Annotated in this window: 222 protein-coding genes, 2 tRNA genes and 1 riboswitch (2 of these 225 running past the window's edge); of the genes, 115 read left to right on the forward strand and 109 right to left on the reverse strand. The window is 66.3% G+C overall.

Going from position 1 to position 222786, the window contains the following annotated elements; genetic code table 11:
- The 6 genes in view from AC1RP5_RS04370 to fumC are tightly spaced (at most 52 nt apart) and all read left to right on the forward strand, a layout consistent with a single transcriptional unit that may run on beyond the window.
- Positions 1-5: the 3' portion of a YraN family protein gene (locus AC1RP5_RS04370; RefSeq protein ID WP_493109360.1), read on the forward strand. Its footprint begins 361 nt before the window's first position; the window shows 5 of its 366 coding nt (coding positions 362-366); its start codon lies off the left edge, out of view; its stop codon occupies positions 3-5.
- 3 nt (positions 6-8) lie between these two features.
- Complete coding sequence (locus AC1RP5_RS04375) at positions 9-836, forward strand: SirB1 family protein (RefSeq protein ID WP_493109361.1); 828 nt, start codon at positions 9-11, stop codon at positions 834-836.
- 44 nt (positions 837-880) lie between these two features.
- Complete coding sequence (gene gshB, locus AC1RP5_RS04380; protein ID WP_493109362.1) at positions 881-1840, forward strand: glutathione synthase; 960 nt, start codon at positions 881-883, stop codon at positions 1838-1840.
- Positions 1840-2403 (forward strand): ankyrin repeat domain-containing protein, encoded by a 564-nt coding sequence (locus AC1RP5_RS04385; protein ID WP_493109363.1) that lies wholly within the window; start codon positions 1840-1842, stop codon positions 2401-2403. Before gshB ends, AC1RP5_RS04385 begins: the two co-directional genes overlap by 1 nt.
- Positions 2400-2843 (forward strand): alternative ribosome rescue aminoacyl-tRNA hydrolase ArfB, encoded by a 444-nt coding sequence (arfB, locus tag AC1RP5_RS04390; protein WP_493109364.1) that lies wholly within the window; start codon positions 2400-2402, stop codon positions 2841-2843. The genes AC1RP5_RS04385 and arfB overlap by 4 nt, the downstream gene beginning before the upstream one ends.
- A gap of 52 nt (positions 2844-2895) precedes the next feature.
- Positions 2896-4299, forward strand: a complete 1404-nt coding sequence (fumC, locus tag AC1RP5_RS04395) for a class II fumarate hydratase (RefSeq protein WP_493109366.1) — start codon at positions 2896-2898, stop codon at positions 4297-4299.
- A 12-nt stretch (positions 4300-4311) separates the two neighbouring features.
- Here fumC and AC1RP5_RS04400 read toward each other — a convergent pair whose 3' ends face one another.
- The 3 genes from AC1RP5_RS04400 to AC1RP5_RS04410 are packed head-to-tail and all read right to left on the reverse strand — an operon-like array spanning position 4312 to position 7464.
- On the reverse strand, positions 4312-5559 hold the full coding sequence (locus tag AC1RP5_RS04400; protein WP_493109367.1) for a threonine/serine exporter family protein: 1248 nt from the start codon (positions 5557-5559) through the stop codon (positions 4312-4314).
- Positions 5559-7052: a malate dehydrogenase (quinone) gene (mqo, locus tag AC1RP5_RS04405; RefSeq protein ID WP_493109368.1), complete on the reverse strand. Its 1494-nt coding sequence runs from the start codon at positions 7050-7052 to the stop codon at positions 5559-5561. The genes AC1RP5_RS04400 and mqo overlap by 1 nt, the downstream gene beginning before the upstream one ends.
- 22 nt (positions 7053-7074) lie before the next feature.
- Positions 7075-7464, reverse strand: a complete 390-nt coding sequence (locus AC1RP5_RS04410; protein ID WP_493109370.1) for a cupin domain-containing protein — start codon at positions 7462-7464, stop codon at positions 7075-7077.
- A gap of 129 nt (positions 7465-7593) precedes the next feature.
- Here AC1RP5_RS04410 and AC1RP5_RS04415 point away from each other — a divergent pair, with 129 nt between their 5' ends.
- The 3 genes from AC1RP5_RS04415 to AC1RP5_RS04425 all read left to right on the forward strand — a co-directional run bounded on the left by AC1RP5_RS04415 (position 7594) and on the right by AC1RP5_RS04425 (position 9515).
- The gene (locus AC1RP5_RS04415) at positions 7594-9003 is read left to right on the forward strand and encodes an 8-oxoguanine deaminase (protein WP_493109371.1); all 1410 of its coding nucleotides are present in this window, start codon (positions 7594-7596) and stop codon (positions 9001-9003) included.
- Positions 9004-9121: 118 nt separating this feature from the next.
- A complete protein-coding gene (locus AC1RP5_RS04420) occupies positions 9122-9289 on the forward strand; it encodes a lasso RiPP family leader peptide-containing protein (RefSeq protein WP_493109373.1) in 168 nt (55 codons plus the stop codon).
- A 149-nt stretch (positions 9290-9438) separates the two neighbouring features.
- Positions 9439-9515, forward strand: a tRNA-Arg gene (locus AC1RP5_RS04425).
- A 50-nt stretch (positions 9516-9565) separates the two neighbouring features.
- Here AC1RP5_RS04425 and AC1RP5_RS04430 read toward each other — a convergent pair.
- Entirely contained in the window at positions 9566-10528 is a 963-nt protein-coding gene (locus AC1RP5_RS04430; RefSeq protein ID WP_493109374.1) for a tripartite tricarboxylate transporter substrate binding protein, read from the reverse strand.
- 374 nt (positions 10529-10902) lie between these two features.
- Between AC1RP5_RS04430 and AC1RP5_RS04435 the strand changes: the two genes are divergently transcribed.
- On the forward strand, positions 10903-11274 hold the full coding sequence (locus AC1RP5_RS04435; protein ID WP_493109375.1) for a response regulator: 372 nt from the start codon (positions 10903-10905) through the stop codon (positions 11272-11274).
- Here AC1RP5_RS04435 and AC1RP5_RS04440 read toward each other — a convergent pair.
- Positions 11271-12419, reverse strand: coding sequence for an NAD(P)/FAD-dependent oxidoreductase (locus tag AC1RP5_RS04440; protein ID WP_493109376.1), 1149 nt, complete (start codon positions 12417-12419; stop codon positions 11271-11273). The genes AC1RP5_RS04435 and AC1RP5_RS04440 overlap by 4 nt on opposite strands.
- A 168-nt stretch (positions 12420-12587) precedes the next feature.
- Here AC1RP5_RS04440 and AC1RP5_RS04445 point away from each other — a divergent pair, with 168 nt between their 5' ends.
- Both AC1RP5_RS04445 and AC1RP5_RS04450 read left to right on the forward strand, forming a co-directional pair.
- Complete coding sequence (locus AC1RP5_RS04445; RefSeq protein ID WP_493109377.1) at positions 12588-13085, forward strand: pyridoxamine 5'-phosphate oxidase family protein; 498 nt, start codon at positions 12588-12590, stop codon at positions 13083-13085.
- Positions 13086-13087: 2 nt separating this feature from the next.
- Entirely contained in the window at positions 13088-13543 is a 456-nt protein-coding gene (locus AC1RP5_RS04450) for a hypothetical protein (RefSeq protein ID WP_493109378.1), read from the forward strand.
- Between the two features lie 30 nt (positions 13544-13573).
- On the opposite strand, the gene AC1RP5_RS04455 is transcribed toward AC1RP5_RS04450, so the two are convergent.
- From AC1RP5_RS04455 to AC1RP5_RS04475, 5 genes are all read right to left on the reverse strand, one after another.
- Positions 13574-16756, reverse strand: coding sequence for an efflux RND transporter permease subunit (locus AC1RP5_RS04455; protein WP_493109379.1), 3183 nt, complete (start codon positions 16754-16756; stop codon positions 13574-13576).
- A 19-nt stretch (positions 16757-16775) separates the two neighbouring features.
- On the reverse strand, positions 16776-18005 hold the full coding sequence (locus AC1RP5_RS04460; protein WP_493109380.1) for an efflux RND transporter periplasmic adaptor subunit: 1230 nt from the start codon (positions 18003-18005) through the stop codon (positions 16776-16778).
- A 76-nt stretch (positions 18006-18081) separates the two neighbouring features.
- Positions 18082-18675, reverse strand: coding sequence for a DUF938 domain-containing protein (locus AC1RP5_RS04465; protein ID WP_493109381.1), 594 nt, complete (start codon positions 18673-18675; stop codon positions 18082-18084).
- The gene (locus AC1RP5_RS04470; RefSeq protein ID WP_493109382.1) at positions 18672-20972 is read right to left on the reverse strand and encodes a xanthine dehydrogenase family protein molybdopterin-binding subunit; all 2301 of its coding nucleotides are present in this window, start codon (positions 20970-20972) and stop codon (positions 18672-18674) included. The genes AC1RP5_RS04465 and AC1RP5_RS04470 overlap by 4 nt, the downstream gene beginning before the upstream one ends.
- The gene (locus AC1RP5_RS04475) at positions 20969-22282 is read right to left on the reverse strand and encodes an NAD(P)/FAD-dependent oxidoreductase (RefSeq protein ID WP_493109383.1); all 1314 of its coding nucleotides are present in this window, start codon (positions 22280-22282) and stop codon (positions 20969-20971) included. Before AC1RP5_RS04475 ends, AC1RP5_RS04470 begins: the two co-directional genes overlap by 4 nt.
- A 112-nt stretch (positions 22283-22394) precedes the next feature.
- Here AC1RP5_RS04475 and AC1RP5_RS04480 point away from each other — a divergent pair, with 112 nt between their 5' ends.
- Positions 22395-24002 (forward strand): flavin-containing monooxygenase, encoded by a 1608-nt coding sequence (locus AC1RP5_RS04480; RefSeq protein WP_493109384.1) that lies wholly within the window; start codon positions 22395-22397, stop codon positions 24000-24002.
- Positions 24003-24009: 7 nt separating this feature from the next.
- Here AC1RP5_RS04480 and AC1RP5_RS04485 read toward each other — a convergent pair whose 3' ends face one another.
- Positions 24010-24477, reverse strand: coding sequence for a Spy/CpxP family protein refolding chaperone (locus tag AC1RP5_RS04485; RefSeq protein ID WP_493109385.1), 468 nt, complete (start codon positions 24475-24477; stop codon positions 24010-24012).
- 185 nt (positions 24478-24662) lie between these two features.
- Here AC1RP5_RS04485 and AC1RP5_RS04490 point away from each other — a divergent pair, with 185 nt between their 5' ends.
- The 3 genes from AC1RP5_RS04490 to AC1RP5_RS04500 are packed head-to-tail and all read left to right on the forward strand — an operon-like array spanning position 24663 to position 26291.
- A complete protein-coding gene (locus AC1RP5_RS04490) occupies positions 24663-25199 on the forward strand; it encodes an SRPBCC family protein (protein ID WP_493109386.1) in 537 nt (178 codons plus the stop codon).
- Between the two features lie 25 nt (positions 25200-25224).
- On the forward strand, positions 25225-25857 hold the full coding sequence (locus AC1RP5_RS04495; RefSeq protein ID WP_493109387.1) for a YceI family protein: 633 nt from the start codon (positions 25225-25227) through the stop codon (positions 25855-25857).
- Positions 25858-25871: 14 nt separating this feature from the next.
- Positions 25872-26291, forward strand: coding sequence for a VOC family protein (locus AC1RP5_RS04500; protein WP_493109388.1), 420 nt, complete (start codon positions 25872-25874; stop codon positions 26289-26291).
- A gap of 72 nt (positions 26292-26363) precedes the next feature.
- On the opposite strand, the gene AC1RP5_RS04505 is transcribed toward AC1RP5_RS04500, so the two are convergent.
- From AC1RP5_RS04505 to AC1RP5_RS04535, 7 genes are all read right to left on the reverse strand, one after another.
- Positions 26364-27593 carry an aminotransferase-like domain-containing protein gene (locus AC1RP5_RS04505; protein ID WP_493109389.1) on the reverse strand — a complete coding sequence of 410 codons (1230 nt, stop codon included), beginning with the start codon at positions 27591-27593 and terminating at the stop codon, positions 26364-26366.
- A gap of 67 nt (positions 27594-27660) precedes the next feature.
- Positions 27661-29283: an FMN-binding glutamate synthase family protein gene (locus tag AC1RP5_RS04510; protein ID WP_493109390.1), complete on the reverse strand. Its 1623-nt coding sequence runs from the start codon at positions 29281-29283 to the stop codon at positions 27661-27663.
- Positions 29284-29338: 55 nt separating this feature from the next.
- Positions 29339-30400, reverse strand: coding sequence for a molybdenum ABC transporter ATP-binding protein (gene modC, locus AC1RP5_RS04515; protein ID WP_493109391.1), 1062 nt, complete (start codon positions 30398-30400; stop codon positions 29339-29341).
- Complete coding sequence (gene modB, locus AC1RP5_RS04520) at positions 30397-31083, reverse strand: molybdate ABC transporter permease subunit (protein WP_493109392.1); 687 nt, start codon at positions 31081-31083, stop codon at positions 30397-30399. The genes modC and modB overlap by 4 nt, the downstream gene beginning before the upstream one ends.
- 13 nt (positions 31084-31096) lie before the next feature.
- Entirely contained in the window at positions 31097-31948 is an 852-nt protein-coding gene (locus AC1RP5_RS04525) for a protein-methionine-sulfoxide reductase heme-binding subunit MsrQ (RefSeq protein ID WP_493109393.1), read from the reverse strand.
- 47 nt (positions 31949-31995) lie between these two features.
- Positions 31996-32673, reverse strand: coding sequence for a hypothetical protein (locus AC1RP5_RS04530; protein WP_493109394.1), 678 nt, complete (start codon positions 32671-32673; stop codon positions 31996-31998).
- 76 nt (positions 32674-32749) lie between these two features.
- Positions 32750-33730 (reverse strand): hypothetical protein, encoded by a 981-nt coding sequence (locus tag AC1RP5_RS04535; RefSeq protein ID WP_493109395.1) that lies wholly within the window; start codon positions 33728-33730, stop codon positions 32750-32752.
- A 133-nt stretch (positions 33731-33863) separates the two neighbouring features.
- Here AC1RP5_RS04535 and AC1RP5_RS04540 point away from each other — a divergent pair, with 133 nt between their 5' ends.
- From AC1RP5_RS04540 to AC1RP5_RS04550, 3 genes are all read left to right on the forward strand, one after another.
- Entirely contained in the window at positions 33864-35048 is a 1185-nt protein-coding gene (locus AC1RP5_RS04540) for a mandelate racemase/muconate lactonizing enzyme family protein (protein WP_493109397.1), read from the forward strand.
- Between the two features lie 17 nt (positions 35049-35065).
- Positions 35066-35704 (forward strand): NIPSNAP family protein, encoded by a 639-nt coding sequence (locus tag AC1RP5_RS04545; protein ID WP_216958175.1) that lies wholly within the window; start codon positions 35066-35068, stop codon positions 35702-35704.
- A gap of 79 nt (positions 35705-35783) precedes the next feature.
- On the forward strand, positions 35784-38114 hold the full coding sequence (locus AC1RP5_RS04550; protein WP_493109398.1) for a xanthine dehydrogenase family protein molybdopterin-binding subunit: 2331 nt from the start codon (positions 35784-35786) through the stop codon (positions 38112-38114).
- A gap of 116 nt (positions 38115-38230) precedes the next feature.
- Here the strand turns inward: AC1RP5_RS04550 and AC1RP5_RS04555 are convergent, their stop codons facing one another.
- Complete coding sequence (locus AC1RP5_RS04555; RefSeq protein ID WP_493109399.1) at positions 38231-38800, reverse strand: glutathione S-transferase family protein; 570 nt, start codon at positions 38798-38800, stop codon at positions 38231-38233.
- 145 nt (positions 38801-38945) lie between these two features.
- Here AC1RP5_RS04555 and dctP point away from each other — a divergent pair, with 145 nt between their 5' ends.
- Entirely contained in the window at positions 38946-39914 is a 969-nt protein-coding gene (gene dctP, locus AC1RP5_RS04560) for a TRAP transporter substrate-binding protein DctP (RefSeq protein ID WP_493109400.1), read from the forward strand.
- 44 nt (positions 39915-39958) lie between these two features.
- Entirely contained in the window at positions 39959-40957 is a 999-nt protein-coding gene (locus tag AC1RP5_RS04565) for a D-2-hydroxyacid dehydrogenase (RefSeq protein ID WP_493109401.1), read from the forward strand.
- Here AC1RP5_RS04565 and AC1RP5_RS04570 read toward each other — a convergent pair.
- From AC1RP5_RS04570 to AC1RP5_RS04590, 5 genes are all read right to left on the reverse strand, one after another.
- The gene (locus AC1RP5_RS04570; RefSeq protein WP_493109402.1) at positions 40921-41865 is read right to left on the reverse strand and encodes a CobW family GTP-binding protein; all 945 of its coding nucleotides are present in this window, start codon (positions 41863-41865) and stop codon (positions 40921-40923) included. The genes AC1RP5_RS04565 and AC1RP5_RS04570 overlap by 37 nt on opposite strands.
- Positions 41866-41873: 8 nt before the next feature.
- The gene (locus AC1RP5_RS04575) at positions 41874-43523 is read right to left on the reverse strand and encodes an amidohydrolase (protein WP_493109405.1); all 1650 of its coding nucleotides are present in this window, start codon (positions 43521-43523) and stop codon (positions 41874-41876) included.
- A gap of 90 nt (positions 43524-43613) precedes the next feature.
- Complete coding sequence (locus AC1RP5_RS04580) at positions 43614-44870, reverse strand: acyl-CoA dehydrogenase family protein (RefSeq protein ID WP_493109406.1); 1257 nt, start codon at positions 44868-44870, stop codon at positions 43614-43616.
- 11 nt (positions 44871-44881) lie between these two features.
- A complete protein-coding gene (locus AC1RP5_RS04585; RefSeq protein WP_493109407.1) occupies positions 44882-46012 on the reverse strand; it encodes an acyl-CoA dehydrogenase family protein in 1131 nt (376 codons plus the stop codon).
- 96 nt (positions 46013-46108) lie between these two features.
- Positions 46109-49618, reverse strand: a complete 3510-nt coding sequence (locus AC1RP5_RS04590) for a Calx-beta domain-containing protein (RefSeq protein WP_493109408.1) — start codon at positions 49616-49618, stop codon at positions 46109-46111.
- Between the two features lie 213 nt (positions 49619-49831).
- Between AC1RP5_RS04590 and AC1RP5_RS04595 the strand changes: the two genes are divergently transcribed.
- The 3 genes from AC1RP5_RS04595 to AC1RP5_RS04605 all read left to right on the forward strand — a co-directional run bounded on the left by AC1RP5_RS04595 (position 49832) and on the right by AC1RP5_RS04605 (position 52670).
- On the forward strand, positions 49832-50920 hold the full coding sequence (locus AC1RP5_RS04595) for a sensor histidine kinase (RefSeq protein ID WP_493109410.1): 1089 nt from the start codon (positions 49832-49834) through the stop codon (positions 50918-50920).
- The gene (locus AC1RP5_RS04600; protein ID WP_493109411.1) at positions 50908-51621 is read left to right on the forward strand and encodes a LytR/AlgR family response regulator transcription factor; all 714 of its coding nucleotides are present in this window, start codon (positions 50908-50910) and stop codon (positions 51619-51621) included. Before AC1RP5_RS04595 ends, AC1RP5_RS04600 begins: the two co-directional genes overlap by 13 nt.
- Positions 51622-51686: 65 nt before the next feature.
- Positions 51687-52670 carry a quinone oxidoreductase family protein gene (locus AC1RP5_RS04605; RefSeq protein WP_493109412.1) on the forward strand — a complete coding sequence of 328 codons (984 nt, stop codon included), beginning with the start codon at positions 51687-51689 and terminating at the stop codon, positions 52668-52670.
- 7 nt (positions 52671-52677) lie between these two features.
- Here AC1RP5_RS04605 and AC1RP5_RS04610 read toward each other — a convergent pair whose 3' ends face one another.
- A complete protein-coding gene (locus AC1RP5_RS04610; protein WP_493109413.1) occupies positions 52678-54267 on the reverse strand; it encodes an ABC transporter substrate-binding protein in 1590 nt (529 codons plus the stop codon).
- 159 nt (positions 54268-54426) lie between these two features.
- Between AC1RP5_RS04610 and AC1RP5_RS04615 the strand changes: the two genes are divergently transcribed.
- The 4 genes from AC1RP5_RS04615 to AC1RP5_RS04630 all read left to right on the forward strand — a co-directional run bounded on the left by AC1RP5_RS04615 (position 54427) and on the right by AC1RP5_RS04630 (position 56374).
- Entirely contained in the window at positions 54427-55293 is an 867-nt protein-coding gene (locus AC1RP5_RS04615) for an isocitrate lyase/PEP mutase family protein (RefSeq protein WP_493109414.1), read from the forward strand.
- Between the two features lie 76 nt (positions 55294-55369).
- Positions 55370-55810, forward strand: coding sequence for an SET domain-containing protein-lysine N-methyltransferase (locus AC1RP5_RS04620; protein ID WP_493109415.1), 441 nt, complete (start codon positions 55370-55372; stop codon positions 55808-55810).
- Between the two features lie 78 nt (positions 55811-55888).
- On the forward strand, positions 55889-56137 hold the full coding sequence (locus tag AC1RP5_RS04625; protein WP_493109416.1) for a hypothetical protein: 249 nt from the start codon (positions 55889-55891) through the stop codon (positions 56135-56137).
- 57 nt (positions 56138-56194) lie between these two features.
- Positions 56195-56374, forward strand: coding sequence for a hypothetical protein (locus AC1RP5_RS04630; RefSeq protein WP_493109417.1), 180 nt, complete (start codon positions 56195-56197; stop codon positions 56372-56374).
- Positions 56375-56377: 3 nt separating this feature from the next.
- Here the strand turns inward: AC1RP5_RS04630 and AC1RP5_RS04635 are convergent, their stop codons facing one another.
- Together AC1RP5_RS04635 and AC1RP5_RS04640 are read right to left on the reverse strand one after the other, a co-directional pair.
- Complete coding sequence (locus AC1RP5_RS04635; RefSeq protein ID WP_493109418.1) at positions 56378-56809, reverse strand: DUF3775 domain-containing protein; 432 nt, start codon at positions 56807-56809, stop codon at positions 56378-56380.
- A gap of 62 nt (positions 56810-56871) precedes the next feature.
- On the reverse strand, positions 56872-57243 hold the full coding sequence (locus AC1RP5_RS04640) for a hypothetical protein (RefSeq protein WP_493109419.1): 372 nt from the start codon (positions 57241-57243) through the stop codon (positions 56872-56874).
- A 116-nt stretch (positions 57244-57359) separates the two neighbouring features.
- Here AC1RP5_RS04640 and AC1RP5_RS04645 point away from each other — a divergent pair, with 116 nt between their 5' ends.
- Complete coding sequence (locus tag AC1RP5_RS04645) at positions 57360-57992, forward strand: TetR/AcrR family transcriptional regulator (RefSeq protein WP_493109420.1); 633 nt, start codon at positions 57360-57362, stop codon at positions 57990-57992.
- A gap of 84 nt (positions 57993-58076) precedes the next feature.
- A complete protein-coding gene (locus AC1RP5_RS04650) occupies positions 58077-58463 on the forward strand; it encodes a hypothetical protein (RefSeq protein ID WP_493109421.1) in 387 nt (128 codons plus the stop codon).
- Here the strand turns inward: AC1RP5_RS04650 and AC1RP5_RS04655 are convergent.
- Positions 58460-59917, reverse strand: coding sequence for an FAD-dependent monooxygenase (locus tag AC1RP5_RS04655; RefSeq protein ID WP_493109422.1), 1458 nt, complete (start codon positions 59915-59917; stop codon positions 58460-58462). The two genes, AC1RP5_RS04650 and AC1RP5_RS04655, sit on opposite strands and share 4 nt — an antisense overlap.
- A 272-nt stretch (positions 59918-60189) precedes the next feature.
- Between AC1RP5_RS04655 and AC1RP5_RS04660 the strand changes: the two genes are divergently transcribed.
- Positions 60190-60402, forward strand: coding sequence for a cold-shock protein (locus AC1RP5_RS04660; RefSeq protein WP_425069255.1), 213 nt, complete (start codon positions 60190-60192; stop codon positions 60400-60402).
- Positions 60403-60505: 103 nt separating this feature from the next.
- Here AC1RP5_RS04660 and AC1RP5_RS04665 read toward each other — a convergent pair whose 3' ends face one another.
- On the reverse strand, positions 60506-60769 hold the full coding sequence (locus AC1RP5_RS04665; RefSeq protein WP_493109423.1) for a hypothetical protein: 264 nt from the start codon (positions 60767-60769) through the stop codon (positions 60506-60508).
- Positions 60770-60888: 119 nt separating this feature from the next.
- Between AC1RP5_RS04665 and AC1RP5_RS04670 the strand changes: the two genes are divergently transcribed.
- The gene (locus tag AC1RP5_RS04670) at positions 60889-61104 is read left to right on the forward strand and encodes a hypothetical protein (protein ID WP_493109424.1); all 216 of its coding nucleotides are present in this window, start codon (positions 60889-60891) and stop codon (positions 61102-61104) included.
- Between the two features lie 4 nt (positions 61105-61108).
- Here the strand turns inward: AC1RP5_RS04670 and AC1RP5_RS04675 are convergent, their stop codons facing one another.
- Together AC1RP5_RS04675 and AC1RP5_RS04680 are read right to left on the reverse strand one after the other, a co-directional pair.
- A complete protein-coding gene (locus AC1RP5_RS04675; RefSeq protein WP_493109425.1) occupies positions 61109-61780 on the reverse strand; it encodes a haloacid dehalogenase type II in 672 nt (223 codons plus the stop codon).
- Positions 61777-62505 carry a glutathione S-transferase family protein gene (locus AC1RP5_RS04680; RefSeq protein ID WP_493109426.1) on the reverse strand — a complete coding sequence of 243 codons (729 nt, stop codon included), beginning with the start codon at positions 62503-62505 and terminating at the stop codon, positions 61777-61779. Before AC1RP5_RS04680 ends, AC1RP5_RS04675 begins: the two co-directional genes overlap by 4 nt.
- Positions 62506-62727: 222 nt before the next feature.
- Here AC1RP5_RS04680 and AC1RP5_RS04685 point away from each other — a divergent pair, with 222 nt between their 5' ends.
- A complete protein-coding gene (locus AC1RP5_RS04685) occupies positions 62728-62961 on the forward strand; it encodes a hypothetical protein (RefSeq protein WP_493109427.1) in 234 nt (77 codons plus the stop codon).
- A gap of 55 nt (positions 62962-63016) precedes the next feature.
- Here AC1RP5_RS04685 and AC1RP5_RS04690 read toward each other — a convergent pair whose 3' ends face one another.
- On the reverse strand, positions 63017-63898 hold the full coding sequence (locus AC1RP5_RS04690) for a hypothetical protein (RefSeq protein ID WP_493109428.1): 882 nt from the start codon (positions 63896-63898) through the stop codon (positions 63017-63019).
- 339 nt (positions 63899-64237) lie between these two features.
- Between AC1RP5_RS04690 and AC1RP5_RS04695 the strand changes: the two genes are divergently transcribed.
- Positions 64238-64522: a hypothetical protein gene (locus AC1RP5_RS04695; protein WP_493109429.1), complete on the forward strand. Its 285-nt coding sequence runs from the start codon at positions 64238-64240 to the stop codon at positions 64520-64522.
- Between the two features lie 19 nt (positions 64523-64541).
- On the opposite strand, the gene AC1RP5_RS04700 is transcribed toward AC1RP5_RS04695, so the two are convergent.
- Positions 64542-65249, reverse strand: a complete 708-nt coding sequence (locus AC1RP5_RS04700) for a TetR/AcrR family transcriptional regulator (RefSeq protein WP_493109430.1) — start codon at positions 65247-65249, stop codon at positions 64542-64544.
- Positions 65250-65397: 148 nt separating this feature from the next.
- Here AC1RP5_RS04700 and AC1RP5_RS04705 point away from each other — a divergent pair, with 148 nt between their 5' ends.
- Positions 65398-65673 (forward strand): hypothetical protein, encoded by a 276-nt coding sequence (locus tag AC1RP5_RS04705; protein ID WP_493109431.1) that lies wholly within the window; start codon positions 65398-65400, stop codon positions 65671-65673.
- A 6-nt stretch (positions 65674-65679) separates the two neighbouring features.
- Here the strand turns inward: AC1RP5_RS04705 and AC1RP5_RS04710 are convergent, their stop codons facing one another.
- Together AC1RP5_RS04710 and AC1RP5_RS04715 are read right to left on the reverse strand one after the other, a co-directional pair.
- The gene (locus AC1RP5_RS04710; RefSeq protein WP_493109432.1) at positions 65680-66867 is read right to left on the reverse strand and encodes an MFS transporter; all 1188 of its coding nucleotides are present in this window, start codon (positions 66865-66867) and stop codon (positions 65680-65682) included.
- Between the two features lie 82 nt (positions 66868-66949).
- The gene (locus AC1RP5_RS04715; RefSeq protein ID WP_493109433.1) at positions 66950-68323 is read right to left on the reverse strand and encodes an MFS transporter; all 1374 of its coding nucleotides are present in this window, start codon (positions 68321-68323) and stop codon (positions 66950-66952) included.
- A gap of 150 nt (positions 68324-68473) precedes the next feature.
- Between AC1RP5_RS04715 and AC1RP5_RS04720 the strand changes: the two genes are divergently transcribed.
- Complete coding sequence (locus AC1RP5_RS04720) at positions 68474-69454, forward strand: Bug family tripartite tricarboxylate transporter substrate binding protein (RefSeq protein WP_493109434.1); 981 nt, start codon at positions 68474-68476, stop codon at positions 69452-69454.
- A gap of 135 nt (positions 69455-69589) precedes the next feature.
- Here AC1RP5_RS04720 and AC1RP5_RS04725 read toward each other — a convergent pair whose 3' ends face one another.
- Complete coding sequence (locus AC1RP5_RS04725) at positions 69590-70780, reverse strand: GntT/GntP/DsdX family permease (RefSeq protein WP_493109435.1); 1191 nt, start codon at positions 70778-70780, stop codon at positions 69590-69592.
- Between AC1RP5_RS04725 and AC1RP5_RS04730 the strand changes: the two genes are divergently transcribed.
- Positions 70779-72008 carry a glycoside hydrolase family 5 protein gene (locus AC1RP5_RS04730; protein ID WP_493109436.1) on the forward strand — a complete coding sequence of 410 codons (1230 nt, stop codon included), beginning with the start codon at positions 70779-70781 and terminating at the stop codon, positions 72006-72008. The genes AC1RP5_RS04725 and AC1RP5_RS04730 overlap by 2 nt on opposite strands.
- On the opposite strand, the gene AC1RP5_RS04735 is transcribed toward AC1RP5_RS04730, so the two are convergent.
- From AC1RP5_RS04735 to AC1RP5_RS04745, 3 genes are read right to left on the reverse strand one after another with little or no spacing between them, the layout of a single operon-like run.
- Positions 71982-73232, reverse strand: coding sequence for a glycosyltransferase (locus AC1RP5_RS04735; RefSeq protein WP_493109437.1), 1251 nt, complete (start codon positions 73230-73232; stop codon positions 71982-71984). The genes AC1RP5_RS04730 and AC1RP5_RS04735 overlap by 27 nt on opposite strands.
- Positions 73229-74116 (reverse strand): hypothetical protein, encoded by an 888-nt coding sequence (locus AC1RP5_RS04740; protein ID WP_493109438.1) that lies wholly within the window; start codon positions 74114-74116, stop codon positions 73229-73231. The genes AC1RP5_RS04735 and AC1RP5_RS04740 overlap by 4 nt, the downstream gene beginning before the upstream one ends.
- Positions 74117-74125: 9 nt before the next feature.
- Positions 74126-75175, reverse strand: coding sequence for a glycosyltransferase family 2 protein (locus AC1RP5_RS04745; protein WP_493109439.1), 1050 nt, complete (start codon positions 75173-75175; stop codon positions 74126-74128).
- Positions 75176-75456: 281 nt separating this feature from the next.
- On the opposite strand from AC1RP5_RS04745, the gene AC1RP5_RS04750 reads away from it, so the two are divergent.
- Both AC1RP5_RS04750 and AC1RP5_RS04755 read left to right on the forward strand, forming a co-directional pair.
- The gene (locus tag AC1RP5_RS04750; RefSeq protein ID WP_493109440.1) at positions 75457-77250 is read left to right on the forward strand and encodes a type I secretion system permease/ATPase; all 1794 of its coding nucleotides are present in this window, start codon (positions 75457-75459) and stop codon (positions 77248-77250) included.
- On the forward strand, positions 77247-78554 hold the full coding sequence (locus tag AC1RP5_RS04755; protein ID WP_493109441.1) for an HlyD family type I secretion periplasmic adaptor subunit: 1308 nt from the start codon (positions 77247-77249) through the stop codon (positions 78552-78554). Before AC1RP5_RS04750 ends, AC1RP5_RS04755 begins: the two co-directional genes overlap by 4 nt.
- Positions 78555-78654: 100 nt before the next feature.
- Here AC1RP5_RS04755 and AC1RP5_RS04760 read toward each other — a convergent pair whose 3' ends face one another.
- Entirely contained in the window at positions 78655-80250 is a 1596-nt protein-coding gene (locus AC1RP5_RS04760) for a GMC family oxidoreductase (protein WP_493109442.1), read from the reverse strand.
- A 115-nt stretch (positions 80251-80365) separates the two neighbouring features.
- Between AC1RP5_RS04760 and AC1RP5_RS04765 the strand changes: the two genes are divergently transcribed.
- The gene (locus AC1RP5_RS04765) at positions 80366-80809 is read left to right on the forward strand and encodes a hypothetical protein (protein WP_493109443.1); all 444 of its coding nucleotides are present in this window, start codon (positions 80366-80368) and stop codon (positions 80807-80809) included.
- Positions 80810-80821: 12 nt separating this feature from the next.
- On the forward strand, positions 80822-81619 hold the full coding sequence (locus tag AC1RP5_RS04770) for a glycoside hydrolase family 25 protein (RefSeq protein ID WP_493109444.1): 798 nt from the start codon (positions 80822-80824) through the stop codon (positions 81617-81619).
- Between the two features lie 111 nt (positions 81620-81730).
- Here the strand turns inward: AC1RP5_RS04770 and AC1RP5_RS04775 are convergent, their stop codons facing one another.
- On the reverse strand, positions 81731-82963 hold the full coding sequence (locus AC1RP5_RS04775; RefSeq protein ID WP_493109445.1) for an aminotransferase class III-fold pyridoxal phosphate-dependent enzyme: 1233 nt from the start codon (positions 82961-82963) through the stop codon (positions 81731-81733).
- 96 nt (positions 82964-83059) lie between these two features.
- On the opposite strand from AC1RP5_RS04775, the gene AC1RP5_RS04780 reads away from it, so the two are divergent.
- Positions 83060-83809 (forward strand): SDR family NAD(P)-dependent oxidoreductase, encoded by a 750-nt coding sequence (locus AC1RP5_RS04780; RefSeq protein ID WP_493109446.1) that lies wholly within the window; start codon positions 83060-83062, stop codon positions 83807-83809.
- Between the two features lie 40 nt (positions 83810-83849).
- Here the strand turns inward: AC1RP5_RS04780 and AC1RP5_RS04785 are convergent, their stop codons facing one another.
- The 7 genes from AC1RP5_RS04785 to AC1RP5_RS04815 all read right to left on the reverse strand — a co-directional run bounded on the left by AC1RP5_RS04785 (position 83850) and on the right by AC1RP5_RS04815 (position 90337).
- Positions 83850-84830 carry a Bug family tripartite tricarboxylate transporter substrate binding protein gene (locus tag AC1RP5_RS04785; RefSeq protein ID WP_493109447.1) on the reverse strand — a complete coding sequence of 327 codons (981 nt, stop codon included), beginning with the start codon at positions 84828-84830 and terminating at the stop codon, positions 83850-83852.
- A gap of 119 nt (positions 84831-84949) precedes the next feature.
- Complete coding sequence (ggt, locus tag AC1RP5_RS04790) at positions 84950-86635, reverse strand: gamma-glutamyltransferase (RefSeq protein ID WP_493109448.1); 1686 nt, start codon at positions 86633-86635, stop codon at positions 84950-84952.
- Between the two features lie 205 nt (positions 86636-86840).
- Entirely contained in the window at positions 86841-87281 is a 441-nt protein-coding gene (locus AC1RP5_RS04795) for a hypothetical protein (RefSeq protein ID WP_493109449.1), read from the reverse strand.
- A 4-nt stretch (positions 87282-87285) separates the two neighbouring features.
- Complete coding sequence (locus AC1RP5_RS04800; RefSeq protein ID WP_493109450.1) at positions 87286-88464, reverse strand: phytanoyl-CoA dioxygenase family protein; 1179 nt, start codon at positions 88462-88464, stop codon at positions 87286-87288.
- Between the two features lie 96 nt (positions 88465-88560).
- The gene (locus tag AC1RP5_RS04805) at positions 88561-89133 is read right to left on the reverse strand and encodes a glutathione peroxidase (RefSeq protein ID WP_493109451.1); all 573 of its coding nucleotides are present in this window, start codon (positions 89131-89133) and stop codon (positions 88561-88563) included.
- 25 nt (positions 89134-89158) lie between these two features.
- Complete coding sequence (locus tag AC1RP5_RS04810) at positions 89159-89872, reverse strand: ribonuclease activity regulator RraA (protein ID WP_493109452.1); 714 nt, start codon at positions 89870-89872, stop codon at positions 89159-89161.
- Between the two features lie 90 nt (positions 89873-89962).
- A complete protein-coding gene (locus tag AC1RP5_RS04815) occupies positions 89963-90337 on the reverse strand; it encodes a DUF805 domain-containing protein (protein ID WP_493109453.1) in 375 nt (124 codons plus the stop codon).
- Positions 90338-90611: 274 nt separating this feature from the next.
- Here AC1RP5_RS04815 and AC1RP5_RS04820 point away from each other — a divergent pair, with 274 nt between their 5' ends.
- Both AC1RP5_RS04820 and queE read left to right on the forward strand, forming a co-directional pair.
- Entirely contained in the window at positions 90612-91142 is a 531-nt protein-coding gene (locus tag AC1RP5_RS04820; protein ID WP_493109454.1) for a 6-pyruvoyl trahydropterin synthase family protein, read from the forward strand.
- The gene (gene queE / locus AC1RP5_RS04825; protein ID WP_493109455.1) at positions 91139-91864 is read left to right on the forward strand and encodes a 7-carboxy-7-deazaguanine synthase QueE; all 726 of its coding nucleotides are present in this window, start codon (positions 91139-91141) and stop codon (positions 91862-91864) included. The genes AC1RP5_RS04820 and queE overlap by 4 nt, the downstream gene beginning before the upstream one ends.
- A gap of 110 nt (positions 91865-91974) precedes the next feature.
- Here queE and AC1RP5_RS04830 read toward each other — a convergent pair whose 3' ends face one another.
- Positions 91975-93648, reverse strand: a complete 1674-nt coding sequence (locus tag AC1RP5_RS04830; RefSeq protein ID WP_493109456.1) for an N-acyl-D-amino-acid deacylase family protein — start codon at positions 93646-93648, stop codon at positions 91975-91977.
- 112 nt (positions 93649-93760) lie between these two features.
- The gene (locus AC1RP5_RS04835) at positions 93761-94213 is read right to left on the reverse strand and encodes an SRPBCC family protein (protein ID WP_493109457.1); all 453 of its coding nucleotides are present in this window, start codon (positions 94211-94213) and stop codon (positions 93761-93763) included.
- Between the two features lie 82 nt (positions 94214-94295).
- On the opposite strand from AC1RP5_RS04835, the gene AC1RP5_RS04840 reads away from it, so the two are divergent.
- Positions 94296-94487, forward strand: a complete 192-nt coding sequence (locus AC1RP5_RS04840; RefSeq protein WP_493109458.1) for a hypothetical protein — start codon at positions 94296-94298, stop codon at positions 94485-94487.
- Here the strand turns inward: AC1RP5_RS04840 and AC1RP5_RS04845 are convergent.
- Positions 94484-94882 (reverse strand): globin family protein, encoded by a 399-nt coding sequence (locus tag AC1RP5_RS04845; RefSeq protein ID WP_493109459.1) that lies wholly within the window; start codon positions 94880-94882, stop codon positions 94484-94486. The genes AC1RP5_RS04840 and AC1RP5_RS04845 overlap by 4 nt on opposite strands.
- 66 nt (positions 94883-94948) lie before the next feature.
- Positions 94949-95905, reverse strand: coding sequence for an aldo/keto reductase (locus AC1RP5_RS04850; protein ID WP_493109460.1), 957 nt, complete (start codon positions 95903-95905; stop codon positions 94949-94951).
- A 100-nt stretch (positions 95906-96005) separates the two neighbouring features.
- Between AC1RP5_RS04850 and AC1RP5_RS04855 the strand changes: the two genes are divergently transcribed.
- Entirely contained in the window at positions 96006-97031 is a 1026-nt protein-coding gene (locus tag AC1RP5_RS04855) for a hypothetical protein (RefSeq protein WP_493109461.1), read from the forward strand.
- Between the two features lie 439 nt (positions 97032-97470).
- On the opposite strand, the gene AC1RP5_RS04860 is transcribed toward AC1RP5_RS04855, so the two are convergent.
- The 7 genes from AC1RP5_RS04860 to AC1RP5_RS04890 all read right to left on the reverse strand — a co-directional run bounded on the left by AC1RP5_RS04860 (position 97471) and on the right by AC1RP5_RS04890 (position 104693).
- Positions 97471-99306: an ATP-binding protein gene (locus tag AC1RP5_RS04860; RefSeq protein WP_493109462.1), complete on the reverse strand. Its 1836-nt coding sequence runs from the start codon at positions 99304-99306 to the stop codon at positions 97471-97473.
- Positions 99296-100351 (reverse strand): SIR2 family protein, encoded by a 1056-nt coding sequence (locus AC1RP5_RS04865; RefSeq protein ID WP_493109463.1) that lies wholly within the window; start codon positions 100349-100351, stop codon positions 99296-99298. Before AC1RP5_RS04865 ends, AC1RP5_RS04860 begins: the two co-directional genes overlap by 11 nt.
- A gap of 72 nt (positions 100352-100423) precedes the next feature.
- On the reverse strand, positions 100424-101134 hold the full coding sequence (locus tag AC1RP5_RS04870; protein ID WP_493109464.1) for an oxygen-binding di-iron domain-containing protein: 711 nt from the start codon (positions 101132-101134) through the stop codon (positions 100424-100426).
- 10 nt (positions 101135-101144) lie between these two features.
- Positions 101145-102113 (reverse strand): WD40/YVTN/BNR-like repeat-containing protein, encoded by a 969-nt coding sequence (locus AC1RP5_RS04875; protein ID WP_493109465.1) that lies wholly within the window; start codon positions 102111-102113, stop codon positions 101145-101147.
- 77 nt (positions 102114-102190) lie between these two features.
- On the reverse strand, positions 102191-102655 hold the full coding sequence (locus tag AC1RP5_RS04880) for a hypothetical protein (RefSeq protein WP_493109466.1): 465 nt from the start codon (positions 102653-102655) through the stop codon (positions 102191-102193).
- A gap of 77 nt (positions 102656-102732) precedes the next feature.
- Positions 102733-103641: an alpha/beta fold hydrolase gene (locus tag AC1RP5_RS04885; protein ID WP_493109467.1), complete on the reverse strand. Its 909-nt coding sequence runs from the start codon at positions 103639-103641 to the stop codon at positions 102733-102735.
- The gene (locus tag AC1RP5_RS04890) at positions 103638-104693 is read right to left on the reverse strand and encodes a serine hydrolase domain-containing protein (protein ID WP_493109468.1); all 1056 of its coding nucleotides are present in this window, start codon (positions 104691-104693) and stop codon (positions 103638-103640) included. Before AC1RP5_RS04890 ends, AC1RP5_RS04885 begins: the two co-directional genes overlap by 4 nt.
- A gap of 51 nt (positions 104694-104744) precedes the next feature.
- Here AC1RP5_RS04890 and pyrC point away from each other — a divergent pair, with 51 nt between their 5' ends.
- Positions 104745-105800 carry a dihydroorotase gene (gene pyrC / locus AC1RP5_RS04895; protein WP_493109469.1) on the forward strand — a complete coding sequence of 352 codons (1056 nt, stop codon included), beginning with the start codon at positions 104745-104747 and terminating at the stop codon, positions 105798-105800.
- Between the two features lie 123 nt (positions 105801-105923).
- On the opposite strand, the gene AC1RP5_RS04900 is transcribed toward pyrC, so the two are convergent.
- Positions 105924-106685 carry a 3-oxoacyl-ACP reductase gene (locus AC1RP5_RS04900; protein ID WP_493109470.1) on the reverse strand — a complete coding sequence of 254 codons (762 nt, stop codon included), beginning with the start codon at positions 106683-106685 and terminating at the stop codon, positions 105924-105926.
- Between the two features lie 112 nt (positions 106686-106797).
- Here AC1RP5_RS04900 and AC1RP5_RS04905 point away from each other — a divergent pair, with 112 nt between their 5' ends.
- The 3 genes from AC1RP5_RS04905 to AC1RP5_RS04915 are packed head-to-tail and all read left to right on the forward strand — an operon-like array spanning position 106798 to position 109563.
- Positions 106798-107595, forward strand: a complete 798-nt coding sequence (locus AC1RP5_RS04905; RefSeq protein WP_493109471.1) for an NUDIX hydrolase — start codon at positions 106798-106800, stop codon at positions 107593-107595.
- 4 nt (positions 107596-107599) lie between these two features.
- Entirely contained in the window at positions 107600-108949 is a 1350-nt protein-coding gene (locus tag AC1RP5_RS04910; RefSeq protein ID WP_493109472.1) for an ActS/PrrB/RegB family redox-sensitive histidine kinase, read from the forward strand.
- 23 nt (positions 108950-108972) lie between these two features.
- Entirely contained in the window at positions 108973-109563 is a 591-nt protein-coding gene (locus AC1RP5_RS04915) for an ActR/PrrA/RegA family redox response regulator transcription factor (RefSeq protein ID WP_082752368.1), read from the forward strand.
- 129 nt (positions 109564-109692) lie between these two features.
- Here AC1RP5_RS04915 and AC1RP5_RS04920 read toward each other — a convergent pair whose 3' ends face one another.
- Both AC1RP5_RS04920 and AC1RP5_RS04925 read right to left on the reverse strand, forming a co-directional pair.
- A complete protein-coding gene (locus tag AC1RP5_RS04920; protein ID WP_493109473.1) occupies positions 109693-111033 on the reverse strand; it encodes an enoyl-CoA hydratase/isomerase family protein in 1341 nt (446 codons plus the stop codon).
- Positions 111034-111058: 25 nt separating this feature from the next.
- Positions 111059-111133, reverse strand: a tRNA-Gly gene (locus AC1RP5_RS04925).
- A 57-nt stretch (positions 111134-111190) separates the two neighbouring features.
- Here AC1RP5_RS04925 and AC1RP5_RS04930 point away from each other — a divergent pair.
- Complete coding sequence (locus tag AC1RP5_RS04930) at positions 111191-112348, forward strand: acyl-CoA dehydrogenase family protein (RefSeq protein ID WP_493109474.1); 1158 nt, start codon at positions 111191-111193, stop codon at positions 112346-112348.
- Between the two features lie 152 nt (positions 112349-112500).
- Positions 112501-116544, forward strand: coding sequence for a beta strand repeat-containing protein (locus tag AC1RP5_RS04935; RefSeq protein WP_493109475.1), 4044 nt, complete (start codon positions 112501-112503; stop codon positions 116542-116544).
- A gap of 10 nt (positions 116545-116554) precedes the next feature.
- On the opposite strand, the gene AC1RP5_RS04940 is transcribed toward AC1RP5_RS04935, so the two are convergent.
- The gene (locus AC1RP5_RS04940) at positions 116555-117712 is read right to left on the reverse strand and encodes a trans-sulfuration enzyme family protein (protein ID WP_493109476.1); all 1158 of its coding nucleotides are present in this window, start codon (positions 117710-117712) and stop codon (positions 116555-116557) included.
- A gap of 171 nt (positions 117713-117883) precedes the next feature.
- Here AC1RP5_RS04940 and AC1RP5_RS04945 point away from each other — a divergent pair, with 171 nt between their 5' ends.
- Positions 117884-118510: a TetR/AcrR family transcriptional regulator gene (locus AC1RP5_RS04945; RefSeq protein WP_493109477.1), complete on the forward strand. Its 627-nt coding sequence runs from the start codon at positions 117884-117886 to the stop codon at positions 118508-118510.
- Here the strand turns inward: AC1RP5_RS04945 and AC1RP5_RS04950 are convergent.
- Genes AC1RP5_RS04950 through AC1RP5_RS04965 form a run of 4 tightly spaced genes read right to left on the reverse strand, consistent with a single transcriptional unit; the run spans position 118461 to position 121901 of the window.
- Positions 118461-119048 (reverse strand): gamma-glutamylcyclotransferase, encoded by a 588-nt coding sequence (locus tag AC1RP5_RS04950; protein ID WP_493109478.1) that lies wholly within the window; start codon positions 119046-119048, stop codon positions 118461-118463. The genes AC1RP5_RS04945 and AC1RP5_RS04950 overlap by 50 nt on opposite strands.
- A 4-nt stretch (positions 119049-119052) precedes the next feature.
- Complete coding sequence (locus AC1RP5_RS04955; protein ID WP_493109479.1) at positions 119053-119937, reverse strand: prephenate/arogenate dehydrogenase family protein; 885 nt, start codon at positions 119935-119937, stop codon at positions 119053-119055.
- Positions 119934-121025, reverse strand: coding sequence for a histidinol-phosphate transaminase (gene hisC / locus AC1RP5_RS04960; protein WP_493109480.1), 1092 nt, complete (start codon positions 121023-121025; stop codon positions 119934-119936). Before hisC ends, AC1RP5_RS04955 begins: the two co-directional genes overlap by 4 nt.
- Positions 121026-121049: 24 nt before the next feature.
- Complete coding sequence (locus AC1RP5_RS04965; RefSeq protein ID WP_493109481.1) at positions 121050-121901, reverse strand: chorismate mutase; 852 nt, start codon at positions 121899-121901, stop codon at positions 121050-121052.
- 104 nt (positions 121902-122005) lie between these two features.
- Positions 122006-122081: riboswitch (SAM riboswitch) on the forward strand.
- Between the two features lie 60 nt (positions 122082-122141).
- Between AC1RP5_RS04965 and metX the strand changes: the two genes are divergently transcribed.
- Positions 122142-123308 carry a homoserine O-acetyltransferase MetX gene (metX, locus tag AC1RP5_RS04970; protein ID WP_493113294.1) on the forward strand — a complete coding sequence of 389 codons (1167 nt, stop codon included), beginning with the start codon at positions 122142-122144 and terminating at the stop codon, positions 123306-123308.
- Positions 123305-123910 (forward strand): methionine biosynthesis protein MetW, encoded by a 606-nt coding sequence (gene metW, locus AC1RP5_RS04975; protein WP_493109482.1) that lies wholly within the window; start codon positions 123305-123307, stop codon positions 123908-123910. The genes metX and metW overlap by 4 nt, the downstream gene beginning before the upstream one ends.
- Positions 123911-124067: 157 nt before the next feature.
- On the opposite strand, the gene AC1RP5_RS04980 is transcribed toward metW, so the two are convergent.
- Genes AC1RP5_RS04980 through AC1RP5_RS04995 form a run of 4 tightly spaced genes read right to left on the reverse strand, consistent with a single transcriptional unit; the run spans position 124068 to position 126727 of the window.
- Positions 124068-124514 (reverse strand): GNAT family N-acetyltransferase, encoded by a 447-nt coding sequence (locus AC1RP5_RS04980; protein WP_493109483.1) that lies wholly within the window; start codon positions 124512-124514, stop codon positions 124068-124070.
- Positions 124507-124995 carry a YbaK/EbsC family protein gene (locus AC1RP5_RS04985; RefSeq protein ID WP_493109484.1) on the reverse strand — a complete coding sequence of 163 codons (489 nt, stop codon included), beginning with the start codon at positions 124993-124995 and terminating at the stop codon, positions 124507-124509. Before AC1RP5_RS04985 ends, AC1RP5_RS04980 begins: the two co-directional genes overlap by 8 nt.
- Positions 124985-125917 (reverse strand): NAD(P)-dependent oxidoreductase, encoded by a 933-nt coding sequence (locus tag AC1RP5_RS04990; RefSeq protein WP_493109485.1) that lies wholly within the window; start codon positions 125915-125917, stop codon positions 124985-124987. The genes AC1RP5_RS04985 and AC1RP5_RS04990 overlap by 11 nt, the downstream gene beginning before the upstream one ends.
- Positions 125918-125938: 21 nt before the next feature.
- Complete coding sequence (locus AC1RP5_RS04995; RefSeq protein ID WP_493109486.1) at positions 125939-126727, reverse strand: class I SAM-dependent methyltransferase; 789 nt, start codon at positions 126725-126727, stop codon at positions 125939-125941.
- Positions 126728-126798: 71 nt separating this feature from the next.
- Between AC1RP5_RS04995 and gloB the strand changes: the two genes are divergently transcribed.
- Positions 126799-127575: a hydroxyacylglutathione hydrolase gene (gene gloB / locus AC1RP5_RS05000; protein WP_493109487.1), complete on the forward strand. Its 777-nt coding sequence runs from the start codon at positions 126799-126801 to the stop codon at positions 127573-127575.
- Between the two features lie 125 nt (positions 127576-127700).
- Here the strand turns inward: gloB and AC1RP5_RS05005 are convergent, their stop codons facing one another.
- From AC1RP5_RS05005 to lipP1, 3 genes are read right to left on the reverse strand one after another with little or no spacing between them, the layout of a single operon-like run.
- A complete protein-coding gene (locus AC1RP5_RS05005; RefSeq protein WP_493109488.1) occupies positions 127701-128147 on the reverse strand; it encodes a MarR family winged helix-turn-helix transcriptional regulator in 447 nt (148 codons plus the stop codon).
- A 60-nt stretch (positions 128148-128207) separates the two neighbouring features.
- Positions 128208-129332 carry an MFS transporter gene (locus tag AC1RP5_RS05010; protein ID WP_493109489.1) on the reverse strand — a complete coding sequence of 375 codons (1125 nt, stop codon included), beginning with the start codon at positions 129330-129332 and terminating at the stop codon, positions 128208-128210.
- A complete protein-coding gene (lipP1, locus tag AC1RP5_RS05015; RefSeq protein WP_493109490.1) occupies positions 129329-130282 on the reverse strand; it encodes a LipP1 family hormone-sensitive lipase in 954 nt (317 codons plus the stop codon). The genes AC1RP5_RS05010 and lipP1 overlap by 4 nt, the downstream gene beginning before the upstream one ends.
- 83 nt (positions 130283-130365) lie before the next feature.
- On the opposite strand from lipP1, the gene AC1RP5_RS05020 reads away from it, so the two are divergent.
- The 6 genes from AC1RP5_RS05020 (at position 130366) to AC1RP5_RS05045 (ending at position 135739) form a co-directional block, all read left to right on the forward strand.
- The gene (locus AC1RP5_RS05020) at positions 130366-131397 is read left to right on the forward strand and encodes a DUF2333 family protein (RefSeq protein WP_493109491.1); all 1032 of its coding nucleotides are present in this window, start codon (positions 130366-130368) and stop codon (positions 131395-131397) included.
- Positions 131398-131405: 8 nt separating this feature from the next.
- Positions 131406-132332, forward strand: a complete 927-nt coding sequence (locus AC1RP5_RS05025; protein WP_493109492.1) for a sulfite exporter TauE/SafE family protein — start codon at positions 131406-131408, stop codon at positions 132330-132332.
- A complete protein-coding gene (locus AC1RP5_RS05030; protein ID WP_493109493.1) occupies positions 132329-133180 on the forward strand; it encodes a TIGR02186 family protein in 852 nt (283 codons plus the stop codon). Before AC1RP5_RS05025 ends, AC1RP5_RS05030 begins: the two co-directional genes overlap by 4 nt.
- 19 nt (positions 133181-133199) lie before the next feature.
- The gene (locus AC1RP5_RS05035; protein ID WP_493109494.1) at positions 133200-133682 is read left to right on the forward strand and encodes a universal stress protein; all 483 of its coding nucleotides are present in this window, start codon (positions 133200-133202) and stop codon (positions 133680-133682) included.
- 302 nt (positions 133683-133984) lie between these two features.
- A complete protein-coding gene (locus AC1RP5_RS05040) occupies positions 133985-134533 on the forward strand; it encodes a NifU family protein (RefSeq protein ID WP_493109495.1) in 549 nt (182 codons plus the stop codon).
- Positions 134534-134629: 96 nt separating this feature from the next.
- Complete coding sequence (locus AC1RP5_RS05045) at positions 134630-135739, forward strand: glucosaminidase domain-containing protein (protein WP_493109496.1); 1110 nt, start codon at positions 134630-134632, stop codon at positions 135737-135739.
- 28 nt (positions 135740-135767) lie between these two features.
- Here AC1RP5_RS05045 and ddpX read toward each other — a convergent pair whose 3' ends face one another.
- Entirely contained in the window at positions 135768-136325 is a 558-nt protein-coding gene (gene ddpX, locus AC1RP5_RS05050) for a D-alanyl-D-alanine dipeptidase (protein ID WP_493109497.1), read from the reverse strand.
- Between the two features lie 57 nt (positions 136326-136382).
- Between ddpX and tsaB the strand changes: the two genes are divergently transcribed.
- Together tsaB and AC1RP5_RS05060 are read left to right on the forward strand one after the other, a co-directional pair.
- A complete protein-coding gene (gene tsaB, locus AC1RP5_RS05055) occupies positions 136383-137057 on the forward strand; it encodes a tRNA (adenosine(37)-N6)-threonylcarbamoyltransferase complex dimerization subunit type 1 TsaB (protein WP_493109498.1) in 675 nt (224 codons plus the stop codon).
- Positions 137058-137528 (forward strand): GNAT family N-acetyltransferase, encoded by a 471-nt coding sequence (locus tag AC1RP5_RS05060; protein WP_493109499.1) that lies wholly within the window; start codon positions 137058-137060, stop codon positions 137526-137528. It begins immediately after the preceding gene.
- Here the strand turns inward: AC1RP5_RS05060 and AC1RP5_RS05065 are convergent, their stop codons facing one another.
- A complete protein-coding gene (locus tag AC1RP5_RS05065; RefSeq protein WP_493109500.1) occupies positions 137529-137762 on the reverse strand; it encodes a sulfurtransferase TusA family protein in 234 nt (77 codons plus the stop codon). It lies immediately after the preceding gene.
- A gap of 44 nt (positions 137763-137806) precedes the next feature.
- Here AC1RP5_RS05065 and AC1RP5_RS05070 point away from each other — a divergent pair, with 44 nt between their 5' ends.
- The 6 genes from AC1RP5_RS05070 (at position 137807) to ybeY (ending at position 142910) form a co-directional block, all read left to right on the forward strand.
- Positions 137807-138244 carry a Fur family transcriptional regulator gene (locus AC1RP5_RS05070; RefSeq protein ID WP_493109501.1) on the forward strand — a complete coding sequence of 146 codons (438 nt, stop codon included), beginning with the start codon at positions 137807-137809 and terminating at the stop codon, positions 138242-138244.
- Positions 138245-138310: 66 nt separating this feature from the next.
- Complete coding sequence (locus AC1RP5_RS05075) at positions 138311-139150, forward strand: GNAT family N-acetyltransferase (protein WP_493109502.1); 840 nt, start codon at positions 138311-138313, stop codon at positions 139148-139150.
- On the forward strand, positions 139147-140016 hold the full coding sequence (locus tag AC1RP5_RS05080) for a lysophospholipid acyltransferase family protein (RefSeq protein ID WP_493109503.1): 870 nt from the start codon (positions 139147-139149) through the stop codon (positions 140014-140016). Before AC1RP5_RS05075 ends, AC1RP5_RS05080 begins: the two co-directional genes overlap by 4 nt.
- A gap of 44 nt (positions 140017-140060) precedes the next feature.
- Positions 140061-141479 carry a tRNA (N6-isopentenyl adenosine(37)-C2)-methylthiotransferase MiaB gene (gene miaB, locus AC1RP5_RS05085; protein WP_493109504.1) on the forward strand — a complete coding sequence of 473 codons (1419 nt, stop codon included), beginning with the start codon at positions 140061-140063 and terminating at the stop codon, positions 141477-141479.
- A complete protein-coding gene (locus AC1RP5_RS05090) occupies positions 141476-142450 on the forward strand; it encodes a PhoH family protein (protein WP_493109505.1) in 975 nt (324 codons plus the stop codon). The genes miaB and AC1RP5_RS05090 overlap by 4 nt, the downstream gene beginning before the upstream one ends.
- A 25-nt stretch (positions 142451-142475) precedes the next feature.
- Positions 142476-142910 carry an rRNA maturation RNase YbeY gene (gene ybeY / locus AC1RP5_RS05095; RefSeq protein WP_493109506.1) on the forward strand — a complete coding sequence of 145 codons (435 nt, stop codon included), beginning with the start codon at positions 142476-142478 and terminating at the stop codon, positions 142908-142910.
- Between the two features lie 162 nt (positions 142911-143072).
- Here ybeY and AC1RP5_RS05100 read toward each other — a convergent pair whose 3' ends face one another.
- Positions 143073-143903: an aldo/keto reductase gene (locus AC1RP5_RS05100; protein WP_493109507.1), complete on the reverse strand. Its 831-nt coding sequence runs from the start codon at positions 143901-143903 to the stop codon at positions 143073-143075.
- A gap of 50 nt (positions 143904-143953) precedes the next feature.
- Between AC1RP5_RS05100 and AC1RP5_RS05105 the strand changes: the two genes are divergently transcribed.
- The 5 genes from AC1RP5_RS05105 (at position 143954) to AC1RP5_RS05125 (ending at position 150886) form a co-directional block, all read left to right on the forward strand.
- Positions 143954-144901 (forward strand): hemolysin family protein, encoded by a 948-nt coding sequence (locus AC1RP5_RS05105; protein ID WP_493109508.1) that lies wholly within the window; start codon positions 143954-143956, stop codon positions 144899-144901.
- A gap of 15 nt (positions 144902-144916) precedes the next feature.
- On the forward strand, positions 144917-146440 hold the full coding sequence (lnt, locus tag AC1RP5_RS05110) for an apolipoprotein N-acyltransferase (protein WP_493109509.1): 1524 nt from the start codon (positions 144917-144919) through the stop codon (positions 146438-146440).
- Between the two features lie 221 nt (positions 146441-146661).
- A complete protein-coding gene (locus AC1RP5_RS05115; protein ID WP_493109510.1) occupies positions 146662-147081 on the forward strand; it encodes a helix-turn-helix domain-containing protein in 420 nt (139 codons plus the stop codon).
- A 213-nt stretch (positions 147082-147294) separates the two neighbouring features.
- The gene (gene metK / locus AC1RP5_RS05120) at positions 147295-148581 is read left to right on the forward strand and encodes a methionine adenosyltransferase (RefSeq protein ID WP_493109511.1); all 1287 of its coding nucleotides are present in this window, start codon (positions 147295-147297) and stop codon (positions 148579-148581) included.
- A gap of 109 nt (positions 148582-148690) precedes the next feature.
- Positions 148691-150886, forward strand: a complete 2196-nt coding sequence (locus AC1RP5_RS05125; protein ID WP_493109512.1) for a peptidase domain-containing ABC transporter — start codon at positions 148691-148693, stop codon at positions 150884-150886.
- 3 nt (positions 150887-150889) lie between these two features.
- Here the strand turns inward: AC1RP5_RS05125 and AC1RP5_RS05130 are convergent, their stop codons facing one another.
- From AC1RP5_RS05130 to AC1RP5_RS05140, 3 genes are read right to left on the reverse strand one after another with little or no spacing between them, the layout of a single operon-like run.
- Positions 150890-151354: an MmcB family DNA repair protein gene (locus AC1RP5_RS05130; RefSeq protein WP_493109513.1), complete on the reverse strand. Its 465-nt coding sequence runs from the start codon at positions 151352-151354 to the stop codon at positions 150890-150892.
- A gap of 12 nt (positions 151355-151366) precedes the next feature.
- Complete coding sequence (locus tag AC1RP5_RS05135) at positions 151367-152569, reverse strand: tetratricopeptide repeat protein (RefSeq protein WP_493109514.1); 1203 nt, start codon at positions 152567-152569, stop codon at positions 151367-151369.
- Positions 152566-153063, reverse strand: a complete 498-nt coding sequence (locus AC1RP5_RS05140; protein WP_493109515.1) for an SEL1-like repeat protein — start codon at positions 153061-153063, stop codon at positions 152566-152568. Before AC1RP5_RS05140 ends, AC1RP5_RS05135 begins: the two co-directional genes overlap by 4 nt.
- A gap of 145 nt (positions 153064-153208) precedes the next feature.
- Between AC1RP5_RS05140 and AC1RP5_RS05145 the strand changes: the two genes are divergently transcribed.
- From AC1RP5_RS05145 to AC1RP5_RS05155, 3 genes are all read left to right on the forward strand, one after another.
- Complete coding sequence (locus AC1RP5_RS05145) at positions 153209-153589, forward strand: hypothetical protein (protein WP_493109516.1); 381 nt, start codon at positions 153209-153211, stop codon at positions 153587-153589.
- Positions 153586-154440 carry an alpha/beta fold hydrolase gene (locus AC1RP5_RS05150; protein WP_493109517.1) on the forward strand — a complete coding sequence of 285 codons (855 nt, stop codon included), beginning with the start codon at positions 153586-153588 and terminating at the stop codon, positions 154438-154440. Before AC1RP5_RS05145 ends, AC1RP5_RS05150 begins: the two co-directional genes overlap by 4 nt.
- 727 nt (positions 154441-155167) lie before the next feature.
- On the forward strand, positions 155168-155794 hold the full coding sequence (locus AC1RP5_RS05155; RefSeq protein ID WP_493109518.1) for a hypothetical protein: 627 nt from the start codon (positions 155168-155170) through the stop codon (positions 155792-155794).
- A 95-nt stretch (positions 155795-155889) separates the two neighbouring features.
- Here the strand turns inward: AC1RP5_RS05155 and AC1RP5_RS05160 are convergent, their stop codons facing one another.
- Positions 155890-156345 carry a c-type cytochrome gene (locus tag AC1RP5_RS05160; RefSeq protein WP_493109519.1) on the reverse strand — a complete coding sequence of 152 codons (456 nt, stop codon included), beginning with the start codon at positions 156343-156345 and terminating at the stop codon, positions 155890-155892.
- A gap of 202 nt (positions 156346-156547) precedes the next feature.
- Here AC1RP5_RS05160 and AC1RP5_RS05165 point away from each other — a divergent pair, with 202 nt between their 5' ends.
- The 10 genes from AC1RP5_RS05165 to AC1RP5_RS05210 all read left to right on the forward strand — a co-directional run bounded on the left by AC1RP5_RS05165 (position 156548) and on the right by AC1RP5_RS05210 (position 166602).
- Complete coding sequence (locus tag AC1RP5_RS05165) at positions 156548-157243, forward strand: cytochrome b/b6 domain-containing protein (protein WP_493109520.1); 696 nt, start codon at positions 156548-156550, stop codon at positions 157241-157243.
- A 78-nt stretch (positions 157244-157321) separates the two neighbouring features.
- A complete protein-coding gene (locus AC1RP5_RS05170; protein ID WP_068199125.1) occupies positions 157322-158170 on the forward strand; it encodes an AAA family ATPase in 849 nt (282 codons plus the stop codon).
- A 22-nt stretch (positions 158171-158192) separates the two neighbouring features.
- Entirely contained in the window at positions 158193-159374 is a 1182-nt protein-coding gene (locus AC1RP5_RS05175; RefSeq protein ID WP_493109521.1) for a vWA domain-containing protein, read from the forward strand.
- A 57-nt stretch (positions 159375-159431) separates the two neighbouring features.
- Positions 159432-161084 (forward strand): thiamine pyrophosphate-requiring protein, encoded by a 1653-nt coding sequence (locus AC1RP5_RS05180; protein WP_493113296.1) that lies wholly within the window; start codon positions 159432-159434, stop codon positions 161082-161084.
- Positions 161085-161177: 93 nt separating this feature from the next.
- Complete coding sequence (locus AC1RP5_RS05185; protein WP_493109522.1) at positions 161178-161567, forward strand: hypothetical protein; 390 nt, start codon at positions 161178-161180, stop codon at positions 161565-161567.
- Between the two features lie 21 nt (positions 161568-161588).
- The gene (locus tag AC1RP5_RS05190; protein ID WP_493109523.1) at positions 161589-162236 is read left to right on the forward strand and encodes a hypothetical protein; all 648 of its coding nucleotides are present in this window, start codon (positions 161589-161591) and stop codon (positions 162234-162236) included.
- 8 nt (positions 162237-162244) lie between these two features.
- Positions 162245-163576, forward strand: coding sequence for a dipeptidase (locus tag AC1RP5_RS05195; protein ID WP_493109524.1), 1332 nt, complete (start codon positions 162245-162247; stop codon positions 163574-163576).
- A gap of 96 nt (positions 163577-163672) precedes the next feature.
- Positions 163673-164122 carry a (2Fe-2S)-binding protein gene (locus AC1RP5_RS05200; protein ID WP_493109525.1) on the forward strand — a complete coding sequence of 150 codons (450 nt, stop codon included), beginning with the start codon at positions 163673-163675 and terminating at the stop codon, positions 164120-164122.
- Positions 164123-164137: 15 nt separating this feature from the next.
- Positions 164138-166309 carry a xanthine dehydrogenase family protein molybdopterin-binding subunit gene (locus tag AC1RP5_RS05205; RefSeq protein ID WP_493109526.1) on the forward strand — a complete coding sequence of 724 codons (2172 nt, stop codon included), beginning with the start codon at positions 164138-164140 and terminating at the stop codon, positions 166307-166309.
- Positions 166309-166602: a c-type cytochrome gene (locus AC1RP5_RS05210; protein WP_493109527.1), complete on the forward strand. Its 294-nt coding sequence runs from the start codon at positions 166309-166311 to the stop codon at positions 166600-166602. Before AC1RP5_RS05205 ends, AC1RP5_RS05210 begins: the two co-directional genes overlap by 1 nt.
- Before the next feature lie 17 nt (positions 166603-166619).
- On the opposite strand, the gene AC1RP5_RS05215 is transcribed toward AC1RP5_RS05210, so the two are convergent.
- Positions 166620-167033 (reverse strand): hypothetical protein, encoded by a 414-nt coding sequence (locus tag AC1RP5_RS05215; protein ID WP_493109528.1) that lies wholly within the window; start codon positions 167031-167033, stop codon positions 166620-166622.
- A gap of 212 nt (positions 167034-167245) precedes the next feature.
- Between AC1RP5_RS05215 and AC1RP5_RS05220 the strand changes: the two genes are divergently transcribed.
- The 7 genes from AC1RP5_RS05220 (at position 167246) to AC1RP5_RS05250 (ending at position 171430) form a co-directional block, all read left to right on the forward strand.
- On the forward strand, positions 167246-168508 hold the full coding sequence (locus tag AC1RP5_RS05220; protein ID WP_493109529.1) for an FCSD flavin-binding domain-containing protein: 1263 nt from the start codon (positions 167246-167248) through the stop codon (positions 168506-168508).
- Between the two features lie 4 nt (positions 168509-168512).
- Positions 168513-168947 (forward strand): sulfur oxidation c-type cytochrome SoxX, encoded by a 435-nt coding sequence (soxX, locus tag AC1RP5_RS05225; RefSeq protein WP_493109531.1) that lies wholly within the window; start codon positions 168513-168515, stop codon positions 168945-168947.
- Positions 168948-169403, forward strand: a complete 456-nt coding sequence (locus AC1RP5_RS05230; RefSeq protein WP_493109532.1) for a SoxY-related AACIE arm protein — start codon at positions 168948-168950, stop codon at positions 169401-169403.
- Positions 169403-169723, forward strand: a complete 321-nt coding sequence (gene soxZ / locus AC1RP5_RS05235) for a thiosulfate oxidation carrier complex protein SoxZ (protein WP_493109533.1) — start codon at positions 169403-169405, stop codon at positions 169721-169723. The genes AC1RP5_RS05230 and soxZ overlap by 1 nt, the downstream gene beginning before the upstream one ends.
- Positions 169720-170496 (forward strand): sulfur oxidation c-type cytochrome SoxA, encoded by a 777-nt coding sequence (gene soxA, locus AC1RP5_RS05240; RefSeq protein WP_493109534.1) that lies wholly within the window; start codon positions 169720-169722, stop codon positions 170494-170496. Before soxZ ends, soxA begins: the two co-directional genes overlap by 4 nt.
- Before the next feature lie 133 nt (positions 170497-170629).
- On the forward strand, positions 170630-170902 hold the full coding sequence (locus AC1RP5_RS05245; protein ID WP_493109535.1) for a hypothetical protein: 273 nt from the start codon (positions 170630-170632) through the stop codon (positions 170900-170902).
- 48 nt (positions 170903-170950) lie between these two features.
- Positions 170951-171430: an Lrp/AsnC family transcriptional regulator gene (locus tag AC1RP5_RS05250; RefSeq protein WP_493109536.1), complete on the forward strand. Its 480-nt coding sequence runs from the start codon at positions 170951-170953 to the stop codon at positions 171428-171430.
- Here AC1RP5_RS05250 and AC1RP5_RS05255 read toward each other — a convergent pair.
- The 4 genes from AC1RP5_RS05255 to AC1RP5_RS05270 are packed head-to-tail and all read right to left on the reverse strand — an operon-like array spanning position 171408 to position 173785.
- Positions 171408-171857: a DoxX family protein gene (locus tag AC1RP5_RS05255; RefSeq protein WP_493109537.1), complete on the reverse strand. Its 450-nt coding sequence runs from the start codon at positions 171855-171857 to the stop codon at positions 171408-171410. The genes AC1RP5_RS05250 and AC1RP5_RS05255 overlap by 23 nt on opposite strands.
- Positions 171854-172645, reverse strand: a complete 792-nt coding sequence (locus tag AC1RP5_RS05260; RefSeq protein ID WP_493109538.1) for an HvfC/BufC N-terminal domain-containing protein — start codon at positions 172643-172645, stop codon at positions 171854-171856. Before AC1RP5_RS05260 ends, AC1RP5_RS05255 begins: the two co-directional genes overlap by 4 nt.
- Complete coding sequence (gene bufB, locus AC1RP5_RS05265; RefSeq protein WP_493109539.1) at positions 172629-173483, reverse strand: MNIO family bufferin maturase; 855 nt, start codon at positions 173481-173483, stop codon at positions 172629-172631. Before bufB ends, AC1RP5_RS05260 begins: the two co-directional genes overlap by 17 nt.
- An 11-nt stretch (positions 173484-173494) precedes the next feature.
- Positions 173495-173785 (reverse strand): BufA1 family periplasmic bufferin-type metallophore, encoded by a 291-nt coding sequence (locus AC1RP5_RS05270; protein ID WP_493109540.1) that lies wholly within the window; start codon positions 173783-173785, stop codon positions 173495-173497.
- Between the two features lie 154 nt (positions 173786-173939).
- Here AC1RP5_RS05270 and AC1RP5_RS05275 point away from each other — a divergent pair, with 154 nt between their 5' ends.
- A complete protein-coding gene (locus tag AC1RP5_RS05275; protein ID WP_493109542.1) occupies positions 173940-174488 on the forward strand; it encodes a sigma-70 family RNA polymerase sigma factor in 549 nt (182 codons plus the stop codon).
- Positions 174485-175120 carry an NrsF family protein gene (locus AC1RP5_RS05280; protein ID WP_493109544.1) on the forward strand — a complete coding sequence of 212 codons (636 nt, stop codon included), beginning with the start codon at positions 174485-174487 and terminating at the stop codon, positions 175118-175120. Before AC1RP5_RS05275 ends, AC1RP5_RS05280 begins: the two co-directional genes overlap by 4 nt.
- 7 nt (positions 175121-175127) lie before the next feature.
- On the opposite strand, the gene AC1RP5_RS05285 is transcribed toward AC1RP5_RS05280, so the two are convergent.
- A complete protein-coding gene (locus AC1RP5_RS05285) occupies positions 175128-176015 on the reverse strand; it encodes a LysR family transcriptional regulator (protein WP_493113298.1) in 888 nt (295 codons plus the stop codon).
- Positions 176016-176105: 90 nt separating this feature from the next.
- Between AC1RP5_RS05285 and AC1RP5_RS05290 the strand changes: the two genes are divergently transcribed.
- The 3 genes from AC1RP5_RS05290 to AC1RP5_RS05300 all read left to right on the forward strand — a co-directional run bounded on the left by AC1RP5_RS05290 (position 176106) and on the right by AC1RP5_RS05300 (position 179569).
- Positions 176106-176858 carry a sulfite exporter TauE/SafE family protein gene (locus AC1RP5_RS05290; protein ID WP_493109545.1) on the forward strand — a complete coding sequence of 251 codons (753 nt, stop codon included), beginning with the start codon at positions 176106-176108 and terminating at the stop codon, positions 176856-176858.
- A gap of 68 nt (positions 176859-176926) precedes the next feature.
- Positions 176927-177724 (forward strand): class II aldolase/adducin family protein, encoded by a 798-nt coding sequence (locus tag AC1RP5_RS05295; RefSeq protein WP_493109546.1) that lies wholly within the window; start codon positions 176927-176929, stop codon positions 177722-177724.
- Positions 177725-179569 (forward strand): ABC transporter ATP-binding protein/permease, encoded by a 1845-nt coding sequence (locus AC1RP5_RS05300; RefSeq protein ID WP_493109547.1) that lies wholly within the window; start codon positions 177725-177727, stop codon positions 179567-179569.
- Between the two features lie 146 nt (positions 179570-179715).
- On the opposite strand, the gene AC1RP5_RS05305 is transcribed toward AC1RP5_RS05300, so the two are convergent.
- Both AC1RP5_RS05305 and AC1RP5_RS05310 read right to left on the reverse strand, forming a co-directional pair.
- Positions 179716-180195 (reverse strand): DUF3237 domain-containing protein, encoded by a 480-nt coding sequence (locus AC1RP5_RS05305; protein ID WP_493109548.1) that lies wholly within the window; start codon positions 180193-180195, stop codon positions 179716-179718.
- 1 nt (position 180196) lies between these two features.
- Entirely contained in the window at positions 180197-181360 is a 1164-nt protein-coding gene (locus AC1RP5_RS05310; RefSeq protein WP_493109549.1) for an acyl-CoA dehydrogenase family protein, read from the reverse strand.
- Between the two features lie 53 nt (positions 181361-181413).
- Here AC1RP5_RS05310 and AC1RP5_RS05315 point away from each other — a divergent pair, with 53 nt between their 5' ends.
- A complete protein-coding gene (locus AC1RP5_RS05315; protein ID WP_493109550.1) occupies positions 181414-182391 on the forward strand; it encodes a Bug family tripartite tricarboxylate transporter substrate binding protein in 978 nt (325 codons plus the stop codon).
- A gap of 25 nt (positions 182392-182416) precedes the next feature.
- Positions 182417-183442, forward strand: a complete 1026-nt coding sequence (locus AC1RP5_RS05320; RefSeq protein ID WP_493109551.1) for an amino acid ABC transporter substrate-binding protein — start codon at positions 182417-182419, stop codon at positions 183440-183442.
- A 129-nt stretch (positions 183443-183571) separates the two neighbouring features.
- Here AC1RP5_RS05320 and AC1RP5_RS05325 read toward each other — a convergent pair whose 3' ends face one another.
- The 3 genes from AC1RP5_RS05325 to AC1RP5_RS05335 form a co-directional block, all read right to left on the reverse strand.
- Entirely contained in the window at positions 183572-184108 is a 537-nt protein-coding gene (locus AC1RP5_RS05325; RefSeq protein WP_493109552.1) for a GyrI-like domain-containing protein, read from the reverse strand.
- A gap of 71 nt (positions 184109-184179) precedes the next feature.
- Complete coding sequence (locus AC1RP5_RS05330; protein WP_493109553.1) at positions 184180-185772, reverse strand: GMC family oxidoreductase; 1593 nt, start codon at positions 185770-185772, stop codon at positions 184180-184182.
- Between the two features lie 13 nt (positions 185773-185785).
- Entirely contained in the window at positions 185786-187255 is a 1470-nt protein-coding gene (locus AC1RP5_RS05335; protein ID WP_493109555.1) for an FAD/NAD(P)-binding protein, read from the reverse strand.
- 46 nt (positions 187256-187301) lie between these two features.
- Here AC1RP5_RS05335 and AC1RP5_RS05340 point away from each other — a divergent pair, with 46 nt between their 5' ends.
- Both AC1RP5_RS05340 and AC1RP5_RS05345 read left to right on the forward strand, forming a co-directional pair.
- Positions 187302-187925, forward strand: a complete 624-nt coding sequence (locus tag AC1RP5_RS05340) for a 2-hydroxychromene-2-carboxylate isomerase (RefSeq protein ID WP_493109556.1) — start codon at positions 187302-187304, stop codon at positions 187923-187925.
- A gap of 20 nt (positions 187926-187945) precedes the next feature.
- Positions 187946-189598: a thiamine pyrophosphate-binding protein gene (locus tag AC1RP5_RS05345; protein WP_493109557.1), complete on the forward strand. Its 1653-nt coding sequence runs from the start codon at positions 187946-187948 to the stop codon at positions 189596-189598.
- 46 nt (positions 189599-189644) lie between these two features.
- Here the strand turns inward: AC1RP5_RS05345 and AC1RP5_RS05350 are convergent, their stop codons facing one another.
- On the reverse strand, positions 189645-190430 hold the full coding sequence (locus AC1RP5_RS05350) for an HpcH/HpaI aldolase family protein (protein WP_493109558.1): 786 nt from the start codon (positions 190428-190430) through the stop codon (positions 189645-189647).
- Positions 190431-190475: 45 nt separating this feature from the next.
- On the opposite strand from AC1RP5_RS05350, the gene AC1RP5_RS05355 reads away from it, so the two are divergent.
- From AC1RP5_RS05355 to AC1RP5_RS05390, 8 genes are all read left to right on the forward strand, one after another.
- Entirely contained in the window at positions 190476-190853 is a 378-nt protein-coding gene (locus tag AC1RP5_RS05355) for a VOC family protein (protein WP_493109559.1), read from the forward strand.
- Between the two features lie 92 nt (positions 190854-190945).
- Entirely contained in the window at positions 190946-192547 is a 1602-nt protein-coding gene (locus AC1RP5_RS05360) for an ABC transporter substrate-binding protein (protein WP_493109560.1), read from the forward strand.
- A 33-nt stretch (positions 192548-192580) separates the two neighbouring features.
- Positions 192581-193528 carry an ABC transporter permease gene (locus tag AC1RP5_RS05365; RefSeq protein ID WP_493109561.1) on the forward strand — a complete coding sequence of 316 codons (948 nt, stop codon included), beginning with the start codon at positions 192581-192583 and terminating at the stop codon, positions 193526-193528.
- 7 nt (positions 193529-193535) lie between these two features.
- Positions 193536-194429, forward strand: coding sequence for an ABC transporter permease (locus AC1RP5_RS05370; RefSeq protein WP_493109562.1), 894 nt, complete (start codon positions 193536-193538; stop codon positions 194427-194429).
- Between the two features lie 11 nt (positions 194430-194440).
- Positions 194441-195430, forward strand: coding sequence for an ABC transporter ATP-binding protein (locus tag AC1RP5_RS05375; protein ID WP_493109563.1), 990 nt, complete (start codon positions 194441-194443; stop codon positions 195428-195430).
- A complete protein-coding gene (locus AC1RP5_RS05380; protein ID WP_493109564.1) occupies positions 195423-196397 on the forward strand; it encodes an ABC transporter ATP-binding protein in 975 nt (324 codons plus the stop codon). Before AC1RP5_RS05375 ends, AC1RP5_RS05380 begins: the two co-directional genes overlap by 8 nt.
- Before the next feature lie 90 nt (positions 196398-196487).
- Positions 196488-198104, forward strand: coding sequence for a GMC family oxidoreductase (locus AC1RP5_RS05385; protein WP_493109565.1), 1617 nt, complete (start codon positions 196488-196490; stop codon positions 198102-198104).
- A 21-nt stretch (positions 198105-198125) separates the two neighbouring features.
- A complete protein-coding gene (locus tag AC1RP5_RS05390) occupies positions 198126-198560 on the forward strand; it encodes a hypothetical protein (RefSeq protein ID WP_493109566.1) in 435 nt (144 codons plus the stop codon).
- Positions 198561-198629: 69 nt separating this feature from the next.
- Here AC1RP5_RS05390 and AC1RP5_RS05395 read toward each other — a convergent pair whose 3' ends face one another.
- The 12 genes from AC1RP5_RS05395 to AC1RP5_RS05450 form a co-directional block, all read right to left on the reverse strand.
- Positions 198630-199238: an alkylhydroperoxidase domain protein gene (locus tag AC1RP5_RS05395; protein WP_493109567.1), complete on the reverse strand. Its 609-nt coding sequence runs from the start codon at positions 199236-199238 to the stop codon at positions 198630-198632.
- Positions 199235-199810 (reverse strand): CMD domain protein, encoded by a 576-nt coding sequence (locus AC1RP5_RS05400; RefSeq protein ID WP_493109568.1) that lies wholly within the window; start codon positions 199808-199810, stop codon positions 199235-199237. Before AC1RP5_RS05400 ends, AC1RP5_RS05395 begins: the two co-directional genes overlap by 4 nt.
- Positions 199807-200841 carry a putative FMN-dependent luciferase-like monooxygenase gene (locus tag AC1RP5_RS05405; RefSeq protein ID WP_493109569.1) on the reverse strand — a complete coding sequence of 345 codons (1035 nt, stop codon included), beginning with the start codon at positions 200839-200841 and terminating at the stop codon, positions 199807-199809. The genes AC1RP5_RS05400 and AC1RP5_RS05405 overlap by 4 nt, the downstream gene beginning before the upstream one ends.
- On the reverse strand, positions 200838-202490 hold the full coding sequence (locus tag AC1RP5_RS05410) for a dipeptide ABC transporter ATP-binding protein (RefSeq protein WP_493109570.1): 1653 nt from the start codon (positions 202488-202490) through the stop codon (positions 200838-200840). The genes AC1RP5_RS05405 and AC1RP5_RS05410 overlap by 4 nt, the downstream gene beginning before the upstream one ends.
- Positions 202487-203344 (reverse strand): ABC transporter permease, encoded by an 858-nt coding sequence (locus AC1RP5_RS05415; protein WP_493109571.1) that lies wholly within the window; start codon positions 203342-203344, stop codon positions 202487-202489. The genes AC1RP5_RS05410 and AC1RP5_RS05415 overlap by 4 nt, the downstream gene beginning before the upstream one ends.
- A complete protein-coding gene (locus AC1RP5_RS05420) occupies positions 203341-204285 on the reverse strand; it encodes an ABC transporter permease (protein ID WP_493109572.1) in 945 nt (314 codons plus the stop codon). Before AC1RP5_RS05420 ends, AC1RP5_RS05415 begins: the two co-directional genes overlap by 4 nt.
- A gap of 14 nt (positions 204286-204299) precedes the next feature.
- Positions 204300-205931 carry a TIGR04028 family ABC transporter substrate-binding protein gene (locus tag AC1RP5_RS05425; RefSeq protein WP_493113300.1) on the reverse strand — a complete coding sequence of 544 codons (1632 nt, stop codon included), beginning with the start codon at positions 205929-205931 and terminating at the stop codon, positions 204300-204302.
- Between the two features lie 184 nt (positions 205932-206115).
- Positions 206116-207180, reverse strand: coding sequence for a ketopantoate reductase family protein (locus tag AC1RP5_RS05430; RefSeq protein ID WP_493109573.1), 1065 nt, complete (start codon positions 207178-207180; stop codon positions 206116-206118).
- A 28-nt stretch (positions 207181-207208) separates the two neighbouring features.
- Entirely contained in the window at positions 207209-209092 is a 1884-nt protein-coding gene (locus AC1RP5_RS05435) for an alpha/beta hydrolase domain-containing protein (protein WP_493109574.1), read from the reverse strand.
- Entirely contained in the window at positions 209092-209517 is a 426-nt protein-coding gene (locus AC1RP5_RS05440; RefSeq protein ID WP_493109575.1) for a VOC family protein, read from the reverse strand. The genes AC1RP5_RS05435 and AC1RP5_RS05440 overlap by 1 nt, the downstream gene beginning before the upstream one ends.
- Positions 209518-209537: 20 nt before the next feature.
- Positions 209538-210737 carry an acyl-CoA dehydrogenase family protein gene (locus tag AC1RP5_RS05445; protein WP_493109576.1) on the reverse strand — a complete coding sequence of 400 codons (1200 nt, stop codon included), beginning with the start codon at positions 210735-210737 and terminating at the stop codon, positions 209538-209540.
- A 28-nt stretch (positions 210738-210765) separates the two neighbouring features.
- Positions 210766-212133, reverse strand: a complete 1368-nt coding sequence (locus tag AC1RP5_RS05450) for an MFS transporter (RefSeq protein WP_493109578.1) — start codon at positions 212131-212133, stop codon at positions 210766-210768.
- A 192-nt stretch (positions 212134-212325) separates the two neighbouring features.
- Here AC1RP5_RS05450 and AC1RP5_RS05455 point away from each other — a divergent pair, with 192 nt between their 5' ends.
- A complete protein-coding gene (locus tag AC1RP5_RS05455; protein ID WP_493109579.1) occupies positions 212326-213183 on the forward strand; it encodes an isocitrate lyase/PEP mutase family protein in 858 nt (285 codons plus the stop codon).
- Positions 213184-213328: 145 nt separating this feature from the next.
- Here AC1RP5_RS05455 and AC1RP5_RS05460 read toward each other — a convergent pair whose 3' ends face one another.
- The 3 genes from AC1RP5_RS05460 to AC1RP5_RS05470 form a co-directional block, all read right to left on the reverse strand.
- A complete protein-coding gene (locus AC1RP5_RS05460) occupies positions 213329-214207 on the reverse strand; it encodes a transglutaminase family protein (protein ID WP_493109580.1) in 879 nt (292 codons plus the stop codon).
- A 2-nt stretch (positions 214208-214209) separates the two neighbouring features.
- Positions 214210-216711 (reverse strand): circularly permuted type 2 ATP-grasp protein, encoded by a 2502-nt coding sequence (locus tag AC1RP5_RS05465; RefSeq protein ID WP_493109581.1) that lies wholly within the window; start codon positions 216709-216711, stop codon positions 214210-214212.
- Positions 216712-216774: 63 nt separating this feature from the next.
- Positions 216775-220149, reverse strand: a complete 3375-nt coding sequence (locus AC1RP5_RS05470; RefSeq protein WP_493109582.1) for a transglutaminase family protein — start codon at positions 220147-220149, stop codon at positions 216775-216777.
- 115 nt (positions 220150-220264) lie between these two features.
- On the opposite strand from AC1RP5_RS05470, the gene AC1RP5_RS05475 reads away from it, so the two are divergent.
- The gene (locus AC1RP5_RS05475; protein WP_493109583.1) at positions 220265-221008 is read left to right on the forward strand and encodes an SDR family NAD(P)-dependent oxidoreductase; all 744 of its coding nucleotides are present in this window, start codon (positions 220265-220267) and stop codon (positions 221006-221008) included.
- Positions 221008-222138: a zinc-binding dehydrogenase gene (locus tag AC1RP5_RS05480; RefSeq protein WP_493109584.1), complete on the forward strand. Its 1131-nt coding sequence runs from the start codon at positions 221008-221010 to the stop codon at positions 222136-222138. The genes AC1RP5_RS05475 and AC1RP5_RS05480 overlap by 1 nt, the downstream gene beginning before the upstream one ends.
- A gap of 23 nt (positions 222139-222161) precedes the next feature.
- Here AC1RP5_RS05480 and AC1RP5_RS05485 read toward each other — a convergent pair whose 3' ends face one another.
- A protein-coding gene (locus AC1RP5_RS05485; RefSeq protein WP_493109585.1) for a Bug family tripartite tricarboxylate transporter substrate binding protein crosses the window boundary here: on the reverse strand, positions 222162-222786 show its 3' portion. 350 nt of this gene lie beyond the right edge of the window; 625 of the gene's 975 nt are visible here — the last part of the coding sequence; its start codon lies off the right edge, out of view — the gene reads right to left on this strand; its stop codon occupies positions 222162-222164.

Here is a 222786-nt window from a genome sequence, read left to right on the forward strand (position 1 = left end):
AGTGATGCGTGACGAACGACGTGGCGAGTGATCTGGCGCGGCTGAAGGATCTGTGCGCTGGCGACGGCGAACGGATCGACCTTCTCGAGGCGGGCTTCCTGCTGAGCAAGCTGGGGCGTGCCGAGGCGATCGAGCTGGCGCCCTTCCGCCAGCAGGTGACGGCGATGTCCACCGACCTCGCGGACCTCGTGCATCGCCGCGGGGACTCGGCCGAAGCACTGTCCGAAGTGATCGCGCGCTCCTACGCCTATCGTGGCGACAGCGAGACCTACGACGATCTGCAGAATGCGGACCTCGTGCGCGTCATCGAGCGACGCAAGGGCCTGCCGGTGGCACTGTCGATCCTTTATCTGCATGTGGCGCGCGCCCAGGGTTGGGCGGCCGAGGGCCTGGCCTTCCCCGGTCATTTCCTGATCCGCATTGGCATCGACGGTGCGCGGCATGTCGTCGACCCCTTCCACGAGGGGGCCGTGCGCGATGCAGCCGACCTGCGCAAGCTGCTGCGCCAGGTCCTTGGACCCGATGCCGAACTGGCGCCGGGGCATTTCGACCCTGTTTCCGACCGCGACGTGCTGCTGCGCCTGGAAAACAACGTCCGGCTTCGCCTCGCCAAGCGCGAGGACTGGCCGGGCGCCGCCCGTTCGCTCGACCGCATGCTGGCGATCGCGCCGGACCGGGTGGAGCTCCTGTTCGAGGCTGGCCAGCTCAATGCGCGGCTCGACAAGCGGCGGGCGGCCATCGCCGCCTATGAGCGCATCCTCCAGCTCGACGGCGATGCCGGCCTGCGTCGCCGCGCCTCGGCCCTGTTGCAGGAACTGCGCCGCGGCCTTAACTGAAACCCTGTCGACCTTCGTCCCGAGCCCGCAATCAGGATCAGCCCATGAAGCTCAGCGTCGCCATCCAGATGGACCATGTCTCGACGATCGATATCGACGGCGATTCGACCTTCGTGCTGGGACTGGAAGCCGAACGGCGCGGACATACGGTATGGCACTACACGCCGCCGGATCTCATCTTCCGTGACCGCAAGGTGATGGCGCGCGCGCAGCCAATGACGCTGCGCCGCGAGAAGGGCAACCACTTCACCCTGGGCGCCCCCGAGATGCTCGACCTGTCGACGATCGACGTGGTGCTGCTGCGCCAGGATCCGCCGTTCGACATGTCGTACATCACGACGACGCACCTGCTCGAGCACATCCATCCCAAGACGCTGGTGGTCAACGATCCGGCCAGCGTGCGCAACGCGCCGGAGAAGCTGTTCGTCACGCATTTCGACAATGTGATGCCGCCGACCTTGATCACGTCGGATGCGCGCGCGTTGCGTGAGTTCCGCGACGAGCACAAGGACATCATCCTGAAGCCGCTGTTCGGCAATGGCGGCGCCGGCGTCTTCCGCGTGCGTCCCGACGACGAGAATTTCGCCTCGCTGCTGGAGATGTTCTCGCAGCGCAGCCGCGAGCCGGTGATCGCCCAGCGTTATCTTCCCGAGGTCCGCAAGGGCGACAAACGCATCATCCTGATCGACGGCAAGGCGGTCGGTGCGATCGATCGCGTGCCGGCCGAAGGCGAGGCGCGCTCCAACATGCATGTCGGCGGCAAGGCGGTGAAGGCCGGGCTGACCAACCGCGAGATCGAGCTTTGCGAGACGATCGGGCCGGAGCTGGCGAAGCGCGGCCTGATCTTCGTCGGCATCGACGTGATCGGCGGGTATCTCACCGAGATCAACGTCACCTCGCCGACCGGCTTGCAGCAGATCAACCGCTTCGACGGTGTTTCGCTCGAGGCGCAGATTTGGGACCGCATCGAGGTGCGTTACCAGGAAACCCGAAGGAGCAAGTGATGATCCGACGCACGTTTCTTTCCCTGTCGATGATCCTGCCGGCCGGCGTGGCCTTCGCGCAGGCTTCGAGCTCCGACCTGTTCGGCCAGAAGCAGATCGTGAAGTCGGTGACTGACGGCGACGAAGAGAAGGTCCGCCAGGCGCTGCTTCGGGGTGAAAGCCCCAACCAGACGGCGAACAACGGCACGCCGCTGCTGACCGTGGCGGTCCAGGCGGGCCAGATCCCCGTGGTCGAGACCCTGCTGAAAGGCGGCGCGGTGGTCGATGCCGTCGATCGCGACGGCTACACCGCCCTGCTGCGTGCGGCCGAGAAGAACGATGTCGACATCATCGAGATCCTGCTGCGGCGCAACGCCAGCGTCCGTTCGCAGAACCGCCAGGGCCAGACGGCCCTGATGATCGCGACGACGCGCGGCTATGCCGAAATCGTCAAGATGCTGCTGGCCAAGAAGGCCGATCCCAACATGCGCGACTTCACCGGCCGCACGGCGCTGACCTATGCGCGCCAGAACAACCGGGCGCCGATCGAGGCGATGCTGCGGACGGCCGGCGGCAAGGAATGACGACGGCCGGGGCGGCGCCGATCCGGATCACCGGTTCGCTGTCGATCGACCCGGACGAGATCCAGGAAAGCTTCGTGCGAGCCGCCGGACCGGGCGGCCAGCACGTCAACACCACCTCGACGGCCGTCCAGCTTCGCTTCGACGTGCGGCGTTCGCCGTCGCTGCCAGACGATGTCCGGGAACGGCTGGAGCGACTGGCGGGACGGCGCCTGACGCGTGACGGCGTGCTGGTCCTGGTGGCCCAGGGCCAGCGCAGCCAGTTGCGCAACCGCGAGGAGGCGCTCGCCCGCCTGATCGAGTTGATCCGCGAGGCGACCCACAAGCCGGCGCCGCGCGTGAAGACCAAGGTGAGCCGCGCCGCCAAGCGCCGGCGGGTCGATGACAAGAAGCGTCACGGCGCCGTCAAATCCCTGCGGCGTGGGCGGTCATCCGACGACTGACGACGCAAAATGTTTGCGTTAGTGTCGCAACCTCAAACAGATGAGGTGGCGTGTGGCAGACGTTCGCAAGGAAACAGACAGCCTCGGCGAGGTAAGCGTTCCCGCCGACAAGCTCTGGGGCGCCCAGACACAGCGCTCGCTCGAGCATTTCAGCATCGGCAAGGACCTGATGCCGCGCGAGATGATCACCGCCTACGCGACGCTCAAGAAGGCCTGCGCCAATGCCAACCACGACGGCAAGCGGCTCGACGACACTGCGCACAAGCTGATCGTCGAAACCTGCGACGAGATCCTGGCCGGCCAGCATCACGACATGTTCCCGCTGCACGTCTGGATGACCGGCAGCGGCACGCAGTTCAACATGAACGTGAACGAGGTGATCTCGAATCGCTGTTGCCAGCTTGCCGGCACGCCGCTCGGCTCGAAGAAGCCGGTGCATCCCAACGACCACGTGAACATGTCGCAATCGTCGAACGATTCGTTTCCGTCGACGATGTACGTCGCGGCCGCGGTCAACACCAAGGAGCGCCTGCTGCCGTCCTTGAAGGCGCTGCATGACGCGATGGACGCCAAGGCCAAGGAGTGGGCCGACATCGTGAAGATCGGTCGCACCCACATGCAGGATGCGACGCCGATCACGCTCGGCCAGGAATGGTCGGGCTATGCCGGCATGCTGGCCGACAATATCGAGCGGATCGAGGATGCGCTGAAGGGCGTCTATCGCCTGGCGCTGGGCGGCACGGCGGTCGGTACCGGCATCAATGCAGCGCCGGGCTTTGCCGAGGAAGCGGCGGCGGAAATCGCCAAGCTGACGGGCCTGCCGTTCGTGACGGCACCCAACAAGTTCACGGTGCAGGGCGCGCACGATGCGCTGGTCCAGCTCTCGGGCGCGTTCCGCACGCTCGCCGTCTCGCTCTACAAGATCGGCAATGACATCCGCCTGATGTCGTGCGGCCCGCGTGCCGGCTTCGCCGAGTTGCACATCCCGGAGAACGAGCCGGGCTCGTCGATCATGCCGGGCAAGGTCAACCCGACCCAGGCCGAGGCGCTGACCATGATCGCGGTGCAGGTCATGGCGAACGACGTGGCGGTCGGCTTCGGCGGCGCCAGCGGCTATCTCGAGATGAACGTCTACAAGCCGCTGATGATCTACAACATCGCGCACTCGATCACGCTGATGACCGACGGCTGCGCCAACTTCCGCAAGTTCCTGGTCGAGGGCACCCAGCCCAACCTCAAGAAGATCAAGGAATATGTCGACCGCTCGCTGATGCTGGTGACGGCGCTGGCGCCGGTCATCGGCTACGACAAGGCCTCGAAGATCGCCCACTACGCGATCGACCACGACCTTACCTTGAAGGAAGCCGCGTTGAAGCTCGAGTATGTGACCGAGGCCGAGTTCAACCGCGTGGTCGACCCGTCCAAGATGGTCCATCCGTATGTCGCGACGGAGTAGGGGCGAGCGCCCCTAACTCTCGACGATCCAGCGCCGCTCGCTCATGAAGCGGGCGGTGGCGAGGCCCAAGGCCATGCCGCCGACGATGAAGCAGCAGCCGGCGAGGGACTCGACGGCGGCCAGCACGTTGCCTTCGTTCAGCAGCACGATGGTGCGGAAGGCGAAGATGCCCGGCGTCATGATGATGATGCTGGGCACGGTGAAGCAGATGCGCGGCTGATGGAGCCAGTGCTTGCCCAGCGACGCCAGCAGGCCGACGACCAGCGCGCCGACGAAGGTCGCAGCCGGCAGGATCAGCCCGGCATCGTGCAGCGCGAGGCGGAGCTCGTTGCCGGCCAGCGAGAGCAGGCCGACGGTCAGTACCGTCCGCATCGGACTGTTGTAGAGCAGGGCGAAGCCGACCCCGCCGGCAAGGCTGGCCAGCGCGCGGAACAACAACGTAACGGGCTCATAGCTGAGACTTGCGGCCGGCGGCGATACGTCGGTCAGGCCGGCGATTGCCGTGACCGCTGACAGGCCGAAGGCGGCGGCCAGCAGGATCATGGTGGCGTAGAAGAGCCGCGCTATTCCGGCCACGGTCTGGTGCTGCACGAGGTCGAGCAGGGCGGCGACCAGCGGGAAACCCGGCACCAGGAAGAGGACCGACGAGATGAAGCCGACGGCCATCGTGGCCGAGAAACCGCGCCCGGCGAGGCCGAACACGATCAGGCAATAGAGGCCCGAAGCGAGCACCGCGCAGACGGCGGTGACGGCGTACTGGTTGAGCTTGCGGCGGAACATCAGCGCCCGCCCGGCCTGGCCGACGGCGCCGGCCACGACCGCCGCGCCAGTTGCCAGCAGGTCGCCGCCGTTCAGATAGGAGAAGGCCGCTGAGGCGAGGCCGATGGCGATCGCCACGGTCGGCAGGGCATGAAGTCCCGGCATTTTCTCGATCGCGTCGAGATCCTTCGCGAGCGCCTGCGCCGTCAGCCCGGGCGTGCTGGAGTCAGCCAGCCGTTCGAGCGCCCCGATACGATCGGCATTGATGCCCGGCGAGCCGACGTCGCAGGTGAGCGTCGTGACTTCGCTGCCGCGCCGTGCGGTGGCCGACATGGCGTCGAGCGTGACCTGCACCGAGAGATTCTCGATGCCCATGTCATGGGCCAGCCGGACCATGGCGGCCCGCACGCGGAAGGCGGTGTCGCCGGCGCGCAGCAACATCGCGCCGAAGCGCAGCAGGACGTCGAGCGCCTCGGTGAGCTGGGCCCGCGGGTCGGTCATCAGACCGTATGCAGGCCCAGCACTTCGGCGGTGTCCTTGCGCACACGCTCGACCAGCGCGGCGTCGGTCTTGAGGTCCTGGCCGTAGGAGGGGATCATCTCCTTGAGCTTGGGCACCCAGTGGCCGGTGAGCTGCTGGTGGAAGCAGTTCTCCAGCATGTGGACCATGATCCAGACCGCGGTCGAGGCGCCCGGAGAGGCGCCGAGCAGGGCCACGATCGAGGAGTCGGCCGAGGAGACGATCTCGGTGCCGAACTCCAGCTTGCCGGTACGCGCGACGTCCTTCTTGATGATCTGGACGCGCTGGCCCGCGACGTCGAACTCCCAGTCCTTCTCGTCGAGGTTGGGATAGAACTCGCGCAGCGCATCGAAGCGATGGGCCTTGGTCTGCAGCACCTGGCCGACCAGGTATTCCTCGAGCGGGAGATTGTCCCGCGCCACGGCGAGAAGCTGCAGGAGATTGTCCGGCCGCAGCGAGAGCGGCAGGTCGAACATCGAGCCGTGCTTCAGGAACTTGGTCGAGAAGCCGGCATAGGGTCCGAACAGCAGCCAGCGCTTGCCGTCGACATAGCGCGTGTCGAGGTGAGGCACGGACATCGGCGGCGATCCGCTGGCCGCCATGCCGTAGACCTTGGCCATGTGGCGCGTGGCGATCTCCTGCTTGCCCGAGCGCAGCCAGATGCCGCTCACCGGGAAGCCGGCGAAGCCGTCGGCTTCGGGGATGCCGGATTTCTGCAGCAGAGTCAGCGCCGCGCCGCCGGCGCCGAGGAAGACATAGCGTGCGCCCAGCGTCTTCTTGCCGTGGCCCTTCTCGTCCTTGACGTCGAGCGTCCAGCCGCCGTCAGTGCGGCGGTGCAGGCCGGTCACCTGCTGGGAGAACTCGATCGAGAAGCCTTCCTGGCGTCGCAGATAGGTCAGCAGGTTGGTGGTGAGCATGCCGTAGTTCACGTCGGCACCGGTCACCATGTAAGTGGCGGCGACGGGCTGCGCGGGATCACGGCCTTCCATGATCAGCGGCGCCCATTCGGCGATCTGCTTGTGATCCTCCGAATATTCCATGCCGCGATAGCAATGATGGGCGCTCATCGCCGCGTGGCGCTTCTTCAGGAAGGCCTGGCGGTCGGCGCCGATCACGAAGCTCATGTGCGGCACGGGATGGATGAACGTGTGCGCCGCCTCGATCGCGCCCTTCTTGATCAGGTACGACCAGAACTGCCGCGACATGTCGAACTCGACATTGACCTCGAGCGCCTTGGAGATGTCGACGCTGCCGTCGGGCCGCTGCGGCGTGTAGTTCAGCTCGCAATTGGCGGCGTGGCCGGTGCCCGCGTTGTTCCACGGGCCCGAGCTCTCCTGGGCCTCGCCTTCCAGTCGCTCGACGATATGGATCTTGAGGTGCGGCTGCAGTTCCTTGAGGAACGTGGCCAGCGTCATGCTCATGATGCCGGCGCCGACCAGGACGACATCGAAGTCGCCGGTATGATTGTCTGCCATGAAACTCTCCTATCGGCGGTCTTTAGGGGGTGGCGCGCTTGAACGGCACCGGCGCATCCTTGCCCAGCACGACATAGAGACGCCGCCAGGGCTGATCGTCGACCAGCCGCCAGGTGTGGCCGCCGCCGGTCGTGTCCTCGGCCAAAAGGATGTCGCCGGGCGCCAGCGTAAAGTGCTGTTCGCCACGGGTCTTGAAGTCGAGCGTGCCGGCCAGGGTAATGACGAGCTGGCGGACCGGCGCGGTGTGCCAGGCATAGGTGCCGCCCGGCTCGGTCTCCTGCAGCGAGGCGCTGGTGACGTCGATCTTGCCGCTTAAAAGGTCGCCATGGGCGCCGGGCTTCAGGTCGATCCAGCCTTCTTCGACATGCGAATTCTGGTCTTCGCCCGTCCAAATCCGAACACATCGAATCATGCCGCCGCCTTGCATTTGCACTGTTGGCGCGACGGTAATACGGGCCCTTCCGACTGGCAACAAAACGGTCGATGCATTAAGGCAGATCAAGCGAAACGATGTGTCGACTGTCCGGGGGAGGACTGGAAGATGGCGACGCTGCTGGTGAAGAACGCGCTCGTCGTCACCATGGACGAGCAACGCCGCGAACTCGCCGAAGGCGGGCTCTACGCGGTCGATGGCGTCATCCGCAACGTCGGCCCCAGCGCTTCGCTGCCCTCGACCGCCGACACTGTCATGGATCTGAAAGGACACATCGTCCTGCCGGGCCTGATCAACGGCCATCACCATCTCGACCAGACGCTGACGCGGGCCCTGCCGGCCGCGCAGAACAACAATCTCTTCCGCTGGCTACAGGCGCATTACCGCCTGTGGGCGGCGCGCACGCCCGAGGCCAGCCGCACCGCCACGCTCGTGGGCTGCGCCGAGCTGGCGCTGTCGGGCTGCACGACGGTGTTCGACCACGCCTACGTCTTCCGCAACGGCTGCGCCGTCGACGACCAGATCGCGGCAGCAAAGGAGATCGGCATCCGCTTCGCGGTCTCGCGCGGCTCGATGTCGCTCGGCCAGTCGAAAGGCGGCCTGCCACCGGATGACTGCGTCGAGGATGAGGACGACATCCTGAAGGATTGCGAGAGAGTGATCGCGCGCTATCACGATGCCGCGCCGGGCTCGATGACCCAGATCGTGCTGGGGCCGTGTTCGCCCTTTTCCGTGACGCCCGAACTGCTGCGCCAGTCCTCGGCGATGGGTCGCAAGAACGGCATCCGCCTGCACACCCATCTCTGCGAGACGCTCGACGAGGAACGCTACACGCTCGGGCGCTGGAGCATGCGCCCCGTCGACTACATGCGCTCGGTCGACTGGGCGGGCGACGACGTCTGGTACGCCCATGCCATCCATGTGAACGATGCGGAGATCCTCGAATTCGCGAAGGCGGGGATCGGCGCCTGCCATTGCCCGTGCTCCAACATGCGGCTGGCCTCCGGCATCGCGCCGGTGATGAAGTACCGACGCGCCGGCGTGAAGGTCGGCATCGGCGTCGACGGCTCGGCCAGCAACGACGGCAACCACATGCTGGGCGAGGTGCGTCAGGCGATGCTGCTGGCTCGCCTGCAGATCGGTCTGCGTCCTCCGGAAGGCCCCGACACGACCATTCCGACGTCGGACCCCAGCCGCGACGGCGAATGGATGACCGCGCGCCAGGCTCTCGAACTCGCCACCCTGGGCGGCGCCTCGTTGCTCGGCCGCGACGACATCGGCTCTCTCGCCGTCGGCAAGCAATGCGATTTCTTCGCGCTCGATCTCAACAGCCTGGCCTATGCCGGCGCGCTGGCCGATCCTGTCGCGGCGACCCTGTTCTGCGCCCCGCAGACTGCGCGCCACACGGTGGTCGCCGGAAAGCCCATCGTGCGCGACGGCAAGGTCGTGACCATCGACATCGAACGTACGGTGGCTGAGCACAACCGCCACGCCGCCCGCCTCGCGGCGATGGCATAAGGTTCGCCTCCAAACAGGAGTCCCCAACAACCCACGAATAAGCTAGAAAACCCTCAAGTCTCCGTAACCCACTCGGCTCGAGCTGCGGTTTCGACAGTTCTCGAGAGGCAAACCAGCCATGGGCGACAACTTGGATCTTCAGGCCGAACCCGTCCCAGCCAAGCGTGTCTATTCGACGCCTGAACTCGAGGTCCTGGGGACACTGAAGAACCTGACCCGCTCCGTCGGCAACTCAGGCGCCAAAGACGGCCAGCAGACCGGGAACCGCAAGAAGACCAGTTTCTAACGTCCGGAGCCTCTTCGGTTTCACCGGCCAAATCCTGTCTTGGCGAGCTGTCCCCGCGACGTGCTAGGATGGCTATGAGGCAAACAGGGAGTACGGAGGCTCCCACCGACGGTCCCCAGGGGAACGTCGGCACAGCCTTAAATCCAAGTGTCCCCGTAGCTCAGCCGGATAGAGCAGCGGTTTCCTAAACCGGAGGTCGGAGGTTCGAATCCTCTCGGGGACGCCATACCCTTTCCGGGCTCTGCTCCATCAAAACTTCACTGTAACGGTGTTGTCTCAATCGGGCTTCGCGCCCGACATCCTGACCACTTTCGCCCACTTGTCGGTCTCCTCGACCAGCAGCCGGCCGAAGTCGGCGGGTGAGCCCGGCAGCGGCGTGGCGCCGAGTTCGACGAGGCGGGTCTTGATCGTGGGATCGGCGAGCGCCTTGTTGGTCTCGTCGTTCAGCTTCGCGATCACGTCGGCCGGCGTGCCCTTGGGCGCGCCGATCCCGTACCAGGGGCTGGCTTCGTAGCCTGGCAGGAACTCGGCCATCGTCGGCAGATCGGGCAACAGGTCGGAGCGGGTCGAGGTCGTCACCGCGAGCGCGCGCAGCTTGCCCGACTTGATGTACTGGATGGCCGACGCGACGCTGGAGAAATAGACCTGCACCTGCCCGGCCAGCAGGTCGGTGAGGGCCGGCGCGCCGCCGCGATAGGGGATGTGCACCATGTCGACGCCGGCCATCATCTTGAACAGCTCGCCCGCGACGTGCTGCGGGCTGCCGTTGCCGGCCGAGGCCATGCTGACCTTGCCGGGATTGGCCTTCACGTAGGCGATGAATTCGGGAACGGTGGTCGCCGGCACCGACGGATTGAGCAGCATCACGTTGGGCACGCGACAGATGCCTGCCACCGGCGCGATGTCCCGGGCGAAGTCGAAACCGAGCTTGTCGTAGAGGGTGGCGTTGATGGCGTTGGCCGTCGAGGCCAGCAGCAGCGTGTATCCGTCGGGCGGCGCGCGCACCACGGCTTCGGTCGCGATGTTGCTGCCGGCGCCGGGGCGGTTCTCGACCACGAAGGGCTGGCCGAGCTTTTCAGCCAAGTACTGGCCCATCAGCCGCGCCAGGACGTCGTTCACGCCGCCCGCCGCGTAACCAACCGTCAGGCGAACCGGGCGGGACGGATAGGCCTGTGACCAGACCTGACGTGGAAGAAGGAGAGCGGACGCCGCAAGACCGAGATAGTGCCGACGCCGCATCTCTTTCACTCCCACACGCTGCTTTGATCAAGCAGCGCGGAGACTGCCTCCGCGAGGGAGGCTTGGCAAACGCCTATCGCCAAAAGATGGCGAGCAGGATGATGATCGGAATCGGAATGCCCAGAAGCCAGAGAAGGATCGAGCGGCCCATTTGATGTCTCCTCGAGTGCGACAGGTTGAACGCTCTATCTGACGTGGAAGATCACAAGCCGCGCGGGCGTCGAACCGTTCTCGACAATGACCGCACCGACCATCCATGATCCTCTCGTGACAGTGCGGATTTCCAACGGGGCAACTGGCCCCTTGGTTGCATGGGACCGCGCAACTCAAGGCTCTTCCTGGCGTTCATGCAGGGCTTATTGGAGTACGCGTTCTTGGCTCTTCTCGACGGTCGCACGATCCTCATCGTTGAAAACGATCCGGCCATCGGGCTGGACCTCAGGGCGACTCTGTTCGCTTCGGGCGCGACGCCCGTGGGACCGGCGAACAGCGTCGAAGGCGCCTTCGCACTGATCGCCGATCATGCGATCGATGCCGCCATCCTCGACATCCGCCTGCACAAGGACGAGCTGGTGTTCCCGGTCGCCGACACGTTGCAGGCGCTGCGCGTGCCGTATGTCTTCGCCAGTGGTCGCTCCACCGCGTTGATGCCGTTGCGCCATGGCGACAGGCCGTTCTTCGACAAGCCTTTCCGGCCCGAGCAGATCGTCCAGGCGCTGGCGAAGATCCTGTCCGCCGCGTCCTAGAATTTTCTTCGGAATGAGAAGAGGTCGGCGTCGGGATCGTCCTGACCGGCAATGGCCGCCGAGATCACCTGCGCCGACAGCATCGAGAAGGTGATGCCGTTGCCGCCGTAGCCGAGGGCCGCGAAGCAGTTTCTCATGCCCGGCACGGCGCCGATCGAGGGCGAGCCGGTCGGCGACGCACCGAAGCTCCCGGCCCAGGCATAGTCCGCCTGCGGTCGAACCCACGGCATCAGGCGGGCGAGCTTTTCCTCCAGTGACGCGATCTTCTGCGGCATCAGCGCGTCGCGCGTGGCCTGGTCGATCGAGGCTTCGTCCTCGCCGCCGCAGATGATGCGACCCTGCGGTCCGATGCGCAGATAGAGATAGGGATCCGAGGCTTCGCTGATCAGCACTTCGTCGCGCCACGCCGCGCGCGGCTGCGGCCGCGTCGCGAGCGCCCAGGTCGACGTCACGGTGTGGCCCTTGCGCGGCACGCCCTTGGGCATCTCGTAGCCGGTGGCGAACACGGCCGCCTTGGCCCGCAGCGACGGGCCGCCGGCGGTATGGACGATCGCACCCGACGCCAGCGGCTGGATTTCGATTGCTTCAACGGGCGCATAGAGGCGAGCCTTTCGGGCCAGTGCGGTCTGCAGGAAACCGGAGGCGAGCCGTCGCGGATCGGCGGCGAGACTGCCGTGACCCAGCAGCGCCGCGCGGCCAGCGATGCCGTAGGCGCGCTTTACATCTCCTCGGTCCAGAAAGGAGACCTCGAAGCCGGCGCGCTGGCGAGCTTGCCCTTCCTCGCGTAGGCCGTCGGCATCCAGTTCGTCGCCCTGCAGGTAGAGCGAGCTGCGACGCGCGACATCTTTTGCCAGTCCCAGCCGGTGCAGGCGTTCGTCGAGGGCATCGAGGGCGAGTTTGGATCGTCGCCACAGTCTTTCGGCCCGCGCGAGACCGATCCGCCGGCCGAGGCGACTGAGGGGCACGTCGAGTTCGTATTGCAGGAGGGCGGTCGAGGCGGTCGTCGAGCCGGCCAGCGGGCCGCGACGGTCGATCATGACGACGTCGAGGCCGTCCTCGGTCAGGCGCTCCGCGATCAGCGCGCCGCTGATCCCGGCACCGATCACGACGACGTCGCAGGAGAGGTCTCGGCGGAGGCGCTGCACCGGGATCTGCGGGACGGGAAGGCTTTGCCAGACACTGCGTCCGGTGCGCAGCTTTCGATGCTGGGTCGCACTCATCGCAGGCCCAACGGAAACGGCGGCGCAACGTTGCAACGGCCTTCCTTCACGCGCGTTGGCCGGCGAGTCCCGTCATTTTCGCAGGAGAGTACGATGCCCACGCCCAAGGAAATCGAAGAGAAGTTCTGGTCCGCCCTGAAGTCCGACATGACCATGATGCTGGGGCTCGACGGCGTGGAGGATGGCCACACCCGTCCGATGACCGCGCAGCTCGATGGCGAACAGCATGGCCCGATCTGGTTCTTCACGAGCCGGGACAATCTCATCGTCCAGAAACTCGGATCGGGGCAGGGCAACCGCGCCATCGCGACCTTCTCGTCGAAGGGTCACGACTTGTTCGCCACGGTCCATGGCGGGCTGACGCTCGACAACAATCCGGCGGTGATCGACCGCTTGTGGAACCGCTTCATCGCCGCCTGGTTTGAGGGCGGCAAGACTGACCCCAAGCTGGCGCTGCTGCGGCTGGACGCCGAGCGCGCGGAGATCTGGCTCGATGCCTCGAACGTCCTCGCGGGAATCAAGATGCTGCTCGGCGTCGATCCGAAGCCCGACTACAAGGACAAGGTCGCGCAAGTCAGCCTGCGGGGCTGACCATGGCGACGACTACGATCAATCGCGTCCCGCTCAACACCACCCAGGCGGTCAATAGCCGCATCGAGGCGGCGACAGGCGCACGCCTGCGCTATTGCGCCGGCAATCCGCTCAGGATCGCGCGGCGCCTGCGCGAGCTCGATCGCGAATGGGATATCGAGCGCGTGCTCGAGACGAATGCCTCGGTGGTGGCGCTCCTGGGGATCGTCCTTGGAAGCGCCGTCAATCGCCGCTGGCTGTTCGTGCCTGCCGCCGTGACGGCGTTCCTCTTCCAGCACGCGGTGCAGGGCTGGTGTCCGCCTCTGCCGATCCTGAGACGGCTGGGCGTACGGACGTCACGCGAGATCGAGATCGAGCGCGTGGCGCTGAAGATCCTGCGCGGCGATTTCGAGGAGACGCCCGCGCCGCTGAAGAGCCGGCGCCTGGCCAAGGACATCATCGAGATCGCCCGCGCCTGAGGCGCGGGCGGCAGATCGGCGGATGCGACCTCAGTCGCCAGCGGCCGGAACGCCCTCGGCGGGAGGCGGCGGAGTATTCTTCTTCGCCTTCTTGGCCTTGCCGCGCTCCTCGAAGCGCTGCAGCACGGTGAAGAACGACGGCACGAACAGCACGGCCAGGCAGGTCGAGGCGATCATGCCGCTCATCACGCACATGCCGAGCGAGATGCGCGAGTTGGCGCCGGCGCCGGTCGCCGTCACCAGCGGCACGACACCGAGGATGAAGGCGAACGAGGTCATCAGGATCGGGCGGAAGCGGGTGCGTGCCGCATCGATGGCCGATTCCATGATCTCCATGCCCTCGGCGCGACGCTCGCGTGCCACTTCGACAATCAGGATGGCATTCTTGGCGCCGAGCGCGATCAGCAGCATCAGGCCGATCTGCGTGTAGATGTTGTTGGCGAGACCCACTGCGGTCAGCGCAATGGCGGGACCGCTCAGCGCCAGCGGCACCGCGAGGATGACGCCGAGCGGCGCGATCCAGCTTTCGTACTGGCCGGCGAGGCAGAGATAGACCAGCAGGATGGCCAGCGCGAAGACATACATCAGCTGGTTGCCGACGATGTTCTCCTGATAGGCCATGCTGGTCCATTCGTAGCTGGTGCCGGGCGGCAGGATCGCCTTGGCGATCTGGTCCATCAGCTCGATGCCCTCGCCCGAGCTGAAGCCGGTCGCGGGCGAACCCACGATCGCGGCCGACGGATAGAGGTTGTAGAGGCTGATCAGCGGCGCGCCGAGGGCCGGCTTCAGCTCGGCAATGGCGCCGATCGGCACCATCTGGCCGTCGAGGTTCTTCACCTGCAGCTTCAGGATGTCCTCGGGCCGCGTGCGATACTGCGAGTCCGCCTGGATATAGACCTGCAGGCTGAGACCGAACTTGTTGAAACGGTTGACGTAGGCCGAGCCCATGTAGCTCGACAGCGTCGTGAAGACGTCGCCGACCGGCACGCGCAGCGACTCGGCCTTCACGCGGTCGACCTCGATCCGTACGTGCGGTGCGCCGGCGCGGAACGAGGTGACGAGGTTGGTCAGCGCCGACTGCGTGCTGGCGTTCTGGATCATCGTGTCGGTGATGGCCTGCAGCTTGGTGTAGTCGAAGCTGCCGTCCCTCTGCTCGATCTGCATCTGGAAGCCGCCGGCATTGCCGATGCCCTGGATGGCGGGTGGCACGATGACGAAGGCGCGGCCGTCCTCGAGCGACTTCAGCTTCTCCATCAGGCCGAGCACGATCGAGCGCAGGTCCTGGCCGGGCTGCTTCAGGCGCACGTCCCAGTCCTTGAGGATGACGTAGGACACGGCGGCGTTCGCGAGCGACGAGTTGCTGTCGAGCACCGACATGCCGCCCAGCGCCACCACGTTCTCGACGCCGGGCGCGGCCATGGCGATCTCGGCGGCCTTGTGCAGCGTGGCCCCGGTACGCTCGAGCGAGGCGCCGTCGGGCAGCTGCACGCCGATGATCACGTAGCCCTGGTCCTCGTTCGGGATGAACGCCGTCGGCAGGCGCGCGACGCCCCAGCCGCCGATTCCGGCAGCGATGAGCGCGATGACGACCATGATGCCGGCACGGTGGACCATGTGGCCGACGATCCAGGCATAGCCATCCTCGAGCTTGTTGTAGACCTTGTTGAAGCTGCGGAAGAAGATGTTGCGCTTCTCCGGCGGCGTCGCGGACCGCAGCCACATCGCGCACTGGGTCGGCTTCAACGTGGCGGCATTGATGGCGCTGATCAGCGCGGTGGCCGCGATCACCAGGGCGAACTGGGCGAACATCTGCCCCGTGAGGCCCGGCAGGAAGGCGGCCGGCAGGAACACGGACATCAGGACCAGCGTGATGCCGATGACGGGGCCGAACAGCTCGTCCATCGCCTTGATCGAGGCGTCGTGCGGCGTCATCCCTCGTTCGATGTGATGCGCCACGCCCTCCACGATCACGATCGCGTCGTCGACCACGATGCCGATGGCCAGCACGATGCCGAACATCGTCGTGGTGTTGATGGTGAACCCGAGTGCGGCCATGGCGGCGAAGGCACCGATGATCGTGACGGGAATCGTGGTCGCTGGAACCAGCATGGCGCGCCAGTCCTGCAGGAAGATCACGATCACGATCAGGACCAGGATGCCGGCCTCGATCAGGGTCATGAAGACCTCATGGATCGAGGCGGTCACGAAGCGCGTGGTGTCGAACGGCACCTCGTAGGCAAGGCCCGGCGGGAAGGACTTGGACAGCTCGGCCATCTTGGCCTTCACGCGCTTGGCGACGTCGAGCGCGTTGGCGTCGGGGAGCTGGTAGATCGCGATGCCGGAGTTGGGCTTGCCGTTGATGTGCGAGGTCTGGGAGTAGGTCTGGGCGCCCAGCTCGACCCGGCCGATGTCGCGTACCCGCACGATGCGGCCGCCATTGCCCTGGTCGGCCTTGACGATGATGTTGCCGAACTCTTCCGGCGTACTGAGGCGTCCGACGACGTCGATCGTGTACTGGAAGTCGAGGCCCTTGGGGGCCGGCGGCTGGCCGACCTGGCCCGCCGTGACGTCCTGGCTCTGCTGCTGGATGACCTTGCTTACATCCGAGGGCGTCAGGCCGAAGGCGTAGAGCTTCTGCGGATCGAGCCAGACGCGCATCGAATACTGGCCGACGCCCAGCACGTTGACGTTGCCGACGCCGGGCAGGCGCGCGAGCTCGTTGACGAGATTGATGGTGGCGTAGTTGCTGAGAAAGAGGTCGTCGTAGCGCTGGTCGGGCGACGTCAGCGACACGATCTGCAGGATCGACGTCGACTTCTTCTGGACGACGAGGCCCTGCGCCTGAACGGGTGCCGGCAGCGAAGCGAGCGCGGCGCTGACCTGATTCTGCACCAGCACCTGCGCGAAATCGAGATCGGTGCCGATCTCGAACGTCACCGTGAGCGTGTAGGTGCCGGAGTCCGTGCTGTAGGACTGCATGTAGATCATCTTCTCGACGCCGTTGACCTGCAGCTCGACAGGCAGGGCGACGTCGTTGACGACCACGGCAGCGCTCGCACCCGGATAGGTCGTGGTGACCTGGACCGTGGGCGGCACGACGTTGGGATATTGCGCGACCGGCAGGGTCGCCAGGGCCACGCCGCCGATCAGCACGATGATGATGGCGAGGACGTTGGCCAGAACTGGCCGGTTGATGAAGAACGCGGAGATCATGGCTGCGTTTCCCGGCCGGTCACTTGGGGGCGGCGGGCGTGCCGTCGGTCGTAACGGGGATGGGCGTCACCTTGGGCACGACCTTGGCACCCGGAATGGCGGCGCCGTTCAGGTTGAGGACGACCTGGTCGTCGGGCTTGAGGCCGGTCGAGATGACGCGCAGCCCGTTGGCGAGAAGTTCGCCAGTGGTGATGCGCGTCTGGGTGACGACATTGTCCTTGTTGACGGTCAGCAGGTACTTGCCGGCCTGGTCCTCGCCGATGACGCGGTTGGGCACCAGCAGCGACGCCTGCGCGCCCAGGCCCTTGGGGATCTTCACCCTGACGAAGAAGCCGGGGATGAGCACCCGCGTCGGATTGTTGAACAGCGCGCGCACCAGGATCGTGCCGGTCGTCGCGTCGAGTTCGGGCGACACGTAGTTGAGGAAGCCCTTGTGGGGGAAGCCTTCCTCGTTCATCAGGCCGATCTCGACCGGGACCTTGCTGAGCTCCTCGACGTCGATGCGACGGTCTTTCAGGTTCTGGCGGATCTGCAGCACGTCCTGCTCGCTCATGTTGAACGTGACGTACATCGGGTCGAGCTGGACGATCGTGGCGAGCTTGGTGGCCGTCGAGGCGCCGACCAGTTCGCCGACCGAGATCAGATGCTTGCTGACGATACCGTCGAACGGCGCCGCGACCGTCGTGTAGCCCAGGTTCGTCTGGGCGATCGTGAGGTTGCCCTCGGCGTTCTCGACATTGGCCCGTGCATTGTCACGCTTGGCCTTGGCGCTGTCGAAGGTGTTCTGGGCGGAGACGTTCTGGCGGAGCAGGGTCTCCTGGCGGGTGAACTCGGCTTCGGCCTGGGCCAGCGTGGCCTTGGCGCCGTCGAGCTGGGCTTCACCCTCCTTGACCTTGGCCTTGTACATCGTCTGCTCGATGCCGAAGAGCTGCTGGCCCTTCTTGGCTTCGGAACCGTCGACATAGTTCTGCGAGGTCAGGAAGCCCTCGACGCGGGCGACGAGGTCGACGGTTGCGAAGGCCACCGTGTTGCCGGTCAGCACCTCGAAGGGCGCCACCTCCTGTTTCACCGGAACGCCGACACTGATTTCGGCCGGCGGTGGCGGCTGGAACTTGTTCTCGGGCTTGCAGCCCGTCACCAGAGCGGCCAGCGCGACCATGGTCACCAGCGGCGGCAGCGCACGGCGCGGCTTGGCGACATTACCTGCAGTGACTGCAAAAACTACGGCTTCATCGCTACGATTCGACATATTTCCGACGATGCTCCCCGCGAGGCCGGCCCCAGCGTTAGCGCATCCCATGCACGATTGCCACCGCCCAGCGGCGTCACACTCGCTTGAACAGGAGCGACAGATTGTTCGCCGGCATCTCGACGATTTCCGGCCCGGAAAAGCCCCGCCCGCGGGCGAGTTCGGTGACTGCCTCCAGGTCGCGCACGCCCCATGCGGGATTGCGCCGCTTGAGATCGGCGTCGAACGCCTCGTTGCTGGGCGCGGTATGCCGGCCGCCGCGACGGTAGGGGCCATAGGTGAAGAGCAGTCCGCCCGGCGGCAGCAGACGCGCCGCGCCCGAGATCAGCCCCACTGCGGCCTCCCACGGGGCGATATGGATCATGTTGCAGCAGAGCACCGCGTCCGCCCGCTCGACCGGCCAGGTCTCGCGGGTGACGTCGATCTCCAGCGCCGGCCTGACATTTGGCAGGCCGAGCGTCCTGACCCAGTCGTCGACGCTGGCGCGCGCGCCGGCATCCGGGTCGCTGGGCTGGAAGGTGAGCCCGGGCCGGGCGGCGGCGTAATGCACGACATGCTCGCCGGTCCCGCTGGCGATCTCCAGGACCAAGCCCTTCTCGGGCAGATGGGGCTGCAGCACGTCGAGGATCGGTTGCCGGTTGCGGGCCGCCGCCGGTGCTTCGCGCTTCATCGTGCCTCCTGAATGGCCTGCCAGATCCGCGAAGGGCTCGCCGGACCGTCGAAGCCTTTCACGCCCAGCGGCGCCAGCGCGTCAAGGATGGCGTTGGCGATGGCGGGGAAGGCCGCGATCGCGCCGGCCTCGCCGCAGCCCTTCACGCCCAGCGGATTGGTCGTGCAGCGCGTGGGATTGAAACCCAGGTCGAAGGACGGCAGGTCGTCGGCGCGCGGCAGGGCATAGTCCATGAATGAGCCGGCCACCATCTGGCCCGACACGCGGTCGTAGGTGGCGTGCTCCAGCAGCGCCTGGCCCGAGCCCTGTGCCATCGCGCCGTGCGCCTGGCCGGTGGCGATCATCGGATTGACCAGCACGCCGTAATCGTCGACCGCGGTGTAGCGGGCGAGGTCGACCCGGCCGGTGTCGCAATCGATCTCGACCTCCACGACGTGCGCGCCGTTGGGAAAGGTCATGTGCTCGCGCTTCCAGGCATGGAAGGTGTCGAGCGGCTTGCCCTTGTCGCGACCGAGGGCGGCCACCTCGATCAGGCCGATGGCGCGGTCGGTGCCGGAGACGACGAAGCGCCCGTCCTCGAAGCGGATGTCGGCTTCCGAGGCTTCGAGCGCGTCGGCGGCCAGCGCCGTGCCCTTGGCGATGATCTCGTCGGAAGCCCGCCAGATCGCCGTGCCGCCCATGTAGGTGGCGCGCGAGCTGCCGTGGCCGCCGCCGAAGGGAATGGCGTTGGTGTCGCCCTGCACCAGCCGGATGCGCGCGTTGGGAACGCCCAGCCGGTGGGCGAGGATCTGCGGAAACGTCGTCTCGTGGCCCTGGCCGATATGCTGCGTGCCGGTGATCAGCGAGACCGTGCCGTCGACCTCGAAGCGCACGTCGACATTCTCGTCGGGCGGGCCACCAGTCGCCTTGATGTGATAGGCGAAGCCCAGGCCGCGCAGCCGGCCGCGCCGCTCGCTATCGCGCCGGCGTGCGTCGAAGCCGGTACAGTCGGCGCGGGCCAGCGCATGGTCGAGCGATTCGGCAAAGTGGCCGCTATCGACTTCGAAGCCGAATGCATTGGTCATCGGCATCGCCTCGGGCGGCACCATGTTGCGGCGCCTGAGCTCGGCGCGATCGAAGCCGGTCTGGCGTGCTGCGGCATCGATCAGCCGCTCGACGATGTTGATCGCCTCGGCGAAGCCCGGTCCTCGCGTCACGCCGATCGGCGCGGTGTTGGTGACGACCGCCACGACGTGAAGGGCGATCGAGGGGATGCGATACACCGAGCCCTGCAGGTGGATGTACTGATAGGTCTGCACGCCGCCACCCGCGCCTGCCATGTAGGCGCCGAGATTGGCGAGGCTCGCGATCGTGAGGGCTAAAAACTTGCCGTTGGCGTCGAGCGCCAGCGACGCTTCGGCCTGCATGTCGCGGGCGGCATGGTCCGACAGGAACACCTCGCTGCGGTTGGCGATCCATTTGACTGGCCGGGCAACGCGGCGGGCCGCCCACAGGATCAGCGCGTGTTCGACATAGGCGAAGTTCTTGGCGCCGAAGCCGCCGCCCACGTCATGCGCCACGAAGCGCACGTCCTTGGCTTCGGCGCCGAGCGAGCGGGCGACGAAGTTGCGGTTGATGTGGATGTTCTGGCTGGAGACGTGGAGCGTGTAGCGGCCGGTCGCGGGATCGAAGGTGCCGACGCCGCCGCGCGGCTCCATCGGATTCATCACGATGCGATGGTTGTCGAGGGTGAGCGTGACGACATGCGCCGCCGTGGCGAAGGCCGATGCGGCGCCTTTCGTGTCGCCGGTATGCCAGTCGAGGCAGGTGTTGTTCGCGATCTCGTCGGCGAGTTGCGGCGCGCCCGTTGCACGCGCCGCTTCGGCCGAAGTAACGGCCGGCAGCATCTCGTAATCGACGATCACCCGCTCTGCCGCATCGAGCGCCTGGGCGTGCGTCTCCGCCACGATCAGCGCCACCGGCTCGCCCGCGAAGCGGACCTTGTCGGAGGCCAGCAGCGGCTGCGGGGCGAAGGCGAAAGGCTCTCCGGTCTGCACGTTCGCCTCGGCATAGGGGCGCAACGGCTTCAGCCCGTCGGCGGTGGCATCGGCCGCGGTGAGGACGGCGAGCACGCCGGGCGCTGCCTGTGCCGCTTTCGTGTCGATCGAACGGATCAGCGCATGGGCGTGCGGAGAACGCAGCATCACGGCCTGCGCTACGCCGTCGAACTTGAGATCGTCGAGATAGGCGCCGTGGCCGGTGACGAACCGCGCATCCTCGCGCCGTTTCGGCGAGTCGCCCATCCGTTCGATCGTCATGTCCGCAACGTCTCCGCGTTCTGTGCCTGACGCTTCTCGTCCCACCAGTCACGCATCTGGAGGCCCCAGTAGGCAAGCTGCGTCGCCGCCCGTCCCACGGGACCGCCCGCCCAGCCGGTGCCGAAGGGCCTGAACAGCGCCGCTCGGGACGGATCGCCGAGGATGCCCGCCGCGACTGCATCGGCGCCCGCCGCCGTCTGCGCCACGCCGTGGCCGCCGAAGGCCGAGCAGATCCAGAGGCCGGGTTCGATCTCGCCGACCTGGGGCATCTTGTGCGGCGCGTAGCCCATGATGCCGGGCCACGCATGGGCGATGCCGATGTCGCCGAGCTGCGGATAGACCGAGAGGATGTCGCCACGCATCATCTCGCGCAGGCGCGGCGGCTCGTTCGTGTCGGTCGTGATGCGGCCGCCCCACAGCAGCCGGTCGCCGTCGACGACGCGGTAATAGTCGCCGGCGCGGCGCGTGTCGGAGATGGCGCCGGTCCAACGGATCGCGTCGCCGAGACAGGCGCCGAGCTTGTCGGTCACGGCCACGTAGGTCGCGACCGGCAGCACGGCGCCGGCCATGCGCCGCTGGACGCGGCCGAGATCGGCATTACCGGCCAGCACCACATGGCGCGCCCTGACGGCGCCGCGCGGCGAGCGCAGCCGCCAGCCGCTGCCGTCCCGCGTCAGCTCGACGGCGTCGGTGTCCTCGTGGATCGCACCGCCCTGCCGCTCGATGTCGGCGGCCAAAGCGAGCGCGAGGTTCAGCGGATGGATGTGGAACGAGGTCGGATCGTGGATGCCCTGATGGTAGCGCGTGGTCGCGAGCACGCCGCGCACGCGCGATGTGTCCCATGGTTCGAAAGCGGCACCGAGTTGATCGGCGATCTGGCGCATACGGTCGGCGAACCCCGAGCCCTGGTCGGTGCGCGAGACGCTGAGTTTGCCCTGGCCCATCAGGATGTCGGGTCGGCCGAGTTCGGCGATGGCGTCGCGCACGATCGCCACGCCGCGCTGCGATTGAGCGTAGAGCCTGCGCGTGTGATCGAGGCCGAGCTGCTCGATCAGCGCGCCGGATCGCTGGGCATAGCCCGGACCGACGAAGCCGCCGTTGCGGCCCGACGCGCCCCAGCCGATGCGCCGGCGCTCCAGCACCGCCACACGCTTGCCCTGCCGCGCCAGCAACCGCGCGGTGTGCAGGCCTGCGAAGCCGCCGCCCACGACGGCGACATCGACCTCCTCCTGCGACGCGAGAGGCGCGCGGTAGCGGGTTTCGTCTCGCGTGGCGGCATACCAGCTCGCCGGATAGTCGTTCTCGGCCATTCCATTCTTCTCCGCGAGAAGAGGTGCCACGGGAAGGCTTGCGCGGTCACGCCCTCTCCCGCACTAATTTTACCAGGGACTTTCTACCGGCTCTCGCAATTCTGGAGGACGCATGTCGATCGATTTCGATGCGGTGATCATCGGCGCGGGCTTCGGTGGCATGTACATGCTGCACCGCCTTCGCCAGAAGGGTTTTACGGCGCGTGTGTTCGAGGCCGGCAAGGGCGTCGGCGGCACCTGGTACTGGAACCGCTATCCCGGCGCGCGCTGCGACGTGGAAAGCGTCCAGTATTCCTACCAGTTCTCGCCCGAGCTGGAGCAGGAATGGGAGTGGAGCGAGCGTTACGCCACCCAGCCCGAGCTGCTGCGCTACGCCAACCATGTCGCCGACCGCTACGACCTGCGCCGCGACATGCGCTTCGAGACCAAGGTGAGCAAGGCGACCTTCGACGAGGCTGCCAACCTGTGGAAGGTCGAGACGGAAAAGACCGGCGACTCCGATGCGGCCGAGACGGTGACGGCAAGGTTCGTCATCACGGCGATGGGCTGCCTGTCCTCGCCCAACACGCCGAAGATTCCCGGCCTCGAAGACTTCAAGGGGCCGACCTATCACACTGGCAACTGGCCGCATGAAGGCGTCGACTTCACCGGCAAGACGGTGGGCGTGATCGGCACGGGCTCCTCGGCCATCCAGTCGATCCCGGTGATGGCCGCGCAGGCGAAACACCTCACCGTGTTCCAGCGCACCGCCAACTACACGGTGCCGGCGCACAACAAGCCGCTCGATCCCGACTATGTGCGGCAGGTGAAGGCGAGCTATCCCGAGATGCGCAAGCGCGCCAAGACCAAGCCGGCCGGCATCGACTTCATCATCAATCCCGCCTCGGCCGCCGAGACGTCGGAGGAGGAGCGCAACCGTGCCTTCCAGGCGCGCTGGGATTACGGCGGGCTGGGCTTCATGGCGTCCTTCTCGGACCTGCTGCTGAGCGACGAGTCCAACAAGCACGCGGCCGACTTCGTGCGCGCCAAGATCGGCGAGGTCGTGAAGGATCCCCAGACCGCTGCGGCGCTGGTGCCGAAGAACATCATCGGCTGCAAGCGGCTCTGCGTCGACACCGGCTACTGGGCGACCTTCAACCGGCCGAACGTGACCCTGGTCGACATCAGCGACGAGCCGATCGAGCGCATCACCGCCGACGGCCTGCGCGCCAAGGGCGAGAACTACACGTTCGACTGCCTCGTGCTGGCGACCGGCTTCGACGCGATGACCGGTGCGTTGCTCAAGGTCGATTTCCGCGGCCGCGGCGGCGTCTCGCTGAAGGAGCGCTGGAACGAGGGGCCCAAGACCTATCTCGGCCTGACGGTCGTCGACTTCCCCAACCTGTTCATGATCACCGGCCCGGGCAGCCCCTCGGTGCTGACCAACATGCTTCCCTCGATCGAGCAGCATGTCGACTTCATCGCCGACTGTCTCGAGGCGTTGCGGGCCAGGGGCAAGACGGTGATCGAGGCGGAGCCGGAGGCCCAGGAAGCCTGGGTCGGCCATGTCGGCGACGTGTCGAACATCACCCTGCGTTCGACCTGCAGCTCCTGGTATGTCGGCGCCAACATTCCCGGCAAGCCGCGCGTGTTCATGCCCTATATCGGCGGCCTGCCGGCCTACATCCAGGCCTGCGAGAAGGTCGTGGCCAACGGCTACGAGGGCTTCGCGCTGGCCTGAGGCGACTCTAGATACGACGGGCGAAGGGACGCTCGCTCCAGTTCCTGTAGAAGGCCTGGCGCTGGGCGGTGTCCAGCACCTTGCCGGCATCGGTCATGGCCTGGGTCATGCGCTTCGACACCGTGTCGACGGACTGGATCTGCTGCTTGCGCAGCCGTTCGATCGCGGCCGGGTCGACCTTGTCCGCGCTCATCGCCTCGCGCAGCGCGGTGTCGGTGGTGGCGCGCTGGTCGCGCAGCGGCTGAACCTCGTGCAGCGCGGCTTCGATGATGCCGACGATCTCGATCTTCTGGTCAAGCGTGGCATTGGTGCCGGTCAGGGCTTCGTCGACCCGACGCTCCAGCGCCTCGGGGTAACGCGCCGCCACGACGGTGATGACGCCCGGCGCATCTGTCTCGGCCCGCACAGGAACTGAGAAGGCGATGCTGGCAGTGAAAGCCAGGGCCAGGATGCTCTTGAGGGTCGGCGTCGTCATGTCGGTCTCCCACGCTGGGCTGTGCGTTTCGCGTGAGGACAATGTGCCGGTCGCCGGTTTCGCGTTCTTCTCGCGAAGGTAAAGTTGTGTAAACGGCGCCCGGCGAGGTCCGGCGTTGACGCCCGCTGCCGTATCGTCTTAAGTGTTAACTTAATGGTTAACTAAAGAAGCCACACGAGGACAGCATGCTGAAGATCCTGGCCATCATCGGCGTGGTCGTCGTCGTGGCGATTGCGGCCGTTCTTGTCTACGCCGCCACCAAGCCCAATTCGTTCCGTGTGGAGCGTTCGGCGGCGATGAATGCGCCGCCCGAGAAGATCTTCCCCTATCTCGAGGGGCTGAAGCGCTGGACCGAATGGTCGCCCTACGAGGGGCGGGACCCCGACATGAAGCGCACTTACAGCGGCGCGGAGAGCGGCAAGGGCGCCGTCTACGAATGGGACGGCAACAAGAATGTCGGTTCCGGCCGCATGGAAATCCTCGAGTCCAAGCCGGCCCAGAAGGTCGTGATCAAGCTCGATTTCCTGAAACCCTTCGAAGGTCACAACACCGCGGAGCTCACGGTGGAACCAAAGGGCGGTCAGACGATTGTCACCTGGGCGATGTACGGTCCCAGCACCTTCATGACCAAGCTGATCGGCACCTTCATGGACATGGACAACATGATCGGCCGGGATTTCGCGGCTGGATTGGCGAAGCTGAAGACCGTCGTCGAGAAGTGAACCCCCACTTGTCGAGGAGGATCGTATGACCCGCGGACTGCGCATGCTCGCCATCGTTCTGGCGATGGGATCCACGGCGGCGCTGGCACAGGCGCCGGCGCCCGTGGCCCTGCCGCCCGGTGTCTTCGCGGGCGAGCGCGACATCTCGCTGGCGACGGCCGGCGCCTACACGCTCGACGAAGCGCACACGGCGGTGATCGTGCGCGTCTCCCATATCGGCTATTCGCAGAGCGTGTTCCGGTTCGATCGCGTAAAGGGCTCGCTCACCTGGGATCCGGCCGCCATCGAGAAGTCGCAGCTCTCCGCTTCGGTCGACACGGCCTCGATCGCGACCAACGTGAAGGGCTTCGCCGAGGAGCTGGCGGGCGACGGTTTCCTGAAGTCGAAAGCCTTCCCGCAGGCGACCTTCGTGTCGACCGCCTTCAAGCCGACCGACAAGACGCGCGGCAAGGTCGAGGGCCAGTTCACCCTGATGGGCAAGACAAAGCCCCTGGTCTTCGACGTCGAGCTGGGCGGTGCCGGCAAGGGGTTCGACGGCAAGCCACGCATCGGCGTGCACGCCGTTGCGACCATCAATCCGCAGGATTACGGCCTGGCGCCGTTCTTCACCGATCCGATCCAGATCCAGATCGACACCGAGTTCGAGAAGAATCCTTAACCGAGGAGGAAGTCATGGCGATCCAACCCTATCTGTTCTTCAACGGCCGCTGCGAGGAGGCCCTCAACTTCTACAAGGAGAAGCTGGGCGCCAAAGTCGACATGCTGATGCGCTTCAAGGAGAATCCCGACGCGGGCGCCATGGAGCACGTGAAGGTCAATCCCGAGGCGGTCATGCATGCCAGCATGCATATCGGCGACGCGATGATCATGTGCTCGGACGGCATGGGGAGCGACGGCAAGACCAACTTCCAGGGCTTCTCGCTGGCGCTCAACGTCGCCAACGAAGCCGAGGCCGACAAGGCGTTCGAGGCGCTGGCCAAGGACGGCCAGATCCAGATGCCGATCGGCAAGACGTTCTTCTCGCCGCGCTTCGGCTGCGTCGCCGACAAGTTCGGCGTGTCGTGGATGGTGATCGTCCCGCAGGAGATGTAGTCGTCGCGGCGATCAAAGGAAAAGGCCCGGTGGAGCGATCCACCGGGCCTTTCTATTGGAAGCCTCCGCGGCTTACTTCTTCTCGACGTTGGCCGAGCGCAGCGGCACGCCGAACTCGCGACGGCAGACCTCGGCCAGCACTTCGACGCCCTTGCGGATCGTCTCGGGCTCGGGATTGGCGAAGCAAAGCCGCAGCCGCGAGCGGGCATATTCCTTGTTGGTCGACCATTCCTGGCCGGGATTGAGCGACACGCCGGCGGCCAGCGCCGCCTGGGCGAGCTTCGTCGTGTCGACGTTGTCGGGCAGTTTGATCCAGAGATAGATGCCGCCCTCGGGATTGCCGAACTCGGCGTCGGTGCCGAACTGCTCGGCCAGCGCCTCGCGCAGGGTCTGCAGCTTGGCCGACAGGGTCTTGTTGAGCTTCGGCACATGGTTGGCGAAGTGCTGCGTGCAGAACTCCGCCAGCACCATCTGCTCCAGCGCGCCCGAGCCCGCGTCCTGCTTCAGCCCGAGGATGCGGCCGAGGATATCCCACTTGGCGACGATGTAGCCGACCCTCAGCGCCGGAGCGATCGACTTGGAGAAGGAGCCGATGAAGACGACGCCTTCGCCCTTGGCCATAGCATAGAGCGAGCGCGGGCGCTTGCCGCTCCAGATCAGGTCGGAATAGCACTCGTCCTCGAAGATCATGACGCCGTACTCGGCGGCGATCTTCAGCAGCTCGGCGCGACGGGCCTCGCCCATGATCGCACCGGTCGGGTTCTGCACCGTCGGGATCGTGTAGATGTACTTGGGCTTGATGCCCTTCTGCTTCAGCTCTTCCAGCTTCTGCTTCAGCACGTCGAGGCGCAGGCCCTCATGGTCGAGCGGAATGCCGACGATGTTGACGCCGAGCTTGTTCAGCTTGGTGAGCGCGCCGCCATAGGTCTCCTGCTCGATGATGACGGTGTCGCCCTTGGTCACCAGCAGGCTGTTGATCAGGTCGAGGCCCTGCATCGAGCCCGAGGTGATCAGGATCTCGTCCGACGCGCATTCGATGCCGGCATGGTCCTTGAGCTTGGCCGAGAGGAACTCGCGCAGCGGCTTGTAGCCCAGCGGCCCGCTGTTCAGGCCGTAGGTCGCGAGCGTCGCGCCCTCGCGCTTCAGCACCGCGGTCGCCGCATCGATCAGGGCCTGGACGGGCACGTTGCCGGCGTCGTTGTGGCCGCCGATGAAATTGTACTTCGGGAAGCCGTTCCACTTTGCGGCGGGGGCGGGTGTGCCGGGCGCCAGCAGGGGCGCGAAATCGAACGGAGCGGTCATGGCGTTTCCTCTTTGGTTGACCAATTGCTGGGCCAACCAAAGGGGATTCGCAACAGATTTGCTCCGATCAGGCCGTCGCGCGGAACGAATTTGCGTGCGCCATGTCCCAGGCCCGCCGCCAGCGCGGGTTGCTCGTGCCCGAGACCAGCTCGCCCTCGGTCAGCGCCGGGAAGAGGTCGGCGAAGGTTTTCACTTCGCTGGCGGAAACCCGGCGAGAAATGTGGATCGGCTTGAAGTCGGTCGGATGGTCGAGGCCCGCGGCGGCGACCAGCTCGGCGAGTTCATGCAGGGTGGCGCGGTGGAAGTTCACCACCCGCTCCATCTTGTCGGGCACGACCAGCGCGCGCTGGCGCGTCGGGTCCTGGGTGGCGACACCGGTGGGGCAACGGTCGGTGTGGCAGGACTGCGACTGGATGCAGCCCACGGCGAACATGAAGCCGCGCGCCGAATTGCACCAGTCGGCGCCGAGCGCCATCGCCCGGATGATGTCGAAGGCGGTGATGATCTTGCCGGCCGCACCGATCTTGACCCGGTGGCGAGCGCCGATGCCGACCATGGCGTTGTGCACGATGTGCAGGCCCTGCCGCATCGGCTTGCCGACATGGTCGAGGAACTCCATCGGCGCGGCGCCGGTGCCGCCTTCCTTGCCGTCGACGACGATGAAGTCGGGATAGATGCCGGTCTCCAGCATCGCCTTGCAGATCGCCATGAACTCCCATTCGTGGCCGACGCAGAGCTTGAAGCCGGCCGGCTTGCCGCCCGAGAGGCGGCGCATCTCGGCGATGAACTTCATCATCTCGATGGGAGTCGAGAAAGCCGTGTGGTGCGAGGGCGAGACGCAGTCCTCGCCGACCGGCACGCCGCGTGTCAGGGCGATCTCCTCGCTGACCTTGGGGGCCGGCAGCACGCCGCCATGGCCGGGCTTGGCGCCCTGGCTGAGCTTCAGCTCGACCATCTTCACCTGCGGATTGGCGGCACCCGCGGCGAACTTCTCGGCCGAGAAGGTGCCGTCGGCATTGCGCGCGCCGAAGTAGCCGGAGCCGATCTCCCAGATGATGTCGCCGCCGCCCTCGCGGTGATAGGGGCTGTAGCCGCCTTCGCCGGTGTCATGCGCGAAGCCGCCGACGCGGGCGCCGGAGTTCAGCGCGCGGATGGCGTTGGCGCTCAACGCCCCGAAGCTCATGGCCGAGATGTTGAAGATCGAGGCGGAGTAGGGCTGCGTGCAGTCGGGTCCGCCGACGGTGATGCGGAACGGATCCTTGCTGACCGGCGTCGGCGAGATCGAGTGCGTCATCCACTCGTAGCCCTCGGAATAGACGTCGTAGTTGGTGCCGAAGGGCCGCACGTCGAGCATCGACTTGGCGCGCTGGTAGACGATCGCGCGGCGGTCGCGCGGGAATGGCATGCCGTCCTTTTCGCCCTCGAAGAAGTACTGGCGCATCTCGGGCCGGATCGCCTCGAAGATGAAGCGCAGGTGCGCGGCGATCGGGTAGTTGCGCAGCACCGCGTGTCTGGTCTGGTAGTAGTCGTAGAAGCCGACGAGGGTCAGGAACAGGGCGATGGCGAAGCCGACGCCGATCCACCACGATTTGGGATCGAAACCCCAGGCCAGGCCCAGCAGGACGGCCACGAGCGTTGCCAGCGTCCAGGTAATGAATCGCGGCGTCAGCGGCAGCGGCATCGATTTCATTCGGTTTCCTCAGGCTTCATTGGTGGGCCCGGTGCCCACCCTCACTCTAGCGCAGTTAACTGCGTTCGAATGACACGCTCTTGACGACGGCATAGACCGGCCGGCCGGGAGCCAGCGCCAGGCGGTCGACCGATTTTGCCGTGAGACGGGCCATCAGGACAGCGCCGTTGCAGTCCAGGCGGATATCGGCCTGGGCATTGGCCGTCGGGATGATGGCGGCGATCCTGCCCGCCAGCACGTTCAGCGCGCTGATTTCCTCGGGCGGCTGGAGGCTCAGCATCACGTCGCGGGAACGGATATAAGCCCGCACCGGCGCCCCCACGGGGGCGCTGAGCCGTGGCACCTGCAATTCGCCGGCGGCGCTTTCCAGCACCGAAAGCTGGAAGGCTTCGTCGTGGCGGCTGATCCGGGCGTCGAGCACCGAGCCGCCGTCGGTGGCATCGGCCAGCGGCAGGATGTCGAGCACCGGGCCGACCGCCGTCACCTTGCCCTCGGTCATGATCACGACCGTGGTGGCGAGCCGCGCCACCTCGGCGACCGAATGGCTGACATAGAGGATCGGGACGCCCGCTTCGTCCCTCAGTCGCTCGATATAGGGCAGGATCTCGGCGCGCCGCGATTCGTCGAGCGAGGCCAGCGGTTCGTCCATCAGCACCAGCCGGGGCCTTGCGAGCAGGGCGCGGCCGATGGCGACGCGCTGTTTCTCGCCGCCGGACAGGGATTCGGGATTGCGCTCCAGCAGATGGCCGATGCCCAGAAGCTCGACCACCGCGCCAAGATCGGCCGTTGCGCCGCCGGTGCCGCGTACGAACCAGCGGCCGTAGAGCAGGTTGCGGCGCACGCTGAGATGCGGAAACAGGCGGCTGTCCTGGAAGACGTAGCCGATGCGCCGCTTGTGGGCCGGCACGAAGCCGCCGCGTTCTGTGTCGACGAGTGTCTGTCCGTCGACCGAGACGCGGCCGCGGTCGGGGCGGATCAGCCCGCCGACGATGCTGACCAGGCTGGTCTTGCCTGAGCCCGAGCGGCCGAACAGCGCCGTCAGGCCGGGCGCTGCCGTGAAGCGCGCCTGGAGATGGAAGCTGCCGCGCTTGTGATCGACGTCGACGTCGAGGCTCATGCCGTCTGCCGCCGTGCGCCGATGCGCTTGGCCAGAAGCTCGGAGCCGAGCAGCGCCAGCATGGAAATGGCGATCGACACGAGCGTGAGGCGCATCGCGGCGGCATCGCCGCCGGGCACCTGCGTCAGCGTGTAGATCAGGGCCGGCAGGGTTTGCGTCTCGCCGGGAATGTTGGAGACGAAGGTGATCGTGGCGCCGAACTCGCCCATCGATTTGGCGAAGGCTAGGATCGCGCCCGCCAGGATGCCCGGCAGGCAGAGCGGCAGGGTGACGGTGGCGAAGACCCAGAGCGGGTTGGCGCCCAGGGTGCCGGCCGCGGCCTCGAGGCGCTGGTCGACCGCCTCGATGGACAGGCGGATGGCGCGCACCAGAAGCGGGAAGCCCATGACGGCGCAGGCGAGTGCCGCACCGGTCCAGCGGAACGAGAAGACGATGCCGAATTCCTCGGCCAGGAAGCCGCCGACCGGCCCGCGCCGGCCGAACGACAGGAGCAGCAGATAGCCGGTGACGACCGGCGGCATGATCAGCGGCAGGTGAACCAGCGTGTCGAGCACGCTCTTGCCCCAGAATTTCCCACGCGCCAGCAGCCAGGCGATGGCGATGCCAACCGGCAGGCTGAAGAGCGTCGCCGTCGTGGCGATCAGAAGGCTCAGCCGTACGGCCGTCCATTCGTCCGGAGTCATGCCCACTTCCAGTTCAGGAAGTCGGTATAGTCCGTCGGATATAGCGCTGCGTCCAGAGCCGGGTCGCCGCAGCGAACCCGCGCCGAAGTGCGGCCAGCACGATCACCAGCAGCGACACCGCCAGCACCTTCTGCGCCGGCCTTGGGATCAACTCGGGATCGAGATTGGCGGCGAGCACCCGCATCGGGTCGATCTTGTTCACGAGGCCATACCACGAAGCCTCGAAGGCGACGGTGAACAGCGTGGCGCCGACGGCGAGCAGGAAGAGGCCGGCGAAGGTCGTGCGCAAACGCGGTGGCAGCACGCGCCACAGCATGAGCCAGGCGAAAAGCCCGGCGGCAAAGGCGGCCTCGCCGATCTTCACCTTCGATTGGATGAAGAAGTGCAGCAGCGCCAGAGCGACGGCGGGATAGACCAGCCAATGCAGGCGCTTCCAGTTCCGCTTCAGCTTCTTCTGCCAGCCGTTGGTCGAGGTGATGGCAAGCGCCACCAGCGCGACCAGCGCCACGAAGCCGATGGTAAGATAGAAGCGCTTCACGATCTCCGAGGCGACGACGATCAGGTTAAATTTCTGATCGAGGACGTAGATCAGGAGATGGGCGACGGCGTAGAGCGCCGCCGCGACGCCGACCCGGCGCCTGATATGGATCAGTGGCATCCAGTCGAAGATCGCGCGCGCCGGCGTCAGCGCCAGCGAAACCAGCAGGAACGCCACCGCCCAGTCGCCGGTCGCATGGGTAGCGAGCGTCACGGGGCGCGGGTCGAGGTCGCCGGTGTACCAGCGCCAGGCGAGATCGACGGCGGGCAGGCAGAGGGCGATCAGGGTCGCCAGTCTCAGCCAGAAGATGATGCGTTGATTGGACACGTCCTGACCCTAGTCGATTGAGCGATCAACGATGGGTCAAAGAAACGTCATCGCTGGTTGCCGAACAGGAAGCGGTAGGTGCCGATCGTCGGTGCAGCCTCGATGCCGAAAGCTTTGAGGCGCGTCGGCGTGAATAGCGAACGCGCCGCGGCGCTGACGGCTGCGAATTCGGCGCCTTCGATAAGCACGACCCATTCGGACTCGTCGGCTCTCGGATGGTCCATGCTCTTGTCCTGCAAGGGCGCGTGCACCACTTCGAGGTCGTTCTCGCCGACCGCGGCGCCCAGCACGCCCGGACGCGCGATCAGTTTCGGCACGGCTTGTGTGGAGAGCCATTCGACCAGCGCCTTGCGACGGTGCAGGTTCGGCACGAAGCGGACCGTCGCCAGGGCGGCGCCGACGCCATGCGTCTGGTCGACCTGGATGCGCAGGGTCAGCCGGGTGAAATGCGTGAAGCGCGCCATGACCCTCTGGCTCCACGGCGTCTGGTGGTCCAGCGTTCGCAGATAGTTCTGCGTGCCGAGGATCGCGACGGTGTCGCACTCGTAGACCGCGAGATACTTGGGCTTGCCGTTCACGGCGGCGTAACGCCGGCCGCGATGGAACCCGGGCAGGTTCATGCGATCGTCGATATGCTCGCGATTGTACCACTCGTTGTAATCTCGTTCGTCTCGCGCCGACACATCGGTCAGCGTGAGCAACATTCCCTTGCCGAGAAGAGGCATCAATAACTCCGATCCTGAAGTACAGGATGCCTACAAAACTGGCATTTTGCCATGGGCTGGCCGAGCGGGCCCGGGATCAAGACGGGTTCCGCGCCTTCTCTCCGATGACGATTCGTATGGCGGCGTCGGTCGGGCTGGGTGTCTGGGGACCGTTCAGCGTGCCGCGGAACCGGCCCCAGTTCGCCGGCCAGTCGCCCTTGGTCGCGTTGAAGCCGGCCGAGCGCAGTGCTTCCACAAGCGCGGAGGCGGCCTCGTGCGTGGCCGGGTCGCTGCCATCCCTGACGAGGATGACGACGCCGAAGATGCCGCTGACGCCACCCCAGGTCCATGTCTGCGGCGCCCAGCCGGCCTGGCCGAGATCGGCCGACAAGGTCGCCCCGATCGCCGGAGCGTCGGATATCTGGCCCAGCAGGAAAATCGCAGCCTGTGTGCCAGCGAACTTCTGCAGGCTCGCGACAAACGGCGGTGTCGGCTTGGGCACGGGCTGCGGGGCCAGTTCCTGCGCCGGCTCAGCCGGCCGGGCGGTCGCATCCTTGACCAGCTTGCCGAGGTCGGCGAGACGCCGCTTGATTTCAGCCGCATCGAACAACGGAGTCCGTGTGCTCTCTGTGGGGCGCGTGGCCTCGCGCGCCGTCGCACGCTCGGTCGCATCGCGGGCGGCCTGTTCGAAAGCCGCTGCCCGCTCGCGCGATCTGTCCGCTTCCTGCGCGAGTGTCGCTGCCTGGTCCCGCGCCATCGAAATCTCGCGCTCGAGCGCCGTCGTCCGATCGCGCGCCGCGGCAACTTGCTGTTCGAGCGTCGCCACCTGCTCGCGCGCCGCCGAGGCGTCTTGCTCGCGCTGCGCGGCCTGGCTCTCAATCCCTTTGTAGCGATCGAGGAGGGCCTGTTCGTGAGTGCGAACAGCGGCGCCGTAGCGGAACGACAGGAAGGTCGTGATGCCCAGCGCCGCCAGGGCCAGAATGGTGGCGACCAGGCTCGCGATCATGGCTTTGTCCATGACCGAGGCCCATCCGCGAAGCTGATCGATGTCCATGTTCACCGGCTTGTTGGAGCGCATGCCAAGGCCGTGCGCCTCCCGCCCTCGATTAACAATCGGCAAATCGCCGCCGGCCCGTGAATCGTCGTGACAAATGGGAGGCGCGACCCCGCGTCCGGCTGGTCTATGCTGTTGGCTCTCGGGAGGAACAATCATGAAAATCGCCAAGATCGAGGATCTGCATTGCGACGCCGGCTGGCGCGACTTTTCCTTTCTCAAGATCACGACCGATGACGGTCTGGTCGGCTGGTCCGAATACAACGAAGGCTATGGCAGTGCGGGCCTCACCGCCGTCATCCGCCGCATGGCGCAGGCGCTGATCGGGCAGGATCCGCGCCCCATCGAGCGCATCATGTCGACGATCTACGCCATCACCCGCCAGGCACCGGGCGGCATGAACCAGCAGGCGATGGCCGCCATCGAGAACGCCCTGATCGACGTCAAGGCCAAGGCGCTGGGCATCCCCGTCTGCGAGATGTTCGGCGGCCCGGTGCGCGACCGGCTGCCGCTCTACTGGTCGCATTGCGGCAGCTACCGGTTCCGCAACGCCGAGGTGATGGGCGTCGAGCCGGTGCGCTCGCTCGATGATCTGGTTAAGCTCGGCAAGCATGTGAAGGAACGCGGCTTCAAGGCGCTGAAGACCAACATCTTCCGCTTCGATCTCGATCCGCCGAACATGTACCAGCCGGGCTTTGGCCGTAGCCCCGGCGGACCCGAGCTGAATGCCGATGGCGCCGTACTGGGCGCGATTTCCGACGGGCTGGCGGCGTTCCGCCAGGGCGCCGGCCACGAGATGGGCATCCTTCTCGACACCAATTTCAACTTCAAGACCGAGGGCTACATCAAGGTCGCGCGAACCTGCGAGCCCTACAATCTCTTCTGGATGGAGATCGATTCTTACGACCCTGAGGGCCTGCGCCTGATCCGCGACCGCGCCTCGATGCCGATTGCCTCGTGCGAATCGCTGTTCGGCCGCCGCCAGTTCCGGCCGTTCTTCGAGAACCGCTCGATCGACGTGTCGATCATCGACGTGCCGTGGAATGGGCTCGCAGAGTCGCTGAAGATCGCCTCGATGGCCGAGGCCTACGAGATCAACTGCGCGCCGCACAATTTTTACGGTCATATGTCGACGCTGATGAGCGCCCATCTCTGCGCCGCCATGCCCAACTTCCGCATCATGGAAATCGATATCGACGACGTGCCATGGAAGGACGATCTGGTGACTCACCCGCCGGTGATCCAGAATGGCGAACTGATCGTGCCCACCCGGCCCGGCTGGGGTGCCGACATCAACGAGGAGGCGGTCAAGGCGCATCCGCCCAAGAACCCGCATCCCTGAGAGGAAGAGACAATCCCATGGTCTACGAGTTTCGCACCTACACGCTCGCGCCCGGCAAGATGCCGGAATACCTCAAGGCCGCCGAGACGATCGGCCGCCCGGCGCGCGGCAACAACTATGGCGTCAATCACGGTTACTGGACGTCGGAGTTCGGCGCCCTGAACCAGATCTGGCATCTGTGGAAGTACGACAGCTACGAGGAGCGCACGCGCCTGCGCACCGAGCTGCAGAAGAACAAGGACTGGACCGAGAAGTACATTCCGATCGTGCGCACCTGCGTCGTTCGCCAGGACCTGCGCCTGATGAACACCGTCGTCGACATCAAGCCGGACGACGGCACCACCGGCAACATCTACGAACTGCGCATCTACCGTTGCGGCCTCGGCGGCGCGGTGCAGTACGGCAAGGACTTCAAGGAAGTCCAGGCGGCGCGCGAGAAGTACTCGCCGATCTGGGGCGCCTGGACCGGCGAGTTCCCGCAGCCCAACGAGTGGATCCATCTCTGGCGCTACAAGAACCTGCAGGAGCGCTTCGAGGCCCGCGCCGCGGCCATGAAGGATCCGGCGTGGCAGGCCTATCTCGCCAAGGGTCCGGCCAAGCTGCAGGAGATGCACTCCACCCTGCTGCTGCCGACCAACTACTCGCCGCTGAAGTAGTAATAAACGGACTGAACTGAACCCACCCCGGGGAGCGATCCCCGGGGTGAGGTGGCTTGGTTATTGCGAGGATCGGTGCATGGACACGTTCGACGACAGTCTTGCCTTCGTTAAGTTCGGCGTGGGCCAGCCCGTGACGCGCAAGGAAGACCCGACCCTCCTGCGGGGCCAGGGCCGCTACACCGACGACATCAACCTTCCGGGCCAGGCCTATGCGGTGATGGTGCGCAGCCGTAACGCGCACGGCATCCTGAAGGGCATCGACATGTCCGAGGCGAAGGACATGCCGGGCGTGCTGATGATCCTGACGGCCGCCGATCTCGACGAGGCGGGCTTCGGTCCGCTGATGTGCCCGCTCAACATCCCGCAGCGGGACGGCACGCCGATGAAGACGCCGCCGCGCTGGTCGCTGGCCAAGAATAAAGTGCGTTTCGTCGGCGAGGTCGTAGCCGTGGTCGTCGCCAAGACGGCGCTGCAGGCCAAGGACGCCGCGGAAGCCGTGATGCTCGACATCGACGAACTGCCGGCCGTGACCAGCCCCGAAGCGGCGTTGGCCGAGGGCGCGCCGCAGATCCATGACGATGCCCCGGGCAACCTCGTGCTCGATTTCCATTTCGGCAATGCCGAGGCTGTTACGAAGGCCTTCGCAGAAGCCGCGCACGTGACGAAGCTCAACATCGATTCGCAGCGGGTCGTCTGCAATCCGATGGAGCCGCGCTCGGCCATCGGCTCCTATGACACGGTGAAGGACCGTTGGGTCCTCAACGTCGGCTGCCAGGGCGTGTTCGGCCTGCGCGGTGGTCTCGCCAAGGACGTGCTGAAGGTCACGCCCGACAAGCTGCATGTGCTGACCGGCAATGTCGGCGGCTCGTTCGGCATGAAGGCGCCACCCTATCCGGAATATGCGCCGCTGATGCTGGCGGCGAAGAAGCTCGGCAGGCCGGTGAAGTGGACCGACGAACGCTCGGAGAGCTTCCTGTCGGATCATCACGGCCGCGACCACAAGCGCGTCGCCGAGCTGGCATTGGACAAGGACGGCAAGTTCCTCGCGGTCCGGCTCACCGGCTACGGCAATGCCGGCGCCTATATTTATCCGCCGATGCCGGCGACGACCAACGCGGTGAAGAACCTGATCGACGTCTACAAGACGCCGGCGATGGAAGTGAACTCCAAGATCGTCTTCACCAACTGCACGCCAATCGCCGCCTATCGCGGCGCGGGGCGGCCCGAAGGCAACTACTTCATGGAGCGCCTGATCGAGACGGCGGCGCGTGAGATGGGGATCGACAGCATCGAGCTGCGCCGGCGCAATCACATCGCGCCGGAGGAAATGCCGTACAAGTCGCCGGCCAACAATCTCTACGACTCGGGTGAGTTCCGCGCGATCCTCGACGAGACGCTGGAGATTTCCGACTGGGACGGCTTCGCGGCGCGCAAGGCCGACAGCGCCAAGCGCGGCAAGCTGCGCGGCCGCGGCGTCGGCAGCTATCTCGAAGTGACGGCGCCGGCGGGCAAGGAGCATGGCGGCATCCGCTTCGAGCCCGATGGCGACGTCACCATGCTGAGCGGCACGCTCGACTACGGTCAGGGCCACGCCTCGACCTATGCGCAGGTGCTGACCGGGCTGCTGGGCATTCCCTTCGAACGCTTCAAGCTGATGCAGGGCGACAGCGATCAACTGAAGGCCGGTGGCGGCACCGGCGGTTCGCGCTCGGCGCTGGTGGGTGCGGAAGCGTTCCTCGAAGCCAGCCGCAAGGTGATCGACCAGGGCAAGCACATCGCCGCGCATGTGCTCGAAGCGTCTGTCGCCGACATGGAATTCGACAAGGGACGCTTCAAGATCGCCGGCACCGACCGCAGCATCGGCATCCTCGAGCTGGCGAAGAAGCTGCAGGACGGTCTCGCGCTGCCCGAAGACGTGCCGCAGACGCTCGACGTTGCGCATGTTTCCGACACGCCGCCGTCCTCGTTCCCCAACGGCTGCCACGTCTGCGAGGTCGAGGTCGACCCTGATACCGGCACGATCGAGCTGGTGCGCTACTTCATGGTCAACGACTTCGGCACGCTCATCAATCCGATGCTGGTCGAGGGCCAGGCGCATGGCGGCGTCGTGCAGGGACTCGGCCAGGCGATCATGGAGCGCACCGTCTACGACGAGCAGGGCCAGCTGCTGACCGGCACCTTCACCGACTACGCCATGCCGCGCGCGCAGGATGCGCCGAGCTTCACGATCCAGAGCCATCCCGTGCCGGCCAAGACCAACACGCTGGGCGTGAAGGGTTGCGGCGAGGCGGGCTGCGCCGGCGCGCTGCCGTCGATCATGAACGCCATCGTCGACGCGCTGGGCGGCAAGCACATCGACATGCCGGCCACGCCGGAGAAGGTCTGGCGGGCGATCAACGCGGGGTAAGGCTGTTCTTGTCATCCTGAGCGAAGCGAAGGATCTCGCGCTCGCTCAGGAGTCCATTGGTCGCTCTGCAAGGTCCTTCGCTTCGCTCAGGACGACAATGCCGAGCGGATGATCCGCTAGGTGGCCTTCGCCTCGATCTCGAGCGTCTTCTTGACGGCTGGCCGCTCCAGCATGCGGGCGTGGTGCGCCTCCAGCGCCGGGAAGTCGCCGGGCTTGCGCTCGAGCTGGTCGCGGAAGCGCCAGTAGACGCGAAACAGGTGGATGTCGGCGATCGAGTAGCGGTCGCCCAGGATCCAGGTGCGGTTGCCCAGGCGCTTGTCGGCCACGGCATAGAGTTCGCGCGCTTCCGCAACGCCCTGCCGCAGCGCCGGATGGATCGTCGAGGCGACATAGGACATCCACGAGACGGCCTGCGCCTCGGCCTCGATGTCGCCGGCCGGCAGCAGGTTCGCCGCGGGATAGGTGCGGGCGATGTAGAACAGGATACCCGCCACCTCGGTGAGCGGTCGTCCGTCCACCATCAGGACCGGGACCTTTCCCACCGGATTGACGGCGAGGAAGTCCGGCAGGCGCGTTTCCTTGCGCGGCACCGAGACCGCACGTGTTTCGAAGGTCGCACCGGCCTCATGGAGGGCGATGTGGGCGGCCAGGGAGCTGGTGCCTGGCGAGAAGTAGAGGGTCAACATGGTAGCAGCCTACCACATTTGCGATTTTCCGCATGCTTTGACGCCGATTGCATAGCTTGATGCGGGGGCAACTTTCCGGTTGTAGCGCGCGTTTGATGCCTGACTGAAATTCATTGGCGGTACGTCCGCACGCAAGGTTTGCATCATGACATCGCTACGCGTTCTGGCATTCCTGCTTCTTCTGTCGGCCGCATGGCCGGCTGCTGCCCGTGACCTGCGTTCGTCCGACGCCTTTCCGTCCGATCACCCGACCGTGCAGGCCGTGGAGTTGATGGGTGAGGTCGTGCGTGAGCGGACGCAGGGCCGGTTGACCATCACCCGCCGGGCGGAGAACGAACAGGATACCGACAGTTTCATCATCGGGCAGGTTCGCAACGGTTCGCTCGACATGGCGCGGGTCAACCTGAATGCCTTGAACGTTTCCGTCCCGGGCTCGGTGGTGCCGACCCTGCCGTTCCTGTTCAAATCGACCGAGCACATGCACCGGACGCTCGACGGACCGGTCGGCGCGGAAATCCTTGCCGCGCTGGAGCGCCAGGGCCTGATCGGCCTGTGCCTGTACGATGGTGGCGCGCGATCGTTTTACAGTCGTTCGAAGCCGATTCGCAGCGCGGCCGACCTCAAGGGCTTGAAGGTCCGCGTCCAGAGAGGGGACAGTTCGGCCGTCTTCCTGCGGGCGCTCGGCGCCGAGCCGGTGACGGTGCCCATGGCGCAGGTGAAGGTGGCGCTGCAGACCGGCGTCATCGATGCCGCCGATGGCGACTGGGCGACCTACGTCGCGGGAGAGCATTATCTCGTGGCGCCCTTCTACAGCCTGACGCTGCACTCCCAGCCACCGTCTGTCCTCGTCTTCTCCCAACGCACTTGGCGGACCTTGTCGGCCGCGGATCAGAAGGTGATCCGCGAAGCCGCCCGGGAGTCGGTGGGTCACATGCGAAGCCTGTTGGACGAGTATGAAGCCGCTGCCCGCCTCCGCGCCGAGGCAGCGGGAGTCCGCATCGAGGAGCATGTCGATCGCAAGTCGTTCGTGGATTCAATGGTGCCGCTCTATGCCACCGTGGTGGAGGAAGCGCGCCTGCAGGACACGGTCACGCGCATCCAGGCGGGCCAGTAGCAATCTCCCTCGCGATCCGGGAAACGGTCCGTTAATCTGGAGTGATGATCACTCTTCTGCTGTCGTCCCACGCGCAGCGTATCTGGGGCGAGCGCATTGCGGCCGCCGTGCCGCCGGGTACGCTTTCCTTCCTGACCGCCGAGGCGGCACTGGCCGCCGATGGTCCCAGTCCTGCCGACATCGCCTTCATGACCCGCGAGGTCACGGGCAAATCCAATCCCGCCAATCCGACGCTTGAGCTGGCTGGTTTCGACGCCGTCGTGCGCAAGTCGCCGAACCTCAAATGGCTACAAATCCATCCGGCCGGCGCCGAGCGTCCCATCTATCGCGAGCTGCGCGCGCGCGGCGTCAAGGTTACGACCGCTTCCGGCGCCACGGCGATCACCGTGGCGCACAGCACCTTGGGTGCGGTGATCGCGATCAACCGGCGCTTTCCGCTGCTGGCCGATGCCCAGCGTCGCCACGCCTGGGAGCCGCGCCTGGGCGAGCGCTCGCCGCGCGATCTGGCGGGCCAATGCGCCGTGATCGTCGGCATGGGGCCGATCGGTCAGAACATCGCCAAGCTCCTCAAGATGCTGGGCATGCGCCCGATCGGCGTGCGCCGGACGGCCGAGCCGGTGGAGCCGTGCGAGAAGGTCGTCGCCTACGAGCAGCTCCACGAGGTGCTGCCGCAGGCCGACTGGCTGATCCTGTGCTGTCCGGCCTCGCCGGTGACGCGCGGTATCGCCAATGCGGCGGCGTTCGCGGCGATGCCCGACGGTTCGCATTTCGTGAACGTCGCGCGCGGCGAGGTCGCGGTGGAGAAGGACGTCATCGCCGCCCTGCAGAGTGGCAAGCTGGCCGGCGCCTATCTCGACGTGTTCGAGCGCGAGCCGCTCGATCCGGCGTCGCCGCTGTGGGACCTGCCCAACGTGCTGGTGTCGCCACACACCGCCAGCCATTCGCTGGGCCAGAACGAGGCGATCTTTGGGATCTTCCTGGAAAACCTCGAACGCTTCCGCGCCGGTCAGGCGTTGCGCAACGACGTCGACAAGCTCGGCTGAAGCGCCTGCTCCACGGCGCGCCGGTCCAGGCGCGCCCGCAGGCCGATCACGACCAGCTTGCCGGGCGTCGCGCCGGCCGGCGCCGCATCGATCTCGAAGCGCTGACCGACGACGTGCAGCGCGACCTCGTTCAGGATGCCCTTGGCGCGCAGAACGCCGGTGCCGGGTGCGCTCAGGCGCCGGCCGAGTTCGGCGACGTTGATGTTTTCGGGCACGTCCAGCTCCAGCGACTCGTAGAGTGAAGCCGCGTCCGGCGCGCCAGGCGTCATGAGCGTCGCCGACAGACGCGGCGTGGCGCCATCCCGCAAGCCGAGCAGAAGGTCGGGCGCAATGTCGGCGCGTGTGGCGGGCACGATGCGGGCGGCGGGACTTTGCCCGGCGAGCCACGCGAGCGCCGCTTCCCGCGAAGCCTCGTCTACAAGGTCGCAGCGATTGGCGATCAAAAGATCGGCGGCGGCGAGCTGGCGCGTGATCGTGTCGCCAAGATAGGCGTCGTCCGCCATGGTCCGCACCGTCTCGACATCGACCATCACGACGATGCCGTCGATGCGGTAGGCCGGCAGGAGCGTGACGGCGCTGGCCACCATGCCGGGGAGCGCGACGCCGCTGGTCTCCAGAACCACACGCTCGATGTCGGGCCGCTGTGCTGGCAGTGCCATCAGCGTGTCCATCAGATCCGAGCCGTAGCTGCAGCAGATACAGCCGCCGGAGATCTCCAGCGTGTCGCCGTTCGACGACACGATAAGGTCGCGATCGACGGATGTTGTGCCAAAATCGTTGACCAGCACGGCGAGTCGCTGGCCGTCGGCGGCGCGCAGCAGGCGGTTGACCAGTGTCGTCTTGCCGGTGCCGAGGTACCCGCCGATCACCGTGACCGGCAGCCGCCCGCCCGGTCGCGCCCCGCTCACGCCCCCACTCACATTCCGTTGGCGGGGAAGAGGCGGCCGCCGTGCACGGTGCCCCAGATGCGCACGTCCTTGAGCCTGTCTGGCGCGATCTCCAGCGGATCGTCCTCCAGCACCGCGAAGTCGGCGCGCTTGCCGCACTCGATCGAGCCGACCTCGCCGTCGAGCTTCAGGGTCCAGGCGGCGCCCAGCGTGATCGTGCGCAGCGCATTGGGCACGGAGATGGCTTCGCTGGTGCCCAGCGTGCCGCCGCTGGCGGTACGGCGGTTGACGGCGCACCAGGCGGTGAACAGCGGCCCGAGCGGTGTCACCGGTGCGTCGGAATGAATGGCGAGCGGCACGCCGCTGGCCAGCGCCGTCGCACAGGCGTTCATGCGCATCGCGCGCTCCGGACCGACCGTCGTCTCGTAATGCTGGTCACCCCAGTAGAAGTGATGGTTGGGGAACAGATTGGCGCACATGCCGAGCCGCGCCATGCGCCGGAACTGCGCAGCGTCGGCGAGCTGGCAGTGCTGCAAGGTGAAGCGATGGTCGCGCGCCGGCTGGTCGAGCAGGGCGCCCTCCAGGCAATCGAGCGCCATCTCGGTCGCCTGGTCGCCGTTGGTGTGGCTGTGCACCAGCACGCCCTTCTGCAGGGCCAGCTTGTAGAGGCCGGCAATCGCCTCGGGCGGCGTGTACCACAGGCCGTTCGGCGCGCCGTTGTAGTAGCCGGGCCAGCGCAGGCGCGCGGAGAAGCCCTGGATCGAGCCGTCGACGAACAGTTTGATGGCGCCGAGCCGCAGCCGGTCGGTCGACTTGGCCTTGAGCTTCACGGCGATGTCGACGACCTGCTCGGGCGTCAGCGCCTGGAAGCGGCGGAACGAGACGATGCGCACCGGGAAGCCCGCTTCGCCGGTCACCCGCGCCATCATCGATACCGCCTCGTCGGGCAGAAGGTTGGCGAGATCGGTGGCGGTGGTGACGCCCTGGCGCACGCACAGCTTCGCGAAACGCTTCAGGCCGTCCTCGTCGTTGGCCAACGCTTCGCGGTCGAAGCCGACATGGGCGCCGACGATCGTCATCGCCTCAGGGCCCTTCAGTTCGCCGGTGGGGAGGCCGTCGGCACCGAGCGGAATGCCGGGATGGTTGACGCCCGGCCGCAGCAGGCCGGCCAGTTCCAGCGCGCGCGTGTTCACGTTCAGGATATGGCCGCTGGCATGCATCACGCCGATCGTGCGTGTCGTCGACACGCGATCGAAGTCGCCGCGCGTCACGCGACGGTCGCCGTAATAGATCGGATCGAGGCCCCAGCCGGCGAGCGCCTCGGTGGGCGAGGCGAGCTTGCGCTCGGCGTCCTGCAGGCGCGTCACGACGTCGTCGATGGACGCCGCGCCGGGCCACACCTTGCCCTCGGGGTCCATGCGGTCGAAGCGGCCGAGATAGGTGTAGCGCCAGAAGGTGCCTTCGGCGGCGTGGCTGTGGCCCTCGACCAGGCCCGGCATCAGCACCTTGCCGGCGAACGTATCGTCGAGCGTGTAGGCGCCCCAGCCGGCGAGCTCCTCCAGCGGGCCGGCACCCAGGATACGACCGTCTCGAACGGCCACATGCGTGGCCTCGGGACGGGCGGGATTCATGGTGAGGATGCGACGGGCGCGGAAGATCGTGATCGGGCTGGAAGTCATGTGCCTGACAGTAGCGGTCGCGCCGCTCCGCCGCCAAGCACGTTCAGCCGGCGAGGCGGCGTCTGTCCGAGACGCCGCCTTGCGTTCCTTCTACCGAACGAGGTTCCGCGGCACGTCGCGGTAGGGCTTGTCGGTGTCGATGCTCGGTTCCTTCGGCATCTTCAGCACGCGCTCGGAGATGATGTTGCGCTGGATCTCGTCGGTGCCGCCGGCGATCGACGTTGCCGGGACCGAGACCAGGATCTCCGCGATCGTGCCGTTCAGCGGGCTGTCGGCCCCCGAAAGCAATGCATCGGCGCCGGAGAGCTGGGTGTGCACGCGGGCGGCGGCGCGGGCGACATGGCTGGAGACCAGCTTGCCGAGCGAGCCTTCGGGTCCCTGCGGCTTGCCCTGCTGGGCAGCAGCCCGTGCGCGGCGCGCCGTCCATTCGGCGGCCTTCGACATGACCAGCAGCCGGGCGATCTCCTGCCGCACCACCGGATCCTCGAAATGGCCGGTCTCCTTGGCGCGGGAGACGATCAGATCGACGCGGCCCGCACGCTGCGGATACCACTTGTAGGGCTCCATCGTCGTGGCGATCTCGGCCCGCTCCTCGTCGTAGGCGCGGCCCTTGCGGTCCGAACCCATCGCCCAGGTGCGCAGTCCGTCGGCGCCGCGACGCTCGTGCATCAGGGTCGTCGTCGTCACGGCCCAGCCATCGCCCACGTTGGCGACCAGGAACTCCGGCTCGACCACGGCGTCGGTCATGAACACCTGGTTGAACGAGGCGTGGCCGTTCATCTGCCGCAGCGGCTGCACGTTCACGCCGGGCTGGTGCATGTCGATGATGAAGTAGGACAGGCCCTTGTGCTTGGTCTTGTCCCAGTCGGTGCGTGCCAGCAGCAGGCCCCAGTGGGCGTGATGGGCCGAGGTCGTCCAGACCTTCTGGCCGTTCACGATCCACTTGTTGCCCTGCATCTCGGCGCGCGTGACGGCGCCGGCGACGTCGGAGCCGGAGCCCGGCTCGCTGAAGAGCTGGCACCACGTATCCTCGCCGGTGAGGATGCGGCGCAGGTACTTCTCCTTATGGAGGTCGGTGCCGTGCGCCAGGATGGTCGCGGCGGCCAGGGTGCGGATGCCCGCCTTGGCGACGCCGATCGCGCCGATGCGCGCGAACTCCTCGTCGACGACGGGGATCAGCGCGGCCGGCAGGTCGCGGCCGTACCATTCCTTGGGCCAGCCGGGGACACCCCAGCCGGAATCGGCCAGCTTGTTACGCCATTCGACGAGGCCGAGTTCGGGATTCCAGTTGGCTTCGAGCCAGGCGCGCACTTCGGCGCGGACGGAGTCTTCGGTGAGTTCGCTCATCTTCCTGCTCCTCAGGCGGCCCAGTGCTGCATCATCTTCTCGCGGTGATGATGGGCATCGCCCAGCATCACTTCCGAGCTCTTGGCGCGCTTGAACCAGAGATGGGTGTCGTTGTCCCAGGTGAAACCGATGCCGCCATGGATCTGGACGGCGTGGATGGCCGTCTGCAGGGCGGCTTCGCTGGCGGCCGCCTTGGCGATCGACGCGACCGCGACGATGTCGTCGTCGCCATCGTCCAGCGCGGCGGCAGCGTAGTAAGCCGCCGACTTCGCCAGCTCGACATCGACCAGCATGTCGGCGTGCTTGTGCTTCATCGACTGGAAGGAGGCGATGGCGCGGCCGAACTGGACGCGCATCTTGGCGTATTCCAGCGCATCCTCGCGCAGCCGCTCGGAAACGCCCGCCATTTCGTTGGCGAGGCAAATCGCGGCTTCGACCATGGTGCGGGCGAACGGCACGGCGGCGGCGCCGGCCTCGCCGAGCAGGGTCGCTTCGACGCCCTTGAAGTCCAGCCGCGCCAGCTTGCGCGTCGGGTCCATGACCGTGAGGTTCTTGCGCGCGAGGCCCTTGGCGTCGCCCTTTACGGTGAACAGCGACAGGCCGGCGTCGCCAGTGCTTCCCGGCGCGCGCGCCAGCACCACGATGAGATCGGCCGTGTGGCCGTCGATCACATAGCTCTTGGTGCCGTCGAGCTTGAAGCTCTTGCCCGATGGCGTGGCCGTCATCTTCGTGGCCGCGGCATCCCAATGCGCGGGATCCTCGACCCAGGCCAGCGTGGCGGTCGTGTCGCCGGCGGCGATGGCCGGCAGCAGCGCCTGTTTCTCGGCTTCCGTGCCGGCATTCAGGATCGCGCCGGTCGCCAGCACCGCCGTCGAGAAGTAAGGCGCGCAGAGCAGAGCGCGGCCCATTTCCTCGAGCACGATGCAGAGTTCGCTGAAGCCGAAGCCCTGGCCGCCATAGGCCTCGGGGATGCGCACGGCGGTCAGGCCGAGTTCGGCATTGAGCTTGCGCCAGGCAGCGGGCTCGAAGCCGGTTTCCGTTTCCATCAGGCGTCGCACTTCCTTGGTGGGCGAGCGTTCGCCCAGGAAGCGGCGCAGGCTGGTCCGGAATTCCTCCTGCTCGCTGGAAAAGCTGAACTTCATCGACACGTTCCTCCCAGTGCCGATTTTAGGCACTGGGAGGCGTGACCGGAAGCGCTGTGGACTGCAGGGCGAGACGCCGCCGAAGCGGCGCCCACCTCACACGTGCAGCAGGTCGATGTGCACGGTCGACGGATCCTGCTGCCCGGTGGCCACGAAACCGAAGTTGGTATCGGCCGCGTGGGCGATCGTTCCGTTGTAGGCGGCATTGCCGATGACGTAGCCGCTCGCATCGTGCGAGACGATCACGGCATTCCAGATGTCGGTGATCTGGTTGGTCGTCTCGATCTTGACCTGCCAGCCCGTGGTCGCGGTCGCACCGTCATTCTCGAGCGTGACGCTGCCGTTGAAGCCGCCGGACCACGAATTCACGACCGCGAACATGGCCTCCAGGTCGCCAGAATGCTCTGGCGTCGTCGGCGTGGTGGGTGTCGTGGGCGTCGTCGGTGTGGTCGGCGTCGTCGGAGCGGCATCGTCGTCGACGATGGTGCCGGTTCCGGTGGCGCGGGTGATCGTGGCGCCGTTCGCGTTGGTCAGGACGACGCCGAAATGCTCGTTGCCCTCGACCAGCTTGTCCGGCGTGATCTCGATCGTGATCGTCTTGCTCTGTTCGCCGGCCGCGAAGGTGACGTGGCCGTTGCTGGCAATGAAGTCCGAGGCGCCGGCCTCGCCGTAGACGGTCTGGTAGTCGACCGTCACTTCGTGCGTGGCGGCCTCCGAGAGGGTGAGCACGAAGCTCGCCTTCGGCCCGCTCGTCGTGCCGCCATCGCCCGGCGCATCCTCGTGGAACTGGTACTCGATGGGCGTCAGGTAGCCCATCTTCGTCTGGTTCACGGTGGTCCAGTTGTCGTTCAGGATGCCGCCGGTGTCGCCCGAGTTCGGGTTCCACGACCAGAAGGTCCAGCTCGGTCCCTTCTGTCCGGGCGCCAGGTCGGACGTGCCGTCATTGTTGAAGTCGCCGCCCAGGTAAGACGTGATCGCGTCCAGCCACGGCGCGTCCTTCGGATCGACCAGCTTGGTGCCGAACTCGCCGATCCACACGGGGGCGATGCCTTCCTTGTAGATGTAGCCCCACATCTGGTCGAACTTGGCGGGCAGGTTGTCGGCGAAGTTGGAGCCCTGGAACCACGGCTGCGGATAGACCGAGTTGGGATAGTCGTGCGCCGAGTAGACGAGCTTGTCGTCGAGCGCGAGGTCGATCGGCCGGTCGCGCACGCCCATGAGGTTGCCGCCCCACCAGTAGCTCTGGCCGTTGTAGGTACCGACGCCCTCGACGAAGATCAGCCAGTTGGGATTGACCGTGCCGATGGCATTGCCGGCGGTCTCCGCCGCCAGCGCCCAGTCGTTGGCGCCGCCGCCGCCCCAGGTGCCGTTGTACGGCTCGTTGTGCAGGTCCGCGCCGATCACCGACTGGTCGTCGGCGTAGCGCGCGGCCAGCATCTTCCAGTCGTTGATCCAGGCGGACTGCGTGTACTGGCTGTTGTACCAGAGGCCGTTGTCGGACGTGCCGGCGCCGGCGTTGCTGCGATGGTGGTCGAGGATGATCTTGATGCCGATCTGGTCGGCATAGTCGACGATCTTGTCCATGACCTGCAGCGCCGACAGGCCCTGGAGATCGGGGTTCTTGCTGAAGTCGATGCCGTTGGGCGCCGCGTTGGTGTGCAGCATCTCGCTGGAGAAGGGCAGGCGGATCGTGTTGAACCCGAGGTCCACCATCTGGTCCATCATGTCCTTGTAACCGCGCGTCCACAGGCCGTGCGGCGCAAAGTTCGACGATTCGAAGCCGAACCAGTTCACACCGGCGATCTGCACCGAGTGGCCGGCCGAATCGATGATCTGGTTGCCCGAGGTGCTGAGCCAGCCCGGCGCCGCGCTGCCGCCGGGATTGCCCTCGACCACCGAGGCGTCGGAGATGCTGAGCGTCGGGCCGGTCGGTGTCGCCACGTCGTCGTTCACGATCGTGCCGATGCCGGTCGCGTCGGCGATGGTGGCGCCGGTCGCGCTGGACAGGACGACGCTGAAGCCTTCATTGGCCTCGACGGTCGCGTCGCCGATCGTGGCGACCGTGATGGTCTTCTGGGTCTCGCCCGCCGCGAAGGTGAGTGTGCCGGACTGGGCGACATAGTCGCTGCCGGCGAGGGCCGTACCGTCGGCCGTCGCGAAATGCACGGTGACGGGCGCGGTGGCGGCGGAGGACAGGCTGACGGTGAAGGTCGTGTGTCCCGGCGCCGCCGCGCTGCCTTCGGCCGAGGAGGCGTCGTTGATCGAGAGCGAGGGCAGGGTGGCGCCGTCGTCGTTGATGATGGTGCCGACGGCCGTGGCGTCCTTGATCGTGGCGCCGGTCGGCGACGACAGGCTGAGCTTCATCGTCTCGTTCGCTTCGATCGCCGTGTCGCCCAGCACCTGGACCCGGACGACCTTCGACGTCTCGCCGGCGGCGAAGGTGAGCGTCCCGGACTGGGCGACATAGTCGCTGCCCGACCGGGCCGAGCCGTTGGCGGTCGTATAGGCGACGGTGACCGGACCCGACGTCGCCGCCGAGAGCGAGACGGTGAAGGCCATTTCGCTGGTGCCGCTATTGCCTTCGATCACCGAGGCGTCGGCGACGGAAATCGTCGCGTCGTCGTTGGTGATGGTGCCGATGGCCTGGCTGTCGGTGATCTTGCCGCCGGTCGCCGCCGACAGATTGATCTTCAGTGTCTCGTTGGCCTCGATGACGGTGTCGCCGGTGACCTTGACGTTGATCACCTTGGAGGTCTCGCCGGCGGCGAAGGTGATCGTGCCGGTCTGGGCGACGTAATCCTGGCCCGCCTTGGCCGTGCCGTCCGCGGTCGCGTAGGTCACCGTCACCGGGCCGGTGGTGGCTTCCGACAGGGTCACGGTGAAGGCGAGGTCGCGCGTTCCGCTGTCGCCTTCCTTCACCGAGGCATCGGCGATGGTGATGTTGGGCACGATGGCGTCGTCGGTGACGATCGTGCCGACCGCCGCGCCATCGGCGATCGTGGCGCCGGTCGGCGCCGACAGGTTCAGCGCCAGGGTCTCGTTGAGCTCGGCGACCTTGTCGCCGTTGACCGTGATGCTGATCGTCTTCTGCGTCTCGCCGGCCGCGAAGGTGATCGTGCCGGACTTGGCGACATAGTCCGAGCCGGCCGTCGCGGTGCCGTCGGCCGTCGCGTATTTCACGGTGACGGGGCCGGTGGCGGCCTTGGACAGGCTGACCGTGAAGGTCATCTGCGTGGTACCGTTGTTGCCCTCGACCACCGAGGCGTCGCCGACCGAGATCGTCGGCAGGACCGGCGCCGGCTCCTCGCCGGCCCCGTTCAGGGTGAGGCTGCTGGTGGTCGTGCCGCCGGTGGCGCCGGGCGTGGCCTGGAAGCCGAAGGTGACGTTGCCGCCGGACGAGATGTCGGCGTTGTAGGAGGCATTGCGGATAACGTAGTGCGTCCCGACATGGCTGACGATATCGGCGCCCCAGATGTTGGTGATGGTGTATCCGGCGTCGAATTCGATCGTCCAGCCATGGACCGCGGCCGTGCCGGCGTCGACCGTCATGTTGCCGATGAAGCCCGAACCCCAGTTGTCCTTGACCGTGTACTTGACCGTCGCCATCGCTTTCCTCCGCTCAGTTACCGCGTATCGCGTGCGTGGACAGATGCCATCGACATTGGGGCGTTACATCGGCAGCCCCCGGGCTAGTCGACGAACGCGGCAGGAAAGTCGACGAACGGGGCTTGTCCGGGCGGCTAAGCCCGCGCTTGCCTGACCTTGGCAAATGCCCAATCTTCCGGGGGAATTCAGACGCCGCGTCCGGAGCCTCCGACCTTGTCCGCAATCCTGCTTGCCCGGTGGAACGGCCTGCCCCTGTTCTGGCGGGTCCAGATCGCGGGCTGGGGGCTCTTCGCGATTGCCGACGTGATGGCGCAGCGCGTCGCCTATCACAGCTATGCGGTGGCCTTTGCGCGGACGGGACTCATCCTCGTCTGCCTGGTCGCGATCTCGACGGCCATGCGTGGCGTCTACATCACGCGGCCCTTCGCTCATCGCGTGTCGGTGGCTGGCGTGGCGATGATCGGACTGCTTTCCCTGCTGGGCGCGTTCGTCGTCGCGAGCATGATCGTCCTGGTCCATGAGGCGCTGCCGTGGATCGTGCCGCCCGACAGCCGCGGCGTCGAAGAGTTTTTCGTTCCATTCGTGCATTACTTCTTTGCCCTCACGGGGTGGAGCCTTGCCTACTTCTGGCTGCGCGCGGAGATGGCGGAGCAGGCGCAACACCGCCGGACCATGCGTGCGCAGGCCGAGGCGCTGCGCGCGGAACTCGAACAATTGCGGCTGCAGCTTGACCCCCATTTCCTCTTCAACGCGTTGAACGGCGTCGCCGAAGAGATCCCCGAGCATCCGTCGGCGGCATTGGACATGCTTCGCAACCTCACTGCCTACCTCCGGCACTCGCTGGACGGCATCAATCACACGGTTGTCACAGTGGAGGGCGAGGTTGGCGGCCTGACCTCCTATCTCGCCGTCCAGCAGGCGCGCTTCGGCGAGCGCCTGCATACGCATCTCGACGTGACGCCCGAGGCGAGGCGACGGCGCATCGCGAGCTTTCTCCTCCAGCCGCTGGTCGAGAATGCGGTGAAGCACGGGCGCCGCGACCATGGCCTCGCCATACGCGTCGACATCCGGCTCGACGGCGAGACGCTCCATGTCGAGGTCGAGAACACCGGCACGCTCGACACGGTAAGCGCCGCGGCGCGCCGCCAGCGTCCCGGCATCGGCATGGAGAATGTGCGCCGCCGCCTGGCGCTGCATTATCCCGACCGCCACGTCTTCACCTTGCGCGAGACCGGCGAGCGCGCCGAGGACAAGAAGGTGATCGCAACTCTCGAGCTGAAGGGTGAGCCGTGCGGGTCCTGATCGTCGACGACGAGCCGCTGGCGCGCAGCGCCGTGCGGCGGCTGCTCGCCGCACACCCCGAGGTGGAGATCGTCGGCGAGGCCGACAGCACCGAGTCGGCGCGCGCAAGCATCGCCAGCCTGCAGCCCGACCTCATTTTCCTCGACATCGAGCTGGGCGGCGGCGGCGACGGTTTCGACCTGATCGATTCGCTGGAGCGTCCGCCCATCGTGATCTTCGTCACGGCCTTCGCCGAGCATGCGGTCGAGGCGTTCGCGGTGAACGCGGTCGACTATCTCCTGAAACCGGTGGAGCCGCAGCGTCTCGAAGTGGCGCTGGGGCGGGCCGCCCGGCAGCTCGCGCTGGCGGCGCTGCCGCCCGGTCCCGGCGTCGTCGAACTCAAGACGCCCCGCCGGACCCTGCTGGTCACGCCGTCGGAAATCGTCGCGATCTGCGCCGAGGGCGACTTCGTGCGCGTCTTCGTGGCGGCTCAGCCAGCGGTGATGATCCTGCGCACCCTCGCTCATTTCGAGGGGTTGCTGCCGGCGCCGCCGTTCGTGCGGCTGGGCCGGTCGGTGATGATCAATCGCGACCGGCTGCGCAGCCTCGAGGCGCCGACGCGCTCGACCGGTCGGCTCGTGCTCGACGGCATGGAGCATCCGCTGGCGATCGGCCGCGCCGCGATAACACGCCTGCGCGAGCAATTGTCGGACAAGGGCTAGACTCTCTTCCTCGGTCTGGCATCGAAGCTGCAAGGCTCCCCTCCGCGAATGTCGCGGAGGAAACCATGAAAGCCGTCGTCATCCATGCCACCGGTGGGCCCGAACAGCTTGTCGTCGCGGAGCTGCCCGATCCCGTGCCGGGTCCGGCCGAGGTGCTGATCGACGTGGCCTATGCCGGCTGCAACTGGGCCGACACGCAGGTCCGCATGGGCATCTATCCGCATCCCATGACCTATCCAATGGTGCTGGGCTTCGAGGTCTCCGGCACGGTCGCGGCACTCGGAGCGGGCGTCACCGGCGTGAAGGTCGGCGATCGGGTCGCGACCTTTCCGGAGAAAGGCGGCGCCTATGCCGAGAAATGCGTCGCCTCCGCGAAGGGTCTCATCAAGCTGCCCGACGCGGTCGGCCTCGACGTCGGGGCCGCCTTTCCCATCCAGGCGCTGACCGCCTGGCACATGATGTGGACGATCTACGGCGGCATCGGGCCGGGCGACACGGTGCTGGTGAATGCGATCGGCGGCGGTGTCGGCCTGATGTGCACCCAACTCGCGGTGAAGGCGGGCGCGAAGGTCATCGGCACGACCGGCACGCCGGGCAAGGAAGCGAAGGCGCTGGCCTTTGGTGCCTCGCGGGTCGTCGTGACCTCACAGGAGGATTTCGAGCGGGCCGTGCTCGACTTCACCGATGGCAAGGGTGTCGATCTCGCAATCGATTCCTACGGCGCCACGATGCTCGACCGCACGTTCGGCGTGGTGAAGATGCTGGGCCATATCATCAGCATCGGCGAGGCCGAGGGGCAGCCTTTCAAGAACATCCGCGAGCGCATCCTGCCGCGTTCGCAGACTTTTACCCGACTGCATCTCGGCCATATCGACCAGACCTCCCCGGAGTGGCGCGAAGGCGTCGAGCAGGTGTTGGCGGCCCTGTCCGAGGGCTGGCTCAAAGTGCCGATCGAAGGCGTGTTCCCGCTGGCCGAGGCGGCGGACATGCACCGCCGCCTCGAAGGTCGTGGTGTCGCCGGCAAGCTTCTGTTGAAGGCGGCCGGGTGACTTCAGATCAGCGCTCCAGCCAGACGTCCTCGAAGCGCCAGTTGTTGTAGATGCTGTTGATGTGCAGGGTCACGTTCTTGACCTGCGGTTGCCAGCATCCGGCGATGCGGCCGTGGCTGATGATCGGGCGTGCCACGTCCTCCTGCAGCTTGCGATCGATCTCCCAGACCATCTCCTGCCGCTTCTTGCGGTCGGTCTCGCGCGACTGTTCCTCGAAGAGCTTGGTCATCTCCGGATCGCAGTAATTGTTGTAGTTGCGCAACGAGCCGCAGGCATAGCCCTCGAACAGCGTGACGTCGGGATCGTCGACCGCGCTGCCGGTCAGGTTGAGCGCGACGACATAGTCTTTCTTGAAGACGCGGTTGTAGTAGACGCTGGTGTCGATGATCTCGAGCTCGCCGTCGATCCAGATCTGCTTGAGCTGGTCGATCAGGATCACCGCCGGGTCCTTGAAGGTGGCGATGTTGCGGGTGCTGACCTTGATCTTGAGTCGCTTGTCGGGCCCGTAGCCCGCCTGCTTCATCAGGGCCCGGGCTTCCTCGCGGGCCTTCTCCACGTCGCCGTAGCCGATGAGGCCCTTGAGCTTCTCCGGAGGCAGGCCCCAGACGCCGTCCGGTGGTGGCAGCAGGGCGCCGCCCATCTGGCCCTCGCCTTCGGCCAGGATCTTGATGAACGATTCGCGGTCGAGGGTCAGCGCCATCGCGCGGCGGATCTTCGGATCGTCGAAGGGCGCGACCTCGCGATTGATGATCAGGTTGGTGCTGACACCGCTCTCGCGCATCGTGCACTGCGCCTGGGGCGCGTCACGCTTGATGTTCTTCAGCAGCGGCACCGTAACGTCGGCCGGGAACGTCATGTCGAACTTGTTGGCGATGAACGACAGCATGCGCGTCGAGCGATCGGCGATGATCGAGAACTCGATGGCATCGAGATAGGGGCGCCCTGGCTTCCAGTAATCCTGGTTCTTCACCAGCTTGATGCTCTCGTTCATCTTGAAATCGGCCAGCTTGAACGGGCCGGTGCCGATCGGCTTGCGCCGCATGCTGTCGGCCGGCACATGACAGGGATAGATCGGCGTGTAGCCCGAGGCGAGCAGCGCCAGCAGCGAAGGCTGGGCGTGCTTCAGGTGGAAGGTCACCTCCGACGGGCCCTCGGCGGTCACCTTCTCGACGTTGGTGTACCAGGCGCTGCGCGGATTGCGGCGCAGCTTCTCGGGCGTGAGGATGAGATCGAAGGTGCAGGCGACGTCGGCGGCCGAGAACGGCTTGCCGTCGTGCCACTTCACGCCGTCGCGTGTCTTGAAGACCAGCTTGCGGCCCTCGTCCTTCGTCTCCCAGCTCGTCGCGAGGTCGGGCACGATGGTGTCGAGACTGTTCTTCGGGGCGTTTTGGTCGAAGATGACCAGGTTGTTGTAGATCGCCATGAAGGGGACGGCGACCGAGACGGTCGACTCTTCATGGATGGAAGCACTTGGTGGCGTGTCCATGTGCTGTATGCGCAAGGTGCCGCCGCTCTTCTGTGCCCATCCGGTGCCAGCCCATCCGATAAGTCCTGCGGCGATACAAATCGAAGCGAAACGCGTCTTGTCGATTTTCATTTTGGTTTCCTCCCGACGATGACTTGCAGTTGGTGCTTTTTGTCTCCGTAGAATTGCAGTGCGGCTGAAAGCCTAGACCGCGTGCATGCGGTGTGTCGACCTGCGCGCGCGGTCTGCTATCGTCCGCCGCCCGTTCTGAGAAATTTCCAGGAGATCGATGTGACCACTGCTCCCCAACGTCTGCGCGCCCTGCTGGCCGAACCCGGCCTCGTCGTCATGCCGGCGGTGTGGGACGGGCTCACCGCCAAGCTGACCTATGGCGAGGGCTTCAAGACCGCCTTTCTCTCGGGCTCGTGCGTCGCGGCCAGCCGCCTGGGTGGTCCCGATCTCGATCTCGTCTCGTTCGGCGAGATGTTCGACTCGTTCAACATGGTGCACAGCGCTGCGCCCGACCTGCTCGTGCTGGCCGACGGCGATCACGGCTACGGCAATGCGATGAACGTCCAGCGCACGGTCAGCGCCTATGGCCGCGCCGGCGCCGCCGCCGTCCTGATCGAGGACAAGATCACGCCGCGCGCGCTCACTGCCGCCGGCAAGCCCTGCCTGCCGCGCGAGGAAGCGCGCATGAAGATCCGCGCGGCCGTCCAGGCGGCGAAGGAATCCGGCATCCTCGTGCTGGCACGCACCGACTGCCGCCCGACGCAGGGCATCGACGAGGCCGTCGCCCGCATCGAGATGTATGTCGAGGAAGGCGCCGACATCCTGTTCCTCGATTCGCCGGCCGACGATGCGGAGATCAAGCGCGGTGTCGCCGCCGCCAAGGGCCGCCCGTCCTTCGCCGTGCTCTCCCCCGGCGCGCCGCGCGCCACGCCTTCGCAGACCGAAGCCGCGAAGCTCGGCTTCAAGATCGGCACCTATCCGACCGGCATGCTGTCGCCGGCCGCCGCCGGCATGAAGGCGGGACTGGCCGCGCTGAAGGCCGGCGAAGCGGAGAGCAAGAGCGCGCTGTCGCCCGCCGATCTGCGCGCCACCCTGGGCTATGCCGACTACGACACCGCGGCCAAGCCTTTCATCGTGAAGGCCTGATCTTCACGGCAGTGTGTTCCCAGACGGGCCCGGCCTGTTCACCGGGCCCGTTCGCGTCCTCCAGAGTGAAGAGTTCATGAAGCGCAAAGCCAGCAAGGCGTTCGTCCATCTCGGCGCCTCCTCGATCCACGGCCTCGGCTGCTTCGCCGACATCGATATCAAGAAGGACGAGTTGGTCCGGGTGTGGGACGGCAAGGACAGCCGCTTTATTCCGCTCGCCAAGGCGCACGCCTCGCCGCAGGTGCAGCTCATCAAGCGCTTCGGTATCCGCACCAAGGCCGGCTATTGGACGCCGCTCGATTTCCTGCGCATCTCGACGGGCTGGTACATGAACCATGATGCCAATCCGAACATCGGCTCCGACGACGGCGACGTGACCTATTACGCGCTGCGCGACATCAAGGCCGGCGAGGAACTGGTGATGGACTATCGTCTGATGGACGAGCACCACGACAATCTCAGCCGTGATGAGGTTGTGCCGGCGACATCGCGAGCGAAATTACGTCGCCGCCGGTGAATTAGGCGCGTCAGCGGTCCGTAAGGAAAAGCCTTCATTAGTGCCCTGAATGGGCACCATCGATTCCACGACCGACGCGTGATCAGGGCCGTCAACCTGCTGGGCGTGCTGGCCATCCTGGGCGGCCTCTCGATGATGGCCCGCTTCGGCCTGTCGTTCCGTACGCTGCGTCCCTTCACGACCTCGATGCTGGAACCCGAGGACGCACTCGCGTCGGACGATCTCGTACGACACCAGAACGACGCCGTGAAAGGTCGCTTCGGCTTCGGCGTCGCGTTGCTCGGCGCCCTGATGCAGGTTGTGACCTGCCTGTGGCCGCTGGTCTGAGGCAACCCGCTGCGCGTCCTGCCGTTCGCTCTTCAGTCACTGACCGAGGAGCGCGTCATGAACCACGATCCCGACCCGAAGCCCCGTGAACGTCACAACACGGACGTGGAGCGTGACTCCGGCACCGGCGAGAAGGTCGACAGGCGAGAGAACGACACGGCCCGCACCGTCGAACCCGAGGACGAGGATCGCCGCGTCCGTCCCGGCGAGCGGCGGCCGGCCGGGACGATGCCCTGAGGGCTAGAGGTGGTCCCGCTCGAAATCCTCGCAGGACAGGCCGAACATGGAGAGACCGTCGGCCAGATGATCGGCGAGTAGCGGCTGGCCCAGCAGATAGGCCGATGTGCGGTCGTTGCGCGCCTCGCGGGCCTGGGTCCGCAGGTCTTCCCAATCCTCCAGATCGCCGTCGCCGCGGCCGAGCCAGAGCAGCGCCACGAGATCGACCTGCTCGTCTTCGTCGAGCGCTTCGATGAAGGCGATGAGTTCGTCCTGAGTTGGATCGTCATCATGCGCCTCGAGGACGGAGGCCGCGCCGTCGTCGGTGGCGTTGGAGCCCGAATCGGGATCGGTCTCGACGTCCTGCACGTCGAATTCGCGGGCCTTCACGATGATGTGGCAGACCATGTCGGTGGCGATCGCAAGCGCGGGCGGAGTGCTGAGGGCGTCGGACATGGTTCGTCTCCGGTTCCGGTGGGGCGTTTCACGCCTCCAACGACGCCATCCCGCATTCGTTCCTAGAGCGGCTGCTTCAGGATCCAGTCCCGCGCCGGGCCGACCTCGTGGAAGATGCGCATCGGCCGTTTGGCCGCGGCCAGCATGCCCAGTACACGCGACACCATGGCGACCTTGTCCTCGGACACCACGACAGCCAGCGGGCCAACCGCATATGTCTGGTGCGAGGCGCGCATGCGCACGCCGATGGCCAGGATGTTCTCCGTTCCCATGCTGGTGTCGCCGCGCGCCCCGTCGAACAGCTTGCGATAGGAATGAAGGTCGGCCTTGTCGAGGACGTCGAGATACGCCTCGAATTCCGCACGCGAGATATCGCCCTCGGCGACGACGGTGAGGAGCCTTTCCTTGGAGTCGATGGTCCAGTGCATCGGCATGATGCGTCGAATCTGCCAGTCACCCAGATTGAGCGCCAGAGATGCGAAAGGAGGGGGTGACCCGACCCTGCCACGGGTCTAATTCTCACAGTCTCGCTTTGCAGGAGTGCCAAACAGTGTCGTCGCACGAGCCCATCCCGTCAGACGCCACCCGGTCCGAGGCCATCCGCTTCGACGGTCGGCGTCTGCGCAGCGAACGTACCCGGCATCTGATCATCGAGGCCTATCTTGCGCTGTTGCAGGAGCAACGGCGCATGCCGACGGCGGCGGAGATTGCCGCCCGGGCGGGCTATTCGGTCCGCTCGATCTTCGAGCGCTTCTCCGATCTCGATGCGCTGAGCCTCGCCACTGCCGACTATGCGATTGCGCTGGGCCAGGCCGAGGCCGAGCCGCGCGACCTCGCGGGCGACCGCGCCGCCCGCATCCGGTCCCACGTCCATACCCGCGCGCAGGCCTGTGAAAAGTGGCTGCCGCTGTGGCGGATCCTCACCGCCAAGCCGGTCCAGGAGCAGCTCGCCGACCTGCGGGCGCGCGTCCTGGCCGTGCGCCGCGCCAATGTCGAGCGGCTGGAACTGATGTATCGCGCCGAACTGGCCGGTCTCGATCCGGCCGCGCGCGAATCGCTGCTCATGGCCTTGGCGACCCTCACCAGTTTCGAGAGCTGGGAAGCCCTGCGTGATGATTTCGGTCTCGCCTGGGATGCCGCCCTCGACGTCTGGGCGTCGGCCATCGACCGACTCCTACCGTAATTTTTGGGGTACCGGGCAACCTTCCCGATTTTGCCGCGTTCGTCCTCGCGAAGCTTGGTTTGTTCCAGGGCGTAGGGGGTACGCATGCCGCTTGGTTGGACGCAAAGTGATCATTTCGGAATCCTCACCGTCATCGGTGAAGGCGCCATCAGCCGCCAGGACATCGAGACCTATCTGGATGCCACCAGGAGCGAAGGCACCAAGGCCAACGCCAAGCTGGTCGACATCACCGGTGGCAATCTCGCCCTCGACCGGAACGATCTGGAATCCCTCGCCCGGACGTTGGTGACCTACGGCAGCGAAGGTGATGCCGGTCCCGTCGCCATGGTGGTTCAGGGCGCCCTCAACATCGACATGGCGGTGCTACTGAAGCAGCGCATCGGCCGGCGGCCCTTCCGCATCTTCACCGACAAGCTCGACGCGCGGGGCTGGCTGATGATGCCGGCCACCGGCATGTCCGCTGCCGCCTAGGCGGCAAGCGCCGCCAGATAGGCTTCGGCGCGTCCCGCATCCTGCGGGCCGCCGGCGAATCCGACATAACCGTCAGGCCGGACGAGGCGCAGCGTTGCGTCCTGTACCGGCGATGCCGTCACCAGCTTGGGAAACCTGGCGGCGAGGGCATTGACGAGTTCGGCCGGCCCATAGGCCGTGAACGTCCGGCCGCCTGCTCCCTCGGGCAGCTTGTGAGGCCACCGCTCGCCCGCCTTCGGGCCGTTTGCGATGTGCCCGCTCTTCGCTGTGAGAGCGCTGTCGGGATAGCCGATGTCCATCTCGCCGAGCTGGTCGGCCATCTTGTGCTGGATCTGCGGGAAGCCCGTGGCGAAGTGCACGATCGTATTGCGGATGTCCTGCAGCAGCGGATTGCGAAGCACCGCCGCCTCGGTCATCCGGCCTGCATTCTTCAGGACACGGTCGCCGACGGCCGTGCGCTCCGGCGAATAGCTGTCGAGCAACGAGGGCTTGGCCGTGCCTTCGATGACGAGCGCCAGCTTCCAGGCGAGATTGAAGGCATCCTGCATGCCGGTGTTCATGCCCTGGCCGCCCGCCGGGCTATGGATGTGCGCGGCATCGCCGGCCAGGAACACCCGGCCCTTCGAATAGTCCTTCACCTTGCGCTCGTTGATGCGGAAAGCCGCAAGCCAGATCGGGTTGGACATCACGATGCCGGGTGAGCCGCGATGCGCCATCAGCGTGTTGATCTCCTCGAGCGTCGGATCGGGATGGGTCTCGCCGTCCTTTGCCGGGCCGAGGTTGGCGATCACGCGCCAGCGATCTCCGACGATGGGGAAGAAGGCGAGGATGCCGTCGCGATGCCAGAAGATATGCAGGCTGTCTTTGGGTTCCAGGCCGGTGATATGGCCGTCGGCGAGCGCCCAATGCGACTGCAGGGTCGAGCCCTCGAAGGCAAAGCCCAACCCGTGTCGTACCGCCGAATGCGCACCGTCACAGCCGACCAGCCAGTCGGCTTGGAGCGTTTCGCGTTCGCCACTCGCCTTGGTCAGCGTGACCTCGATCGCGCCGCCCTTGTCCGTGAAGCCGGACAACTCGACCGTACGCTCGACCGTCACACCGGCGGCGTTCAGGCGTTCCTCAAGCACGCGTTCGGTCTCGCTTTGCGGGATCAGCAGCGCATACGGGAAACGACTGTCGATCAGGTCGAACGAAACCTTGGCCACAACCTGCTTGCCGGTTGAAATCTGTGCGCCATGACCCTGCATGCCCGATGACATGAAGTCCTTGGCGTAACCGGCGTCGTCGAACAGCTCGAGCGTGCGGCTCCACAGGACGAGTGCCTTGGATTTGTCGGTGCGTTGCGTCGACTTGTCGACGATGCGCACGGGAATACCGTGGCGAATGAGTTCGTTGGCAAGCGTGAGGCCAACGGGCCCCGCGCCGGAAATGAGCACTTTTGGATGAGTGACCATGCAATAATCTCCCCCGTGCAATTCGTGCCGAGCCTAGTACCACTTAGATTGTCGGCCAATCGGCCTTGCAAATGCCCCGTTAAAAGGCCATATGCAGCCGGTCGATAGACGGACAGACGATTTGGTCCGCGTTTCCAGCCTCGCTGTGAACCCGCTCCACGAACTTTGATCCCGAAAATAAGTGCGAATTCGACGGCCGGCTGCGCGTTCCCTGTGTGTTTATGCGGGACGCCGCGCGGGTCAGCATATCTAAAGTAGTGAAAGGGTTACCCATGGCGACGGGAACCGTGAAGTGGTTCAATATTCAGAAGGGCTTCGGCTTCATCCAGCCGGACAACGGCGGTGCCGATGCCTTCGTGCATATCAGCGCCGTTGAGCGCGCTGGCATGAGCACGCTCAACGAAGGTCAGAAGGTCGAGTATGAACTCGTCTCCGACCGTCGCAGCGGCAAGATGTCGGCTGACAACCTGAAGGCGGCCGGCTGATCACGGCGGCTGCCGGCAACGGCGGCCACGTAACGGCTGAACGAGTTAGACCCCGCACCCTCTGGGTGCGGGGTTTTTCGTTCTCAGGATTGCACGAGAGTTCTTACGGGCGTGGCGGCGTCGCAGGCGCCGTCGGGTCGGTGGGTGCGGGCTGCTGGATCGTGACGTCGATCTTGCGGTCCGGCGCCTGGGCCTGGTTTGGCGCCTTGTTGAGGCCTGGCATGCCCATCGCGAAGTAACCGACGGCCAGTACGGCCACCAGCAGCGCGCCGACCATGAAGGACAGGCCGCTGCTGCCGCCCTGGGTCGGCGGCGGGACGACGGGAGTGACGTTCACGTTGGTCGGTCGGCGGTCGTAGTCGGACATCATTACCTCCCTGGCGTGTGGGTTCTCCGGCCAACGCACGCCCCCTGCACGCGTTCCCGACGGGGAGAGCGTGTCGATCCCCTCGAAGTCGACGGACTGAAACCGATGTGGAGGCCCCGATGGGCAAGAAATCCAGCAAGCGTGCCGAATACGTGCTGTTCAACGTCACCTACGAGGACGGCAGCCAGCGCTCCAACCGTCGCGTGCCGCTGGAAGCCCTCGAAGGGTTCGAAAAGGACCTGCCGGCCCGGGCGATCATCGAGGAGCAGGATCGCGAGGTCGCCGAGAAGTCCGGCAAGCCGCCGCTCGCCATCAAGACGCTGGTGCGCGCCTGATGCGCTAGCCCAGGATCGATCGCGTCGCCTCGGCGACGTCCTTCACTTCGGTGAAGGGATACCATTGCGGATCGGCCGCCTCGGCCCGCCTGTTCACCCAATAGGCGCGGATACCGAGTGCCTTGCACACCGCCATGTCGAGCGGCTGGCTCGCCGCGACATGCACTGTCTCCGCCGGCGTGACGCCCAATACCTTGTGGGCGTGATGGAACAGCCGCAGGTCGGGCTTGTAGGCCTGGGCCTGCTGCGCGGTGATCACCGCGTCGAGCGCGAGGCCGAGGCTCGGCAGGCTGCCCGCGATCAGGTCGTCGTCGGTGTTGGAGATCGCCGCGAGCCGCCACCCGCCGGCCCGCAACGCAGCGAGTGCCGCCGGCACGTCGGCATGCGCGGGCAGCCGTGACAATCCTGCGATCAATGTGTCGACGTCGCCGTCGCTCATCGCGAGGCCGCCATGGTCCAGCGCGAACGGCAGGCTCTCGCGCAGCACGTCGCGATAGGGCCGCCACGGCGGTGTGTCGCGCAACCGGCGCCCTTCGGTATGGAAGGCATGGATCAGCGGCGCGAGATCCATCGACGGTTTGCCGTGTCGCGTGACGATGGCGCGGAAGGCCGCTTCGACACCCTCGTGCCATTGCACGAGCGTGCCGTAGAAATCGAAGGTGATGGTGCGTGTCATCCGGTGAAGGGTCCGATCTTGGCCGTGACGAAAGCGGGGCGCGCCTGGATCGCCGTCCACCAGGCGGCGACCCGGGGATGCTTCGCGGCGGTCATCTCCTCCGGATAGATCTCTTCGTCGATCCGCTTGATGAAGGGCACCACGCCGATGTCGGCCAGCGAATAGTTGTCGCCGGCGAGCCAGCGGCTCTGGCGCAGCGTCTCTTCCATCCGGTCGAGCAGCCCGACCTTCAGCTTGTCGCGCGCCTCCTGGCGTTCCTCGTCGGTGTAAGGCTTGCGCGCGGTGCGCAGCCACGCCTCGCGGCGCTCCTTGCTGGGCACGTTGGCAAGCTTCTCCGCCAGTTCCGCGTCGGACCATTGCTGCGCGACCTTCGCCATCGAGTGCGCCCAGTTGAAGATGATCAGGTTGCCGATCAGCCCGTCGACATGGCGGATCCAGTTGCGCATCACGGCGCGGCCATAGGCGTCGGCCGGCCGCAGCGACGGCTCGGGCCAGGTCTCGTCGACATACTCGCAGATCGTGCCGCTCTCATAGAGCGAACGTCCGTCGTCGAGGATCAGGAGAGGGATGACGCCGTTGGGGTTGAGCTTCAGGAAGGCGGGCGCGTGGTGCTCCATCTTCGAGAGGTCGATCACCTTGCTTTCGAAGGACAAGCCCTTTTCCGCCAGGCACAACCGTACCCGCCGTGACGCCGATGATTTCCAACCATGATAGAGCGTGAGCATTTCCTGGTCCCCGATGACGCCGGCCGATCGTTGCGGCCATCGTCATTTCTAACTGAACCGGCGAGACGGTGCTTCAGGGATTTGTGGACAGGCGCGGAGAGAGAAGAGGGCGGCACGATGCCACGGCGGCAACAGACGGAGGCCGGTTTCGTTTCAGTCGGAATGACTTACCTGTTTCCTTTCCTCTCCGTATTCCTTGTCGCGGCGTTCGTCTGTCTGGCGATGCCCGGTCGTGCAATCGCGCAGGCGACCTCGGCCGACGCCGCACGCTGCAAGCAGCTCATCGACTATTATGATCGCTACAATGCCGGCCGCAGCGCCCACTCCGACGGCAGGCGCAACATGACCCGCATCGCCGCGGGCATCGACTGCGATCGTGGCGACTACGCGCGCGGCATCGCCGAGATGGAATCGCTGCTGATCGCCAAGAAGTTCTCGCTACCTCCTGCCCCCTAGCAACGAAAAGCCGGCGACCGTCACGCGATCGCCGGCTGTCTCGTGTCGCTAGTGCCTAGTGGCGACGGCCGCCACCGTTGCCGCCGCCGCTGAACGCGGCGCGCGGCTGTGCCTGCGTCGTCGCGGCGACCGGCATCGGCCGAGCCTGCGCCTGGTACTGGGGCTGGGTGTGCTGCTGTGTGCCGCCGTGCCAGCCGGCATTGCCGCCCGCATTCGGTGTGCCGGTCGCCGGCGTCGTCGGTGTGGTCCCCGGCGCATGGCCGTTCCATCCACCCTGGGCCTGACCGCCATTGTGCGACCAGCCGCCCGGCTGACCGTTCGTCGGTGTCGTCGGGTTCGAAGGCGTACCCGGCGCGTGGCCGTTCCAACCACCCTGATTCCAGCCGCCCGGATTGGCGCCGCCGTGACCGGCGTTGCCCTGGTTCCACTCGCCGTGGTTCCAGCCACCCTGGTTCCAGCCGCCCGGCTGGTGTCCGCCATTCTGCCAGCCACCGCGATTGTCGGCCGAGTTCCAGCCGCCCCGCTGGCCGTTGCGATCCCAGCCCTCGCGGCCGCGATCCCAACCCTCGCGACCGCGATCCCAACCGCCCCGATTCCAGTCACCGCCATTCCATCCGGCGCGCTGGCCGTCGGTACGCTGCTGGTGGATCTCGCGGCTCTCGCGATCGAGCATGTTGTCGAGACGCTGGCGTTCGTAACCCGACACATGGCCGTCGGCGCGCGCGCGGGCCTCGTACTGGTCGATGCGCCGCTCGCCCTGTTCCAGTCGATAGGTCTCGCCGCGCGTCAGCGAGCCATCGCGGACTCCATTGGCGATGCGCTGCTGCTGCTCGGCTTCGCGCGCATCGATGCTTCCCATCGATTGAGCCGACGCGGCGCCGGCAGCGAGGAGGCTGAACGTAAGCACGGCGTAAGGAAGACTGCGGAGTTTGGTCATGATTTCCTCGGTGCGTGAGAGGACGAAGGATTCGTCCTCTTCTCGCGCCTACGGCCGCGTCCTCTCCGTCATCCCTCGATTTTGAAGATAAATGCATTCGACCATTGGTCGAGTTCATGACGTGTGCACAACCCATCTAAAAACCGTCGGTCCAACACGCTTGTGCCTGAATGGCACGTCGTTTTTTGCATGGCTGTGACCAAGCGGTGACTGCGATTGCGCGCGGCGATGCCGTTGCGAGTCGCGCCGTATCGCGAATGTTGAGATCACCTCAGCATGGAGACGATGATGTTTGGCCTCAAGGTACGCATACTTCTGTCGGCCGCGATTGCAGGTTCCATGATTCTTGCCGGCGCCGCGGCCGCGTCCGCTCACGAAGACCGTCATGACGAAAGATGGGAGCGCGAGCACCGCCGCGAGTGGGAGCATCGCCACGATGGTCCCGATCACTGGCGCCCGGTCGTGGTGCATCCGGTGCGCGAGGTCTATGTCGAGCCGCCGCCGCGTGTCATCTATCAGCGTCCGCCGGTGATGATGGTGCCGGCGCCGGTCTACCAGGCGCCCGCTTATCAGCCGCCGGCCGATCCGAGCCTGAACTTCAACTTCACGATCCCGCTGCGGTAACGCTTCCGCCGCGTCGATGTCAGGATGTTGCCGGCGCCGCCTGCTGCGGTGGCGTCGGCGGCAGCAGCCGGTCGATCGCCGCGATCCAGGCTTCGATGGCTGCCTCGACCGAGAGGCCGTGACGCTCGCGCATGCGGCCCCAGCTCTCGAAATCGGTGAGCTGCTCGAGCGCGATCAGCACCATCTTGCGCTCGGCATCGGCAAGCGTGCCGAGCTCATGCCGGTACATCAGCGCCAGCCGCGCCCAGACGGCGTCGCGCATGCGCGCGATCTGCACCTTGAGATGTTCCGATTCGTTCTGATTGTGCAGCAGCACGCGCCACAGCGGCAGCCAGCGCTCGCAGATGCCGGCACGCGTCTCGACCTGCGCCCGAATCCGCTGTTCCCGTGTCCCGTCGAGGTCGCGGATCGTGGCCTGGGTCAGGCCCTCGGCGAAGGCGTAGTCGGCGGTGGCGAGGCTGAGCGCCAGAAGATCGTCGAACCGTTCGAAGACCGACCGGACCGAATAGCCCGCCCGCTTGGCGATCTGTGCCGCCGTGGGGATCTCGGGGCTGGCGCGCAGCAGGTCGAGATAGGCCTCGATGATGAGCTGCTTCGTCCGTTCGCTGCGCAGTGCACGGCCGTCCATGCGGCGCGGCTTGGCTTCCGCCTGCGGCGTCGCCGTTCCGTGTGGCATCTGCGGCCCTGCCGTCTGGTCGCTGTCCTGCACCTGTCTTCCGGACCTCATGCCCGCAGCATGATCGTGCGGGATGGATGCAAGTGTGCCGCCTTTCGCGCCAAGCCGCCAGCACGACCGATTGGCCGGCGCCGATGGTTCCATATCGTACCCTTGACGCTATGCTCCGGTCCGCTTCAGCCCCTACCGGAGAGTTCCCATGCGCCCCGTTCTTCCGATCCTGCTCGGCCTGTTCCTGTTGCCGGCCGTCTCACAGGCCGCCGACCAGGCCGCCGCGTCGGCCTGCGCCGCCCAGCTCTCGAAGGATGGCCAGCTTCTCTACAGCAAGGTGGCGCCAACCATGACGCCCCAGACCGATATCAAGGACGCCCTGACCAGCGTCGCGCGCCCGATGGTGATGGGTGGCTCGATGTCTCGCGACAACGCCCGCGCCGGTGCGGAAGCGGCAGGCGAGTGCCTCAAGTTCCTGAAGTAAACCTCTTCAGACCATCGGAGGTGCCGGCGGCCTCTTCTTGAGTGCCATCATCATCGCGCCCGTCAGTACCAGGCCGATCACCGACATCACGATCACCGCACCGCGTGGGCCGATGCCGTCGGAGATGGCGCCGGCGGCGAGCTGGCCGAGCGGGCCGGTGCCGATGCAGACGGTGACGATGCCCATCAGCCTGCTGCGCATCTCGGGCGGCGCTTCGGTGAGCATCAGCGTCGATTGCATGTTGCCGAAGCCCGCCGTGCCGAAGCCGCCCAGCAGCAGGAGCGCGAAGGCCAGCCAGTAGAAGGGCGACAGCGCCATCAGGATCAGGGCGCACATGAACAGCGCCGCGCCGCCGGCGAAGGCGAGGCGGCGGTCCATGCGCAGGAAGCCCGCCGCGATCAGCGCTCCGCCGAGCAGCGCGCCCAGCGGCTCGCCGGCGGCCAGCAGGCCGACCAGTGCGGGCGAGACGTGGAAGGCGCCCTGGCCGAGCGGGGCGACGAGGCCGGAGTAAGCGAAGGCGAATGCGTTGGTGACGATGGTGACGCCGAACACCAGCAGGATGGTGGGCCGCGTCCAGGCGAAGCGCAGCCCCTCGGCGATCTCCTGGGGGATGCGTAAAAGGTCGAGGCGGCGCGTCACCTGCGTGTGCACGAGGCCCGCGATGGCGAAGGCGCCGAAGAACTGCACGAGCGCGGTGAGGGTGTAGGCGCCCTTCATGCCCAGCCACTGGAAGGCGATGCCGCCCAGCAGCGGGCCGATCGCGCGCGTCGCGGCCGAGGTCACACTGTCGAGCGCGATGGCATTGACGATACGATGCGGCCCCGCCGCCTCGCCGACCATGCGTCGCCGCGTCGACATCTCGGTCGACCACATGGTGCCCGAGACGAGATTGCCCAGCGCCACGTGCCAGACCTCGAGCTGGCCGGTGAACGCGAGCGTCGCGAGCAGGGTCGAGATCAGCGCCGGGATGATCAGCGCCAGCATGAAGATCAGCTTGCGGTTCACCGCCTCGGAGATCGCGCCCGCGAAGGCGCCGAACAGGAGCTGCGGGATCTGCCGCAGCGCCACGACGATGGTGACGGCGAAGGCCGAGTGCGTGGCTTCCCAGGCGAACAGGCCCGACGCCAGCAGCTCCAGCCAGCGCATCGCATTGGCGAAGGCGCCGACCAGCCACAGGCGGAGGAAATCAGGCAAACGCAGCAGCTCCCGGATCGGCGAGTCCATTGCGCACAGGGTACTCGCCGTTCCGCGCCAAGCGAAGCTCAGCGAGTGATTTTTAGCGGCCGATCTCCTCGAGATTGACGCCTGCCGTCTCGATGCGGAACCACCAGGTGACCAGTGCGCCAAGCAGAGAGGTCAGAACCAGGACGGTCAGCAGGACATCGGTGCCGGCGTTGGCCAGCACCACGGGGAACGCGAAGGCCGTCAGCACCGCGCCGATCTTGGCGAAGGCTGCGGCAAAGCCCGCACCCTTGCCGCGAATGTGGGTGGGGAAGACCTCGCCGGCCAGCAGGTAGGTCTGCGCGTTGGGTCCGAGATTGGTCATGAAGTTGAAGATCATGAAGCCGCCGAACAGCAGGAGGGTGCGCATCGGTTCGTCGACATGGGATTGCAGGGCCGCCATCGCGAGCCCCACGCTGCAGCCGACGAAGCCGAGGATCTGCAGGCGGATGCGGCCCACCTTGTCGGACATCAGCACGGCCGCGAGGATGCCGACGATCAGCAGGGTGTCGACCAGCGCCGCGCCCTTCGCACCCTCGAGATCGCGGGCGATCAGGGCCGAGATGTTGTGGGCGTTGGTGATCTCGTGGCCGATCGTCTGCGAAAGGATCGTCGGCGTGAAGATACCGATGCCATAGGTGCCGAGGTCCTGCAGGAACCACGGCACCGAGGCGAGGATGGTGGCGCGCCGGTGCTTGCGACTGAAGAGATCGGTCCAGCGGCCGCGCCGGTGATGGCTTCGGTGCGGGGCGTCGGCAAGCTCGGCCAGGTGCACCTGCTTGGGATATTGCGGCTTGCGCTTCAGCAGGCGCCGCAGCTCGCGCTCGGCATCGGCACGGCGGCCGCGGCTCATCAGCCACTGGCCGCTGTCGCTCACGAACAGCCGGGCGAACACCACGAAGGCGGCGGGGATGATCACCATGCCGTACATCCAGCGCCAGGCGCCGAGCGAGGGGTCGAGGGTCAGGATCACGTAGCCCAGCGCCGTGCCGGCGAGCGCACCGATCGCCTGGAAGGCAAAGGCGCCCAGCACCAGCTTGCCGCGGTCGCGACTGGGGATGCTCTCGGAGATGACGAGATGCGCGGTGGGATAGTCGCAGCCCAGTGCGACGCCGACGCCGAACAGGAAGAAGACTAGCCAGCCGAAGCTCGGCGCCACGGTCAGGCCGGCCAGGAAGACGACGAAGACGATCATCTCGATCACGAACATGCGGCGGCGGCCGTAGGTGTCGGCGAGGCCGCCCAGCGTGATCGCGCCGATCATGATGCCGGCCAGGGTGGCGGCGCTCACCATGCCCTTGCCGGCCGGCGAGAGATTGAACTCCTGCACGATCAGCGGCAGGGCGACGCCGGTCATGAAAACAACCAGGCCTTCGAAGAACTTGCCGGCGGTGGCGAGGGTCCAGATGCGCCACTGCATCTGGGTCATGGGCACGCTGGGAGTGGGTGTTCCGTCAGGCCAGGACGGTGTTTGGTCGATATAGCCCTGGACGCTTCGCGGCTCTGTCATCTGGACAGTCTAGCGAAGGGCGTTACGCTGGTGTGTCTACAAAACGAAGAAACAGGACGAGGAAACACCATGAAGAGACGTAGCCTGCTCGTCGCGGCTCTGGCCGCGCCGACGATCGTTCCGGCCGTCGCGCTCGGCCAGGGCGCGGCCGCCTGGCCCAACAAGACGGTGAAGTTCATCTGCCCCTTCGCGCCGGGCGGCGGCACCGATACGGTGAGCCGGCTGATGTGCGATCAGCTCTCCAAGACCCTCGGCCAGACCTTCGTGGTCGACAACAAGGGCGGCGCCGGCGGCAACATCGGCACCGTCGAACTCGCGCGTGCGGCACCCGACGGTTACACCCTCGGCCTCATCTCGGTGGCCAGCCACACGCTGAACCCGATGCTCTACACCAAGCTGCCCTACAATCCGGACAAGGACATCGTTGCGGTCTCGCGCGTGGCGATCCTCGCCAACCTGCTGGGCGTCACGCCGTCGCTGCCGGCCAACAACGTCGCGGAGCTGATCGCGCTCTGCAAGAAGGAGCCCGGCAAGTATTCCTTCGCCTCGTCCGGCCCCGGCACCTCGCTGCACCTGAGCGGCGAGCTGTTCAAGAAGCTGGCGGGCGTCGACATCATCCATGTGCCCTACAAGGGCGCGGGCCCGGTCTACTCTGATTTGATGGCGGGCGTGGTGAACATGATGTTCGCCAACATGCCCTCGATGCTGCCGCAGGTCCGCGCCGGCAAGCTGAAGGGGCTGGGCGTCACCTCGGCGCAGCGCTCCAAGGCGGCGCCCGACATTCCCGCCATCGCCGAGACCGTGCCGGGCTATGTCGCGACCTCGTGGTACGGCATCGGCGCGCCCGCCGGCACGCCCGAGCCGATCCTCGCCAAGCTCGAGAACGCCATCGTCGAGGCGCTGAAGTCGCCGGAGATCCAGAAGCGCTGGAACGAGGATCTCGGCCTCGACCTGCCGCCCGCCGGCCGCGCCGGCTTCGACCAGTTCCTGGCCGAAGACCGCAAGCTCTGGGAACCCGCAGTCATAGCGTCGGGCGTGAAGCTCGATTGAATCAAGTATCCGTCGTCCTGAGCGGAGCGCAGCGTAGTCGAAGGACCTCTTTTCGCTTCGACAGACTGTGCGTCGGAAAAGAGGTCCTTCGACTGCGCCGCCCTGCGGGCGGCTTCGCTCAGGACGACGGATTGACTAGATGAACTGACGGATCATGGCGATCACCACCAGCGCACCGATCGCCATGACGGCGCTGCCGAGCGAGATCACGTAGAGCGCGCGGCCCGGCGACAGCCGGCCCATGTGGGCGGCGATCCAGAAGAAGGGATCGTTGACGTGGCAGATCGCCATCGAGCCGGCGCCGACCGCGGCCGCCGCGATGGCGCGGCCGGAAGCGCTGTCGAGGCCGAGCGCCGGCAGCATCGGCTCGACCATGCCCGAGGCGGTGAGTACGGCGGTGAGCGAATTGCCCTGCATCGTCTTCACGATGGCCGCCGCGAGGAACGGCGTCAGCACGCCGTAGCGCGGGTGCAGCGCATATTCGGCCAGCAGTTCCGACATGCCGGTCTCGTCGAAGACGCGGGCGAGACCGCCCGATGCGCCGACTGCCAGCAGGAGCGGCGCCCAGGAGCGGCCGGCCAGCGCCGAGGGCTCCCAGCGGCGCGCGAACACGACCGCCAGGGTGATGGCGATGGCGGTCAGGATCAGCGGCTTGGAGATGCCGACATAGAATTCGCGCGCGCCGCCCTTGCCCAACGGTTCGCTCGGCATCTGCGCGACCGACTGCAGCACGAGCAGCACCAGCGGAATGCCGACACACAGCCAGGCCCAGGGGAGCTGCCCCTCGACCGGCTCCGACGGCACCTGCCGTGCGACGTGCCACCAGCCCAGCGCCACGGCGACGGCGGCGACGGGGATGGCGATCATGAATTCGGTGCTGATCTTGGCCTTCATCACCGAGGCCGCGGCGACCGCGAGCGGTGACGGCGCGAGCAGGGCGGCGGTCGCGAGGAGCGTGAGGGCAAGGCCCAGCGCGCGCCGCGGCGCGTCCTGGCCGGCCGGCTGCAACAGCGCGAGCCCGCCCGAGGCCGAGGCGCCGAGACCCGCGACGAAGCCGGCAGCGGCGGACGTTCCGGTGCCGAGCGGCGTGCGCAGGACCAGCGCGCCCAACAGCGCGCCCGCGACGACCAGAAGGCCCGTCTGTTCCAGCGCCGTCGTGAAGCCGAGGCCAAACGCCTTGCCGACCGACTGGAAGGTCATGTCGGCGGCGATGCCGTAGACGACGACCGTGGCCATGATCGCGAGGAAGGCCGGCAGGCGGACCCGCTGGACGAGATAGACGATGGCGGCGACCGCGATCGGCAGCAGGAGGGAGGCGAGAATCATGACGGGACGAACCTTAATGGCCTGCTACAGTCGCGTCATGCGCCTCCTCGTCGCTCTGTTGATCCTGTTCGGGCTCGCCGCGCCTGCCGCGCAGGCCGAGGCGCTGGTGCGCATCGAGGGCAAGAACTTCGTCGAGCCCGACGGCCGCATCCTGCGCCTCAAGGGAATCAGCCTCGGCAACTGGCTGATGCCGGAAGGCTACATGTTCAAGTTCGAGGTCGCGAAGTCGCCGCGCCAGATCTACGGCGCCTTCGACCGCCTGCTGGGACCCGAGCGCGCCGCCGATTTCTGGCGCCAGTATCGTGACAGCTACGTGACCGAGAACGACATCCGCTTCATCAAGTCGGTCGGCTTCAACATGGTGCGGGTGCCGCTGCACTGGCGCCTGTTCATGAACGCCGACGGCGAGATCGAGGGCGAGGGTTGGTCGCTGCTCGACCGGGTGGTCGGCTGGGCCGCCGCGTCGGGCCTCTACGTCATTCCCGATCTTCATGCCGCCCCCGGCGGCCAGACCGGCATCAACCACGATGACGGCCCGGGCTATCCGCTGATGTTCTATGTCGCGCGCGACCGCGACCTTACGGTGAAGCTGTGGCGCGCCGTGGCGCAGCGCTATCGCGGCAACCCCGCGATCCTGGGCTACGACATCCTGAACGAGCCGATCGCGCCCTATCATGACGTGGCGACGCTGAACGCGCGGCTCGAGCCGTTCTACAAGCGTGCGACGGCGGCGATCCGCGACGTCGATCCCGAGCGCATCGTCATCCTGGCGGGCGGCCAGTGGAGCTCGAGCTTCGCGATGTTCGGTCCGCCCTTCGCGAAGAACCTCGCCTACACCTATCACTCGTTCTGGGCCTCGACGAACCGCGATTCGATCCAGCGGCACCTGAACTTCGCCAATCTCTATGACGTGCCGCTGTTCCTCGGCGAGACCGGCGAGCTGACCGACGAATGGAACGAGCGCTTCCGTCGCCTGCACGAAATGCACGGGATCGGCTGGTCGTTCTGGACCTACAAGAACCTCGACACGCCTTCGACCATCGTGTCGATCCCGCGCCCCGACGGCTGGAAGGAGATCGTGGCCTATGCCGACGGCGCGACGACGGTGAAGCCGTCGCCCGAGCTGATCGACCGCGCCGTCGCGCAGTATCTCGAGGGCATCAGGTTCCGGAACGGCACCGTGCGCTGGAGCTATCTCGCGTCACTGGGCTTGAAGGGGGCGCCCTAGCAGGCGCTGCAGCGCATCGGTGGTGACATGACGCGACCGCGTGCGAGCGGCCGCCGCCGTGGCTTCCAGCATGTCGCTCAACGCGTCCTTCGTCGCCGAGGCAACCGCCGATGCCTGGGCCTTCAGGGCATCCAGACGGTCGAGGGCGTCGACCGTGGCCTCCGCGAGCCCGTTGGGGCTGTAGCAGGACATGGCGACGCCGCACCCCTCATCGAAAGCCGGCCAGGCGAAGGCGCAATCGGCGGGCGCCACGATCGGGATGCCCATCCGCCGTGCCTCCGTCGACAGGCCCGAACCGCGCGCGCGATAGGCCTCCGGATCGTAGGGCAGCAGCAGCAGGTCGGTGCGCGACAGCAGGTCGAGATAATCCTCGTCGGACAGCACGCCGCGGCGAATGTCGACGCGCGGCCCCAGCCGTTCGAGGTCGTCGAAGATCCAGGCATCGTCCTCGGCGTCCGATCCGGCGACGATGCCGTGAATAGTGAAGCGCGAAGTGGCGTGGCGCTCCAGCAACTGGGGAATCGCCTCGGGCAGCAGGCGATAGCCCTTCGAGCGATTGGCGAAGCCGGCGATCGTCAGGTGCGGCTGGCTGGTCGCCTCCAGTGGAGGCTCGTCGGGCATGGTGGGCAGCGCGAGGCCGGGTCCCGGCGCGACGCCGATCTCGAAGGGCAGCATCCGGCGATAGAAAGCGGCCGTCGCTTCGGTCTCGCAATAGGCAGCGAAGCGGCGCGGGTCGCCGACGGCCTGGAACAGCGCGGTGAAGGCGCGCCGGGCTTCGTCATGAAAGGGCACGGCGGCGGGATTGTCGGGACCAAGCCGGTGATGGGGACCGTAGAGCAGCCACATCAGCAATTGCGGCGCGGGCTTCAGCGGGTGGCGCCGTATCACGCGCGCCACCGAAGCGGCCAGTACCTGGTCGCAGCAGGGCAGGATCAGGATGTCCGGCCATGTCCCGAGGTGATGCAGGCCGCGCGACAGTTCGCGGCTCGTGCGGGCGACGGCGAGTTCGAATTGCCGGGGGCTGGAATAGTCGCGGCCATAGACCGGGCTGGTGAAGGTCGGCGTACAGGCGAGATCGCGTACGATGTCGGGAGTCGCGGCCACCGATCCGAGACAGGATGCCTCGATGCCCAGCCGGGACAGTTCGGTCTCCAGTCGCTCGATCGCGGTGTAGTGATGTCCGCCGCGTGAATGGAGCGCCGGGTCGACGATGTATGCCTTCATGGTCGGGCGAGTAGTGAGTGCCAGGGGGGACGATAACGTTCCAGGGCCTCACGCAGCTGCATCGTCGCGCGCCACCGCAAGCCGAACTCCGAAGCTTTGTAGAGATGCTGCTCCGGCGCGTGGACCTGCAGCCCGGGAAACACATGGAGGCGGCCGTCGGCGCGTCCGATCGTCTCGTTGAACGCCACATGCTCGGAGACTTCGCGGCCCTGCGCGTCGAGGCCGGCATAGGTCGAAGCGAGCGCGAAGGACATGCGGTAGAGGCCGAGGCCGCCGAAGGCGGAGCGGACCTCGATGGGCGGCAGGTGCCGGGGCAGTTCGATCTGGCGGGCGAAGACCTCGCGGAACTTCGCCGCCTCGAAGGACTGCGATGCAGGTCGCTCCCAAATCCGGTGCCAGCAATCGCCGGGGCACCAGGTGTCATGGCGCAGCGCCCAGATGTCGTAGTAGCGCGGCGCGGCGCCCGCGAAGACGCCCGCGCGATCGGGCATTTCCTCCAGCCAGTCCTTCGCGCGTCCGTAGCTCTCGGCGTCGAGGCGATGCGCCATCACGTCGTCGAGATCGGCGACGACCAGATGCTCGTAACCGGCCAACTCCGATCCGCGGATCTCGTCGAGGCAGGCATTGCGGGCGTGTGCGATCCGCGTCGTCCTGAGCGGCAGGCGCTCTGCCAGGTCACCGAGGTCGAGCAGCTTTCCCTGCCGGTCGTCCTTCAGCCAGTTACGAAGCAGGGACGACGAAGCATCCGTCGAGTCGCTGACGGCGAAGACGAATGCGGCCTGTTCGTAGTGCCGCGCCAGTCGCGCGAGATTGTCGAGGACACCGGGCAGCCAGCGGGCGCAGTTACGGGCCGCTCCAACGAAGACTGCCCTACCGCGCCCCACCACTTGGTTTCAGGGCTCGCGTCGCCATTGCCGGCCGGCCGATCCCGACCCGTTGCTTCCGAACAGACTGGACGCTTTGAGGGAGAGCGAGTCGACGAAGCGGATCCAGGCGCCCTTGCTGCCGGTCGATCCGGCATCCAGTGCGCGCCGCACCAGCGCCTTCGAATTGGCGTGACGCCATTCGCCGAACGCGGCGCGGATGGACGTCGCCTCCTCGTCGAGGATGCGCTCGACCAGGCCCAGGATGTGGTCGCGGATCGGACCCCAGTCCTTGGTCGAGGAATTGTAGGTGCCGCCCATGACGGTGGCGTTCGAATGCTTGTTCGAGCCGTGCATGCGATAGGCGTAGAGCGCGTCGTGGATGGCGACGGACCCGGTCAGCAGGCCGGCAAAGGTCGACAGGTAGTAGTCGAGATAGAGCTTGAGGTCGCTGTCCGGCAGGACCAGCACGAGGTCCACGAAGCTGCGCCGGAACATCATGCTCGCCATGCTGTTCGTCGCGCTGAGCGCGGTCCAGCGCGGATGGAACGTCAGGCGGCCGTTGGTCGGGAACTTGAAGTCACCGCTGGTGGCGTCGATGTGCGGGATGCGCGAGGCATCGAAGGTCTTGCTCGACGAATCGCCATGGTCGAACCACCACGCCGTGCCCGCGAGCAGATGATCGTCACCGTCGATGATGTGCGAATCGCAATAGGTCAGCGCGACGGGGAAGGCGGCATTCATGTGCGCGCACAGGTGCCGCTCGATGAAATTCTCGTACCACTTGTCGTCGGAATCGAGGAACCCGACGAACGGCGTGTCGAGCTGCGCGAGGCCGCGCTTGATTGCGCCGGTCTGCCCGACATTGGCGTCGAGCCGGATGTAATCGAACCGCGAATCGTTCAGCCGCGCGAGGCAGCCGCGGATTTCTTCGTCGGAATTGTCGGTCGAGCAGTCGTCGATGACGATGGTGCGCAGATCGCGGCACGTCTGGCGCGCAACCGACTCGATCGCCCGTCCCACGAAGGCGCCGTTGTTGTAGTTGGCAATCACCACTCCGACCGGGGGCGTTGAAGGCATACTGACTAAATCCGTGTGGCTGAATTGAACTCTGGGCGGAGACGATCGCACTAACTATGCGGCGGCACGATGAAGATGGGCGACGATGGGGGCGACTGCAACCTTAGGCCCGTGACTCCAGGTGTGGCCTGCCATTCCTTATACGTAAAGGCTCCGATTCCCAGTCAAAAGCAGTTTTTTGCAGTCGAAAGGGAGAGACAGCCGCAGTTTGTCGATGGTAGTGGGTCTGGCCGGCTCGCCGTCCGGGGACGGTAGGGCGGCCGACAAGGGATTGGACGACCATGGCGCAGGCCCCTTCACCTGCTGGATCGCCGCGCACTGAGTTGGCGGAAACGCTGCGGTCGTGCCGCTCGTCCTATCTGGGCGTGGCGATATTCACGGCCATATTGAATATTCTTTACCTGACCGGCTCGTTCTTCATGCTCCAGGTCTACGACCGGGTGCTGCCGAGCCGCAGCGTTCCGACCTTGGTCGCACTGTGCGTGCTGGCCCTTGGCCTCTACGGCTTCCAGGCCGTCCTCGACATCGTCCGCAACAGGGTCCTGATCCGGATCGCCGGCGGGTTCGCCGAGACCTTGGACCGCCGAATCTATCACCTGTTGGTCAAATTGCCGCTGCGGGCGCCGCAGATGAGCGGTTTCGAGCCGGTCCGGGACCTCGATTCGATCCGGACCTTCATGTCCGGCGGCGGTCCTGCCGCTTTGTTCGACCTGCCCTGGATGCCGCTCTATCTCGGCATCTGCTACCTGTTCCATCCGCTGATCGGCGTCACGGCCACGGTCGGCGCCCTCATCCTGGTCGGCATCACCTTCCTGACCGAGGTCAAGGTCCGCAAGCCGTCGATCGAGGTCTCCTCGCTGTCCGCCCGGCGGACCAGCCTGGCCGAGGCCAGCCGGCGCAATTCAGAGGTCCTGCATGCCATGGGCATGGTGGGCCGGTTCGCCCACCAGTGGGCGGACTACGGACGCCGCTACGTCGGCGCCCACCAGCGGGCGGGCGACATCACCGGCGGCATGGGCAGCTTCTCCCGCGCGCTGCGCATGGCGTTGCAGTCGGCGGTGCTGGCGGTCGGCGCCTACCTCGTGATCAAGCAGCAGGCGACCGCCGGCATCATCATCGCCGGCTCCATCCTGTCGGCCCGCGCCCTCGCGCCGGTCGAGCAGGTGATCGCCCAGTGGCGCGTCTTCGTGTCGGCCCGCCAGAGCTGGCACCGGCTGAACAACCTGCTCGCCCGGATCCCGGAAGAGCGCGACGTCATGGAGCTGCCCAAGCCCAAGGCAACGCTGGCGGTCGAAACCGTCAGCGTGGCGCCGCCGGGCGTGAACATGCTGGTGGCCCGCGACATTGCATTTGGCCTGAAGGCCGGCCAGGGGCTCGGCATCATCGGCCCGAGCGCATCGGGTAAATCATCGTTGGCCCGCACGCTCGTCGGCGTCTGGCGGCCGGTCACCGGCAAGGTCCGGATCGACGGCGCGACGCTCGACCAGTGGTCGTCCGAGGCGCTGGGCGAGCATATCGGCTATTTGCCCCAGGACATGGAGCTGTTCGCCGGCACGGTCGCCCAGAACATCGCCCGGCTGGAGCCGCAGCCCGATTCCAAGAAGGTGATCGCCGCGGCCCAGGCCGCCGGCGTCCATGAGCTGATCCTCGGCCTGCCCAACGGCTACGAAACCGAGATGGGCGAGGGCGGCACCGCCCTGTCGGCTGGCCAGCGCCAGCGTGTCGGCTTGGCGCGGGCGCTCTACGGCGATCCGTTCCTCGTGGTGCTCGACGAGCCCAATTCGAGCCTCGACCATGACGGTGAAGAAGCCCTGACCAAGGCGATCTCGTCGGTACGGGCTCGCGGCGGCATCGCCATCGTGATCGCCCATCGCCCGAGCGCCCTGGCCGCCGTCGACCAGCTCCTGGTCATGCGGGGCGGCCGGCAGCAGGCGTTTGGGCCCAAGGATACCGTCCTGCGCGAGACCCTGAAGGCGGCGTCGCCGCCGGCCGGCGTGCCCACCGGCGTGCCCGCGACCGTTCCGCCGACCCAGATGCGTGCTCCCGCCGCGGTGCGGGCGAGGGACCCGTCATGAACCACCAACCCGTCTCCATCCACGCCCTGACGCGCAAGCCGCTGATGATCGGCCTGGTGGCCTGCTTCATCCTGGTCTTCGGGGTTGGTGGCTGGGCCGCCACGACGCAATTGTCCGGTGCGGTGATCGCGCCCGGCAAGCTGGTGGTCGATACCAACGTGAAGAAGATCCAGCATCCGACCGGCGGCGTCGTCGGCGAGCTTCTCGTCAAGGAAGGCGACCGGGTGAAGCAGGGCGACGTGGTCGTCCGGCTCGACGGCACGCAGGCCAAGGCCAACCTCGGTATCGTGACGAAGTCGCTCGATGAAATGGCGGCCCGTCAGGCGCGCTTCGAGGCGGAGCGTGACAACCAGAAGACCGTCGAATTCCCGGCCGACCTGATGGCGCGCACGAGCGACCCCGAGATCGCCCGCATGATGACCGGCGAGCAGCGGCTGTTCGAGATGCGCCGCACGGCGCGCGACGGCCAGAAGGCCCAGCTCAAGGAGCAGATCCAGCAGCTCAACCTGCAGATCGAAGGCACGCAGGCCCAGGAAGTCGCCAAGGGCAAGGAACTGAAGCTGCTGGCGCAGGAACTCGAGGGCGTCCGCACGCTGTGGAAGCAGAACCTCGTGCCGATCAGCAGAGTCACCACCCTGGAGCGCGACTCGGCCCGCATGGAAGGCGAGCGCTCCTCTCTCGTCGCGTCGCTGGCGCAGAGCCGTGGCCGCATCGCCGAGCTCGAACTCAAGATCCATCAGATCGACCAGGACCTCGCGACCGAGGTCGGCAAGGAACTGGCGGAGATCCGGGCCAAGAGGTCCGAGATGACCGAACGGCGCATCTCGGCCGACGATCAGCTGAAGCGCATCGATCTCGTGTCGCCGCAGGACGGCAAGGTGTTCCAGCGCAACGTCCATACGGTCGGCGGCGTCGTGCAGGCCGGCGAGCCGCTGATGCTGATCGTGCCGGACTCCGACACGCTGATCGTCGACGCCAAGGTAGCGCCGCAGGACATCGACCAGATCCATATCGGCCAGCACGCCGTCATACGCTTTGCCGCGTTCAACCAGCGCACGACGCCCGAGGTCGACGGCGAGGTCATCCATATCGGCGCCGACGTCTCGCAGGAGGACAAGGCGACGGAGCCTTATTATTCCGTGCGCATCCGTGTTTCCGAAGGCGAGCTTTCCCGCCTCCAGGGCCTGCAGCTCCTGGCCGGCATGCCGGTCGAGGCCTTCATCCAGACCACGCCGCGCACGGTGGCGTCGTTCCTGGTGAAGCCGCTTAGCGACCAGATCGAACGAGCCTTCCGCGGGCGGTAAGCGCGTTCACTGTCGTCCTGAGCGAAGCGAAGGACCTGACGGAACGACCGAAGTACTCCGTAGCGGGCGCTGGATCCTTCGCTTCGCTCAGGATGACAAGTTACGCCACGTCCCGCAGCACCATGTCCGCGGCCTTCTCGCCGATCATGATCGACGGCGCGTTGGTGTTGCCCGAGGTGAGCGTCGGCATGATGGAGGCGTCGGCGACGCGCAGGCCCTCGATGCCGTGCACACGCAGCCTTGCATCGACGACGGCCATCGCATCGGAGCCCATCTTGCATGTGCCGACCGGATGGTAGGTCGTCTCGGCCGCCTTGCGCACCCAGTCGAGGATCTCGTCGTCGCTGTTGCCGTTCGGGCCCGGCGCGATCTCGCTCACCTGTAATGGCGCCATCGCCGGCGCGGTCATGATGGCGCGGGCGATCCGCACGGCGCGCACGGTGAGTTCGCCGTCGATCGGCGCCGACAGGAAGTTGAACCGGATCTCGGGGGCCTGCCGCGCATCGGCCGAGACGATGTGGATGTGGCCCTTGCTCTCGGGCCGCATCGGATGGGCATAGCAGGAGACACCTGATTGCCGGGCGATCCGAGGCCCGCGCGGTCCCGCTTCGGTGAACATCGGGACCCAGCCCAGCAGCAGGTCGGGCGCGGCGAGACCGTCGCGCGAGCGAACGAAGGCGCGCAGCGGGGCTCCTACCATCGAGAGAAGGCTGTCCTGCTTGAGCGCCCAGCGCAGCGCCTGGTTCACCAGACCGAGGCCCCGGCCGCGATCGTTGAAGGTGACGCCCTTCTTGCCGATGGTCCATCGCGTGCGTGGCGCATAGTGGTCGCGCAGGTTCTCGCCGACGCCGGGCAGGGCATGGCGAACCTCGATGCCGAGCGCGCGCAACCGGTCCGGCTGGCCGATGCCCGACAATTCGAGAAGTTGCGGCGAGTTGATCGATCCGCCGCTCACCACCACGGCACGGTTGGCGCGGGCTTCGCGCGACGTGCCGCCGACCGAATAGCGCACGCCGGTGCAGCGCTTGCCCTCGAGCATCAGCGATCCCGCGAGCGCGCCGGTCTCGATGTGGAGATTGGGGCGTCGCTTCGCCGGATCGAGGTAGCAGCGCGCCGTGCTCATGCGCCAGCCCGAGGAGATCGTGGCCTGGCTCATGGCGATGCCGTCCTGCGTCGCGCCATTGTAGTCGGGGTTGTGCCGGATGCCGGCCTCGCCGGCCGCCTTGATCAAGGTTGCATAGAGCGGATTGAGCGGCTGCGGATTGGTGACGCGTAGCGGGCCGCCGCGTCCGCGAAAGCGTTCGTCGCCTTCCTCGTAACTCTCCATGCGCTTGAAGAAGGGAAGGACATTCTCGTAGGCCCAGCCCTGGTTGCCCATCTGCGCCCAGGTGTCGAAATCCTGCGCCTGTCCGCGCACGAAGGCGAGGCCGTTGATGGCGCTGGAGCCACCCAGCAGCTTTCCACGTGGCACCGGGATGCGGCGGCCGTTGGTGCTGGCCTCGGGCTCGGAACTGTAGAGCCAGTTGACGTCCGGGTTGCTGATCAGGCGGGAATAGCCGACCGGGATGCGCGTCCAGGCATGGTCGGCGGGGCCGGCTTCCAGCAATAAAACCTTGTTGTGCGGATCGGCCGAGAGCCTGTTCGCGACGACGGCCCCCGCCGAACCGGCGCCGACGACGATGTAATCGTAATCCATTGCCGAAAGTATCTCGCGGTGCCTCCCGCCTGTCGACTGCCGCGACGATAGCCCGGCTTTACGCGGGCCGATGTTTGGGCATGATGGCGCCCCCGACAACCCCGAAGGAAAAACCATGCGCGGTGTCTCCCTCCTGCTTCCCCTCGGCCTCTCGCTCGCCTGTGCCGCCGGCCTCGCGAACGCACAACCGGCCGGCCCGGACATGACGGGCACGTGGACGGGAACCAACAAGAGCATCGTGAGCGGCCTGCCGGCCCACTTCCCGGTGACCTCGCCGGCGACGATCGTCGACGGCAATCGCCTGGTCGAACTGAAGATCACGGTTAAGATCGACGGCCAGGACGAGGGCCGCTTCTGGGGCACGCTCTCCTCGGAATCCAAGGCCGAGCCGATCATCGGCGTCCTCGGATCGGACGGAAAGCGCGTGCGCATGATCGGGCAGGGCGGTTCGGCCATCGAGGGCACGCTGCTCGACGACGGCACCCTGGAGCTTTTCTACACCGAGAACCGGGCGGGCGTTTCCGTTGCCGCCACCAACGTGCTGACGAAAGCGAAGTAGGACCTGCCCTCGATGATCTCACGGAGAAGCATGCTGGCAGGCCTCGCCCTGCCGGCGCTGGCGGGCTGCGGCAGCCAGCCGACGTCCCAGTCATCGGCCTACGCGCCGAGCCAGACGCGACCCGGCCTCGATGCCGTGATCGACATCAGCCACAACGTCACCGTCACCAGCTTCACCGCGGTCCGCCGCAGCAACATCCTCGGCGTCATCCATAAAGTGACCGAAGGCGGCGACTGGTTCGACCCGTCCTATGCGCCGCGGCGACGCCAGGCGGAGTCGGCGGGTCTCCTGTGGGGCGGCTATCATTTCGGCACGCGCCAGTATTCGGGTGAGCAGCAGGCCGCGTCCTTCCTGTCGGCCTGCCAGCCAGGCCCGCAGACCCTGATGGCGCTCGATCTCGAACCGAACGACGCCAACCCGCGCAACACCATGCGGCTCGACCAGGCCGAAGCCTTCGTGCTGGCCGTGCAGAAGGCCACCGGCCGGCTGCCGATGCTGTACGCGCATCCCGCCTGGGCGAACGGCGAGGTGTACGGCCGCAAGCGTCTCCGGCTCGGCGCCGCCGTCGTGCCGGGCTCGCTCCTGTCGCGCTGTGCACTGTGGCTCGCCGACTATCGCGAGGAGCCGCGCCTTCCCAACGCCTGGTCGAACTGGACGCTCTGGCAATACGTCGCCGACGAGACCGCGCAGAACTTTGCCTACGGCAGCGAACCGCGCCATGTAGAGGGCGTCGGCCATTGCGACCGCAACATGTTCAACGGCGACGCCGCCTCGCTCAACCGCTTCTGGAAGAACGGCGGGCGGGCTTAGGACGAAGGGTCCGCATTGGAGCGCGCCACTCCAGTGGCGCTCAAGCTTCGTCGATGAAGCGCGGGAGGAGCGCCACTGGAGTGGCGCGCTCCGTTGAGAGACCGGTCCTGTTTAGCGCGCCGCCAGCGCCTTGAAAGCTTCGCGGGTCGCGTTCAGTGCGAAGTCGATGTCGGCTTCGGTGTGGGCCGTCGACAGGAACATATTGTGGCGCGGGTGCAGGTACGCACCGTGCTTCAGCGCTTCGAGCGTGAAGAAGTTGCCCTTCTCGGTGTCCGGATCATTGTCGAACAGCAGGGTCGGCATCTGCGGCGGGCCGCTCTGGCGCACGCCGATGCCGAACTCGGCCGACTGGGCGGCGATGCCGTCGCGCAGCTTCTGGCCCATCGCCCGCATGCGGTTCGGGCCATCGACGCTTTCCAGCACGTCGAGCGTCGCGAGTGCTGCCGCCATCGAGACGGCGCTGCACCAGAACGAACCCGTGACGTAGAGCTTGGAGGCGGCATCGCGATAGCGGTCGTTGCCGGTGACGGCGGCCAGCGCATGGCCGTTGGCGATCGCCTTGCTCCAGGCGCTGAGGTCGGGCTGCACACCCACAAGGTCCCAGCTGCCGCGCATGGTGAGGCGGAAACCGGCGCGCACGTCGTCGACGATCAGCGCGGCATCGTTGGCATCGCAGAGCTCGCGGGCGCGGCGGGCGAAGGCCGCGTCCGGCATCTCCTGGTCCTTGCCGAAATCGTGCTTGAAGGCGGAGACGACGATGCCCGCGAGGTCGTCGCCGGCACGCTGCACGGCGCTCTCGAGGCTGCCGGTGTCGTTGAACTTGAAGGTGAGCATGTGGGCGCGATCCTCGGGCGTCACGCCGTACAGGTTGGGCGTGCACCACGGAATGGCGCCGTGATAGGCGCCCTCGGCCACCAGGATCTTGCGCTTGCCCGAGGCGGCGCGCGCCAGGGTCACGCAGGTCGTGGTCGCATCGGTGCCGTTCTTGCCGAACAGCGCCCAGTCGGCGTGGGGGATCAGCCCGACCAGCCGTTCGGCCAGCTCGACGAGCCGCTCCGACGGGCCGTTCAGGCAATCGCCCGCCGCGGTCTGGCGCGCGACCGCCTCGGCGACCACCGGGTTGCCATGGCCGACCACGATCGGGCCCCAACTGCACATGAAGTCGACGTAGCGCCTGCCGTTCACGTCCCAGAGATGGCAGCCCTCGCCCCGCTCGAAGAACTGCGGGTAGCCCTCGGGCAGCCGGTCGCTGCGCAGGTGGCCATACATGCCGCCGGGGATCACAAGCTGTGCGCGCTGGCGCAGTTTCTGGTCGGCAGTGACGCCACTGGTAGGGGTTGGCATTTGGCAGGCTCCGCAACGCTGTGAACTGGCTTATATATACCGGACAGATAAGGGCCTGCACGCAGCTTTGGCCGCATGGCCGATGAGGGGGAAACAATGGATCTGAAGGGTAAAGTGGCCGTCGTCACCGGCGGCAATGGCGGCCTCGGCCAGCGCATCTGTCACGCGCTGGCGGAGCAGGGTTGCCAGATCGCCGTCGTCTATGCCCAGAGCAAGGACCAGGCCGAGGGCGTCGTGCGCGATCTCGAGAAGCACCAGGTCGCCGCCGCGGCCTTCGCCTGTGACGTCACCCAGCGCGACCAGGTCCAGAAGCTGGTCGACGACGTGGTGAAGCGCTTCGGCCGGCTCGACATCCTTGTGAACGATGCCGCCTACAACAAGTCGATCCCCTTCACCGATCTCGACGGCCTGACCTACGAGGAATGGACCAAGATCATCGACATCAACCTGACCGGCCCCATGCTGCTCACCAAGGCCGTCGGCCCGGTGATGAAGAAGCAGGGTGCCGGGCGCATCGTGAACATCGCCTCGGTCGCGGGCCTCGGACCGACCGGCTCCTCCATCGCCTACGCCGTCTCCAAGGCAGGCCTCATCCATCTCACCAAGTGCATGGCCGTCGCGCTCGCGCCCGAGGTGCTGGTGAACTGCGTGGCGCCGGGCCTGCTGGAAGGCACGCGCGCGACCGCGAACCTGCGGCCCGAGGTCGTGGCCAAGAACGCCAGCGCCTCGCTGTTGGGTGTGCCCGCGGACAAGGACGACTGCGCCGACCAGGTCGTCACCATGTGCCGGACCAACTCCACGACCGGCCAGACGCTTGTGATCGATTCGGGCCGCGTCTTTCATTGAGGGAGGGCGAGGGGCGTTCACCGCCCCTCGCAACCGGCCTTCACTCGATCCGGATGTTGGCCGACTTCACCATCTCCGCGAAGAACTCGATCTGCTGTTCGCGGAAAGCGGCGAACTCGGCCACGGTATTGGCCTTGGTCAGCGCGCCGATCTCGGCCAGCCGCTGGGTCGCCGTCGGGTCCTTGATCACCTCGTTGAACTCGGTGTTGAGCTTGGTGATCAGGCCCGTGTCTGTGCCGGCCGGAACGAACACGCCGTTCCATTCGTAGGTCACGAAGCCCGGCAGGATGTCCGAGATCGGCGAGATCCCGGGCAGCACCTCGATCGGTTGCGGGCCGGTATGCGCCATGCAGATAACCTCGCTGGCGCTGCGCACCGCGACCGTGCCCGGCACGTTGCTGAACTGCAGCGGGATGCGGCCGGCAAACAAGTCGTTCCGCAACGAGCCCATCTCCTTGTAGGGCACGTGATTGATCTTGATGCCGGCCTTCTGGTTCAGCAGCTCGAGCGAGACGTGCTGCACCGTGCCGATCCCGGTCGAGGCGCAGTCGAGGCCGCCCGGCTTGCTCTTCGCCAGCGCGATCAGCTCCGGCACGGTCTTCGCCTCGAACCTGGCGTTGCGCATCAGCGTGTTCGGCGTCTGCATGGCCAGGAACACCGGCAGCAGGTCGCGCCGCGTATCGTAGGGCAGCTTGGCGCCGAACAGCGACGGGTTCACCGAATGCGCGGTGGCGTCGTACAGCACCGTGTAGCCGTCGGGCGCCGCGCGGGCCACGATCTGCGCGGCGATCGTGCCGGCCGCGCCCGGCTTGTTGTCGACATTGAAGGTCTGGCCCGTCCGCGCCGAGATGCCGGCGCAGAGGATGCGGCACACCACGTCGGCGGTGCCACCCGGACTGTAGGCATTGACGACGCGCACGGGACGAGACGGATAAGCTTGCGCGCGCAGGGTGGCCGGCATCGCCAGCGCCGCGGCGGCGCCCAGCACCGTGCGTCGACGCACGGTCGCAATCTTGGACATGAACATTCCTCCAGAAGCGGCACTTGAACGGCCGCGTTGGAGAAAGTGTGTGCCGGCCCGGCGGGCGTTGGCAATGTCGAGCGCGTTAGTGAGCCGTCACGCGAGACGGCATTCCGAACTCAGCTCGGCAGCACGAACCTCACGCCCGCGCGCGCAAGCCCGCCGCCCAGCGCCGCGGCCGTGCCGTCGGCGCGCCAGCAGGCGGCGCCGGTCATGGTGCCGTTGTCGTGGAACTGGATGGCGTTCATGCCGCCGGCGACGGTCGGCATGATCTTGAGCGTGTGGCCGCGCGCCTCGAGGCCCTTGCGGACGTCCGCGGGGATGCCGTGCTCGACTTCTAGCAGCGGGCCCTCGGTCCAGATGCGCGGCGCTTCGACGGCTTCCTGCAGCTCCATGCCGTGGTCGATCAGGTTGAGCAGGGCCTGCAGCGCCGAGGGGAAGATCTTGCGGCCGCCGGGCAGGCCCAGCGCATAGCGCACCTTGCCGTCGCGTAGCGCCATCATCGGCGACATCGAGGTCGTGACGCGCTTGCCCGGCGCGATCGACAGCGCGTTGCCGCGGCGCGGATCGTAGTTGTTCATGTAATTGTTGGGGATCATGCCGGTGCCCGGCACGATGAAGCGCGCACCGAACAGGCTGTTGATGGTCTGCGTCGTGCTGACGACATTGCCCATGCCGTCGGCCACGGTGAGATGCGTCGTGTCCTGGCCTTCCGCCGCCTGCAGCCCGCCGCTCCACTTGGTGGCGCGCGCGATGTCCAAAAGCTTGCGGCGCTGGTCGGCATAGTCGCGGCTCACGATGCGCTCGACCGGGACCTTCACGAAGTCCGGATCGCCGCTCGCCTCGGCGCGGTCGGCGAAGGCGATCTTCAGCACCTCCGCCAGCAGGTGCAGCGTGTCGACCGTGCCGAAGCCCATCTTCGCGATGTCGTAGGCGTCGAGGATGTTCAGCATCTGCGCGATGTGCACGCCCGAGGCGGCGGGCGGCGGCGGTCCGAGGATCTCCCAGCCGCGATAGTGGGCGCGGATCGGCGCGCGCTCTTCCACCTTGTAGCCGGTGAGGTCGTCGCGGCGCACGAAGCCGCCGGTCTTCTCCATGCATTCGACGAGGAGGTCGCCCAGCGCGCCGCCGTGCAGCGCCTTCTCACCCTGCTGCGAGACGAGCGTCAGGGACTCGGCGTACTGGCCCTGCACCAGCCTCTCGCCAGGCTTGAGCGGCGTGCCATTGGGTAGCAGGAGCGCAGAGGCGAGCTTGTCCTTCGAGAGGTCGGGGCCCGCATCCTTGATGCAGTCCGAGAGATAGGGCGTCACCGCGAAGCCGCGCGCGGCATGGCGGATCGCGGGTGCCATCACGTCGGCCAGGCTCATCGTACCGAAGCGTTCCAGCGCCATGCACCAGGCACGCAGCGAGCCCGGTGTCGCGACCGACTTCGGCCCGACCAGGTTCTCCTGGCCTTCGACGTCGTAGACTTCAGGGGCCGCGCCGGGGACCGGCTTGTACATGTCGGGATGGCCCGACTTCGGCACGGCGCTCATGCCGTCGAGGATGCGGTGGCTGCCGTCGGCCAGGCGGATGTGGCAGGTCGTGCCGCCGATCAGGCCGACCATCATCGGCTCGACCACGGTCAGCGCGAACTGCATGGCGACGGCGGCGTCGACGGCGTTGCCGCCGGCCGCCAGCATTTCGAGGCCCGCGGCCGAGGCCAGCGGATGGTTGGAGACGGCCATGCCGCGCGGTCCGTGGGCCGGCTGCTTCTCGCAGGTGAAAGGCGTGCCCGTGCGCTCGCGCCATGTCGACTTGGTCATCTCTGGTCCTCGCTGAATTCTCTGGGCAAAAATCCGAGGGTGAAATCTCGCATGTAGCTTAGGCGGCGGCTACCCATTCACCTCATCCTGAGGAGGTGCGAAGCGCCGTCTCGAAGGATGGGCTGCAGACGATGTGCGCGTGTCCACCCTTCGAGACGCGGCCTGCGGCCGCTCCTCAGGGTGAGGTGATGTGGTGTCGTACGATTTACTGCGCCACGCGCTTTTCAGCCTCTACGCAACGCTGCAGCCGCTCGCAGGCGGCCTCGTCCCGGTCGCCCTTGTCGTTGAAGCAGAGACGGGCGTCGTTGGAGCCGTCGGCCACGATCTCGGTCAGCTTCGCGCGGGCCTCGACCGGACGCTCGACGTCTAAAAGGCCCTTGCGGGTCAGCGCGTTGGCGAAGCGGATCACCAGCCGCTCGCGCGACCGCATCGCTTCGGGCGCGGAGGCCTTGGCCTCGCGGCACCATTCCATCGAGGGCGCCCTGCCGCATCCCCAGAGCTGCATCTGGCGGAAGCGCTCGGCGAGCTGGCGGTTCACGCCCAGGCAATAGGCGAAGGTTTCGTCCTCGGTGGTGGCCGGTTCGTCCTGTTGCGCGAAGGCCGGCGAGGCGGCCAGCGCGAGCAGCAGGACGATGCCGGGCCGCATCCGCTCAGATGAACATGTCGAGCTGGTTGTAGTTCTTCAGCATCGCGTCGTGCTTCGCCGCGCTCCAGCGGTTCTCACCCTCGTGTCCGGCCAGCGGGCGATAGACGTAGCTCTTCTCATTCGGGAAGCGCTGACGGCGCGCGTCGATGCCCAACAGCAGGATGCGCAGCCGCGCGTTGATGCGGTCGAGATCGTAGGTCACGACCTCGCCGTTCAGCCGCTTGGTCGTGACGTTCAGCACCCTCTTGCGCGGGAAGAAGCCGGCGTTGAGCGTGACCCGGCGGTCGGGCGAGGAGTTGGCGAAGGAGCCGTGCAGGAGCTGGCGGTTGGTGACGATCGTGTCGCCGCCATTGGCCAGCATCGGCACCGCGCCCTCGATGCGGTCCGAGCCGCTCTCGGCCACCAGCTTGCGGATATCGGATTTACCGAGGCGATGGCTGCCCGGCAGCACCCAAACGCCGTTGCCGGCGGTGCTGGGATAGAGCTGGGTCATGAAGTTGAAGCCGTGGGCGCCCATGTCCCAGTCGGCGGCGGTCCAATGCGTCGTGCCGTCCTGGTGCCAGGCGACCGAGGGGCCGAGGCCTGCCTCCTTGATGAAGGTCACTTCGTTGTAGGGCACGAAATCGTCGCCCAGGATCGCCTCGGCCACCGCCATCAGGCCGGGATGGCCGTAGAGCCGAAGGGCGGCGTTCATCAGGTAGAGGTTGCCGTCGAGCAGTTCGACGGTCCAGGCGGGCGCGTCCGCGGCCAGGGTCGGCTGGCTCATCGCCACCGGATGGCGGCCGTTGTTCCGGTCGGTGCCGCCGAGCGGGTCGCTCAAGGGCTTGGCCCAGCGATAGGGCGGCTTGATCACGCCCTCGCCGAAGGCGGGGCGGCCATGGCGGTCGAGCGTCGCGCCGGGCTCGACCGGCGCACGGTCGAGGATCGCGTCGACGTCGGCGCGCAGCTCGGCAAGTTCCTCCGGCTTGGCCACGCCTTCGAAGACGTAGAAGCCGTGCGTCCAGTAGGAGTCGAGGATGTCCTGCGCCAGCTTGCCGTCAGGACCGAGCCGGATCGGCCCGCGATTGCCCAGCGCCCGCGCGCGTGCTTCGCCGGCGCGGCTGTACTCGGCCATCACCTGCGCATGGTCGTGAGCGGTGAGGGGAGCAGCGGTCGAGGGAGCAGAGGCTTCGGCCATCGCCATCGGGACATCTCCAAGCGTTTGGACGCGATGACGATAGCGCGGCGCGTCACTTGCAGCCAAATCTCGCTGCGAGCTTCGCCCGCTATGCGGACGACGCTAGCTTCCGGCAGCCAGCGCGGCCTCGATGGCGCGGTCGAGCTTGGTGCCGGTGCCGCTCACGGCGGTGAACCAGTCGACGATGCGGCCGTCGCGGCCGATCAGGATCTTGTGGAAGTTCCAGTTGGGCGTGCCGATAGAACCGGTCTGTGCCGCGGCCCAGCGATAGAGCGGATGCGCATCGGGCCCCGACACGACCTGCTTGTCGGCCAGCGGAAAGGTGACGTCGAAGCTCACTTCGCAGAAGCGCTTGATCTCGGCGTTGCTGCCGGGCTCCTGGCCACCGAAATCGTTCGACGGCACGCCAAGGACCACGAGTCCCTGATCCTTGTAGCACCGCCATAGCTCCTCGAGGCCCTTGTACTGGCCGGTGAAGCCACAGAGCGACGCCGTGTTGACCAGCAGCACGACCTTGCCGGCATAGTCGGCTGTCGGGAGTTTGCCGTCGCCGATCGAGTCGAGCGACACGTTCGGCCAGTCCACGGGCTGACGCCCGATCTGCGACCAGGCCGTACCCGCCGCCGAGAGCAGCGCGCCCAGGACGGCGAAGGCCAGCATGCGGATGACTTTCATGAGGCTGGCCTTCGCGATCCGCGTCTTACTTCTTGGTCGCGGCGTAGCGCGCCTTGGCCTCGTCGTTCGGCGGATAGAGGCCGGGCAGCGCCACGCCGCGCTCGACCTCCGACATGATCCAGCCTTCGAGCCGCTCCTGCTCGGTGCCTTCCTTGGCGACCGTCTCGACCAGCGCCTTGGGGATCAGCACTGCGCCGTCATCGTCGACCACGACCACGTCGTCGGGGAACACCGCAACGCCGCCGCAGCCGATCGGCTCCTGCCAGCTCACGAAGGTGAGTCCGGCGACCGAAGGAGGCGCCGCGGCGCCCTGGCACCAGACCGGCAGGCCGGTGCCCAGCACGCCCGCGATGTCGCGCACGACGCCGTCGGTGATCAGGCCGGCGACGTTCTTCTTGACCATGCGGGCGCACAGGATATCGCCGAAGATGCCGGCGTCGGTGACGCCCATCGCATCGGCCACGACGATCGCGTCCTCCGGCATCGCCTCGATGGCGGCGCGGGTCGAGATCGGCGACGACCAGCTCTCGGGTGTCGCGAGATCCTCGCGAGCCGGCACGAAGCGCAGGGTGAAGGCACGGCCGACGAGGCGGCCCTGGCCCGGCTTGATCGGCCGCGTGCCGCGCATCCAGACGTTGCGCAGGCCCTTCTTCAGCAGGATCGTCGTGATGCTGGCCGTGGTGATCTTGGACAGCGTGTCCTTGAGGTCTTTCGAAAGCGGGGTCGAGGTTGTGGGCACGGTGTCTCCGATTCTGGATGGGGCACGTCGCCCCGTTCCTTTCCAGAATAGGCGACGCGCCGCGACACGGAAACGACCGATTGAGGGATGTCAGAAGCCCAGCGGATCGGGGCCGAACCGGTTCGGTCCGTACGTGCCGCGCAGGAATCCGATGTCGATCAGGAACCAGACCCCGCCGATCACCGGCACCAGCATGATGAGCATCCACCAGCCTGACTTATCGCGGTCGTGGCAGCGCTTCACCGTGATGGCAAGGGCGATCCAGAGCATTGGGATGGATAGCAACGTGCTCACGAGGTGTATCGCCACGGATGAATCTTCCAGCATCTCGGGCGCACCTCGGAGGCTTGCCAAGATCATGAAGGCGACAAAAAAGACGAGCTGGACGGCGAACAAGACGAGATTCACGTACCAATAGGGCGCGCGATTGACGCGGCCCTGGAAACTGAACAACAGGCTCTTCACTTCGGATTTCCCCCGATACTCGCAAGCCGAGCATTCGGAGTGTGGCGCTAAATCAGACCGCGCACACGCGCCAACCGTGATCAGCCCACAGCGTCTCCGTCGTCGATTCACATCGTGGGAAAATGGCCACCATGCCGCGTCCGGGGTGGGTTCCCCCGGCGGCCGGATGGGCTAAAACCGGCCCCGTCGGCGCCCCGCGCCGTCCCGGTCGTAGTCCCACCCGGTCAAAACAGGAGCCCCAGATGATCGACTTCGCGTCCGGAGCGCGCGGCTGATGTTCAGCCTCGTCTTCACCCGGCGTTACAGCATGGCGCACCGGCTGATCGCCGATCCCGCCAGCAAATGCGCCATCCCCCATGGTCACAACGAGCAGGTGATCGCCCGCATCCAGCCGCTGGCGCCGCAGCGCCTCGACGGCGACGCCAACATGGTGGCGCCGTTCGATCGCGCCAAGGCGCGCTGGCACCGCTGGATCGACGACCAGGTCGACCACGCCTTCCAGCTTGGCGAGCGCGATCCGATGATCGACTGGTTCCGCGTGCACGAGGCCGATCGTCTCGCACGCCTGCTGGTCACGCCCGGCGATCCCACGACCGAGATGCTGGCGGCCTGCTTCATGGCCAAGCTCAACGCCTTCCTCGCCGCCGACGGCAACGCGTTGCACTGCGTCGAGATCACGGTCGAGGAGACGCCGACCAACGCCGTCACATTCTGCGGCGATCCCGCCGATGCCTTGCCCGAGCGCGATGGCGTGGGCTGGTGGCGGCGCGCCGACGACAGCATCAACGATCTCACGCTGTCATGAGCCGTATCCGAATCTCGGAGATCTTCGGGCCGACGGTGCAGGGCGAGGGGGCGTTGATCGGCAAGCCGACCGTCTTCGTGCGCACCGGCGGCTGCGACTATCGCTGCTCCTGGTGCGACACGCTCTACGCTGTGCTGCCGGAGTATCGCCACGACTGGCTGCCGATGGCGCCCGACGAGATCCTGTCGAAGGTCGCGGAGCTGACCGGCGGCACGCCGGTGCTGGTGACGATCTCGGGCGGCAATCCCGCGATCCAGCCGCTGGGTCCGCTGATCGAGCAGGGCCACGGGCGCGGCCATCGCTTCGCGATGGAAACCCAGGGCAGCGTCGCCGCCGACTGGTTCGCCACGCTCGACTCGCTGGTCCTGTCGCCGAAGCCGCCGTCGTCCGGCATGGCGACCGACTGGAGCGCCTTCGACAACTGCCTCGCCGCCGCGAACGGCGGGCCGCAGACCGTGCTCAAGGTCGCCGTGTTCGACGAGACCGACTACGCCTTCGCCCGCGCCGCCTCGGCGCGGCATCCGGCGCTGCCGGTCTATCTCTCCATCGGCAACCACACGCCGGGCGAGCCCAACGAGGCCGGCCGCGACGGCGTCGACCAGAAGGGCCTCATGGCCCGCTTCCGTTGGCTGGTCGACCGGGTGGGGCAGGACCGCTGGTTTGACGCGACGGTGCTGCCGCAGCTTCATGTTCTCGCGTGGGGCAACGAGCGCGGGGTTTGAGGAAGCGAAAGGCCCCTCACTTCGTTCGGGATGACAATTTCGCTGGGATCAGCGCGGTGCGCCGATGCAGTCCCCGTTGTCATCCTGAGCGCAGCGAAGGACCTTTATCCTTACCCCCGCAAAACCTTGCCCGCCTTTGCCTCCGTCAGCCGGCCCTGTTCCCACGTAAGCGCGCCGTTCACCACCGTGTATTCGACGCCGCGTGATGGCATGACGATGCGCTTGGCGCCGCCGGGGAGGTCGTGGCGGCGTTCGCCGTGGTTGCTGGAGCCGATGGCCGACGGATCGAAGATCGCGATGTCGGCGGGGGCGCCTTTCTTCAGGCGGCCGCGATCCTTCAGACCGAAGAGATCGGCGGGATCTGACGTGAGCTTGCGCACGCCTTCTTCCAACGTGATCGCTTCCTTCTCGCGCACCCAGGTGCCCAGCAGGTAGGTCGGGTAGCCGGCGTCGCACAGCATGTCGACATGCGCGCCGCCATCGCCCAGTGCCATCAGGATGGCTGGGTTGTTCAGAAGCTCGCGCATGCGGTCTTCGCGGGTGTTCCACGAGGAGATGGTGAGTTCGGTGTCGAGATTGTCGGCCAGCACCGTGTCGAGGAAGGCATCGACGCTGTCCTTGCCCTGCTCCTGCGCGATCTGGGCGATCGACTTGCGCTCCAGATGTTTCAGCGCCGGATTGCGCACGTCATGGACGACGACGCGGCGCCAGTCGCTGAAGCCGGTCGGGTTTTTTAGGTCGGCCTTGAACTGCGCGCGGAAGGACGGGTCTGCGTAGACTTGTCTCTGCGCTTCCTTCGATGTGTCGGCGAACACCCGCTTCCACGCCGGGAAGGCGGCGAAGGCGAAGGGATTGTCCATGTTGCATTCGCGCGTCAGCGGCAGCGGCGAAGTCTGCGGCCGCGCGCCCTTGGCGATCTGCGGCGCCGCGCGGCGCAACGTGTCGCGCACCGCCTCGGGGATGTCGTCGCGATCGAACAGCGCGATGAAGGTCACCGGCCGGCCGCTCTCTTCCAGCAGGAAGTCCAGCAGCTCGCACTGGTCCTCTTCCAGCACGCCGACCTGGCGCGTCAGCGCGATCTCGATGGCGCCTTTGCCGCGCTTCTTGAGCTGGTTGGCGTAGGCCTTCATCTCCTCGCGGCTGGCGTTGCGGCAGGCCAGCGGCTTGCCCTCGAAGCCCATGTGCTGGTTGAGCGTGGTCGAGGAGAAGCCGAGCGCGCCGGCGTCCATCGCTTCGCCGATCAGCCTGGCGATCTCGTGCGTCTCCTCCGGCGTCGCGGCGCGGTCCATCGAGGCCTCGCCCATCACGTAGTGACGGAACGGCGTCAGCGGCGCGATGAAGGCGAGGTTGAGCGACGGCTTGCGCGCCGCGGCGGCGTCCATGAACTCGGGGAAGGTCTCCCAGTCCCAGGTGATGCCCTTGTTCAGCACGTCGAAGGGAATGCCCTCGACGTTCACGAGATCCTTCATCGCGATCTCGCGCGTCTCGGGCTTGCAGGGCGCGATGCCGACGCCGCAATTGCCCATCACCACCGAGGTGACGCCATGCCAGGACGAGGGCGTCACCGCTCCGTCCCAGCAGATCTGCGCGTCGTAATGCGTGTGCGGATCGACGAAGCCCGGCGTCACCGCGAGCCCGTGTGCGTCGATGGTGCGCTTCGCGCCTTCCGTCACCTTGCCGATCTCGGCGACTTTGCCATCCACGATCGCGACATCGGCCTGGTAGCGCGCGGCGCCGGTGCCATCGACCACGGTGCCGTTCTTGATCACGAGGTCGTAGCTCATTGTGCGTTTCCTCCCAGAAACTTATGTGCACAACGCTATCACCCGTGGCCTGCCGCGCCACTGGCGCAAGCCGCAGAGCGCGGGTTCGCTGCACCCGCTCAGTCGCGCATGCTCAGCCCGGAATCTCCGGCAGGACGAGCTGCGCCAGCAAGGTCAGCGATTCCTGCCAGCCGAGGTAGCAGGCCTCCGGCGGAATGACGGCGGGAATGCCTTCCTGCACGATCTCGATCTCGGTGCCGACCGAGACCTTGCGCAGGGTGATGGTGGTCTGCATCTCGCCGGGCAGGTTGGGATCGTCGAACTTGTCGGTGTGGCGGATGCGTTCGTTGGGCACGAGCTCGACGAAGGTGCCGCCGAAGGAATGGCTGTTGCCCGACGAGAAGTTGGTGAAGGACATGCGGTAGGTCCCGCCGACCCTCGCATCCATCGAATGGACGCGGCCGGTGAAGCCGTGCGGCGGCAGCCACTTGGCCATGGCGTCGGGATCGAGAAAGGCGCGGTAGATGCGCTCCGGCGGCGCGGTCAGGACGCGATGGAAGCGGACGGTTCCGGTCTGGGTCGACATGGGTATTCCTCCTGCGGGCAGTCTGCCCCGGACAACGGTCGCGTTCAAAATAGGTTCACGGTTCGCGGGCATTACTCCCGCCGTGCCGACCAAGCGAATCGACGTCTTCATCCAGGACGAATACGTCCGGTCCTATTCGATCGTCCTGGGATTCGTGAACGCGCCGCTCTTCGACCAGGATTACATCGACCGCGCCCGCGTCCAGATGCAGGCGGACGGCTGGTCCCCGGAAGAGGTCCAGGTCGCCCGGTTCGTCATCCGCGAAGAAGGCTAGGCCGAGGTCATCACCCCGGCGAGCGCCGTGTAGGTCTCGGTCCAGGCCGCCTTCACCTCGGGCGTGAAGTCGGGGCCGAGGCCCTTTTCCAGCGTCCACAGCAGCGCCGCGCCGACCGGGGCGTAATGCGCCGCCGTCACGCCATAGCCCTTGTGACGCTCGCCCAGCGCCTTCACGGCCGGCAGGATCTCGTCGAGCTTGTGCAGGTTGGAGACGGCGGTGCCCAGCATGCCCATGAGCTTCGCCTTCTGCTCCTTCATGTCCTGCGGGAACATCGAGCGCACCTCGGGCGCGGTCTCGAACAGGCGGTCGTAGAACAGGTCGGCGGCGGTGCCGGCGATCGGTACGACCTTCTTGAAGCTGGTCTGGACCAGTTCAATCTGCTGCGGTGTCATCGGCGGAGTCTCCCCTTCAGCGGCAGGAGGGGAGAGGCAAAAGTCGCGCCAGATACTCCGCTGGAGCTACGCCTTCACAGGGCCAGGCAGGTCGAGTCCGACGCCGGTCAGGTGCCCGAACGTCCGGTGCAGCCGCTCGACGACCGGGGCGGGCAGGGGCGGCCGCAGGATCGACTCGACGTTGGCCTTCACATGCGCCTTGTTGCCGGTGCCGAACAGGATGACGTCGGCGCCGCGCTCGTGGCGCGCGTAGCGGTAGGCCGCATCGGTGATGCTCTCGGCGCCGCCCTCGGAGACGAGGAAGGCGAGCGGATCGGCGCCGCCGGACAGGAGCGACTTATCGAGCAGGCCATCCTCGACCAGCTTCGCGAACACGGCGCGGCGGTAGGCGTCATTGCTGAAGATGTTGCGCACGACGAACATCAGCAGCGTGCCGATGCCGCGCCGCGCGGTCACCGGGAACACCTTGGTGCGCGCGCCCTGGTTCACGAGGCTGTAGGCCAGCATGATGACCTCCCACGGCGCGTCCTCGATCGCGCGGGAGAGCATCGCCTGCTCCGGATCGCGCGGCCCCGTCTCGGTGAGGCCGACATGGCGCACCTTGCCCTGCTCCTTCAGCCGCACCAACGCCGGCGCCAGCACGTCGCGATGATGCTCGTAGGCCGCGGGACCGACCGCGTGGAAATGGAAGACGTCGACATGGTCGAGCCCGAGCCGCTTCAGCGACGCCTCCACGCGCTGCGTCACCGTCTCCGCCGTGTCGTCGGTCTTGAACAGCGCCTTGGTCGAGATCACGAGCTTGTCGCGGTCATATTCCTTCACCGCCGCGCCCACGATCTCCTCGGTCCCGTAGACCTCCGCCGTGTCGAGGAAGTTGACCCCCAGATCGATCGCCGCCCGCGCAACGGCGACGCACTCGTCGAAGCTCGCCCCACGCCCCAGCCCGAGCCGGCTGTTGCCGCCGCAGCCGAGGCCCGCGACGGAGACGGTGAGGCCGGTGTTTCCGAGAGGGCGGTAGTCCATCAGGGGCTCCTAGTTGTTTCTTGATCGACAATGCGACTGGCAGGTCTTGCTGACGAATTCGGTGTGACGGTCACTGCCAGTATGAGGTTAGAATCCCTGGATGGGCGAAATTAGTCGAGCCGAGTTAGCTACCCTTCCCCATCTCAATGTCGCGACGTTGGGAGATCGGGCAGTCAATTTGATGCCTCTTTGGGATGGCGAAAGATGGAGCCTTTGGGTTGACGGCGTCGACGGAAAGCTGATCAAAATTCACCCGATTAATGCAGCCCAATCGACTTATCTTGCACATCAACCTGCCGCACCAGAAGATATTTGGATTAGGTTCGTTGATTTCATTTGGCAGAGGGCGAGCTGGCCGCAGGTAAGTCATTTCATAAATGGGATATGTGATGACTTTCACTTGATGGCTACTAGCGCAGCAAAGCTCGAATTTTTTCATCGAAGTCGTAATCGGATCGAGGGAACATTGCTGAGTTCTTTTGTTAAGACCGAGATCGAGTATCTAATTGTCGTCGCTCGGTCGGTGTTTGATCTCTTGCAAGAAATCGTTGCCCATTTCTGGAATGATCGAGTGAAGCTCTTTGACTTGGCAAAAGAGGCTGTTCGTCGGAAGCACACGTTGCCGCGGGAGTTCACCAAGGTGGCGCTTGTTAATGAAGTGCCTAGAACCGCGTTAGAGATTTCTGAACGTTATGCTCTTCCAGAAAGGGTGGCTGAAGCTTATGCGCAGCACGCGCCTTTCTTTGCTTCGTTGCGCGCCTCACGAAATGGGATCATCCACAAAGGGGCTGGAATTGATGCAATCTTCTCAACGGAGAAAGGGTTCTGCGTTAATCCCAATTCGAAACACTACGGCGACTACCCATGGAAAGAAGAGCACTACTTCAACTCTAACATTGTCTCCTTGCGCCCTTGGATAGCGCGGACTGTATGTCAGAGCGTGGAGGCGTGCACACAGATCATCGAATCCTTTGCAAGTGTAATACCGTTTCCGGATGAGATTGCTCCAGGTTATCGGGTATTCCTGCGTGACCCATCCAATAAGGCATTCAGTCGTCTCATAGACGCAGCGACAGGCGGCCTGATTTGGTGGGATGAAGAGCCGAACACTTCGTGGCTTCCATGAACCTCTCCGCGGTGGTGCATCATGGCTTTGGAATTTCGAATTCAATCCGAGTATCCAGTGAAAGTAAGTGGAAGGTTTCTGGGTTTGGGAAGTGCTGCGCCCCGGAGCTGCGTTTGGACGGAACTAGAGCGACGAAATCGAGTACAGGTCCGCGATGGTGAAAGTTACTATGATGCAATCCTTGTGGACACTCATGGTCGCATCACTATTACTGATGCGGGTGCCGATCTAATTCGAGCAAAGCGGCTTTTGCTAAGATTCACGCCGGATAAAAGATGGGATGATTGGGCTGATTTCGAGGATGATCTCGATCAGGGCGACTAGATTGTCGTGGCGAAGTGTTTTCGAGGAGGTAATAATCCGTCGCGCTTCTGTTCGTGCTCGGCGGCATTGTAATGTACTGAATTGCAGGTGACGCTGAGGCCAAAGTTTGCGCCGTTTACTTTGGAACAGGCACCATGTCTTGAAAACGCACAGTTGTGCTTTTCGGTCGCAGTTGTTCACTAAGCGGATTGATGGCGAGCTTGAGCGGCATTTGACCAGCAATGCCGCTGAAAATGCAGGTACCCGTCGGCAATGTAGGAATAGATTCCTCAGTCAGCTTGTCAATGTACGAGACGGCGCTCGCGATTGACTGAAGATCTCTCTGATTGATCAGTCTATGAATGAAGTAATTATGAGCCTGCGAAGTAATAGTATGAGAAATATCGTTGGGGCGTTGGCTAGCAATTGTCACGAAGACTCCAAATTTGCGCCCTTCCTTAATGATCTCTTCGAAAGTCTCTAGACGATAATCCTTCCAGCCTTCAGATTCTCTGAACGACTCTCGTGACAGAATATTGTGCGCTTCATCAATGATGATGTTCAGAGAACGCCCTTCGCTCGACCGTTTGTGATCTTCGTAAACCTTCTTCGCAAGCAGAAGGGGGATGGTCTTTTTCATCTCAAGATTTACGTCACCGAGCGCGATTACTACGACGTTCTTCGCAAATAAGTCGCCGCCTTCTGCTGGTTCGAATATCTTCCGAATGTCCGCTTGTTTGCTTCGCAGCTTGTTGATCGCAGGTGCAATATGCTCGTTCTGCGCTCGATTCGAGAGAACGTCATAGATCAACTGAATGTACGCGAATGCAATCAAATTGCTGATTGCGTCATCTGTGAGCTCGAAGTTGTCTATATGCTTATAGACGATGGTGCTCTCTATCTGATCCGGATTCGATTTGAGGAAGATGCCAGCGCTTTTGAACTCAGCCATCGTATTGTGCCACTCAAGATCAGCGGCAAGTTCGACGGGGCTGCCAGTGCTGTCATCGGCCGGTAGTAGTTGCCTCAGGTAGTCGAGTAGAAGATCAGCTCGAATCTTGTCCGACATTTGAAGGATGCGTCTTACTTGCCAACGTAAGATGTTCTTGGCGTATTCGATCGGATCGTCGCTGTTCGTTACTTTTGACTGCAACGTCAGTGCGCGTTTGAGAAATGGCTTCTGCGTCTTGTCGGTCGCATCGGCCAAGATGCTGACGATCTCGATGTCTGAGAATCCACCAAGCCCCAGTGGAATCTTGTCGCCCGTGTCGTTGCGAGTGCTAAGTTTAATCACCTTCTTGTGTAACGTTAGGCAGCTGTCACCGCCAAACTCGTTGTTAAAATCGAAAAGGATGATCCGGCAGTTCGTCTCAAAAGCATTGGAGTTCCGTTGACGCATCTTGGTTATAAATTCTTGGAAAATCATGGCCAAGGTGTTCGACTTGCCACTCCCCGTGTTGCCAAAAATGGCAATGTGGCTGTTGATTAAGCCATCTACTGGCAGGGCGATGTTGTAGCCTTCATACTCAGATTTCGCGATATCCAGCGCTATGCCGCTTGGCGCTACTAGGCGATGTACCTGGTGTACTTTTTCTTTGGTTAGAAGGAACGCCTCATTTCCTACAAGAGGGAGTTCCTTGGTGCCTCCAAAGAAGTTGCCTCTACGGTCTAGAAAACCGACCAAGGATACCAATAAAACTCTACGTCCGTTCATGTAGGCGAGCTGACTTGGTCGCCGATCTTCTGGTTGGGCATTTTCGCCTTCGACCTTGCCGATCAGACTCAGGAAGCCCTTTCGTATGTCGATATAACTTCCAACTGCGATATTGCGGAGTATGTCGCCGTCAAAGAAAAGCTCAGATAGGTTCTTGTCGCTATCAACTGAGATAAAGATTTTTCTGCCTGTCACGCCGGAGACTTCGCCGACGCGAAGTACAGCTTCTTTTTCAAGACGATTTGGTTCAGTTGTCATGGCTCTGAGCTTCGACAACAGCAGCCAGGATGGAATTGAGACGCGTGAAATCTATAAATTCACCTACATCGGGCGTCAGGATAGATACATTTCGATGCTTCGAGAATTTTGCCTGATAGGCACTCGTGGACGCACTATCGTAAGGTAAGATTATTAAATGAGACGTAGGGTTTCGAAGCGCTCGTCGAGTGATGTCGAGAATGTGCTCGTCGGCAAATGAGAATCCAAATGTAATTAAAGCGGCGTTTTCCTGATCCATCGCTTTCGAAAACAACCGCAGCAAATCATAGTAGACGCGCTCCATGAGTGTTGCGTGAAACTTCCGGAAATTCGGCAAGATCAGAAAGTGCTTTGCTAAGCTCGCTTGAACTTTTGAGGGGTCCTCTTTCTGCTTCTCAGTCAGCTTTGGAACAGCCATCGCGTCAAAGACGATGTCTTCTGCCGATCGGCGCCAAGACAGAGAGCCATGAAGCTTTACAAGATTAATCGTTGGAATTTCTGTTAGGCGACCGGAGATGGTGCCTGATCTGAATGTTCGGTCGAAATATTTCTCTGGTGCGAATGTAAAAGCTGGATTGAGGCTGGATGTACGATCAAAGCCATCGTTAAGAAGCACACTGGGAAGGCGGCTAGCTGAGTGTTCCACGAACATGTCGTAATTCGTGGTGAATACCGTCGCTTGGCGAGGCAGCAGCAAGTTCTTTCGGATGAAAAGAATGTTGTCGACTAAGGATATAAAACGCACATACGCGTCAACGACCTTCTTAATATTATCTGATTGAGGACTTGCGGTGATGGCTGAGTGCGCGTCGTCTATTGCCTCAATAAAATCGAGACACTGTCTGTTTGCTAAATCCTCCAATTCCATCTCAAGCAAAGTATTGATCTCAGTCTCAATCTCGCCGGCAGTTTTGATCGCGGGAAACGATGCGCCCGATCCGATGAGGAAGTTTAGTGACCCAGATTGAATGTAGGGTTCTAGAAAAGAAGCGGCATCGTTATCGTCTTTTCCAATCTCGATGATCTGCGCCATCGCGGTAGCCATTCTCGGTTTTCTAATCGGCGAAACGAAGTCTATCGGCGATCAATACTACCACTGATGGTTGATTTTGGGGCCTCAAATCGATTGGGCGTAATATTCGGCCAACCCCTCCAACGCCGCCGCCCCATCGCCCTTGAACGTCGGCCCGTGCATCAGCGCGATTGTCGTCGGCTTCAGCGCGGCCAGGCGCCGTAACGTCGGCGCAGCCATCGGTGTCGGTGGCATGAACGGCAGCCGCGCGGCGACCGCGATGGCGGGGGCGACGATGTCGCTTTCGGTGGTGGGATCGGCGGGGCCGGTCTGGGTGAAGAGGTCGCTGCTGAACAGCGTGCCGGTCGTCTCCTCGTAGATCAGGCCGGCGTCCCAGTTGTGCGGGACGTGCGGCGTGTCGAGCCAGCGGACCCGCTTGCCGCCGAGGTCGAGGACCTCGTTGTCCTTCAGCGCGCGGGGCGGGCGGTCGGCCATGTCGCTGAGCCAGATGTTGCAGCCGAGCTGGCCGTGCGCCGGCACCGCGTGGGGCGCGGCGGCGAGCCACTGGTTGAGCGCGCCGCTTTCGTCGCCCTCGACATGGGAGCAGGTCGTCCAGCGCAGTCTGTCGAGCGGGATCACCCTCTTCACCGCCTCGACGATCAGCGGGAAGAGCGTGCGCTGGCCGTAGTGGAAGAGCAGCGGCTCGTCGGCGTCGATCAGGAACTGGTTGAAGGTGAAGCCGGTCGGTCCGACGGCATCCACGAAGGTCGAGAGCCGGTAGATGCGCGGCGCGATCTCGGCGACGGTCGTCCTCATGGCGGCCTCCCTACGGTAACGGCTGCCAGATCGTGCTGCGCACCTCGCCGAACTCGCGCGGCAGCTTGGTCCAGCTGTCGCCGCCGTCGGTCGAGCGGAAGAGCTGGCCGAGGTTCGAGCAGACGAAGATCAGCTTCGGATTCGAGGGATGCGTCGCCACCGTCCACGGCGTCGAGTTGAGCTCGCCCGGCAGCTTCGCGTCCTTCCAGCTGGCGCCATGGTCGGTGCTGCGCAGCAGCCGGCCGGTCGAGCCCGGTGGGCCGTTGCCGTTGGTAAGGAACACCGTCTCGTCGCCGTCGGCGCGCGGCACGATGGTGCGAGTATACTGCCAGGGCGAGTCGAGTTCCTGGAAGGCGAAGGTCTCGCCATTGTCGTGGCTGACGTTCAGGCCGCGGTTGGTCGTGGCATAGACGAGCTTCGATCCGTTTTGGATCACCGCGACGCCGTGGATGTCCTCGGAGTTGATGCCCTGGCCCACCTTCTTCCAGGTGCGGCCGCGATCGGTCGAGCGGTGCACGCCGTCGATTTCGACGCCGGCCCATAGCGTGTCCTTGTCGACCGGATCGAAGATGATCTGCGTGATCCTGGGCTTGCCGACGAAGATGCAGGCGTCGGCGAAGGAGCCCTTGGCTGGGGTGAAGCTTTTGCCGCCGTCGGTCGACACGAAGATGTTGGCGGGCTGGGTGCCGACCACGATCGTGTCGGGATCGTCTGGCGCCTGCGCCATCGCCCAGATGTCGTAGTCGTCGAGCACCGAGGGCAGGTGCGTCCATTTCTGGTCGCCCTCGTTCCAGCGGTAGAGGCCGGAGTCGGTGCCGGCCAGCACTTCGCCGGGCCGCTTCGGATGCGCCGACAGCGCCCAGACGCGCGCCTCGAGATAGAGGCCGGATTCGATGTAGGGCCGGATCCAGGTCTCGCCGTCGTCGCGGCTGAACCACACGGACATGCCGGCCGTGCCGACACAGAGCAGGTTGGACATGGTTTCCCTCCCTTCGGATCGTGTTCTTCCGTCGAGAATAGGGCGTTGGGCGCCCCGAAACCATGCCCCGCCGGCGTCTACTCGGCCTTGTAGTTCACGTTGATGCCGATCATTTTCCAGACCTCGCCTTCCTGGACGAACTTGAGGTCGTAACGGATCTGCTTGTCGTCGTCCTTGAACTTGCCCTTGAGCTGCAGCACGCCGTCGGAATCGATCCTGGGCTTGCTGGCGGAGTCGATGTCGTCGATCACCACGCTCTCAAGGTTGATCTTCTTGTCGCGGAACACCTTGAAGCCCGCCGAAAGTTTCTCGGCGCTCATCTGGTCGCGGAAGACCTTGGCGGATTTGTCGTACAGGACCGAGTAGTTGCCGGTCAGGTTGGCGTCGTTGAACGTCATGAGCGTCGTCTTGATGAGGATTTCCTGATCGTCATCGCTCGGGACCGTGGCCGCTTGCACGGGCGCGAAGGCCGCCAGGGCAAGGGAAATAGCAAACGCGCAGAGCGTCTTGCCGAAGAGGAAGCGCACTGCAGAGTGGGACAATGGGTTACCGCTGGTTGGGGTTGGGTTGATGATCAACCCAACCACCCTAGACGTTATCTCCGCCGGCGTATGATCTTTCAGCCTGTGGGCGCGAGCGTGCGGATCACGACCTCGTTGAAGGCGTCGGCCGCCTCGTAGGCCACCCAGTGACCGGCGCCCGGAATGACGTTCATTTCGAAGTCGGGCTGCAGTGCCCTGAAGAGGTCGATGCGCTCCTGGATGTGCGGATAGGTCGTCGAATCGAACTCGCCCCAGATGCCGGTGAGGGGAGTCTTTACCCGCGGCAGGACCTCGCTCAGCTTATAAGCCTGGCCCATGATGCGGCTGCGCGTCTTGGCGCGCGTGGTGTTCAGAATCTGCATGTAGATCGCGACGCCGTCGACCTTCTTCGGGTCGTGCAGCATCAGGATCTCGAGATTGCGCCGTGCCTCGTCGGCGAGGACCTTGGGCGGCATTTCGGCCAGAAGCTTGTGCAGCTTCGGGCCGGGCTTGCGCGTGGCCTTCAGGCCGCCCGCGCCGACCAGCACGATGCGCTGGATGCGGTCCTCGAACAGGGTGGCGATGTGACCCGAGACCATGCCACCGAACGAGAAGCCCGCGATGGCGAAGGGGTGGTGCCGAGGCAGCAGCTCGTCCATCGCGTGCTGCACGCAGTGCGTCACCGACCAGATGTCGTTCACGTCGTCGGGCGGGTCGCTGTCGCCGAGGCCCGGCAGGTCGGCGGCGTAGACGGTGAAGTGCTGGCTCAGTTCCCGGACGTTGCGGATCCAGTGGATCCACGAGCCCGAGCCGCCATGGAACAGCAGCAGGATCGGCTTGCGCGAATCGGCGCCGAAGACGTGCCACATCATCCTGCCGGTGCCGCCGGCACTGCGCGGGCCCATGGGGACGCGGACGGCCTGCGAGAAGGCGGCGACGTCGTCGATGTGTTCGGCGGCGGTACGGCCGTCCGGCAATTTCGGGACGGCGGAGAAATCGAGACTCATTTCTTGATCGCACCCAACAGACGTTCGACGAATTCCGGCGCCTTCTTGCGATCGATCCAGCGCAGCACCGTGACGAGGTCGTTGTCGGGATCGATCCAGACGATGTGGCTGCCCCAGCCCAGCGCGAAGTAGCTGCGCTCGGAGGCGGCTGCGAACTGGCGCTTGTTGGTGTTGAGCCACCACATCAGCCCGTAGAAGGGCGCGACCGGGCAGGGCTTCACGAGTTCGTCGGTCCAGCCCTTGGGCAGGATCTGCTTGCCGTCCCACACGCCGCCCTGCGCCACCAGCCGGCCCATCAGCGAGAGGTCGCGCGCCGAGATCACGATGCCGCCGCCCCAGTGGCCGCCGCCCGGCACCGACAGCATCTGCTTGCCGTCGATCGTGTCGAACGAGTTGCGGTAGCCGTCCCACTTCCAGGTCTGCGAGCCGCCGATCGGATCCATGATGCGGCGCTTCAGCACCTGCGGCAGCGGCTCCTTGAACACCTGCAGCAGCGAGCGCGACAGCCGGTTCACGCGAACGTCGTTGTATTCGTAGAAGCTGCCGGGCGTCTTCATCGCGCGGCGCGTGCCCTTGGGCGCGTCGGCCACCGCGACGCCGACCACGCGGTTATGGTCGATGCGGTCTTCCTTGCCGAAGACGGTGCCCGACCATTCGCTGGTCTGGGTCAGCAGGTGGCGCCAGGTGATGTCCTTGTTCTGCTCGCTCGTGAACCCGTCATCGAGCGCGTAGCCCGCGACCTTGTCGTCGAGGCTCCTGATCAGCCCGTCGCCCAGCGCCAGGCCCGCGAGGAGCGCCAGGTAGCTCTTGGCCACGCTGAAGGTCATGTCGGCACGGTCGACGTCGCCCCATTCGGCAAGCTTCTTGCCGCCCTGGTAGACGATGCCGGCGGGGCCGCCGCGCGGTGTTACCGGGCCCAGCACCTCGTTGTCGGGGGCTTTCTCGCCGGAATCGTAGGTCATCACGAACTGCCCGTCGGGCATGTACATGCTGGCCGGCCAGTGGGATTCGGCGGCCAGGGCGAAGGAGATGGCGTCGTTCAGGTCGTTCATGCACGCAATCAACATTGGAGCCCGTCCGGGAGCAAGCGTAGAAAGCGCATCATGGCCTCCGCAAATCCGACACCCTCCTCGATCACCATCCGCCGCCCCGACGACTGGCACGTCCACCTGCGCGACGGCGTCATGCTGGCCGCCTGCGCCGTGCACACCGCCCGCCAGTTCGGCCGCGCCATCATCATGCCGAACCTGGTGCCGCCGGTGACGAAGGTCGCCGAGGCCAGCGCCTATCGCGACCGCATCCGGGCTGCAGTGCCGAAGGAGCTGAAGTTCGAGCCGCTGATGACTTGCTACCTGACCGATGGCGCCGATCCGGCCGAGCTGACGCGCGGCAAGGCAGAGGGCGTGTGGGTCGCGGCCAAGCTCTATCCCGCGCATGCCACGACCAACTCCGCGCATGGCGTGACCTCGATGGACCGCGTCGCGAAAGGGCTGGAGGCCATGGAGAAGGCCGGCATGCCGCTCCTGGTCCATGGCGAGGTGACCGATCCCGAGGTCGACATCTTCGACCGCGAGGCGGTGTTTCTGGACAAGGTGCTGGCGCCGCTGCTGAAGCGCCATGAGGGCCTCAAGATCGTGCTGGAGCACATCACGACCCGCGAGGGCGTGGCCTTCGTCGAGGCCAATCCCGGCCGGATGGGCGGCACGATCACGCCGCATCATCTCAGCTACAATCGCAATGCGCTGTTCAAGGGCGGCATCCGTCCGCACTTCTATTGCCTGCCGATCGCCAAGCGCGAGGAGCATCGTCTCGCCCTGCGGCGGGCAGCGACCTCCGGCGGCGCGCAGTTCTTCCTCGGCACCGACACCGCGCCGCACACGACCGACACCAAGGAATGCGCCTGCGGCTGCGCCGGCGTCTTCAACGCCCCGGTCGCGATGCAGGTCTACACGCAGGTCTTCGCCGAGGAGGGCGCACTCGCCCATCTCGAAGGCTTCGCCTCACTGAACGGCCCGCGCTTCTACGGCCTGCCGGTCAACGAGGAGAAGGTCACGCTCCACGCCCGGCCGCTCGACATTCCCGACGTCGTGGCGGTTCCGGGCGGCGGCAAAGACATCACCGTCTTCCGCCCTGACACGCCGGTGGACTGGAGTTTCTGAGTTTCCCTGTCGTCCTGAGCGCAGCGAAGGACCTGACGCAGCGACCAAAGGACTCCCTGGCTGGCGTGAGATCCTTCGCTCCGCTCAGGATGACAAGAGGGCGGGTATCGCTTCGCCCGGACCTCAATCCTTCACCAGCCCGCCATCGACCACCAGGTTTTGGCCGGTCACGGCGCGGCTCCACGGCGAGGCAAAGAACAGCACAGCATCGGCGAACTCGGCGGGCGTCGTGACGTGGCGCAGTGGCGTGAGGCCGGCGATCAGGTCGAACACCGCGTCGGGTGTCGCGGCACTCGCATCGGTGACGCGTAGAAGTCCGCCGGACACCATGTTGACGGTGATGCCGGCCGGGCCGAGATCGGCCGAGGCGGTGCGGGTGAGGGAGAGCAGGGCCGCCTTCGCCGCCGTGTAGTCGTGATACGGCACGACCGGATTCTGGAAGAGGTTCGTGCCGACGTTGATGATCCGGCCGAAGCCCGCCACGGTCATGGCGGGCGCCGTGGCCTGCATCACGTTCAGCGCGCCGCGCACCGAGACGTCGAACTGGGTGGTGAAGCTCTGCCAGGCGATGCCGCCCAGTTGCTCGCGCCCGTCGCCATTGAACGAGTAATCGCCCAGCGCATTGTTCACCACCGTGGTGATCGGCTTGCCCCATTCCCCGGTGACGGCGGCGAGCATCCGGTCGATCGCCTGCCGGTCGGTAACATCGGCCTGCACCGCGAGCGCATTCTTGCCGATCGAGGCGCACAGCGCTTGGGCAGCCTCCGCACTGCGCCGGTAGTTCACGACGACACGGGCGCCCTCGCGCGCGAAGGCGGCCGCGATGGAAGCCCCGAGGCCCCGGCCCGCGCCGGTCACCAGGACGATCTGCTCATCGAATTTCATGGAGGTTGCTGCCTTGTTCGGAACTGCTCTCTTTCGCGTAGCATAGCGAGGTCGCTCGACCGGGGGCAAAGATCGCTCGCGTTGCGCCGGATGACGATTTAACGTTGTCGTCATGAGCAAACGAGGCATTCCGGCGGGCGCTGTCGTCCGCGGCACCGACAAGGGCTACGACGAGGCCCCCAAAGTCCCCCTGAAGCCCGGCAGCGAGCGGCCGGTCGAGCAGATCGAGAAGGTTTATCCGTACATGCGGCCGCGCGATGCGGCGACGCTGATCCTGGTGCGGATGAAGGGCAAGACGCCGGAGGTCCTGATGGGCTGCCGCGCCGCTGCCCACGCCTTCATGCCCAACCGCTACGTGTTCCCGGGCGGCCGGGTCGATCCCGACGATGCGCGCGTGCCGGTCGCCACACCGCTCGACCGCTTCGTCAACGACCGCCTGATGCGCGCCGCCTCCGCGACCCGCGCGCGGGCACTGGCCGTCGCCGCGGTGCGCGAGACCTTCGAGGAAAGCGGCCTGATGCTGGGCAAGCCCCTCAAGGGCGGCGCGCCCGCCAAGGACTATGGCGAGCACTGGCACGGCTTCCTCGACAAGGGCATGGCGCCGGCGCTCGACTGCCTCGACCTGATCGCGCGCGCGGTGACGCCGCCGGGACGGCCGCGCCGCTTCAATGCCCGCTTCTTCATGGCGCGGGCCGAGGATGCGTCGGGCGAGATCCGTCATTCGAGCGAGATGGGCGACATCCGCTGGGTGCGCCTCGACGAGGCGCGCGAGCTGCCGCTGCCGACCATCACCGGGTTGATCCTGGGCGAGATCGGACGGCTGGTGAAGGAGCCGCCCAACCGCAAGAAGCAGCGCAAGATCCCGCTCTTCACCACGGTGCATCGCAAGCACCTGATGATCGAGGAATAGCCTCGTGGCGGAGCGCGACGACACCGCGCCGCCGTCTGCAGAGACTTCGCTTGCCGCTCCACGGCGTCCCGGCTCCGTAGCGGTGCTACCACGCGGCGGCGTGCGCCTGCGCACGCTGGTCATGATCCGCTGGGGCGCGGTCGCCGGACAGGCCTTCACCACCGCCGTCGTTCACTGGGGCCTGGGCTTCGGCATGCCGGTCCTCGCGGTCGGCGGCACCATCGCGCTCTCGGCGCTGCTCAACCTCACCGTCAGCATCGGCCGTCCCGCGTCGGCCCGCATCGACGACCGCGAGGCGGCGGTGTTCCTCGCCTTCGACATCCTCCAGCTCGCGGTGCTGCTCTATCTCACCGGCGGCCTGGTCAATCCGTTCTCGCTGCTGCTGCTGGCGCCGGTCGCGATCGGCGCCACCATCCTGTCGCTGGCGAGCAACATCGCGCTCACCATGCTGACGATCGCGAGCATCTCGCTGCTGGGCGTCTTCTATCAGCCGCTGCCGTGGAAGGGCCCGCCGCCCAACCTGCCCGACATCTATCAGGTCGGCCTGTGGGCCGGTCTCTCGCTCACCACCCTGCTGATCACCCTCTACGGCTGGCGGCTTGCGGAGGAGCAACGCCAGATGGCCGATGCGCTGGCCGCCGCGCAGGCCGCGCTGGCGCGCGAACAGCAGCTCTCGGCGCTGGGCGCGCTGGCCGCCGCCGCCGCGCACGAGCTGGGCTCGCCGCTCTCGACCATCGCCGTGGTCACCAAGGAGATGCAGCGGGAGATAGAGTACGACGATCCCTTGCGCGAGGATGTCGAACTGCTGGCGGCGGAGTCCGAACGATGCCGGTCTATCCTGGCGAAGCTTTCGACCGATCCCGCGGGCGACGTTTCGGACTCCTATACGCTGGTGCCGCTGCCGGCCCTGATCGAGGCCGCCGCCCAGAACTATGCCCGCGAGGAGATCGACATCAAATTCGAGGCGGGCCCGGTCGGGGACGGCGTTCCGAAGACCGCGCCGATTCAGCTCCGCAGCCCCGAGATCATGCAGGGTATCGGAAACATCGTTCAGAACGCCGTTTCATTTGCCCGGCGTGAGGTGAGGGTCTCGACCCGCTGGACGCGGGAATGGTCGGAGGTCGAGGTCGTCGATGACGGGCCGGGTTTCTCCGAGGCGCTGCTGGACGAACTCGGCACGCCGTTCATTTCGACCCGCCAGGGCCAGGAGGGCCATATGGGCCTGGGCGTCTTCATCGCCAAGACGCTGCTGGAGCGGACCGGGGCCAACGTGACCTTCGGAAATCGCTCTGCCGGGGGCGGCGGGGCGGCCGTTTCGGTGCGCTGGTCAAATCCAGTCTTCAAGGCTACATAGCGGCTGATGTCGAAGGAGTCGCCATGACCCAGGACAGCGGCGCCAATCGCCCTGTGTCCCCTGTCATCGCCGGAGCGACGAGCAACAAGGATCGGACCTTGCTGATCGCCGACGACGATGCAGCTTTCCGCAACCGTATCGCGCGTGCGCTCGAGCAACGTGGTTTCATCGTCACCGCCGTCGGCTCGGTCGCCGAGGCGCTGGCGCAGACCGCCCGTCCGCCCGCCTTCGCCGTGCTCGACCTCAGGCTGGCCGACGGCAACGGCCTCGAGCTGGTCGGTCCCCTGCGCCAGGCGCGGCCCGACATCCGCATTGTCGTCCTGACCGGTTACGGCAACATTGCGACCGCGGTCGCTGCCGTGAAGGAAGGCGCCGTCGACTATCTCGCCAAGCCGGCCGACGCCGACGCCATCGAGCAGGCGCTGACCGCGCACGGCCGCAAGCTGCCGCCGCCGCCCAGCAATCCGATGTCCGCCGACCGCGTCCGCTGGGAGCATATCCAGCGCGTGTTCGAGCAATGCGACCGCAACGTCTCCGAGACCGCGCGCCGCCTCAACATGCATCGCCGGACCCTGCAGCGGATCCTCGGCAAGCACGCGCCGCGCGAGCACTGAACCCAGCAGCATGACCCCTCCGTCGGCGTAAGACGCCGACACCTCCCCATTTGAATGGGGAGGAACGAAGAAGCCTTGCCTCCCCATTCAAATGGGGAGGTGCCCCGAAGGGGCGGAGGGGTCAGATCGTTACGCCCGCCGGCTCGCGGCGTTCCAGTACTGCTCCAGATTCGAAATCAGCGCCGGGCTGAAATGGCAGTAGGCCTGCTCGCGCGCGTAGAGCGCGGCGTAGCGGCGGAACGTGTCGAGCGATTCGGTGCCGAGGCGCAGCGCGCGACGATTGCCAATGGCGCCGACGGCGCCCGAACCGGTGAGGCGATCGATCACGCGCGTGATGGTCGCGTCGATCTCGCCCGGCGCCACGACCTCGTCGCAGATCATGCGGCCGACCTCCGAATCGCACTCGATGCGACGCTCGTACATGATCGCCTGGCGCGCGAGACGGTCGCCGACGAAGCGTGACAGGCGAAGGTTCGCCATCGCCGGGATGATGCCTTCCTTGCGCGCCGGCAGGGTCATGTAGGCGTCGCGACCGGCGATGTTGAAGTCGGTCGCCAGCAGGATCTGGCAGCCGCCGCCGATCGCGAAGGTCTCGACCGCGGAGATCCAGAGCTTCTCGATCGAATCGCCCGCGACCTCGTCGGGCGCAACGTCCGGCCGCGCGAGGCCGCGGAACATCTTGTTCACGAAGCCCATGTCGCGGATCAGGAACCACAGGAACGGGATCTTGCCGTAGTAGAGGTGCGTGAGGTTGATGCCGGCATTGTAGACGCGGCGGCCGGCATACTTGCCCTCCGGCACCACGTCGCCGCGCAGCACCGCGACCTCGCTCTGGCGGTCGAGGATGCAGACGTCGGCGCCGATCTCGGTCGCGGCCTGGGTCGCGTTGTCTTCCGAGTTGAGGAAGCGCCGATTGGACAGAAGCAGCACCGCCGCCTTGCCCTGGCGCTCGACCTTCGCACAGCCGAGGTCGAGGCTGCCGTCGCGCTGGAACTTCGCGAGCGCGTCGGGCGACTCCTCGCGCGGCAGCAGCATGGCGTGGCAGAGATGCAGGCCGCAGTCGGGGTCGGCGAGGAACTGGTTGAACAGGATGCCCTGGTCGATCTCGACGCCGTCCTTCTCGGACTGGCGCAGCTCGGCTTCGGCCGCGACCTGCGCCGCTGTCGGTGCGAGACCCGGCACGAGCGCGGCGGCTTCATAGGCCAGCCGTTCGATGCGCACGAACTTGGCGCGGTTGTCGGTCAGTCGATCGTAGAGCGTGCGCGCATGACGGCGCAGGAAAGCAAAGCGGGCTTCACGCGCTGCCTGCTTCACATTCTCGGCGGCGTCGTAGGCGGCGGGATCGCGATTGGGTTTAGCCGGCAGTCGCGCCAGCCGTTCGGCAGCTTCGCGCCAGTAAGTGGAGAAGGTGGCCACGTCGGCCGCGAAGTCGCCGCTGGCCGCGACCGGCGCCGGTGCGATCCCATCCATCTCGACGTTCCTGCCTGAAGAATTATGGAGCGGGCGACGGGATTTGAACCCGCGACCTACGGCTTGGGAAGCCGACGCTCTACCCCTGAGCTACACCCGCATTGACGTCATTCTAGCCCGCGGTTGCGCCCGAGGTCCAATCGTGTATCTCAAGTGGATGCTCGATGAAGTCCTCACTCCCGAAGAGCGCGCCGTCGTCGCGCGCGCCAAGGCATTCGCCGAAGAACATGTCGCGCCCAACGCCGCGCGCTGGGAGTGGGAGCGCCGCTATCCGCTCGAGACGATCAAGGCGGCCTGCGCCATCGGCCTCAACACGATCGAACTTGCGAAGAAGCATGGAGGACAAGGCCTGTCCTTCTCCTGCAAGCTGCGCGCCTTCGAGGAGATCGCGAAGCACGACTTCGCTTTCGCCTTTGCGCTGATCAACCATCACAATGCCTGCGCGCGTTTCGCGCGCGACGGCCAGCCGGCGCATGTCGCGCGTCTCCTGCCGCGCATGCTGACCGGCGACCTGATCGGTTGCGCGGGGCTCAGCGAGCCGGGCGTCGGCAGCGACTTCGGCGGACTGGAGATGGAAGCCGTCAAGGTCGAGGGCGGCTGGAAGGTGAACGGCGCCAAGGCGTGGATCACCAACGCCGCGGTCGCGGGCCTCTCGGTCGCTTATGCGCAGACCGACAAGTCGAAGGGTTATCGCGGCATCATCTGCCTCGCCATCGAGGCGGAGCGGCCGGGCTTCCATCGCGAGAAGCCGTTCGAGCTTCATGGCGGCCACGCGATCGGCGTCGGCGGCTTCCGCCTGGTCGACTACATCGCGCCCGACGAGGCGGTGCTGCATCCGCCGGGCCAGGCCTTCAAGGCCGCACTCGCCGGCATCAACGGCGCCCGTGCCTATGTCGCGGCCATGTGCTGCGGCATGCTGCAGGCCTCGCTCGAGACGGCGGTGCGCTACACGCAGCAGCGCAAGACCTTCGGCCAGCCGGTGATCGAGCATCAGGGCGTGCGCTGGAAGCTGGTCGATGCCGCGACCGATCTCGAGGCCGCGCGCCTCCTCACTTATCGTGCGGCGCGCTTGATCGACGAAGGCGGCGACGCGGTGATGCCGGCGGCCTACGCCAAGAAGTTCGCGACCGACATGGCCGTGCAGCGCATCGCCGACTGCATCCAGGCGATGGGCGCCAACGGCCTGCGCGCCGACTATCCGCTGGCCCGCCATCTCGCGGGCGCCAAGATCGCGGCCTACACCGACGGCTCGATCGAGATGATGAACGAGCGCATCGGTGCGGGCCTAGGTTCGGTGTTCGGCGCAACTGTGTGATACCTGACGGAACGCCGCGAAGCATGCGCGGCGACTGCGCGTACCCGATGTTTTTCCGGAATTCCGTGGAATTCCACTCGCGGAATCTTCACAAGGCCAGGACCTGACGGCATCACCTCGCGATTGCGTCACTGCGCGAGCGTACCCCGCCAATGCCGACCTCCATCATCGATGACCCCGACGAGATCGCCCGCCTGACGGCGAGCGCCAGCGCCCTTGCCTCGACCACCGGCGCCAACGGCGGCCATGGCCGTTACGACCGCGGCGCCGGGACAGGCAGCGGCGATACCGCCAATGCCGGCGGCGCACCCATCTATCTCGCCGCCATGGGCCAGCCGGGGCAGCCGGGTGGCCAGGGCTATGGCGCGGGCGGCCAAGGCGGCGGCACCGCGACGACCGGAACGATGACCAAAGGCCCGGGGGGCACGGGCGGTGGCGGCGGCGCCCCCGGACTTCACGACGCCGGGGGCGGCGCCTGGAGCATCGCGGCCGGTAACACCCTGGCCGGCGGCCAAGGCGGTTATGGCGGCAATGGAGGGGATGCCGATGCCGCCGGCAATGGTGGCAGTGGCGGGAGCGGCGGCGGCGGCATCTGGGGCACGGACTTCTTTCTCGCCAACGATGGCGCGATCAGGGGAGGCGACGGCGGGAGTGGTGGCCTGGGAGGTCTCGGCTACGATCCAGCCTTCTGGAGCCTGAGCGGCGATGGTGGCGGCGGGGGCGACGGGGGCATCGCCGTCGACGGTGCCGGCTATGTCCTGATCAATGCCGGCTCAATCGTCGGCGGCGCCGGCGGTGTCGGCGGCGCACCCATCAATCCCGGGCGCTATTTCGGTCAGGGCGGCGACGGTGCGGCCGCGGTCGCGGGCATCGGTTTCGAACTGCTCAACACCGTTACGGGTGCGGTGACCGGGGGCGACGGCTTCTTCACGGCCGGCACGATCGGTGGGGCCGGCGTCGTGGGGTCGGATTTCAAGATCTCCAACGCCGGCAGCATCCAAGGTGGTGTTGGCGGTACGGGCGAGACCGACGCAGCGGCCGCCACTGGCGCCCAGGGAGCGCGGGGAGAAAACGGCGTGGTGCTCACCTACCACAACGATGGCGGGGTCGGTGGCGATGGAGGCGATGGCCAGGACGGCGCGGCGGGCGTCAAGGGAGGCGATGGCGCTGCAGGCATCGACGGTGTGCGCTTCACAGTGATCAACACCGGCACGATCGGTGGCGGCGAGGGAGCGAGTGGCACCAATGGTGAAGCCGGCGGCGCAGGCGGCATTGGCGGTTTCGGTGGCTTCGGCTCCAACGGCTATGTAGCCGATGCATTCGCCGTAGGGGGTATCAACATCTATGGCGGCGATGGGGGCGACGGAGGCAAGGGCGGTGACGGCGGCAATGGCGGCGTAGGCGGCGAGGGCGGCAATGGCGGCGTCGCCGTCGGCGGCATGGATTTCGATCTGGTCAACACCGGCACGATCGCCGGGGGCGCCGGTGGCAAAGGCGGCAACGGTGGCAACGGCGGCGAGGGTGGCAGGGGCGGCAGCGGAGGCGCGGGCGGAGCTTTTGGCCCGAACTTTAACGGCGACAGCGGCGATGGCGGCGATGGCGGCCGGGGCAATTACGGGGGCAATGGCGGCGCCGGCGGCGCCGCCGTAGCCGGCACCAGGTTCTCGGTGGTCAACGAGGGGAGCATTACCGGCGGCGACGGCGGCGCGGCCGGTGACAGTGGCGAGGGCGGCCGTGGTGGCAACGGTGGGGCAGGGCTCGACAACATTGTTCAGTATATCGACGGCTGGTCCTTGCCAGGCAAAGGCGGGGACGGCGGGGACGGTGGCTCCTCCCTTTTCGCAACCCGTGAGGCAGGGGATGGCGGTGCGGGCGTCAGCGGCTCGGATTTCGACCTGATCAACACCGGCACGATCACCGGCGGCAGCAGCAACTCATCGTCCTATGGCGTAGGCCTTGGAGGCTACAGGGGCCTGGGCGGCCTGGGCGGCCTTCATGGCGGCAGTGCCGGCGAAGCAGGCGATCGCGCCCCCAGCGGCCGGGACGGCAATGACGGCCTCGGAGGCGGGAGCGTCACCATCTTTTACGGCACCCCTGGTGCAGGCGTCGTCTCGACCGGTAATGCGCAGATCACCAACGGCGGCACCATTGCCGGCGGCGTGGCGATGATCGGCACGACTGTCTACGAGCAGGCCAACGCGATCGACTTCTCGGGTGGCGGCAACGTGCTGACGCTCGCCACGGGCTATGCCTTCGTGGGCGATGTGGTCAGCACCAGCGGCACGACCAACGGCGGCGATGCGCTCTATCTCGGCGGCACGGGACGAGCATCGTTCGACGTCGGTGCGCTCGGTGTCTCCTATCGCGGCTTCACGACGCTCGGCCTCACTGGTGGCACCTGGACCGTAAGCGGCAGCAACACGAGCGGCCTCGACTGGACGGTTGCGAACGGCGTGCTTGCGCTCGCCGCTGGCGCGCAAGGTGGCGACGTCACGGTGCAAGCGGGCGGCACGCTGGGCGGAAACGGCACGGCGGGCAGCGTCGTGGTGCAGGACGGTGGCAAGGTCGCGGCGGGCGCGAGCGCGGGCATCCTTCGCACGGGCAACATCGCCTTTGGCGATGGCTCGGTCTTCGCTGTCGAGATCGGTGGCACGATGGCCGGTATCGGCGGCTACGATCAGCTCGCGGTCACGGGCACGGTCACCATCGGCGCCGGCGTGAAGCTCGCGCTGTCGCGGCTCGGCGGCTTCGATCCGTCCGGGGCCAGCTATGTAGTCGTCGACAATGACGGCGCCGATGCGGTGTTGGGCGGCTTCGCGGGATTGGCCGGCGGCAAGTCCTATCTGCGGGGCGGCATCGCCTTCACGATCGACTACCGGGGCGGCGACGGCAACGACATCGTCCTCGTCGCCGGCGCGGCCCTCGCCGGCACCGATGGCAACGATACGCTGACCGGCACTGTCGCCGGCGATCTGCTGAACGGCGGCCTCGGCGCCGATACGATGATCGGCGGCCTGGGCGATGATTTCTATTACGTCGACAATGCCTTCGATATCGTGATCGAAGCGCCCGGCGAAGGCCGGGACACGGTCTATACGAGCGTCGACTATGTGCTTGGCGCCGGCCAGGAAATCGAGGTGCTGCGCGCCAATGCCGGAGCGACAGGCCTCGCCCTGACGGGCAACGAGCTCGACAACAGGATCTATGGTGGCGCGGGCGACGACACGCTGAGCGGCGGCGACGGCAACGACATGCTCTATGGCGGTCGGGGTGCGGACACGATGACCGGCGGCGCCGGCGACGACGTCTACTATGTCGACCATTCCGGCGACGTCGTGGTCGAGGCCGAGCATGGCGGCATCGACACGGTGCGCACGACGCTCTCGAGCTACACGCTGGGCGCCAACGTCGAGAACCTGCGCTTCGTCGGCGCGGGCGATTTCAGCGGCACCGGCAACGAACTCGACAACAATCTCCGCGGCGGCGCCGGCAACGATGTGCTGGACGGCGGGGCGGGCCATGACGTGCTGAACGGAGGTGCCGGTGCCGATGTCATGAGCGGCGGCATCGGCGACGACACCTACTACGTCGACGATCCTCTGGACATCGTCTTCGAACTGCCGGGCGAAGGCTTCGACACGGTCTACGCGTCGGTCGACTACAGCCTGGGCGACGGCATGGAGATCGAGGTCCTGCGCGCGATCGGCGCGGAAGGCCGCAGCCTCACGGGCAACGAATTCGACAACACGCTGATCGGCGGCGTGGGCAACGACACGCTGGAAGGCGGTGTCGGCAACGACACGTTGCGGGGCGGCAGCGGCAACGACATGCTGGTCGGCGGTGCGGGGGCCGATACGATGACAGGTGGCGCGGGCGCCGACACGTTCGTCTTCCGCGATCTATCCGATTCGACGCACGCCGCGCGCGATACGATCACTGATTTCCACATCGGCGAAGACCGGCTCGACTTCACCGAGCTGGGCGGCCCAGGTTTCCAGGCGCTGGTGACCGTGACCAGCGCGCCCGTGACGATCGACGCCCATTCGATGGTCGCGTTCGTGTCCGGCGGCAACACGGTGCTCTACCTCAACGACACCGGAACCACGCAGGCGGCCGATGCCGCCAGCATGGAGATCTTCCTGAAGGGCGTGACCGGTCTCGGCGACGCTGACCTAGGCTACCACCTGATCGCCTGAGGTCTTCGCTTCAGGCGTTGTGGGCGCGCTTCAGGGCCTGGTCGAGGTCGTCGAACAGGTCGCTGCTTTCCTCGACGCCGACCGACAGGCGCAGCAGGTCGGGCGGACAGGGCGTGCCCGGTCCCTCGATGCTGGCGCGATGCTCGATCAGGCTCTCGACACCGCCCAGCGACGTGGCGCGCTTCCACAGGCCGACGCGCGCCGCCGTGGCGATGGCCGCGCGCTCGCCGCCCTTCACCCGCACCGACAGCATGCCGCCGAAGCCGCCCGTCATCTGCTTGGCCGCCGCGGCGTGGCCCGCGAACGAGGGCAGGCCGGGATAGAGGACCTGTTCGATCATCGGATGCTCGGCAAACTTTTCGGCGAGGCTCTGCGCCGACTTGCAGGCCCAGGCGACGCGCGGGAACAGGGTGCGCATGCCGCGCATCAGCAGCCACGCCTCGGTCTGGCCGAGGATGGTGCCGAGCTGCGAGCGGATGGTGCGCAGCTTCGCCCAGTACGCGTCGTCGCGCGCGCCGGTGAGGGCGCCGGCGATGATGTCGGAATGGCCGTTGAGGTACTTGGTGGCCGAATGCATCACGATGTCGGCGCCATGCTCGATGGGGCGCGTCAGCACCGGCGTCGCCACCGTCGAGTCGACGCCCAGCAGCGCACCGGCCTTGTGCGCGATCTCAGCGATCGCTGCGATGTCGGACACGCTCCAGGTCGGGTTGGCCGGCGTCTCGATCCAGACGAGCTTGGTGACACCGGGCTTCACGGCAGCGGCGACCTCGTCGGTCTTGTCGGTGTCGACGAACTCGACCTTGAGGCCCCATTGCGTGGCGAAGGTCATCAGCCAGTTGCGCAGCGCCCAGTACATGACCTTCGAAGTCACGACATGGTCACCCGGCGAGAGGGCCAGGAAGCACGCGGTCGCCGCACTCATGCCCGACGAAAAGATCAGCGACTTCGCGCCGCCTTCGAGCGCGGTAAGCGTTGCTTCGGCATGGTCGAATGTGGGATTGTCCGAACGCGCGTAGATTCGACCCGAACTGCTGTAGCTGTTGTCCTCGTCGCGCAGATAGGTGCTGGCCATGTGGATCGGCGGCACCACGGCCTTCGTTATCGGGTCGACCCATCCCATCGCCTGAGCGGCCAGCGAGGCGGGGGAAAAGCTTTTCTCGGACATCTGCGGCACCGTCGGCTTACAGGAAACTTACGTCGATCGCGCCCTTATAGCGCATCGCACCACTTGAAATGAGGATGCACTAGTAGCTTCATATGTAGTGATTTGCATTCGAGATCGTTAGAGTCATCACGGTTGCCGAACAGGCGGCAAACACTCGCTGGGGAGTCAGTAATGGACGTTCAGACCCTGCACACCAAGCAGCTTCAGACAGCCGGTCGCGGTGACCGCGTTGCCCGCACGCGCGAATCGATCGTCGCGTCGGCGCTTGCCCTCGCCACGGCGGGACAGGTCGCGCCGATCGTGCGTGACATCGCCCAGATGGCCGGCGTTTCCGCCCGCACCGTCTTCCAGCATTTCGCCGACACCGCCGAGCTGTACGTCGCCGTCCTCGGCCGCGTCCTGGCCGCCCTCGTGGGCGAGGCGCCGGAAATCGCGGCCGCCGGTCCGGTCGAGCAGCGGGTCGCCAACCTGATCAACCAGTGCGCCGACCGCTACGAGCAGCTCCGCCCGATGTGGACCTTCGTCGAGACCCTGCAGCGCCGCTCGCCGGAAGCCGCTGACATGATCTCGCAGATCTACAGCGCCAACACCGCCAACCTCTCGCAGGCCTTCGCGCCGGAGCTGGGCGCGCTGCCGGCGGAATCGCGCCAGCGGACGCTGACGGCGCTGGCCCTGGCCATCGCGCCGGAGAGCTGGGTCGTCCTGCGCCAGCGTCTCGGCCTGTCGGTCGAGCAGTCGCGCGAGGAACTCAGCTTCGTCGTGAAGTCGGTGTTCGCGACCGAGGCCGCGCGCCGCTAGCTGCCTCACGGGCCAACATCTCGAGCGAGCGGTCGCGCAGGCCGAGCTCGCCGAGATGGGTGACCGTGTTCTGCACGTACTCGAGGCTGCTGCCGGTGGCGCCATGGCCCTGGCGGATCAGCCTGACAGCCTCTTTCGCCGGCAGCTTGCCGGCGAATTGCCGATGGGAGCGATCGGCAAGATAGACGAGCGCCGGCACCGTCCGCCCGTCGTCGAGCAGGAGCGGCCGGACCGTCTCCTCGTAGACCCCGTCATTGTCGATCTCGCGGTGGATCAGGTAGCGCCGCACCTCGTCGTAGGTGGCGGCCGGCAGCCGGTGCGCCAGGCCACGACAGGAACCGCCCGGCAGCAGGCCCAGGATCAGGCCCGGCTTCTTGGGCGTGCCGCGATAATGTTCTGAATAGATGCAGAAGGCGCGGTGCCAGCCCTGTAGCCGCGCCGCTTGCGTTTCGGGCGTCGCGAAGCCCGGGTTCCACATCAGCGAGCCGTAGCCGAAGACCCACCTTGGCTTGACGGTGGGTTTTGCGGCGGCGCCCAAGCCTCTAGGCCTGGTGGAGATGGATCAGCGCGCGGCGGATTTCGCGGGTGCGCGTGAACAGGTCGAACAGCTTGTCGCCCTCGCCCCAGCGGATGGCGCGCTGCAGGTAGAAGAGATCTTCCTGGAAACGCTGCAGCACTTCGAGCACGGCCTCGCGGTTATTCATGAACACGTCGCGCCACATCGTGGGATCGGAGGCGGCGATGCGCGTGAAGTCGCGGAAGCCGCCGGCGGCGAACTTCAGTACTTCGCTGTTCAGGTGACCGCCGAGATCGTCGGCGGTGCCGACGATCGTGTAGGCGATCAGGTGCGGCAGGTGCGAGGTGATGGCGAGGATGCGGTCGTGATCCTTGGGATCGATACGCTCGACCTGGCTGCCCAGGCCCTTCCAGAAAGCTTCGAGGCGGGAAACCGCATCGGCGTCGCTGTCGGGCAGCGGCGTCAGGATGCACCAGCGGCCTTCGAACAAGTCGAGCAGCGCGGCCTCGGGGCCGGAATTCTCGGTACCGGCGACCGGATGAGCCGGCACGAAGTGCACGCCCTTCGGGATGTGCGGAGCCATGTCGGCGATCACGGTCTGCTTCACCGAGCCGACGTCCGACACGATGCAGCCGGGCTTCAGGCTCGACGCGATGGCCTTGGTGGCCGGTCCGCAGGCGCCGACCGGCGTGCAGACGATCACCAGGTCGGAGTCCTTGCAGGCTTCCGCGAGATCGGTGGTGCAGTGGTCGGCGAGCTTCAGCTTGTTGGCGAGTGCCGCGGTCTCGGCGCTGCGCGTTGCCGCGACGATGTGTTTGGCGAGGCCGCGCTTGCGGGCTTCCAGCGCGATCGAACCGCCGATCAGGCCGATGCCGATCAGCGTGATCTTGTTGAACAGGGGCTCGCTCATTTGGCCGACGCCACGAAGCGGGCGAGCGAGGCCTGCACCGCCTTCACCTCGGTCTCGGTGCCGACGGTGATGCGCAGATGCTCGGGCAGGCCGTAGCCTGCGACGAGGCGCGGGATGAGGCCGTCGTTCATCATCCACTCGTTGGCGGCGGCTGCGCGTTCCTTGGAACCGAAGCCCACCAGCAGGAAGTTGCCGACGCTCGGCAGCGGCTTCAGGCCGAGCTTCACCAGCTCGGCGCTAAGCCACGGCAGCCAGATGTCGTTGTTGGTGCGGCTGGCGTCGGTATGGGCGATGTCCTCCAGCGCCGCGACGCCCGCGATCTGTGCCGCGAGGTTGACGTTGAACGGCTGGCGCAGCCGGCTCATCACGTCGACGATGCCGGCCGGACCGTACATCCAGCCGAGCCGCAGGCCGCCCAGTCCGAAGATCTTCGAGAAGGTGCGGGTCATCACCACGTTCTCGGCCTGGTCGACCAGCTCGACGCCCGATTCGTAGTCGTTCTTGCTGACATACTCGGCGTAGGCCGCGTCGATGATCAGCAGCACGTTCTTCGGCAGGCCGGCGTGCAGGCGGCGCACATCGTCCTTGGTGACGTAGGTGCCGGTCGGGTTGTTCGGGTTGGCGAGGCAGACGATGCGCGTCTTGTCCGTAACCGCGGCCAGCAGGGCGTCGATGTCGCTGCCGTAATCCTTGGCCGGCGCTGCGACCGGCGTCGCGCCGACGCCCAGCGCGTTGATCGCGTACATCAGGAAGCCGTACTGGCTGTAGAGCAGCTCGTCGCCCGGGCCGCAGTAGGCGCGGACCAGCAGGTTCAGGATCTCGTCGGAGCCCGCGCCACAGACGATGCGTGCCGGATCGAGGCCGAAGTGGCGGCCGATCGCCTTGCGCAGCTTGCTGGTGTCGCCGTCGGGATAGCGGTGCAGCTCGGCGGCCGCCTTGGCATAGGCCGCCATCGCCTTGGGCGACGGGCCCAGCGCGCCCTCGTTGGACGAGAGCTTGGCGATCGTCTCCTTGCCGTCGATCGAGTCCTTGCCCGGCACATAGGGCGCGATCTTCATGATGCCCGGACGAGGGGTGAGCGCGCTCATGCCAGTCTCCTTCGAAAGTTCAGATCACGGCTTGGCATCGATCGGCACGGCATAGGCGCCGATGGCCGCCGCACAGCCCTTTTCCAGTCCCAGGGCCGCTTCGAGTTCGCGCAGGCGCGGATCGTCGTCGACGATCACGCCCGGCACCTCGACGAGATAGTGATGCACGCCGGCCACAACCTGGTCCAGCGCCGAGGTGAAGGCGGGGAGGCCCGCCTTGGCCAGCGCCGCGGCGATGCGGTCGCGGCTGAGGCCGTTCTTCGCCTCGACTGCCAGCAGCGCGCGATCCGAACCGCTGGGCTCGGCGTCGATGCGGGCCAGCACGAAGGCCGAGATGCCGCGCGCGCGCGCGTTCGGCATGGAAAGGAAAGGCAGGCGCGCGATGACGGTCGGCAGGGTCGTGTCCTTGCCGGCGAGCATCGGCCACCACGGCGTCGAATCGGCTTCGAGCGGGGCGGGCACGACGCCGATGGTCGTCGGCGCGGCGCGCACCGCGGCCAGCACGCCGGCCGGCGTGTCGTGGGCGACGAATGGGATCTGGCAGCCGAAGTGATCGCGCGCGAGATCCCAGTAGCCGGGCTGGTCGTTGGGCCGGCAGATCGCGATCTTGAGGCCGGGCGTCTGGATCAGCGTGAAGGCGCTCATCATTTCACGCCACATGCGATACATCGCGCCGGACGGGAACCGGCCGTCATGCGCCGCCAGGCGCTTGCGCAGGACCTGCGCCTCGCGCCCCGGACGCAGGGCCAGACCCCCCGACGGCTTGGTCGCGGAAATGAGCCCGACGACCTCCGAGCGGCGACGGATCAGACCGTGCAGGTCCGTGTCGATGGCATCGATTTCCTGCCGCAAGATTTCGAGATCTGGAGCGTCCATTAGGCCGTTTTTTCCTGTGCGCAGCGGCGATACTACGTCCGCACTGCCCGCGTAAAGGCAAACAAACCGCAAGAGGCTTGCCTCCCGTCCCCTACAACCGTATAGAGCCTCTCCGTGGAATTTGAGCCGACCGGCTTGCGGCCACGTTAAACACCGCTAAAAGGTCGGAGTGCTCGAAAAAGCCCCCGCCCTTCCGGTCGGGGGCTTTTTCGTTGGCGTTTTTGCCTGGAGAGGACTGTGCTGGACGACCTCACCGATGCCGAACGCAAGGCGCTCGCCCAGTGCCGCCACGCGGTCCTGGGCGTGGACCGGCCGCTGCGGCTCGACTGCGGCGTCGATCTCGGGCCTTACCGCGTGGCCTACCAGACCTACGGCGAGCTGAACGCCGACAAGTCGAACGCCGTGCTGGTCTGCCATCCCCTGACCTGCGACCAGTTCGTCGCCGATCGGCATCCCGTGACCGGCAAGGAAGGCTGGTGGGAGAGCCTGATCGGCGCCGGCAAGGTCCTCGATCCGGCCCGCTACTTCATCATCTGCGTGAACGTGCTCGGCCATTGCATGGGCACGACCGGCCCGCAGGCCAAGGATCCTTCGACCGGCCAGCCCTGGAACCTGCGCTTCCCGGTGGTGACCATTGGCGACATGGTGCGGGTGCAGGCGGCGCTGATCGACCATCTCGGCATTCCCGATCTCTTCTGCGTCATCGGCGGCTCGATGGGCGGCATGCAGGTGCTGGAATGGGCGGCCACTTACCCGAAGCGCGTCTTCTCGGCGGTGCCGATCGCCTGCGCGGCGCATCATTCGGCGCAGAACATCGCGTTCCATGAGGTCGGCCGTCAGGCGATCATGGCCGATCCGGAGTGGAAGGGCGGCGACTATCGCCTGCACCAGACCAACCCGGCGCGCGGCCTCGCGGTCGCCCGCATGACCGCGCACATCACCTATCTTTCGGAGCAGGCGCTGCAGCGCAAGTTCGGCCGCGCCCTGCAGAACCGCAACGCGCTGGGCTTCGGCTTCGATGCGGACTTCCAGGTCGAGAGCTACCTGCGCCACCAGGGTTCGACCTTCGTCGATCGCTTCGACGCCAACAGCTATCTCTACATCACGCGCGCGATGGATTATTTCGACCTCGCGGCCCAGCATGGCGGCGTGCTGGCCAATGCCTTCAAGGGCTCGGCGACGCGCTTCTGCCTGATGAGCTTCACCAGCGACTGGCTGTTCCCGACGCGCGAGAGCCGCACGGTCGTGCATGCGCTGAACGCCGTGGCGGCCAATGTGTCGTTCGTCGAGGTCGACAGCGACAAGGGTCACGACGCCTTCCTGCTCGACGAGCCCGAGATGTTCCGCACGCTCTCGGGCTTCCTGAAGGGCGCCGCCACGGTGCGCGGCTTGGGAGGCGTGGCATGAACGCGCCGATCCGCGTCGATCTCCAGCTCATCGCCGACATGGTGGAGCCCGCCACGCGCGCGCTCGACGTCGGCTGCGGCGACGGCGCGCTGCTCGCCTACCTGACGAACGCCAAGAAGGTCGATGCGCGGGGCATGGAACTCAGCCAGGCCGGCGTGAATGCCTGCGTGGCCAACGGCCTGTCGGTGATCCAGGGCGACGCCGATGCCGACTTGCGCAACTATCCCGACGATGCCTTCGACTACGTGATCCTGAGCCAGACCCTTCAGGCCACCCGCGAGCCGCGCGAGGTGCTGAAGCAGATGCTGCGCGTGGGCAAGCGCGCCATCGTCTCGTTCCCCAACTTCGCGCACTGGCAGGTGCGGCTGCGTCTGGTGTTCGGCGGCCGCATGCCCGAGACCGCGTCGCTGCCCTACAAGTGGTACGACACGCCCAACATCCATCTCTGCAGCATCGACGATTTCCGCGCGCTCTGCCGCACGATGGGCGTGCGCATCGAACGGTCGATCGTGCTGAACAGCACGAGCCGCCGCATCAACCTGCCACCGCTGCTCGCCAACCTGATCGGCGAACAGGCGGTGTTCATGCTCCGGCGGGATTAGAGCGCTCTTCGCTTCACGTTCACCCGCACCACCTCATCCTGAGGAGCATGCCGCAGGCGTGCGTCTCGAAGGATGGGCAACAGACGTGGTGCTCGCGCCCATGCTTCGAGACGGCCCTTCGGGCCTCCTCAGCATGAGGTCTTTGTTGAGTTTACGGTTAGCTTGAGGGCAGACGCTCGTAAAAGCCCTCGATCGCGTCTTCGCGCAGCTTCACGAAGCCGTGGCGCAGGTAGAGGCGGTCGACCTTGCTGCCGGTCAGGACTTCGAGGCGGACCGGGAGACCTGTCGCGTCGGCTTCGGCTAAAAGCGCCTTCAGGATCACCGTGCCGAGGCCGGAGCCGTGCAGGCGGCGGTCGAGATAGAACGAGTCGATCTTGATCTCGTGGTCGTGCTTGCGAAAGCCGACGCAGCCCACGCGCACGCCGTCCAGCAGGATCAGGCGCGTGCCGGGCTCGTCGAAGTGGCCGCGGAACACGCCACGCGAGCGTTCGGGCGTGTAGCGGCCGACCCGTTCGAGATGCTCGCGCATCACCTCGGTGCGGAGCACGAGCAGCGGTTCGAAGTCGTCCTCGGTGACGGGACCGAACCGCCAGGTCTCAGTCACGCGTCGCGATCCGGGCGAGGCGCGGCTTGGCGATCGCCAGCCAGTCCTTGGTGTCGAGTTCCATCGACCGGTCGAGGCGGCCGGCGTTGAAGAACAGCGTCTCGTTGGCCAGCAGGTCTTCCTCGACGACGATAGAGATCGCGGGATCGAGCGCGAAGGGCGGCACCGCGCCCATCACGCAGCCGGTCAGTTCCTGCGCCGTGTCGGGCGAGGCGAAGCCGCACTTGCGCGCTTCGAAAATCGTGGCGACCGCGGCAAAGTCGAGTTTGCGGCTGCCCGGCAGGATCGCCAGCACGTGACGCTTGCCGCCCCCGCCGCCGCGCACGTCCAGCACCATGGCCTTGGCGGCCTGGTCGGGGCGATTGCCGCGGATGGCGCTGATTGCTTCCGACTTGCCCTCATGGGCATGCTCGATGACGCGGAACTTCGCCTTGGCGTCGGTGAGGAGCGTCACCAATCTATCGAAGACCTCACCGGCCACGGATCACCTTCTCCGACAGGATCTTCAGTGCATCCTCGAGGCTCGGCACCTGGCCGTCGGCGGGTGCAATGTGTGCGTCGACGGTGCGACGATGACTCTTCTCGATAGCCTCGGTCATCAGCGGATCGACGCCGGTCTCGCGCAACGTCTGCGCGACCAGGCCCATCTCTTCCCAGCGACGATGGGCGTGCACGACATGGGTCTGCACCAGCATGGTGATGAAGCCGCTGAGGCCCATCGAATCGGCATCGCCCAGGCAGCCCAGCACTTCGTCCAGAATGCCCTGGCGTTGCGCGGTGACCAGGGCCTCGACGCCCAGCGCCTCGATGCCCTTGACCAGCGTGCTGCGCAGCATCTTCACCGAAGAGGCGCTGCCGGGCTTCGGTCCCAGCAAGGTGGCGACAAAACCGTTGGCGTTCATCCAGGTGACGGCGTCGGCGGCGTCTTCGCCCGCGACCAGCATCGGCGCCTTGATGCCCTGCTTGAAGAAGCCACCCATGACGGCGATGTCGACATACCGGCCGGCGCCTTTCTCGATCTCGGCGCGATCCTCGTCCGACATCTTGCCGGTGACGGTGCAGAGGTCGAGATAGTGCGCGCCCTTCTTCAGGAGCGGCGCGGCCGACTTCGCGGCCGAGAGCGCATGCTCGCCCTGCACGGCGCAGATCACGAGATCGGCTTCGCTCAGCGCATCGGTGTAGCCGTCGGCGATCGCGATATCGAGACCACGTGCGGTCTTGCCCAACGCCGTGCCGCGCGGGTCCTTGTCGAGCGCGGTGTCGATGGCGATGACGCGGCGCGGTGCGTTGTCACCGGGCTTCGAGGGACCACGCCAGCCACCCTCTGCGGCAAGACCACGGGCGATGGCCGATCCCGCCTCGCCAAAACCCAGCAACGCGATCACGCGCGGAGAAAATGCCATGTCGTTCTTTCTTCTTGGAATTTAGGAGGCGGGCTTTTCGCCATCCTCGGTGGTGCGCGCGGCTCCCGCGACCTGCGGGGTGTCGCGCGAACTGGCGACGCGCAGCTTGGGCCGGGAGACGGCGACCGCCTGCGGCTGGCTGCGTTCGGCGATGCCGGCATAGAGCTGCTTGCCGGATTCGATGACGTTGACGCCGCCGAAGCGGCCGAGCCAGCGCTGGCCGAAGCGTTCGATCGCCGGCGCCATGCGCATCGCCAGCCGCGAACGGGTCGGCGGCATGTAGAGCGCGCGCGTCTGGCGCAGCGGGGCGAACATGTTGGCGCGCAGCAGCGCGTTGAGCTGGCCGGTCGAATAGGGATGGCCCTGATAGAAAGGCGAACGGTCGACCTGCGACCAGAAGCCGGTGCGCGTCGGCGCCACGACGACCATGCGGCCACCATCGGCCATCACGCGCCAGATCTCGCGCAGCATCGGGCGCAACTGCTCGGTGCATTCGACGGCATGGACCAGCACGACGCGGTCGACCGAACGGTCGGGCAGCGGCAGGTCGAGTTCGTCGACCAGGGTCGCGAGGTTTCGGCCCTCGCGCGGCCAGCGCGTCACGCCTTGCTGGGCCGGCATGAAAGCGAGCGTCCGTCCGGCCTCTTCCATGAAGGGGCGCAGCAGCGGCTGTGCGTAGCCGAGGCCAAGCACCGTCTCGCCGCGCACGTTCGGCCAGATTTCGCGCAGGCGGGCGCGCAGCAGCCGTCGGGTCATCTGACCCAGCGTACTGCCGTAGAACTCCTCAAGGTCGAGGACGTCGCTCCACATGCGCCAACTGTAGCAGAAAGCCGGCCGGACGGGCCATGGCCGGCGCAAGCCAGCCCTGCTAACGTTGCATCATGAGCACAACGCTAGACATCGTCCGTATCCCGGTCCTCAACGACAATTACGTGTGGTTGATGCGCGAGCCGCAGAGCGGCGCCGTGGCCGTCGTCGATCCCGCCGTGGCCGGTCCGGTCCTCGCGGAGGCCGAAAAGCGCCGATGGAAGATCACCCATATCCTGAACACCCACCACCATGGCGATCATGTGGGCGGGAACATGGAGATCAAGAAGGCGACCGGTTGCACCATCGTGGGCCTGCGCCAGGATCGCGCCCGCATCCCCGGCATCGACGTCGAGGTCGATGACGGCGACCGCTACCGGATGGGCGAGGCCGAAGCCGAGATCTTCTTCGTGCCGGGCCACACCAGCGGCCACATCGCCTATGCCTTCCGCGAGCAGAAGGCGCTGTTCTGCGGTGACACGCTGTTCGCGCTGGGCTGCGGCCGCATGTTCGAAGGCACGCCGCAACAGTTCTGGACGTCGCTCAGCCGCCTGCGCGCGCTGCCCGACGACATGCGGGTCTACTGCGCCCACGAATACACTCAGTCGAACGCCCGCTTCGCCCTGACCGTCGAGACCGGCAACCAGCAGCTCAAGGCGCGCTCGGCCGCCATCGACGCGGCGCGCGCCAAGGGCGAGGCCACCGTGCCGTCGCTGCTCGGCGAGGAGAAGGCGACCAACCCGTTCCTGCGCGTCGACGTTCCGGCGGTGCAGGCCGCGGTCGGCCTCGCCGGCGGCGATCCCGTCGCGGTGTTCGCCGAAGTGCGTCACCGCAAGGATGTTTTCAGGTAGCGGTTACCGGGCGGCGCCATCGCCCCTTGAGTAAAGGTCCCTCGCTACGCTCGGGATGACACCGTTTTTGTGATCGGCGCAGGCGCGTCAATTCCAACAAGATCAACAGCCGCAGATCAGGTAGATCAGACGAGGTCCCCCGGCTGGCCGGCGGTGAGCCGGCCCAGCAGGTCGGCCAGGGTGGCGATCTCGGCCTTGGCCCAACGGTCGCGGAACAGGTCGGCGGCCATGCGCTCGAGCGTGGCGCGCGCCTCCGCGACCCGTTGCTGGCCGGTCTCGGTCAGCACGACATAGGCCAGGCGAGCGTCGCGCGGATCGGCCTCGCGGCCGACGCAGCCCAGCTTCTCCAGCGGGTTGGTCATGCGGGTCACGGTCGAGGGGCTGACATGCAGCCGCTTGGCCAGGTCGATGCGGCTCAGTCGCTTCAGCGGCGCCTTTTCGAGGTGCATCAGCAACAGCACCTCCTTGAGGGCGAGGCCGTGCACCGAGCCGAGCTCGCCGGCAAAGCGCTCTTCGAGGCGCGCCGTGGCGCGGAGCAGGTTCAGCGTGGCGGAGAAGGATGCGGTACTCATCGGCGCGATATAGGCCGATATATTGCCGATTGCAAGTATATTGGAATCAAATAGAGAGCTTTAACGCCTCATCAGGCAGAAGTAGCCGGTCACACCGAGAGCCAGAGCGAGGGCCGCGTAAAGCGGCGCCTGCGGGACGTTGAGGAAGAGCCAGGGCGCTGTCAGCGGCCCGACGGCGGCGCCGAAGTCGCGCCAGGTCGAATAGCTCGCCTGGCTCGAAAGGACGGTGCCGTGGCCACGCTCGATCACCAGCACGGGGATCAGCGTGTTGAACATGCCGCGGGTCATCACGATCATCAGCGCGCCCAGCAGTTCGTGGTCCAGCGCGATCAGGACGAAGCCCGCGACCAGCAGGCCCGCGTTCGCGATGGCGATGCGCCGTGCGCCGAACCGGTCGCCGATCCAGCCGCCGATCGGTCCTGTCGTGACCTCGACCATCCAGCGCAATGCCAGCAACAGTGCGGTCGCCATCACGGCGGCCACCGAGGTGATCGAGTCCTTCATCAGGAAGGCCAGCGTCAGCAGGAATACGCCGTCGCCCGAGAAGCCCATGACGAAGCCCCAGACTTCCAGTCGATGAGGGATCGGAAGCTTCAGGCCCTTCTTCGCTGCCGGCTCGGGCGGCAGGCGCGGCAGGACGATCGCCGCGGCGAGCGCGATCAACGTCAGGCCGCCATAGATCAGGAACACCGAACGGGCGCCGACCTCGAGCACGATCCAGGCGCCGCCGACCAGCGACATGGCCTGCACGAGGCCGATGGCGGCGCGGCTGGCGCCGACCCGCTTGCCGGCATTGGCGCGGTCGCTCACCGCATAGGCGAGGGTGGAGAGATTGAGCGAGGCGTAGGAGATGCCCCACAGAATGCGAGCCAGGATCTGCGCCGTCGGATTTTCGACGAGGCCATAGATGGTCGTCGACAGGGCCGAGCCCAGCGCGGCCGCGATCATCAGCGCGTGCGGGCCGATCCGCTCGCCGAGATGGGCGACGCCGGAATTGGCTAAAAGGCGGATCCAGCGATTGAGCGACAGCAGCACGCCGACCATGGCCAGCGAAAGTCCGAACTGCTCGTGATAGAGCGGCAGCACGGCATAGAGCAGCGTGTCGCCGATCATGCAGACGGCGATGACGAGGCCCGGCAGCGCCATGCTGACGGGCACGGCGCGACCAGATGCGGGTGAACTCACTGGCTGCGCAGGACGAGCGCCTCACGCAGCGCCGCGGCGCAGAGTGTCGTTCCGCGTCGCGCACCGTGCAGCAGCATCGGCGAGCTCAGGAAGCCGTGCAGCATGCCGCCGAACTCGACGAGGTCGGCCTGCGTGCCTTCCTGCTGCAGACGCCAGGCATAGGCGCGGCCTTCGTCGCGCAGCGGATCGTAGCCCGCCGTGACGACCAGCGCCGGCGGCAGGCCGGCGAGCGAGGCCGCGCGCAGCGGCGAGACACGCCAGTCGCCACGGTTCGCCTTGTCGGGCGTGTAGTGGTCGAAGAACCATTCCATGGTGACGGCATTCAGCCCATAGCCGTCCTCGTAGCGCTTGTAGGAGTCGGCGCGGGCCACGGCATCCGTCACCGGATAGGCGAGAAGCTGCATCAGGAGCTTCGGCCCGCCATTGTCGCGCGCCCAGAGCGACACCGCGGCTGCGAGATTGCCGCCGGCGCTGTCGCCGCCGATGGCCAGCCGCTTGGGATCGATGCCGATCGCCTCGCCGTTGGCGGCGACCCACTTCAGGCCGGCCACGACATCGTCGAAGGCGCCGGGGAAGCGCGCCTCGGGCGCCAGGCGATAGTCGATGTGGAACACCACGATGCCGGCTTCGATCGCGAGCTGGGCGCAGAGCACGTCATGGCTGTCGAGATTGCCGAACACCCAGCCGCCGCCATGCGCATAGATCAGCGCCGGCAGCTTGGCGTCGGGGGCAGCCGCCGTCGGCCGATAGATGCGGACGGGCAGGTTGCCCGCGGGGCCGGGAATGGTGCGATCGACGACCGTCACGTGGGCGGGGCGCGGGCCCTGTGCGCCGGGCCGCAGGGAGAGATAGAGGTCGCGCGCGGCTTGCGGGCTCAGCGTGTTCCAGGCGGGGCGGTTTGCGGCCGCCATCAGGTCGATCAGCCGCTGGGATTCCGGATCGAGAGCCATTCCACCCACTCCATTGAAAACATTCGGCGCACTCTAGCAGGCGTCGCCCCTGTTTCGTCACGAGGCGAATGCTAAGGTGTGCCATGACATTCGAACCGGACTACACCGCGCCCTCGTCGGCTACGCCTTCCTGGTGGCGGCGGCGCTGGGACAGTGTGCGGACGTGGCGTCCGGGCCGTTCGACGTCGGCGCCTTCTTCCGCCGGCCGGACCGCATGGCGATGGACGTGGCGCATCGCCCTGGTGCTGGTGATCCTCTACTACCCGATCGGCGCCCTGGTGACCGAGGACATCGACGACGATCCGCAGTTCGCGGCGCGCGGCGTTGCACCAGGCGAAAGCAAGGCGGTCGCCACGGCGGCCGATCTCGTCACGCGAGAGGTCGACGTCCACACCTGGACGCCGATGATGCCGTTCTTCATGCCGTCGGGTCTGCTCGACAACATGCCGAACTACCAGCGCGGCATCATGTCGGCGCTGGGCCGGTTCAGCACCGAGCTGATGGACCAGCTCGGCCGCACGCGCGGCTCGAGCCAGACCGACCGCGATCTCGAACAGGCGCGCGGCTTCCTGAACGAGCAGCCCAACATCTGGCTGTGGCAGCCCAGCGTGTCGCTGATGCCTTCGGCCACCTCGGCGCAGAAGTATCGCGCCGGTCGCGACAAGCTGATGGCCTACAACAAGCGGCTGGGCGCCGGGCAGGCGGTGTTCGAGCGTCGCGCCGACAATCTCCAGGCCCTGCTCGATCGCATCGCCAACGATCTCGGCTCGGACTCGGCGGCGATCGACCAGCACGTGATCGAGAAGGCGGGCGACCTGTTCGACGCAAGATGCGACGACATCTTCTATTTCAACAAGGGCCGCCTCTACGTCTACTACCTGCTGCTGCGCGATCTCGGTTCCGACTTTCAGAACGTGATCCGCGACCGCGAGCTGACCAACGCGTGGAACGGCACGGTCGAGACCTTCCGCATCGCTGCCCAGCTCGACCCGTGGATCGTCTGGAACGGCTATCCCGATGCGCTGCTGATTCCCAATCACCTGCTCGCGCAGGGCTTCTACCTGCTGCGCGCCCGCACGCAGCTGCGCGAGATCACCAACATCCTGCTGAAGTAGGCGACGGCGTGGAGATCTATCTCCCTATCGCCGAACTCTCGATGAACGTGTTCGTCCTGCTGGGCCTCGGCGCCGCAGCCGGACTGTTGTCGGGCATGTTCGGCGTCGGCGGCGGCTTCCTGGCCACGCCACTCCTGATCTTCGTCGGCATCCCGCCGGCCGTCGCGGTCGCCAGCCAGGCCAACCAGGTGGTGGCCAACTCGATCTCCTCGCTGCAGGTCCAGTGGCGCCGCGGCAATGTCGACCTGCGCATGGGGCTGGTCCTGCTGGCGGGCGGCATGCTGGGCTCGTCGGGCGGCGTCTGGCTGTTCACCTACCTGAAGCGCATCGGCCAGATCGATTTCGTGATCGCGGTGCTCTACGTCGTCATGCTGTCGGCGATCGGCCTCCTGATGCTGGCCGAGAGCCTGAGCACCTATTTCAAGCGCCGGCGCAATCCCGACGGGCCGCGCGGCAAGCTGCACACGCACTATCTCGTGCACCGGCTGCCGTTCAAACTGCGCTTCTACAAGTCGAAGCTCTACATCAGCGTCCTGCTACCGATCGGCCTGGGCTTCGTCATCGGCGTGCTGTCGGCGATCCTGGGCGTGGGCGGCGGCTTCGTGCTGGTGCCGGCGATGATCTACCTGCTCGGCATGCCGACGGCGGTCGTGATCGGCACGTCGAACTTCCAGATCCTGTTCGTGGCGGCCAACGTCACCTTCCTGCAGGCTGCGACCAACGGCACCGTCGACGTCGTTCTGGCGCTGCTGCTGATCCTGGGCGGCGTCGTCGGCGCGCCGATCGGCGCGCGCATTGCCGCCAAGCTGCCAGGCCTGGCGCTGCGGGCCTTGATGTCGCTGCTGATCCTGGCGGTGGCGGCGGAGCTCCTGACCGAGCTGCTGCGCACGCCAAGCTCGTTCTATTCACTGGGCATGCGCGAGGTGCTGCCGTGAGGCGCCTCGCCTGTCTTGTCGCCGGCCTCGCGCTGCTCGTCGGCGCGTCGTCCGGGGCGATGGCGCAAAGCCCGCGGCTGGAGCCGGCGCCGGGCGGCTTGCCCGGGCCGAGCATCGGCGGGCCGCCGGACGCCAGCGTGCCGCCGTCGGTGCCGAACGAACCCACGACGCCCGACCTGATCGTCGACCTGTCGCTCGCCCGTGTGTCGATCACCTCGGCCTTCCAGGGCGAGAGCATCCTGATGTTCGGCATGTTCGATCCGCCGGGCGAGATCGTGGTCGTGGTGGCGGGCCCGCCCGCGCGCGAGACCGTGCTGCGCAAGCAGCGGTTCCTGGGCATCTGGCTCAATACCGGCCGGCAGGCGTTCGACGACGTGCCGGCCTATTACGCCATCGCCGCCAGCCAGCCGCTGCAGCGCCTGCTGGCCCGCAGCGCCGGCGGCGAGATCCTGTCGCTCGAGGACCGGCTGGCGAGCGTCAAGCCGGCGACGCCGCGCGATGCCGCCGAGCTGGCGAAGTTCCGCGCCGGCCTGGTCGAGGTGAAGCGGCGCGAGGGGCTCTATCCGGCCGCCATCGGCCAGGTGACGGTGCAGGCGGGCCGCCTGTTCCGCGTCGACCTGCCGTTCCCGTCGCGGCTGCCGGAGGGCGTCTACGACATCAGGGTCTATCTGGTGCGTGATGGAAAGATCGTGGCGGCGGTGTCGCGGCCGCTGCCGGTCGGCAAGGTCGGATTCAGCGCCCAACTCGCCGGCTGGGCGAGCCACGAGGGCTCGCTTTACGGTCTGGGGGCGATCGTGATGGCTCTGTTTGTCGGCTGGCTCGGCGGCGCCATCATGCGACGCCTCTAGGATTGAGGGGGAGGGGTTCATGGACGTGCAGCCCAAGGTCAATGAGCGTGTCTTTCTCGTCGTGGTCGACGAGAGCCCGGAGATGCGCAAGGCACTCTGGTACGCCTGCCGGCGCGCCAAGCGGACGGGCGGCCGGGTCGCGATGCTCTATGTCATGGATCCGCCGGAAGGCCAGCAATGGGGCTCCGTCGTCGAGCTGATGCGCGAGGAAGCGCGCCAGCAGGCGGAGGAAGTAGTGGCCCGCCACGCCGACGTCGCGGTCTCGCTGACCGGCCAGCCGCCGTCGATCTACATCCGCGAAGGCAAGAGCCGCGATGAGCTGGTGAAGCTGCTGACTGAGGACAGCTCGATCTCCGTCCTGGTCCTGGGAAGCGCATCGAGCGGCGAGGGACCGGGGCCGTTGGTGACGACCTTCACCGGCAAGGCCGGCGCTCAACTCCGCATCCCGCTGACGATCGTTCCGGGCGCGCTGACCGAAGCGGAGATCGACGCGATTTCATGAGTCGTGCGGGAAGTTGTGTGTGCCTTCTGCGGCGATCTGCTTCGAAAGCTTCTTTGTGTCGGAACTGGCGACAAAGGTTACATTCGGAAATAATTTATTTAAGTATTTGATTAATATAAATAATATCAAATTATTCCATAATATTTATACAGTGCCACTCAAGAATCATCTTGATCAGCTTGACCGTGGTTCCTACGTCCGAGTCCATCGAGTGGGGTTCGGAGACGTCCTGTCCCCCAGCCTGAGCGACGCGAAGCGGTACCCTTTCGGTGATCCGTGAAGCGTTCGAACCGGAGGTAGGTTTGTTTATCCAGACCGAGCAGACGCCCAATCCGTCGACCCTCAAGTTTCTCCCCGGCCGTGTGGTCATGGAGAAGGGGACGGCGGATTTCGCCAACGTCGAGGCCGCCACGTCGTCACCGCTTGCCAAGAGGCTGTTCGCGGTGGAAGGCGTCGAGCGCGTGTTCTTCGGCTCCGACTTCGTCACCGTCTCCAAGACGGCCGATCGGGATTGGCAGATCATGAAGCCGTCGATCCTCGGCGGCATCATGGAGCACTACACGTCCGGCGATCCCGTGATCGTCGATGGAGATACGGCCGCCGCCGCTGCGTCGGATGACGACGAGGTCGTGGCCCAGATCAAGGAACTTCTCGACACCCGCGTCCGGCCCGCTGTGGCGCAGGACGGCGGCGATATCGTTTTCCACGATTTCCGCGATGGCATCGTCTACCTGCACATGCAGGGGTCCTGCTCGGGCTGCCCGAGCTCGACCGCCACGCTGAAGATGGGGATTGAGAATCTTCTGAAGCACTACGTGCCAGAAGTGGTGGAAGTCCAAGCGGCTCAGTAAGCCGCTTTCGCTCAAGCGTACGCGTTGAATTGGCGATCGCGGCCCCTATGGGGCCGCGCGATGGGCCGTTCGTGCGCGCAGAATGAAGAGTGTGGCATGCAGTTGACGTTACGGCCCGCGATCGAGCGTGGGCGCAATTATGCTTTTCCCGCCGCCTGGGCGGCGGTGCTGGCGACGGGTGTCGTCCTCTACAAGCCGCTGCCGTCGGTCGACGTGACGCCCTACCTGTCCTTCGTGGGCGTTGGCAGCGCCTACGCCCATGAGTCCGAGCCGGCGTCGCTCTTCGTGATGGATGCCGAACCCGCCGCGTTGATGTTCGTGCGCCACGAGGTGAGCGAGCCCGACGAGATGACCAACCGTTCCGCGCGCGACGGCTCGGGTGGCCACGGCCGCTTCGCGGCGCCCGGCAATGCGGTTCGCCGCCAAGTCCAGGTGCGGGCGATCAGCCCGCGTTCGGCCGACGAACTCGCCGGCTTCTTCCGCGACGTCTCCTACACGCTGACCGATATCCGCCAAGGCGAAGCGGTGCCGCCGTACAAGGTCGACCGCGTGCCGGCCGATCTCGGCAACAAGGACGGCAACGAGCGCAAGATGCTGTTCATCACCGCGCTGCTCCCGGTGATCCTCGAGGTCAACCAGCGCGTCCTCGCCGATCGCGAGCAGCTTCTCTATCTGCGCGACAAGCTCTATTCGACGCCGCAGATGCTGACGGCGATCGAGCGCATCTGGCTCGACGATCTCGCCGACCGCTACGACGGCTCGGTCGACAAGATCGACGAGCTGGTCCGCCGCGTCGATATCGTTCCGCCGTCGATGGCGATCGCCCAGGGCGGCGTCGAATCGGGCTGGGGCACGTCGTTCGCGGCGCGCACCGGCAACGCGCTGTACGGCCAGATCCAGGCGGTCGGACGCCACAGCGTCGCGGTGCCGTGGAAGCCAGGCGCCGGCATGCCGCAGCCTTTCGCCGACGTCGGCGAATCGACCGAAGCCTATATCGCGAACCTCAACACCCATCCCGCCTATGCCAGTTTCCGCAACGAGCGTGCGGCGATGCGCGATCGCGGCGAGGATCCGGATGGCTTCCGCCTTATCGGCTCGCTGCTGCGCTATTCCGAGCGCGGCCAGGGCTATGTGCAGTTCGTTCGCCAGATCATGCGCGAGAACGACCTGCGGGACTTCGACAAGGCGCGGCTCTCGGGCTTCTGAGGGCCGCCGCCGGGACGAAGCCGGCTGCCTACATCATCGGGCGCGGCAGATCGGCGTCGGCGACCAGCGGATAACGCCGCGCGTCGAACAGCTGATAGTGCCACCACTCGTTTCGATAGAAGTCCCAGCCTGCGGTGGTCATCAGGCCCATCAACACCAGGCGGTTGCGCTGCGCCTCGGCGGAAATGTCAGTGCGCCCGTGATGCGACAAAGGCGTGAAGGCATCGAAGGCGGTGCCCATGTCGAGCTCGTTGCCCGCTGCGTCGAGCAGGCTGAGGTCGACCGCCACGCCGCGCGAATGCGGCGAGCCGCGACGGGGATCGGCGATGAATTCCGGATCGGGATTGACGTTCCACAGCGCCCACTGCGCTTCGACCGGCCGCAGGGCATCGAAGATGCGCAGCCGGTATCCGAGCGGGCGGGCGAGGTCGATCGCCGCGGCGAGCTTTTCCGCGGCTTCCCGGTGCAGCCAGCATTCGGCGTTTCGATACACCGGCCGCCCCGTTAGATTTGCGTCCGTCGCATAAGCCAGCGTGACATCGACATCGAAGTCGGGCGGAGCGATAGGAACAATGTCGAGCTTCATGACGCAACAATGCCCAGCCGCCCTCATCAACGCCAGTGTCCGGCGCGGCGGTTGCGTGTGAGCACCGTCCTGGCGTTCGACTGTGCGGTGAGCGGGCAGGGCGTTGCGGTGATCCGTGACGGTGTCTCGCTGGCCTGTCTCTTCGAGGAGGGACGCGACCAGGCGGCGCGCCTCCTGCCGGCGATCGTCGCCGCGCTGGGACAGGCCGGGGTGATGCGAACCGAACTCGACCTGATCGCCGTCACGACCGGCCCCGGCAGTTTCACCGGCGTCCGCGTGGGTCTGTCCGCCGCCCGTGGCCTGGCGGTCGGTCTCGGCATTCCTTTGGCCGGCATCCCTACCACCTCGGTGTTGCGCGCCCAGGCACCGGAGACGGAGCGGCTGGTGGTCGCCGCCGTCGATACCAAGCTTGGCGACTGGTTCTGCACGATCGGCGACGAGGCGGCTCCGTTCGCGACGACGGCCGAGGATCTCGCCCGACGCCTTGCCGGCCGTGCCTGTCTGGTCGTCGGCAAGGACGTGGCGCCGCTGGTTCACACGCTGCAGGCCGCGGGCATCGACGTGGCCGACCATGAAGGTCCGCCCGATCCGACCGTCCTCGGCTGTCTCGCCGATGCCGAAGGCGTCGAAGCATGGCGCGCGCGCAATCGCGCGGAAGGCCTGCCGCGGCCGCTCTACCTGCGCGGCGTGAACATAACGCTACCCGATGGCGCCCGCCGTACGGTGGAGTGAATGACCGACGGCTTCGTTCTCAATCCCCTCCGCGCGGTCGACCTGGATCGTGCCGCGCGCCTTCACCGCGAGGCGTTCGAGCCCCTGGGGGAGCCTGGCTGGACACGCCAGGACATTGCCGGCCTGCTGGCGTCGCCCGGCTGCGCGGGCTTCCTGCTGACGGAAGGCTCCTTCGATCTCGGCATGGCCATCTGCCGCTCGGTGGCCGACGAGGCCGAACTGCTGACCCTCGCGGTCGATCCCGGCCATCGCCGACGCGGGGCGGCCCGCCAGTTGCTCGATGCCGTGATCGCGCATGCCCGCGCAGGCGGTGCCCGGACGCTTTTCCTTGAGGTCGCTGCGGATAATCGGGCCGCCCGCGCGCTCTACGATCCGCTGGGATTCGGCACGGTCGGCCGCCGCGCCGGCTATTACCTGCGCAAGGGCCGGCCGGCCGCCGACGCCTTCGTCATGCGTCTCACTCTCAGCTGATCAAACGCGCCGGATGGTCACGATATGGGCATCGCCATCGGCTTCGATGGCGAGGATGGCGTGGCCTTCGTCGCGCGCGGACCGCGGGACATTGCGCAACGGCTCGTCGCCGCGCAGGCGGACGGCCAGGGTTTCCCCGGGTTGCATGCGTTCGAGCCTGAGCTTCGTCCGCACGAACGTCATGGGGCAGACCTCGCCGGTAATGTCGATGTCATGGTCAGCCTGTATGGACATGTCCAACTATACCCCGAACGCCTGCCAGTGTAGGGTAGGCCCACATGCCAGACCGAAAGTCCAAACTCGAAGTCCTATGCGCAGAGCGCGGCCTCAAGATGACCGACCAGCGACGCGTGATCGCGCGCGTCCTGTCGGAAGCGTCGGATCATCCCGACGTCGAGGCCGTGCATCGTCGCGCGACGACGATCGATCCGAATATCTCGATTGCGACCGTGTACCGGACGGTACGGCTGTTCGAGGAAGCGGGCATCCTTGCGAAGCACGACTTCGGCGACGGACGTGCGCGCTACGAGGAAACGCCGGACGAGCACCACGATCATCTGATCGATATCCAGAGCGGCAAGGTTGTGGAATTCCACAACGACGAGATCGAGGAGCTGCAGCGCAAGATCGCGGAGAAAGCCGGCTATCGGCTCGTCGGTCATCGCCTGGAACTCTACGGTGTTCCCCTGGACGGGAAATCCGACCGCCAAAAATAAGTGGACGGAGCCATCGCCACCCCGATAATGGGCCCATGACCGGGGCGGCCCCCTTGCGGATTCAGCATGCGCATCGACCGCGCTGACGGCGAAGCCGAGCTTCTTGGACCGCCGATCTCCAATCGGGAGATCGTGAAGGTCGTTGCCGGCGATTTCGAGGTGCGCCTGGCGCAAACCTCGGCCGAAATCGAAGCGGCGCAGGCTCTACGTTTTCGCGTCTTCTATGAAGAAATGGCGGCGCAAGCGTCGCCGGAGATGAAGGCGCTTGGCCGCGATTTCGATCCGTTCGACGACGTCTGCGATCATCTGCTGGTGCTCGATCGCCGCCGCGGCGAGGGACCGGAAAGCATCGTCGGGACCTATCGCCTGATCCGCCGTTCGGCAGCGGCGAAGATGGGCCGCTTCTACTCGTCGGCCGAGTACGACATCCAGAAGATGATCGACTATCCCGGCGAGGTGCTGGAACTCGGCCGGTCGTGCATCGCCAAGGACGCCCGCAACACGGCGACCATGCAGATGCTTTGGCGCGGCATCGCGCTCTATGCCTATCACTACAACATCCAGGTGATGTTCGGCTGCGCCAGCATCCCGGGAACCGATCCTTCCCAGCACGCCCAGGCGCTGTCCTACCTCTATCACCACAATCTCGCGCCCGAGGAGATTCGCGTTCGCGCGCTGCCAAGCCGCTACGTGAACATGGATATGCTCGAGCCCGGCAGCTACGACCCGCGCAAGGCGCTGGCGCGCGTGCCGCCGCTCATCAAGGGTTACCTTAGGCTGGGCGGGTTCGTCGGCGATGGCGCCGTGATCGATCATGAATTCGGCAGCACCGACGTCTTCATCACCGTGAAGACCGAGCTGGTGACGGAGAAGTACATCCGCCACTACGAACGCGGAAATGCGTGAGTAACGCCGCGGACGTTCCTTTCGCAGCGACCTGGATCGGTTCTCCCCTGCGAGGTGCATTTCGGCTGCTGGGCTATCTGCTGCTCACGCTGCTGATGTTGCCGTTCCATCTGCTGGCGCTGGCGTTCCGCGTGACGCCGGTCATCCGGTGGATGCCGGTGATGTATCACCGCACGGTCTGCACGATCCTCGGCATCAAGGTGAAGGTGAACGGCGAGCGTTCGACCGTCACGCCGACGCTCTTCGTCTGCAACCACGTCTCCTATCTCGACATCGAGGTGCTGGGCAGCCAGATTCCCGGCTGCTTCGTCGCGAAGGCCGAGGTGGCGACGTGGCCGTTCTTCAGCACGCTGGCCAAGGCCCAGCGCACGATCTTCGTCGAGCGCCGCTCGAACAAGACCAGCGACAGCCGCGACGAGATGATGCGTCGGCTGAACACCGGCGACAATCTGATGCTGTTTCCCGAGGGCACCAGCAGCGACGGCACGCGCGTACTGCCCTTCCGCAGCGCCCTGTTCGGCGTCGCGCAGCTTCGCCGTGACGACCGGCCGATCGTGGTGCAACCGGTGGCGATCTCCTACACGCGCCTCGACGGCATTCCGCTCGGCCGCTACTGGCGGCCGCTGTTCGCCTGGTTCGGCGACCTCGATCTGGTGCCGCACCTCTGGCAGATGGTCTGCCTCGGCGAGACGCAGGCGGTGGTGACCTTCTTCCCGCCGATCGATATCGAGCGCCTGGGCGACCGCAAGAAGCTGGCGGAATATTGCTATCGTCAGGTATCCGCCGGCGTGCAGGCGGCGAATTCCGGCCGGCCCGAACTGCTGCCGTCGCTGGCCGAGCCCGCCCCGGTCGCCCCTCGACCCTGACCGGCTGCGGTGATAGAAACCGCCCGTTCCAGCACCGGAGACCGATGAAGGACGTCCGCACCGACGGGCAGCCCAAGCGCGTGTTCATCCGCACCTATGGCTGCCAGATGAATGTCTACGATTCCGACCGCATGGCCGATGTCCTGCGGCCGCTGGGCTATGCGCCGGCCGAAGCGCCGGACCAGGCCGATCTGGTGGTGCTGAACACCTGCCACATTCGCGAGCATGCCTCCGAGAAGGTCTATTCCGAGCTCGGTCGCCTGCGCGACCTCAAGACCGAGCGCCGGGCCGAGGGGCGCGACTACACGATCGCCGTCGCGGGCTGCGTTGCCCAGGCCGAGGGCGAGGAGATCCTGCGTCGCCAGCCCGCGGTCGATATCGTGGTCGGACCGCAGGCCTATCACCGCTTCCCCGAATTGCTGGCGCAGGTCGCTCGCAAGTCGGCCGCCGCGGGCAGGGGCATGGGCAAGCATGCGCCGGGTGCTGGCGTGCTCGACACGGAATTTCCCCCGGAGAGCAAGTTCGACCATCTGCCCTCGCCGCAGGGCATTCGCGCGGGCTCGGCCTTCCTCTCCATCCAGGAAGGCTGCGACAAGTTCTGCACCTTCTGCGTCGTGCCCTATACGCGCGGCATGGAATATTCGCGGCCGGCCGCGGCGGTGCTCGCCGAAGCGCGTCAGCTCGTGGCCGCCGGTGCGCTCGAACTCACGGTGCTCGGCCAGAACGTCAACGCCTATCACGGCGAGGGCCCGGACGGATCGACCTGGTCGCTGGCCCGCCTGGTCCGCGCGATCGGCGAGATCCCGGGCCTGGCGCGGCTGCGTTACACGACCTCCCATCCGCGCGACATGGACGACGACCTGATCGCCGCGCACGGCGACGTGCCGCAGCTCATGCCGTACCTGCACCTGCCGGTGCAGTCGGGCTCGGATCGCATTCTCGACGCGATGAATCGCGGGCACGGTCGCGACCTCTACCTGCGCATCGTCGATCGCCTGCGCAACGCCCGCGCCGACCTCGCGTTGTCGTCGGACTTCATTGTTGGCTTTCCCGGTGAAAGCGATGCCGATTTCGACGACACGATGCGGCTGATCGAACAGGTGGGGTTCGCCTCGGCCTATGCCTTCCGCTACAGCCGCCGGCCGGGCACGCCCGGCGCGGCGCTGACCGACCAGGTGCCGGAGAACGTGAAGGTGGCGCGCCTTGCCGCGCTGCAGGCGCTGCTGGGACAGCAGGCGCGCGCGTTCAACGAATCGAAGGCCGGCACGACCGTGCCGGTGCTGTTCGCCGAAGCGGGTCGCAAGCCCGGCCAGATCATGGGCAAGACGCCGTGGCTGCAGTCGGTCTATGCCCAGGGCGATCCGCGCCTGTTCGGCCACATCGTCGACGTACGGCTGATCGAGGGCTACGCCAACAGCCTGCTGGGCGAGATCGTCATCGGCCCGTACGAGGCCGCCGCATGAGCGACCAGGTCACCGGCACCCGCGCCGCCGACGTGCGGCGCATGACGTTCGACAACAACGCGCTCGTGGCCGTCCTGTACGGCAACCACGACCGCAACCTCGTGCGCATCGAGCAGCTCACGAACGCGCAGTTGAGCGCGCGCGGCAACCAGCTCGCCATCACCGGCACGCCCGACGATGCCTCCGTGGCGCAGAAGGCGATCGCGAGCCTCTACGAGCGGCTGAAGCGCGGCCTGTCGATCGAAAGCGCCGACATCGACGCCGCAGTGCGCTTTGCCCGCAGCGGCCCCGAAGGCGGCGACGCCGAAAGCATCCGCACGCGCAAGCGCACCATCCAGGCGCGCACGCCGGGCCAGCGCGGCTATCTCGCGGCCTTGCGCGAGCGCGACATGGTGTTCGCGCTGGGACCGGCCGGCAGCGGCAAGACTTATCTCGCGGTCGCCATGGGCGTGTCGCTGCTGCTGGCCGGCAAGGTCGAGCGCATCGTGCTGTCGCGTCCCGCCGTCGAGGCGGGTGAGCGGCTGGGCTTCCTGCCCGGCGACATGAAAGAGAAGATCGATCCCTATCTGCGGCCGCTCTACGACGCGCTGCACGACATGATCCCGGCGGAGCAGATCGCGCATCGCATGGAATCGGGCGAGATCGAGATCGCGCCGCTCGCCTTCATGCGTGGCCGCACCTTGGCGCATTGCTACGTCATCCTCGACGAGGCGCAGAACACGACGCCGATGCAGATGCGCATGTTCCTGACGCGCCTCGGCGAAGGCTCGCGCATGGTCATCACCGGCGATCCCAGCCAGACCGACCTCCCGAACAACCAGAAGTCGGGCCTGAACGACGCGGTCGAGACGCTCGCGAACGTCGAGGGCGTGCGCTTCGTACGCCTCACTTCCCAGGACGTGGTGCGGCACGATCTCGTGACGCGCATCGTCGATGCCTATGACGCCCGCGACAAGAAAGCCAAAGGCTAAGCCGTCGCTTCGCTGCACGGTCGTCGTGCTGGACGAGGCGTGGCTCGAGAAGTTGCCCGAGGCGGAGAAGCTCGCGCGGCGCGCGGCGCGCGCGGCTTTCGAGGGCACACGCCGCAGCGGCCTACGCTCGCTCAACGTCGCGCTCGATAACGACAAGGGCGTGCGCGTGCTGAACGCGCGCGACCGCAAGAAGGACAAGCCGACCAACGTCCTGTCCTATCCCTCGGGCGAGCGCGATTTCCTGGGCGACATGGTGCTGGCGCGACAGACCGTGTGGCGCGAAGCGCGCGAGCAGAAGAAGTCGCCCGCCGATCATTTCACGCACCTGGTCGTGCACGGCACGCTGCATCTTCTCGGCTACGATCACGAGACGGGCGATGAAGACGCCGAGCGCATGGAAGCGCTGGAGCGTCGCGTGCTGGCCAAGCTCGGGATCGCCGATCCTTACGTCGAGCGATAGAGAGCTCTTCTCAACTCCATTCACCCGCACCACCTCATCCTGAGGAGGCCCGAAGGGCCGTCTCGAAGGATGGACAACGGACGTGGTGCGCATGCCCACCCTTCGAGGCGCGGCCTGCGGCCGCTCCTCGGGGTGAGGTCGTCGTTGAAGTCTGAAAAGACGCTACAGCATCTCCAGCGGCTGCTTCGCCTTCGGCGGTGGGAAGGCGCGGTCGAGTTCGGCCAGGACCTTCGGCGAGAGCTTGACCTGCAGCGCCGCAAAATTCTCCTTCACGCGCTCGCGGCTCGACGACTTCGGAATCGTGACGACGCCCGGCTGGGCGAACAACCAGGCCAGTGCCAGCTGCGCGGGCGTGCAGCCGACCTCGTCGGCCAGCTTCACGAGCGGCGCCTTGCGCAGCAACGCGCCCTGGTCGAGCGGCGAATAGGCCATCAACGGGATGGCGTGCTTGCGCATCCACGGCAGCAGGTCGAACTCAGGGCCACGGCGCGACAGGCAGTAGAGCACCTGGTTGGTGCCGTTCAGGCCCTTGTCGAGTTCGGCGGCGTCTTCCATGTCGTCGAGGTCGAAGTTGCTGACGCCGAAATCGCCGATCTTTCCGGATTGTTTCAGTTTATGGAAAGCCTCGAACGTCTCCTCGATCCGCGAGCCACCGCGCCAGTGCAGCAAGTAGAGATCGATGCGCTCCAGCCGCATCCGCTTCAGGCTGCGTTCGCAGGCCGCGATCGTGCCGGTGCGCGAGGCATTGTGTGGATAGACCTTGCTCACGATGAAGGGCCGCGTGCTGCGGCCTTGCAGCGCGTCGCCCACGATCTCCTCGGCGCCGCCCTCGCCGTACATCTCGGCGGTGTCGATCATCGGATAGCCGAGATCGAGGCCATATTTCAGGGCATCGAGCTCCTCGGCCCGGCGGCGCGCGTTCTCGCCCATCCGCCAAGTGCCGAGGCCGAGCACCGGCATTTCAGCGCCGGACGGAAGCTTGCAGGAACGCATCAGGAACTTCCATGATTGCAACGCGGGGCCGATAGCCTATCTTATCGGCCATGCCTGATTCCACAGCGCACAGTACCAAGCCGGGCGTCAGCCCGGCTTCGTCGACTGAGCCTCTATCGACCCCGGTCACATCGCCGGCCCCTGATGTCCCTTCGAGCGGCGGGCTGCTGCGCGCCATCCTGCGGCGTCTGCGCCGCAAGGAGAAGAACGAAGCGGTTCGCGAAGCCATCGAGGAACTGATCGAGGAGACGCCCGAGAGCGACACCCCGATCAGCGACGACCAGCGCGTCCTGCTCGCCAACATCCTGAAGCTGCGCGACAAGACGGTGGCCGACGTCATGGTGCCCCGCGTCGACATCGTGGGCATCGCCGCCGACACGCCGCTCGACGAGGTGGTACGGCTGATCCAGGCCGAGGCGCATTCGCGCTATCCGATCTATCGCGAGTCGCTCGACGACGTGATCGGCATGATCCACATCAAGGACGTGCTGGCCTACTGGGGCACGTCGAAGAAGTTCAATCTGCGCGACATCCTGCGTCGCGTGGTGTTCGTGGCGCCGACCCTGCCGGTGCTCGACATGCTGCTCGACATGCGCCGCTCGCGCACCCACATGGCGCTGGTCGTCGACGAGTTCGGCGGCACCGACGGGCTTCTCACCATCGAGGATCTCGTCGAGGAGATCGTGGGCGAGATCGAGGACGAGCACGACGTCGCGCAGACGCCGACCGTCGCACGCCGCGTCGACGGTACGATCGACGTCAACGGCCGCACGCCGATCGAGCTCCTCGAGGAGGAGATCGGCAAGGTCCTGTCGGAAGACGAGCGACGCGAAATCGACACGGTCGGCGGGTTAATCTTCTCCCTGCTCGGCCGCATCCCCGAACGCGGCGAGGTGGTCCGTCATCCATCGGGGGTGGAGTTCGAGATCCTCGATGTCGACCCGAGGCGCATCCGTCGTCTGCGTGTGCGGCCGCCGACCACGGCGCCGGCGGCCTGATCGCCGAATGACACGATGACCCTCAAAGGCTGGCGCGCCGCGGGCGTCGCCTTCGTGGCGGGCGCCCTCGCGGCTCTCGCCATGCCGCCGCTTCACTGGCTGCCGCTGGCCGTCCTGGGCGTCGTGATCTTCGTCTGGCTGTGGGACGCCGCGCCGGGACCGAAGAGCGCACTCCTGCGCGCCTGGGCGTGGGGGACGGGGCATTTCGCCGTCGGCTCCTACTGGATCGTGGAAGCCTTCTTCGTGCCGCCGGCCGACTACGGCCCACTCGGTCCGCCCATCGTCATCGGGCTTGCCGCACTCCTCGGCTTCTTTCCTGCAATGGCCGCCGGCGCGGCGAAATGGGCCGCGCTGCGCTGGCCTTCGCTGGGCGGCCGCTATTGCCGCCTGCTGTTGCTGGCCATCATGTGGACGATGGCGGAGTGGCTGCGCGGCCATCTCTTCACGGGCTATTCGTGGAATCCGCTGGGACATGTCTGGGCCTTCGCGACGCCGCTGCTGCAGGGCGCGGCCTTATTCGGCGTCTATGGGCTCGGCCTGTTCACCTTCATGATCCTGGCCGCGCCGGTGGCGGGATGGCGTGCATCGATCCTCGCACTGGTCGTCGCCGGTGGCGCAGGCTTTGCCGGACAGTCGCTGATGTCCAACCCGGCCGACACGGTCGGTGGGCCGGCGGTGCGCATCGTCCAGCCCAACACGCCGCAGGCGGAGAAATGGCGGCCGGAGAATCGGGCTCGTCAGCTCGCCACGCTCGTCGACATGAGCCGCCGTCCCGGCTTCGACAAGGTGGCGGCCGTGATCTGGCCTGAGACAGCGCCGCCCTTCATCGTCGAACCGGGCTCGCCCGCTCTCGAGGCGATGGCGAGGGCCGTGCCGCCCAACGGCTATCTTCTCACCGGCGCCGCGCGCGGCACCGGCAATCGCGACGAAGGCGTGTGGAACTCGCTGCTGGTCATCGACGGCGCCGGCGCCATCGTGGCGACCTACGACAAGGTCCACCTCGTTCCCCTGGGCGAGTACATCCCGTTTCACAAGCAGCTCGCGCCGGTCTCCGGCTTCATCGGGCGAGGCTCGTTCGAGGAAGGCCTGTCGCGTGTGACGCTCGACCTGCCGCGCCTGCCATCCTTCTCGCCGATCATCTGCTACGAGGTGATCTTCCCGGCCGCGGTCACGGGGCCGGGCGCGCGGCCGCTGTGGTTGCTGAACGTCACCAACGACGCCTGGTTCGGCCTGTCGAGCGGTCCGTACCAGCATCTCGCCAGCGCACGCCTGCGCTCTGTCGAGGAAGGGCTGCCGATGATTCGCGCCGCCAACACCGGCGTCTCGGCCGTGATCGATGCCTATGGCCGCGTGCTGGCGGCGCTCGACATGCAGCAGGACGGGATCATCGATCATCAAATTCCCGCAGCGCGAGAGCCCACACCCTATGGTCGTTGGGGCGATGGCGCGCTCCTGATGCTGCTGGTGCTGGCGGCGGGACTTCTTGCAGTCTCCGCTCGCTTCACAAGAGATGAAAAAACAGCAGTTTCAAGCTCTTAACGGCACGTTCCGGCTTGCATTCCTTTTTTAAGGGTCTTAAGTAATATGCAGCTTACGCGTGTAGATATGCGTTTTTGCATATCTAAACCTGACAGCAGTCGCTGCACGCCATTCGGCCATGATTACGCCGTATCGGTGTTTACCTCGTGTTTGGAAGTTCGGAAGGAGTAGGGCACCTGATGGCGAAGTCGCATCCCGTAGATGTTCACGTCGGAGCGCGGATGCGCCAGCGGCGCACCCTCTTGGGCATGAGCCAGGAGAAACTTGGGACGGCTGTCGGCCTCACCTTCCAGCAGATTCAGAAGTACGAGCGCGGCTCCAATCGCATCGGCTCCAGCCGCCTGTTCGAGTTCGCCAAGGTCCTCGACGTGCCGGTCTCCTATTTCTTCGATGAGATGCCTTCGAACGCCCTGGCCGGCCGCCCGATGTCGGGCCGCGGCAAAAAGGGCGGCTTCGGCGAGGCGGGTACGCCGTTCGAGCAGGAGAAGGATCCGCTGATCAAGCGCGAGACCCTCGAACTGGTCCGGGCCTACTACAAGATCCGCGAGAGCCGCGTGCGCAAGCGCATCTTCGAGATGGTCAAGGCCGTCGGTGCGGCCAGCCACGCCGAGGCGGCGACGGCGACCCGCAAGGGTCGCTAGCAGGAGGCGCTGGGCCGGGACGGATCGGCGCAGGTAATCCCCCGCGATCCTCTTGATTTTCACCGGCTTTTGGCGTTTTTAGCGAACCGCGGCTCCGATGGTCGGAGCCGCCGCGGACGGATTTGGACGACTTGCCACCGCGCAAATAAAGGCTAAGCCGGCCGTTGGCGGCATTACCGCCCTGCCCGGAGTCCAGAACTTTGGGAGGGTCTGTTGGCGCTCAAGGACTATATCTTTACCAGTGAATCGGTTTCCGAAGGTCACCCGGACAAGGTCGCGGACCAGATTTCGGATGCGATCCTCGACGCGTTCATCGCCAACGATGTGAAGCTCGGCCATGCCGACGACAGCCACGCGAACACGCGCCTCGGCTGCGAGACGCTGGTCACCACCAACAAGATCGTGATCGCCGGCGAAGGCCGCGCCTCCGAGCCGTACATGAAGAAGTACGGCAAGAGCACCGTCGTGAACCGCGAGGCGATCAGCCAGATCGCGCGCGATGTCGTGCGCGACATCGGCTACGACCAGGACGGCTTCTCGTTCCATGGCGCCGACGTCGAGGTGCTGCTCCACGGCCAGTCGCCCGACATCGCGATGGGCGTCGATGCCAAGAAGAAGGGCGGCAATCTCGGCGAGCAGGAAGGCGCGGGCGACCAGGGCCTGATGTTCGGCTTCGCCTGCCGCGACAGCGAAGAATACGAGAAGGGCTCGTTCATGCCCGCTCCGATCTTCTTCTCGCACAAGATCCTCGAAGTGCTGAGCAAGGCCCGCCGCTCAGGCGAGCTCGGTGACCTGCAGCCCGACGCCAAGAGCCAGGTGACGGTGCGCTATGTCGACGGCAAGGCCGTCGGCGCCACCAAGGTCGTCGTTTCGACCCAGCACCGCGAAGCCAACAAGAAGGGCAAGAAGTACAACTCGGGCATGATCCGCGAGATGATCACGGCTCACGTCGAGAAGTCGCTGCCCAAGGGCTGGATGCCCAAGAAGGCCGCCGACTTCTTCGTCAACCCGACCGGCAACTTCGTCGTCGGCGGTCCCGACGGCGATTGCGGCCTCACCGGCCGCAAGATCATCGTCGACACCTACGGCGGCTTTGCCCCGCACGGCGGCGGCGCCTTCTCCGGCAAGGACCCGACCAAGGTCGACCGCTCGGCCGCCTATGCCGCGCGCTACCTCGCCAAGAACGTCGTGGCCGCCGGCCTCGCCGACCGCTGCCTGATCCAGGTCGCCTACGCGATCGGCGTCGCCGATCCGATGTCGCTCTATGTGAACACCGAAGGCACCGGCAAGGTCGACGAGCGCAAGCTCGAGAAGGTCCTGTCGGATCTCTTCCCGCTGCGTCCGACCAACATCCGTCGCTCGCTGCAGCTCAACAAGCCGATCTACCAGCGCACCGCGGCCTACGGTCATTTCGGCCGCAAGCCCGAGAAGGACGGCGGCTTCTCGTGGGAGCGCACCGACCTCGTGGCCGAGCTGAAGCGCGCTTTCGGCGCCCGCTAGGTCTCCGGAGCTTCGAAAAGCAGGGCGCACACCGCAAGGTGTGCGCCCTTTGCTTTAGGGAATTCCCCTAAATAATTGAATCCAAGGGTGTTTCTGTTACCCTTGGCGAATGGCTCCTCTCGAGAACGGCGGCTTCCAGCAGCCCGACTGGGATGAGGCGGGCCGCCTCCATGTCGATGCCCTGATGAGGGCGCTGCTCTACATCGCCCAGCAGGTCGGACGGCCGGTCAGCGAGGCCGATGTGCGTTGCTTGGCGTCGGTGCCCGCGGCCGGTCTCGACGAAGCGACGTTCCTCACGGTGGCGACGCGGCTCGGCCTCGAGAGCGAGGCGGTCGATCTCGCCAGCCGGCCGTTCGACGAACTGCCGCTCCCCTTCGCCGTCACGGCCATGGATGGATCGGTCCATGTCGTGGTCTCGGGCCGCGCCAACAACTGGACCGTGCTCGACGTCGTCGAGGGGCGCGTCTGGCAGGCGACGGCGCAGGAGGCCCGCGCGCTGGGCTCGCGTGCCTTGGTCCTGCGCCCGCCGCTGGGACCGCGTCCGTCGGAACGATGGTATGCGCCGCTGTGGGCCCGCGTGCGGCCGGTCGTCCTCAAGCTCGCCGCCGCGTCGTTCCTCATCAACGTTCTCGGCCTGCTCACGCCGCTCTTCATGATGCTGGTGGTGAACATCGTGATCGCTCACCGGCCGCCCGAGGGACTCTGGTCGGTGATGGCGATGCTGTGCGCGGGCATGCTGGTCGCCTACGCCGCCGATTTTGGTTTGCGCGTCATGCGCGGCTGGTTGTCGGCGCGCACCGGCGCGCGTCTCGATGCGCTGATGAGCGCCGAGGTGCTGCATCATCTGATGGCCTTGCCCTATCGGCATTTCGAACGCACGCCGTCGGGCGTCATCGCCGAGCGGTTGCGCCAGCTCGACGTGCTGCGCGGCTTCTTCACCGGCCAGATGCCGGTGCTGGCGATCGACCTGCTGTTCGTCGTGCTCTTCCTCGCCGCCACCTTCTGGATCAGCGCCACTCTCGGCCTCGTCGTGGCCCTCGCGATTCCGGTGCTGGTGGGCGTGTCGCTTGCCAGCCATCGCACGCAGCGACGCCTTGCCGATGAAAACTTCCAGGCACTCGCGGCCAAGAGCTCGACGCTCAACGAGACGGTGGCCAACGCCGCCACCATCAAGGCGCTGGGCCTCGAAGCCGAAGTCGAGAAGCGCTGGCAGGCGCGGGTCGAGCAGTCGGCACGCACCAGCCTGCGCGCCAACAACCTCGCCAGCATCGCCGCCAGCGCCTCGGGCTCGCTGCAGCTCGTGGCCTCGCTCGTCATCGTGATGATCGGCGTGGCCGAGATCGCCGACCATCGCCTGACGATCGGCGCACTCATCGCCGCCAACATGCTGGCGGCGCGCGCGCTGCAGCCGATGCGCCAGCTTGCCGGCGCCTGGCACCAGCTTCAGGCGGTGAGCGCCGCCTTCAAGCGCATCGACGAACTGATGGGCGAGGCGACCGAAACGCCGCCGGGCGAGTTCGCGCCGATGCCGGCCCTGGTCGGCGAGATCGCGCTGGAGCATGTGACCTATCGCGCCAACGATCGCGGTCCGCCGATTCTGCGCGAAGCCGATCTCTCGATCGAGGCGGGAGAGATCATCGGCCTCGTCGGACCTTCCGGTTCGGGCAAGACCACCATCGCCAATCTGGTGCAGGGGCTGCTCAGCCCGACCGATGGCCGCGTGCTGGTCGACGGCACCGATATCGCCCACATCTCGCCGGCGCAGCTTCGGGCGCAGATCGGCGCCGTGCCGCAGGACCTGCAGCTCTTCACCGGCTCGGTGCGCGAGAACATCGCGATGGGCGTCGTCGACAAGGACCCCGGCCGCGTCGTGGCCGTCGCGCGCTTCGTCGGCGCGCACGATTTCATCCAGCGCCTGCCGCAGGGCTACAACACCGTCCTGGGCGAACGCGGGCAGGGGCTGTCGACGGGACAGCGCCAGCTCCTCTGCATTGCGCGCGCGCTGATCCGCAATCCGCGAATCCTGATCCTCGACGAGGCGACCAGCGCGCTCGATCCGGCCACCGAGGAACAGTTGCTGCGCCAGCTCAAGGCCAACACGCGCGGCCGCACCGTCATCATGATCACCCATCGTCTCGCGCCGCTGGCCATCGCCGATCGCGTCGCGCTGGTGATGGACGGCAGGATCGAACGGGTTGGTCCGCCGACCGAGGTGATGGCCTATGCCCGCATCCGCATGGCCGAGGCGAGCCGCGGTCAGACGCCGGGCGCGTCGTCGCTGCCGTCGCGTCCGATGCTCGGCTGAGCCTCAGGCGAAGTCGACGAACTCCGGATCTTCGAGACGCGACAGGCGCTCCGAGGCGAGACGCGCGCAATCGATCAGAAGCGCCTTGCGCCGCGCCGGGGCGACGGCGTGCCGTGCGGGAGGACGCAGGATCTCGCCGCCATAGGCGTCGGCGACGATCAGGCCGACATCCTCGCTGATCAGCGACTGCGGGAAATCGACCGGCACGGCGAAGTAGAGCTGGTCGCACCAGGCGCGATAGTCGGGCCACTTCTGGTCGACCCGCCAATCCTCGATCGACGATTTCACCTCGACGATGGTGAGCTCGCCGTTGCCGGCAATCGCCATGATGTCGGCGCGACGCCCGTCGGGCAGCGGTAGCTCGCGCAGCACCGAGCGGCCGGACTGGCGCATCAGGCGGCAGGCGCCGCGGCAGACGGCGAGGGTGATGTCAGGACGCGTCTGGCGCGGGACGCTCGGCGTGTCCATGCGCGGCCACCTTCAGCGCCGGACCGGCACGAGGCGCGGCGGACCCTCATCGAGTGGCAGCTCGGAGACCGGCTTGAAGGCCTGGGCCAGGGCCTCGCCCCGCTTGCGGTCGCGGTCGGACACCTTGTCACCCGCCTTCTCGCGGACGGCGCGCGCTTCGGGATGACCGCCGCGTTCGGCGAGATACAGCCACTTGAACGCCTCGACCGGATCGGTCGTCCCGGCGGTGCCGGTGAGCAGCATGACGCCCAGCGCCTGCTGCGCCTCGGGCAATCCCTGCTGCGCGGCGCGGCTGTACCAGAGCTGGGCCTGTGCCGGATCGCGCGGCATGCCGGAGCCGGCGAAGTAGGCATTGGCGAGCTTGAACTGGCCCGACGGCACGCCGGCATTGGCAGCGGCCTCGTACCAGCTCAGCGCCGACTTCAGGATCTTCTCGTTGGCCACCTTGTCGCGCGTGGCGGGCGTGCGGACCGCCATGTCGCCCAGCGCGAGCGCGGCTTCAGGCACGCCGTTCTGCTGGGCCTGCACCAGCCAGCGTTGCGCCGCGGCGGTGTCCTGCTTGACCCCCGAGCCGTCAGCCAGCGCCATGCCGTAGCGAAGGGCCGCGAACATGTGGCCCTTCTCGGCGGCCCGGCGGAAGAGATCGGCGGCGCGTGTCGGATCGGCCGATGCCGGCGGCGCGTTCTCCGCCATCGCCCGGCCCAGCGCGTAGGTCGCGTAGACGTCGCCGTCGGCGGCGGCCTGCTCCAGCCAGGCGCGGGCCTGGATCAGGTCGCGCGGCACGCCCTGGCCGCGAAGATAGATCAGGCCGAGATTGAGCTGGGCGCGGCGATGACCCTGCGCGGCCGCCTTCTCGAACAGCTCGACGGCCCGCGCCGGATTGCTCGGCACACCGGCATCGCCACTGACGAGAACAAGGGCAAGCCGGTGCTGGCCTTCGGCGGAGCCGGCATCGGCGGCGCGCTGGATCAGCCTCAGGCCTTCGGCCTTGGCGCCGCGCTCAAGCAGGATCGCGCCCAGCCAGGCCTCGGCATCGGCGTTCGAAGGAAGGGAGCGAAGGGTCCGCTCGGCGGTCGCGGTGTCACCCTGGCGATAGGCGGCGACGGCGGGACGCAAGGGTGCCGCCACGTCCGACGCATCGGAGGGCTGCTGGGCCTGCGCGACGGCACTCGCGGCAACGAGTGCCGCGGCGAGTGCCGATCGCGCCGCGATCATTTCGTCTTGAACGTGTAGGCGAGCGCGGCGGCCTTGGCCTTCTCGACTTCGTCGGCCGGCAGTTCGCGGCCCGCCTGCTCAAGCGCCAGGTTGGCATTGGGCACGTTCCAGCGCTCGGCGATGGCGCACCACTTGTAGGCTTCGAAGAGGCTCTTCGGCACGCCCTTGCCTTCGGCATAGGCGCCGGCCAGCGGGATCATCGCCGGGAGGTAGCCGCGCTCGGACGCGTCGAGCAGCAGCGGCGTCGCCTTGGCGATGTCGAACGCCTTCGATTCAGCGTTTCCGTAGATGTAGAGGCCGAGCAGGAACTGGGCGCGCGGATCGCGTTCCTTGGCGAGCAGCTGCAGCTCCTTCTCCGCCGTCGCGGTGTCTCCCGCCTGCAGGGCCTTGACCGCTTCTTCCATGCCAGCGGCGGCCGGCTGGACCGCTGAGGCGAGCAGGAGGGCGGCCCCGGCGAGGGGCAGGAGAGCGCGGACGGAACGAACGAAGTGCACGGAGACGACTCCCGGGAAGCACGGCCGGTATTGGCGGAACGGCGGATCGTCTAGCATGGAATTGAGGCCGAAACACGAAACCCGGCGGGGCCTCGGAGAAGGGCCTCGGGAACGGGCCGGCCGGGACGGATAGGGGGAAGGAACCATGCTCGAACAACTTGCGGGCCTCGTGAACGACGACGCGGTGCTCGTGCGGCGCGGCCGGCATCTGACGGGCGCCTTCCTGGTCGAGGCCCGCCCGCGGTCCTGGCTGGTCCATGTGCTGCGCGGGCGGATCGAGCGGGTCGAGGAGGGGCCTTTCGTCATGCCGTCCTGGCGCTTCGCGCTGCGTGCCGACGAGGCGAGCTGGCAGCGCTTCTGGCAGAAGCGGCCGGCGCCGGGGGATCACGACCTGCTGGCCCTCGTCCGTCGCGGGCTGCTGAAGTTCGAGGGCGACCTGCAGCCGCTGATGGCGAACCTGCTCTACATAAAGGGCGTGCTCGAGGCGCCGCGCGCCCTGGCCGGAACGACGGGAGCGGCCCGATGACCGCCGTTCTCGAGCCGATCGTCGGCCGCTACCTGTCGCTCGATTTCGAGGGAAAGCACTATCGCGTCTACTTCGAGGAGGCAGGCGAGGGGATCCCGTTGATCTGCCTGCACACGGCCGGGGCCGATGGCCGGCAGTATCGCGGCGTGCTGAACGATGCCGAGGTCACGAAGCGTTTTCGCGTCATCGCCTTCGACATGCCCTGGCACGGCAAATCCTCGCCGCCGGCCGGCTTCGAGCGCGAGGAATACCGGCTGACGCGGGATTTCTACACCGCGTTCGTCGTGGCATTCGCCGAAGCCTTGTCGCTGCAGCGGCCGGTCGTGATGGGCTGTTCGATCGGCGGCCGGGTGGTGCTCAATCTCGCCGCGACCCACGCCGATCGTTTCCGCGCGTTGATCGGCCTGCAGGCCTCGGCCCATGTCGCGCCCTACTACGACACCGACTGGCTGCATCACGCGGAGGTCCATGGCGGCGAGGTCTGCGCCGGCATCGTCTCGGGCCTGGTCGGCCCCGATGCGCCGAGCGCGGATCGCTGGGAGACGCTCTGGCATTACATGCAGGGCGGTCCGGGCGTCTTCAAAGGCGATCTGCATTTCTACAAGGTCGACGGCGACCTTCGCCAACGCATCGCCGCGATCGATGCCAGGCGGTGTCCGCTGTTCCTGCTGACCGGCGAGTATGATTATTCCTGCTCGCCGGCCGAGACCGAGGAAGTCGCCGCGATGGTGACGGGCAGCCGGTGCACGATCATGCCGGGACTCGGCCATTTCCCGATGAGCGAGGACCCCGATCGCTTTCTCCAGCATTTGCGTCCGGTCCTGGCCGAGATCGCGGGGAGTCAGAGTTAATTGCACTACGTTTTCGGCGGGTTGGCGCGGAAAGCAGTCTCATCCTATTGAAAACACATGTGAATCTGCGATTTTCTCGGCATTGTGCGTGTTGCCTGCACTCCCTTTTTTGACTATCTGGAACGCCGAATATGCAGGAATTATTGGGCTTTCGCCGGCCCCTTCGGAAGCAGATATGCAATTTTGCAAGTAACCGGTGAGGAGGCGCTTTGTTACAGTGCCCCCATAAGAGACAGATCGTTGCTTCAAATCATACTGAAAGGCCTTTCCTGAGATCAGGCAGCGCTTCCCACCAGCGCTCCACCCACAGAAATCTACACAGCCCGCCGGCGGCCTCCCAAGCCGCTCATCGAAGCCCCTTCCCACACACCCCAAGGCTTCGATAACCCCACACACCCAGGCGGGCTCATAAGGAAGGCCGGTCGTCCCCAAGCGACCGGCCTTTCGTATTTTTGGCGTTCGCGTGTGTCGCCTCTTGCAAGCCCAATCCCTGAAAACGCCAGTATCGACAGATTCGATAATTCAATAATTGCAGGGAAAGCGCAACGTCAGATCACCCAAAAATGTCTATCTCGGCCACAATAAATGCAGTGAAATAAGGATTTGTGAACATCTAGATATGCATTTTTGCAAGTTACGAGAAAACGTCCGAGTGGTAGAGTTCGATCATTAGAGCAAATCTTAGTCTAATTGGTTTCCAATGAAGATTGTCGGATTCCCCGTTGATGTGTCGCGCTCCCAGGACAGCCGCATCGTTCGAGGCCAGCAAATTCGGAAGTCCCTGATCCAGACGACCCTGGATCTCATCCAGGCAGGCGATGCCGAGCCGAGTTCCGGCTCCATCGCGATGATCTCGGGAATTCCGGGCCGGGTTCTCTTCCAGCACTTCACCAACCTCTCCGATCTCTACGCCGCCGCTTTCGACCTCGCGGTCAGCCGGGCGTTCGATCCCGATCGGCAGGTCGATCTCGGCGCGCCGTTGGCCAAGCGCATCTCCGTGCTGGTGGCCGACCGGGCGCAGCTTTTCGAGCAGTGGCTGCCGGTCTGGCACTTTGCCGAGCGGGTGCGCGGCGTGGTGCCGGCCGTCGGCTCGAGCGTCGCCCATTTACGCCAGCTTCTGCGCCAGCGCATCGCCGCCTGGTTCGCCACCGAGCTCGCGCCACTCGATTCGCGGGCTCGCGACCTCGTCCTAGATTCCCTCGATGTCGCCTTTGGCCTGGAGCGCTGGATGAACATGCGCGACCGGCTGCGCCTCTCTCCGATGAACGCGTCGCGGACCTGGCGTTTCGAGGCCGAGTCGATCGTCCAGCGGGCGTTGACGACGGGTCCGGGACACCCCGCCGCGACCGCCTGATCGGCCGCGGACTTCCTCGAGAGACAAACAACCAGGACAAACAAAAAGGGCGACGGAAATCCGTCGCCCTTTCTGTTTGGCAGGAGGGGAAGGGCCTAGTTGGCCTTCGCCTGGAACTTCTGATGGCAGGCGCCGCAGGTCTTGCCGGTGTCGGCGAACGCGGCAGCCAGCGCCTCGGCGTTGCCGGAACCGGCCGCCGTCGCGAGCTTGTCGTAGGCCATGTCCGAAGCCTTGCTGGCGGCTTCGAAGCCCGCCCAGTCGGTCCAGATGGCGGGAAGGGCGCGGGTCTCGCCCTTGTCGGAGCCGGCCGGGAACATCTTCACGAAGGCGGCCTCGAGGGTCTTGAGCTTGGCGGCCTGCTCGACGGCGCCGGCGGTCGGACCCTTCGCATCGACGATCGCCTTGATGGCGCGCATCGCGGCGGCGGTCTGCTTGCGGTTCTCCTTGCGCTGGGCAATCACGTCGCCCTGGGCCATCGCGATCGTCGCACCGCCCACCATGGCGCCGGCGGCCAGCGCGCCGATCAACGCCACAACCAAAGTCTTCCTCATAGGACCATCCCCTTTGAATTACGGACGGCGGGCAATTTATGCCTCGCCGACGGTCTATTTGTTGCAGAGGTTGGCGCGGAAAGCGAACGGGCACGTGGGCCACGATCAATCACGACTGCGTGTAGTGATCTGCGTCTCAGGCCTTGCCCACCGACCCGATGTCTCGACTATGCTTGGCGCTTGCAGGGGGAGATGACGACCGATGGCCGGAAAGAACGACAAGATCCTCGTCTGGGACATTCCCGTCCGGCTGTTCCACTGGCTGCTCGTGATCCTGATGGCGACGTCGTATTTCAGCGGCCGTGCGGGCGGCGACTGGATGCAGCTCCATTTCTGGTCGGGCTACACGATCCTGACCCTGCTCTTCTTCCGCATCGCCTGGGGCTTCCTCGGCAGCACCACTGCGCGCTTCGCCAATTTCATCAAGGGGCCGGGCGCGGCCCTCACCCATGTCGCGCACCTCTTCCGGAAGGAGGGGCCGCGCGACATCGGGCACAATCCGATGGGCGGCGCGATGGTTCTCGTGCTGATCTTCGCGGTCCTGGCCCAGGCCGTGACCGGGTTGTTCGCCGCCGATACCGACACTGGCATGGTGAACGGACCGCTGGCGCTCAAGGTCGCCGACAAGTGGGTCGAGCGCGCCACGGCCTTCCATGCCTACTGGATCAACGTGCTCCTGATCCTGGTGGCGCTCCATGTGTTCGCCGTGGCGCTCTATCTCGTCTGGAAGCGGCACAATCTGGTCGGCGCGATGATCACCGGCCGCAAGCGGCTCGATCAGGCGGTCGAGCCGGGAGCCCCCGCACCGCGGCTCTCCTTCGCGTCGAGCCGCCTTGCGATGTCGCTGCTGCTCGCCTGTGCCGCTTTGGTCTACTTCATCGTCCGCGCGGGCGGCTAACCTGCGCGCGCGGCCTTGCTGGCCTGAAACCACCCCTCTAGGGTGGCTGAAACCACAGTGAAATTTGGATTTTGCACCATGAAATTTACCGGTACCGACTCCTACGTTGCCAGCGACGACCTGCGCGTTGCCGTTAACGCGTCGATCTCCCTGCAGCGTCCCCTGCTCATCAAGGGCGAGCCGGGCACCGGCAAGACCGTGCTGGCGCATGAAGTGGCCAAGGCGCTGAACGCGCCGATCATCGAATGGCACATCAAGTCGACCACCAAGGCGCAGCAGGGCCTCTACGAGTACGACGCCGTCTCGCGCCTGCGTGACAGCCAGCTCGGCGACGAGCGCGTGAAGGACATCGGCAACTACATCAAGCGCGGCAAGATGTGGGAGGCGTTCACCGCCGAGACGCGCCCGATCCTGCTGATCGACGAAATCGACAAGGCCGACATCGAGTTCCCGAACGACCTGCTGCTCGAGCTCGATCGCATGCAGTTCTACGTCTACGAGACGCAGCAGACGATCAAGGCCGAGCAGCGCCCGATCGTGATGATCACCTCGAACAACGAGAAGGAACTGCCGGACGCCTTCCTGCGCCGCTGCTTCTTCCACTACATCCGCTTCCCCGATCGCGAGACGATGACGCAGATCGTCGACGTCCACTTCCCCGACCTGCAGCGCAACCTGCTGCGCGAGGCGCTGAACGTGTTCTACGACATCCGCGAAGTGCCGGGCCTCAAGAAGAAGCCGTCGACCTCCGAGCTGCTCGACTGGCTGAAGCTTCTGATGGTCGAGGACATGTCGCCGGAGTCGCTGCGCTCGAAGGACAGCAAGCAGCTGATCCCGCCGCTGCACGGCGCACTGCTGAAGAACGAGCAGGACGTTCACCTGTTCGAGCGTCTGGCCTTCATGGCGCGGCGGGAGCAGCGCCAGTAGTTAACGCTGAGAGGAGAACGCGATGTTCATCAACTTCTTCCTCGAGCTGCGCAACGCCAAGCTGCCGGTCTCCATCAAGGAATATCTCTCCCTGATGGATGCGATGGACAAGGGAGTCGCCGACTACAGCGTCGACGACTTCTACTATCTGTCGCGCGCCGCGCTGGTGAAGGACGAGCGCAACCTCGACAAGTTCGACCGTGTGTTCGGCACCGTCTTCAAGGGCCTCGAAGCGCTGCCCGCCGAGGGCGTCGCCGCCGAGATCCCCGAGGAATGGCTGCGCAAGCTCGCCGAGAAGCTTCTCACCGAAGAGGAGAAGAAGCAGATCGAATCGATGGGCGGCTGGGAGAAGCTCATGGAGACGCTGAAGAAGCGTCTCGAGGAGCAGCAGAAGCGGCACCAGGGCGGCAGCAAGTGGATCGGCACCGCCGGCACTTCCCCGTTCGGCGCCTACGGCTTCAATCCCGAGGGCGTGCGCATCGGCCAGGACAAGGGCCGCGAGGGTCGCGCCGTCAAGGTGTGGGACAAGCGCGAGTACAAGAACCTCGACGACACCGTCGAGATCGGCACGCGCAACATCAAGATCGCGCTGCGCCGCCTGCGCAAGTTCGCGCGCGAGGGCGCCGAGGTCGAGCTCGACATGCCCGACACGATCCGCTCGACCGCGCGCAACGCCGGTTACCTCGACATCAAGATGGTGCCGGAGCGTCGCAACAAGGTGAAGCTGCTGCTGCTGTTCGACATCGGCGGCTCGATGGACGCGCATATCCGCGTCTGCGAGGAGCTGTTCTCGGCGGCCCGCTCGGAATTCAAGCACCTCGAATTCTTCTACTTCCACAACTGCCTCTACGAGAAGTTGTGGAAGGACAATCGCCGCCGCCACGTCGACACCTTCTCGACGCAGCAGATGCTCCACACCTATCCGCCGGACTACAAGGTCCTGTTCGTCGGCGACGCCTCGATGAGCCCCTACGAGATCGCCTATCCGGGCGGCTCGGTGGAGCACTGGAACGAGGAGTCGGGGCAGACCTGGATCCAGCGCGTGTCCGACACCTACCGCAGCATGGTCTGGCTGAATCCGGTGCCCGAGCGGCACTGGAGCTACACGCCGTCGATCCAGCTGCTGCAGCAGCTCAGCGGCAACCGCATGTTCCCGCTGACCCTGGGCGGCCTCGACAGCGCGATGAAGGAACTCAACAAGTAACAGGCAGTGTCATCCTGAGCGGAGCGAAGGATCCTTCGCTTCGCTCGGGATCACGCCATCCAATGGGAGAGAACGATGAAGACCGGCCCGGCAGTCGCTGAAATCCTGAAGCGGGAAGGGGTCGAGTATCTCTTCGCCTATCCCGTCAACCACCTGATCGAGCACTGCGCGGCGATCGACATCCGTCCGATCATCGTGCGCCAGGAGCGCATCGGCCTGCATATGGCCGACGCCATGTCGCGCCTGACCAAGGGCCGCAAGATGGGCGTGTTCTGCATGCAGAGCGGCCCGGGCTCGGAGAACGCCTATGGCGGCGTCGCCCAGGCGTTCGGCGAATCGGTGCCGCTGCTGGTCATTCCGGCCGGCTATCCTCGCCGCATCGCGCACGTGCCGCCGAATTTCAATTCGACCATCACCATGGCGCATGTCGCCAAGCATGCCGAGCCGATCACCTCGGGCGCCGACATCGAGAACATCATGCGCCGGGCCTTCAGCCTGCTGCGCAACGGCCGTGGCGCGCCGGTCATCATCGAGTTCCCGGCCGAGGCCAATGTCGAGGAGGCGCCCGAGCCCCTGACCTACGTGCCGGTCGTCGCGACCAAGTACGGCCCCGATCCGGCCGCGGTGAAGGAAGCCGCCAAGGTGCTGGTCGAGGCCAAGCGCCCGGTCATCTACGCCGGCCATGGCGTGCACTGGGCCGAGGCCTATGACGAGCTGAAGGAGCTGGCCGAACTGCTGGCGATTCCCGTCTGCACCTCGCTCCAGGGCAAGAGCAGCTTCGACGAGACCCATCCGCTGTCGCTGGGCTCCGGCGGCCGCGCCTATCCGAAGCAGGTCCGCCACTTCCTCGACAATTGCGACGTGCTGTTCGGCATCGGCTGTTCCTTCACCGAGACGAACTTCGGCATCTCGATGCCGAAGGGCAAGACGGTGATCCACACCACGCTCGATCCCAACCACCTGAACAAGGACGTGCGCGCCCAGTACGGGTTGATCGGCGACGCCAAGCTGGCGCTGCGCGCCATGATCGACGAGTGCAGCAAGCTCGTGGGCGGCAAGAAGCGCGACGCCGCGCCGGTGGTGGCTGAGATCAAGCCGATCGCCGACGAGTGGCTGAAGGAGTGGATGCCCAAGCTCACCAACAACGACGCGCCGCTCAATCCCTATCGCGTGCTCTGGGACCTGCAGCACACGGTCGACAAGGCCAACACCATCATCACCCACGATGCCGGCAGCCCGCGCGACCAGCTCTCGCCGTTCTGGAAGACGACCGCGCCGCACACCTACATCGGCTGGGGCAAGACCACGCAGCTGGGCTACGGCCTTGGCCTCGCCATGGGCGCCAAGCTCGCCTGCCCGGACAAGCTCTGCATCAATGTCTGGGGCGATGCCGCCATCGGCTTCACTGGCATGGACTTCGAGACGGCGGTGCGCGAGCGCATTCCGATCATGTCGATCCTGCTCAACAACTTCTCGATGGCGATCGAGCTGCACATCATGAAGGTGTCGACCGAGAAGTACCGCTCGACCGACATCTCGGGCGACTACGCCGCGATGGCCAAGGCCTTCGGCGGCTATGGCGAGCGTGTGACCAAGCCAGAGGACATCATCCCGGCGATCAAGCGCGGCATCGAGCAGACCAAGAAGGGCGTGCCCGTGCTGCTCGAGTTCATCACCTCGAAGGAAGTGATGATCTCGACGCCGAAGTAACGCTCGCACAGCGTGTGAGTCCGAGGGATCTTTAAGGTTGCCGTAAAGGTCCCTCGCTACGCTCGGGATGACATCGAGGCAGGGAGGCCGCCGATGACCAAGATCCTCATGCCGACGGCCGAACATGATGTCGCCACGCACGACGGGCTCTGGATGAGTCCCGTCGATGCCGAGCGCGTCACGGGCTGGACCCTGAAGCCCGAAGGCATGTGCCGCGACGATCTCTGCGTGCCGCTGCCCTCATCGGCCCTCGCACCCAACGAAGTCGATCTCGCGGCCTTCTGGAAGAAGCTTGGCGGCCCGGTGATCGCCAGTGAGTCCCGCGACGTATGGGCACTCGGCGCGCCGCCCGAGGAGCGCAATGCCGCGCTTGAGGGACTGGATGCGCCGGATTTCACCCTGCCGGACCTCGATGGCGTGTCGCGCTCGCTGTCGCAGCTTCGCGGCCGCAAAGTCTTCCTCGCCACCTGGGCCAGTTGGTGAGGCTGCCGGTTTGACTTGCCCGTGTGGCAGACCCTCTACGAAGAACTGAAGGACAAGGGGTTCATGGTCGTGGCCGTGGCGCAGGAAAGCCGTGGCGCCGAGCATGCCCGTCCCTGGATCGAGCAGGCGAAGTCGTCCTACTGGCAGCTGATCGACGCCGAGCATCGGCTGGAAGACCTCTACAATCTCGTGAACGTGCCGCAGGCGGTCTGGATCGACGAGCAGGGTCGCATCGTGCGGCCGCCGGAGAATGCCGGTTCGACCGATCATTTCCGGCGCATGGACCTCAAGACCAGGACGATGAGCCCCGAAGACCAGGCCGAGCGCCTCGCCGCACGGCAAGCCTATCTCGACGCGATCCGCGCGTGGGTCACGACCGGGGCGCATGCGCTGCCGGCCGATGAAGCGCGCGCCGGCTTGCCGAAGGTCACGCCCCAGATCGCCGAGGCGCGGGCACGGTTCCGGCTGGGCGTCTGGCTGCGCGCGAACGGCCGCGCCGCCGAAGGCGACCTGCAGATGGCGGAAGCGAGCCGCTTGCATCCCGACTCGTGGAGCCTGTGGCGCCAGGCGGCCGATCTCGACGAGGTCGGCAAGGCCTCGGGGCCTGATTTCTGGAAGCGCGTACAGGCACTGGGCGATCGCCCCTACTATCCGCCACCCAAACTATAGAGCTGCCGATGCGCCTCTCGTGGAACGACCTCGGGAAACCACGCGCTGACAAAGCCAACGGCAAACGCGTCGAGATCACGGGCTTCCCCGTCGGGGCGAGCACATGGGGCGGCAACGGGCGTTTCCTGATGATGGCCGAGCCCGGCTGCTGCCAGGGCTGCGTGCCGAACAATCCGTCGGCAGTCGTCGAGGTGCTGGCCCGCCAGCCGATGAAGCTCGCCAACGGCGCGTTACGGCTGAGCGGCACCTGGCACGTGTCGCCCGATGCCGGGGGCTGGCGTTACCAGTTGCATGACGCCGAGGCGGTGAAGGGCGTGACGCGCCGCGCGCTGATGGCGGCGAGCCCGCTCTTCTGCCTTCCGGTGCCGGCGATGGCGCAGGCGGCGGACGGCACGACGATCGACATCCATAGCCATGCCGGCAACCTGACGCAGATGAGCTACGGCCGCGGCTCGTTCGCGCCCGTCGCCGATCCGATGCGCCAGGGCGGTGTGTCGGTGATCTCGCTGGCCGTCGTTGCCGATTCGCCGGTCATCAAGGTCATGGTCGGCCGTATGAGACCCAGTCGCGAGCCGCGCTCGGGCGAGCTCTACGCCTACAGCCAGCGCTCCTTTCCGACCCTGCATACGCTGGCGCGCGAGCAGGGGATGCCGATCATCCGGACCTCGGCCGAGCTGCGCGCGGCGCGTTCAGGCCGGCCTTCGATCATCGTTGCGGCGGAAGGCGGCGACTTCCTCGAGGGCCAGATCGACCGCCTCGACGAGGCCTACCAGCGCTGGGCACTGCGCCATCTGCAGCTCACGCACTACCGGCCCAACGAGCTGGGCGACATCCAGACCGAGCCCAGCGTGCATGACGGTCTGACGGCGTTCGGCGCCGAGGTGGTCCGGCGCTGCAATACGATCGGCATCGTGGTCGACGTGGCGCACGGCACGTTCGAACTGGTGAAGAAGGCTGCAGCGGTCACCACGAAGCCGCTGGTCCTGTCGCATACCTCGCTCATCAACCGGCCCTCTGCCTGGACCCGCCGCATCATGCCCGACCATGCGAGGGCGATCGCCGCTACGGGCGGTGTCATCGGCATCTGGCCGATCTCCGAGTATTTCCCCAACCTCGTCGCCTATGCGACGGACGGATTCGCGAAGATGGTCGACGTCGTCGGGATCGATCATGTCGGTCTCGGCACCGACCAGCTTGGCCTGGTCGGGCCGAGCTCGATGCCGAGCTACGTCGATGTGCCCCAATTGGCGGCAGCGCTGCGCACGAGATTCAACGCGGAGGAAACGGCAAAACTCTTGGGCGGCAATTTCCGGCGGGTTTTTGAAGCAAGCGTGCGCTGAAGCATCAAACATCCGTGAATGCACTGCGGCTGCTAGGCGGCGGCGCGGCGCTGGGCTACGGTTATTTCAATATTTCCTGAATAACGGGAGTCCGGGATGGCTGTCCTCAACGTCAACGGCAAGGCGCTCGACTACACCGCCGATCCGTCCACGCCGCTTCTCTGGGTCCTGCGCGAGCAGCTGGGCCTGACCGGCACGAAGTATGGCTGCGGCATTGCCCAGTGCGGCTCGTGCACCGTCCATATCGATGGCGCGCCGGTGCGCGCCTGCCACGTGCCGGTGAACACCGTCGGCACGAAGAAGGTCGTCACCATCGAGGCGCTGGCCGAGAACGGCGTCCTGAACAAGATCCAGGCAGCGTGGGTCGCGCTCGACGTGCCCCAGTGCGGCTACTGCCAGAGCGGCATGGTGATGGCGGCGACGGCGCTGCTCGCCAAAAAGCCCAACCCGACCGATGCCGACATCGACGAGGCGATGACCAACATCTGCCGCTGCGGCACCTATCAGCAGGTCCGCGCGGCGATCCACGCCGCGGCTAAGGCCTAAGGGGAGGGACACACCATGACGATCCAGACATCCCTCGGCCGTCGCGGCTTCCTGGTCAGCGGCGCGGCTGTCGCCGGCGGCTTCTCGCTCGGCTTCAAGCTGCCCTTCGACGAGGGCGTGGCGCACGCCCAGTCCGTCAAGGAAGTGAACGCCTGGGTGGTCATCCACCCGGACGACAAGGTGGTGATCCGCATAGCCCGCTCCGAGATGGGACAGGGCACGCTCACCGGTCTCTGCCAGCTTGTCGCCGAAGAACTCGAGTGCGACTGGAGCAAGGTCGCCTGGGAATATCCGCCGCCCGGCGAGAACCTGAGGCGCAACCGCGTCTGGAAGAACTACTCGACCGGCGGCAGCCGCGGCATCCGTGAGAGCCAGCAGTATGTCCGCGAAGGCGGCGCCATCGCGCGCGAGATGCTGATCGCGGCGGCGGCGAAGCAGTGGAACGTGCCGGCCGGCGACTGTAGCGCGGCCAACAGCGTCATCACGCACAAGGCGTCGGGCAAGACCGTGACCTACGGCGCGGTCGCCGCGGCGGCGGCCGAACTCGAGCCGCCCAAGGAAGTGAAGCTCAAGGACCCGAAGGACTGGAAGGTCGCGGGCAAGCCGCTGCCGCGTCTCGACACGGTCGACAAGGTCACGGGCAAGCAGATCTACGGCATGGATCACAAGATGCCGGGCATGCTGGTCGCCACCGTGCGTGCCTGCCCGGTGATCACCGGCAAGCTGAAGAGCTTCGACGCCAGCAAGGCCGAGAAGATGCCGGGCGTTAAGAAGATCTTGGCGATCGACGGCGATGCCGTCGTCGTGGTCGCCGACACCTACTGGCAAGCCAAGACGGCACTCGAGGCCGTCACGACGGAATGGAACATCGGCGAACTCGGCAAGGTCTCGACCGAGACCATCTCCGAGATGCTGAAGGAGGGCCTCACCGCCAAGGAAGCCTTCGTCGGCAACAAGGCGGGCGATGCCCAGAAGGCGATCGACGGTGCCGCCAAGAAGGTCGAGGCGGTCTACAGCTTCCCCTATCAGCACCATGTCACCATGGAGCCGATGAACGCCACGGCGCTCTACACGCCGGAGAAGTGCGAGGTCTGGTGCGGCACGCAGAACGGCGAGGCGGCACTGGCCGCAGCGTCGGAAGCGGCCGGCCTGCCGATCGCCAAGTGCGAGGTCTACAAGCTGATGCTGGGCGGCGGCTTCGGCCGTCGCGGCCGCTCGGACTATGTCCGCCAGGCCGTGCTGGTGGCCAAGGAGATGCCCGGCACGCCGATCAAGCTGATCTGGTCCCGCGAAGAAGACATGACGCACTGCCAGTATCATCCGACGACGATGGCCAAGATGACGGCCGGCCTCGACGCCCAGGGCAACCTGGTCGGCCTGCATATCCGCATCTCGGGCCAGTCGATCCTGGCGTCGCTGCTGCCGCAGAACCTGGTGAACGGCATGGACCCGGCCACCTTCCAGGGCCTGATGCAGACCGGCGCCGAGGCGACCTACGGCTACGACGTGCCGAACCTGCTGATCGACCACGCGATGCGCAACCCTCACATCACGGCGGGCTTCTGGCGTGGCGTGAACGTGAACCAGAACGCCGTCTACATGGAATGCTTCATGGACGAGCTGGCGGAAGCGGCGGGCCAGGATCCGCTGGCCTATCGCTTGAAGTACCTGAAGCCCAAGTGGGCGGCGGTGCTGAAGGCCGCCTGCGACAAGGCCGGTTACGGCAAGCCGTTGCCCGAGGGCCGCTTCCACGGCATCTCGCAGGTCATGGGCTATGGCAGCTACGTCGCCGGCGTCGCCGAGGTTTCGGTGAGCCCCGACGGCCAGCTCAAGATCCACAAGATCACCGCGGCCACCAATCCCGGCCACGTGGTCAATCCGGCGCAGATCGAGCGGCAGGTCGCGGGCTCGTTCGTCTACGGCCTGTCGGCGGCGCTGTTCGGCGAGATCACCGTCAAGGAAGGGGTGGTCGAGCAGACCAACTTCGACAGCTACAACGTGATGCGCATCGACGAGATGCCGGAGGTCGAGACGGTCCTCGTGCCGACCAACGACTTCTGGGGCGGCGTCGGCGAGCCGACCATTGCCGTCGCGGCCCCCGCCGTGCTGAACGCGATTGCCAAGGCGACCGGCAAGCGGGTACGCAACCTGCCGCTGATGCATCACGAGCTGAAGAAAGGCGCCTGATGGTCCGGTCGCTGCTGTCGGGTCTGGCTGGCATCGCGCTGCTGGCAGGCCCGGCCTCGGCGGCCGACGCGCCGCCGGGCGCCAGTTCCTGCACGGGCTGCCACGCGCCCAAGAAGGTGGCGGATTCGGTGATCCCGCATATCGCCGGCCGCAAGGCCGAGGATATCGTCACCTTCATGCGCGAATATCGCAGCGGCGCCTGGCCCTCGAGCGTGATGGGCCGCATCGCCAAGGGCTTCGACGACCAGCAGACCCAGGCCATCGCGGCCTGGTTTGCCGCGCAGCCGGAGTAGGTAAGGTGGGTTTCGCCCTACAGGCAGATCGTCGGCGGACAGGAAGACGGCCGCACGATCCTGGTTTCGGGCAGCACCTTCCGGTCGTTGACGTCGATCACGCCACCTTCCACGGCGAATCCCTTCGTGAGGTTGGTGCTGAGGAACAGGACGGTTCCGCCCTCGACGTTCAGTTGCAGCGGCGTGATCGTGCCCAGCCAACCGGGCGTGCGGTTGAACTCCTGCCACCTGAAAACGTGATTGCCGGGAACGATGTCCATCACCATCACCTCGCCCGGATTGACGCTGCCGACTTTCACGTCGTCGATGAACACATCGGCGGAGATGTAGTGCGGGCGATAGTAGACGACCGGGTAGCCACCCCATTCGTTGCCGCTGAAGATGTAGAGGCGCGCGCGATCCGCGGGTGGCTTCGTGAGCGCCCGTGCCATCTGCGAATATTCGGGCGTCGCAAGATTGGGCGCGGCCCGGGGAATGCAGCCAGTCAATCCCAGGCACAACAAGGCTGCGACCGCGAACGCCCTAAAACACCCCATGTCTCCAGCCCCCAATTGTCTTCAGCGTCGATGGACGATAGGGGGCGTATAACATGCTCGCGATACGGGCAAGCTCACGTCGGTGCTCACCAGAATGGAGGCACGCCTTGAGAAGCGGCCGGCGTACGCTCCTGAAAGGTGCTGTCGCGGTAGCAGCCTTCGCGCCCGCGATCGTTTCGGCGCAGGGCAAGGCGAAGGTTGTGGTGATCGGCGGCGGCTTCGGCGGCGCCACGGCGGCCCGCACCCTGAAGGCGTTGCAGCCCGTACTCGACGTCACCCTGGTCGAGCCCAATCCGGTCTACACCTCGTGCCCGTTCAGCAATTCGGTGCTCGCGAACCTGCGCGAGATCGACCAGCAGCAGTTCCGCTACGACGGCATCAAGTCGGCCGGCGTCACCGTCGCCCAGACGAGTGCGACCGCGGTCGATGCCGACGCGAAGACCGTGACCCTGGCCGACGGCAACAAGCTTTCCTACGACCGGTTGGTGATGACGCCGGGCATCGATTTCAACTGGGGCGCCATTCCCGGTTACGACGAAGCCGCGTCCCAGAAGATGCCGCATGCCTGGAAGGCGGGCGCGCAGACCGTGCTGCTGCGCCAGCAGTTGCAGGCGATGGACGATGGCGGCCTGGTCGTGATGTCGGCGCCGGCCAATCCCTTCCGCTGCCCGCCCGGTCCCTATGAACGCGCCAGCCTGATCGCGTATTGGCTAAAAATCTGGAAGCCGAAGTCGAAGCTGCTGTTGCTCGATTCGAAGGATGCCTTCTCCAAGCAGCGCCTGTTCCAGAACGGCTGGGCCGAGCTCTATCAGGGCATGATCGAATGGGTGCCGCTCAGCCAGGGCGGCAAGGTGACCTCGGTCGATCCCGCGACGCTCACGCTCACGACCGAGTTCGCGACCCACAAGGCCAACGCGGCCAACGTGATTCCGCCGCAGAAGGCCGGCGCCATTGCCGCGCAAGCCGGCGTCGCCGACCGCACCGGCTGGTGTCCGGTCGAGCCCGTCGCCTTCGAATCGACCCTGCGGCCCAACATCCACGTGCTGGGCGATGCGGCGATCATGGGCGGCATGCCGAAGTCGGCCTTCGCCGCCAATGCCCAGGCCAAGGTCTGCGCCGCCGCGCTGGTGCGTCTGCTGGCCGGCGACAAGCCGCAGGACCCGATCCTGATCAACACCTGCTACAGCCTCGTCGCCGCCGACTACGGCATCTCGATCGCGGGCGTCTATCGCCCCGACAAGGGCCAGCTCACCGACATTCCCGGCGCCGGCGGTACCAGCCCGCTCGAAGCGGTGGGCGGCTTGCGTGGCCAGGAAGCGCTCTACGCGTCGAGCTGGTTCCGCACCATCACCGCCGAGACCTTCGGGTGAGGCGATGCGGAGCTTCGCTGGGTTCCTGCTCGCGCTCGTCGCGTCTTCGGCCTCTGCTCAGCAGGTCGTGCCGCAGATCGTCGGCGATTCGATTCCCCGTTCGCTCACCGGCCAACCAGGCGATGCGGCGCGCGGCCGGGCGATCGTCGCCAACCGCAGCGTCGGCCTGTGCCTGCTCTGTCATTCCGGCCCGATCGCCGAGGAACGGTTCCAGGGCGACCTGGCGCCGAGTCTCGCCGGCGCGGGCTCGCGCTGGTCGGAGGGCCAGTTGCGCTTGCGCATCGTCGATGGCTCGCGTCTCAATGCCGACACGATCATGCCGGCCTACTATCGTACCCAAGGCCTGCAGCGGGTCGCCCGCTCCTTCGACGGCAAGACCATCCTGTCAGCGGAGCAGGTCGAGGATGTCGTGGCCTATCTTTTAACCTTGAAGGACTGAATGGACCGCCGTCGCTTCCTTGCCGGCACTGCCGCCACCGCCGCTACGGTGATCGTCCTGCCGCTCGCGCCCGCGTCGGCGACGCCCGAGTCCATGGCCGAGGCGATCAAGAAGGTGGTGGGCAACGCCACGCCGACCGAAGGGCGGGTGAAGCTCGACGTGCCGCCGCTGGTCGAGAACGGCAACAGCGTGTCGCTGGTCGTGTCGGTCGAGAGCCCGATGACCGTCGCGGACTACGTGAAGGCGATCCACGTCTTCAATGAAAAGAACCCGCAGCCCAACGTCTTTACCGCGCGCCTTGGCCCGCATAACGGCAAGGCCGTCGTCGGCGCGCGCATCAAGCTTGGCGACAGCCAGCGCATCGTGGCGATCGCCGAGACCAGCGACGGCAAGTTCTGGATGGCCGGTGCCGACGTCATCGTGACCCTGGCGGCCTGCCTCGAGGAGTCGACCTGATGTCGAACATCCTCGTGAACGCCCCGAAGACTGCCAAGCGCGGCGCCGTCGTCGAGATCAAGGCGCTGATCATGCACCCGATGGAGACCGGTTTCCGGCCGGGTCCCAATGGCCGCATCATCCCGCGCAACATCATCGAGCGCTTCACCGCGACCTGGAACGGCGCCGAGATCTTCGAGATGGAGATGTCGCCCGCGATCGCGGCCAATCCGTTCGTCTCCTTCTTTGCCGTGGCGAACGAGAGCGGCACGGTCGTCCTGCGCTGGACCGGCGACGAAGGCTTCGCCGTCGAGGAGCGGGTCGCCATCGCCGTCGAATGACCGCGCGACAGCTCGGCCTCGGTCTGGCGCTGGTCTTCGTCGCGTCCTATGCGGCCGCGCAAGTCGGCACGGACAAGCGGCGCTCCGGCTACCAGGACATGGGCGAAGCCCTGCAGAAGATGCAGGACGACGACACCGCCAATCCCGGCATGCTGTTCGTGCAACTCGGTGGCCAGCTCTGGGCGAAGCCCGCAGGTGCGGCCAACAAATCCTGCGCCGATTGTCATGGCGCCGCCGCGGCCAGCATGAAGGGCGTCGCCACGCGCTACCCCGCGATTCCCGCCGGCGCCGATCGCCCGATCGATCTCGAGGGCCGCATCGACCTCTGCCGTACGGAGAACCAGAAGGCCGAGCGTTTGCCGCCCGAGAATCGCGACCTGCTTGCGCTCACGGCCTATGTCGCGCTCCAGTCGCGCGGCATGCCCATCGCGCCGCCCGCCGATCCGCGCCTCGACGCGTTCCGCGCGCAGGGCGAGGCGATCTATCGTCGTCGCCAGGGCCAGCTCAATCTCTCCTGTGCGACCTGCCACGACGACAATGCCGGCAAGAAGCTGGCGGGCGTCGCCATCCCCGAGGCGCATCCGACGGGCTATCCGATCTATCGACTGGAATGGCAGGCGCTGGGCTCGCTGAAGCGGCGTCTGCGCAATTGCCTCGTGGGCATCCGCGCCGAGGCCTGGCCGCTCGATGCGCCCGAATATACCGCCCTCGAACTCTATCTGATGGAACGGGCCAAGGGGATGAAGCTCGAAACGCCGGCCGTTCGACCTTAGTCGCGCGTCGGCCGGGAGCGGAGATGGAATTTTCCCCTCCGGCCACCGCGAGAGTTAATCCTGTCGTCGCCAGCGCCGGATTCGACGGACCGTTTCATTGCTGCAGTTGCTGCCTCGCCCGTAGAGTCCCAGCATGCTCAGTCTTGCCAGTACCCTCGTTGCCCGGGCCGCCCGCCTGTTCCAGGCGGCCTATGAGGAGCCCGCCCTCTGGACGATCTCCGCACACGGTCACGTCGTGGGCTCGCTGGTGTGCGAGGCGGGCGCATGGCGGATCTCGTGGTTCAGCGGCGCCGATCCGCGACTCGCCAGCTATGGCGGGAGGGTCGACGGCGACGTCGAGGCCCTCGCGATCATCCTCGGCGAGCGCCTGGGGGCCCCGGTTCGCCTGGAGTCGCTTCCGGTCTAGACTGCCACCCTTCGGACCGGCCGACCGCCGCTTATGGATACTCGAATCATGGATGCCATCGACAAGAAGATCGTGGCCCTCCTCCAGGAGGATGCGAGCCTTTCGCTTGCGCAGATCGCGCATCGTGTGGGGCTGTCGCAAAGCCCCTGCTGGAAGCGCATCCAGCGGCTGGAGAAGTCCGGCATCATCCTCAAGAGGGTGGCGCTGATCTCGCCCGAATCGATCGGCGTGGGCCTCACCGTGTTCGTCTCGATCGAGACCGGCGACCATTCCTCGGCCTGGCTCTCGAAGTTCGCCAGCACCATCACCGCCATGCCCGAGGTGATGGAGTTCCATCGCATGGCCGGTGACATCGACTACATGCTGCGCGTCGCCGTCGCCGACATGCAGGCCTACGACGCCTTCTACAAGAAGCTGATCGACACGATGCCGCTCAAGAACGTCACGTCGCGCTTCTCGATGGAGCGGGTGAAGTCGACGACGGCCTATCCGATCGCGTCCGACCTCAAGCCGGTCCGCAAGCGCTAGGCAGCGGCCGCACGAAGAGGATGCGGTCGAGCGCGAGACTGCCCGGGCCGAACTTGGCGAGATAGAGCAGCGCGACCGCCCAGACACCGTGCGTGTCGAAGGCGTTGGGATAGACGAAGATCTCGATCACCAGCGTCATGCCGAGCAGGGCCAGTGCGGCCGGCCGCGTGAACAGGCCAAGGAAGAGCAGGGCCGGCAGGCTGAGTTCGGCGGCCGTCGCAAGATAGGACGCCGCCTCCGGCGGAATGAGCGGCAGCCTGTATTCCTCGCGGAACAGCGTGAGCGTCGTGCCGCTGGCCCAGCCGTCGAGTTTCAGCAGGCCGGAGCGCAGGAAGATCGTGCCGACCGACAGCCGTGCGAGCAGGGCCAGCAGTTCGTGTGGGATGCGCGCCAGGAGCGTGTCGAGGCGCTGGAGCAACGCGGTCATTCGGGTATTCCCTCGTGAAGGTCGGAAATGGCGCCGCTGCGGAAGAGCAGGGCGAGCGTGGTCGCGAGATCGAAAGCTTCGTCGTGCTGCGCGAGCGTGGCTTCGCCCAGCGCGGCGCCTCGGGCGATGGCCGTGACCAGTTGATCCGCGCCGGCCGGCAGCAGGTCGACGAGAACGTCGTGCTCGGGTCGTGTGACCAGAGCGGTTTCGCCCGGCATATCCGGCCCGATCCGCCGGACATCTTCATCGAACGTATTGGTGGTCCAGATCGACACGATGGGCCAAAGCGACGCCACGACACGAGTGGCGGGATGCAGGACGAGGTGCGCCGATTCGAGATCGGTGCCGGCAAGAGCGGCAAGCCGCTCGATGCCGATCGGCGCGGCATCGACGGCATGGAAGGCCTGCTGGCGCGCCCATTCGAGGCGGGCGATATCGGGGAGATAGGGCAGGTCGCGAACGGGTTCGAAGTTGTCGAGGAAGCCAGCGAAGGCCGCGCCATAGTCGGCCAGGATCGGCGAACGTGGTGGATGGCGCTCGACGAAGACGACCGCGGCGGCCTCGAAGAACTCCTCACCGACCAGCCGCCGGATCACCGGAAACCGTGCCGCGAGTGCCGCAGTCAGGCTCGCCTTGACGTTGTTGCGATAGATGCCGAGCCGGCGCTCGCGCGAGCCGCCTGTGAGAGGCGCCACGATGTCCGGCACCTGCAAGGCAGGGCGAAGCAAGGTCTGCGCGAATGTCGCCTGCAGATTGGCCAGCTGATGCGTGTCAGGCCGCGCGGGCATGGAAACCTCCGTGCGTGCGCAACACCCGCTCCGCGCATGACACTTCCGCCTCGAGGACGGGCCAGGCCGGCACATCGCTGTCCCATTCGATGAGCGTCGGCAGCGGGCCGTGCCGGATGATCAGGTGGCGATAGAGATCCCATACCTGTGGAGAGACCGGACGATCGTGCGTGTCGATCAATAGGGGCGCTTCGCCATCGTCCAGCACGGCATGACCGGCCAGATGGATCTCACCGACATGCTCGACGGGGAAGACGTCGATATAGGCTTGCGGATCGAAGCCACGATTGGCGGCGGACACGACGACATTGTTCAGGTCGAGCAGCAGACCGCAGCCGCTGCGTCGCGCCAGCGTGCGCAGGAAATCGGTCTCGGGCATCTCTTCGCCCTCGAAGCGCAGATAGTGCGAGGGGTTTTCGATCAGGAGGCGTCGACCGAGCGCGGACTGCGCCTCCTCGACGTGCCGGCTCACGAGCGCCAGCGTCTCGCAGGTGTAAGGGAGCGGCAGCAGATCGTTGAGGAAGACGCCGTCGTGCGTCGACCAGGCCAGATGCTCGGAAACGACGAAGGGCTGGTAGCGGTCGGCGACGGCTTTCAGGCGGGCGAGGTGGCCCGGCGTCATGCCGTTGGCGGAGCCGATCGACAATCCCACGCCGTGCAGGGAAAGCGGATAGAGCGCACGTATGCGCTCGAGGAAATGATGCGGCGGACCGCCGGCCCCCATGTAGTTCTCGGCATGCACCTCGAACCAGCCGACATCTGGCCGTGCGTCGAGGATATGCCGCTGGTGCTCGGGCTTCAGCCCGGCACCGGCACGAGGAAGGCGATCCGCCGTCACGACGAACTCCGTTACATCGGCGCCAGGGTGCCCTTGCGCTTCATGCCGTCCTTCATCGTCACTTCCATGGTCGCGCAGGACCCCTTGGCGACGTACTTCCACGCCTTGGCGTCGTAGTCGGCCTTCGACTGGCCGGCGCAGGAATTGTTGCCGGTCGCGGCGCAGTCGTTCTTGCCGGCCATCGAGACGCCGTAGCAGCGCTCCTTGTCGGTGTTGGCCATCTGGGCGTTGGCGCCGGCCGACATCAGGGTCGCGGCGGCGACGGCGGCGGCGAGGGCTGCAGTGGTGGTGCGATTGATCATGGGAAAGTCCTCCTGGCTGTCGAGCCATCATCGGCTCGCAGGAGGTCATTCGGCGGGACGGGCGCCGACGTTACAGATCGGGCGATTTCTTTTTCGTGAAGAGGGCCTGTAATGTTCGGGCCCTTCCGCACGAATACGTGAAAGAGTGAGCCCGTTGCCTGATCCGGAAGATCTCTCCGCGCTCATGCGGGCGGCCCGGAAGGGGGATGACGAGGCGTATCGCCGCCTGCTTGTCCTCGTCGCTTCCTGGCTGCGCGTCGTGGCCTCGCGCGGCTTGACCGCGGCAGGAAGGCCGCGCGCGGATTGCGAGGATATCGTCCAGGAGACTTTGCTGGCCATGCACCTGAAGCGCGACACGTGGGACGAGACGCAGCCGCTTCAGCCGTGGCTGCGCGCGATCGCGCATCACAAGCTGGTCGACCATCTGCGGCGCCGTGGTTTCACCGACCATGTCGACATCGACGACCATGCCGAGAACCTCGCGGCTCCCGCAGTGTCGGAAGAGGGCAGCACCGTCGATGCGCGCCAGATGCTGTCGCGCCTGCCCGAGCGGCAACGGCGGATCGTGGAGGGCATTTCCATCGAAGGGCAGAGCGCCCGGGAAGTCGGCACGCGCCTGGGGCTCAGCGAAGGCGCCGTGCGCGTGACCTTGCACCGTGCCCTGCGTGCGTTGGCCGACATCTACCGCAAGGACAGGACATGAAGACCGAGCAGCTCGTCGCCTCGCTGGTCGCCGACCGCGCAGGATCGTCGGCGCCGCTCCGGCGCTCGTTGGGTCGCGCCGTGGCGATCGGGGCGCTGGTGTCGCTCGTGATCTTTGCCATCGAGTTCGGCCCGCGCGTCGACCTTGCGGCGGCTTTCGCAACCTGGCGCTTCGACCTCAAGCTCGTGCTGGTGCTGGCGGCTCTGATCGCGGCCGCCGGCGCTTGTGTCGCGATGGCGCGTCCCCTGGCGTCGGGCACGTGGCGCTGGGCCGTCGTGCCGGTCGTGCTCATTGCGGCAATGGCCCTCGTGGTCGAGACGACCCTGCTGCCCGCCGGCACATGGAAAGCAAGACTGGTCGGCAGCAATGCGGTCGTGTGCCTCACGGCCATCCCGCTCTTTGCGCTGGCACCCCTGGCGGCACTGCTGCTGGCGCTGCGCCGGGCGGCGCCGGCTTCGCCGGTGCTGGCCGGTGCGGCCGCGGGAACGCTGGCCGCTGCGTCGGCGGCGACGATCTACGCCTTCCACTGCTTCGACGATTCGCCGCTGTTCGTCCTCACATGGTATCCGCTGGCGGCGATCCCGGTGATCCTGGTCGGCGCTGTCGTGGGGCGCCGGCTGCTGCGCTGGTAATCGGCCTTCACCCGCTCTTGCGCAGCGCGTCGAACAGGCGTCGCGCCGGTCGTGGCAGGCGCCTGGCGTCGCGCACGTAGAGGGCAAGCTCGCGTACCGACCAGGGCTCGGCGATCCGGACCGTTGCCAGCGGCAGGACGCGTCGCTGCCGGGTCGCCGTCGTTTCCGGCACGATACCGACGCCGACCCCCGCGGCGACCATGGCGCAGACGGTATCGAGGCTGTTGACGCGGACGCGCAGCCGCAGCGCGCGACCGAGCTTGGCGGCCTGCATCGCCACATGCTCGTCGAGTGCCGTGCCGCGCGGCAGGCCCACGAAATCGAGGTCGAGCAGGTCGGCGAAGCCGGTCTTGCGTTTGCCGGCCAGTGCGTGCCCGGCCGGCACGGCCAGCACCAGCCGGTCGGTGCGGAAGGGATGGCTCTCCAGGCCGGGCACGAAGGCGGCCTGTGAGCCGATGCCGATGTCGGCGTCGCCCGCGGCGATGGCCGCGCCGATCGCCGGGCTCTCGCGATCTTCCAGGTCGAGGTCGATCGTCGGGTTCGCGGCCAGGAAATCCGCGAGCAATGAAGGCAGATGCTCGGACAGGGCGGAGGTGTTGGCGAGGATGCGCACGCTGCCCTTCAGGCCGCGCGAAAAGGCGCCGAGATCGCCGCGCATCGTCTCGACCTGCTGCAGCACGATGCGGGCGTGATCGAGCAGGCTGCGGCCCGCATCGGTCGGCTCGACGCCGCGCCGGCCGCGCTTCAGCAGCGGCACACCCAGCATGTCCTCCATCCCGCGGATGCGCGCGCTGGCCGAGGCGAGCGCGAGATGGGTGCGCTCGGCGCCGCGCGTGATGCTGCCGGTCTGCGTCACGGCGTGGAACAGCCGGAGGTCGGTGAAGTCGAAGCGCATGGCCGTGATCTCCCAGCCTTCGTTTGAAACGAAGGCAGACTCCATATTCTCCAGATTGCGGGCCAGACCGTCCCGGTTCAAGCCTGCGACATGCTCCTCTCGACTCTGGCCTTCGTCCTTGCCGTGTTCCTGCTGGCCGGTTTTGCCAAGGGCGTCATCGGCCTCGGCCTGCCGACCATTTCGATGGGGCTGCTGGCCGTTGCCCTGTCCCCGGTCGAGGCGGCGGCGCTGCTGATCCTGCCGTCGCTGGTGACCAACGTCTGGCAGATGGTGGATGGCCCCCATCTCAAGTCCCTGCTGCGGCGCCTCTGGCCCCTCAATCTCGGCGTCTGCGTCGGGACCTGGGCCGGGGCGGCCTTCCTGTCGGGCCTCGGCGGGCCCTATGGGGCGCTGGCGCTGGGCATTGCCCTGATGGCCTATGCCGTCTCGGGTTTGGCTGCCCTGAAGCTCGTCGTTCCGCCGTCGGCCGAAGGTTGGCTGGGGCCGGTCATGGGGGCCGTGACCGGCGCCGTCACGGCGGCGACCGGCGTCTTCGTCATTCCGGCGGTGCCCTACCTTCAGGCGATCGGCCTTACCAAGGACGAGCTGGTGCAGGCGCTGGGCCTGTCTTTCACCGTTTCCACCCTGGCGCTCGCGGTGACCCTGGTGGTGACCCAGGCGGGCAGCACCAGCCTCGGCCTGGGGCTAGCCTGGCCGTCGGTGGCGGGCGTGGGGGTGGCGCTGGTCGGCATGCGGCTGGGGCAGGCGGTGCGCGCCCGGCTGTCGCCGCAGGCTTTCCGGCTGTGGTTCTTCGCCGGCCTCCTGGCGCTGGGCGCCTATCTCGCAGCGCGCGGGCTCGTCTGACCCGTCGATGGACGGTTGGGGAGTGCGGGTTTAACGTTCCGGAACCGTTTTAATCCTGGAGCGTTTCCATGGCCGTGCACAACCTCAAGACTTCCAAAGTTGCCAACCTCCGGTCGAACGTCTCGCCCGAAGAATGGCAGGCTCGCGTCGATCTCGCCGCCTGCTACAGGTTGATGGACCTGTATGGAATGTCGGACCTGATCGCGAACCACATCTCGGTGCGCGTGCCGGGTGAGGATAACGCCTTCCTGATCAACGCCTACGGACTGCTCTACGAAGAAATCACCGCCTCGAGCCTGCTCAAGATCGACTGCGACGGCAACATCCTCGCCAAGCCGGACTTCAACGGCGGCCTCGACTACGGCGTCAACCGCGCCGGCTTCGTGATTCACAGCGCCATCCATATGGCCAAGCACGACGTCGCCTGCGTGATCCACACGCACACCTGGCCCGGCATGGCCGTGTCGACCATGGAATGCGGCCTGCTGCCCAACACGCAGACCTCGATGCGCTTCGCCAAGATCAGCCATCACGACTTCGACGGCGTGGTGCTCGACCTTGCCGCGCGCGAAGCGCTGGTGAAGAGCCTCGGCGACAACAACGCGATGATCCTGCGCAACCACGGTCTGCTGACGACCGGCGCGACGATCCCCGAGGCGTTCAACGCCATGCATCGACTGGAGCTGTCCTGCAAGACGCAGATCGCGGCCATGTCGTGCAACACCAAGCTGATCGAGGTCCCGGCCGAAGTGGTCGACGCGACCTACATGAATTATCAGCCGAAGACCCGCCGGCCGTTTGGCCTGCTGGACTGGCCGGCGCTCCTGCGGAAGCTCGACCGGATCGATCCGGGCTTCCGCGACTGATTGGATACACCACACAGCTCCGTACGCGCCTTCGCCGCCGTTGCCAGTGGATACTGGACGGCGCCGGGATATCGTGCCGTCGCGTGGACGCTCACCGGCGGCCTCGTGCTGCTCGGCGTTGCCAATGTCGGCATCGCGCTGTGGCTGAACATCTGGAACCGCGATTTCTTCAACGCCCTCGACAAGCGTGATGTCGGGGAGCTCATGCGGCTCCTGTGGATCCTGGCCGCCATCGTCATCTCCGCGGGCGTGGCGGTGGCGATTCAGCTCCACATCAAGCGGCGCCTGCAGATCAACTGGCGCTCCTGGCTGTCGCACGTCACGGTCCTGCGCTGGCTGAACACGGGCCGGCAGTACCAGCTCGGCATGCTGGCCGACGAAGTCGATAATCCCGATGGCCGCATCGCCGAGGATATCCGCGTCTCGACCGAATACGCCGTCGAGTTCGCCCAGAGCATCCTGCAGTGCGTGCTGCAGCTCTTCACCTTCCTCAGCGTGCTGTGGATCCTGTCGGGGACGATGCCGATCAAACTGTTCGGCATGGAATTCAACCTGCCGGGCTACATGGTTTGGGCCGCCGTGGCCTATGCGCTGGTCGGCTCGCTGCTCACTTACTTCCTGGGCCGCGGCCTGATCCATGCCGGCAATGTCCGCCAGAGCCGCGAGGCCGATTTCCGTTCCGGCCTGACACGCGCGCGCGAGCACGCGGAAGGCATCGCGCTGATGCGCGGCGAGGATGACGAGCGTGAACGGCTGCGCGGCTCGCTGTTTGACCTGCGCACGGCCTGGAACGTCCAGACGCGCGGGCAGGGCAATCTCTCGCTGCTCACCAGCTCGCTGGCCTATCTCGCCCCGATCGTGCCGCTGATCGTCGCCCTGCCGCGCTATCTCGGCGGCGAGATCGCGCTGGGTGGCCTGATGCAGACGGCGCAGGCCTTCTCCAGTGTCCAGTGGGCGCTCTCGTGGCTGATCGACAATTTCCCGAAGTTCGCCGAATGGCGCGCCTCGACCGATCGCGTCGTCCACCTGCACGTGGCGCTGACCGACCTCGAGGAAAGCAGCGAAGCTCCCGACGAGGCGCGCATCGTCGTCCATCCGGCGGCTGAATCGGACAAACTGATCATGCGCGAGCTGGGTGTGGCGCGTCCAAGCGGCGAGATGCTGGTGGCGGAAGCCGAGGTCGAAATCGAACGCGCCGAGCGGGTGCTGATCCGCGGCAAGTCCGGCAGCGGCAAGAGCACGATCATGCGCGCCGTCGCGGGCGTCTGGCCGTGGGGCCATGGCGAGATCCACCTGCCGACGGGCAACATCACCTTCATGCCGCAGAAGCCCTATTTCCCGCTGGGGACGCTGCGCGAGGTCATGCACTACCCGGTGGCGCCGGAAGGCATCACCGACGAAGTGCTGCAGGACATGCTGCACAAGGTCGGCCTGGATCACCTGCGCGACCGGCTCGACGAGACCGAGCGCTGGGACCACATCCTGTCCGGCGGCGAGCAGCAGCGCGTGGCCTTCGCCCGCGTGCTGATCCACAAGCCGGAGTGGATCTTCATGGACGAAGCCACGTCGGCGCTCGACGAGGCCGGCCAGGAGAATGTCATGAAGCTCCTGATAGAGGAGCTGCCGCAGACATCGGTCGTCAGCATCGGCCATCGGCCGGGCCTCGAAGTCTTCCATACGCGGGAGCTGACCCTCGAGCCGGGTGCCGACGGCACCAAGCTCCGGGCCGACGCCAGCAAGCGGTCGCTAGGCGACCTCTATCGCAAGATGGCCGCGGTCAGCCGCACGGCACCGCGCGATCCGGGTTTCTGGGCAAATGTGAGGGCCAATTTGCTCGGTCGATAGACCGAGCAAATTGGCCTGCAAGCGGCAGGATATTGCGCAGCAATGTCCGGGAGCGCCGAAGGAAGGGCGATCACGCGGGGCTCATGACCCCTCCGTCGTCGTATGACGACGACACCTCCCCATTTGAATGGGGAGGAAAGTAGAACCTAGAGAACTTCGTGGAAGCCGATGGCGACCCTGTCGGGCGCGCGGGTCGCGACGCCGACGAAGGTTGCGCGTTCCAACCATTTGAGCGTGGACTCCGACGTCTCGAAGCGCGGCGCCGTGCGGAAGTGATAGCTGCCCGGCGGCATCGCTTCGCCTTTGGACATGCGCTCCAGAACTTCGGGACTTGCAACGCGCAAGCCGTCGTTCTGGACGTAGATCCGCGCGCCCGTCTTGCTGCGGATCGTGTAGCGCGCGACCACCTCGATCGTGCCGTCGGGCCGCACGATCTGCCAGTCCGCGCCGCCCGGCAGGATCTCGCCCTCCAGCCTGGGCCCGTGCACCTCGCCACCCAGGATATCGATGATGCGTCGATGCCCGCGCGCGGTCTGGCCGAGATCCTGGACCGGTCCGACCTTCGCCTTGATGGCGAAGGCGAAGCGCAGGGACGGCGCCGTCTGGATGAAGGCATCGACTTCCATGTCAGGCCTTCTGCTTGCCGAGCAGATGATCCGAGATGATGCGCTGCTGGATCTCCGAGGTGCCCTCGAAGATCTTGGTGAGACGCGCGTCGCGCCAGTAGCGCTCGACGGCGTGCAACGTCGTGTAGCCAGCGCCGCCGAACACCTGCAGCGCTTCGGAGGTGACCTTCTCTGCCATCTCGGAGGCATGGAACTTCACCATCGCGGCTTCCTTGTCGCAGCGGCGCTTCTGGTCGATCTCGTCGCAGACGAAATACATGAGCTGGCGTGACGCCTCGATCTCCGTCGCCATGCGCGCGAGGCGGAAGCGCGTGTTCTGGAAGTCGCCGATCGCCTGGCCGAACTGGCGGCGCTCCTGCGCATAGGCGGTGGCGTCCTCCAGTGCGCCGCGGGCGAGGCCGATGGCGCGGGCGGCGGTATGGGCACGGGCGCGTTCGAGACCGGCCGAGATGTAATAGAAGGCGCGGCCTTCCTCGCCGATCAGCGCGGAGCCGGGCAGGCGGCATTCGTCGAAAGCCAGTTCCCAGGTCTTCCAGCCGAAGTAGCCGATCTTCGGGATCGGCGCGCCCTTCACGCCCGGCGGCAGCGTGCCGCGCGGCTTCTCGATCAGGAAGGAGGAGAGGCCGACGTGCTTGCGCTTGGGATCGGGCGCGTCGGAGGTGCGGGCGACCAGCATGATGTAGTCGGCGCCGTCGGCGAAGGTGCACCAGTATTTGTTGCCGGTGACGACCCAGTCGTCGCCGTCCTTGCGAGCGCGGCAGGCGATGCTGCCGAGGTCCGAGCCCACGTTCGGCTCGGACATGGCGGCGGCGCCTAAAAACTCGCCGCGGGCGGCGCGGGGCAGGAAGACCGCGCGCTGGGCTTCGGTCATGCCCCGGCCGGCGCTGAGGCCATTGCCTCGGGCGATGATCGAGGCCACGCTCATCCAGCCGCGCGCCAGTTCCTCGGTGATCAGGCAGTATTCGAACACGCCGAGGCCCATGCCGCCGTACTCTTCGGGGATCACGATGCCGAAATAGCCCATGTCAGCCAGCTTCTGGATCAGCTCCGGCGGGATATCGCCCTTCTCGGGGTCGAGCTTGTTGGCGACCGGCAGCACTTCCTTCATGACGAAGGCGCGCGCCGTCTCCTGGATCATGCGGCGCTCGTCAGTCATGTAACCCATGTCATTTCCCCGTTTCTTGCATAAGCATAGTATCGGACTTGAAGGAGATCACAGTGCGCAGATTTCTGCTCGGCGCCACGGCGCTTTTTCTCTGTGCGGCATCCGCGGTTTTTCCCGCGGCGGCACAGGATTGGCCGACGCGGCCCATCACCATCGTCATGGGTTTCCCGCCGGGCTCCGGCACCGATGTGGTCGCGCGCGTGCTGCAGCCGCTGCTCGACAAGGCGCTCGGCCAGCGCATCGTGATCGACTACAAGGCGGGCGCCGGCGGCAACGTCGCGTCGGACTTCGTCGCGAACGCCAAGCCTGACGGCTACACGTTCCTGCTGGGCACGGCCGGCACGCACGGCATCAATGCCTCGCTCTACAGCAAGCTTCCGTTCGACGTGGAGAAGGACTTCACGCCGATCTCGACCCTGGTCGACGTGTCGAACGTGCTGGCGATCAATCCCAAGGCGATCGACGCCAAGGATGTGAAGGACTTCATCGCCCAGGTGAAGGCCGCACCCGGCAAGTACAACTACGCCTCGACCGGCAACGGCGCCGGCACCCATCTCGCCTTCGCCGAGTTCGTCGCCAAGGCCGGCCTCGACATGGTGCACGTGCCCTACAAGGGCTCGCCCGACGCCATCCAGTCGGTGCTGAACGGCGACACGTGCTGCATCTTCGCCCAGGTGCAGATCGCCATGCCGCAGGCCGCCGCCGGCAAGATGAGGCTGCTGGGCGTCTCGACCAAGCAGCGCGTGCCAGCCATTCCCGACGTGCCCACGATCGACGAGGCGGGCTTGCCGGGCTTCGACAGCTACACCTGGTTCGGCATCTTCGCGCCCAAGGGCCTCGACCCGGCAATCGCGCTCAAGATGAACCTCGCCCTCAAGACGGCGCTGGCCGATGCCGACGTCCAGAAGAAGCTGATCGAACTCGGCAACACGCCGCGCTACGAGACGCTGGAGCAGTTCCAGGCCACGGTGAAGCGCGATCGCGCCAAGTGGGCCGAAGTCGTGAAGACCACGGGCGCCAAGGTCGAATGACCGGGCGCAAAAGAGGAGACGTTCGATGAAGAAGATGTTCAGTGCGATGGCGATCGGGGCGGCGGTCGCCCTGTCGTCGGGCCAGGCGATGGCCGGCAAGGATCTCGATACCGTCAAGGCGCGCGGCCAGCTCGTCTGCGGCGTGGCCGTGGGCGGCATTGCCGGGTTCATGATGGTCGACAATCAGGGCAAGTGGACCGGCATGAACGTCGACATCTGCCGCGGAGTCTCGGCCGCATTGTTCGGCGATTCGGAAAAGGTGAAGTACGTGCCGCTGTCAGGCCAGCAACGGTTCACAGCGTTACAGGCGGGTGAGGTCGACCTGCTGTCGAACAACTCGACCTGGAATTTGACGCGAGACACCGCGCTCGGCCTCGATTTCACGGGCGTCACCTACTATGACGGCCAGGGCTTCATGGTGCCGAAGAAGCTCGGTGTTAAGAGCGCCAAGGAGCTGAACGGCGCCTCGATCTGCGTGCTGACCGGCAGCACGTCGGAACTCAACATCGCCGACTATTTCCGCACCAACAAGATGAGCTTCAAGCCAGTCCTGTTCGAGGATCCGGACCAGAGCCGCAGCGCCTTCTTCAGCGGCCGCTGCGATGCCTATTCCGGCGACCAGGCCCGCCTCTACGCGACCCGCGTCGCCAATGCGCCGAACCCGGACGACTACATCGTCCTGCCCGAGGTCATCTCCAAGGAGCCGCTGGGCCCGGTCGTGCGCCATGGCGACAACCAGTTCGAGGACATCGTGCGCTGGACCCAGTATGCGATGCTCGAAGCCGAGGAATACGGCATCACGTCCAAGAATGTCGACGAGATGCTGAAGAGCGACAATCCCAGCATCAAGCGCATCCTCGGCGTCACGCCGGGCATGGGCAAGGCGCTCGGGGTCGACGAGAAGTGGGTCTACAATATCATCAAGCAGGTCGGGAATTACGGCGAGAGTTTCGACCGCAACGTCGGCGCCGGCTCGCCGCTCAAGATCCCGCGCGGCCAGAACGCGCTGTGGACGCAGGGCGGGCTCCAGTACGCGCCGCCGATCCGCTGATATCACCTCATCCTGAGGAGCGTCGCGAAGCGGCGCGTCTCGAAGGATGGGCAACAGGCGTGGTGCGCGTGCCCACCCTTCGAGACGCGGTCCTGCGGACCGCTCCTCAGGGTGAGGTCGTTGCTGGTGTCAAAGCGGCTTCACGGGTTGACGCAGGATCGTCTTGAGCTTGGCCGGCGCCGTCTTGCGCGGGTCGCTGAGATAGATCTCGTGATGAGGACCGGCGAAGGTGAGGCTCCGTGCCGGCATGATCTCGTCATGCAGGCGGGCGAGAGTGGGGCCTTCATCGTCGTAGCTGCCGACATGTAGCACCTGAAGCGACCGTCCTTCGGTGAGCGATTCGAAGCGCAGGCTCGCGGGGGCATCGCCAAGTTTCTTCTCCATCTTCTCGACGGCGGCGTCGAAGGCCGCGCGATCGATGAAGTCGGGCGCCATGATCATCATGGTCCAGCGCCAGCGATCCTTGCGCCGGGCAATGAAATCCTCCGGATCGTCGGCCCACCACAGGCCTTCCAGCGGCGGCACGACATAGTCGTTGCCGGCGGCCTTGGCCGCGAACTTAAGCGCGTAGCTCACCGGGTAGAGCCATTCGATCGCCTGTCTGTAGGCGGGCGCGGTGTTGGGATCTCCCTCGCCGTCGATCTTCACGAAGCTGAGCGTCGGCACGTCGACCTCGACGAACCGGCCGGCGGGCGCGGTGTAGAGCGCCGCTAAAACCTTCCTGAAGTCGGTCTTGCTCAGGCGGCATCCTCGCGGATCATCGCCGCGCCCTTCTCGCCGATCATGATGGTGGGCGCGTTGGTGTTGCCGGTCGTGAGCGTCGGCATCACCGAGGCGTCGATGACCCTGAGGCCCTGGATGCCGTGCACGCGCAGGCGTGAATCGACGACGGCGCGCGGATCCTCGCCCATCTTGCAGGTGCCGACCGGATGATAGAGCGTGTTGCCGGCGCGGCGGGCATAGGCCAGCAGGTCGGCATCGGTCTTCACGTCGGGCCCGGGCTGGATTTCGCCCTCGCTGTGCCGGGTGAGGGCGGGCGAGGCGAAGATGCTGCGCACGTGGCGGAAGCCGCCCAGCAGCGCCAGCTCGTCGGTGTGCGTGGTGAGATAGTTCGGCTTGATGTGCGGCCGCGCGAAGGGATCGGCCGAGGCCGCCATGATGGTGCCGCGGCTGTCGGGCTTCACGACGCAGACGACGCAGCTCATGCCGGGCAGCTCGTCGAGCTGGCCGAACTTCAACGGGTGCGAGCTTCCCGGCGTGAACAGGAGCTGCAGGTCGGGCGAGGCGAGACCCTCGCGGCTGTCGCAGAAGACCTGCGCCGTGGTCACGCCGAAGGTGAGCGCACCGCGGCCGGTGAAGGCGAAGCGCAGGACTTCCGGCAGGACCCGCGGGAAGCGCGATACCTCGTTGACCGTCTCCGCACCCTTCACGCGATGCACGACGCGCACGACATAGTGGTCGACCAGGTTCGAGCCGACGCCGGCCAGATCGTGCACCACCGGGATGCCGAGCGACTGCAGGTGCGCGGCCGGTCCGATGCCCGAGATCTGCAGGATGTGCGGCGAGTTGACGGCGCCGCCCGAGACGATGACTTCGCGATTGGCGCGCACCTCGGTGAGGTTGCCGCCGCGCTGGAAGGTGACGCCGACGCAGCGCTTGCCCTCGAAGATCAGCTTGCCGCCCTGGGCGTCGGTCTCGACTCGCAGGTTGGGACGGCCGCGCGCTTCGCGGAGATAGGTCTGCGCCGTCGACCCGCGCCAGCGGCCGCGCCGCGTCATCTGCGAATAGCCGACGCCCTGGCGCGTCTTGCCGTTGAGGTCGGGGTTGAACGGGAACCCGGCCTGCTGCGCGCCTTCGACGAAACGATGGGTGAGCGGCAGGATGGTGCGATAGTCCTCGACCTTGAGCGGACCGTCCTGGCCGCGCACCTCCTTGTCGCCGCCCTGCACGTACTGCTCGGACTTCATGAAGAAGGGCAGCACGTCATCGTAGCTCCAGCCGCGGCAGCCCATCTGCGCCCAGCCGTCGAAGTCGGCCGGCGCGCCGCGCACATAGAGCATGCCGTTGATCGAGCTCGAACCACCCAGGGTGCGTCCGCGTGGCCATTCGATGCGGCGATCGCCCGAACCCTTCTCGGGCTCGGTCGTATAATTCCAGTTCACCAGCGGATTGCGGATCAGTGAGCGGATGCCGGCTGGGATATGGATCATCGGGTGCCAGTCGCTGGGACCGGCTTCGAGCAGGATCACCGAGGCGCCGGTCTCGCTGAGGCGCGACGCGACGGTGCAGCCGGCCGATCCCGCGCCTACGACGACATAATCCGCCTGCATGTTTCTCTCCCTTTCAGAGCGTGCCGGATCGCTTTTCGCGCGGCACGAAATAGTCGGTCGGTGCGAGCTCCGGGTCTTCCTGCGCGACCATGTTCTGGAAGTGCTTCTCCGCGTCCTCGCGGAACAGCGCATGCGAGAGCGCCTGCACGAGGCGCGTCGCGCCCACGAAGAGCCCGGGAATGTCGCCCGCCAGCGCGCCGTGGCTCAGGATGCTGCCCCAGTTGAACAGGTGGATGTCGCCCATGTGCGGCGTCCGGCCCGGCGCCTGCTCGATCAGTTCGAAGCCCGGGCCGAGATAGGGGTAGCGCGCGGCCTCGGCATTGGCGCTGGCTTCTGCAGGCGTGCGCTTATCAGCCCACAGGGTCGCGTTGGGCGCGAACGACGCCAGTTCGGGGCGCCGCGCGAGGTCGACATCGAAGCCGGTGCCGATCAGCACCGCATCGAAACGCTCGGTGGCCTTCGACGTCTTCACGGTGACGCCGTCACCGTCGACGATCATGTCGAGCCACGGCTCGGAGAATCGGAAAGCGAAACCCGGCAGCTTCTGCGCGCGCAGCACCGATTCGTGCGGCGGCGGCGAGCCGGCGGCCAGCATGTAGGTGTAGATTTTCCAGCGCCAATCGTCGTCCAGCATGCCCTGGCCGCGCTGGAAGCCGGGGAAGGACGCGCCCTTCGACTTGTTGACCTGCGGCAGGTGTGGCCGCCGCGCATAGCAGATCGCTTGCGCTGCGCCGGCCTCCAGCGCCGTGCAGGCATTGTCGATCGCGGTGGCAAGCACGCCCAGCACGCCGAGGCGCTTGCCCTTCAGCTTTGTGAAGTCGATCTCTTCCAAGGTGTGATAGACGCGGCCCGCACGGGCGGGATCTTCCGGATCGAACGACGGCAGCGACGGCCAACGGAACCCGCCTGATCCGTCGCGGCCGTTCGCCAGCACGACCTTGCGCGTCAGCACCGTCTCGCCGGTCGAGAGGCTCGCCTGCAGGAACGCGCCCGCCGCCTCGACCTTGAGCAGCGACACGCCGTTCTCGACCTTCAGGTCGACGACCTTGCGCACCCATAGAAGGTAGGAGAGCCAGTCGAGGCGCGGGATTTTGTAAAGCTTCTCCCAGCCCTCGGCGCCGTGCTGCGCCTCGTACCAGGCGCGGAAGGTGAGGGAGGGCACGCCCAGGTCAGGACCGGTGAGATGCTTGGGCGAGCGCAGGATCGGCATGCGCGCGGTGGTGTTCCACGGGCCTTCATGGCCGTGGCTGTTGCGCTCGATCACGCGGATGTTGCGGATGCCCTCGCGCAGCAGGCCCCAGCCGACGGTCTGGCCGCACATGCCGGCACCTACGACCAGCACGTCGAGGACGCGCCGTCCGTCCGGGCCGGTCTTCTCCGGCACCCAGTTGGCCGGCGGGTAGTTCAACTGCGCCAGGCCGTGGCGCGCGATTTTCTCCAGCGCGTCCAGGCCCGCCGAATGCCGCTCGACAACACCGTCCATGCCGTGCTTCTGACCCTCCACGGATTTCCTTAGCAGGGCCGCCCGCATGATTGAACTGCCGTGCTTCTACAGCCTGTCCTCGCCGTGGGCCTATCTCATGGGCCCGCAGCTCGAGGACATCGTGCGCCGCCACAAGGTGCGGCTGGTTCTGAAGCCGTTCGACTTCCAGGAGATCGTTCCGCGGACCGGTGGCGTACCGCTGCGGACGCGGCCGCCGGCCCGGCGCTCGTATCACGAGGAGGAATTGGACCGCTGGCGGCGCTACCTGCAGATGCCGCTGGCGCTCAAGCCCCGGTACTATCCCGAACAGGTCGTCGATCGGGACTGGAACAAGCGGCCGGGTTGGATGGTGATCGCCGCGCAGCTTCGCGGGCTCGACGCCTTCCGGCTGAGCCACGCACTGCTGCGGGCCCTCTGGGCCGAGGAGCGCGACACGGCGTCGGCGGACGTGCGGGTCGCGATCGCCGAGGAGAACGGGATGGACGGCCGGGAGCTGAACCAGGCCGAAATGAGTGACGAGGTTCAGGCGGCCTACCGGACTTTCACGCAGGAGGCCGAGGCGCTGCAGGTTTTCGGGGCGCCAACGTTCGTCGTCGATGGCGTGCGCTTCTGGGGCCAGGACCGTCTGGGATTTGTCGACCGGGCGCTCGACGCGCTGCGGGCCAAGTAGGAAAGCAAAGGGAGAGAAACATGCGCGGTCGTCAGGTCCTGTTGGAGACGCTGATCAATCACGGCGTCGATCGTATCTTCGGCAATCCCGGCACGACCGAGAGCCCGTTGCTCGATTCGCTGCCCGACTATCCGCAGCTCGAGTACATCGTGCACCTGCATGAGGGCGTCGCGACCGGCGCCGCCAACTTCTACGCGCAGGCCAGCGGCAAGACCGCCTTCGTGAACCTCCATGTGGCGCCCGGCCTCGGCAATGCGATCGGCGCGATCTACAGCGCGCTCAAGAACAATTCGCCGATGGTCGTGACGGCCGGCCAGCAGGACACGCGCATGCGCCTGCGCGATCCCATCCTCGGCCACGATCTCGCGTCGATCGCCGCGCCCGTCACCAAGTGGAGCGTTCAGGTCGAGCGCGCCGACGAGCTGGGCCCGATCCTGCAGCGCGCTTTCAAGATCGCCAACGAGGCGCCGGCCGGCCCGGTGTTCGTGGCGCTGCCGATCGACGTGATGGAGCAGGAGACTTCCATCCCGGCGGGCAAGCCCGGCCATTCCTATGCGGCCACACGGCCCGATCCGGCGGGCATCGCCGCGATGGCGAAGCTGCTGGCGGCAGCCAAGAGCCCGGCCATCGTCGCCGGTGACGATGTCGCCCGCGCCGGCGCCGACAAGACGCTGGTCAATCTCGTCGAGAAGCTCGGCGCGTCGGTGTGGTTCGAGGGCCTGCGCGGCCAGAACTCGTTCCCGACCGATCATCCGGCCTATTGCGGCACGCTCGCCTTCGATGCGGCGGGCATTGCCAAGCAGCTCGCGGGCAATGATCTCGTGCTGATGGTGGGCGGGCCCTTCTTCGAGGAAGTCTGGTACGCCGCCGGTTCGCCGTTCGCGGCCGGCACCAAGGTGCTGCAGATCGAGGGCGGCGCGTCGCGGCTCGCCCATAATTTCGCGCTCGATGCCGGCGTGGTGGCGGATGCCGGCGCGGCGCTCGAAGCGCTCGATGCGGCGTTGACCGGCGTCGATGCCGCGGCGGCCAAGAAGCGCAACGACGCGATGAAAGCCCGCAAGGCCGACGACGATGCCGCGCAGAAAGCGCGCGTGGAAAAGGCCTGGGCGCGCACGCCGACCTCGATGGCGCGATGCATGGCCGAGATCCGGGCCGGTTCGCCGAAAGATGTCGTCGTGGTCGACGAGACGATCACGGCCAACCTCGATCTCTTCAAGGCGTTCACCTTCAAGGGACCGGGCGATTACTACAGCGGTCGCGGCGGCGGCATCGGCCAGGGTCTGGCCGGCGCCATCGGTGTCGCAGTGGCCGAGAGCAAGCGGCCGATCCTCTGCGTGTCGGGCGACGGCTCGTCGATGTACTCGATCCAGGCGCTGTGGACGGCGGCGCATCACGACCTGCCGATCGTGTTCATCATCCTGGCGAACCGCGAGTATCGCGTGCTCAAGCACAATATCGACGCCTACCGCGCGCGCTTCGATGTGAAGTCGAACAAGCCCTACATGCACATGGACCTGACGGGCCCGACCATGGGCTTCGTCGATCTCGCCAAGGGCATGGGCGTCGCCGGCACCTACGTCGCCAAGGCCGACGACATCAAGGCGGCCGTCGAAGCCGCCTTCAAGTCCGGCAAGCCGCACCTCGTCGAGATCGAGATCGAAGGGAAGAGATAAGCGAGCCGGGCGCGCGCCACTTCAGTGGTGGGCGCCCAGCGACTTATCATTTCTGAAACGCCCGAACCTTTGCCTGATGGCCGCGTGCAGCGGCGGTCAGCATCGGGAGATCGTTGCCGGCGAGAATGAACTTCATTCCCTTGTCGGTGTAGATCTTGAGCAGCTCCTCGGTGTAGGCGCCGCCCATTCCCGGAAACTTGCCGTGCTTCTTGCAGGCGGCGATGACCTTGTCGACGGCGGCCTGGACCTTCGGGTTTCCGACGTCGCCGGGGATGCCCATCTCCATCGACAGGTCGCTGGAACCGACCAGCAGGCAATCGACGCCCGGCACGGCGGCGATCGCGTCGGCATTCTCGACCGCCTTCGGCGTCTCGATCATCACCACGATCAGCGTGTTGTCGTCCGACTTGGTCGTCATCTCCGCGAGCGGCATCGGTTCGTAGTCGAACTGCGCCTGGCCGCCGCCCACCGAGCGGTGGCCGCGCGGCGGGTAGCGCAGCTTGTCGGCGATCTCCTTGGCCTCTTCAGGCGTATCGACATGTGGGATGACGATGCCCAGGGCGCCGCCGTCGAGGACGCGCGTCGCCATGGTGAGCTCGCCGTAGGGCACGCGCACGATCGGGGCGATGCCTGAATCCTGGGCAGCGATCGCGATCTCGCAGGCCGTCTCGACCGACATCGATCCATGCTCGAGGTCGATGAACAGCCAGTCGAAGCCCGCCGCCTTCATGACCTTCACGATGTCGACGTTGCGGACCAACCGGACGCCGATGCCGATCGACAGCTCGTTCTTCTTCAGGCGCGCCTTGGCGGCATTGACTGCGAACGCCATTCTCTCCTCCATTGGTTCGTTCTTGCCCGGAGGAAGCTATTCGCCATGACTTTCAAAGTCGAACGCATCGACCATGTCGTGCTCCGCGTGCGCGATCTTGCCGGCATGGTGAAGTTCTACGAGCAGGCGCTGGATTTCCGCGAGGAGCGACGTATCGACACGCTGGGTCTTGTGCAGATGCGAGCAGGCGCCTCCTTGCTCGACCTGATTGCGAATGATGTGCAGGTGACCACGAGGAACATGGATCACCTGTGTTTCCGCATAGAACCGTTCGATCGTGACGCCATCGTCACGCGCCTGGAGCCACTCGGGATATCGGTCGGCGGAACCGTCGAGCGTTACGGTGCGGAAGGCACGGGCCCCTCCGTCTATTTCCATGATCCGGAAGGCAACCAGATAGAACTGAAAGGGCCGGCGCTTTAGCTTTTGGCCGGTACACACGATGTGCTAGCGTCGCCCGCAACGGGGAATAAACAACACGCCCGATCTCGCGTGAGTCTGGGAGGACTAACACCATGCGTACCCGCTTGGCATTCATTGCCGGCAGCCTGGCCGCTTTCGTTGCGGCCTCTGCACCCGCCTTCGCTCAGAAGCAGGGCGGCACCTTGCGTATTTCCCATCGTGACAATCCGCCGAGCGCCTCGATCCACGAGGAAGCGACCATCTCGGTCAATCAGCCGTTCATGGCTGTGTTCAACAATCTCGTCCTGTTCGATCCCAACGAGAAGGTGAACAGCCCCGACAAGATCGTGCCCGATCTCGCCGAGAGCTGGACGTGGAGCCCCGACAACAAGCAGCTCACCTTCAAGCTGCGTTCGGGTGTGAAGTGGCACGACGGCAAGCCGTTCTCGGCCAAGGACGTGAAGTGCACCTGGGACGCGCTGACCGGCAAGGGTGACGAGAAGGCCGACATCATCCGCAAGAACCCGCGCAAGGTCTGGTACTCCAACCTCGAGGAAGTGACGGTTGGTTCGGACACCGAGGTGACCTTCAAGCTCAAGAACCCGCAGCCGTCGTTCCTGTCGATGCTGGCGGCCGGCTATTCGCCGGTCTACTCCTGCCATGTGAATGGCCGCGACATGCGTTCCAAGCCGATCGGCACGGGCCCGTTCAAGGTCGCCGACTTCAAGCGCAACGAATCGATCAAGCTGGTGCGCAATCCCGACTACTGGAAGAAGGGCCGTCCCTACCTCGACGCCATCGACTGGAAGATCGTGCCGAATCGCAGCACCCGCATGCTGGGCTTCGTGGCCGGTGAGTTCGACATGACGTTCGACTCCGACGTCACCTTCCCGATGCTGGCCGACGTCAAGGCGCAGAAGGCCGATGCGATCTGCGAAGCGCGTCCGACCAACGTCAACGCCAACATCCTGATCAACCGCGACGCGCCGCCGTTCGACAATCCCGAACTGCGCCGCGCCCTCGTGCTGGCGCTCGACCAAAAGCCCTTCAACGACATCCTGTTCCAGGGCAACGCCCTGATCGGTGCGGCCATGCTGCCGCCGCCGGCCGGCTTCTGGGGCATGCCCGCCGACCAGCTCGCGTCGCTGCCGGGCTTCGGCACCGACATCGACAAGAACCGGGCCGAGGCGCGTAAGATCATGGAGAAGCTCGGCTACTCCAAGGACAAGCCGCTGAAGATCAAGGTCTCGACCCGCAACATCGCGATCTATCGCGATCCGGCGGTCATCCTGATCGACCAGCTGAAGAGCATCTACATCGACGGCGAGCTCGATCCGATCGACACGACGGTCTGGTACACCAAGATCCAGCGCAAGGATTACTCGGTGGGCATGAACCTGACCGGTGTCGGCGTCGACGATCCCGACGTCAATTTCTTCGAGAACTTCCACTCGACGTCGGATCGCAACTACACCGCCTACAAGAACCCGGAAGTCGACAAGCTGATCGAGCAGCAGTCGGCCGAGACGGATCGCGAGAAGCGCAAGAAGCTGGTGTGGGAGATCGAGAAGAAGCTCGCCGAGGACGGCGCGCGTCCCGTGATCAACCACAACGTTGCCAACACCTGCTGGTCGCCGAAGATGAAGGGCCTCGTGTTGCAACAGAACAGCATCTACAACGGCTGGCGTTTCGAAGACGTCTGGCTCGACCGCTAACCCACTCAACCCGCCGCCGCCAAGGGAATCCTGATGGGGTCTTATCTGATCCGCCGCGTACTGCTGATGGCGTTGACGCTCTTCGGAATGTCGATCCTCATCTTCGTGATGCTGCGGCTCGTACCGGGCAATGTCGCCGACATCCTCGTGGATTCGGCGGGCATCGCGGACCCCAAGGAGAAGGCCAAGATCGCGCGCGAGCTCGGTCTCGACCGGCCGATCCATGAGCAATACATGCATTGGATCGGCGGCCTGTCGCGCGGCGACCTGGGCTTTGCCTACATCTCGGAGCGGCCGGCGATCGACGAGATCGCCCCGCGCATTCCGATCAGCGCCAAGCTCGCGGGCCTGGCGCTGTTCTTCTCGGTGATCCTCGGCGTGCCGCTCGGTGTCATCAGCGCGGTCCGCCAGAACACCGGCTTCGACTATTTCCTGCGAATATTAAGTCTCAGCGGATTGTCGCTACCATCCTTCTGGCTGGGACTGCTGATCTTGATGGCGTCGGTCCAATGGTTCGGCATGATTCCGATCTACACCAACGAACCGCGAAGTTTCATCGACGAGATGCTGCTGCTCAGCATTCCCGCCGCGGCCGTGGGCTTCCGCAGCTCGGCGCTGATCATGCGCCTCACGCGCTCCTCGATGCTCGAAGTGCTGCGCCAGGATTACATCCGCACCGCCCGCTCCAAGGGCGCCTCGCAGACCTCGGTCAACTACGAGCATGCGCTGCGCAATGCGCTGCTGCCCGTGGTGACCATCATCGGCATCGAGGCGGCCTTCCTGGTGGGCGGCCTCATCGTCACCGAGACGGTGTTCAACATTCCCGGCGTGGCGCGCTTCCTCGTCGAGGCCATCCTGTGGCGCGACTATCCGATCGTGCAGAACCTCGTGATGCTGATTGCCTTCGTCGTGGTGATGGTCAATTTCCTGGTCGACATGGCCTACATGGCCCTCGATCCCCGCATCAAGTTCGCGGACTGAGGGCAGCATGGCAGTCATCAATCACGAAGCCGCACTCGAGCGCGCCGGCGCCAATGTCACGACGTTCGGCGGTCAGATGCGCTTCATGGCGCGCCGCTACCCGCTGGGGGCGGTCGGTGCGCTCATCGTCCTGATCTTCATCTGCACGGCGCTGTTCGCCAACTTCATCGCGCCGATGGATCCCACGGCCACCAACGCCAAGATGTCGCTGGCCAAGCCCGGAGCACAGTATCTGCTGGGCGCCGACTTCATGGGCCGCGACATGTTCAGCCGTATCGTTCACGGCGCGCGCATCTCGCTGGCCGTCGGCGCCGGCGCCACCCTGCTGGGCGGCGTGCTGGGCGTCGCGATCGGCCTGATGTCGGGCTATCTCGGCGGCACGTTCGATCTCGCGACCCAGCGCCTGATGGACATCATGCAGTCGCTGCCGTTGCTGGTGATGGCGCTGGTGATGGCCGCTTCGCTCGGACCGTCGCTGCAGAACACGATCATCGCCATCGCCATTCCGCTGGTGCCCAGCGTCGCGCGCGTGGTGCGATCCAGTACCTTGTCGCTGCGCGAGCAGCCCTTCGTCGAGGCCGCCCGCGCCGTCGGCATGGGCGAGCTGCGCATCGCGGTGCGCCATGTGCTCCCCAACACGCTGGCGCCGCTGATCGTTCTCGGCACCGCGCAGCTCGGCTCGGCCATCCTGACCGAGGCGTCGCTGTCGTTCCTCGGTCTCGGCATCCCCGAGCCTTATCCGTCCTGGGGCCGCATGCTCTCGGAGTCGGCGGCGGAATATGTCCGCACCGCGCCGTGGCTGGTGATCTTCCCCGGTGTCGCGATCAGCCTCACCGTGTTCGGCACCAACCTGCTGGGTGACGCGCTGCGCGACATCCTCGACCCCCGTCAACGTACGTGAGTTCGGCGTCCATGAGCGCTCTCCTGGAGGTCTCGGACCTCGGTACCTGGTTCTATACGCGGCAGGGCATCGTCAAGGCGGTCGACGGCGTCGACTTCCAGGTCGCGTCCGGCGAGACGCTGGCAATCGTCGGCGAATCCGGCTGCGGCAAGAGCATGACGGCGCTGTCGCTGATGCGCCTGATCCCCGATCCGCCGGGGCGCATCGTCTCGGGCGCGATCAAGCTCGGCGGCCGCGACCTGATGAAGATCACCGAAGAGGAGATGCGGAAGGTCCGCGGCAACGAGATCTCGATGATCTTCCAGGAGCCGATGACCTCGCTGAACCCGGTGATGACCATCGGCAAGCAGATCGCCGAGTCGCTTATCCTGCATCGCGACATGGATCGTTCGCAGGCGATGAAGCGGGCCGTGGAGATGCTCGACCTGGTGCGGATTCCCGCGCCGGCGCAACGGGCCAAGGAATATCCGCACCAACTGTCGGGCGGCATGCGCCAGCGCGCCATGATCGCCATGGCGCTGGCCTGCAATCCGAAGGTCCTGATCGCCGACGAGCCGACCACGGCGCTCGACGTCACCATCCAGGCGCAGATCCTCGAGCTGATCGTCGAGCTGCAGCGCGAGTTCAGCGCGGCGGTGATCCTGATCACTCACGATCTCGGCGTCGTCGCCGAGACCGCGCATCGCGTCATCGTCATGTATGCCGGCCGCAAGGTCGAGGAAGCGACGGTGGGCGAGTTGTTCGCCCGGCCGATGCACCCCTACACGTCGGGCCTGATGGCCTCGATCCCGCGCCTCGACCTGATGCGCGGCCAGGCCGAGCGCACGCAGGGACGATTGCAGGAAATTCCCGGCATCGTGCCGGCGCTGTTCGACCTGCCGACGGGCTGCGCCTTCGCGCCGCGCTGCCCCAAGGCTGACGATCTCTGCCGCCGCGAGCGGCCCTCCTACGAGGAGAAGCAGCCCGGCCACTGGGCCGCCTGCTGGCATGCCAATGGTTAGTGCAAACGCCCCTGTGATCGAGGTCAAGGACCTCAAGAAGCACTTCCCGGTGAAGAAGGGCCTGCTGCGCCGCACGGTCGGGCAGGTCTACGCCGTGGATGGAGTCACTTTCTCCGTCGGGGTCGGCGAGACGCTGGGCCTGGTGGGCGAGAGCGGCTGCGGCAAGACGACCGCCGGCCGCGCCGTGCTGCGCCTGACCGAACCGACCTCCGGTTCGATCAAGGTCGAGGGCAAGGAGATCACCGGCCTGTCGAAGTCCGAGCTGCGCCCCTACCGGCGGCAGATGCAGATCATCTTCCAGGATCCGTTCTCCTCGCTGAACCCGCGCATGACGGCGGGCGACATCGTGGGCGAGCCGCTGCTGGTCCATGGTGTCGGGAACGCCAAGGAACGCCAGGCGGAGGTCGAGGCGCTGTTCGCGCGGGTCGGCCTGCGCAAGGCGCAGATGAAGAATTACCCGCATCAGTTCTCGGGCGGTCAGCGCCAGCGCATCGGCATCGCCCGCGCGCTCGCCCTGGGGCCGAAGCTGATCGTGGGCGACGAGCCGGTGTCGGCGCTCGACGTGTCGATCCAGGCGCAGGTCATCAACCTGCTGATGGACCTGCAGCGCGAGCGCCAGCTCTCCTACCTGTTCATCTCGCACAATCTCGCGGTGGTGGAGCATATCAGCCACCAGATCGCGGTGATGTATCTCGGCCGCATCGTCGAATACGCCGACACGCGCTCGATCTTCACCAACGCGCAGCACCCCTATACCGAGGCGCTGCTGTCGGCCGTGCCGGTGCCGGACCCCGCCATCAAGCGCAAGAAGCTGGTGCTGCAGGGCGACGTGCCGAGCCCGGTGAACCCGCCCTCGGGGTGCCATTTCCACACGCGCTGCCCCTACGCGGTTGCCCGCTGCAAGGTCGAGGTGCCTGCGCTGCGCGAAATTGCGCCGGGGCACCAGGTCTCCTGCCACCTGCGGTAGGCGTTTCGGTATACGCGGCTCTCCCCTGAGAGGGAGTCGCACTCGGTTACAGACGCGCTACACTCGCTCCAAAGGGAGAGAGGAAGCGTCATGGCCAATTGGGATTACATCATCGTCGGCGCCGGCTCGGCCGGCTGCGTGCTGGCCAACCGGCTGACCGAGGACGCCAACGTCAAGGTGCTGTTGCTCGAGGCCGGTCCGCGCGACAAGTCGATGTGGATCGATATCCCGGCCGGCTTCACCAAGCTGCTGAACCACGAGAAATTCAACTGGAACTTCCAGATGGAGGCGGAGGAGGGCATGGCCAACCGCCGCATCCCCTGTCCGCGCGGTCGTGCGCTCGGCGGCTCCAGTTCGATCAACGGCATGCTCTACGTGCGCGGCCAGCCGCTCGACTACGACACCTGGGGGCAGCTCGGCAATCGCGGCTGGTCCTACGAGCGGATCCTTCCCTATTTCAAGAAGTCGGAGAATTACGAGCCCGGCGGCGACGACAGCCGCGGCAAGGGCGGTCCGCTGAACGTCGCGGAAATGCGCGAGACCAACGAGCTCTGCGACGCCTTCATCGATGCCGCGGAAGCGAGCGGCTTCCCGAAGAACAAGGACTACAACAACGGCAACCAGGAAGGCTTCGGCTACTTCCAGGTGACGATGAAGGACGGCAAGCGCTGGTCGACGGCACGCGCCTTCCTCGACCCGATCCGCAATCGCCCGAACCTCCAGATCATCACCGATGCGCTGGTCGACAACCTCATCCTCGAGGGCAAGCGCTGCGTCGGCGTCGCCTACACGGTGCACGGCCGCAAGCAGGAGGCACGGTGCGGCCGTGAGGTCATCGTCTCGGCCGGCGCGGTGCAGTCGCCGGGCGTGCTCGAACATTCCGGCATCGGCCAGCCCGAGCTGCTGCGCCGCTACGGCATCGAGGTGAAGCACGAGCTCAAGGGCGTCGGCGAGAATTACGGCGACCACTTCGCGCCGCGCATGAACTGGCGCGTCAAGCTGCCGGTCACGCTGAACGAGAAGACGCGCGGCGTGAACCTCGTGAAGGAGGTCATCAAGTATTACGCGACCGGCCGCGGCGCGCTCAGCCTGACTGCGGGCGTCGTCTACGGCTTCGTGCGCACGCGGCCGGGCCTCGAATCGCCCGACATGCAGTTCCACATGGCCCATGCCAGCTACGACACGGCACAGAAGCGCGACCTCGAGCGCGAGCCCGGCATGACAGTGGTGATCGGCCAGTGCCGCCCGGACTCACGCGGCTCGATCCACATCAAGTCGGCGACGCCGGGCTCCGAGCCCGCGATCCGGCCGAACTTCCTGTCGGCCCAGACCGACCGGGACGCCACGGTCGCGGGCATGCAGATCGCCCGCAAGATCGTCTCCCATCCGTCGCTCTCGAAGTACATCGCCTTCGAGAACACGCCGGGCGACAAGGTCCAGAGCTACGATGAGTGGCTGAGCTTCGCCCGCGGCAACGGCCAGACGACCTATCACGTGATCGGCACCTGCAAGATGGGCTCCGATCCCATGGCGGTCGTCGACGACCGGCTGCGGGTCCACGGCATTGCCGGCCTCCGGGTGATCGACGCCTCGATCATGCCGACCGTCCCGTCGGGCAACACCAACGCCCCCACGATCATGGTTGCCGAGAAGGGCGCGGACATGATCAAAGAAGATGCCAAGGCGGGCCTCAAGGCCGCGGCCTGAGGCCTGAATATGGGGGACGTGATGAAGCCTGTGAGGTCCATTCTCGCCGTTCTGGCGATCGGCGCGCTGGTCGCGGGCTGCGAAGGCGTGACGCCCAAGACCGAGTCCAAGCGGGACATGCTGGCCGATTCCGGCTTCAAGGTGGTGTCGCTGAAGACGCCGGGCCAGACGGCCTCGTTCAAGAAGCTGCCGCCGCACAAGCTCGTCCGGAAGACCTATCAGGGCAAGCCGGTCTGGGTTTACGCCGACCCGACCATGTGCGGCTGCCTCTACATGGGTACGCAGAACAACTACAACGCCTACATCAAGGAGGCGTCGAAGCAGATGATCTCCACGGCGATGCGCAACAACTTCTCCGACGATCCCTACGATCCGACCAGCATGGACAATGCCGTCGACAACGACTGGGATTGGGGCGAGTGGGGCAATCCGGGCCTCTACGGCCTGCCGTACTGAGAACGGCCTGAAATCAAAACGCCCGGTGGAGCGATCCGCCGGGCGTTTTTCTTTGGGTGAAGCTGCCGGCTACTTCGGTTGCGTCGCCGGCACGCCCAGCGAGAGCATGAGGCGGTTGGCCCAGTTGAAGAAGGAGGCTGCGCCGATCAGGTCGGCGATGGCGGCATCGTCGAGGCCGACGGCGCGCAGGCGTTCGACATGCTCCTTGCCGAAGGTCATGGGCAGCGCCGTGAGTGCGACCGAGGCCGCCACGATCGCTTCCCAGCGCTCGTCGAGCTTGGCGTCGACGCCCTCGTCGAGCAGCCGCTGCACGTCGTCGACCCTCTTTGAATAGGTCGCGGCGAAGCGGGCATGGACGGAGGCGCAGTAGATGCAGCCGTTCAGGCGCGACGTCGCCGCCGCCGCCAACTCGCGCTCGGCGCGCGGCAGGCCGGCTTCGGGATTATAGAAGATGTCCTTGTCGGTCCGCGTGCGCGCTTCCAGCACGTCGGGATCGCGCGCCAGCAGCCTGAAGTACGGCGACTTCACGCGCGCCGCGTCGACCAGGCTCTTGATGTGATGCTCGGTCATCTCGGCTTCGGCCATCGGCTCCAGCCAGGGCAGCCAGTCGAGCATGTCGCGGGTGAAGACGACCGGCTCGGTGTGCGGCGGCGGTGTCAGGGTCTTGTCGGTGCTCATAGCGTGCTCGCGAGGACGGTCAGGCCGGAAACGACCCGGATCTGGTAAGAGAGGAAGGAGACGAGCTGGGAGACCGTCACGATGTCGTTGGTCGACCAGCCGGCATCGAGCAGCGACTGCAGCGACGGGGCCGAGGCGTCGCGCGGATGGAACACCAGCATGTGCGTATGCTCGAAAGCGGCCGCGAGGCGCGGCCCCAGCGCGGCGCGTCCGGCGGGACTCACCTTCCAGCTCGGACCCGGTGCGTCCTCGACCGAGAGCGGTCCCTTGGGGAAGTGACCGTAGGGCCCTTTGGTCTTTGCGGCAGCGACCTCGGCGGCGACGGCCGCGCGCAGGGACGCCGGCAGCTTGGCGGCATAGAACGCATCCGTCTTCGGCTCGCCGTGCAGGCCCGCCACGAACGCCGCGATGGCATGGCGCTCATCGGCGCTGACGCCGGCCAGATCCGCCGGCTCGAACAGCGACGTGAAGCTCGCCTGGGCGTGCTTGCGCGCCTCGATGCGCTGGGCGCGGATTGCGTCCAGCTTTGAGCCCGGTGCGATTCCCACCAGGCTGTCGATCACGTCCGTCATGCGACTTGTCTCGTCCCCGCTTTGACTTCGGGCGCCCAGCCCAATGCGGGCGCCACCTTCTCGGCCAGCAGCTCGATCGACCGCAGGATATAGGGGTGCGGCGGATCAATCGAGTGAACCTGCATCGTGAGGTCGGTCGCGCGCTCCAGGGTCGAATCGCCCTGCAGCGAGGCGATCACCTCGTCAGGCGTACCGATATGAACGTCCATCGCCGCGATCAGGTCGCCGACCAGGCTGCCCGACGTGAAATTGCCCGTGGCGGCCAGCCGGTGGCGCAGGCGCGACAGGCCGATCTCGGCGAGGCGCATCGCCTCCTTGCGGTCGTCGGCCACGAAGATCGTGCGCGAGGCCAGGATGCGCGGCTCGACACCCTTCGGCAGGGCCTCGAGGTAAGCATCGAGCATCGGGTTCTGGATGTCGGCCAGCGAAGCGCGCGGCGCGTCGGTCGGGCGCGGCTGGGTGCGCGACAGCATCAGCCCGTCGCCCGCCAGTCCGGCGCGTCGCGCGCCTGCAACCGTGAACGTCGCCTGCCAGATGCGGTCGACCAGGGTCGGGCTCGCCGGGTAGAGCTTGTCGCCGCCCGGCAGCGTGCCGCCCGACCAGGCGGTCTTCAGCATGGCGAGGTTGTGGTCGAACAGGTTGTGGCGCTGATCGCTTTCGAGGCCGAAGGCGGTGAAGGCCGTGAGGTTGCCGCCCGGGCCGACGCCTACTTCGAGGCGGCCGCCGCTTAAAAGGTCGGTGACGACGGCATCCTCGGCGACGCGGATCGGCAGTTCGAGCGGCAAGGTGACGATGCCGGTGCCGAGCCGGATGCGCGAGGTGTGGGCCGCGGCGTGCGCCAGGAACACGAAGGGTGCGGGCAGGCCGCCTTCGCCTTCATGGAAGTGATGCTGCGCGATCCAGGCCGAGTCGAAGCCGTGCTTCTCGGCATGCGCGATCTGCTGGGTCGCGAGCCGGTAGCGCTCGGCGGCGTCCACCTGATCGAGCAGGCGGGTGAAGAAGCCGAGTCGCTTGATCGGGAAGGTCTTCATGGGCTCAACCTTGGCGGAAGTTCGGGCGGCACGGCAAGGACCGGCGGCAGGCTGCGACCGGGAATGGCGTCGATCAGCTCGCGCGTGTAGGCGCTGTCGGGACGGCCGAAGACGGTCTCGATGGGCCCGCCATCGACCTGCCGGCCCTTGTGCATGACCGACACCGTATCGGAGATCTGCCGCACCACCGCGAGGTCATGCGAGACGAACAGGTAGGTGAGGCCCAGGGTCTTCTGCAGCTCGTCGAGCAGGGCGAGGATCTGCGCCTGCACGGTGACGTCGAGCGCCGACACGGCTTCGTCGAGCACCAGCACCCTCGGATCGAGCACGAGGGCGCGGGCAATCGCAACGCGCTGTCGTTGCCCGCCCGACAGGGCGCGCGGATGGCGTTCGAGGAAGTTCTCGGACAGGCCCACACGCGCCAGCATGTCGCGCACCTTGCGGGCGCGGTCGGCCGCGGGGATCGGCTCGAAGTTGAGCAACGGTTCCTCGACGATGCGCGCAATGGTCTGGCGCGGATCGAGCGAGCCGTAGGGGTTCTGGTAGACGAGCTGGATGTGCTTGCGGAACTGCCGCAGCTTCTCACCCTTCAACGTGGTGAGATCGACGCCGTCGACCAGGATGCGACCAGCGGTCGGCTTGATGAAGCCCACGACGCTGCGGATGGCCGTGGTCTTGCCGGAGCCCGATTCGCCCACGATCGCATGCGTGGTGCCGCGCCGTACCTTGAACGACACGTTGTCGAGCGCGCGGAAAGACTTGGTCTCGCCGCCGGTCAGCGGGAAATCGTGCGTGAGGCCGGTGACCTCGATGGCGAAGTCCTGGGTGTCGGCTCCCGTCCGGACCGGTCTCGGCTTGCCGAGCGAGGGCGCGTCGGCGAGCAGGCGGCGCGTATAGGCGCTGCGCGGCGCGGCCAACACCTCTTTCACCGGGCCCTGTTCCTGGATACGGCCATGCTGCAGCACCACCAGCCGGTCGGCGCGGTCGGCGGCGACGCCGAGATCGTGCGTCACCAGAAGCACGGCCGTGCCGCTCTCGCGGCGCAGCTCGTCGATCAGGTCGAGGATGCGCCGCTGCACCGTGACGTCGAGTGCGCTGGTCGGCTCGTCGGCCACGATCAGCGCGGGCTTCAGCGCGACGGCGATGGCGATCAGCACCCTCTGCTTCATGCCGCCCGAGAGTTCGTGCGGATACTGCTTGGCGCGCATCTCGGCCGGTGTCAGGCCGACGCGTTCCAGCAATTCGATGACGCGTGCCTGGATGGCCTTGCGGTCGCCGCGCTTGTGGATCTGCAGCACTTCGGCGAGCTGCGAGCCGATGGTGCGCACCGGATTGAGTGAGCTGCCGGGATCCTGCGGGATCAGGCTGACGACGGCGCCACGGATCGAATCCAGCCGCTTCTGGGACCAGTTGGTGATGTCGGTGCCGTTGAGGCGGATGGTGCCGCCCTCGACCCTGCCGTTGCCGGCCAGCAGGCCGAGCGTCGCCTGCGCCGTCGTGGTCTTGCCCGATCCGGACTCGCCCACCAGCGCCACGACCTCGCCGGGCGCGACGCTGAAGGAGACGCCGTGCACGACCCGCTGCTCGCGATCGCCGGTCTTGTAGGCAATCGCCAGATCGTCGACCTGGAGAAGGGGAGGGGCGGTCATGGTGCGGTCCTGCCGAGAGCCTTGCTGATGCGGTCGGCCGACAGCACGACCAGCACGACGACGATGCCGGGCGCGGCGGTGAGCCACCAGGCGCGCGAGAGGTAGTTGCGGCCCTCGGCGATCAGCAGACCCCATTCCGGCGTCGGCGGCGGTGCGCCGTAGCCCAGGAAGCCCAAGGTCGAGATGGCGAGGATGGCGGAGCCGAACTGAAGCGCGGCCAGCGCGATCACCGAGGTCAAAGAGTTGGGCAGGACATGGCGATAGAGGACGGCCCAGAAGGTGCCGCCGCTGCCGAAGGCCGCCTCGACATATTCGCTGCGCCGGACCCTCACGACTTCCGACCGCGCGAGGCGGGCGAAGCGCGCGACGGAGACAGCGCCAACCGCGATGGCGACATTGATGGTGCCGAAGCCCAGCAGCACGATGATGCTGAGCGATAGCAGCAGCGAGGGCACGGCCAGCATCGAATCGACCATGCGCATGATCACCGCGTCGATCCAGCCGCCGCGCGCGCCAGCGATCAGGCCGAGCAGGGTGCCCAGTATAAGGCCGACCGTGACGGCGACGAAGGCGCCGGACAGCGAATGCCGCGCGCCGTAGACGATGCGGGCATAGACGTCGCGGCCGAGCCCGTCGGTGCCGAGGATGTGCTCAGCGCTGGGCGGGCGGAGCTGTTCGCCCGGCACGCCCTCGGTGCCGCTGTAGCCGGTGAAGAGTGACGGCAGCGCCGCCCAGGCCAGTACGATGAACACGATGGCCCAGGCCAGCGCCAGCGTGGGCGATACGCGCTTCAGCCGCGTGGTCCAGCCGGGCTGCAGGTCGGCGGCCGCGCCGCTTGCGGTTTCCGCGGTCATGCCAGCGCTCCCGCCTTGGTGCCGAGCCGGGGATCGAGCACGGGATAGAGCAGATCGACGATCAGGTTGATCGTGACGAAGGCAAGGGCGGAGATCACGACGATGGCCTGCAGCACCGCCGTGTCGTGGTTGCCCACAGCCTGGTAGGTGAGGCCGCCCAGGCCGCTCAGGCCAAACACCGCCTCGGTGACGACGGCGCCGGCCAGCAGCTCGCCGAACAGGACGCCCGCGATGGTCAGCGTCGGCAGGATGGCGTTGCGTGCCACGTGCTTCCACAGGACCCAGTTGCGCGAGGCGCCCTTGGCGCGCGCGACGGCGACGAAGGGCTGCGCCAGCACCTGGTCGATGTTGCGCATCAGGATCTGCGCCAGCGGAGCCGAGATCGGTATGGCCAGTGTCAGGACCGGCAGGACCAGCCGTTCGACCGGGCCGGGGCTGATGACCGAGACCAGGCCGAGCTGGAAGGAGAAGACCTGGATCAGCATGATGCCGAGCCAGAAGACCGGCACCGAGATGAACAGCGAGGGTAGCGACTGCAGCCCGGCCCGCAGCCATTCCATGCCGACCATGTTCGAGACGGTGGCCAGGATGATCGTCAGGACCATCGCCGCCGCGAAGGCGAGCGAGGCGAGCAGCAGGGTCGGCGGCAGGTTGGTCGCGAGCTGCTGGCTCACTGGCACGCCGGCCTGGATCGAGACGCCGAAATTGCCGGTGAGGAAGTTGCCCGCGGTCGTGAAGTAACGCTCCCACAGCGGCCGGTCCGCGCCATAGGAGGCGCGGATCTCGGCGATCTGATCGGCCGTGAGACCCATGTCGGGACTCATGAACTTGATCATGATCGCGTCGCCCGGCAGCACCTGCAGCAGCAGGAAGGCCGCCGTGAAGGTGAGCGCCAGGACGGCGAGAGCCTGTCCGACCCGGCCGAGGAGATAGCGCGCCATCGTGTCCTCCGCGCCTACTTGGGCGCGATCCAGGTCGTGTAGAAGCTCGGGCGGCCGACCGCCTCGAAGGTGAATTCCTTGACCTTGGGCGAGGCCGCAAAAGCCTGCGGCTCCTCGAAGATCGGGATTGTGTAACCCTGGTCGATCACATAGGCCTGCACCTCGCCCACCAGGGCGATGCGCTTCACCGGATCGGTCTCGGCGGCGATCGCTTCGAGCAGGCCGTTCAGCTTCTCGTCGACGAAGGTCTGGACCTTGTTGCTGACGCCACCCTTCTGCAGCAGCACGTTGCGCGTCGTCGGATAGTACTGGCTGCGGATCACGTCGGGATCGGCGCGGCCGACCATCGCCGGCGCGACAGGCGTCTTGGCCGGGTCGAGACTGTCGGCGACGCGGCTGCCGGCATCGCCCGCCAGCACGTTCAGCTTCACGCCGACCTTGGCCCATTGCTGGGCGACAAGCTGCAAGGTCTCCTTGTTCTGGGGCTGCGGCGGCGATTCGTAGGCCGAGAGCACCAGCTCCTTGCCGTCCTTCTGGCGCAGGCCCTTCGGACCGATCGTCCAGCCGGCCTCGTCGAGCAGCTTGGCGGCCAGTGCCGGGTCGTAGGCGAGCTTGGCCGACTGGTCGACATAGCCTTGCGCGGTCGAGGCGATGATCGACTTGGCCTGCGGGTAGTTGGCCGAGAACAGTGTCGCCACGATCTCCTTGGCATTGGTCGCGTGCAGCAGCGCCTTGCGGACGCGGATGTCGGAGACCAGGGGATTGTCGGGCCGGAACACGACCGTGTTGTTCACGCCGCGCGTCGAGGCGGCGTAGATGATGAAGCCCTTCGACTGGACCTGCTTCTCGTCATAGGCCTGGACCTGGCGGATGACGTTGGCTTGTCCCGCCAGCAGCGCGCCGATGCGCACGCTGTCCTCGGGCGTCACGACGTACTTGATGCCGTCGAGATTGGCGCGGCCCTGATGGGCAAGCTTCGCCGGACCCCACTTGTAGTCCTTGCGCGCCTCCATCACGAGCTCGCGGCCGAGCACCTCGCTCTTCACCACGAACGGGCCCGAACCGATGATCTTGGTGGCGTCGCCCAGCGCGTCGAACGGCAGGGCCAGCGTCTTCAGCGAGACGAGGCCCGAGCCGATCACCGAGGTGCCCTGCAGGAAGCCGACGGAGGGCTTGGTGAAGAAGAACTTCACGGTCAGCGGATCGACGACCTCGCTGCCCTTGTAGTTGGTGATGACCTCGGAGACCGGGTGCTTCAGCTCCTTGTTGCCGAGCCCGTAGGTGTCGAAGTTCTTGGCGACGGCGGCGGCATCGACCGGCGAGCCGTCGGAGAAGGTGACGCCAGGGCGAATCTTGAACGTGTATTCCGTCGCGTCGGCGTTGACCGCCCAGCTCTCGGCGATCCACGGCTCGATCTCCAGAGTCTTGGGATTCTGGTAGGTGAGCTTGTCGGTGATCTGGTTGAGGATGCCGCCGTTGGGATAGAAGCCGCCGGCCGGTGGATAGAGATTCGTGTGGGTCTGCTGCTCCAGATAGATCAGCGTCCCGCCCTTGGTGACCGGGGCTTGCGCCGCGGCACTTCCCGCCAGGACGGCCACGGACGCCAGCGACGCGAACGCGCCGGCCAGGAAACGCTGATACTTCACATGAATCACGACAACCCCCTTCGCCTTTAGAGGCACAGGAGGAGCCATGCAGTAATTGGGCCGAGTCTCGCCGTGCGGACCGGATATATGGCCGCGCGGTTCCCTCGATTACACAGAGCAGATTGTCAAAATTTACGGCGCGGCGGAGCAGATTTTCTCATCTGCTCCGCCCGCCGGAGCAAAATCACCCACCCAGCAGGGCAGCGGACGGCTTCAGCTCCTTGCGCTCGACCTTCTTCACGATCTCGGTGAGCTTGGCGTGCGTCGGCGCCTTCACGCCGATGAAGTTGCCGCGCTCGGCGATGTAGCCGTTCATGAACTCGATCTCGGTGCGACGGCCCTTGATGATGTCCTGCGCCATCGAGGGGCGCTGGATGTCGGCGCGCGGGTTCGGGTTGGTGTTCGAGCCCGGACGCAAGATCGCCTCGACCTCGTCGAGCGCCGCCTTGTCGTCCTCGGAGGCGCGAGCCAGCAGTTCCGGTTCGAACTTGCCGATCTTCTCGATGTGGTAGCCCAGTGCCTGGCCGACGCGCACGGCCTCGCCGCCCAGCTTGATCGAGAAACGGCGCACCGCGTCGTTGCGGTCGCAGTCGATGCCGGTCATGCCGGTGGCGGCCGAGACGCCGTTCTTCATGCCGTTCTGGCAGAGCTTGGACCAGCGCTCGCCCCACAGGTTGGTCGTGGTCTTGGCGCTGTCGATCATGCCGACCATCTCGCGCAGTTCCTCGACGCGCTTGGTGATGCGGCCGTGGACCTCGCCGACGCGGAACACGGTGTGCTTGTCGCCGCCCTTGGAAACAGTGCGGCGGATCTTGCCGGCCTCGAACATGTCGACCGAGATCAGCGAGGCGACCATGCCGACAGTCTTGCCCCAGCCGACGATGCCCGCGATGCGCTCCTCGTTCAGGCAGTTCTGCAGCGACACGATGTAGCCGTCCGGCGCGAGGTACTGCTTGATCAGCGCGGTCGCCCATTCCGTGTCGTAGGACTTCATCGAGACGAAGGCGATGTCGATCGGCTTCTGGCGCGACAGATCCTGCATCTCGGTGAGATGCATGGTCTTGGCCTTGGTGACGGTGAACTTCTCTTCCGGCGTCACGCCGTCGAGTTCGAGGCCGCGCTTGCGGATGATCTCGATATTCTCCGGCCAGAAGTCGATCAGCGTGACGTCGTGGCCCGCATGCGCGAGATAGCCGCCGACATAACCGCCCAATGCACCCACGCCGACGACTGCGATTCTCTTGCCCATCCTGATTCTCCCTTGAGGCTGTGTTTCGTTAAGGCGCGACGCGCGGCTCTTTGCGCGCGCGGTCGAGATAGCGTTCGGCGTCCTCGGCCAGCAGCAGCCGGTCGGCCATCAGTTGCGTGACCACCGCCTGGACCCTGGCGACGTAATCGGCACCGTCCTTGTAGCGTTCGGCGATCGAGGGTCGGGGATCGCCCGAGGCCTCGCGCGCCGCCTTGTCGACGGGAAGCGGCAGGCAGCTTCCGTCGCGGTCGGCGATCTCGCCCGCCGGATAAGGCGGCTTGTACTCGTTCCAGCCGGTGTAGGTGGCCAGCGGCACCGCGATGTCGGGCAGGCGGATGCCTGCCGCCTCGTTGCCGTCGGCGTCGACCTTGCTCACCAGCGTGCGATAGACCTTGTCGGATGAAGCCGGCTTCACCCAGTCGCCCGGGGGCGAAACGACGTTGGTGGTGCGCACGATCGCGGCGCCCGGCACGGCAGGGAAACCGGTCTTGTCCGGCGCGACCAGGGTGCCGGCCGCGAGCGTGGGCACGCGGCTGGGCGGCGGTTCCTTACCCGATACGACCCACTCATCAAGGGCGACCAGCAGGGCGCGGATCGCCGGCATCGGATTGTGCGGGTTGCGCGGATTGAGGTTGGGACCGGGATCGGTCGTCGCACCAGCGCGGCCGCCATGCTGCGTACCGGCAACCATGTAGACGCGCGAGTTGGACGGCAGGGCCATGTCCTTCGTGCCGAGCGGGTCGGTGTGCAGGAGCGAGGCGCCCTTCTGCCAATACTCGGTCGAGGTGTTGGTCTCGATCAGCAGCGGGTCGCTGCCGTCGCCCCGGAACAGCGAGCCGCTCTTGCCCGTCAGTGGATCGCTCTGCGCCGCCGTCGAGAACGGGAACTCGTTCTCGGGGAAGCCGTGATCCTCGTGCTGGGTGTTGGTGCGCGCCGGCTGGGCGAAGGGCGTATTGTAGAAGACGCGACCGACACCGGCGATGTGGCTGTGGATGCCGTCGAACACGCGGCGTCCCTGTTCGTCGCGGTTGAAGCCTTCGGAGATGTGATTGCGCAGGTAACGGCCCGCTTGCGAGAAGCCGATGGCCAATGCGTGCGTGATCGGCCCTCCCGTGGCCTTCACGGCATCGGGCGAATGACGCAGCCAGCTCACCACGTCGCGGGTCGCCGCGAAGCCCAAGCCCTGGACCTTCGGGTTCTTGGCTTCGTAGTGGAATTCGTACAGAAAGCCCGGCTTGGCCTGGGTGCCGTCGCGCAGCTTGATCGAGCGGGCATCGACGAACGACCACTGGTTCAGCGGCAGCTCGCGCGGCTCGTCGTCGGCGCGCTCGCGCAACGTAAGGCGGGCGCGCGGCTGTTCCAGCGTGGCCGCTTCATGCGAGAGCTTGAAGGCTTCCAGCACGCCGATACGCGTGCCCGAGACCCATTCCTCGCGGACCGTCTGCACGATCGGCTGGCCGTTGTCGGTCGCGACCGGCGCGGTGAGCGCGAGACCCATGTTGGCGCGTGGCGCATCGGGATCCCAGCCCGACCACACGATCGTGTAGCCGCGGCGCATCGGAAAGCCGTTGCCGACATCCGCCAGCGTCTTGGGATCGTTCACGCCCTGCGGGCCGTCGGCGATGTTGCCGAACAGCATCTTGCGGCCGCGATTGTTCACTTCGTAAAGAATGCGCCCGTTGCCGCGTGAAGGATTCTTCGGCCGCAGGATGAAGACGCTGGTCGCGTATTCCACCTTGCCGGCGGCATTGCGCGGCGCTTTGTCGATCAGGGCGATGCCGCTGTTGCCGGGCGCCGCCGGATCGACCTCGCCCTTGGCGACGGCGATGACGCGCTCGTAGGCGCCGACCTCACCGAACGGCGCACCGTCGGCGAGGGGCTCGACCTTCTCGATCTCGAACGAGAGAAGCACTAGGCCCTGGCTTCCGCCTGGGTCTCTTCCGCCGGGAAGTTCAGCTCAACGCCGACGCCGTCGGGATCGTAAAGGAAGATCTGCGCGGCGCCGGTGCGCGGCACGATCTGCTCGCGGAACTTCACGTTCTTCGACTGCAGGCGCTTGCGCACGCCACTGAGATCGCTGGCGGCGAAGGCGATGTGGTCGAAACGGCCGGTGTCGTCGAACTTCTTCGCGGTGCCGCGCACGACGATGCCCTCGCGCGGCTTGCGCTCGCCCAGCAGGTGCACTGTGGCGACGCCGCCGGAGTAGAGCCAGTAGCCCGGGAAGCCGAGCGGCGGACGGTCGCCGTTCTCGAGGCCCAGCACGTCGCAATAGAAGTCCTTGGTGGCTTCGAGGTTCGACGGCTCGATCGTGTAGTGCTGCAGGGGGCCAAGCGGCATGGTCGGTCTCCGTAGTTTGATCAGACGAACGTGAGGTCGGCGTCGGCACCCATCATCCAGGCGCCCACGGTTTCGAAATGGGAAAGCCGGCCCTGCAGTTGCTGGGTCACGGTATGGATGTCGCGGAAGCGGCGTTCCAGCGGATGATTCTCGAAGATCGCCGTGGCGCCCGCCGCATTGTAGGTGAAGTCGACGGCGTCCTTGGCCTTGTGAATGGCGTTGGTCGCGGCCATGCGGATGGTGATGCGCTGCTCGACGGTGATCGTGTTGCCGGCCGAGAGATCCTGCCAGATGCCGGCCATCGACTGCAGCACGAAGGCGCGCGCCGACTGGAGGTTGACCTCGGCCTGGGCGAGATTGGATTGGACCACCGCATTGTCGCGCAGTGGGCTCTTCATGCCGCGCGGGACCTTGTTGCGCGCCACGTCGAGGAAGCAGTCGAGCGCACCGCGGGCAATGCCGCAGGCCACGCCCGCGAAGCCCACCTGATAGCAGGTGCCGGCGCCCATCCTGTAAAGCGGCCCCGGCTCACGGCATTCGAGCTCGAACTCGCGCGTGATCGAATGATCGGCGCGTACGAAGAAGTCGGTCAGGGCAAACTGGTCGCTGGCGGTGCCGCGCAGGCCGACCGTGTTCCAGATGTCCGTCCATTGAACGTCGCCGGTGCGCACCAGCATGGTGCGTTCCTGCTGCACGCCGTTGGCGTCGAGGCGCGGCGAGCCGTCGGCCTTGAAGATCGGGCAATGGGCGCCGAGCCAGGTGGCATGGCGGCCGCCCGAGGCGAAGGCCCAGACGCCGGTCACCTTGTAGCCGCCCTCGCATTCGACGGCCTTGACCCTGGGGCCGGGACCCCAGGCCAGCACGGCGCGCGGATCGTCGCCGAAAATCGCGCGGGCCACCGGCAGGTCGAGATAGGCCGCCGACATGGCGCAGCCGCCGGCCTGGCTCAGGCACCAGGCGGTCGAGGCGTCGCCGCGGGCGATCGTCTCGATCACGCGGAAGAAAGTCATGGGGTCGGTCTCGATCCCGTCCGACGAGCGCGGCAGCAGCAGGCGGAACAGCCGCGCCTCGTGGAGCTTGTCGAGGAGCGCCGGGGGCAGCCGGCGCGTCTCCTCGATCTCGTTCGAAGCGGCTTCGACGGCCGGCCGGACGGCCTCGGCACGCGAGATCACGGCCGGGTCGCCAGCAAGATCGGCGGCAGACGGGATCAGCGTGTCCAAGATCGTCCTCTTCGAACGTGTGCGTGCATCAGGCGGTCGCCAGTTCCTTGTCGATCTGCTCGATCGACTTGCCCTTGGTTTCCAGCCCGAAGAAATAATAGACCGCTCCGGCCATCAGGAACCAGCAGCCGAGATAGAGAAAGGCTGTTGGAATCTGCGGCAACGGCACGTCGGGTTTCAGGTAGTTGTTCGAGCCGACGATCAGCGCCAAGCCCACGGGACCGATGATCTTGCCGATGCCCCCGAAGCCATAGGCCGATCCCATGCCCGTGGTGCGCAGATGCGAGGGCCAGACTTCCGCCGCATAAGGCCCGACGATCGCGAAACCGCCGTCGGCAAAGAAGAAGGCCGCCGCTAGCAGCAGCCAGAAGGCCGAATACCCCATCATTGTAGTGTTGTAGTTGTAGCCTGCCACGATGATGAGCGCACCGGCACCGAGGCCGATCAGGCCGCCGCCTGCTCGCCGTCCGATCTTGTCGGACAGGTAGGAGAAAGTCAGTCGGCCAAGGAAACCCATGACCGTGAGAGGGATCATCATCTTGGCGGCTTCCTGCGCCGACACATTCAGGAGCAGCACGAACAGCGCCGGCGCCCATAGTGTGATGCCGTAGACACCGGTCTGCGCGCCGGCATTGCCCAGCCACGAGACGAGCAGGCTGCGCGGATACTTGAACAGTTCGGCCCAACTCGCCTTCGGAGGTTCCACGGCCGGCGTCGTGGGCAGGGGCAGCGTCTCTGGTTTGACTTCCAGCGCCCAGGCCAGCGACTTGCGGGCTTCCTCGTAGCGGCCCTGGCGAACCAGCCAGACCGGCGATTCTGGTACCCACAGGCGAACCAGCAGCACCATGAGCGAGGGCAGCACGCCGATGGCGAACAGCAGGCGCCACTGGTCCTGGCCCATGAACGCACCCAGCACCGCACCGAGGCCGACGCCGAGCGGGATCACGCAGGTGACGAGGCCGCCGACCCAGCCGCGCTTGCGCGCCGGCATGAACTCCTGGACCAGCGGAAGGTCGACGCAATAGAGGCCGCCGACGCCGAAACCCACGAAGAAGCGCATGATGGTGATGTAGATCCAGCCATTCTCCGGCGTGAAGTAGAGCAGGCCGGTGGCGATCGAGAAGTTCAGTACAGTGCCAATGAAGACCTTGCGGCGACCGATGCGGTCGGCGAGCCAGCCCCAGATATAGGCGCCGAGGATGGCGCCGATGCCCGACGACATCAGCACGATGGCCGATTGCCCGAAGGTCAGCTTCCAAGGGCCGATCAGGAAGGCCAGCACGAAGCCGATGAGAAAGTAGTCGAAGAATTCGAGAGCGTCGCCGATCACCGCCGCGGCGATGATCTTCTTCTGGTTGCCGGTCAGCTTGGTCTGCCGGTCGAGAACGTCGAACATGGCATTTCCCCCGTGCGCTTTGTTTTGGGGGCGCCTGTCGCGCACACTCACTGCGTCCCTGCAATTACGCTACGCCTGCGGCCGCACCAGCGGCAAGGCGATGGGCCTGGGCGTGTTTGCCCGTCGAAATCGGTCGCTGCATGGCAGCCCTCTCCTTTGCTAAGGAGGAGGGACATTGGGGGAGATTTCGTCATGAACTGGACCGATCGCCGGAAACGCTTCCGGGCGCTGATCGCGGGTGACCGCTGCATCCATCCGGGTTCGGTGTTCGATCCGATCTCCGCGCGCATCGCCGAGGACCTTGGTTTCGAGATCGGTATGTTCGCCGGTTCCGTCGCCTCGCTGACCGTGCTCGGTGCACCCGACCTGATCGTGCTGACCTTGAGCGAGTTCGCGGGCCAGGCGTATCGCATCAACCGGGCCGGCAACCTGCCGCTGATGGTCGATGCGGATCACGGCTACGGCAATGCGCTGAACGTGCGTCGTACCGTCGAGGAACTCGAGACCGCGGGCGTGTCGGGCGTGAGCCTGGAAGACACCGACCTGCCGACGCCGCACGGCACCACGGCGCCACGGCTGATCACGATCGAAGAGGGCGTCGGCAAGATGAAAGCCGCTCTCGGCGCCCGGCAGGATCCCGACCTCTGCATCGCCGGCCGTACCAGCGCCGTGACGATCACCAGCCTCGACGACGCGATCGCGCGCGGCAAAGCCTATGAGACGGTGGGCGTCGATGCGCTGTTCTTCGTGGGCGTGCGCACCCGCGCCGAACTCGATGCGATCTCCGCGGCGACGACGCTGCCGATCATCCTGGGCGGCGTGTCGGGCGATCTCACGGACCTCGCCTATCTCAGTGCGCGCCGTGTCCGCATTGCGCTGCAGGGCCATCAGCCCTTCGCCGCGGCGGTGAAGGCGACCTACGAGACACTGAAGGCGCTGCGCGAGGGCACGCAGCCGTCCAAGCTGCAGGGCGTGGCCAGTCCGGAATTGATGAAGAAGGTCACGCGCGACGCCGACTATGCGCGCTGGACCAAGGATTTTTTGGGCTGAGGGTCGAGCGAAGCTCGGCCCCTTGAGCGTCAGGACATCGCCTTGCGATGTCCGGGAGCGCCGAAGAAAGAACGGGCAGTCATGACCCCTCCGTCGTCGTATGACGACGACACCTCCCCCTTTGAATGGGGAGGAGGGCCGATCATCAGCCCGTCGGGATCAGCGTCACGGCGACTCCGTAGGAATGGGAGTCGCCGCCCAGGATGACGCCGCGCAGCGGGCTCACATCGGAGAAGTCGCGGCCCCAGGCCACGGCGACGTGATCTTCGTGCGCCACCAGATCGTTGGTCGGGTCGAGATGGACCCAGCCCGCCGCCTCGCCGCACCAGACAGCGACCCAGGCGTGGCTGGCATCGGCGCCGCGCAGCGCGATCTCGTCCTTGGAATGGATCGTGCGGATGTATCCCGACACGTAGCCCGCCGCGAGACCGTGAGCGCGCAGCGCCGCGATCTCGACATGGGCGAAGTCCTGGCAGACGCCGGCCTTGCCGGCAAAGACGTCGGCCAGCGGCGTCGAGATGTCGGTGGCGCCCGGGTGATATTCGAAGTCGGCCTTGATGCGCGAGGTGAGTTCGCGCGCCGCTTCGAGGATCGGCCGTCCCGCCGTGAAGGATTTCGCGCCATAGACACGCAACGCCTCGACGCTCGGCACCAGCGGCGAATCGTAGACGAATTCGCTGGCTTCCACCGGATGGGGAAAGCCGTCACCGAGAAGCGAGGCCCTGATGTCTTCCCACGGCGGCGTTGTGTTCGCCGGCGGCGGTTCGGGGAAGCTCACCTCGACTTCGGCGCGCACTTCGATGTCGAAGCGCGTGTGCGGCTTGTCGATCCGGTAGATGTCGATGTGGTTGCCGAAGTGATCGACATGCTGGGCGGAAAGTGCCGGCAGCGGACTGGTGTCGACGCTGATCGCGCTGACGGTCTGTCCCGGGAAATTGCGGGCGCGGAGGTGGGCGATGTGGTGCGCCGAATCCACCGTGCTGGCGTAGGTGTAGGTCGTGCGGTGCGAGAGAAGGTAATGCACGCTCAGTCTCCGCCCGAGGAACCGACGGCCTGAGCCGCCGGCACGTGAGAGAAGTAGGCGCGGGTGATCGCCTCCGAGAGCTTGTCGAGCTGCTGCTCGGTATCGGAGGCGACGTCGCGCAACATCGCCAGCGCCAGACCCTCATGACGCCACGCCTGTTCGTCGCCGCCAAACTGGCGCACGACGGCTTCCAGATCGGCCTCCAGCGACTCCGGCGGCGCCGCGACCTGGACACCCGAGGCGCGCGCCAGATAGTCGAGATGGCCCTTGATGGCGCGCAACTGGAACACCAGGCCGCGCGGATTGGCGTCGTCGAGGATCACCAGGTCGAGCACCGGCGCCGGCTGGAGCTGGCCGAGATAGCGCGTGCGATAGGTGATGGTGCTGTCGCAGAGTTCTAGCGCCAGGCGCATCGAGGCGTCCCAGTCGATCGGCGAAAGAGTGAAGGGGCCGAGCGCGCCGGTCAGCACATGCAGACCGCGTTCGATACGGCGGCCGAGATCGAGGAAACGCCAGCCGGTGCCGCGTGTCATGTTCTCCTGCGCGAGACCAGACAAAGTGGCGACGAAGCGCACGATCTCGTCGAGCGCGGCGAGCAGCGGATCGAGATTGCCGCGCGCCGCCAGCAGGCGCTTGCGCACCTCGATCATCTCCGGACCGGCGGCGGTCGTCATGTCGACCGAGAAGCGGTCGCGCATGGTGGCGGTCAGCCGCTGGATGCCGTCGAGCACGGTGGCAAGGCCGCGATCGTCGGTCGCGACGGCGGCGAGGCCCTGCTGGAACAGCGCGCTTTCGGGCGGAGCCAGGGCCGAGGTGTGATCCATCAGGTTGGCCTGGTCGAGGAGGCGACCCAGCAGCCTGAGCTCGACCGCGTCGCGCGGGCCGACGGCGCCCTGCGCCACACGGGCTGCCGTCGTGCGCAGCAGGCGCGCATCGTTGTCGAGCCGCTCGATGTAGCGGCCGAGCCAGTAGAGATTGTCGGCGACGCGGCTCTGCAGGTCGGCGCTGCCGCGCTCGACCGCGAGCTGGTGGAAGCGCCGGGTCGTCGGGAGCTGCACGTCGGCCGCGTCCTCGGCCAGGACCCAGACGTCCTTCAGCGTGCCGTGCAGGCGGCCGAGCGAGCGCAGCGCGGTGTCGCCGTCGGGTTCGCGGGCGAGGCCGCCCGGCAGCACGTGATAGGTGTCGTGATCGGCCACGACGAAGGCGCGCAGCACAACGGCGGACGGCACCAGCGCCTGGCCGTCCCACTTGGGCGTCAGCGACGGCGTCATCGGATACTGCGCGACATACTGGCCGGGCTGGGCGCGGATGCGCTCGACCAATGCCTTGCGTTCGGCCGGCTCCAGCATGCCCACGACGATGGGCTCGCGATCCTGGCCGAGGCAGGGCCGCACGATCATGAGATCGAGGTTCGCCAGCGCAAAGCTCAGCGCCGATGGCTCGCCCAGCCACCAGACGTCGAGCGACGGCAGTTTGAGCGGCTCGCCCAGCAACTGTTCGCTCAGCCGCTCCAGGAACGGCATCATCGCTGGTGTCTCGACGACGCCCGATCCCAGCGCATTGGCGAGCGAGATCTTGCCGCTGCGCGTCGCTTCCACCAGGCCGGTGACGCCGAGCGCAGAATCGGCGCGCATTTCCAGCGGATCGGCGAAAGAACTGTCGAGGCGCCGCAACAGAACATGGACGGGCCGGAGACCGGCCAGCGTCTTGATCGAGACCTGACCGTCGCGTGCCACCATGTCGCCGCCTTCGACCAGCGGCACGCCCAGCACGCGCGAGAGATAGACGTGCTCGAAGTAGGTGGCCGACAGCGAGCCCGGCGTCAGCACCGCCATGTTGGGCTGGTCGACCGTCGGCGGCGCCATCGAGCGCAGCGATTCGTGCCAGCGGTCGACGAAGGGCCTTAGGTGCCGGACGGGAATGGAGCGGAACGCCTCGGGCAGGCTGCGGGCCAGCACGCGGCGCATCTCCAGCGCATAGCCGATGCCCGCCGGCAGTTCGGTATGGTCGGCCAGCACGTGCCAGCGTCCGTTGCTCAGCCGCACCAGGTCGACGGCGTAGTTGCCGAGATAGCGTTCGGGTACGGCGCCGTCGGTGACCTGGGCGGGGCGCAGGAAATGCCGGTTGGCGTGGACCAGCATCGGCGGCAGCAACTGCTTCTTCAGCAGCGTCTGCGGGCCGTAGACATCGGCCAGCACCTTGTCGAGCAGGCGCGCGCGCTGGATCAGGCCGGTCTCGATGCTGGCCCATTCGTCGGGCGCGATGACGAGCGGCAGCGGATCGAAGGTCCAGCGTGCCGAGCCGCGGTCATCCAGCAGGTTGACGGTCGCGCCCGATTCCTCGAGCTGCCGGCGCGCACTCTCCACGCGATCGCCCAACCCGCCCGGAAGCGAGCGGATGACGCTCAGGATGCCTTGCCAGTGATAGCGGATCGACTTCTGGCCGGTGACCAGTTCGTCGTACGCGCTTGCCGGCGAGGAAGAGAGGCCGCGCAACGACTCCATGGGCTCGCAACAGAAGTGGGAACGAGTGAACGAATGCCTTTCGAGGCGGGCGAAATATACGCCCTAGGCGCGCCGCAGGTCGAGCGTCAGCGGGTGCTCCGGATTGTCCAGCGGACGCGGTTCCGGCGTTGTTCCGCCGGTATGTCCGATGGCGAAGAATCGGGCACGACGGCGGGCCTCGGCCTCGTTGGCATTCACCGGGACGCGGTCGTAATTACGGCCGCCCGGATGGGCCACGTGGTAGGTGCAGCCGCCGATCGAGCGGCCACTCCACGAATCGTGGATGTCGAAGGTGAGCGGCGCATGCACGCCGATCGTCGGATGCAGCGAATTGGCGGCCGACCAGGCGCGATATCGCACGCCGGCGACATATTCGCCGGCCGTGCCGGTGGCGCGCAGCGGCAGCTTCCAGCCGTTACAGGCGATGGAGTGACGCTGGTCATTCAGACCCGCGACCTTGACCTGCAGGCGTTCGACCGTGGAATCGACGTAACGCACCGTGCCGCCGCCGCCGGGTTCCTCGCCCAGCACGTGCCACGGCTCCAGCGCGTGCCGCAGTTCGAGTTCGAGCCCGCGCTGCGCCACTTCGCCCAACCTCGGGAAGCGGAATTCGAAATGCGGCGCGAACCATTCCGGCGCGAAGCCGTAGCCTGCGTCGGAGAGATCGGAAAGCACGTCGTTGAAGTCCTGCCACACGAAGTGCGGCAACATGAAATCGTCATGCAGGCGCGTGCCCCAGCGGCTGAGCGGCCGCTCGTAGGGGCGCTCCCAGAACTTGGCGACGAGTCCGCGCAGCAATGCCTGCTGCGCCACGCTCATGCGCCAGTGCGGCGGCATCTCGAAGGCGCGCAGCTCCAGCAGGCCGCGACGGCCGGCGGCCGAATCGGGCGTGAAGAGCTTGTCGATGCAGAACTCGGTGCGGTGCGCATTGCCGGTCGCATCGACCAGCAGGTTGCGGAACACGCGATCGACCAGCCACGGCGGCGTCTGCCGTCCCGGCGCGATCTGCTTGAAGGCGATCTCCAGCTCGTGCAGCGCATCGTTGCGCGCTTCGTCCACGCGCGGGTGCTGGCTGGTCGGTCCGATGAACAGGCCCGAGAAAAGATACGAAAGCGACGGATGATTGAGCCAGTATCCCAGCAGGCTCTTGAGCAAGTCGGGCCGGCGCAGCATCGGCGAGTCGGCGGCCGAAGGACCACCCAGCACGAAGTGGTTGCCGCCGCCGGTGCCGGTATGGCGGCCGTCGATCATGAACTTCTGTGCGCCAAGTCGTGTCGAGCGCGCTTCCTCGTAGACGATCTCCGTGCGCTCGACGAGATCGGTCCAGTTGGCCGAGGGATGGATGTTGACCTCGATCACGCCGGGATCGGGCGTGACGCTGAAGTTCAGGACGCGCGGATCGTTGGGCGGCGTGTAGCCTTCGAGGAAGACCGGCTGGCCGAGTTCCTCGGCCGTGTCCTCGAGCGCCGCGACGAGGTCGAGATAATCCTCCATGCGCTCGGTCGGCGGCATGAAGACATGGAGATGCCCGTCGCGCGGCTCGAACGCCATCGCGGTACGCACGATGCCGGCGGCGGACACGCCGACGGCCGGTCCAAGTCCCTTGTCCGGCGCCAACGCGCGCCGCCACGCCTCGCGGCGCGCCTCGGCATCGCCGGCCGCCTCGTCGGCGCGGCCCGGCTCCTGATGGCGCAACACCGGCGCGCGCCGGAAGGCATCGAGCGGCGGCAGGTCGGGATGCGGCGCCATCGGGTCGGGCTGCACGATGATGTCGGTGTCGCCCGGTGCGGCCCACGGCAGTGAATCCAGCGGCAGGCGGTAGCCGATCGCGGAATCGCCGGGGATCAGGTAGCACTTCTCGGTGCGCAGGAACCACGGCCCGCTCTTCCACCGCGGCGCGTGCGCGTGCCCGTTCTGGGCGCGTCCGTTGTAATCGCGGATGACCGGCAGAACGTAGCCGACCGAGCTTTCGAGGCCCTTCTCGAAGACGCGCGCCAGGCGCTCTCGCTCCAGCGGGTCCTTCACCTTGGCTTCGTCGACCACGACGTTGCTCGGCAGGCGCCGCTCGCGCCAGAGGTAGTACCAGGTGTCCTCGTAGGCCGGGAAAAGATAGTCGGGATCGAGCTGCAGGCGTTGCGCGAAGGCGAGCGCAAAGCGATGCGCGGCCTCGACGGTGGCGCCGACCGGCTTGGATTCCTGCGCATAAAGCTGCGGGTTGCGCCAGATCGGCTCGCCGTCCTTGCGCCAGTAGCAGCCCAGCGCCCAGCGCGGCAGCTGCTCGCCGGGATACCATTTGCCCTGGCCGAAATGCAGCAGCGGACCGGTCGCGAAACGATGCGCGAGCTTGCGGAACAGCACGCCCGCCAGCCGCCGCTTCTCGGGGCCGAGCGCCAGCGTGTTCCATTCCGGCCCATCCATGTCGTCGACCGACACGAAGGTCGGCTCGCCGCCCATGGTGAGGCGCACGTCGTGCTTGCCGATATCCCGCTCGATGGCCTCGCCGACCTTGAGCAGGGTGGCCCACTGTTCCTCGGTGTAGGGCTTGGTGGTGCGCGGCGTCTCGCGCACGCGCGTCACCGTCATCTGGTGCTCGAACTCGACCTCGGCCTTCTCAATGGCGCCTTCGACCGGCGCCGCACTCGACGGCTCTGGCGTGCAGGCGAGCGGGATATGGCCTTCGCCGGTCAGCAGGCCGGAAGTCGGGTCGAGGCCGATCCAGCCGGCGCCGGGCAGGTAGACTTCGCACCAGGCATGGAGGTCGGTGAAATCGTGGCTGGTGCCCGCGGGGCCGTCGAGCGGCTTCTCGTCGGCCACGAGCTGGATCAGGTAGCCCGAGGCGAAGCGCGCGGCGAAGCCCAGGTGGCGCAGGATCATCACCAGCAGCCAGCCGGTGTCGCGGCACGATCCCTTGGCGCGGCCGAGCGTTTCCTCGCAGGTCTGCACGCCCGGCTCCATGCGGACGATGTAGCCGATCTCCTGCTGCAGGCGGGCGTTGAGGCCGACGATGAAGTCGATGGTGCGCTGCTTCTTGCGGTCGACCTTGTCGAGCCAGGCCTTCAGCTTCGGCCCCAGCGGTTCCAGCTTGCGGAACGGCGCGATCTCCTCGGCCAGCGAGGCATCGTAGGCGAAGGGCCAGTTTTCGGCCGACGGCTCCAGGAAGAAGTCGAACGGATTGATGACCGACATGTCGGCCACCAGGTCGACCGTGACCTCGAACAGGTCGGTCTTTTCTGGAAACACCAGGCGGGCGAGGTGATTGCCCTGCGGATCCTGCTGCCAGTTGATGAAATGCTGGGCCGGCGTGATCTTCAGAGAATAGGAAATGACCGGCGTGCGGCTGTGCGGCGCTGGGCGCAGGCGTACGATCTGCGGTCCCAATTCGATGGGCCGGTCGTACCGGTAGGTCGTCCGATGATGCAGCGCGACGTGGATGCTCATGACGGCCTGCTGTTTCGCTCCGAAGACAGACTAAGCAAGTGACATGCCACTAAGCAAGGAAGTGGCGCTATGCTCTTGTAACGATCATTTCCCTCCAGGCTCGGCGAGAGTGCTCATGACCAATTATTTCGATCTCACCGGCAAGGTGGCCCTGGTCACCGGCGGCAGCCGGGGGCTTGGCTACCAGATGGTGAAGGCCTTCGCCGCGCACGGCGCGGATGTCTTCATTACCAGCCGCAAGTTGGAAACATGTGACAAGGTCGCGGCCGAGGTCCGGGCGATGGGTCGCAAGGCCGCCACCTATGCCTGCAACGTCGCCAACTGGCACGAACTCGACGGCATGGTCGACGCCGCCTACGCCGCCTTCGGCAAGGTCGACATCCTGGTGAACAATGCCGGCTCCTCGCCGCTCGCGCCCTCGTCGCTGGAAACCTCCGAGCAGCTCTTCGACCGCATCGTGTCGCTGAACTTCAAGGCGCCGTTCCGTCTGATGTCGCTGGTCGGCAGCCGGATGGCCGCGGGCGAAGGGGGCTCGATCATCAACGTCTCCAGCGCCGGCGCGCTGCGCCCGCGGCCGCAGATCGCGCCCTATGCCGGCGCCAAGTCGGCGCTCAACGCTCTGACGGAGGCCTTCGCCGTGGAATACGGGCCGAAGGTGCGGGTGAACACGATCTCGCCCGGCCGCTTCCTCACCGACGTATCCAAGGCGTGGCCGGAGGAGCACAAGGCCAACCCGACGGCGGCGCTGAAGCGCAGCGGCCAGCCGGAAGAGATCGTGACGGCCGCGCTCTATCTCGCGTCGGCCAAGTCGAGTTTCACCACCGGATCGCTGGTCCGGGTCGATGGAGGAATAGCCTGATGAAAATGAAAGCCGGCGTTCTCACGGTCTGCGGCGCGCCCCGCCCCTTCGCGAAATCCAAGCCCATCCATGTCGTCGAGGTCGATCTCGATCCGCCGGGCGAGGGCGAGGTCCTGGTCAAGGTGGGCGGCGGCGGCCTCTGCCATTCCGACCTGTCGCTGATCAACGGCGACCGGCCACGTCCCGTGCCGATCGTGCTGGGGCATGAGGGTTCGGGCGAGATTGTCGAGGTGGGCGCGGGCGTGCACGACGTGAAGGTCGGCGACCATGTCTGCTTCACCTTCAACGTGAGCTGCGGCCGCTGCCGGCGCTGCCTCGAGGGCCGTCCCTATATCTGCGAGCGCTCGATCAGCCCGCGTGCGGCGGGCCAGCTCCTGTCGGGCCATCATCGCCTGCACATGGATGGCAAGCCGGTGAATCATCATTCCGGCGTTTCCTGCTACGCTGAATATGCCGTGGTCGATCGCGGTTCGATCGTCGTCATCGATCCCAGTTTGCCGCTCGATGTGGCCGCGCTCTTTGGCTGCGCCGTCGTGACCGGAGTCGGCGCCGTGGTGAATACCGCGCAGATCCAGCCGGGCAGCAGCGTCGCGGTCGTGGGCCTGGGCGGCGTCGGCCTTTCGGGCCTGATGGGCGCAGTGCTGGCCGGTGCCGGCAACATCATCGCCATCGACATTTCCGACGAGAAGCTCGGCCTCGCCCGTCAGCTCGGGGCTACGCATACGGTCAATGCCAAGGATGCCGACCACATCACGCAGGTGCGCGATCTCACCAAGGGCGGCGTCGACTATGCCTTCGACTTCGCCGGCACCATCAAGGCGATGGAGACCGCCTATCTTTCGACGCGCTGGGGCGGCACGACGATAACGGCCGGCCTGTCGCCGATCAGCGCCGACTTTGCCTTCAAGCAGAGCGGCCTCGTCAGCGAAGAGAAGACGATCAAGGGTTCGTACATGGGAAGCTGCGTGCCCGTGCGCGACATCCCGCGTTTCATCGCGCTCTACCAGCAGGGCAAGTTGCCGGTCGACCGCATGGTCAGCCAGCGCGTCGGTTTCAACGAGCTCAACGAAGGATTCGACCGCCTGCAGGACGTCGCCACCGTGCGGCAGGTGCTGGTGCCGCACGGCTGATCCGACGAAGAAGGGGCGTGCGGCTACTGCGGTTGCACGCCCAGCTCGGTGAGGATCTTACCGAGCGATTCGTATTCTTCGTTGAGGAGCTTCGCGAACTCCTTGCGGTCGCGATAGTCGACGACGATTCCGAACTGCTCGACGGCGCGCTTGAAGGGTTCCGACTCGATCGCCTTCTTGCAGTTCGCTTCCAGCAGTTCGAGGATCGGCTCGGGCGTGCCTTTGGGGGCGAGCATGCCGGCGTAGCTCATCTGCACGGCATCGATGCCCTGCTCGCGGAAGGTCGGCACGTCGGGATATTCGGGATGCCGCTTGTCGGCGAACACGCCGATCAGCTTCAGCGTGCCGGCACGGAACATCGGCGTGCCGTTGGCAACGAGGAGGGCCGCGAAGTCGAGCCGGCCGGCCAGCAGCTCGGCGAGCGCCGCTGCATCGCTGCGATAGGGGACAGCCACGAACTCGCCGCCGCCGGCCGAGACCTTGGCGCGATGCACGGCGAGCGAGGAGAGCGAGTTGGGGCCGGCCGAGCCGAAGTTGAGCGGGCGCTGCTTGGCCGCGGCCATCACGCTCTTCGCATCGGTGAAGGAGCCGTCGTTGCGCACGGCGGCGCCCAGCACGTTGGCGGAGATGTTGCAGACCGGCGCGAGG

This window comes from Reyranella sp. GW821-FHT12G01, from assembly GCF_058806575.1.

Coding starts and splice junctions, on each gene's coding strand:
- gshB (WP_493109362.1), top strand. CDS start 881: ATGAAGCTCAGCGTCGCCATCCAGATGGACCATGTCTCGACGATCGAT.
- AC1RP5_RS04385 (WP_493109363.1), top strand. CDS start 1,840: ATGATCCGACGCACGTTTCTTTCCCTGTCGATGATCCTGCCGGCCGGC.
- arfB (WP_493109364.1), top strand. CDS start 2,400: ATGACGACGGCCGGGGCGGCGCCGATCCGGATCACCGGTTCGCTGTCG.
- AC1RP5_RS04400 (WP_493109367.1), bottom strand. CDS start 5,559: ATGACCGACCCGCGGGCCCAGCTCACCGAGGCGCTCGACGTCCTGCTG.
- mqo (WP_493109368.1), bottom strand. CDS start 7,052: ATGGCAGACAATCATACCGGCGACTTCGATGTCGTCCTGGTCGGCGCC.
- AC1RP5_RS04410 (WP_493109370.1), bottom strand. CDS start 7,464: ATGATTCGATGTGTTCGGATTTGGACGGGCGAAGACCAGAATTCGCAT.
- AC1RP5_RS04415 (WP_493109371.1), top strand. CDS start 7,594: ATGGCGACGCTGCTGGTGAAGAACGCGCTCGTCGTCACCATGGACGAG.
- AC1RP5_RS04420 (WP_493109373.1), top strand. CDS start 9,122: ATGGGCGACAACTTGGATCTTCAGGCCGAACCCGTCCCAGCCAAGCGT.
- AC1RP5_RS04430 (WP_493109374.1), bottom strand. CDS start 10,528: ATGCGGCGTCGGCACTATCTCGGTCTTGCGGCGTCCGCTCTCCTTCTT.
- AC1RP5_RS04445 (WP_493109377.1), top strand. CDS start 12,588: ATGCCCACGCCCAAGGAAATCGAAGAGAAGTTCTGGTCCGCCCTGAAG.
- AC1RP5_RS04450 (WP_493109378.1), top strand. CDS start 13,088: ATGGCGACGACTACGATCAATCGCGTCCCGCTCAACACCACCCAGGCG.
- AC1RP5_RS04455 (WP_493109379.1), bottom strand. CDS start 16,756: ATGATCTCCGCGTTCTTCATCAACCGGCCAGTTCTGGCCAACGTCCTC.
- AC1RP5_RS04460 (WP_493109380.1), bottom strand. CDS start 18,005: ATGTCGAATCGTAGCGATGAAGCCGTAGTTTTTGCAGTCACTGCAGGT.
- AC1RP5_RS04465 (WP_493109381.1), bottom strand. CDS start 18,675: ATGAAGCGCGAAGCACCGGCGGCGGCCCGCAACCGGCAACCGATCCTC.
- AC1RP5_RS04470 (WP_493109382.1), bottom strand. CDS start 20,972: ATGACGATCGAACGGATGGGCGACTCGCCGAAACGGCGCGAGGATGCG.
- AC1RP5_RS04475 (WP_493109383.1), bottom strand. CDS start 22,282: ATGGCCGAGAACGACTATCCGGCGAGCTGGTATGCCGCCACGCGAGAC.
- AC1RP5_RS04480 (WP_493109384.1), top strand. CDS start 22,395: ATGTCGATCGATTTCGATGCGGTGATCATCGGCGCGGGCTTCGGTGGC.
- AC1RP5_RS04485 (WP_493109385.1), bottom strand. CDS start 24,477: ATGACGACGCCGACCCTCAAGAGCATCCTGGCCCTGGCTTTCACTGCC.
- AC1RP5_RS04490 (WP_493109386.1), top strand. CDS start 24,663: ATGCTGAAGATCCTGGCCATCATCGGCGTGGTCGTCGTCGTGGCGATT.
- AC1RP5_RS04495 (WP_493109387.1), top strand. CDS start 25,225: ATGACCCGCGGACTGCGCATGCTCGCCATCGTTCTGGCGATGGGATCC.
- AC1RP5_RS04500 (WP_493109388.1), top strand. CDS start 25,872: ATGGCGATCCAACCCTATCTGTTCTTCAACGGCCGCTGCGAGGAGGCC.
- AC1RP5_RS04505 (WP_493109389.1), bottom strand. CDS start 27,593: ATGACCGCTCCGTTCGATTTCGCGCCCCTGCTGGCGCCCGGCACACCC.
- AC1RP5_RS04510 (WP_493109390.1), bottom strand. CDS start 29,283: ATGAAATCGATGCCGCTGCCGCTGACGCCGCGATTCATTACCTGGACG.
- modC (WP_493109391.1), bottom strand. CDS start 30,400: ATGAGCCTCGACGTCGACGTCGATCACAAGCGCGGCAGCTTCCATCTC.
- modB (WP_493109392.1), bottom strand. CDS start 31,083: ATGACTCCGGACGAATGGACGGCCGTACGGCTGAGCCTTCTGATCGCC.
- AC1RP5_RS04530 (WP_493109394.1), bottom strand. CDS start 32,673: ATGCCTCTTCTCGGCAAGGGAATGTTGCTCACGCTGACCGATGTGTCG.
- AC1RP5_RS04535 (WP_493109395.1), bottom strand. CDS start 33,730: ATGCGCTCCAACAAGCCGGTGAACATGGACATCGATCAGCTTCGCGGA.
- AC1RP5_RS04540 (WP_493109397.1), top strand. CDS start 33,864: ATGAAAATCGCCAAGATCGAGGATCTGCATTGCGACGCCGGCTGGCGC.
- AC1RP5_RS04545 (WP_216958175.1), top strand. CDS start 35,066: ATGGTCTACGAGTTTCGCACCTACACGCTCGCGCCCGGCAAGATGCCG.
- AC1RP5_RS04550 (WP_493109398.1), top strand. CDS start 35,784: ATGGACACGTTCGACGACAGTCTTGCCTTCGTTAAGTTCGGCGTGGGC.
- AC1RP5_RS04555 (WP_493109399.1), bottom strand. CDS start 38,800: ATGTTGACCCTCTACTTCTCGCCAGGCACCAGCTCCCTGGCCGCCCAC.
- dctP (WP_493109400.1), top strand. CDS start 38,946: ATGACATCGCTACGCGTTCTGGCATTCCTGCTTCTTCTGTCGGCCGCA.
- AC1RP5_RS04565 (WP_493109401.1), top strand. CDS start 39,959: ATGATCACTCTTCTGCTGTCGTCCCACGCGCAGCGTATCTGGGGCGAG.
- AC1RP5_RS04575 (WP_493109405.1), bottom strand. CDS start 43,523: ATGACTTCCAGCCCGATCACGATCTTCCGCGCCCGTCGCATCCTCACC.
- AC1RP5_RS04580 (WP_493109406.1), bottom strand. CDS start 44,870: ATGAGCGAACTCACCGAAGACTCCGTCCGCGCCGAAGTGCGCGCCTGG.
- AC1RP5_RS04585 (WP_493109407.1), bottom strand. CDS start 46,012: ATGAAGTTCAGCTTTTCCAGCGAGCAGGAGGAATTCCGGACCAGCCTG.
- AC1RP5_RS04590 (WP_493109408.1), bottom strand. CDS start 49,618: ATGGCGACGGTCAAGTACACGGTCAAGGACAACTGGGGTTCGGGCTTC.
- AC1RP5_RS04605 (WP_493109412.1), top strand. CDS start 51,687: ATGAAAGCCGTCGTCATCCATGCCACCGGTGGGCCCGAACAGCTTGTC.
- AC1RP5_RS04610 (WP_493109413.1), bottom strand. CDS start 54,267: ATGAAAATCGACAAGACGCGTTTCGCTTCGATTTGTATCGCCGCAGGA.
- AC1RP5_RS04620 (WP_493109415.1), top strand. CDS start 55,370: ATGAAGCGCAAAGCCAGCAAGGCGTTCGTCCATCTCGGCGCCTCCTCG.
- AC1RP5_RS04630 (WP_493109417.1), top strand. CDS start 56,195: ATGAACCACGATCCCGACCCGAAGCCCCGTGAACGTCACAACACGGAC.
- AC1RP5_RS04635 (WP_493109418.1), bottom strand. CDS start 56,809: ATGTCCGACGCCCTCAGCACTCCGCCCGCGCTTGCGATCGCCACCGAC.
- AC1RP5_RS04640 (WP_493109419.1), bottom strand. CDS start 57,243: ATGCCGATGCACTGGACCATCGACTCCAAGGAAAGGCTCCTCACCGTC.
- AC1RP5_RS04650 (WP_493109421.1), top strand. CDS start 58,077: ATGCCGCTTGGTTGGACGCAAAGTGATCATTTCGGAATCCTCACCGTC.
- AC1RP5_RS04655 (WP_493109422.1), bottom strand. CDS start 59,917: ATGGTCACTCATCCAAAAGTGCTCATTTCCGGCGCGGGGCCCGTTGGC.
- AC1RP5_RS04660 (WP_425069255.1), top strand. CDS start 60,190: ATGGCGACGGGAACCGTGAAGTGGTTCAATATTCAGAAGGGCTTCGGC.
- AC1RP5_RS04665 (WP_493109423.1), bottom strand. CDS start 60,769: ATGTCCGACTACGACCGCCGACCGACCAACGTGAACGTCACTCCCGTC.
- AC1RP5_RS04670 (WP_493109424.1), top strand. CDS start 60,889: ATGGGCAAGAAATCCAGCAAGCGTGCCGAATACGTGCTGTTCAACGTC.
- AC1RP5_RS04675 (WP_493109425.1), bottom strand. CDS start 61,780: ATGACACGCACCATCACCTTCGATTTCTACGGCACGCTCGTGCAATGG.
- AC1RP5_RS04680 (WP_493109426.1), bottom strand. CDS start 62,505: ATGCTCACGCTCTATCATGGTTGGAAATCATCGGCGTCACGGCGGGTA.
- AC1RP5_RS04685 (WP_493109427.1), top strand. CDS start 62,728: ATGCCCGGTCGTGCAATCGCGCAGGCGACCTCGGCCGACGCCGCACGC.
- AC1RP5_RS04690 (WP_493109428.1), bottom strand. CDS start 63,898: ATGACCAAACTCCGCAGTCTTCCTTACGCCGTGCTTACGTTCAGCCTC.
- AC1RP5_RS04695 (WP_493109429.1), top strand. CDS start 64,238: ATGATTCTTGCCGGCGCCGCGGCCGCGTCCGCTCACGAAGACCGTCAT.
- AC1RP5_RS04700 (WP_493109430.1), bottom strand. CDS start 65,249: ATGAGGTCCGGAAGACAGGTGCAGGACAGCGACCAGACGGCAGGGCCG.
- AC1RP5_RS04705 (WP_493109431.1), top strand. CDS start 65,398: ATGCGCCCCGTTCTTCCGATCCTGCTCGGCCTGTTCCTGTTGCCGGCC.
- AC1RP5_RS04715 (WP_493109433.1), bottom strand. CDS start 68,323: ATGACCCAGATGCAGTGGCGCATCTGGACCCTCGCCACCGCCGGCAAG.
- AC1RP5_RS04720 (WP_493109434.1), top strand. CDS start 68,474: ATGAAGAGACGTAGCCTGCTCGTCGCGGCTCTGGCCGCGCCGACGATC.
- AC1RP5_RS04730 (WP_493109436.1), top strand. CDS start 70,779: ATGACGGGACGAACCTTAATGGCCTGCTACAGTCGCGTCATGCGCCTC.
- AC1RP5_RS04725 (WP_493109435.1), bottom strand. CDS start 70,780: ATGATTCTCGCCTCCCTCCTGCTGCCGATCGCGGTCGCCGCCATCGTC.
- AC1RP5_RS04735 (WP_493109437.1), bottom strand. CDS start 73,232: ATGAAGGCATACATCGTCGACCCGGCGCTCCATTCACGCGGCGGACAT.
- AC1RP5_RS04745 (WP_493109439.1), bottom strand. CDS start 75,175: ATGCCTTCAACGCCCCCGGTCGGAGTGGTGATTGCCAACTACAACAAC.
- AC1RP5_RS04750 (WP_493109440.1), top strand. CDS start 75,457: ATGGCGCAGGCCCCTTCACCTGCTGGATCGCCGCGCACTGAGTTGGCG.
- AC1RP5_RS04755 (WP_493109441.1), top strand. CDS start 77,247: ATGAACCACCAACCCGTCTCCATCCACGCCCTGACGCGCAAGCCGCTG.
- AC1RP5_RS04760 (WP_493109442.1), bottom strand. CDS start 80,250: ATGGATTACGATTACATCGTCGTCGGCGCCGGTTCGGCGGGGGCCGTC.
- AC1RP5_RS04765 (WP_493109443.1), top strand. CDS start 80,366: ATGCGCGGTGTCTCCCTCCTGCTTCCCCTCGGCCTCTCGCTCGCCTGT.
- AC1RP5_RS04770 (WP_493109444.1), top strand. CDS start 80,822: ATGATCTCACGGAGAAGCATGCTGGCAGGCCTCGCCCTGCCGGCGCTG.
- AC1RP5_RS04775 (WP_493109445.1), bottom strand. CDS start 82,963: ATGCCAACCCCTACCAGTGGCGTCACTGCCGACCAGAAACTGCGCCAG.
- AC1RP5_RS04780 (WP_493109446.1), top strand. CDS start 83,060: ATGGATCTGAAGGGTAAAGTGGCCGTCGTCACCGGCGGCAATGGCGGC.
- AC1RP5_RS04785 (WP_493109447.1), bottom strand. CDS start 84,830: ATGTCCAAGATTGCGACCGTGCGTCGACGCACGGTGCTGGGCGCCGCC.
- ggt (WP_493109448.1), bottom strand. CDS start 86,635: ATGACCAAGTCGACATGGCGCGAGCGCACGGGCACGCCTTTCACCTGC.
- AC1RP5_RS04795 (WP_493109449.1), bottom strand. CDS start 87,281: ATGCGGCCCGGCATCGTCCTGCTGCTCGCGCTGGCCGCCTCGCCGGCC.
- AC1RP5_RS04800 (WP_493109450.1), bottom strand. CDS start 88,464: ATGGCGATGGCCGAAGCCTCTGCTCCCTCGACCGCTGCTCCCCTCACC.
- AC1RP5_RS04805 (WP_493109451.1), bottom strand. CDS start 89,133: ATGAAAGTCATCCGCATGCTGGCCTTCGCCGTCCTGGGCGCGCTGCTC.
- AC1RP5_RS04820 (WP_493109454.1), top strand. CDS start 90,612: ATGTTCAGCCTCGTCTTCACCCGGCGTTACAGCATGGCGCACCGGCTG.
- queE (WP_493109455.1), top strand. CDS start 91,139: ATGAGCCGTATCCGAATCTCGGAGATCTTCGGGCCGACGGTGCAGGGC.
- AC1RP5_RS04830 (WP_493109456.1), bottom strand. CDS start 93,648: ATGAGCTACGACCTCGTGATCAAGAACGGCACCGTGGTCGATGGCACC.
- AC1RP5_RS04835 (WP_493109457.1), bottom strand. CDS start 94,213: ATGTCGACCCAGACCGGAACCGTCCGCTTCCATCGCGTCCTGACCGCG.
- AC1RP5_RS04845 (WP_493109459.1), bottom strand. CDS start 94,882: ATGACACCGCAGCAGATTGAACTGGTCCAGACCAGCTTCAAGAAGGTC.
- AC1RP5_RS04850 (WP_493109460.1), bottom strand. CDS start 95,905: ATGGACTACCGCCCTCTCGGAAACACCGGCCTCACCGTCTCCGTCGCG.
- AC1RP5_RS04855 (WP_493109461.1), top strand. CDS start 96,006: ATGGGCGAAATTAGTCGAGCCGAGTTAGCTACCCTTCCCCATCTCAAT.
- AC1RP5_RS04860 (WP_493109462.1), bottom strand. CDS start 99,306: ATGACAACTGAACCAAATCGTCTTGAAAAAGAAGCTGTACTTCGCGTC.
- AC1RP5_RS04865 (WP_493109463.1), bottom strand. CDS start 100,351: ATGGCTACCGCGATGGCGCAGATCATCGAGATTGGAAAAGACGATAAC.
- AC1RP5_RS04870 (WP_493109464.1), bottom strand. CDS start 101,134: ATGAGGACGACCGTCGCCGAGATCGCGCCGCGCATCTACCGGCTCTCG.
- AC1RP5_RS04875 (WP_493109465.1), bottom strand. CDS start 102,113: ATGTCCAACCTGCTCTGTGTCGGCACGGCCGGCATGTCCGTGTGGTTC.
- AC1RP5_RS04885 (WP_493109467.1), bottom strand. CDS start 103,641: ATGAGTCTCGATTTCTCCGCCGTCCCGAAATTGCCGGACGGCCGTACC.
- AC1RP5_RS04890 (WP_493109468.1), bottom strand. CDS start 104,693: ATGAACGACCTGAACGACGCCATCTCCTTCGCCCTGGCCGCCGAATCC.
- pyrC (WP_493109469.1), top strand. CDS start 104,745: ATGGCCTCCGCAAATCCGACACCCTCCTCGATCACCATCCGCCGCCCC.
- AC1RP5_RS04900 (WP_493109470.1), bottom strand. CDS start 106,685: ATGAAATTCGATGAGCAGATCGTCCTGGTGACCGGCGCGGGCCGGGGC.
- AC1RP5_RS04905 (WP_493109471.1), top strand. CDS start 106,798: ATGAGCAAACGAGGCATTCCGGCGGGCGCTGTCGTCCGCGGCACCGAC.
- AC1RP5_RS04915 (WP_082752368.1), top strand. CDS start 108,973: ATGACCCAGGACAGCGGCGCCAATCGCCCTGTGTCCCCTGTCATCGCC.
- AC1RP5_RS04920 (WP_493109473.1), bottom strand. CDS start 111,033: ATGGATGGGATCGCACCGGCGCCGGTCGCGGCCAGCGGCGACTTCGCG.
- AC1RP5_RS04930 (WP_493109474.1), top strand. CDS start 111,191: ATGCTCGATGAAGTCCTCACTCCCGAAGAGCGCGCCGTCGTCGCGCGC.
- AC1RP5_RS04935 (WP_493109475.1), top strand. CDS start 112,501: ATGCCGACCTCCATCATCGATGACCCCGACGAGATCGCCCGCCTGACG.
- AC1RP5_RS04940 (WP_493109476.1), bottom strand. CDS start 117,712: ATGTCCGAGAAAAGCTTTTCCCCCGCCTCGCTGGCCGCTCAGGCGATG.
- AC1RP5_RS04945 (WP_493109477.1), top strand. CDS start 117,884: ATGGACGTTCAGACCCTGCACACCAAGCAGCTTCAGACAGCCGGTCGC.
- AC1RP5_RS04955 (WP_493109479.1), bottom strand. CDS start 119,937: ATGAGCGAGCCCCTGTTCAACAAGATCACGCTGATCGGCATCGGCCTG.
- hisC (WP_493109480.1), bottom strand. CDS start 121,025: ATGAGCGCGCTCACCCCTCGTCCGGGCATCATGAAGATCGCGCCCTAT.
- AC1RP5_RS04965 (WP_493109481.1), bottom strand. CDS start 121,901: ATGGACGCTCCAGATCTCGAAATCTTGCGGCAGGAAATCGATGCCATC.
- metW (WP_493109482.1), top strand. CDS start 123,305: ATGAACGCGCCGATCCGCGTCGATCTCCAGCTCATCGCCGACATGGTG.
- AC1RP5_RS04990 (WP_493109485.1), bottom strand. CDS start 125,917: ATGGCATTTTCTCCGCGCGTGATCGCGTTGCTGGGTTTTGGCGAGGCG.
- AC1RP5_RS04995 (WP_493109486.1), bottom strand. CDS start 126,727: ATGTGGAGCGACGTCCTCGACCTTGAGGAGTTCTACGGCAGTACGCTG.
- gloB (WP_493109487.1), top strand. CDS start 126,799: ATGAGCACAACGCTAGACATCGTCCGTATCCCGGTCCTCAACGACAAT.
- AC1RP5_RS05005 (WP_493109488.1), bottom strand. CDS start 128,147: ATGAGTACCGCATCCTTCTCCGCCACGCTGAACCTGCTCCGCGCCACG.
- lipP1 (WP_493109490.1), bottom strand. CDS start 130,282: ATGGCTCTCGATCCGGAATCCCAGCGGCTGATCGACCTGATGGCGGCC.
- AC1RP5_RS05020 (WP_493109491.1), top strand. CDS start 130,366: ATGACATTCGAACCGGACTACACCGCGCCCTCGTCGGCTACGCCTTCC.
- AC1RP5_RS05035 (WP_493109494.1), top strand. CDS start 133,200: ATGGACGTGCAGCCCAAGGTCAATGAGCGTGTCTTTCTCGTCGTGGTC.
- AC1RP5_RS05045 (WP_493109496.1), top strand. CDS start 134,630: ATGCAGTTGACGTTACGGCCCGCGATCGAGCGTGGGCGCAATTATGCT.
- ddpX (WP_493109497.1), bottom strand. CDS start 136,325: ATGAAGCTCGACATTGTTCCTATCGCTCCGCCCGACTTCGATGTCGAT.
- AC1RP5_RS05060 (WP_493109499.1), top strand. CDS start 137,058: ATGACCGACGGCTTCGTTCTCAATCCCCTCCGCGCGGTCGACCTGGAT.
- AC1RP5_RS05065 (WP_493109500.1), bottom strand. CDS start 137,762: ATGTCCATACAGGCTGACCATGACATCGACATTACCGGCGAGGTCTGC.
- AC1RP5_RS05070 (WP_493109501.1), top strand. CDS start 137,807: ATGCCAGACCGAAAGTCCAAACTCGAAGTCCTATGCGCAGAGCGCGGC.
- AC1RP5_RS05075 (WP_493109502.1), top strand. CDS start 138,311: ATGCGCATCGACCGCGCTGACGGCGAAGCCGAGCTTCTTGGACCGCCG.
- miaB (WP_493109504.1), top strand. CDS start 140,061: ATGAAGGACGTCCGCACCGACGGGCAGCCCAAGCGCGTGTTCATCCGC.
- AC1RP5_RS05090 (WP_493109505.1), top strand. CDS start 141,476: ATGAGCGACCAGGTCACCGGCACCCGCGCCGCCGACGTGCGGCGCATG.
- AC1RP5_RS05100 (WP_493109507.1), bottom strand. CDS start 143,903: ATGCGTTCCTGCAAGCTTCCGTCCGGCGCTGAAATGCCGGTGCTCGGC.
- AC1RP5_RS05105 (WP_493109508.1), top strand. CDS start 143,954: ATGCCTGATTCCACAGCGCACAGTACCAAGCCGGGCGTCAGCCCGGCT.
- lnt (WP_493109509.1), top strand. CDS start 144,917: ATGACCCTCAAAGGCTGGCGCGCCGCGGGCGTCGCCTTCGTGGCGGGC.
- AC1RP5_RS05115 (WP_493109510.1), top strand. CDS start 146,662: ATGCGCCAGCGGCGCACCCTCTTGGGCATGAGCCAGGAGAAACTTGGG.
- AC1RP5_RS05125 (WP_493109512.1), top strand. CDS start 148,691: ATGGCTCCTCTCGAGAACGGCGGCTTCCAGCAGCCCGACTGGGATGAG.
- AC1RP5_RS05130 (WP_493109513.1), bottom strand. CDS start 151,354: ATGGACACGCCGAGCGTCCCGCGCCAGACGCGTCCTGACATCACCCTC.
- AC1RP5_RS05135 (WP_493109514.1), bottom strand. CDS start 152,569: ATGATCGCGGCGCGATCGGCACTCGCCGCGGCACTCGTTGCCGCGAGT.
- AC1RP5_RS05145 (WP_493109516.1), top strand. CDS start 153,209: ATGCTCGAACAACTTGCGGGCCTCGTGAACGACGACGCGGTGCTCGTG.
- AC1RP5_RS05150 (WP_493109517.1), top strand. CDS start 153,586: ATGACCGCCGTTCTCGAGCCGATCGTCGGCCGCTACCTGTCGCTCGAT.
- AC1RP5_RS05160 (WP_493109519.1), bottom strand. CDS start 156,345: ATGAGGAAGACTTTGGTTGTGGCGTTGATCGGCGCGCTGGCCGCCGGC.
- AC1RP5_RS05165 (WP_493109520.1), top strand. CDS start 156,548: ATGGCCGGAAAGAACGACAAGATCCTCGTCTGGGACATTCCCGTCCGG.
- AC1RP5_RS05170 (WP_068199125.1), top strand. CDS start 157,322: ATGAAATTTACCGGTACCGACTCCTACGTTGCCAGCGACGACCTGCGC.
- AC1RP5_RS05175 (WP_493109521.1), top strand. CDS start 158,193: ATGTTCATCAACTTCTTCCTCGAGCTGCGCAACGCCAAGCTGCCGGTC.
- AC1RP5_RS05185 (WP_493109522.1), top strand. CDS start 161,178: ATGACCAAGATCCTCATGCCGACGGCCGAACATGATGTCGCCACGCAC.
- AC1RP5_RS05195 (WP_493109524.1), top strand. CDS start 162,245: ATGCGCCTCTCGTGGAACGACCTCGGGAAACCACGCGCTGACAAAGCC.
- AC1RP5_RS05200 (WP_493109525.1), top strand. CDS start 163,673: ATGGCTGTCCTCAACGTCAACGGCAAGGCGCTCGACTACACCGCCGAT.
- AC1RP5_RS05205 (WP_493109526.1), top strand. CDS start 164,138: ATGACGATCCAGACATCCCTCGGCCGTCGCGGCTTCCTGGTCAGCGGC.
- AC1RP5_RS05210 (WP_493109527.1), top strand. CDS start 166,309: ATGGTCCGGTCGCTGCTGTCGGGTCTGGCTGGCATCGCGCTGCTGGCA.
- AC1RP5_RS05215 (WP_493109528.1), bottom strand. CDS start 167,033: ATGGCACGGGCGCTCACGAAGCCACCCGCGGATCGCGCGCGCCTCTAC.
- soxX (WP_493109531.1), top strand. CDS start 168,513: ATGCGGAGCTTCGCTGGGTTCCTGCTCGCGCTCGTCGCGTCTTCGGCC.
- AC1RP5_RS05230 (WP_493109532.1), top strand. CDS start 168,948: ATGGACCGCCGTCGCTTCCTTGCCGGCACTGCCGCCACCGCCGCTACG.
- soxZ (WP_493109533.1), top strand. CDS start 169,403: ATGTCGAACATCCTCGTGAACGCCCCGAAGACTGCCAAGCGCGGCGCC.
- soxA (WP_493109534.1), top strand. CDS start 169,720: ATGACCGCGCGACAGCTCGGCCTCGGTCTGGCGCTGGTCTTCGTCGCG.
- AC1RP5_RS05245 (WP_493109535.1), top strand. CDS start 170,630: ATGCTCAGTCTTGCCAGTACCCTCGTTGCCCGGGCCGCCCGCCTGTTC.
- AC1RP5_RS05250 (WP_493109536.1), top strand. CDS start 170,951: ATGGATGCCATCGACAAGAAGATCGTGGCCCTCCTCCAGGAGGATGCG.
- AC1RP5_RS05255 (WP_493109537.1), bottom strand. CDS start 171,857: ATGACCGCGTTGCTCCAGCGCCTCGACACGCTCCTGGCGCGCATCCCA.
- AC1RP5_RS05260 (WP_493109538.1), bottom strand. CDS start 172,645: ATGCCCGCGCGGCCTGACACGCATCAGCTGGCCAATCTGCAGGCGACA.
- AC1RP5_RS05270 (WP_493109540.1), bottom strand. CDS start 173,785: ATGATCAATCGCACCACCACTGCAGCCCTCGCCGCCGCCGTCGCCGCC.
- AC1RP5_RS05280 (WP_493109544.1), top strand. CDS start 174,485: ATGAAGACCGAGCAGCTCGTCGCCTCGCTGGTCGCCGACCGCGCAGGA.
- AC1RP5_RS05285 (WP_493113298.1), bottom strand. CDS start 176,015: ATGCGCTTCGACTTCACCGACCTCCGGCTGTTCCACGCCGTGACGCAG.
- AC1RP5_RS05290 (WP_493109545.1), top strand. CDS start 176,106: ATGCTCCTCTCGACTCTGGCCTTCGTCCTTGCCGTGTTCCTGCTGGCC.
- AC1RP5_RS05295 (WP_493109546.1), top strand. CDS start 176,927: ATGGCCGTGCACAACCTCAAGACTTCCAAAGTTGCCAACCTCCGGTCG.
- AC1RP5_RS05305 (WP_493109548.1), bottom strand. CDS start 180,195: ATGGAAGTCGATGCCTTCATCCAGACGGCGCCGTCCCTGCGCTTCGCC.
- AC1RP5_RS05310 (WP_493109549.1), bottom strand. CDS start 181,360: ATGGGTTACATGACTGACGAGCGCCGCATGATCCAGGAGACGGCGCGC.
- AC1RP5_RS05320 (WP_493109551.1), top strand. CDS start 182,417: ATGAAGAAGATGTTCAGTGCGATGGCGATCGGGGCGGCGGTCGCCCTG.
- AC1RP5_RS05330 (WP_493109553.1), bottom strand. CDS start 185,772: ATGCAGGCGGATTATGTCGTCGTAGGCGCGGGATCGGCCGGCTGCACC.
- AC1RP5_RS05335 (WP_493109555.1), bottom strand. CDS start 187,255: ATGGACGGTGTTGTCGAGCGGCATTCGGCGGGCCTGGACGCGCTGGAG.
- AC1RP5_RS05340 (WP_493109556.1), top strand. CDS start 187,302: ATGATTGAACTGCCGTGCTTCTACAGCCTGTCCTCGCCGTGGGCCTAT.
- AC1RP5_RS05345 (WP_493109557.1), top strand. CDS start 187,946: ATGCGCGGTCGTCAGGTCCTGTTGGAGACGCTGATCAATCACGGCGTC.
- AC1RP5_RS05350 (WP_493109558.1), bottom strand. CDS start 190,430: ATGGCGTTCGCAGTCAATGCCGCCAAGGCGCGCCTGAAGAAGAACGAG.
- AC1RP5_RS05355 (WP_493109559.1), top strand. CDS start 190,476: ATGACTTTCAAAGTCGAACGCATCGACCATGTCGTGCTCCGCGTGCGC.
- AC1RP5_RS05360 (WP_493109560.1), top strand. CDS start 190,946: ATGCGTACCCGCTTGGCATTCATTGCCGGCAGCCTGGCCGCTTTCGTT.
- AC1RP5_RS05365 (WP_493109561.1), top strand. CDS start 192,581: ATGGGGTCTTATCTGATCCGCCGCGTACTGCTGATGGCGTTGACGCTC.
- AC1RP5_RS05370 (WP_493109562.1), top strand. CDS start 193,536: ATGGCAGTCATCAATCACGAAGCCGCACTCGAGCGCGCCGGCGCCAAT.
- AC1RP5_RS05375 (WP_493109563.1), top strand. CDS start 194,441: ATGAGCGCTCTCCTGGAGGTCTCGGACCTCGGTACCTGGTTCTATACG.
- AC1RP5_RS05380 (WP_493109564.1), top strand. CDS start 195,423: ATGGTTAGTGCAAACGCCCCTGTGATCGAGGTCAAGGACCTCAAGAAG.
- AC1RP5_RS05385 (WP_493109565.1), top strand. CDS start 196,488: ATGGCCAATTGGGATTACATCATCGTCGGCGCCGGCTCGGCCGGCTGC.
- AC1RP5_RS05390 (WP_493109566.1), top strand. CDS start 198,126: ATGAAGCCTGTGAGGTCCATTCTCGCCGTTCTGGCGATCGGCGCGCTG.
- AC1RP5_RS05395 (WP_493109567.1), bottom strand. CDS start 199,238: ATGAGCACCGACAAGACCCTGACACCGCCGCCGCACACCGAGCCGGTC.
- AC1RP5_RS05400 (WP_493109568.1), bottom strand. CDS start 199,810: ATGACGGACGTGATCGACAGCCTGGTGGGAATCGCACCGGGCTCAAAG.
- AC1RP5_RS05405 (WP_493109569.1), bottom strand. CDS start 200,841: ATGAAGACCTTCCCGATCAAGCGACTCGGCTTCTTCACCCGCCTGCTC.
- AC1RP5_RS05410 (WP_493109570.1), bottom strand. CDS start 202,490: ATGACCGCCCCTCCCCTTCTCCAGGTCGACGATCTGGCGATTGCCTAC.
- AC1RP5_RS05415 (WP_493109571.1), bottom strand. CDS start 203,344: ATGACCGCGGAAACCGCAAGCGGCGCGGCCGCCGACCTGCAGCCCGGC.
- AC1RP5_RS05420 (WP_493109572.1), bottom strand. CDS start 204,285: ATGGCGCGCTATCTCCTCGGCCGGGTCGGACAGGCTCTCGCCGTCCTG.
- AC1RP5_RS05430 (WP_493109573.1), bottom strand. CDS start 207,180: ATGGGCAAGAGAATCGCAGTCGTCGGCGTGGGTGCATTGGGCGGTTAT.
- AC1RP5_RS05440 (WP_493109575.1), bottom strand. CDS start 209,517: ATGCCGCTTGGCCCCCTGCAGCACTACACGATCGAGCCGTCGAACCTC.
- AC1RP5_RS05450 (WP_493109578.1), bottom strand. CDS start 212,133: ATGTTCGACGTTCTCGACCGGCAGACCAAGCTGACCGGCAACCAGAAG.
- AC1RP5_RS05455 (WP_493109579.1), top strand. CDS start 212,326: ATGAACTGGACCGATCGCCGGAAACGCTTCCGGGCGCTGATCGCGGGT.
- AC1RP5_RS05465 (WP_493109581.1), bottom strand. CDS start 216,711: ATGGAGTCGTTGCGCGGCCTCTCTTCCTCGCCGGCAAGCGCGTACGAC.
- AC1RP5_RS05470 (WP_493109582.1), bottom strand. CDS start 220,149: ATGAGCATCCACGTCGCGCTGCATCATCGGACGACCTACCGGTACGAC.
- AC1RP5_RS05475 (WP_493109583.1), top strand. CDS start 220,265: ATGACCAATTATTTCGATCTCACCGGCAAGGTGGCCCTGGTCACCGGC.
- AC1RP5_RS05480 (WP_493109584.1), top strand. CDS start 221,008: ATGAAAATGAAAGCCGGCGTTCTCACGGTCTGCGGCGCGCCCCGCCCC.